Annotated in this window: 167 protein-coding genes, 2 tRNA genes and 2 pseudogenes (1 of these 171 running past the window's edge); 115 read left to right on the forward strand and 56 right to left on the reverse strand. The window is 42.0% G+C overall.

Features of this window, described 5'->3' with window-relative positions; all coding sequences use genetic code 11:
- From AHMF7605_RS10115 to AHMF7605_RS29465, 11 genes are all read right to left on the reverse strand, one after another.
- On the reverse strand, nt 1-343 hold the 5' portion of the coding sequence (locus tag AHMF7605_RS10115) for an alpha/beta hydrolase family protein (RefSeq protein WP_146153561.1). 875 nt of this gene lie to the left of the window's left edge; 343 of the gene's 1,218 nt are visible here — the first part of the coding sequence; its start codon is at nt 341-343; the stop codon falls past the left edge of the window.
- Nucleotides 344-568: 225 nt separating this feature from the next.
- Entirely contained in the window at nt 569-1,777 is a 1,209-nt protein-coding gene (locus tag AHMF7605_RS10120) for an aldose epimerase family protein (protein WP_106928890.1), read from the reverse strand.
- Nucleotides 1,778-1,942: 165 nt separating this feature from the next.
- Entirely contained in the window at nt 1,943-2,113 is a 171-nt protein-coding gene (locus AHMF7605_RS29685) for a hypothetical protein (RefSeq protein ID WP_158267485.1), read from the reverse strand.
- 1,110 nt (nt 2,114-3,223) lie between these two features.
- A complete protein-coding gene (locus AHMF7605_RS10135) occupies nt 3,224-4,231 on the reverse strand; it encodes a glycoside hydrolase family 43 protein (protein ID WP_106928896.1) in 1,008 nt (335 codons plus the stop codon).
- A gap of 113 nt (nt 4,232-4,344) precedes the next feature.
- Nucleotides 4,345-4,713: a VOC family protein gene (locus tag AHMF7605_RS10140; RefSeq protein ID WP_106928898.1), complete on the reverse strand. Its 369-nt coding sequence runs from the start codon at nt 4,711-4,713 to the stop codon at nt 4,345-4,347.
- Between the two features lie 200 nt (nt 4,714-4,913).
- Nucleotides 4,914-6,233, reverse strand: a complete 1,320-nt coding sequence (locus tag AHMF7605_RS10145; RefSeq protein ID WP_106928900.1) for a gluconate:H+ symporter — start codon at nt 6,231-6,233, stop codon at nt 4,914-4,916.
- A gap of 263 nt (nt 6,234-6,496) precedes the next feature.
- Entirely contained in the window at nt 6,497-8,212 is a 1,716-nt protein-coding gene (locus AHMF7605_RS10150; RefSeq protein ID WP_106928902.1) for an IlvD/Edd family dehydratase, read from the reverse strand.
- Between the two features lie 11 nt (nt 8,213-8,223).
- On the reverse strand, nt 8,224-8,880 hold the full coding sequence (locus AHMF7605_RS10155; RefSeq protein ID WP_106928904.1) for a bifunctional 4-hydroxy-2-oxoglutarate aldolase/2-dehydro-3-deoxy-phosphogluconate aldolase: 657 nt from the start codon (nt 8,878-8,880) through the stop codon (nt 8,224-8,226).
- 472 nt (nt 8,881-9,352) lie between these two features.
- A complete protein-coding gene (locus AHMF7605_RS10160) occupies nt 9,353-11,830 on the reverse strand; it encodes a glutaminase family protein (protein WP_106928906.1) in 2,478 nt (825 codons plus the stop codon).
- A gap of 584 nt (nt 11,831-12,414) precedes the next feature.
- Nucleotides 12,415-14,271 carry a glycoside hydrolase family 2 protein gene (locus tag AHMF7605_RS10165; RefSeq protein ID WP_106928908.1) on the reverse strand — a complete coding sequence of 619 codons (1,857 nt, stop codon included), beginning with the start codon at nt 14,269-14,271 and terminating at the stop codon, nt 12,415-12,417.
- A gap of 106 nt (nt 14,272-14,377) precedes the next feature.
- Nucleotides 14,378-14,569, reverse strand: a complete 192-nt coding sequence (locus AHMF7605_RS29465) for a hypothetical protein (RefSeq protein ID WP_146153562.1) — start codon at nt 14,567-14,569, stop codon at nt 14,378-14,380.
- 672 nt (nt 14,570-15,241) lie between these two features.
- Between AHMF7605_RS29465 and AHMF7605_RS10175 the strand changes: the two genes are divergently transcribed.
- Nucleotides 15,242-15,874, forward strand: a complete 633-nt coding sequence (locus AHMF7605_RS10175) for an OmpA family protein (protein WP_106928912.1) — start codon at nt 15,242-15,244, stop codon at nt 15,872-15,874.
- A 95-nt stretch (nt 15,875-15,969) separates the two neighbouring features.
- On the forward strand, nt 15,970-16,860 hold the full coding sequence (locus tag AHMF7605_RS10180) for a DUF2382 domain-containing protein (protein ID WP_106928914.1): 891 nt from the start codon (nt 15,970-15,972) through the stop codon (nt 16,858-16,860).
- Nucleotides 16,861-16,978: 118 nt separating this feature from the next.
- Here AHMF7605_RS10180 and AHMF7605_RS10185 read toward each other — a convergent pair whose 3' ends face one another.
- Nucleotides 16,979-19,813, reverse strand: a complete 2,835-nt coding sequence (locus AHMF7605_RS10185) for an Ig-like domain-containing protein (protein ID WP_106928916.1) — start codon at nt 19,811-19,813, stop codon at nt 16,979-16,981.
- A 963-nt stretch (nt 19,814-20,776) separates the two neighbouring features.
- Here AHMF7605_RS10185 and AHMF7605_RS10190 point away from each other — a divergent pair.
- Together AHMF7605_RS10190 and AHMF7605_RS10195 are read left to right on the forward strand one after the other, a co-directional pair.
- On the forward strand, nt 20,777-22,339 hold the full coding sequence (locus tag AHMF7605_RS10190; protein WP_106928918.1) for an ADP-ribosylglycohydrolase family protein: 1,563 nt from the start codon (nt 20,777-20,779) through the stop codon (nt 22,337-22,339).
- A gap of 677 nt (nt 22,340-23,016) precedes the next feature.
- Entirely contained in the window at nt 23,017-25,830 is a 2,814-nt protein-coding gene (locus AHMF7605_RS10195; RefSeq protein WP_106928920.1) for a S8 family serine peptidase, read from the forward strand.
- Nucleotides 25,831-25,898: 68 nt separating this feature from the next.
- Here the strand turns inward: AHMF7605_RS10195 and AHMF7605_RS10200 are convergent, their stop codons facing one another.
- Entirely contained in the window at nt 25,899-26,333 is a 435-nt protein-coding gene (locus tag AHMF7605_RS10200) for a hypothetical protein (RefSeq protein WP_106928922.1), read from the reverse strand.
- A gap of 533 nt (nt 26,334-26,866) precedes the next feature.
- Complete coding sequence (locus AHMF7605_RS10205) at nt 26,867-28,276, reverse strand: sialate O-acetylesterase (RefSeq protein ID WP_106928924.1); 1,410 nt, start codon at nt 28,274-28,276, stop codon at nt 26,867-26,869.
- Between the two features lie 454 nt (nt 28,277-28,730).
- On the opposite strand from AHMF7605_RS10205, the pseudogene AHMF7605_RS10210 reads away from it, so the two are divergent.
- The 10 genes and pseudogenes from AHMF7605_RS10210 to AHMF7605_RS10260 all read left to right on the forward strand — a co-directional run.
- Nucleotides 28,731-30,490, forward strand: a pseudogene (locus AHMF7605_RS10210) (alpha-galactosidase); the annotation flags it as partial.
- Nucleotides 30,491-30,634: 144 nt separating this feature from the next.
- On the forward strand, nt 30,635-30,874 hold the full coding sequence (locus tag AHMF7605_RS30500; protein WP_233219300.1) for a GH36 C-terminal domain-containing protein: 240 nt from the start codon (nt 30,635-30,637) through the stop codon (nt 30,872-30,874).
- Nucleotides 30,875-31,006: 132 nt separating this feature from the next.
- A complete protein-coding gene (locus tag AHMF7605_RS10215; RefSeq protein ID WP_106928926.1) occupies nt 31,007-31,390 on the forward strand; it encodes a hypothetical protein in 384 nt (127 codons plus the stop codon).
- A gap of 130 nt (nt 31,391-31,520) precedes the next feature.
- Nucleotides 31,521-31,760: a nucleotidyltransferase domain-containing protein gene (locus AHMF7605_RS10220; protein ID WP_199200219.1), complete on the forward strand. Its 240-nt coding sequence runs from the start codon at nt 31,521-31,523 to the stop codon at nt 31,758-31,760.
- Between the two features lie 194 nt (nt 31,761-31,954).
- On the forward strand, nt 31,955-32,152 hold the full coding sequence (locus AHMF7605_RS31100; RefSeq protein ID WP_199200220.1) for a HepT-like ribonuclease domain-containing protein: 198 nt from the start codon (nt 31,955-31,957) through the stop codon (nt 32,150-32,152).
- A 200-nt stretch (nt 32,153-32,352) separates the two neighbouring features.
- Nucleotides 32,353-32,805, forward strand: coding sequence for a VOC family protein (locus AHMF7605_RS10230; protein WP_106928929.1), 453 nt, complete (start codon nt 32,353-32,355; stop codon nt 32,803-32,805).
- 774 nt (nt 32,806-33,579) lie between these two features.
- Nucleotides 33,580-33,975: a putative quinol monooxygenase gene (locus AHMF7605_RS10240; protein ID WP_233219003.1), complete on the forward strand. Its 396-nt coding sequence runs from the start codon at nt 33,580-33,582 to the stop codon at nt 33,973-33,975.
- Nucleotides 33,976-34,100: 125 nt separating this feature from the next.
- Nucleotides 34,101-34,952 carry a class I SAM-dependent methyltransferase gene (locus tag AHMF7605_RS10245; RefSeq protein ID WP_106928932.1) on the forward strand — a complete coding sequence of 284 codons (852 nt, stop codon included), beginning with the start codon at nt 34,101-34,103 and terminating at the stop codon, nt 34,950-34,952.
- A gap of 324 nt (nt 34,953-35,276) precedes the next feature.
- Nucleotides 35,277-35,858, forward strand: a complete 582-nt coding sequence (locus AHMF7605_RS10250) for a YdeI/OmpD-associated family protein (RefSeq protein ID WP_106928935.1) — start codon at nt 35,277-35,279, stop codon at nt 35,856-35,858.
- Nucleotides 35,859-36,245: 387 nt separating this feature from the next.
- Complete coding sequence (locus AHMF7605_RS10260) at nt 36,246-36,512, forward strand: hypothetical protein (protein WP_106928937.1); 267 nt, start codon at nt 36,246-36,248, stop codon at nt 36,510-36,512.
- A gap of 292 nt (nt 36,513-36,804) precedes the next feature.
- On the opposite strand, the gene AHMF7605_RS10265 is transcribed toward AHMF7605_RS10260, so the two are convergent.
- The 8 genes from AHMF7605_RS10265 to AHMF7605_RS10300 form a co-directional block, all read right to left on the reverse strand.
- Nucleotides 36,805-37,713 carry a bestrophin family protein gene (locus AHMF7605_RS10265; protein ID WP_106928939.1) on the reverse strand — a complete coding sequence of 303 codons (909 nt, stop codon included), beginning with the start codon at nt 37,711-37,713 and terminating at the stop codon, nt 36,805-36,807.
- A 58-nt stretch (nt 37,714-37,771) separates the two neighbouring features.
- Nucleotides 37,772-38,593 (reverse strand): universal stress protein, encoded by an 822-nt coding sequence (locus AHMF7605_RS10270; protein WP_158267486.1) that lies wholly within the window; start codon nt 38,591-38,593, stop codon nt 37,772-37,774.
- Between the two features lie 490 nt (nt 38,594-39,083).
- Entirely contained in the window at nt 39,084-41,195 is a 2,112-nt protein-coding gene (locus AHMF7605_RS10275; RefSeq protein WP_106928944.1) for a polysaccharide lyase, read from the reverse strand.
- A 1,061-nt stretch (nt 41,196-42,256) separates the two neighbouring features.
- Nucleotides 42,257-42,760: a hypothetical protein gene (locus AHMF7605_RS10280; RefSeq protein ID WP_106928946.1), complete on the reverse strand. Its 504-nt coding sequence runs from the start codon at nt 42,758-42,760 to the stop codon at nt 42,257-42,259.
- A 2-nt stretch (nt 42,761-42,762) separates the two neighbouring features.
- Nucleotides 42,763-43,284 carry an alpha/beta hydrolase family protein gene (locus AHMF7605_RS10285; protein ID WP_106928948.1) on the reverse strand — a complete coding sequence of 174 codons (522 nt, stop codon included), beginning with the start codon at nt 43,282-43,284 and terminating at the stop codon, nt 42,763-42,765.
- A 90-nt stretch (nt 43,285-43,374) separates the two neighbouring features.
- Nucleotides 43,375-43,920, reverse strand: coding sequence for a Crp/Fnr family transcriptional regulator (locus AHMF7605_RS10290; protein ID WP_106928950.1), 546 nt, complete (start codon nt 43,918-43,920; stop codon nt 43,375-43,377).
- Between the two features lie 432 nt (nt 43,921-44,352).
- Nucleotides 44,353-45,300, reverse strand: a complete 948-nt coding sequence (locus AHMF7605_RS10295) for an STM4504/CBY_0614 family protein (RefSeq protein ID WP_106928952.1) — start codon at nt 45,298-45,300, stop codon at nt 44,353-44,355.
- A gap of 540 nt (nt 45,301-45,840) precedes the next feature.
- Nucleotides 45,841-46,122 (reverse strand): helix-turn-helix domain-containing protein, encoded by a 282-nt coding sequence (locus AHMF7605_RS10300; protein ID WP_106928954.1) that lies wholly within the window; start codon nt 46,120-46,122, stop codon nt 45,841-45,843.
- Between the two features lie 388 nt (nt 46,123-46,510).
- Between AHMF7605_RS10300 and AHMF7605_RS10305 the strand changes: the two genes are divergently transcribed.
- Together AHMF7605_RS10305 and AHMF7605_RS10310 are read left to right on the forward strand one after the other, a co-directional pair.
- On the forward strand, nt 46,511-46,729 hold the full coding sequence (locus AHMF7605_RS10305) for a hypothetical protein (protein WP_106928956.1): 219 nt from the start codon (nt 46,511-46,513) through the stop codon (nt 46,727-46,729).
- Between the two features lie 55 nt (nt 46,730-46,784).
- A complete protein-coding gene (locus AHMF7605_RS10310; RefSeq protein ID WP_106928958.1) occupies nt 46,785-47,279 on the forward strand; it encodes a hypothetical protein in 495 nt (164 codons plus the stop codon).
- Nucleotides 47,280-47,294: 15 nt separating this feature from the next.
- On the opposite strand, the gene AHMF7605_RS10315 is transcribed toward AHMF7605_RS10310, so the two are convergent.
- Nucleotides 47,295-47,822 (reverse strand): hypothetical protein, encoded by a 528-nt coding sequence (locus AHMF7605_RS10315; RefSeq protein WP_106928960.1) that lies wholly within the window; start codon nt 47,820-47,822, stop codon nt 47,295-47,297.
- 29 nt (nt 47,823-47,851) lie between these two features.
- The gene (locus tag AHMF7605_RS10320) at nt 47,852-48,298 is read right to left on the reverse strand and encodes a bacteriophage CI repressor (RefSeq protein WP_146153563.1); all 447 of its coding nucleotides are present in this window, start codon (nt 48,296-48,298) and stop codon (nt 47,852-47,854) included.
- Nucleotides 48,299-48,430: 132 nt separating this feature from the next.
- On the opposite strand from AHMF7605_RS10320, the gene AHMF7605_RS10325 reads away from it, so the two are divergent.
- The 30 genes from AHMF7605_RS10325 (at nt 48,431) to AHMF7605_RS10475 (ending at nt 70,861) form a co-directional block, all read left to right on the forward strand.
- Nucleotides 48,431-48,790: a hypothetical protein gene (locus tag AHMF7605_RS10325; protein WP_106928964.1), complete on the forward strand. Its 360-nt coding sequence runs from the start codon at nt 48,431-48,433 to the stop codon at nt 48,788-48,790.
- Between the two features lie 78 nt (nt 48,791-48,868).
- Entirely contained in the window at nt 48,869-49,210 is a 342-nt protein-coding gene (locus tag AHMF7605_RS10330) for a hypothetical protein (RefSeq protein WP_106928966.1), read from the forward strand.
- Between the two features lie 61 nt (nt 49,211-49,271).
- Nucleotides 49,272-49,344 (forward strand) — tRNA-Met (locus AHMF7605_RS10335).
- Nucleotides 49,345-49,715: 371 nt separating this feature from the next.
- Nucleotides 49,716-49,985: a hypothetical protein gene (locus AHMF7605_RS10340; protein ID WP_106928968.1), complete on the forward strand. Its 270-nt coding sequence runs from the start codon at nt 49,716-49,718 to the stop codon at nt 49,983-49,985.
- Nucleotides 49,982-50,170: a hypothetical protein gene (locus tag AHMF7605_RS10345; protein ID WP_106928971.1), complete on the forward strand. Its 189-nt coding sequence runs from the start codon at nt 49,982-49,984 to the stop codon at nt 50,168-50,170. The genes AHMF7605_RS10340 and AHMF7605_RS10345 overlap by 4 nt, the downstream gene beginning before the upstream one ends.
- Nucleotides 50,171-50,211: 41 nt before the next feature.
- A complete protein-coding gene (locus AHMF7605_RS10350) occupies nt 50,212-51,264 on the forward strand; it encodes an HNH endonuclease signature motif containing protein (protein ID WP_106928973.1) in 1,053 nt (350 codons plus the stop codon).
- Entirely contained in the window at nt 51,261-51,512 is a 252-nt protein-coding gene (locus AHMF7605_RS10355) for a hypothetical protein (RefSeq protein ID WP_106928975.1), read from the forward strand. Before AHMF7605_RS10350 ends, AHMF7605_RS10355 begins: the two co-directional genes overlap by 4 nt.
- 3 nt (nt 51,513-51,515) lie before the next feature.
- Nucleotides 51,516-51,923, forward strand: a complete 408-nt coding sequence (locus tag AHMF7605_RS10360) for a hypothetical protein (protein ID WP_106928977.1) — start codon at nt 51,516-51,518, stop codon at nt 51,921-51,923.
- Nucleotides 51,911-52,498 carry an HD domain-containing protein gene (locus AHMF7605_RS10365; protein ID WP_106928978.1) on the forward strand — a complete coding sequence of 196 codons (588 nt, stop codon included), beginning with the start codon at nt 51,911-51,913 and terminating at the stop codon, nt 52,496-52,498. The genes AHMF7605_RS10360 and AHMF7605_RS10365 overlap by 13 nt, the downstream gene beginning before the upstream one ends.
- Nucleotides 52,495-53,094: a J domain-containing protein gene (locus tag AHMF7605_RS10370; RefSeq protein WP_106928980.1), complete on the forward strand. Its 600-nt coding sequence runs from the start codon at nt 52,495-52,497 to the stop codon at nt 53,092-53,094. Before AHMF7605_RS10365 ends, AHMF7605_RS10370 begins: the two co-directional genes overlap by 4 nt.
- A gap of 21 nt (nt 53,095-53,115) precedes the next feature.
- Nucleotides 53,116-53,613: a helix-turn-helix domain-containing protein gene (locus AHMF7605_RS10375; protein ID WP_106928982.1), complete on the forward strand. Its 498-nt coding sequence runs from the start codon at nt 53,116-53,118 to the stop codon at nt 53,611-53,613.
- A 269-nt stretch (nt 53,614-53,882) separates the two neighbouring features.
- Nucleotides 53,883-55,076, forward strand: coding sequence for a toprim domain-containing protein (locus AHMF7605_RS10380; RefSeq protein WP_158267487.1), 1,194 nt, complete (start codon nt 53,883-53,885; stop codon nt 55,074-55,076).
- Nucleotides 55,076-55,435, forward strand: a complete 360-nt coding sequence (locus tag AHMF7605_RS10385; protein ID WP_106928986.1) for a hypothetical protein — start codon at nt 55,076-55,078, stop codon at nt 55,433-55,435. The genes AHMF7605_RS10380 and AHMF7605_RS10385 overlap by 1 nt, the downstream gene beginning before the upstream one ends.
- A gap of 9 nt (nt 55,436-55,444) precedes the next feature.
- Nucleotides 55,445-55,771 (forward strand): hypothetical protein, encoded by a 327-nt coding sequence (locus AHMF7605_RS10390; protein ID WP_106928988.1) that lies wholly within the window; start codon nt 55,445-55,447, stop codon nt 55,769-55,771.
- A gap of 147 nt (nt 55,772-55,918) precedes the next feature.
- On the forward strand, nt 55,919-56,125 hold the full coding sequence (locus AHMF7605_RS10395) for a hypothetical protein (protein WP_106928990.1): 207 nt from the start codon (nt 55,919-55,921) through the stop codon (nt 56,123-56,125).
- A 107-nt stretch (nt 56,126-56,232) separates the two neighbouring features.
- A complete protein-coding gene (locus tag AHMF7605_RS10400) occupies nt 56,233-56,712 on the forward strand; it encodes a hypothetical protein (protein WP_106928992.1) in 480 nt (159 codons plus the stop codon).
- A gap of 340 nt (nt 56,713-57,052) precedes the next feature.
- The gene (locus AHMF7605_RS10405) at nt 57,053-57,691 is read left to right on the forward strand and encodes a hypothetical protein (RefSeq protein WP_106928995.1); all 639 of its coding nucleotides are present in this window, start codon (nt 57,053-57,055) and stop codon (nt 57,689-57,691) included.
- Nucleotides 57,688-59,025, forward strand: coding sequence for a hypothetical protein (locus AHMF7605_RS10410; protein ID WP_106928997.1), 1,338 nt, complete (start codon nt 57,688-57,690; stop codon nt 59,023-59,025). The genes AHMF7605_RS10405 and AHMF7605_RS10410 overlap by 4 nt, the downstream gene beginning before the upstream one ends.
- Nucleotides 59,026-59,027: 2 nt before the next feature.
- Nucleotides 59,028-59,840: a hypothetical protein gene (locus AHMF7605_RS10415; RefSeq protein WP_106929000.1), complete on the forward strand. Its 813-nt coding sequence runs from the start codon at nt 59,028-59,030 to the stop codon at nt 59,838-59,840.
- Nucleotides 59,840-60,166 (forward strand): hypothetical protein, encoded by a 327-nt coding sequence (locus AHMF7605_RS10420; RefSeq protein ID WP_106929002.1) that lies wholly within the window; start codon nt 59,840-59,842, stop codon nt 60,164-60,166. Before AHMF7605_RS10415 ends, AHMF7605_RS10420 begins: the two co-directional genes overlap by 1 nt.
- A gap of 3 nt (nt 60,167-60,169) precedes the next feature.
- The gene (locus tag AHMF7605_RS10425) at nt 60,170-60,883 is read left to right on the forward strand and encodes a hypothetical protein (RefSeq protein ID WP_106929004.1); all 714 of its coding nucleotides are present in this window, start codon (nt 60,170-60,172) and stop codon (nt 60,881-60,883) included.
- Between the two features lie 33 nt (nt 60,884-60,916).
- On the forward strand, nt 60,917-62,494 hold the full coding sequence (locus tag AHMF7605_RS29470) for a hypothetical protein (protein ID WP_146153564.1): 1,578 nt from the start codon (nt 60,917-60,919) through the stop codon (nt 62,492-62,494).
- 3 nt (nt 62,495-62,497) lie between these two features.
- Nucleotides 62,498-64,228, forward strand: a complete 1,731-nt coding sequence (locus AHMF7605_RS10440; protein WP_106929008.1) for an alginate lyase family protein — start codon at nt 62,498-62,500, stop codon at nt 64,226-64,228.
- A 205-nt stretch (nt 64,229-64,433) separates the two neighbouring features.
- Nucleotides 64,434-65,783 carry a S49 family peptidase gene (locus AHMF7605_RS10445; RefSeq protein WP_106929010.1) on the forward strand — a complete coding sequence of 450 codons (1,350 nt, stop codon included), beginning with the start codon at nt 64,434-64,436 and terminating at the stop codon, nt 65,781-65,783.
- Nucleotides 65,784-65,834: 51 nt separating this feature from the next.
- Nucleotides 65,835-66,788, forward strand: a complete 954-nt coding sequence (locus AHMF7605_RS10450; RefSeq protein ID WP_106929012.1) for a hypothetical protein — start codon at nt 65,835-65,837, stop codon at nt 66,786-66,788.
- Nucleotides 66,789-66,838: 50 nt separating this feature from the next.
- A complete protein-coding gene (locus AHMF7605_RS10455; RefSeq protein ID WP_106929015.1) occupies nt 66,839-67,135 on the forward strand; it encodes a hypothetical protein in 297 nt (98 codons plus the stop codon).
- A 30-nt stretch (nt 67,136-67,165) separates the two neighbouring features.
- Nucleotides 67,166-67,717, forward strand: a complete 552-nt coding sequence (locus AHMF7605_RS10460) for a hypothetical protein (RefSeq protein ID WP_106929016.1) — start codon at nt 67,166-67,168, stop codon at nt 67,715-67,717.
- 255 nt (nt 67,718-67,972) lie between these two features.
- Nucleotides 67,973-68,554 (forward strand): hypothetical protein, encoded by a 582-nt coding sequence (locus tag AHMF7605_RS10465; RefSeq protein WP_106929018.1) that lies wholly within the window; start codon nt 67,973-67,975, stop codon nt 68,552-68,554.
- On the forward strand, nt 68,554-69,210 hold the full coding sequence (locus AHMF7605_RS10470) for a hypothetical protein (protein ID WP_106929020.1): 657 nt from the start codon (nt 68,554-68,556) through the stop codon (nt 69,208-69,210). The genes AHMF7605_RS10465 and AHMF7605_RS10470 overlap by 1 nt, the downstream gene beginning before the upstream one ends.
- A complete protein-coding gene (locus AHMF7605_RS10475; protein WP_106929022.1) occupies nt 69,203-70,861 on the forward strand; it encodes a hypothetical protein in 1,659 nt (552 codons plus the stop codon). Before AHMF7605_RS10470 ends, AHMF7605_RS10475 begins: the two co-directional genes overlap by 8 nt.
- On the opposite strand, the gene AHMF7605_RS29690 is transcribed toward AHMF7605_RS10475, so the two are convergent.
- Entirely contained in the window at nt 70,858-71,028 is a 171-nt protein-coding gene (locus AHMF7605_RS29690; protein ID WP_158267488.1) for a hypothetical protein, read from the reverse strand. The two genes, AHMF7605_RS10475 and AHMF7605_RS29690, sit on opposite strands and share 4 nt — an antisense overlap.
- Nucleotides 71,029-71,465: 437 nt before the next feature.
- Between AHMF7605_RS29690 and AHMF7605_RS10485 the strand changes: the two genes are divergently transcribed.
- The 6 genes from AHMF7605_RS10485 to AHMF7605_RS10510 are packed head-to-tail and all read left to right on the forward strand — an operon-like array spanning nt 71,466 to nt 75,588.
- Nucleotides 71,466-71,798: a hypothetical protein gene (locus tag AHMF7605_RS10485; RefSeq protein ID WP_106929026.1), complete on the forward strand. Its 333-nt coding sequence runs from the start codon at nt 71,466-71,468 to the stop codon at nt 71,796-71,798.
- A complete protein-coding gene (locus tag AHMF7605_RS10490; protein WP_106929028.1) occupies nt 71,798-73,144 on the forward strand; it encodes a hypothetical protein in 1,347 nt (448 codons plus the stop codon). The genes AHMF7605_RS10485 and AHMF7605_RS10490 overlap by 1 nt, the downstream gene beginning before the upstream one ends.
- 2 nt (nt 73,145-73,146) lie before the next feature.
- Nucleotides 73,147-74,157, forward strand: a complete 1,011-nt coding sequence (locus tag AHMF7605_RS10495) for a DUF6712 family protein (RefSeq protein ID WP_106929030.1) — start codon at nt 73,147-73,149, stop codon at nt 74,155-74,157.
- Nucleotide 74,158: 1 nt separating this feature from the next.
- Nucleotides 74,159-74,575 (forward strand): DUF5675 family protein, encoded by a 417-nt coding sequence (locus AHMF7605_RS10500; protein WP_199200221.1) that lies wholly within the window; start codon nt 74,159-74,161, stop codon nt 74,573-74,575.
- 5 nt (nt 74,576-74,580) lie between these two features.
- A complete protein-coding gene (locus AHMF7605_RS10505) occupies nt 74,581-75,066 on the forward strand; it encodes a phage holin family protein (protein WP_106929032.1) in 486 nt (161 codons plus the stop codon).
- A 6-nt stretch (nt 75,067-75,072) separates the two neighbouring features.
- On the forward strand, nt 75,073-75,588 hold the full coding sequence (locus AHMF7605_RS10510; RefSeq protein WP_106929034.1) for a hypothetical protein: 516 nt from the start codon (nt 75,073-75,075) through the stop codon (nt 75,586-75,588).
- 108 nt (nt 75,589-75,696) lie between these two features.
- On the opposite strand, the gene AHMF7605_RS10515 is transcribed toward AHMF7605_RS10510, so the two are convergent.
- The 5 genes from AHMF7605_RS10515 to AHMF7605_RS10535 form a co-directional block, all read right to left on the reverse strand.
- Nucleotides 75,697-75,897, reverse strand: coding sequence for a hypothetical protein (locus AHMF7605_RS10515; RefSeq protein ID WP_106929036.1), 201 nt, complete (start codon nt 75,895-75,897; stop codon nt 75,697-75,699).
- A 173-nt stretch (nt 75,898-76,070) separates the two neighbouring features.
- Nucleotides 76,071-76,661 (reverse strand): recombinase family protein, encoded by a 591-nt coding sequence (locus AHMF7605_RS10520; RefSeq protein WP_106929038.1) that lies wholly within the window; start codon nt 76,659-76,661, stop codon nt 76,071-76,073.
- 108 nt (nt 76,662-76,769) lie between these two features.
- The gene (locus tag AHMF7605_RS10525) at nt 76,770-77,048 is read right to left on the reverse strand and encodes a hypothetical protein (protein WP_106929040.1); all 279 of its coding nucleotides are present in this window, start codon (nt 77,046-77,048) and stop codon (nt 76,770-76,772) included.
- A 2-nt stretch (nt 77,049-77,050) separates the two neighbouring features.
- Complete coding sequence (locus tag AHMF7605_RS10530; protein WP_146153565.1) at nt 77,051-77,398, reverse strand: hypothetical protein; 348 nt, start codon at nt 77,396-77,398, stop codon at nt 77,051-77,053.
- 113 nt (nt 77,399-77,511) lie between these two features.
- A complete protein-coding gene (locus tag AHMF7605_RS10535) occupies nt 77,512-78,102 on the reverse strand; it encodes a phage antirepressor N-terminal domain-containing protein (protein WP_106929045.1) in 591 nt (196 codons plus the stop codon).
- A gap of 113 nt (nt 78,103-78,215) precedes the next feature.
- Here AHMF7605_RS10535 and AHMF7605_RS29695 point away from each other — a divergent pair, with 113 nt between their 5' ends.
- Nucleotides 78,216-78,392 carry a hypothetical protein gene (locus AHMF7605_RS29695; RefSeq protein WP_158267489.1) on the forward strand — a complete coding sequence of 59 codons (177 nt, stop codon included), beginning with the start codon at nt 78,216-78,218 and terminating at the stop codon, nt 78,390-78,392.
- A gap of 85 nt (nt 78,393-78,477) precedes the next feature.
- On the opposite strand, the gene AHMF7605_RS10540 is transcribed toward AHMF7605_RS29695, so the two are convergent.
- The 3 genes from AHMF7605_RS10540 to AHMF7605_RS10550 form a co-directional block, all read right to left on the reverse strand.
- Nucleotides 78,478-78,861, reverse strand: a complete 384-nt coding sequence (locus AHMF7605_RS10540) for a response regulator (RefSeq protein ID WP_158267490.1) — start codon at nt 78,859-78,861, stop codon at nt 78,478-78,480.
- Nucleotides 78,862-79,229: 368 nt separating this feature from the next.
- The gene (locus tag AHMF7605_RS10545) at nt 79,230-79,601 is read right to left on the reverse strand and encodes a chromo domain-containing protein (protein WP_106929049.1); all 372 of its coding nucleotides are present in this window, start codon (nt 79,599-79,601) and stop codon (nt 79,230-79,232) included.
- Nucleotides 79,601-79,798, reverse strand: coding sequence for a hypothetical protein (locus tag AHMF7605_RS10550; RefSeq protein WP_106929051.1), 198 nt, complete (start codon nt 79,796-79,798; stop codon nt 79,601-79,603). Before AHMF7605_RS10550 ends, AHMF7605_RS10545 begins: the two co-directional genes overlap by 1 nt.
- A gap of 469 nt (nt 79,799-80,267) precedes the next feature.
- On the opposite strand from AHMF7605_RS10550, the gene AHMF7605_RS10555 reads away from it, so the two are divergent.
- Nucleotides 80,268-81,356, forward strand: coding sequence for a PAS domain-containing sensor histidine kinase (locus AHMF7605_RS10555; RefSeq protein ID WP_106929053.1), 1,089 nt, complete (start codon nt 80,268-80,270; stop codon nt 81,354-81,356).
- Between the two features lie 167 nt (nt 81,357-81,523).
- Here AHMF7605_RS10555 and AHMF7605_RS10560 read toward each other — a convergent pair whose 3' ends face one another.
- Nucleotides 81,524-82,024, reverse strand: coding sequence for a molybdopterin-dependent oxidoreductase (locus AHMF7605_RS10560; RefSeq protein WP_106929055.1), 501 nt, complete (start codon nt 82,022-82,024; stop codon nt 81,524-81,526).
- 158 nt (nt 82,025-82,182) lie between these two features.
- Here AHMF7605_RS10560 and AHMF7605_RS10565 point away from each other — a divergent pair, with 158 nt between their 5' ends.
- From AHMF7605_RS10565 to AHMF7605_RS10595, 7 genes are all read left to right on the forward strand, one after another.
- A complete protein-coding gene (locus AHMF7605_RS10565) occupies nt 82,183-82,998 on the forward strand; it encodes a hypothetical protein (protein WP_106929057.1) in 816 nt (271 codons plus the stop codon).
- Entirely contained in the window at nt 82,995-83,528 is a 534-nt protein-coding gene (locus AHMF7605_RS10570; protein ID WP_106929059.1) for a hypothetical protein, read from the forward strand. The genes AHMF7605_RS10565 and AHMF7605_RS10570 overlap by 4 nt, the downstream gene beginning before the upstream one ends.
- On the forward strand, nt 83,528-85,552 hold the full coding sequence (locus tag AHMF7605_RS10575; protein WP_106929061.1) for a SprB repeat-containing protein: 2,025 nt from the start codon (nt 83,528-83,530) through the stop codon (nt 85,550-85,552). The genes AHMF7605_RS10570 and AHMF7605_RS10575 overlap by 1 nt, the downstream gene beginning before the upstream one ends.
- Complete coding sequence (locus AHMF7605_RS10580) at nt 85,546-86,985, forward strand: hypothetical protein (RefSeq protein ID WP_106929063.1); 1,440 nt, start codon at nt 85,546-85,548, stop codon at nt 86,983-86,985. Before AHMF7605_RS10575 ends, AHMF7605_RS10580 begins: the two co-directional genes overlap by 7 nt.
- Nucleotides 86,986-87,018: 33 nt before the next feature.
- The gene (locus tag AHMF7605_RS10585; RefSeq protein ID WP_106929065.1) at nt 87,019-87,450 is read left to right on the forward strand and encodes a hypothetical protein; all 432 of its coding nucleotides are present in this window, start codon (nt 87,019-87,021) and stop codon (nt 87,448-87,450) included.
- A complete protein-coding gene (locus AHMF7605_RS10590; protein ID WP_106929067.1) occupies nt 87,451-90,771 on the forward strand; it encodes a phage tail tape measure protein in 3,321 nt (1,106 codons plus the stop codon).
- A 118-nt stretch (nt 90,772-90,889) separates the two neighbouring features.
- Complete coding sequence (locus tag AHMF7605_RS10595) at nt 90,890-91,633, forward strand: heparin lyase I family protein (protein ID WP_158267491.1); 744 nt, start codon at nt 90,890-90,892, stop codon at nt 91,631-91,633.
- An 11-nt stretch (nt 91,634-91,644) separates the two neighbouring features.
- On the opposite strand, the gene AHMF7605_RS10600 is transcribed toward AHMF7605_RS10595, so the two are convergent.
- The 5 genes from AHMF7605_RS10600 to AHMF7605_RS10620 form a co-directional block, all read right to left on the reverse strand.
- The gene (locus tag AHMF7605_RS10600) at nt 91,645-92,724 is read right to left on the reverse strand and encodes a tyrosine-type recombinase/integrase (RefSeq protein ID WP_106929071.1); all 1,080 of its coding nucleotides are present in this window, start codon (nt 92,722-92,724) and stop codon (nt 91,645-91,647) included.
- Nucleotides 92,681-93,397, reverse strand: coding sequence for an IS1 family transposase (locus AHMF7605_RS10605; protein ID WP_106925291.1), 717 nt, complete (start codon nt 93,395-93,397; stop codon nt 92,681-92,683). The genes AHMF7605_RS10600 and AHMF7605_RS10605 overlap by 44 nt, the downstream gene beginning before the upstream one ends.
- A gap of 56 nt (nt 93,398-93,453) precedes the next feature.
- Nucleotides 93,454-93,795, reverse strand: a complete 342-nt coding sequence (locus AHMF7605_RS10610) for a hypothetical protein (protein WP_106929074.1) — start codon at nt 93,793-93,795, stop codon at nt 93,454-93,456.
- Nucleotides 93,796-93,876: 81 nt separating this feature from the next.
- Nucleotides 93,877-93,950, reverse strand: a tRNA-Pro gene (locus AHMF7605_RS10615).
- 103 nt (nt 93,951-94,053) lie between these two features.
- On the reverse strand, nt 94,054-95,841 hold the full coding sequence (locus tag AHMF7605_RS10620) for an ABC transporter ATP-binding protein (protein WP_199200222.1): 1,788 nt from the start codon (nt 95,839-95,841) through the stop codon (nt 94,054-94,056).
- A gap of 615 nt (nt 95,842-96,456) precedes the next feature.
- Here AHMF7605_RS10620 and AHMF7605_RS30505 point away from each other — a divergent pair.
- The 8 genes from AHMF7605_RS30505 (at nt 96,457) to coaE (ending at nt 101,844) form a co-directional block, all read left to right on the forward strand.
- Complete coding sequence (locus AHMF7605_RS30505) at nt 96,457-97,008, forward strand: hypothetical protein (protein WP_233219004.1); 552 nt, start codon at nt 96,457-96,459, stop codon at nt 97,006-97,008.
- Nucleotides 96,900-97,595 (forward strand): transcription antitermination factor NusB, encoded by a 696-nt coding sequence (nusB, locus tag AHMF7605_RS30510; protein ID WP_233219005.1) that lies wholly within the window; start codon nt 96,900-96,902, stop codon nt 97,593-97,595. The genes AHMF7605_RS30505 and nusB overlap by 109 nt, the downstream gene beginning before the upstream one ends.
- A gap of 85 nt (nt 97,596-97,680) precedes the next feature.
- Complete coding sequence (locus tag AHMF7605_RS10630) at nt 97,681-97,992, forward strand: YtxH domain-containing protein (RefSeq protein ID WP_106929081.1); 312 nt, start codon at nt 97,681-97,683, stop codon at nt 97,990-97,992.
- A 92-nt stretch (nt 97,993-98,084) separates the two neighbouring features.
- Entirely contained in the window at nt 98,085-99,086 is a 1,002-nt protein-coding gene (locus AHMF7605_RS10635; RefSeq protein ID WP_106929083.1) for an isocitrate/isopropylmalate dehydrogenase family protein, read from the forward strand.
- A gap of 286 nt (nt 99,087-99,372) precedes the next feature.
- Nucleotides 99,373-99,900, forward strand: coding sequence for a DUF1573 domain-containing protein (locus AHMF7605_RS10640; protein ID WP_106929085.1), 528 nt, complete (start codon nt 99,373-99,375; stop codon nt 99,898-99,900).
- Nucleotides 99,901-99,910: 10 nt separating this feature from the next.
- Nucleotides 99,911-100,219, forward strand: coding sequence for a preprotein translocase subunit YajC (yajC, locus tag AHMF7605_RS10645; protein WP_106929087.1), 309 nt, complete (start codon nt 99,911-99,913; stop codon nt 100,217-100,219).
- A gap of 1 nt (nt 100,220) precedes the next feature.
- Nucleotides 100,221-101,216, forward strand: coding sequence for a YbbR-like domain-containing protein (locus tag AHMF7605_RS10650; RefSeq protein ID WP_106929089.1), 996 nt, complete (start codon nt 100,221-100,223; stop codon nt 101,214-101,216).
- A 1-nt stretch (nt 101,217) separates the two neighbouring features.
- On the forward strand, nt 101,218-101,844 hold the full coding sequence (gene coaE, locus AHMF7605_RS10655; protein WP_106929092.1) for a dephospho-CoA kinase: 627 nt from the start codon (nt 101,218-101,220) through the stop codon (nt 101,842-101,844).
- Between the two features lie 115 nt (nt 101,845-101,959).
- Here the strand turns inward: coaE and uxuA are convergent, their stop codons facing one another.
- Entirely contained in the window at nt 101,960-103,129 is a 1,170-nt protein-coding gene (uxuA, locus tag AHMF7605_RS10660; protein ID WP_106933426.1) for a mannonate dehydratase, read from the reverse strand.
- Nucleotides 103,130-103,478: 349 nt separating this feature from the next.
- Between uxuA and AHMF7605_RS10665 the strand changes: the two genes are divergently transcribed.
- The 8 genes from AHMF7605_RS10665 (at nt 103,479) to AHMF7605_RS10690 (ending at nt 122,344) form a co-directional block, all read left to right on the forward strand.
- Nucleotides 103,479-105,641 (forward strand): alpha-glucuronidase family glycosyl hydrolase, encoded by a 2,163-nt coding sequence (locus tag AHMF7605_RS10665; RefSeq protein WP_106929094.1) that lies wholly within the window; start codon nt 103,479-103,481, stop codon nt 105,639-105,641.
- A gap of 269 nt (nt 105,642-105,910) precedes the next feature.
- A complete protein-coding gene (locus AHMF7605_RS10670) occupies nt 105,911-107,035 on the forward strand; it encodes an endo-1,4-beta-xylanase (RefSeq protein ID WP_106929097.1) in 1,125 nt (374 codons plus the stop codon).
- Between the two features lie 325 nt (nt 107,036-107,360).
- A complete protein-coding gene (locus AHMF7605_RS10675; protein WP_106929099.1) occupies nt 107,361-108,443 on the forward strand; it encodes a hypothetical protein in 1,083 nt (360 codons plus the stop codon).
- Between the two features lie 188 nt (nt 108,444-108,631).
- Nucleotides 108,632-108,826, forward strand: coding sequence for a DUF6640 family protein (locus AHMF7605_RS31105; RefSeq protein ID WP_394336234.1), 195 nt, complete (start codon nt 108,632-108,634; stop codon nt 108,824-108,826).
- Between the two features lie 11 nt (nt 108,827-108,837).
- A complete protein-coding gene (locus AHMF7605_RS29700) occupies nt 108,838-108,990 on the forward strand; it encodes a hypothetical protein (protein ID WP_158267492.1) in 153 nt (50 codons plus the stop codon).
- 426 nt (nt 108,991-109,416) lie between these two features.
- Complete coding sequence (locus AHMF7605_RS10680) at nt 109,417-112,590, forward strand: T9SS type A sorting domain-containing protein (RefSeq protein WP_106929101.1); 3,174 nt, start codon at nt 109,417-109,419, stop codon at nt 112,588-112,590.
- 394 nt (nt 112,591-112,984) lie between these two features.
- Nucleotides 112,985-117,502 carry a T9SS type A sorting domain-containing protein gene (locus tag AHMF7605_RS10685; RefSeq protein ID WP_106929104.1) on the forward strand — a complete coding sequence of 1,506 codons (4,518 nt, stop codon included), beginning with the start codon at nt 112,985-112,987 and terminating at the stop codon, nt 117,500-117,502.
- A gap of 90 nt (nt 117,503-117,592) precedes the next feature.
- Nucleotides 117,593-122,344: a T9SS type A sorting domain-containing protein gene (locus AHMF7605_RS10690; protein ID WP_106929106.1), complete on the forward strand. Its 4,752-nt coding sequence runs from the start codon at nt 117,593-117,595 to the stop codon at nt 122,342-122,344.
- A 92-nt stretch (nt 122,345-122,436) separates the two neighbouring features.
- Here AHMF7605_RS10690 and AHMF7605_RS29705 read toward each other — a convergent pair whose 3' ends face one another.
- Nucleotides 122,437-122,589 (reverse strand): hypothetical protein, encoded by a 153-nt coding sequence (locus tag AHMF7605_RS29705; RefSeq protein ID WP_158267493.1) that lies wholly within the window; start codon nt 122,587-122,589, stop codon nt 122,437-122,439.
- Nucleotides 122,590-122,861: 272 nt separating this feature from the next.
- Here AHMF7605_RS29705 and AHMF7605_RS10695 point away from each other — a divergent pair, with 272 nt between their 5' ends.
- From AHMF7605_RS10695 to AHMF7605_RS10750, 11 genes are all read left to right on the forward strand, one after another.
- Nucleotides 122,862-127,478 carry a T9SS type A sorting domain-containing protein gene (locus AHMF7605_RS10695; protein ID WP_106929110.1) on the forward strand — a complete coding sequence of 1,539 codons (4,617 nt, stop codon included), beginning with the start codon at nt 122,862-122,864 and terminating at the stop codon, nt 127,476-127,478.
- Nucleotides 127,479-127,572: 94 nt separating this feature from the next.
- On the forward strand, nt 127,573-132,207 hold the full coding sequence (locus AHMF7605_RS10700) for a T9SS type A sorting domain-containing protein (protein ID WP_106929112.1): 4,635 nt from the start codon (nt 127,573-127,575) through the stop codon (nt 132,205-132,207).
- 310 nt (nt 132,208-132,517) lie between these two features.
- Nucleotides 132,518-137,188 carry a T9SS type A sorting domain-containing protein gene (locus AHMF7605_RS10705; RefSeq protein WP_158267494.1) on the forward strand — a complete coding sequence of 1,557 codons (4,671 nt, stop codon included), beginning with the start codon at nt 132,518-132,520 and terminating at the stop codon, nt 137,186-137,188.
- Between the two features lie 291 nt (nt 137,189-137,479).
- Nucleotides 137,480-141,991 carry a T9SS type A sorting domain-containing protein gene (locus AHMF7605_RS10710; RefSeq protein WP_106929117.1) on the forward strand — a complete coding sequence of 1,504 codons (4,512 nt, stop codon included), beginning with the start codon at nt 137,480-137,482 and terminating at the stop codon, nt 141,989-141,991.
- Nucleotides 141,992-142,077: 86 nt separating this feature from the next.
- Nucleotides 142,078-146,646 carry a T9SS type A sorting domain-containing protein gene (locus tag AHMF7605_RS10715; protein WP_106929120.1) on the forward strand — a complete coding sequence of 1,523 codons (4,569 nt, stop codon included), beginning with the start codon at nt 142,078-142,080 and terminating at the stop codon, nt 146,644-146,646.
- Between the two features lie 66 nt (nt 146,647-146,712).
- Nucleotides 146,713-151,443: a T9SS type A sorting domain-containing protein gene (locus AHMF7605_RS10720; protein ID WP_106929122.1), complete on the forward strand. Its 4,731-nt coding sequence runs from the start codon at nt 146,713-146,715 to the stop codon at nt 151,441-151,443.
- Between the two features lie 90 nt (nt 151,444-151,533).
- Nucleotides 151,534-155,997 (forward strand): T9SS type A sorting domain-containing protein, encoded by a 4,464-nt coding sequence (locus AHMF7605_RS10725; RefSeq protein WP_106929125.1) that lies wholly within the window; start codon nt 151,534-151,536, stop codon nt 155,995-155,997.
- 380 nt (nt 155,998-156,377) lie between these two features.
- Complete coding sequence (locus AHMF7605_RS10730) at nt 156,378-160,955, forward strand: T9SS type A sorting domain-containing protein (RefSeq protein WP_106929127.1); 4,578 nt, start codon at nt 156,378-156,380, stop codon at nt 160,953-160,955.
- A 310-nt stretch (nt 160,956-161,265) separates the two neighbouring features.
- On the forward strand, nt 161,266-165,906 hold the full coding sequence (locus AHMF7605_RS10735; protein ID WP_106929130.1) for a FlgD immunoglobulin-like domain containing protein: 4,641 nt from the start codon (nt 161,266-161,268) through the stop codon (nt 165,904-165,906).
- 1,018 nt (nt 165,907-166,924) lie between these two features.
- Nucleotides 166,925-169,894, forward strand: coding sequence for a T9SS type A sorting domain-containing protein (locus AHMF7605_RS10740; protein ID WP_106929132.1), 2,970 nt, complete (start codon nt 166,925-166,927; stop codon nt 169,892-169,894).
- Nucleotides 169,895-170,630: 736 nt separating this feature from the next.
- Nucleotides 170,631-171,935 (forward strand): NCS2 family permease, encoded by a 1,305-nt coding sequence (locus AHMF7605_RS10750; protein ID WP_106929137.1) that lies wholly within the window; start codon nt 170,631-170,633, stop codon nt 171,933-171,935.
- Between the two features lie 187 nt (nt 171,936-172,122).
- Here AHMF7605_RS10750 and AHMF7605_RS10755 read toward each other — a convergent pair whose 3' ends face one another.
- Nucleotides 172,123-172,932: a 3-keto-disaccharide hydrolase gene (locus AHMF7605_RS10755; protein WP_106929141.1), complete on the reverse strand. Its 810-nt coding sequence runs from the start codon at nt 172,930-172,932 to the stop codon at nt 172,123-172,125.
- Between the two features lie 562 nt (nt 172,933-173,494).
- Here AHMF7605_RS10755 and AHMF7605_RS10760 point away from each other — a divergent pair.
- Nucleotides 173,495-173,851, forward strand: a complete 357-nt coding sequence (locus AHMF7605_RS10760) for a hypothetical protein (RefSeq protein ID WP_106929144.1) — start codon at nt 173,495-173,497, stop codon at nt 173,849-173,851.
- A gap of 28 nt (nt 173,852-173,879) precedes the next feature.
- Nucleotides 173,880-176,660 (forward strand): caspase, EACC1-associated type, encoded by a 2,781-nt coding sequence (locus AHMF7605_RS10765; RefSeq protein WP_106929146.1) that lies wholly within the window; start codon nt 173,880-173,882, stop codon nt 176,658-176,660.
- Between the two features lie 115 nt (nt 176,661-176,775).
- Here AHMF7605_RS10765 and AHMF7605_RS10770 read toward each other — a convergent pair whose 3' ends face one another.
- Nucleotides 176,776-177,144 carry a winged helix-turn-helix transcriptional regulator gene (locus tag AHMF7605_RS10770; protein ID WP_106929148.1) on the reverse strand — a complete coding sequence of 123 codons (369 nt, stop codon included), beginning with the start codon at nt 177,142-177,144 and terminating at the stop codon, nt 176,776-176,778.
- Nucleotides 177,145-177,239: 95 nt separating this feature from the next.
- Between AHMF7605_RS10770 and AHMF7605_RS10775 the strand changes: the two genes are divergently transcribed.
- The 3 genes from AHMF7605_RS10775 (at nt 177,240) to AHMF7605_RS10785 (ending at nt 179,826) form a co-directional block, all read left to right on the forward strand.
- A complete protein-coding gene (locus AHMF7605_RS10775) occupies nt 177,240-178,130 on the forward strand; it encodes an NmrA family NAD(P)-binding protein (RefSeq protein ID WP_106929150.1) in 891 nt (296 codons plus the stop codon).
- 774 nt (nt 178,131-178,904) lie between these two features.
- Nucleotides 178,905-179,522 carry a TM2 domain-containing protein gene (locus AHMF7605_RS10780; protein ID WP_199200223.1) on the forward strand — a complete coding sequence of 206 codons (618 nt, stop codon included), beginning with the start codon at nt 178,905-178,907 and terminating at the stop codon, nt 179,520-179,522.
- 13 nt (nt 179,523-179,535) lie between these two features.
- Nucleotides 179,536-179,826 carry a DUF2752 domain-containing protein gene (locus AHMF7605_RS10785; RefSeq protein WP_158267495.1) on the forward strand — a complete coding sequence of 97 codons (291 nt, stop codon included), beginning with the start codon at nt 179,536-179,538 and terminating at the stop codon, nt 179,824-179,826.
- Nucleotides 179,827-179,890: 64 nt separating this feature from the next.
- Here the strand turns inward: AHMF7605_RS10785 and AHMF7605_RS10790 are convergent, their stop codons facing one another.
- Entirely contained in the window at nt 179,891-180,199 is a 309-nt protein-coding gene (locus AHMF7605_RS10790; protein WP_106929154.1) for an ArsR/SmtB family transcription factor, read from the reverse strand.
- A gap of 131 nt (nt 180,200-180,330) precedes the next feature.
- Between AHMF7605_RS10790 and AHMF7605_RS10795 the strand changes: the two genes are divergently transcribed.
- Together AHMF7605_RS10795 and AHMF7605_RS10800 are read left to right on the forward strand one after the other, a co-directional pair.
- Nucleotides 180,331-181,416, forward strand: coding sequence for an anhydro-N-acetylmuramic acid kinase (locus AHMF7605_RS10795; protein WP_106929156.1), 1,086 nt, complete (start codon nt 180,331-180,333; stop codon nt 181,414-181,416).
- A gap of 262 nt (nt 181,417-181,678) precedes the next feature.
- Complete coding sequence (locus AHMF7605_RS10800; RefSeq protein WP_106929158.1) at nt 181,679-182,812, forward strand: mechanosensitive ion channel family protein; 1,134 nt, start codon at nt 181,679-181,681, stop codon at nt 182,810-182,812.
- Nucleotides 182,813-183,342: 530 nt separating this feature from the next.
- On the opposite strand, the gene AHMF7605_RS10810 is transcribed toward AHMF7605_RS10800, so the two are convergent.
- Together AHMF7605_RS10810 and AHMF7605_RS10815 are read right to left on the reverse strand one after the other, a co-directional pair.
- A complete protein-coding gene (locus AHMF7605_RS10810) occupies nt 183,343-184,575 on the reverse strand; it encodes a PepSY-associated TM helix domain-containing protein (protein WP_106929162.1) in 1,233 nt (410 codons plus the stop codon).
- Between the two features lie 77 nt (nt 184,576-184,652).
- Nucleotides 184,653-187,130 carry a TonB-dependent receptor gene (locus tag AHMF7605_RS10815; protein ID WP_106929164.1) on the reverse strand — a complete coding sequence of 826 codons (2,478 nt, stop codon included), beginning with the start codon at nt 187,128-187,130 and terminating at the stop codon, nt 184,653-184,655.
- A 516-nt stretch (nt 187,131-187,646) separates the two neighbouring features.
- On the opposite strand from AHMF7605_RS10815, the gene AHMF7605_RS10820 reads away from it, so the two are divergent.
- Entirely contained in the window at nt 187,647-188,285 is a 639-nt protein-coding gene (locus AHMF7605_RS10820) for an alpha/beta hydrolase (RefSeq protein WP_106929167.1), read from the forward strand.
- Nucleotides 188,286-188,379: 94 nt separating this feature from the next.
- Here the strand turns inward: AHMF7605_RS10820 and AHMF7605_RS10825 are convergent, their stop codons facing one another.
- From AHMF7605_RS10825 to AHMF7605_RS10845, 5 genes are all read right to left on the reverse strand, one after another.
- A complete protein-coding gene (locus AHMF7605_RS10825; protein ID WP_106929169.1) occupies nt 188,380-190,809 on the reverse strand; it encodes an outer membrane beta-barrel family protein in 2,430 nt (809 codons plus the stop codon).
- A gap of 341 nt (nt 190,810-191,150) precedes the next feature.
- Complete coding sequence (locus tag AHMF7605_RS10830; RefSeq protein ID WP_146153567.1) at nt 191,151-191,672, reverse strand: GyrI-like domain-containing protein; 522 nt, start codon at nt 191,670-191,672, stop codon at nt 191,151-191,153.
- 137 nt (nt 191,673-191,809) lie between these two features.
- On the reverse strand, nt 191,810-193,576 hold the full coding sequence (locus AHMF7605_RS10835) for an ABC transporter ATP-binding protein (protein ID WP_233219006.1): 1,767 nt from the start codon (nt 193,574-193,576) through the stop codon (nt 191,810-191,812).
- 159 nt (nt 193,577-193,735) lie between these two features.
- The gene (truA, locus tag AHMF7605_RS10840) at nt 193,736-194,488 is read right to left on the reverse strand and encodes a tRNA pseudouridine(38-40) synthase TruA (RefSeq protein ID WP_106929175.1); all 753 of its coding nucleotides are present in this window, start codon (nt 194,486-194,488) and stop codon (nt 193,736-193,738) included.
- A gap of 74 nt (nt 194,489-194,562) precedes the next feature.
- On the reverse strand, nt 194,563-195,765 hold the full coding sequence (locus AHMF7605_RS10845; protein WP_106929177.1) for a thiolase family protein: 1,203 nt from the start codon (nt 195,763-195,765) through the stop codon (nt 194,563-194,565).
- A gap of 58 nt (nt 195,766-195,823) precedes the next feature.
- Here AHMF7605_RS10845 and AHMF7605_RS10850 point away from each other — a divergent pair, with 58 nt between their 5' ends.
- On the forward strand, nt 195,824-196,315 hold the full coding sequence (locus AHMF7605_RS10850; protein ID WP_106933428.1) for a DUF4293 domain-containing protein: 492 nt from the start codon (nt 195,824-195,826) through the stop codon (nt 196,313-196,315).
- Between the two features lie 97 nt (nt 196,316-196,412).
- Here AHMF7605_RS10850 and AHMF7605_RS10855 read toward each other — a convergent pair whose 3' ends face one another.
- The 4 genes from AHMF7605_RS10855 to AHMF7605_RS10875 all read right to left on the reverse strand — a co-directional run bounded on the left by AHMF7605_RS10855 (nt 196,413) and on the right by AHMF7605_RS10875 (nt 199,447).
- Nucleotides 196,413-196,934: an NUDIX domain-containing protein gene (locus AHMF7605_RS10855; protein WP_106929179.1), complete on the reverse strand. Its 522-nt coding sequence runs from the start codon at nt 196,932-196,934 to the stop codon at nt 196,413-196,415.
- 508 nt (nt 196,935-197,442) lie between these two features.
- Entirely contained in the window at nt 197,443-197,826 is a 384-nt protein-coding gene (locus tag AHMF7605_RS10860; protein WP_106929181.1) for a hypothetical protein, read from the reverse strand.
- 184 nt (nt 197,827-198,010) lie between these two features.
- Entirely contained in the window at nt 198,011-198,445 is a 435-nt protein-coding gene (locus AHMF7605_RS10865) for an META domain-containing protein (RefSeq protein WP_106929183.1), read from the reverse strand.
- 597 nt (nt 198,446-199,042) lie between these two features.
- On the reverse strand, nt 199,043-199,447 hold the full coding sequence (locus AHMF7605_RS10875; protein ID WP_106929187.1) for a hypothetical protein: 405 nt from the start codon (nt 199,445-199,447) through the stop codon (nt 199,043-199,045).
- 1,752 nt (nt 199,448-201,199) lie between these two features.
- Between AHMF7605_RS10875 and AHMF7605_RS10880 the strand changes: the two genes are divergently transcribed.
- The 18 genes and pseudogenes from AHMF7605_RS10880 (at nt 201,200) to AHMF7605_RS10960 (ending at nt 227,546) form a co-directional block, all read left to right on the forward strand.
- On the forward strand, nt 201,200-201,991 hold the full coding sequence (locus AHMF7605_RS10880) for a polysaccharide biosynthesis/export family protein (RefSeq protein ID WP_233219007.1): 792 nt from the start codon (nt 201,200-201,202) through the stop codon (nt 201,989-201,991).
- 10 nt (nt 201,992-202,001) lie between these two features.
- Nucleotides 202,002-204,344 (forward strand): GumC family protein, encoded by a 2,343-nt coding sequence (locus tag AHMF7605_RS10885; RefSeq protein ID WP_106929189.1) that lies wholly within the window; start codon nt 202,002-202,004, stop codon nt 204,342-204,344.
- Between the two features lie 146 nt (nt 204,345-204,490).
- A complete protein-coding gene (locus AHMF7605_RS10890; RefSeq protein ID WP_106929191.1) occupies nt 204,491-205,951 on the forward strand; it encodes a lipopolysaccharide biosynthesis protein in 1,461 nt (486 codons plus the stop codon).
- Nucleotides 205,952-206,188: 237 nt separating this feature from the next.
- Nucleotides 206,189-207,082 carry a glycosyltransferase gene (locus AHMF7605_RS10895; RefSeq protein ID WP_106929193.1) on the forward strand — a complete coding sequence of 298 codons (894 nt, stop codon included), beginning with the start codon at nt 206,189-206,191 and terminating at the stop codon, nt 207,080-207,082.
- 152 nt (nt 207,083-207,234) lie between these two features.
- A complete protein-coding gene (locus AHMF7605_RS10900) occupies nt 207,235-208,152 on the forward strand; it encodes a glycosyltransferase family 2 protein (protein WP_106929195.1) in 918 nt (305 codons plus the stop codon).
- Between the two features lie 72 nt (nt 208,153-208,224).
- The gene (locus AHMF7605_RS10905) at nt 208,225-209,559 is read left to right on the forward strand and encodes an O-antigen ligase family protein (RefSeq protein WP_106929197.1); all 1,335 of its coding nucleotides are present in this window, start codon (nt 208,225-208,227) and stop codon (nt 209,557-209,559) included.
- A 39-nt stretch (nt 209,560-209,598) separates the two neighbouring features.
- Nucleotides 209,599-210,708: a glycosyltransferase gene (locus tag AHMF7605_RS10910; protein ID WP_106929199.1), complete on the forward strand. Its 1,110-nt coding sequence runs from the start codon at nt 209,599-209,601 to the stop codon at nt 210,706-210,708.
- A 129-nt stretch (nt 210,709-210,837) separates the two neighbouring features.
- Nucleotides 210,838-212,058 carry an alginate lyase family protein gene (locus tag AHMF7605_RS10915; RefSeq protein WP_106929201.1) on the forward strand — a complete coding sequence of 407 codons (1,221 nt, stop codon included), beginning with the start codon at nt 210,838-210,840 and terminating at the stop codon, nt 212,056-212,058.
- 560 nt (nt 212,059-212,618) lie between these two features.
- Entirely contained in the window at nt 212,619-213,722 is a 1,104-nt protein-coding gene (locus AHMF7605_RS10920; protein ID WP_106929203.1) for a glycosyltransferase, read from the forward strand.
- A 65-nt stretch (nt 213,723-213,787) separates the two neighbouring features.
- Complete coding sequence (locus tag AHMF7605_RS10925; RefSeq protein WP_106929205.1) at nt 213,788-215,011, forward strand: glycosyltransferase family 4 protein; 1,224 nt, start codon at nt 213,788-213,790, stop codon at nt 215,009-215,011.
- Complete coding sequence (locus AHMF7605_RS10930) at nt 214,980-215,591, forward strand: sugar transferase (RefSeq protein ID WP_106929207.1); 612 nt, start codon at nt 214,980-214,982, stop codon at nt 215,589-215,591. Before AHMF7605_RS10925 ends, AHMF7605_RS10930 begins: the two co-directional genes overlap by 32 nt.
- On the forward strand, nt 215,588-216,553 hold the full coding sequence (locus AHMF7605_RS10935) for an ATP-grasp domain-containing protein (protein ID WP_106929209.1): 966 nt from the start codon (nt 215,588-215,590) through the stop codon (nt 216,551-216,553). The genes AHMF7605_RS10930 and AHMF7605_RS10935 overlap by 4 nt, the downstream gene beginning before the upstream one ends.
- Nucleotides 216,543-217,220 carry an HAD family hydrolase gene (locus tag AHMF7605_RS10940; RefSeq protein WP_106929211.1) on the forward strand — a complete coding sequence of 226 codons (678 nt, stop codon included), beginning with the start codon at nt 216,543-216,545 and terminating at the stop codon, nt 217,218-217,220. Before AHMF7605_RS10935 ends, AHMF7605_RS10940 begins: the two co-directional genes overlap by 11 nt.
- Nucleotides 217,221-217,378: 158 nt before the next feature.
- Nucleotides 217,379-218,527: a DegT/DnrJ/EryC1/StrS family aminotransferase gene (locus AHMF7605_RS10945; protein ID WP_106929213.1), complete on the forward strand. Its 1,149-nt coding sequence runs from the start codon at nt 217,379-217,381 to the stop codon at nt 218,525-218,527.
- Nucleotides 218,528-219,479: 952 nt separating this feature from the next.
- Nucleotides 219,480-221,465, forward strand: a complete 1,986-nt coding sequence (locus AHMF7605_RS10950; protein WP_106929215.1) for a polysaccharide biosynthesis protein — start codon at nt 219,480-219,482, stop codon at nt 221,463-221,465.
- Nucleotides 221,466-221,886: 421 nt separating this feature from the next.
- A pseudogene (locus tag AHMF7605_RS31110) lies at nt 221,887-222,387 on the forward strand (cadherin repeat domain-containing protein); the annotation flags it as partial.
- A 6-nt stretch (nt 222,388-222,393) separates the two neighbouring features.
- On the forward strand, nt 222,394-224,112 hold the full coding sequence (locus tag AHMF7605_RS10955) for a Kelch repeat-containing protein (protein ID WP_233219008.1): 1,719 nt from the start codon (nt 222,394-222,396) through the stop codon (nt 224,110-224,112).
- A gap of 587 nt (nt 224,113-224,699) precedes the next feature.
- Nucleotides 224,700-227,546, forward strand: a complete 2,847-nt coding sequence (locus AHMF7605_RS10960) for a malectin domain-containing carbohydrate-binding protein (protein ID WP_158267496.1) — start codon at nt 224,700-224,702, stop codon at nt 227,544-227,546.
- A gap of 490 nt (nt 227,547-228,036) precedes the next feature.
- Here AHMF7605_RS10960 and AHMF7605_RS10965 read toward each other — a convergent pair whose 3' ends face one another.
- On the reverse strand, nt 228,037-230,406 hold the full coding sequence (locus AHMF7605_RS10965) for an InlB B-repeat-containing protein (protein WP_106929221.1): 2,370 nt from the start codon (nt 230,404-230,406) through the stop codon (nt 228,037-228,039).
- Nucleotides 230,407-230,686: the final 280 nt, after the last annotated feature.

A 230,686-nucleotide genomic window follows, 5' to 3' on the forward strand; every position in this document is an offset into this window, starting at 1 on the left:
TACCGTGCTGAGTGCTTAAAAGCGGCGCTGGAGTGGTCATATTCTGCGGCACAACTAATAAACCTGAGGCTTGTTGTTCCTGCCCTTTGTAGGTAGTAGTATACACCAGATTATAAACGGCAACATCGTATTTAATCTGGGGAATAAATTGAGCATAACCCTGACTGGTAGCCAGTGTTTGTAGTATATTTTGTGGTATAACCGCTACTTGAGTGGCCGAAACAAAATGGTCTTTTTCGGGTATTTGCGGGGTAACTGTTTCCGCGGTTTCCTTCTGGCAACCAGCGTTTACAAATAAGTAAACGAGCAGAAGCCAACCCACTATTCCTATCTTCTTTTTCACTTTATTTTTGGCTTTTTAAAAGAGAATCTGTTTGTATTTTAAAGGTAAATCACTCCTTTAAAGTTCCCCTTTTTGCCAAAGGTCTGGTCTTTTAAAATAAGCCAGATTTTTAATTTACGCGGATTTTTAAAATTTTATCTTCAAATTAGCTCATTCCTAAATATATAATAATTCTAATTTTAAAACTAAATATAAACCGTATTTTATATCTATCCAGGCGTAGATTTATCTACTAAAAAACTTATAAACCGTACGCGTTTTGTATGTTTTACTTGGTTCCAAGATAATAGAAGGAAAGTTCGGATGGTTCGGAGCATCCGGGTAATGCTGGGTTTCCAGGCAGAAAGCCGTCCGGAAATCGTCTTTGGCTCCGCTCTTAAAGGTATTTTTACTTTGCATAAAGTTACCACTGTAAAATTGCAAACCGGGTTCCAAGGTTAATACATCCATGATAATACCGCTTTTATCGCCTTTTACCCGGGCCGCCATGTTTAAGCCAGGAGCTTTATTTTCGTTCAGCACGTAATTATGATCAAATCCACCCCCATTTTTTAACTGTTCATTTTTATCGTTTATGTTCGTTCCCATTGGTTTGCGCTCCCGAAAATCAAAAGGCGTTCCGGTCACAGGCTCTATCTTGCCGGTCGGAATCAGGGTAGCATCTACCGGAGTATATCGATCGGCGTTTATCTGCAAAACGTGGTTTAAGATAGTGCCGCTCCCTTCGCCGTTTAAGTTAAAAAAAGCGTGATTGGTAAGATTTACTAGTGTTTTTTGGTCGGTAGTAGCCTCGTAATCAATGGTTAGTTCGTTGTCGTCGGTTAAAGCGTAGGTAACCTTAACGTTCAGATTACCCGGGAAACCTTCTTCCTTATCTTTAGATAAATAGGTAAATTCTAAAGTATGGTCGTCTTTTTGGTTAGCGTTCCAGATAACGGCCTGAAAACCTTTCTTACCGCCGTGCAAAGTATTCGGGCCATTATTGGTGAACAATTTATATTCTTTGCCATCCAGGATAAACCGGCCTTTGGCAATCCGGTTTCCTACCCGCCCAATAGTTGCGCCAAAGTAAGGTTCCGTAGAAGCTTCGTAAGCCGTAGCATTCTTAAAACCTACTACCACATCGGTTATTTTATTGTTTATATCCGGTATTAAAAAACTAACCCAACGAGCTCCGTAGTTAGTAAATAGGGCTTTTGTACCTTTTTTGTTGATTAGAGTATACTGTTGCACTTCGGTACCATCTTTTAGTTTTCCGAACGACTGCGCCGAAGAACCAGGATTAGATGTTGCGGCAGAATCAGCGGTAGTACCGGGATTATTGGTAGTCTCGGCTTTGTTTTGGTTTGAATTACAACCGGTTAAGCCCCAGAGGCTGCTGATGCTTAACCCCAAAGCCAGAAGGAATGTAATTCGTATGTTTTTGTTACTCATGCTAATTTGAGGTGCCAGTGGTGTAATTTTCAAAGTTTTTGTTCGGGCTTACGAGACAATACTATTTGGCTACAAAAGTTATTACTAGCTTTTTCTTTACTTTGTTCTATTTTCAATAACGATAATGTCTTTTGCTGGTAATACGTATAACTTGTTACTTCAAACCTAATGCGTGTTTTCTAGCTTAAACCAATGAAAAGTGGCGGAGGCGGGGGCGGGACCTTTGGCCGTTAAACCGGCGCGCACTCCACGATCCCAGGGAGGTAGGTAAGAAACATCAATGGCCTGGCCTTTGTTCATTTGGTTCCAGGTGGTGATTTGTGAAAGATGCTTCACTCCTAGTCTCTCGCGATGAGATTAAGAACTTAGAGATAGATATGCCGTTAAGTTATCTCTTAAATGGTGTGTTCTTGTAGCTCTTATCGGAATAGATATAGTAATTAATTTCCATCAATTAAAAATACTTTAATTTCCTTCTCTAATTTTCTTTTAAAATGGTAAAATTCTCCCATGTTTCGGTCCAGGAACTTTGCCATTTCTTCATTATTCAACCCTAATTGAGTATTATCTTGGCCTCTTTCATGTTTACATAATTTTCTACTTTATTACTAATCACATCAATGATTGTAATGATTTTACCGAATAAAGCTTCAAATGGCTCATGTAAGAAAAACCTGTTCTGATAGTAGTAACTTTTCATAGGAAAAATGGTCGATTTTAAGAAAGTAGCATCTAGGTCAGAAATAAATCTAGATAATTCAGTTTCTATTAGCTGCAAATTTTCACTTAACTTTCTTAATAATTCAATTTGTAATTCATTATATTTAGTATTTCTAAACAGCTTCTTACTTAAATCTGCTTTTAAAATCTCTATTCTTCTACCTGTTTTCTAGTTGAAAAAACTGTGAGTACAACTCCAGATAAAGCAAGTAGGGCAGCCACAATTGCAGCATGGCTTGCTTGTATATTATTAAGTAAATGAAGCATTAAACTTAAATTTTATATTCTTTATTTAAATGGTTGTATGTAAACAAGAGCCGTAGCACGATCACGATAAGAACCAATGAAATATAATGCAGGTCATCTTTTAGAATGGTATAATCTGAATAGGTAGATTCTATGAGTTTATTTAGTTCAGCATAATTAGGAACATTTTTATCTAAACGTTGAGATAGTTTAAGCGCATAAAAGAACATACCCATATTCCAACCAGCAACTGGTAGTAAGAAAATAATTAAAAGAAATAAGAGCCAAAAAAAAGCTTTATTAAAATCACTTTTTTTATTATGGGCAAGATAAAAAGGGTTGATATTAAACTTACTAATAAAACGTATAAAATTCCTTCCTTCATTTACTTAATAAATTGACTCGTTTAAATTACTCCAATAAAAGAAATTAATGAGTTTGCCCTCTGCTGTTCTGAATGGTTGTTTTTGCACCATCCACTTACTTTAAAGACCGGCTCGGTACTCCTTCAAAGGTAATTTTTACGGGTTTTATCATTCCCTGGGCATCAAAATACATCCGGTCGATGCAGGTTACCCGGTGGTTGCCGTCGGTTTCGTCCAAGGGGCGGCGGTGATAGACAATGTACCATTCGTCTTTGCCCGGTACTTGGATAATGGAATGGTGCCCAGCACCGGTAGCCACTTTGGGATCTTGCTGTAACACGGTACCAATGCGTTTAAAAGGACCAAAAGGCGAATCGCTAATGGCATAAGCTACCCGGTAATCAGGTCCGGTCCAGCCACCTTCCGACCACATAAAGTAGTATTTACCGTTGCGGATAAACATAAAAGGCCCTTCTACATAACCTTTCGGGGTAATTTCTTTAAAAGTAACGCCGTCCGGGAATGGGGTAAACCCGGTAAAGTCATTTTTTAACTTAGCCATGTTGCAGCGGCCCCAGCCACCGTAAATCAGGTAATACTGCCCGTCTTTGTCTTTAAACACAAATTGGTCAATCGGTTGGGCTTTGTTGTGAATTTTGCCAATTAAGGGTTTTCCCAGTAAATCCTTGAATGGTCCGGCTGGGTTATCGGCTACCGCTACACCAATACCGCCTACTTCTTTGGTATCGTCGTGAATATCGTTGCCCCCGAAGAACAAATAATATTTATTTCCTTTTTCTACCATGGCCGGGGCCCACATAGCTTTTTTCACCCATTTAACGGCCGAGGAATCAATAATGCGGCTGTGCTTAGTCCAGGTTATTAAATCCGGTGACGAAAAAGCATCCAGGTGCACCTGTTGCTCGTACGGCGCCGAATAGGTAGGATAAACCCAGTATTTATTTTTGATAATGATGCCTTCCGGGTCGGCGTACCAGCCAGGAAAAGTAGGATTACCCGAGGTAGTTTTCTTGACTAAAGGTTTTTTAATTGTTTGTTGCGAAAATACCGGTAGGTAAACGAATAGAATAAGGCAACAGAATAGGAATGATTTTTTAATCATGATAAATAGCACTCTAATTTTTAAATATTTGACCTGATTCCTGTTATTACAGAAAGGGAGCAAGAAATAGATGAGGCTTGCCTTATGCACCTTAATATTGAAGGCTTCCTACTTTATTTATTAAATTCACCAAAATGCCACAACACCCCCGCTGGATCATGCATAAACAACTCTCTTCCCCATTCGAATTGCTTGATTTCTGTAAATTTTACCTCCTGGTATTTGCTTTGTAAATCCTTGCGCAACAAATCTTCCGCGCATTTTTCTATGTCATCTACCTCCAGAAACACCATGGAGTTATTAATCCAATCTTCTACATAATAGTCTTGCAAATAAAAACCTAAATTCTCATTTATCCGGAAAAGGCACATCTTGTCGCCAATTATAACTTCTTCAAAGTCCAGGTCCCGGTAAAACGCTCTGGATTTATCGTAATCTTTTGCGCCAATAAAGGTGCGAATTGTTTTAGGGATGTAGTTCATTTTTAAGGGGCTTCATTTATAGCCAATTAGTAGGTAACATTAGCATTATTAAAATGATGAAATAACATTTTCCGCTTAAACAGCTTTTTACTTTATTCTCATTCAACTATCAAGTTAGCAGAATATAATTTTTACTCGGTAGAAACTGCAAAAAACAATTCTAAAGTAAGTCAGATGATTGAAAAAAACTTTTTTAAGTATTAGGAACGGATTATTAAATCAATTATCATCACCCCAATAATTCCTACAACGGAAACCAGGCTTTCCATAATGGACCAGGAACGAATGGTTTGTTTGATGGATAAATTAAAATATTCTTTAAAAAGCCAGAACCCGGCGTCGTTTACGTGCGAAAACATGAGGCTGCCGGCGCCAATAGCTAGCACCATTAAATTAGGGTCAACGGGAATTTGCTTCATGAGGGGCGAAATTATACCGGCGGTAGTTAAACCAGCTACGGTGGCGGAACCTAAACATACCCGGATTATGGCCGCAATCAGCCAGCCCAATAGCAGAGGATGTAATGTCCAGCCTTGTAAAACGGAGGCAATCTCCGCGCTTACGCCACTATCCAACAGTACTTGTTTTAAAATACCGGCTCCGCTCACAATTAACAAAATCATGGCGACATCTTTTACCGCATCGGCATAAACGCCCATAATAGAAGCCATACTCCTACCTTGGTTTAAACCTAAAGTAACAGTAGCCAGCAGCACGGCCAGCAGCATCACAATATTAGGCTCTCCCACAAATTTGAGCATGCCGCTTAACACCCCATCTTTGGGCACAAAAACCAATAATAAGGTAGTAAGCATCAGCATAAAAACGGGGAATAACGACGATAACAAACTATTCGTTATACCGGGCAACTTTTCGGAAGGAATATTCTGCACCACAAAACCTTCTAGTGGCTTGGATACCATATTTTTTAAAGTTTTGGCGAAAATAGGGCCGGCTACAATAATGGCAGGAATAGAAACGATTAAACCGTACACGAGCGTCCAGCCCATATCGGCCTTAAACTGGGTAACCAAGGCCGCGGGAGAAGGATGCGGCGGTAAAAAACCGTGCGTTACCGATAAAGCCGAAAGCATGGGCACGCCAATGTACACCGAGGGAAGTTTGTACGTATAGGCTACCGAGAAGATTAAGGGTATCATTAGCACGAAACCCACATTGTAAAAAAGCGGAATTCCCACTACCAAACCCGTAATCATGAGAGCCCAGTGAATGTACTTTTCGCCGAAAGCCGACATCATAGAATTGGCAATCCGTTGGGCTGCCCCACTTTCGGCCACCAGTTTACCCAGCATAGCACCCAGCACTACCACAATTACCAGTGACCCTAAGGTATCCCCAATTCCTTTTTGTACCGATTGGTTAATATTGGCAAGAGGAATGCCTAAGCCAAGCCCGGTAAAAATAGAAACTAACAGAAAGGCCAGAAAAGCATTTACCTTACCCCAGGTTATTAATAGAATAAGTGATACAATGCAGATAATAACGACGAGTAGGGTCATTGGGTTAGAGTTGGAAGGTTGGTAAGTTTTAAGGTTGAAAAGTTAGAAAGTTGAAAGATTAAAAAGTTGGAAAGTTGAAAGGTTTTTTTAAAATTCTAGGAATTTCTGGATATCAGGATTTAGCATCGTATTTCAAATTAGGAAACTCTTTGATGTTGTTATTTATAACTATTTATCGTTGCGGCTTTCTTCCTTTCCAACCTTGAGACCTATCTACTCTCCTGCTCTATAACTTTCTAACCTTTCACAACCTTCCAACTAAATTAATGTGAATCGCGGCTTACTTTGTCGCCGGAGCCACCTACCAGAAAATCCAGGTCGGCGCCTTTATCGGCTTGCTGCACGTGTTTGATGTACATGTTTACGTAGCCTCGATCTGCCACCGGCTCTGGTCTTTTCCATTTTAGTTTCCGGCGAACCAATTCTTCTTCCGTAATATCCAGGTGCAGACGGCGATTCGGTACGTCTAACTCAATATAATCTCCGTTTTGCACTACCGCTAAGGTACCCCCAATAGCCGCTTCCGGCGAAACGTGGAGCACTACCGTACCATAAGCGGTACCGCTCATGCGGCCATCGGAAATGCGCACCATATCTACCACTCCTTTTTCCAGAATTTTTTTAGGCAAGGTCATATTTCCTACTTCGGGCATTCCCGGATAGCCTACGGGTCCTACATTTTTCAAAACCATAATGCAGGTTTCGTCAATGTCTAAATCCGGATCATCTACGAGGGCATGGTATTCTTCAATGGTTTCGAAAACCACGGCCCGGCCCCGGTGCACCATCAACTCCGGCGTAGCAGCCGAAGGTTTAATAACCGCACCATTTTCGGCCAGATTGCCTTTTAGCACCGCAATACCACCTTCCTGAATCAGCGGGTTGGTAATAGAAGCAATTACCTCGGTATTGTAATTATTTATCCTACCTTTTATATTTTCGGCGTGTCCTTTACCAGTTACCGTAGTGGTATGCAGGTGCAGGTGTTCCCGCAGTTCATTAATAATAACCGGTAAACCTCCCGCGTAGAAAAAATCCTCCATCAGGAATTTTCCGGAAGGCATCAAATTTAACAAAAGCGGAATTTTACTACCTAAATCATCATAATCTTCCAGGTTTAGGTCTACCCCAATGCGTCCGGCTATAGCGGTTAAGTGAATAATTAAATTGGTAGAGCCTCCTACGGCAGCGTTTACCTTAATGGCATTTTCGAAGGCTTCGCGGGTTAAAACTTTCGAGATCCGCAAGTCTTCTTTTACCATTTCTACGATGCGGCGGCCCGATAGATGGGCTAGTACTTTCTTCCGCGAATCAACGGCCGGAATAGCGGCCGCGCCGGGTAAGGTTAAGCCCAAAGACTCCACCATACACGCCATAGTAGAAGCCGTTCCCATGGTCATGCAGTGGCCCGCGCTTCGCGACATACAGCTTTCGGCGAACATATAATCCTCTTGCAGCATTTTACCGGTTTTCACGTCGGCGGCAAATTTCCAGACGTGGGTGCCCGAACCAATATCCTGCCCCTGAAATTTCCCGTTCAGCATGGGTCCGCCGGGTACCACAATGGTAGGTAAATTTACGCTGGCGGCTCCCATCACCGTGGAAGGTGTGGTTTTATCGCAACCAGTTAAGAGCACTACCCCATCAATCGGGTTCCCCCGGATAGATTCTTCGGCATCCATACTGGCCAAGTTGCGGAACAGCATAGCCGTTGGTTTCAGCAAGGTTTCACCCAACGACATAATCGGGAATTCCAGCGGAAAGCCACCCGCTTCGTACACTCCCCGTTTAACTACTTCGGCAATATCGCGCAAATGAGCGTTGCAAGGCGTTAGTTCCGACCAGGTATTACAGATTCCAATTACCGGTCTCCCATCAAACATATCTTCCGGATAACCTTGATTTTTCATCCAGCTCCGGTAGATAAAACCCATTTTATCGGTTTTGCCAAACCAATCGCTACTTCTGAATTTAGACATATAGTATTATATTAATTAGAAGGTAAACCTTTAAATTGATGATATTTTTTTACAAAATCCAGAAAAAGATTTTTCAATTCCGGCCATTGCTCATTCTGAATAAGTTGCTTCGGAAAAATATCGCTGCCTATACCCACTCCTTGCGCTCCCGCCTGAAAAAACTGGGTAATATTACTTAAAGAAATACCTCCGGTAGGTACCAGTTTTAAGCCGCTTAAAGGGGCCAAAACGTCTTTAATAAATTCCGGCCCGAGCTTGGTAGCCGGAAAAACCTTTATCATACTCGCTCCTAATTGTGCAGCCTGGTAAATTTCAGTGGGCGAAAAAGAACCGGGAAAAATAGGAATATGGGCGGCTAAGCTGGCTTTTATTACTTCCGGGTTTAAAATAGGCGTAACAATAAACTGGGCTCCAGCAGCTAAGGCTTGTTCTAAATCAGCTAAGGAGCAAACCGTTCCGGCTCCAATATTTAATTTCCCGCTAAACTCGTTTACCAGCGTGGAAATAGTTTTGGGTGCATTAGCTGAGTTAAGCGTGATTTCAAGGGTGGTTAAACCAGCTTCGGCGTATAAACCGGCTATTTGGCGGGATGCGGCCGGCGGTAAATTCCGCATTATACCTATTAACGGAACCCGCTGAAAAAGCTCCCAGGAAAAAGCATGACTCATAGTTATATTGTATGTTGAAGATTTTAAATTGCTTCCAGAATACAGCCTCATTCACCCACCGGCCCGGAAATGTATGAACTCTTTCGGATAAGCCCAACACCAGCCAAGTAGTTTATAGTAAAAGTTTTAAGTTTGGAACCGCTAATCAGGTTTTTCGTATTTTATTTACCGATAAGTCTTGCCACACCAATATTACCGCGCTTAAATTAAGAGAAAATTTCCGAGAAGCTTCCTTTGTAAAAAGCCGTCAGTGCGTACCTGAAAAGCAAGGTGCACTAAATTTCTATCGGCGCCGCTGCTTCCTTATCTAAAAAGATGAGGCACTTCCTTTGTAGCTTAGAAATTTACCGGACGAACAATCTTTTTTCATTAGGATGATCCTGATCCGGAACCCTATTCCTAGGAGATTATATAAAAGGTTGGCCTTTTTTTATTTAAAACAGGTCAACTTTTTTCTGAAACAGCAGATACCTTATTTATATTTTTGTTCCAGCATTTTGATAAAGTAACCCCCTACCACCGAACGGGCCCGAAATCCTACCGACTTGCCATCGGTAGTTTCGTGCCAATCGCTCACGGGCATGCGGGTGGTAGTTTCGTTTACGTATTTAAATACGGGTTGTATTAATTTCTGGAAATCGGCGGGATCATTAGCCATGGTGGCAGTCCAGATAATCCAATCGCTTTTAGTGTAGGTTTTGCGGCTATCCAGGGGTAAACCGTAGGATTGCTGTTTCGTGAGGTAGTATTTAATTTCTTTTTCTTCTACTTCGTCCGGGAAAATATTTAAGTCTAATAATTCATCCCAAACTAAATTATACTTCTGGCTCCAGGTATCCGGCTTCTCAAATACCAAGCTGTAGTGGTCGCCGGCATTGGCGAGTTGCATCCATTTTTGCGCCATTTCTTTAGCGGTAGTTTGGTAAGCTTCTGCGGTTTTAATGTCGCCTAACTGACCTGCTAATTGGCCGTAACTGGCTAAGCCCATAATGGCTTTAATAGATAAGTTCGCATTGCGGGCAATATGACCGGCAAAGTCGTCGGTACAAAGCTGATTAGCCGGGTCAAAGCCTTCCTTTTTTAAATATTCGGCCCAGGTAGTTAATACTTTCCAGTGTTTTTTGGCGTAGTTGGCGTTCTTTTCGGCTTTGGCAATGGCGGCCGTTAAAATCAGCATATTGCCGCTTTCTTCCACTGGCATGTCTTCACCGTACGTCTGGCCATTGGCTAAGGGGTAGGTTCCTACGTCGTGGGCGGCAAAAGGCTTGGTCCATTTACCACTTTCGGAATAGTAAAATATGGGTTCCATCATGCCCTGCAGCAATAATGGGTTATACAACAAGAACAGGGGAGCAGAAGGATAAGTAATATCTACGGTGCCGATAGAACCGTTACTGAAGTTTTCTTTCGAGAAAAAGATAGGAGTTCCACCGGTATTAACTACCAATTTATGCGCCGCAATGGCTTGCCGGTAACTTAAGGCACACAGTTTGGCGTAGGCCTCTCCCCCGGCTTTTAAAGCGTCGGCGTACAGGCGTTTATCAAAAGCAGCACATTGCGCTAATAAAGAGCTATAATCTTTTTCAGCGGCCGTCAGCATGGATTCGGCAGTAGCTTTGCCATCGCGCCGCCACCAGGCCGGTAATTTGGTACCGAAGAACTCTACCGAATAAATATCGTCGTAACCCACCATTACGTGGTTACTCACCGGGGTGGTACTTACTTTTCCTAAATTCTGGACTACCGCTAAAGCAATTGGTTTATCGCTGGCCGCTCGGGGCATGTTGGTATCCAGGGTGGTAGTTAATGAGCCCGATTTGGAAAAGGCTGCCCGGGCGGCTGAACCATTAGTAATGGTAGTACCAGTTTGGGCTGATTGAGGAACGGCCACGTATAAATAGCCCCAGTCAATACGGACATCATCGCCTTTTTTGCCTAAGATTTTTTGATCAGCGGTTCCTACGCGTAGCAGATTTAAGTTATTAGCAACTGATTTTTCCCAAGTAATTTTTTGGTCGGGTTGATCCACGGCTAAATCGGCAGAGGCATCGAAGTATACTTTAACCTCGTGGGTTTTACCATCGTTGGCTTTGGCCTGCCAGGTAATGTAAGATGCAGGTCGCGATAAAATATCGAGTTTATTCAGGAGCAAGGGCGAGGTAAACGTTACTTTTAAATCTACCGGACCGGCAGTAAAATCGTAAATACTCTGCGTGGCATTTACCTGCACCGATTTTTGCGGCGCTTTATCAATGGATACGGTTACGGGTAATTCTTTCACCAGGCCAAAATCAATTAAAGAAGGTCCGGCGGTATTTTTAACGTGGGCGGCCACCAGGTTTTTTCCTTTTTTTAAGGAGGCTTTTACTTCTTTCGATAAGGGGTATTGTTGGTATTTATTCGTAAAGCAGGCACATTCGTAAGCAGGCAGGCCGTTGATGTACAGTTCTACATTATCGTCGTGAAATAGGGTTAAGATTAACTGCTCCGGATTTACTTCGGGGAGAATAATTTCCCGACGTAACCAAACTTCCTCGGTATTCCAGGAGGTGGTTGGTTTCGGATTCATGTTATCCGAGCCCAAGGAACCTTTCCCTGATTTCCAGGCCGCGGCGCTAAAAGTTGGTTTCATCCAATCGCCAACTGGTTTTTCGAAAGTATATTGTACCGGATAGGCCTCAGAAACGGCGGTAGGTACGATGGTTTGGTAAACCGGCGCTTCGGCGCCTAAAAATTGGTACGTTTTACCATCGACCCGGATTAAACCATTTAAAGCTTGATTGCGACCGGTCCAATGTTTGGTGGGTTCTTCGTTTAACTTATTCGCGAACGACCATACGCTGGTGTAAGGGTCGATGGTAACTAAAGGTACCGCTGGCGGTCGCAGTTCCTGGGCTTGCAAGCCAATTAGGTGGAAAAAAATATAAATAAAGGCAGTTAGTTTTTTCATTGTAAATAGGCTACAGTAGTAGTAAGTTTGTTTGGGGTGGATATACTAAGTAGTTGTTCGTTATTAGTTACTCGTTATTAGACTTATAAAATACTTAAAACCAAATAGTTACTTGAAAACATTTGCTTATTTAATTTTGTCCTATTACTTATCTTCTTAAAAAAAGTATAACTCTAAACTTATAATAAAAAGAAGTAAAAATTTCAATTCATCAAAAGCAAGTTAAACTAAGCTTTATAAGATTTAGCAACTATCGCAGGCGACTTCGCTCGTGACGTTTATCGTCCGGCCTCCGGCCGGTGATAGATTAACTTTCATCCGCTGAATCAAGGCCCATCGGTTCGGCCAGCCGGAGATCTCCCAGATAGTAGACACGAGCGTAAACGCTCGCACCAGCTTAACTATATCTTTCATAATCATTTTATTGATCCTGGTATAAGTGTACCTTCGGGCTAGGATGAGCTTGTAACTCGGAACCTTTTTAAATCAGGTAATGGAACGCTCGCGCCAGCAATAAAGCCGGAAAAATATTCTTTAAAACAATCAGCCTCATTTCTTACAGGAGAAGGGGCTGGAAAAAAATGCTATTTTAAATTAACTAACCCGGGATTGTAAAGTTTGTTGTGTACTTCTTTTAAGCGGTTAGTGGGCACTTTTATTTCTTTGCGGTCGTAGGTCATTAAACCGTTTACCTCTACTTCCACGTCGGTAGTTTGCGTGTACACCGCCGCCGATAAGCCTCGCTTGATCAAATCGGTCATAATATCCATAAACGGTGCGTACCTTTTAAATAAATCTTCGGCATTCTTAAAGCTTTGGTAACCCCAATTATCTTTTTGCTGCCAAGTGTGGCCCGTTAGCGGTAAACCTAAACCACCAAATTCACCTAGCACAATTACTTGCTTGGCGCCGAATAAATCAGCCCGGGGCATAGCCGGCGAAGGATAATTATGCAAATCTAATATGTGCCCCACATCATGAAAGTTACCGCCGCTGGCGCTGTTTACTAACCGCGATGGGTCTTTCTGCATGGTCCAATTAGTAATTTCAACGGTTTTGAATTGTCCCCAGGCTTCGTTAAAAGGTACCCAAACCACAATGCTCGGAAAATTGTGCAGGTCCTGCATGATTTCGGTCCACTCCTGCCGGTAAATTTTTTCGGATTCTGGCGTCCGGGTCATATCGGCATCGCGCATCTCAATACCGGGCTGGTTTACCCAACGGGCGCCCAAATCGCCGCTAGGCATATCCTGCCATACCAACATACCTATTTTATCGCAATGATAATACCATCGGGCCGGCTCTACTTTTACGTGCTTCCGAATTAGGTTAAAGCCCATTTCTTTGGTTTTCTCAATATCAAATTTTAAAGCTTCCTCGGTGGGAGCGGTATATAACCCATCGGGCCACCAGCCTTGGTCAAGCGGGCCGTATTGAAACACAAACTTGTTATTCAGCAACATGCGTTGGGTACCCTGCGCATCAGGAGCCATGCTAATTTTACGCATAGCAAAATAACTTTTTACCTCATCCACCACTTTACCTTTGCGTACAACAGCTACCCGCAAGTCATATAAAAAAGGCGTTTCCGGCGACCAAAGTTTGGGATTAGATATGGGCAATACGGCTTCTGCTCCGCCTGCTACTTCTTGTTCAGCTACTTTCTTTTTACCATCCCAGGCACTTACCCTAATTTTATCGCTGCTTTGCCCGTTTTGTACTTGGGCGCTTACGCTAAGCGATTGTTTATCGATGTCGGGAGTTTGTTTGGTTGCCGTAATGTAAGTTTTAGGCACGGCCTCCAGCCAAACGGTTTGCCAGATTCCGGTAACCGGCGTATACCAAATGCTTTCCGGTTTTTTAACTTGTTTGCCTCGGGGCTGCGGACCCTCGTCGGTCGGGTCCCACACCCGAATAACAATCTCCTGTTGATTACCTGATTTTAAAGCAGTGGTGATGTCGAATGAAAAGGGATCGTAGCCACCCTGGTGCGTTCCTACGGATTTGCCGTTTACAAAAACTTCGGCCAACCAATCCACCGCCCCAAAATGCAATAACACATTTTGTTTTCTTAGTTTACTTGGAATTGAGATAGTTTTCCGGTACCATAAAACGCTGTCTTTCCCTACAGTTTTCCCAACGCCCGACAAAGCAGATTCTACGGCAAAAGGCACCAGAATTTTACCGTTGAAAGAAGTTGGCCGGGTAGCTTCCTGACTTTTAGGTTGAAGCGCGTAGTCCCACAAACCATTTAATGTTTGCCAATTTTCCCGGACCATTTGGGGGCGCGGGTATTCGGGCAAGGGGTTAGCCGGATTAACTTTCTCGGCCCAGGGTGTCCGGATTTTATTGCCTACCGGCTGCCAGTTACCCGATTGCGCTTGGACCAATGCATACTGTAAAAGAAAAACAACCGCGAGAGAAACAATTTTTCTAATCATAATTTAAAAAGTAGTACATAATAATTAATCGGGAAAGCCCACCACTAAAAGTTTCTATTCTCAATTATTAATTTGAGTAAGTACCAGATATTAAATTCTAAATTCTTTATCTATTGATTAGATTCCTGGACCCATCTGGCGAAATATCTTTTACAATTATAAAGGTTGAATTACAAAATTTAATAGCTCTAAAAGAAGAAATCTTAAATAATTTACCCGCAAATAAATTAATTTTTTTGTTAAAACTTGTACCTAAAATAGCGCCCAACAACTGCCAAAATCTTTTGGTACCAGCCACGTTAGTGAATAGTTATTTTCTGAACCGACGAAAAGATCATGGCTTCGACACCGGTAATTTCTACTCCTACTTCTACCTGTAATTGGTCCGATGGATTATTTTTACATTAAAAGTTAACATTATCAGTCGACCCAAAATGTTATCATTCCTCTAGAGAGTTAAGTATAAATCTTGCAAAAAATCTTTTACTACTTCTAGTTCGGGTTTGCTCGGCAACCTTGAGTAAATAAGAATACTACATATTTTCCGTAAATAGTGGCATAAGCCGCCTCAATCCCGCTTCTCAGGTCGTTCTACCACTTAAGTTATTCTGTTTCTAAATATAGTATTTCCTTCTTATTCCGCATAATTTTAGGCTACCGCAACAGATTATTGTTACTTCTTTGTATTATTTAAACTCCTTCTTTCCCCATATATAAAAAGCCTTTTATTGATACGGAACGTACTGCTTATGCCTGCAAGTAAAGTACAATATTTTGAATTATTCTAACGCCATGAAATTAAACCTATTTTCTGACTGCGTCTTATTGCTTTTTAATAAGTACATCCAAGTATTACAATGCATAAAATAGAATAAAGTACAACTTATTAAGCCATTAACCGTACACGACCTCTACAATTAATTATATAAAAAAACCCTTAAACACCAAAAACTATTAAAAAACTTCAATTATGGCTGAACTAAATGTACAACCGAAAAGTAAGCGACCTTGGTGGCTTTGGCTTTTATTAGCGTTATTGGCGCTAGCCTTACTATTTTTCTTACTCCGGGGCTGCAACCGCGATCAAGCAACTGCTCCAACTGATACGGGTGCCGCTGCCGATTCTACTGCTATGGCGGGCGATACTACCAGTGAATTTGATTGGAATACCGTCGACTTTGGCGCTCCGGCTGCTACCTACGACGAAATCACCGATGCCGATATTAATGTAAGGGGCAACGACGATTATGCCATTTACTCCTTAGACGAAACAATTCTGTTTGACACCGATAAAAATACCATTAAACCTTCGGCCGCTGAAAAGTTAAAACAGGTAGCCGCTTCCATGGGGAAACGCTTTGCCAATGGCCAAGTTCGGATTTACGGCCACACCGATGCCAAAGGATCGGCGGGTTATAATATGCAATTGGCCGAACAACGAGCCGAAGCAGTTAGAAACTGGCTAACCCAAAATGGTAATATTACCGCAGATCAGGTTTCCTTGCATCCGGTAGGTGAAGCCCAACCGGTAGCCTCAAATGCTACTGCCGAAGGCCGTCAGCAAAATCGCCGGGTAGAAATTGTGGTCCGGCGGGGTGCTTAATTTATTGTTTCGCAATAAAATGCAAGTGCCGGGTAAACCTGATTTTATTTTTTCAGTATTTATTATTTTAATGTTTAATTAAACGCTTTACAATCATGGCTTTAAACGAAAATTCAAATAAAGATTACCGCCTGCAGGAGTTAGGTGGCAGTGACTATGAAATTGCGGAAGGACAACCTGATATTCGGGGATGGACGGTGAAAGACCGTCAGGGAAATACCCTTGGTGAAGTAGAAGAATTGATTTTTGATCCGCAATCGCTCAAAGTGCGCTACATTGTGCTGGATATAGAAGATAGTTTGTTGGATACCGAGGAGGATGACGTACTTATCCCCATTGGAGTAGCGGAATTACACAGCTCGGATGATGATGTAATTTTACCAAATCTGGATGCCTCTCAGTTAAAATCATTGCCTAAATACGATAAAAGCTTGCTTAACCGAGATTACGAAAACTCGGTTCGTAATGCGTTTACCGGATTCGGAGCTGGCGGTGCAGTAGCGGGTTCGTATGATGATGACTACTACAACCACGAATATTACAACGAAGATAATCTGTACCGGAACCGGCAAGCGGCAACTACCCAGGATACTGAGTCCATTCCGATTATTGAGGAAGAATTACAAGTAGGTAAAAAAGTAGTAGAAACGGGCGGCGCCCGCTTACGCAGCCGTGTTATTGAGAAACCTGTAGAAGAAAGTATTAACCTGCGGGAAGAACACGTGCATGTTGAACGTACTCCCGTGGATCGCCCGGCTACCCAGGCAGATTTATCGAACTTCCAGGAAGGTGAAATTGAAATCACCGAGCATGCCGAAGTACCTGTAATTACGAAGGAAGCACGGGTGGTAGAAGAAATTTCGCTGGAGAAAGAAGTAGAAGAGCGGGAAGAAACCATTCGGGATACCGTTCGCCGAACTGATGTAGAGATTGAAAACCTGGATCCGGACACTGATCTGGAGAACCGTCGTTCTCCTAACCAATAATTCATTTAAATACCCGTAAAAAAAACGGCAACCTATTAAGGTTGCCGTTTTTTTTACGGGTATTTAAAATTCTATACTGATTTTATCCGTTCGTACTTCCATTTACTTAATCAAAATTTTAATTGTTATAGATTACTTTATGATTTTGCACTCCGGCGTTTGTTACTAAGCGAACAAGGTAGATACCTGGCTTCATCTTGCTAGAAGCTGCCCAGTTTACTAGTACTTTCTCCCCAGCCTGTGCTTTCCCAGATTGTAGTTTAGCTATTATATTGCCGTTTACATCGTACACCTGTAGTTGGTAATCGGTAGAAACTGGGGCGGTAAAAGTAATGGTTGTTTGCTGCTGGAAAGGATTTGGATAATTACCTAACTGAACATTTTGGTTAGAAGCTTTTGCCGCTTGCCCAGGAGCTTTTGTAGATTGTACGGTCGTTACAGAAGAGACTGGTATGGTAATTTTTTGCACGACTCCGTAAGAAGTACCAATCGCATTAGTAGCGTAAGCCCGTACGTAATAAGTAAGACCTGCCTTTAAATTAAGAGTACCTGAAAAAACTCCTTCTCCCAAACCTAGTAATAATTTTGCGCTGTTGATGGTAGGGGTAGTGGAGGTAGTGCTATAGGCAATACCACGAGCTAATACCAGACTTCCACCGCTAGTAGTAACATTGCCTCCTACGCTCATAGTAGTAGCAGTAAGAAGAGTTATTGGGTTAGTAGTAACTACCGGAGTTGTAATAGGCGATACGTAGTTAATAGTTAAAGTAGTTGCTGCTGTATTTTTGTTTCCGGCGGCATCTTGCACTATTCCAACTGGCATACTAATAGAAATTGTAGCCGATTTAGTGGGTAATAAAACAGGTGGCAGCACATTTAATGTAAAGTATTTGCCGCTACCAGATAAAACACCTTTAATACCGTTGCTCACTGTAATTGAATTAACCGTGAAATCTGTTACATTCTCCGATAAGGTAATTTTAACCGGAATAGTAAGCACACTGGTCGGACTTGTTACCGTGGTGGTAAATACCGCCGTAGGAGCAGTTTGATCTAAGGTAATGTTATCTGAAACTGAAATAGACATATTGCCAGCGGCATCACGAACCTGCAATTTTATCCACTTACTGCCACTGCCGCTAGATAAGGTCCAGGCTTTGGTTGAATTTACGGGTTCCCAGTTAGACCAAATCGAATTATCATTATCATCGTAAAACCGCATTTCGACAGCATCAGGAGCTACAATGTTCAGAGTTGCCTCATTCAAGTTAGTTAAGCCAGCATTATTGTTAATGAGCACAGAAGGTACCGGAGCTGTTTTATCAATGGTAAAGTGAACACTCGTAGAATTACCGGCAACATCATTAATTAATAAGGTATAGTCGCCTTCAGCTCGGATCAGGGTATCGCTTACGTAGGGTAAGTTGTTTAAAGTTGCGGTTCCGCCGCTGTAAGTAATTGCTTTATCGGTACGATAGGCAACTCCTTCGCTAACTCCACTGAAAACAGGCGCAGTAAAATCAAAATAAAGAGTTAAAGATACACTAGCTGCGCTAGTATTAGCCAGGCTATCGCTGGCAGTGGCTGTTATTAAACGGTGACCCGCAGCTAATGCAGCAGTAAAAGTATAGGTCCAGCGGCCGGTGCTGTCTGCCTTGCATGTTCCAACACTAGCCCCATCTACATAAACGGTTACCAAAGCTTTTGGATCGGCCAGGCCGGTAATAGTTGGCATACTTACATTTGTAATACCATCGGTTGCGCTAATTCCTTTATCACTACTTGGTAAAATAGCTAATTGCGTGGGTGCTTTGGTAGTAATTACTAATTTTGGCACATCTAATCTTAAAACAGTGGCTGGACGAGCCTTAGCAACGTCGGCAAAAGCTACGTGCAATATACCGCTTTCGGCCACTGCCAGTGAAACATCCGTAACTGAACCAGAGGTAAAATTACTGGTACCAATTTCTTCCCATTCCCGTCCGTTTAAACGCTTAACCTTCGTCAAACCCGGGTTACCAATACCGGTAGAACTTTCGCGGTAAGCCACGTACGGAGTATTATTTTTATCTATACTCATTGCCGCTGAGTAAACCCATGAATCTGAAAAAGTGGTTACTCCTACTTCTTCCCAGGTAGTACCGTTAAATTGTTTCATTTTCATTTTGCCCAGTTTATCTAAGGCATCTGCCCGAAACTCGCGAAAAACTACGTAAGGCGTACCATTGTTCGCCAGAGAAAGGGAAAGGTCGCAAGCAGCACCGGAACCCACGCCGTTAGTCCCTACTGCCACCCAATTCGAGCCATCCCAACGTTGTACCGCTACTTGTCCGCCTTTGCTAGGGTCAGCGAAAGCGATATAAGGAATATTTTGAGCATTCAGGGTTAATACCAGTTTATCGGTCGGGTTTAAGGGAAAGCCATTTACGCCAACTATTTGCCAGTTAGTACCATTAAACTGTTTTACCCAACCCCGGCTATTATCGGTGTAAGCTAAATAAGGAATTCCGGTAGTAGAAATCGCTAATTGCAAGCCTTGCGCATAGCCCGTGGCTATACCACTAGCACCCACGTTAACCCAATTAGTACCGTCAAACTTTTTAACGTTGAGTTGACCATTGCTGGCATTATCGGTATAGGCCAGGTAAGGAACGTTATTTTTATCTAATGCTAATTTCAGTTCACCGGCATAATCTACGGAAATATCGCCGGCCCCTATTTGTACCCACCGAGTACCATCAAATTTCTTAACTACTGCCCGTCCTGCCAGCAAACTTTCGGAGTAAGCCACGTATGGAACACCCGTTTTAGTAAGCGCAAAACTTAAATTAGTGCCTCTTCCGCCAGAAATTTCAGATGAGTTTACATCAGACCAATTCTGCGCCATACCATTCAGGTTCGTGAAGATTAGGAAGAGAATAACAAGGGGAAGAAAAGTAGAAGTTTTTATCATAAAACAAACATTAAATTAACAACCAACAAATACGACCAGTTTTATTTTTTTGTACTTATTTTCTTATTACAAAAATACAGATGGGAATGAAGGAGTAAAAGAACCAGGCATTATAAAACTATAAATACTTTTATATTAAATTTTTATGATATAGATTTATTAGAAATGTACAAATACACAAACAATAGTACGTACTAAAATAATTAATTAAATAGCCTTATATATCAATTTTAAGCAGTTTTCATTGGTTTACACAACCTATAAATTGGCAATACCTTACTTAAAATAATAAAATAAATGATTAACTAAGCAGTAATATCTAAAGCATATTTTAGCAAAGTCTTAAGCCTTACTCTTAATAAAAAAATTTTCTCTATTTATATTTTTTCAAGAAAGTGTAAATAGATAATTTTAAATATATTATGATTTTAATTGCACTTTAATTATATTCCACCTGAATTAACTAATTATCGATTTACTTACTTCTACCAGAAGTTCTTCAGGAAAGCCTAGCTTAATCCTAAAGTCAGTTAGTTAGAAGGCCGAGAATGATTAAATTATTGTTATAATTTATCAGGCTCTATTTTCTAATACTTTAGATGAGAAGGGAAAGAAAGCTGATTTCAACAATCTAATTTTTAAATAATTAGGAAGTTTATCCTTGCTTTATTACAAATTATGTAATAATATTTAGTATAGATTAACAATTTTCTTAAATCTGTGGATCTATTCTGTACATCATAGGATTTAGGAATGTCCCGAAATAATAAGTTTGCCGTTTACTTAATTTTAAATTGCCGTTACTTTAACAGCGGAAGTTTACTTAAAATAAGTTTTACGCTACTGTTTAACTAAAATCATATAGAAAACTTAGCTATTAGTTAAAGAGAAAATTAAAACCAACCTATTTATACACGCAACTAGTTAAGAGTTCATTATTAAAACAAATTACACTGGTAGAACATGAAGAAAACACTGATACTTTTAGTAAGCCTTGTTTACGGCAGTACACTGGCCCAGGCGCCGAAACCCAGCTCCAACCAACCTGCACCAGCCACTAAAAATGCCATTACTCTTACTAAAGAAGTTTTACAAGATAAAATCAAAGGTGGCTGGGCTGGACAAACCATTGGGGTAACTTACGGCGGTCCCCTGGAATTTCGTTATAACGGCACCCTTATTCAGGAATATCAGCCAATAGCCTGGTACGATGGCTATTTAAAGAAAACAATGACGGAAAATCCGGGATTGTACGATGATGTTTACATGGATCTGACCTTTGTAGATGTTTTTGAAAAAGAAGGCTTAGACGCCCCGGTGAGTTCATTTGCCAAGGCTTATGCCAACGCTGGCTACGCCTTATGGCACGCCAACCAGGCCGGCCGTTACAATATTTTGCACGGCATCCCGGCTCCTAAATCCGGACATTGGTTAAATAACCCGCACGCCGATTGCATCGATTACCAGATAGAAGCCGATTTTGCCGGATTAATGTCGCCGGGTATGCCTAATACAGCTTCAGAAATTAGTGATAAAATCGGGCATATTATGAATTATGGCGATGGTTGGTACGGCGGGGTATACTTAGGCGCCTTGTATACTTTAGCCTTTACTTCTAACGATATGACTTACATAGTAAAAGAAGGTTTGAAAACTATTCCGGCCAAAAGTAATTACTACCAATGTATTAACGACGTTATTCGTTGGCACCAGCAGTATCCGACTGATTGGAAACAAACCTGGTTTGAGGTCCAGAAAAAATGGACTTCGGATATTGGCTGCCCCGAAGGCGTGTACCGGCCCTTTAACATTGATGCAACGGTTAATTCGGCCTACGTGGTCATTGGATTGCTCTACGGCAATGGGGATTTTGGTAAAACTGTAGAAATTGCTACCCGTTGCGGCCAAGATGCAGATTGTAATCCTTCTTCAGCGGCCGGTATTTTAGGTACCATGCTGGGCTACAATAAAATTCCGGATTATTGGAGACAAGGTTTAAAAGAAGCCGAGCCGTTAGATTTTAAGTTTACAACCATGTCGTTGAATGATGTATACGAAATTGGTTTTAAACATGCCCTGCAGCAAATTGTCCGGAATGGTGGTAAGGTAACAGGCAATACTATTACCATTGCGGTACAACAACCTAAGCCGGTAAAATTAGAACAAAGTTTTACGGGACATTTTCCTAGTAGCCGTACCAGCATTAACAAAAATCTGCAAGAGGAATACACCTTTGATTTTGAAGGAAACGGCTTTGTAGTAACCGGCGAAACCGCAAAATGGGAGTCAAAATCAGAGTACATATTTAAAACAGAAGTTTACTTAGATGGCAAATTGCTGGAAACCGTAGAACTTCCTACCAGTTACACCGGCCGGCGTTATGAATTGTTCTGGAAATACCAGATACCCGTGGGTAAGCATACCGTTAAATTAAAATTATTAAACCCAACCACCGAACATACCTGCCGGCTGGGCGATGTAATTACGTATACGGATAAGCCTTCACCAACCGTTGCCGGCAAGTAAAAAGTAAATTTTACCTTTATCTTACAAAGTACTTATTCCGTAGCTAATCCGGGATAAGTACTTTTTTTATTATTATTTCTGATAAAATAAGCTTTTCTGCTGGTTTTCTAATTTAGATAGGTATTCTATAAAACCACGTCTGCTTTTTTTTTCCTCCCAATCTACTCTACGCAACAAGTTTGGTTAATTAGTAGTATGCTTTAGCCGAATAAAGTATAAAATACTAGAGCGCCTTATGAGAAATAAAAGAAGTAAAAAAAGAGAAGCATTCGTTTTTACAAACGCCTTACCCAAAGAGTAAAACCATAAAATCCAATAATTTAATTACCTAAATCGACAGGTTATTTTTAGTTTAACTTCTTTCATTTCGGATAAAATAAATTTACTTTGCAATAAGCGCAAGAGAATTTCTTGACTAATAAAAAGATTTTCTACTACTATTTGGCTGTAAAAAGAGATTAACCCGATACGGTAAGAGGTAAAAACTAATTAGCCGGACTTTAATCTACTCTTTACTCCTCCTAGGTAATTACTTGGAGTAATACTTATATTTTGAACCATAATACCACTTCGATCACCTTGTGCCACGGACAAAGTTTTTTGTTTAAAAACTTACCCTGGAGTTATACCTGATATGTTAAAAAATAATTAAAAGTACCTTAAGCCTTAGCACACTCATGATTCACCTTTACCCCAAACCACTATCTCCTTTAAAATGGATGGGCCTTTGTTTATTTTTTATTGGTTTTGTAGTACTATCGAGTAAAGCCCAGTCGGTAAGGCCTTCTTTTAAGATGGCTCCCGGACAAGCTCTGCAAAAAATTGGACCAGAACTAGCGGTTTTAGCTATCCAGCAAGCTCCTGACAACCGGAGCGCCGCAGCTAAAACTTTAACGCGCTTTCCGGTTAATAAAAGTTTATTACAAATTAAAGGCAACCAGGTGGTGATACAGGCGCTGGCTGAAAATAATACGGAACAATTGCTAATAGATTTAAAAGCCCTGGGCTTAACGTATCCGGCAGCTTATGGCCGACTGGTATCGGGCCTGATACCTATTGCGGCTTTAAATAAAGTGGCTACCCTTAAAAGTCTGCGGGCGGCTCGTCCGGCATATAAACCAGCCACCAAAATTGGCAAGGCCACTACTCAAGGCGATAGAGCCGTATACGCCGATTCCGCCCGTAAACAACAGGTGGTAACCGGCAAAGGATCGAAAGTCGGACTTTTATCGGATAGTTTTAATTCTGCCGGTGAGGCCGAAAAAGGCGTTAAATCCGGTGACTTACCCGGTAAAAATAATCCGAATGGCTATACTACTCCCGTACAGGTACTTTTAGATGAAGCTCCGGGTTGGGGAACCGACGAAGGCCGGGCTATGGCAGAAATAGTACATGATGTAGCCCCGGGTGCTCAATTGGCTTTTTATTCCGCTGATTTTGGTCCGGCTAGTTTTGCGCAAGGTATTTTAGATTTACAGCAAGCCGGCTGCAACATTATTGTAGATGATATTCTTTATTTCGACGAACCCATGTTTCAGGATGGGATTGTGGCGCAGGCGATAGATGCCGTTCGAAAAAAAGGAACCACTTACTTTACCGCGGCCGGTAACCAGGCCCGTGATTCGTATCAGGCGGCTTATAAACCGGGCGGGGTAGCTTACTTTGGCAGCAAATCTTTTATGGGCCCTCAGAAAGCTCATAATGCCCATAATTTTGCCCCGACCGGTAAGAAAAAAGATGTTACCCAAAAAATATTTATTCCGGTAGGAACTTCCCTTACCATTTCTTTTCAGTACAGCGAACCCTTCTATTCCGTGGGGGATGGCAGCAGCAAAGGAGCACAATCGGATTTAGACATATTCCTGCTGACCGAAGATACCACCGATGTGGTAACTTCATCGAACTACTCGAACAAAGGCAGCGACCCCGTAGAAATACTTTCTTTTTTTAATGATGGCTCCTACGATAGCAACTACTTTAACATATTGATAGATAAATACGAAGGAGCTTCGCCGAGTATTATAAAATACGTACTTTTCAAAGATGACACCGATATCACTATAAAAGAATACAACACGGCCAGCAGTACTATTTACGGGCACAACAACGCAGCAGGAGCCATTACCACCGGCGCGGTATTTTTTCTGGATACCCCGGCCTTCGGCATCGAAGACCCGGTAGCGGAAAGTTTCTCCTCGGCGGGCGGCACTCCCATACTGTTTGACGAAAATGGCAAAGTCCGGAACCGGCTGGTGCGCCGAAAACCCGAGATTATGGCTCCGGATGGAGGAAGCAATACTTTTTTTGGTAATGCATTTTTAGATGAGTTTTATTTTTACGGCACCTCGGCTGCGGCGCCACATGCTGCGGCAGTAGCAGCCCTGATGCAAGAAGCCAACGGCAATAACTTAACTCCCGACCGAGTAGAAAATACGTTGCAGCAAACGGCCCAGGACATGAATGATCCTGGTTTTGACTTTGAAACTGGTTATGGGTTAATAAATGCTCCGAAAGCCTTAAATCTGGTGTCAACACCGCGAGTACGGGAATTTAACCTGGTAGATGCCGACTCCCGTAAAACCATTAAACGCTTGAAGGAAGGCGACATTATTAACCTTACCCGTTTACCGACCCGCAATGTATTTCTATACGTCCGTACGGGACCTACCCACGTAGGCAGTGTGCTTTTTGATGTAAACGGAGATCAGAAAACGGAAAGCAAAGTACCTTACAATTACCCGGGCTCAACAGATAATTACTTTAAAATTACGGAAGGTAACTATACCATTACCGCGGTTCCGTATACCCAGGCCAATGGTAAAGGTGAAAAAGGCGTACCGCTTACGCTTAATTTCCGGGCGGTAGAAGAAAAAATTATTCGGTTTGAGCTATATAATGTAAATAATGGCAGCGTTGTCCAAGAACTCGAAGAAGGCGATGCGTTAAACCTGGCCAATTTACCGGGTTCCTTAAATATTCGCGCGGTTACTAACCCGATAATAGTGGGCAGTGTACAATTTAGCTTGAACGGTAAAACTACCACCGAAAATTTGAATACCTACGACCTAGCCGGCAGTTCGGGGCAGAGCATTGATTTTAAGCCGGGCAATTATACTTTATCCGCATCCATTTACCCTTACGAAATGGCGCGTGGTTCGGTGGGTGGTTCTAAAACCATTACTTTTGAAGTAATAGATACTGCTACTAACCCAAGCCACAATACCAACGGACAGTTAGCGGTTTATCCGAATCCCTTTCCTCAAAAAACAAAGCTGCAGTTTAGCGTACCGGAAACCGGCAATGCTACTCTTACCATCTATGACCTGAACGGTTTACCCGTGGCAATTTTGCATAACGGCCAAGCGGTGGCAGGAAAACATTACGAATATGTACTAGACGGAACTTCGCTGCCAGGAGGCTGGTACATTAGCCTTTTGGTAACCAATAAAAACACGTATCATCAAAAACTAAGACTGACGAAGCAAAACTAATTTTTATGCCTGCCTCCGGCGTTGGTTAACTGGTTTGTTCCGGTATAATCAACGCCGGAATTTTTATTTTAGCTAGGTTCAATGGATAATAAAGCCGCATTCAGGCTGGTGTAAATTACTATTTCCACTTGCCGGCTTTCTTTTAAAAATTTTTGGGCTTTTTCAATAATGGTATACCCTACCAGCAACCGGGTAGATTCTTCGGGTAAGATGCCAATAATTTTACGCCTTGGTACCATTTCGTGATCCGGCATAGTCGCTACCAGGCACGGAAATTCGGTAGCTAACCAATGTTGATCACTCATTTCAACGTAATCCAAGTGATGCGAATTTATCATTATATGCTTCGAGTGGTATTTTTGCGCGACATCTATCGCTTTCAGAATTGTTTGTCTTAGTTCCCCGTTCGAGATATGCTTTTTAAAAACTAAATAAACCAATGATAACGGCGAGTTTATCTCCAGCGAATACGTATCCGTTTCGGCTAGTTTCAGGTATTCCATGTTCTAAAACGGATAATTTTAATTTCTACTCAGAAATACTAGTAAGCTTAAAAAATTTAGAACAATCTAGGTCTTTTGTGCCGGACCTTTGTTTCATCAGCCAAGCCAATATCTTTAAAAATTATTCTGAAACAGAGGGTCTGAAAAGTAATACAGAATTGAAATGGTTTATTCTTAAAATGAAATTATCTTTAATAAATAAAAGAATACAGATTTATTTATTACTGAGGCGCAAAAATTAAAATAGGGCTGATTTCCCTTGCCTACGACAAGGTATCCATCACTATTTATAGAAGTAGTTCCGGAATTTTGTTTTAAAAGTTAAAATAAGCACAAATTTAGATCAAAACCAGAAATTTTAGTGATTTTTCAAATTTCACACCTACCTTTTTCCGGTAATTTTCAAGAAAACCGTTTTTCGACTATTAATTCGCCTTGACCTTTGCATTTCTGATATTTAAGCAAATCCAAGCAAACAAAAATCACAATTCGAAGTTGGGTTTTTGCTGTTTGAGTAACAATTTAGCCAACAACTATTGGCTATCGGCAAAGTTGTCTCCGGTGTGAAAAGTAGAGGCCGGTAAACCGGCTTTGTTAAAAAGATTGGGTTCCGCCGTGTTATCCCAGGCAAACCGGACGGCCACCGGATTTTTTACTTCCGGCGCTTGTACAAGTACCGTTTTACCAGAAATACGGGCAGTAGCTTTTACAAATTTCTGGTCGGCCCCGGCAATCTCAAAATGAGTTAAATCCTTGCTATCTTTTGCCACCAGCCCCGGCTCGGCATGTTCGAAATAAACCCGCACTCTGTTTCCTTCTACTTTCATGCTCTTGTAAAGCGGACCCGAATAAATAATGTCTTTTTTGCCGTACGTTTTAGCTAACGCCAGATTAGCCAGGCGCAATCCTACGTCAATTTTATTGCGCGGGTGAATATCGTCTTTGTTGCCAATGTCGCTGATGACGATCATCCCGGTATTAGGAGTAGCTAAACTTCTTCGTTGCGCTTCGCGCAACATGGCGCCTTCGTGCGGCCGGCCGTATTTGTAAGGTGCCAGTTGCACGAAATAAAACGGAAAATCATTGCTCCATTCCTGGCGCCAGTTCTGAATTAAAGCCGGTAACAACTGCGCGTAATTTCCCGGGTCGCTTACGTTAGCTTCGCCTTGGTACCACAGGGCACCTGCCAAACGGTACGGAATAAGTGGCGCAATCATGGCGTTGTAGGCTTTACCGGGTCGGACGGGTCCCCATTCTACCTCGTTTAACTTAGCGGCCGCTTGGGCAATAGTTTCGTTCTTCGCAATGGCCAAGGCATTAACCCACACTTCGGCGGGCGTGCCGCCCCAGCTACTGTTGATTAAACCCACCGGAATTTTTAAATTTTGGTGAATTTGCCGGCCGAAAAAATAACCCACCGCGCTGAAGTGCGGCATGGTTGCCGGACTACACACTACCCATTCCCCATCGAGGTTAATTTGCGGATTATCGGCCGTTTTATGCGGCACGGTAAAAAAACGGATGGACGGAAAATTAGCTTTGGGAATTTCGGGAGCGCCGTTATCAATGCCGGCGCTGGTAGTCCACTGCATATTCGATTGTCCGGAACAAAGCCACACTTCGCCTAGGAGTACATCCTCCATTACCAGGGTATTATAGCCCTTTACCGTAACGGTAAAAGGTCCGCCCGCGGCGGGCGTTTTTAATTTAACCTGCCACTGCGCCAAATTACTCGCCACGATTTTAACGGGTTCCTGGTTCCAACTTGCCGTTACGGTAATTTCTTCTTTTGGATCACCCCAACCCCATAAGGTAACCTCCGCATTTTGCTGCAATACCATGTGGTTCCCGAATATTTTGGGTAGAGAAACTGCATGGGCAGAAAAATGAATACTCAGCCAACTAAAGAAAACCGTAAGAGAAAACAGGAAAAATTTTTTCATAAAATACGTGCGAGAATTATTTAGCGTGAAAATACATTACAACCTTCATTTTTGATAATTAGTAAAAAGAAATTGCTTGCTTTCTGGATTTAAAAATTAAAACACATAGAAGCTTATTGCAAAGAGGAAGGCTGCCCTAGTTTTCCTACCTAACCAGATACGGCTGGTTGGTTTATACAATTCAACTTACTTAACCCACTTAAATAAAAAAAGATTAATTACTTAAAGCCAGGGCAGCAAACCAGCACGTTTGGAGCAATATTTCCAAGCTAAATTTAAAAATATTCCGAAACTTACGAGTAATTTACCGGTCTTAATCAACGGAACTCAGCCCTTAATTTGATTTAATTTTGTAAAACTTTAATTTATGATGAACAGCGGTACCAGCGGTAATTATTTTTCCGGCTTATTCTTAAAAGTAAGCCATTTCTTGTTTTTTTTATTTGTCCTAAATATGGCGGCATCCGCACAGCAAGCTACCGTTATTCCCATCGAAACGCAGCATTTTGGCCTGGCCTTGCAAGTAGGCACCGACAAACGAGTAGGCATTATTTACTTCGGCACCAAACTGAATAATACCAGCGAGTACCAGTACGCTCCCGGCATGTACCGCCGCGGCGACGATTATTCCGGTATTTTAAATTCGGCGTATACTCCCAGCGGTTCCCGCAACCTGGTAGAACCGGCCTTGGAGGTAAAACACGCCGACGGCAATACCTCTTTAGATTTGCAATACGTACGCCACAACGTGCAAAAAACGGATAATAACGTATCTATCACCAGCATTTTACTCCGTGACCCGATTTATGGCCTGGAGGTTACCTTACATTACAAAGTATACGCCACCGAAGACGTAGTGGAGCAATGGACGGTAATCAAAAACAACGAAAAAGGCAACGTAACTTTGAACAAATACGCCTCTGCCAATTTATATCTTTCAGCCAATAATTACTGGCTCAAACACTACCACGGCGACTGGGCCAAAGAAATGCAAACCGAAGAAATTCGCCTGACTTCCGGCATAAAAGTACTCGACACCAAGCTGGGCACCCGCGCCAATTTGTATCAACCGCCCACCTTTATGGTATCCCTGGACCGCCCTGCTACCGAAGACGAAGGCCGCGTACTATACGGCTCCGTGGAATGGACGGGTAATTTCCGGGTTGATTTAGAAGTAGATCCACTAAACAATTTGCGCTTGATTGCCGGTATTAACCCCCACGCTTCGGAATATACCTTAACGAAAGGTCAGGAATTTACGACTCCACTGTTTTTGTACACTTACTCCGATAAAGGGAAAGGAGCGGCCAGTCGTAGTCTGCACCGCTGGGCCCGTAAATACCGGATTATGCAGGGAAATGGTTCCCGGCTTACTTTATTGAACAACTGGGAAGCCACTTTCTTTGATTTTGATGAACCTAAACTGACCGAGTTAATTAAAGACACGAAAAAGCTAGGCGTAGATATGTTTTTATTAGACGATGGCTGGTTCGCGAATAAATATCCCCGCAACGCCGACAATGCCGGCCTCGGTGATTGGCAGGAAAACGTAAAAAAACTGCCGCACGGCATCGGCTACTTAGTAAAAGAAGCCCAGAACAACCAGGTAAAATTTGGGATTTGGATAGAACCCGAAATGGTGAATCCCAAAAGTGAGCTCTACGAAAAGCACCCCGAGTGGGTCATTCGCGAACCCAAGCGGCCCGAGCATTTGTATCGCAACCAATTGGTTTTAGACCTAAGCAACCCGAAAGTGCAGGATTTTGTGTTTGGCGTACTGGATAATATTATGACCAAAAACCCGAACGTAGCTTTCTTTAAATGGGATTGCAACGCGGTTATTTACAACGCGCACTCCGACTATTTAAAAGATAAGCAATCGCATTTGTACGTGGATTACGTGCGGGGTTTGTACAAAGTGCTCGAACGTTTCCGGGCGAAGTACCCGGATTTACCCATGATGTTGTGTTCCGGGGGGGTGGCCGGGTGGATTATGGCGCCTTGAAATATTTTACCGAGTTCTGGGTAAGCGACAATACCGATCCCTTGGAGCGTATTTTTATGCAGTACGAATATTCTTACTTCTTCCCGGCCATTGCCCATGACAACCACGTAACCGATTGGGGGAAGCAACCCATAAAGTTCCGTACCGACGTAGCCATGATGGGCAAACTGGGCTTTGATATTGTGGTAAGCAAACTGGAACCGAACGATTTGAAATACTGCCAGGACGCGGTAAGCACCTACAAATCGCTCAGCGATGTGATTTGGCACGGGGATATGTACCGATTGGCCAGCCCGCGGGAAAACGATTTTGCTTCGGTGATGTACGTAAACGAAGCCCAAAACCGAGGCGTGATGTTTAATTATTTAGTATCGAACCGCTACGGTGCCGGCACTTTATCGCCGATTAAAATGGGAGGATTAAACCCCGATAAAAAATACCAGGTAAAAGAAATTAACCTATATCCGGGCACCAAATCCAACATTACCGGCGAAACTACCTATTCCGGCAATTACCTCATGACCATCGGTTTCAACCCCAACGTAAACGCCCGCCGCACCAGCGTTATTTTAGAAATAACCGAAGCACGATAGTATTTAAGATTTAGAGGTAAGTTCCGGTTATCTGCTGCTTTTGGCCGGATAACCGGAACTTGCCTCTAAACTATAATGCCGATAACCGGAACAGTTCCGTATATCTAGGAGTTGGATATAATAATAGAATAAATGGTGAAAAGATATGTAATTGGCGGCTGGTTAGCATTTCTTCTATTCATAGTTCTTAATCATTGCAGAGAGGAAGCAACAATAAGAAGAAATTTAAAAGTAACAACCGGTGTAATAAAAAATGTTACCTCTGGTTATCGCGGAGGAATACAAATTGAGTATTGCTTTATTTACCATAGAAAAGAATATCAAGGTGCAGGTAAAATACTCATAAGTAGTGCTTTTGTAGAAAATTTTAAGAGTAAAAGAATTCCAGTAGCCTTTGATAGTTTACAGCCAGAAAATAATGATTATCTATTATTACCTTATGACTTTAATAAATATGACCTTCTTTTTCCTGACACTTTGAAATGGGTGGTAGACTTAGAAAATAGGTCACTTTAGTTAAAACCAATAATTACTTTGCCCAACCACACCTAAAAAGCACTAAAGCACTTTTTTAGCCCAGTCCGTTAGGGTAAAGCCATTTTCAGACAGGCAGCTGACTTCGAAATAAAATTGTTACTTTTATTTCATGGATTTAAAAAGTTCAATTGAAATTAAATCAGATGAATTCATTGCACTGTGCAAAACGCACGATGTCGCGTCATTATATGCCTTTGGATCATCCACCAATAAAACCTTTGATGAATCAAAAAGTGATATTGACTTACTCATAGAACTTAGGACTGAAGATCCGATGGAACGTGGTGAGAAGCTGATGGATTTATGGGAGAAATTGAAATGTTCTTCCAAAGGAAGGTTGATTTACTAACGAATAAATCAATTAAAAACCCATTTCTACGAAAAAGTATTGACGCATCTAAAATATTAATCTATGACGGACAAAGGCAAAAAGTATCTTTCTAATATTTTAATGGCAATTGAACACTTAGAAGATTTTGTTGTCGGGATCAATGACTTTAATTCCTACGATGCATAAAAACGCAAAGTGCTGTTGAACGATAATTGGCTATTATTGGTGAAGCGCTTATCCATTTTCGTCGAATAGAACCATCCATTGAAATTGAGAATGCCAAACAAATTACCTCTTTCAGAAATAGATTAATTCATGCTTATAATAATTTAGACAATTCTATTATTTATGCAATTTTAAATAGACATTTAAAGCCGCTACAAAAAGAAGTTGAAAAGTTAATGGATTAATTGGCCTTCCCTAACAATGCATAGCCACAACGGCTGGTTCTCAGCGCTTTCAGATGTGACTGAGGTAAGGGAAAATCCTCTGGTTGTACAAACTTATTTGCCAGCTTGCCGCCATTAATAGCTATGCGAACCGTTATTCTCAACTATATTAACTGAGACGAATTAAAAGAGACCTGATCATTAATAATACGTAGCTAGATATGGCAAAGAATAAATTACTTCGGATGGACAATGTCGGTATTGTGGTAGAATCCCTTGATGACGCTATTGCCTTTTTCACGGAAATAGGCCTGAAGCTAGAAGGGCGCGCCACAATCGAAGGAGAATGGGCGGGTCGGGTTACGGGACTGGGCTCCCAAAACGTAGAATTGGCTATGATGGTCACCCCCGACGGCCATAGTCGCCTTGAGATTTCGCGATTTGTCAGCCCACCTACTATTGCAGATCACCGGACTGCACCAGTCAATTCTCTCGGTTATCTGCGGGTCATGTTCACTGTGGAAGACATTGACGAAATGGTAGCAAGGCTCAGGAAACACGGCGCCCAGCTCGTTGGCGAGATTGTGCAGTACGAAAACTCCTATCGGCTCTGCTACATTCGTGGAACCGAAGGACTCCTAATTGGTTTAGCGGAACAACTCAATAACAAATAAGCCATTAATAATAAAAGCAGCGCCTAACCCTGCTTTTACTCAACGCCTGCTTTTTAACTTCGCAGCAACTATTCCGGGGTTACTTTTGAAAAGATTACCATATGTCTGATTAGTAAAAAGAATGATATTTTAAAAGGCACTTTCGAAGGACAAATCAAAATTGCTTCTGGTTTGGTAAAGTCAGTTTAAAAGGGGGAATTTAGAATTAAAATTGCAAGAAAATTTATGACAAGAATTTACTATCTACCATTCCTTGCATTTTTAGCTTTTTTGCTGCTAATACTCCTATTCTCTTTTAATTTTGCTACTTCTGTAGATCCAGGTTGGCACACCACTATTTTTCCGTCATACTTTATTTGGACACTTGTCTTACTACTGGTGCTTTCATTTAGTATCATAGGATATTGGTTGGTACTAAAACAGATAAACAAATTTAATTGGACCTTATTTATCATTCATCTCCTATTAACAGTTTCAACAGTAATCTTTGTTAAGTTTCCGTCGATATTTTTAGATGTTCCGGGTACAGAACAAGAAGAACTAATCAAGAACATATTCTTCCGGATACAATTAATTTCCTGGTGTTACGGACTTTTTATGGCAGGACAGATTTTGTTTCTTGTCTACTTTATTAGAGTAATTAGAACCAGGCCTCTAAAAACATAAGATACAGCCAACAGCCGTTTTGCAAAAAATCGGTTAACAAACTGCTCAACCTTGGTAATATTGATAGACAACAGCATTTATAAATTAGAAATTAAAAAATCAACCATTATGAAATATCTTATTATTGGATTAGTAATGCTGGGGGCAAATAGTAGAGCATTCGCTCAGAAAACGGATATGATGATTCGTATGGCCGAAATAGAAATTGATGCAAATTATCGGGAAGAATACAATAAAATTCTGCAAGAAGAAGCGGGGGCATCCGTGCGGTTAGAACCAGGGGTTATTTCCATTTTTCCCCTGTATCAGAAGGAGAATTTAAACCAGATTAGAATTTTGGAAATATATGCTAACCAAGAAGCGTATGAGTCACATTTAAAAACCCCGCATTTTCAGAAATATAAAACCACCACGGCTAAAATGGTGAAATCGCTAAAACTGATAGACATGAAGGCACTAGATGCAGACACTATGCGAAAAATATTTGCTAAGTTGAAAAATTAAAATAAAAGCGCTTAAACCAACTTAAAATGTATTACAGTTGCTAACTAGGTCCATAAAACCTATTCCGGCCAACGATTTTGCTTGGAACAATTAAACGTAATTTTAAAGCGACACTTTCCTTTAAGATGGAGCAAACCAATAAAATAATCGAGCCCGATAATACAGCCGTAAGAACCGCTTTATGGCGCGCTTTGCACCTGCAAGTCGACGCTAAGCCTCCTATATTAGAAGACAAAATCGGTTTGCAGTTGGTAGCTCCGCCGGATGATTGGCAGCAACGCCCTAATATGAAATTTACCAAACGTCTTCGGGCTGCTATTGTAGCCCGCGCTCGTTTTATTGAGGATTTAATTGTGGAACAAAGCAGGCAAGGAATTACGCAATATATTCTTCTTGGTGCCGGGCTGGACTCCTTTGCTCAACGCAGACCGGATATTGCTTCCAAGCTTCAGGTGTATGAAATTGACCAACCCGCTACCCTGGCCTGGAAACAACAACGATTAATCGAACTTGGCTTTAGTATTCCTGATTATTTGCATTTTGTGCCAGTTAATTTCGAAACGTCTTCCTGGTGGAATAAATTAGTAAAAGCCGGATTTAACCTGGATAAACCGGCCGTGGTGGCTTGTACAGGCGTTACTTTGTATCTTACCAAAGAAGCCATTATGGCCACGCTCCATCAACTGGCGACCTTAGCCCCCGGTTCCAAATTGGCAATCACCTTTTATTTACCCATCGACCTTCTTGATGAAGTAGACAAACCGATCCATGAAATCGGAGAAAAAGGGGCTCGTGAAGCCGGAACGCCATTCGTGAGCTTTTTTGCCCCACATGAAATAGTGGCTTTGGCTAATAAGGCAGGTTTTAAGGATATACAAACAATATCAACCAAAGAAATGAAGCAACTTTATTTTGCCGACCGAACAGATAATCTATTACCCGCCAGCGGAGAAGTATTCCTGTTAGCATCTACCTAAACCACTAATTTTACCAACACTTACACGAAATCTAAAAAAGCTACTGCCAACAAAGGCGTAAAAAATACAGGCTTAAGTGTAAAAAATTAATTGTATATCTTAGATGGACTTTAGTAAAACGACAAATCTTTGAATGCCCTGTTGCTTAAAATTCTAATCCGGTAACAGTACTCGTATTGAGGCTAGCTTTTACCATTAGCAATCATACCGCTTGAACAAATATTTAGGTAAACGGAAAAGGCAGAAGATGTTAGTTTAAGACACATACAAAGTATTTATCAAAATGCTACCTCCATTATTTCAGGTAATTTATAAATAAATAGCATGAATCCGAAGGCTGATTTTTATTTTAGTAAAGCCAAAAAATGGCAGGAAGCATTGGTACAATTGCGAATAGTCGTTCTTGACTGTGGATTAACCGAAGAATTGAAATGGGGGGTTCCTTGCTACCTGTTTGAGAACAGTAACATTGTTTTAATTCATGATTTTAAAGAATACTGCGCCGTATTGTTTTTTAAAGGTGCTTTATTAAAAGATGCAGATGGTATTCTCATCCAACAAACCAAGAATGTGCAGGCAACCCGCCAGATCCGGTTCACTCATGTTCAAGAAATACTGGAGATGGCACCCGTCCTGAAAGCGTATATTTATGAAGCTATCAAAGTCGAAAAGGCCGGATTAGAAGTAAATTTTAAAAAGACTGCCGAATACGGCATTCCAGAAGAATTTCAAAATAAATTAAACCAAATTCCTGCCTTAGCAATTGCTTTTAATGCCTTAACGCCGGGGCGGCAAAGAGCATATCTTCTTTATTTTTCTCAACCCAAACAATCCAAAACCCGGGAAGCAAGGATTGAAAAGTATATGGCGCCAATTCTCAATGGAAAAGGATTAAATGATCAGTAAAAGCGTGGATGTACCTGTTTTGGAATTGCGCGGCGAAGATGATCCAATTGTTCCGTTTGAACTTACCGCAGTAAAGGCAGTAAAACTTTTGAAAACGGCAAAATTAATCTTCTACCCAGGCTTCCCCACGGTATGCTAACTACAGAAGCAGCCACCCTTAATAAGGATCTTTTAACTGTCTGAAGTGCGGCTACCATGCGAAATCAGGAATTTGCTATAAGTTTGGCCAAAAAGCTGATTAGCTTGGATTGGTATAGCCCTGATTCTTTCACCACTTCCCTAAAAAAAGTTTTTAGAATTACCGGGCTAAATAATTTTTCTTTGTTTTTCACCCTTGGAAAAAGATTCTAAAAAGTTAATTGCCGATTTCACCCACACCAGTGATTATTGGTTAGCGAGTTAGACCAATACAATTTTGCGCAGTTACGCACGAAACCTGCACCGAAAAGTTGGTCATTGGGGCAAGTATATTGTCACCTTTTAGAAGCAACTGCCTTCTTTGTGGAACAAGTAAAAACTTGCTTATCCACTACCGCTAATATAAATGAAGCCGCCGCACCAGCCGCTAAAATAATGTTTCAGAATAATAGTTTTCCGGACGAAATATTAGAAGGACCACCGTTCAATAAATATACGCCGCAACCAGCTAGCTAGGAGCAACTAATCCTGGATTTAAAACTTTAAAAACCGAGATTACCGAGATTGAAATATTACTTCTTAACCGTGATTTAAAAGACAAAACGAAACATCCCGGGTTACACTATTTTAATTCCGCAGAATGGTTACAATTTGCTGAAATGCATTTCCGTCATCATTTAAGGCAAAAGAATAGATGATTTTTTAGAAATAAGCAGTAAGCCATTAAGAGCTTAATCCTGTAACCGGAACTAAATTATATTAAAAACCTATCGCCTTTTTTAAAGGCGATAGGTTCTCTGTTTAAACTTTATAAAACATAAAAGCTTTCCGCTTCTACTTTTTCCGGCACTTTTTGGTCGTTCATCATTTGTTTTAGATTTCGTTCGATGGAGCGGGCAATGGTTGTTACCGGGGTATCGGTTGGTTTATTCTCAAAAGGATCCTGCAGGTGAATCGCCATTTTCTCGATTAAAAAGAAAGACACGGCAATTATAACAACCATCGGAATTTCAAATATCCCAAAGGTATCGAGCAAAGCAAAAGGCAACAAAAGAATAAAAACAAACAACGAAAAATGAATGTATAAACCATACGTTACCGGAAATACCGTATTTTTAATGCGTTCGCATTTCCCCATGGAGTCGCAAAGGCGGGTAAGGGTATCGTCCAGCTCTACTTGCTGGTATTTGTTTAATTGGCCTTCTTGCAGCATTCTTTTCAGGTCGCGGCCGTGTAGCTGAAGTAAGGCATTCGGTACATTATCGTGCTTACTCACAAATTCCAATTCTTCCGGTTGCAGGTATTTATTTAGCCGGTGGGTGGGCGATTGGTTACGGAGCGATTGCCCCAGGCTATAACACCAGGCAATCTGGCGGTTAACAAATCGGTCCTGAAAATCTTTTATACTTACCGAAATATAGGGATCGGCCATAAAGTAAAGCAGTTGTCGCACCAAGGTACGGGAGTCGTTCACAATAGCGCCCCAAACAATGCGGGCTTCCCACCAACGGTCGTACGCTTGGTTTGATTTAAAAGCTAACAACAGCGAAAGTACCGTACCTAAAACCATGGGTACACTCAAGGGAATAGAAATATTAATAACATGAAAATACTTATCCCAAACGCCAATTATAGTAGCGTAGATGATCACAAAGGTTATCTCATACTTTACTTTACCAAAAACGTACGAGATGGGAATATTTTTTTTCAATAACATAGTTTTACAGCTTAAAAGGGAATTTCAGATTATCTCTTTTATTTTAAATTTACAGGAATTAAGCAATGGCTAAAAAAGGAACTTTGGTTTGTTTAACCACCTCACTCGAAATTCTTTTTCTGCTGAAGAGGTTGCCAAAAAACTTTTTCTTCCGGCCGGCAACTAACAGATCTACTTTAAATTCTTCGGCAAAAGTGTAAACCCCGCCTTTAAAATTGTTTTCCTGAATTAAATGCACCGAGCAGTTTTTATCTTTTAGTTTTTCGTGCCGGTAAATCTCTTTCAGCACATATTCCAGTTTCATGATGTTGGTACCGGGTTTAAAAATTACTAAAAACGTTACGTAATAATCTTTGCCGGAAGTAAGGTTCAGAAGAAGATCGTCGACCAGTAAGGTGTAGGTATCTTCCGGGTCCAGAACATACGCTATTTTACGGAAGCGAATAGCTTCAGTATCGTCCGGAATGTATAACACCGGGCAGGAAACATCCGTTATCAGGCTGTTAAATAAGTCAACGCTATTAGCCGCTGCCGTTCTAGCCTCGGTTACCGGACAAAGGACTAAGTCAATGTTATTATCCTCCATAAAATTCCGGATTTTTAACGGGCTGTCGCCATAAAGAGGAACTACATCCAACTTACTAATTTCTACCGCATACGATTTCCGAATGCGCTCTAAGGCTTTCTGGAAGGGAGTATTTAGGTTCGCCAGTTTATCTTCTTCGCGCGGCAACAAAATAAGATCCGTTATAGAATCCGGCAAGGGAATAAGTTGCAGCAGAATAATCTGGCACGTCTGGCCTTTCATCATCTGAAGACCGTATTTAATCAAACTTAATGATTGGTTCGTGAGGTCCGTTGGAATTACTATCTTTTTCACAGGCATAAAACTTAAATTTTAAGAAACATCTCCACTAATTATGCGGCAAATGTTCCGTTTAATTATTAAGCTCCCGTTAAAAGCACATTAAAATGCAATTAAGCTACTAAATTTAAAACAGCGCTTAATTTTAATATCATTTTAAGGAATTTACTTCTGTTTCTTCCATTCCTACCTCATAAATAATCGCATTTATTCTAATGAATCACTATATTTTTAATTTATCTATAAACATATGTAAAAGCAAATTCAACTAAAAATTAAATTAAAATCGCATTAAAAATCGTTTGTTCTATTAACTGAGAAGATTAAAATTCTATTAAAAGTTAAAAAAGTAGCTTTAAATTTTTAAGTAGGTTCTATTAATCTGCTATATTATTTTAAATAAACTACTTAAACTAACATAAAAGAATAAGGCTCTGGTTTAGTAAACCAGAGCCTTATTCTTTGAAAAAGTATGGATTTAAATTAAATAAGGAGCAGGTAGTAATTATTTTAAGGTAATGCCATCCGAAACAGAGGTTGACATTTTACCAGCAGCATTTTTAGTTTGAGCTTTTACCCATTTAGAACCCGCTCCGCTGGATAAAGTCCAGGTTCTGGTAGTGGCTACTTTTTCCCAGGCCGTCCAGGTGCTGTTCGAATTGTCGTAAAAGCGGATGTGGGTAGAATTAGTAGCTTTGATATTAAGCGTAACTTTAGCAGAAGTAGTAGAAGCCGCATTGTTATTAATTACCATGGCTACGGTTGGAGTGGCATTCGGGTCAGTAACGGTTGGGCTTTCTAAGTTAATGCCGTCTGATACTGATTCTGACATAACCCCGGATGCATTTTTAACCTGAACTTTTACCCATTTAGAACCCGCTCCCGTAGAAAGTGTCCAGAATTTAGAGGCGGCTACTGGTTCCCAACTGCTCCAGGTACTGTTGCTGTTATCGTAGAAGCGCATTTCAGTGGCATTGAGCGCATTTATATTGAGGGTTACATTAGGAGAAGTAGTAGTTGCCTCGTTGTTATTAATCACCATTGTTACACTTGGAGCCGCATTCTGGTCGGTAACCGTTGGATTTTCTAAGTTAATCCCGTCGGATGCTACTTCCGACATTACGCCAACGGTATTTAATACTTGTACTTTTACCCACTTAGAACCGGCACCGTTGGATAAAGTCCAAGGCTTTGTTTCGGCTATTGGCTCCCAATCGGTCCAGTTGCTGTTGGCATTGTCGTAGAACCGCATGTGAGTAGCATTTACCGCCGAAATATTAAGTGTTGCTAAAGTGGTAGTGGTAGTAGGTTCATTGTTGTTAATTACCAGTTTCACAGTTGGAGTACCTGAGCCATAAGTATCTGAGTTTACTACTTTAAAACTTACGCTAGCTGTAGCAAGAGCATTTCCGGTAGCATTGGCCCCGCTGTACGAGGTGGCTTTTAAAGTATAGTCACCGGAAGCAGGCAGCCAATTGTTAAAGTTCCCTCCTGCATCGCCAAATAAAGAGTAAGGTGCTCCGGATTGAATCATTTCCTGGTTTTCGGTTCCGGATAAGTTAAATTTAACGCTACCTACCGCGGAGGCGGTAGTGGCCTCAATATTTAAATCGTAAGTGGGCAATGTGGCTAAATCAAACGTAGATCCGGGGGTAAGCTTTTGTAAAGGTTGGTCAGTATTCGCGTTGATTAAAGTTAATGTTATAGGTTCGCCAGTGGTAGGGTTTTCCGTACCAGTAGTATCGGTAGGCGGGTTAGGGTTAGTAGGAGGAGTTACCGCACCAGAAGGAACAACGTCATTATAAGTAGCTTTCTCATTTCCAGCCCGTACTTCATCAATGTAAATTACTCTTTTCGTTACTTTATACCATCTTCTTTTATAGATACCGGTTTTAAAATACGGATAATCATTATCGTTATAGCAATTAGGGCCTTTGTAATCCACTACTTTCACGCCATTTTTCCAAACTTCCAGTACACCATCGGATTGATGCGAAAAATTCATGTGGTAAACCATATCCAACCATTTATCTTTTTCTAAGGGACCCAAGTCAAATACTTTTTTACCGCTGATAGTTGAATTAGTGTTGATAGATTTAGTAGCCCAATAGATTACAAAGTTTAAACGACCTTTACTTACCACTAAAGATAAGGGGGGTAGACGGGCTGCCTCTCCTTTATCTTCTACGGCGTGCCACTGCGAAATAATGTCCCAACCTTCTGGATTATAATCGTTTTCCCAGGCATTACTAGGCAAATACAAGCTGTTGCCGTACCAACGGTTGCTGTTTGTTTCGTAGGGTAATAATATTTCTGAACGAATCTGGCTATCACTGCTTCTCATTTCGAATTTGGCTGCTTTAGAACCACTGCGAACAAAATCGCTGTTAATGGCAAATCCAAAAGAAGTAAATATTTGTTTGTTAAAATAACTACTTAAGGTAGGCTCAAATTTAGCTTCGGCTAATAAGTTGTTTCTGCCTTCAGAACTAAAAACATTGCTGGAGGAAGTAGCTTTCGCATTAGAAAAAGGCTGCATTTCTTCTAATTCGTCTTTCTGGCAGGAGGTGGTTACAAAAGTTAAAAAAGAAAGGGCGATTAGTAAAAATTTTTTCATATTCTATTTTTTGGTTACAATAAGGCCTACCTAGGATAGGATAGCACCGGAACTATTTTAAAAGTTTAGATTTTAATTAGAAAGAGTTAAACAAAACCAAAAATTATAAAATTTTATTGATCACTGTTTCTCTGTTTTACTTCACAAATGTAATATTTTTAATATCGTTATTTGTTGTTGTTCTTAATTTCTGATACAAATTTAGGTTGGGATTTTTTAAGCACAAAACTGTAACCCGAAATATTTATGCTATTTATAGTGATTTATTGGAAAAGTTACAATTTTAACACTAAAACAGGTTAGTTTACCTTTGAGACGGGCTATTATTCAATCTTTATGCCAGATCAAGCATTTTAATAAAACCAATATTTTGTATTTTAATGAGGTCTTTTGTTCTGGCAGAAAATAGTATTTATTACTAAAATAAGGCTCTTACTTGCTGTAAAAGGTCTTATTCTAAATAAATGCATACATTGTTAAAGCAAAGTTCTATCTACTAATTATAAAGTAATCATAATGAATGGCATAAAACTGCTTTTTTAAGGAGGAAGGAAAATTGTTTAATTTAGAATAGTTGTAGTAGCCGTTACTTTCTTTTAAACTAAGATAAATAATTGTTCAAACTATCTTTTGCAAATAACCAAAGTAAAAGGGAAGGTTGGCGGTCTGTTACTGCTTTTGGTACTGTTGTCAAATTAAAAAAGAAGACTCGTTTTTGTATCTTGTCTTTACAGAAGCGAAAATTATATGAATTACTAGAGTAGTTACTATTATCTACAATAAAGATGAATTGAATACCTGCGATCAAAAACTTACTTCTTAAATAATAGTACTAATTCTGGGCCTACCGAGCAGTTTAACTTTCTAAAAAGAATCGTCTGTTCTTTGGAGTAAACCCGGATAGATGAAGCTTATCAGCAGCATCTCTTAGAATCAAGAACTAGCTACAACGAAAAGCCGGCATTACCAGAAGCAATTCATCTTTAAAAATTCAATTTATGGTAAAAAGATTTTTTCTTCTAACTTAAACTTAAAGTCAAAAGCATCTAACTAAACAATCCTTATTTCCAGATTTTTTGAAAAAAGCTTGCGGCTATATTCGTCGTTTTAGCGTGTACCTGGTTTCGGTTCACGGAAGCATCATCCGAAAAATAAGTAGGATCCGATTTTTTAACTTCCTCGATTGCCTCGTTGAGCATTACATAATGGCTCGTTTTACCCGGAAATTCGTAATAGCCCGACCCCGCCAGAAGTTGATGATAATGCCGGACATTGGTTTTTACCGGCGCAATGCTATCGCTTTGTACCCCAACCAAGTACAGGGGTTGCTTTACCATTTTTACTTGTTGTTTGCCGGTAAACCCCGCTCCCAACGCGGGCGAAATGGCGAAGAAAGCTTTTATCCGGGTATCTTTTAAGGGCGGAACGTGTTTACTGGCCGCTATCAGTGAACTATCGTCTAAATAACGGGCTACTCCGGGCAGCTCGGGTATTTCTAATTCTTTGTGCCCAACGGTTTTATAAAAGGTAACCAGAGTAGTATAATCTAATTCTGCCCCGGCCAAGGCTATAACCGTATAACCCCAAAAGAAAAACCGGCCGCCCCTATTTTTTGCGGGTCAATTACTTTACTGAATTCCGAATTCTGCAGCAAAGCAGTTAAGGCAAAACTAATATCCAGCGGCCGCTCCCACGGTTTTAGGAATTCCAAAGGTATTTTATTTTCGTAGGTATTTCCCCAATGATCTACCGCTGCTACTATAAATCCATTTTGTACCAGTCCTTGGGCCAGCCACTCCAAGGTAAGCCGACCGCCCCCCGTACCGTGCGAGAGCATAATCAAAGGCCGTTTACCCGTGGGTAGCCGGCCATTCCGGACGGTATACCGCCGAATAAAAGGCGAAAATACTTTATCGCTTTTTTGCAAACTGTCCGGGGTTGGATACCAAACTTCGGTAACTATTGGGCGGTGGCGGCTTTCATCTTGCAATTGCAAGGTTCGCTGGCCAATGTTACCCACCCGATTACTTTGCGCAAAAATTACCCAGGGAAAAAACAACAAAAAAGCGAGGATCAGGTACTTATTCATAGCAGAAATTTAAGATTACCAAAACAAGAAAATTTTGGCCTCATAAAAATTGACAAATGTCAAATAATTATTTTTTTGCTTTTAAACGGCTCAACGTTTCCTGCGAAATTCCCAGGTAATCGGCCACAATTTTAGAGGTAATCTTTGAATAAGTTCCGGGTGCTTTTGCAGCAATATATCGTAGCGGGCTTTGGCATTTAAAGTAATAAAACTTTCTATTCGTTGGATGGAGGCAATATAGTCTTGTTCTAAGCCGATGCGGTACATGGTTTCCCAGCCGGGAACTTCCCGGAGCAAAGTTTGCTGATCCAGATAACTAAGCACCAGCAACTCCGATGGTTCTAAACTCTCCACGGTAGCCACCGAGGGCTGATTTAAAATGAAACTGGGAAAAGCCGTGCCCATCCGTCCTTCAAACAACAGAAACCGCGTGGACTCGCTTCCATCGTCGCTGGTTAAAAACACGCGTAAACAACCCTTTGCTACTAAATATATGTGTTTGGCAATAGCGCCTTTCGGTACCAGAATCTCATGGCGCTGGGCAAATTTTAAATGGAAACAACTGCTCACTAAGTACTCCTGTTCTGGGGTAAGAGCAATCTTTCCGTCCAGAAATTTCCTTAAAGCTGGATGCATGTGGCAAAGTAGTGGTTAGCCGGTCTAAATTCAAGCTATTATCGGTTCTAAAAACCAGAATCTCTGAATAGCTATTTTAAAAAGTATTAATTAGAATTTACTTTAAGATTAGGCAAATTTTCTGGTGCTTACAATGTTTATAAGAGGACTTTTCGCTTCAATGATGAACAAGAAATATAATTTCAAAATTCTGATAGACTATGCTTTAAAAATAGTGGTGGAATTTGAACCTGACGTTTATTAAAAAAAACTTTTAAATGATTTAAAGACATCTTTTATAAGCTATTTTTAGTTAAAATGCTTGGATAATGCGGAAACAAGTGGCACAGAAAGACTTTGCTGTATTGGTACTACTAATCACAAAGTACCAGGCACATAAAATTGCTAAGTAGCTGCCACAACTATAAAATCTAAATTACTCTTGATTTAGGTTTAGTCTTTTAAATTTAATGATGAGGCTGACTCAAATTTCTGCTGGCAGGAAATCAAAAAATTTATTGAAGTACCTGAGAGATACATTATATAACTTGCAAAATGCATGGGAACCTCTATTTTCTCTGTTCCTTGGCCATGGCCACCTAGTTTATTTCTCAAGGTGGGCACTCCACTTTCCAAACTAGATCTTAGACCTGCAAAATGATTAGCCAAATAGGCTGGAATCAGATTTTTTTGGAAACAAAGGTCGAGTAAATGCTTGGCTGTTTCACCCTTTTCTGACTTCCACCCGTTAAGTTTACATATAACTTTTAAGGTTGATTCTAAAGCTTTTAAACTATCATTCAAACACTCCTTAGTACGTCTATGACGGAAGTGCTTATGTGCACTTAAATACTCTTCATTGGCATTCTGATATTTTGCAGAGGACAAGAAATGTAAAGTTGGAATAATTATTTCCTTATGTAAAAGTTTGTTATCAGATCTTATTATTATATTTTCACGGAATTCATACCCTAAGCCATTTTCTAAGAATCTAGTATTAAGATGTTCAATTGCATGTTCTGGGCTATAACTAAGTTTAGTTGAATAATATCCACCATTTTTAAGAATAGTAGGCACATTATTAATAAATTTAAATACTAGTTCAATTATATCAAGGCAGACTTCAACATCTGTACTCCAATCTAAATAGGTTCTTACCTGTATATCATAAGTATCTGTATAATTAACATACTTAGATGGCAATTCTCTTTTTCCATGTTCTTTAAGCAGAATTATCCTAATACCTTGCCATATAACCTCCCTTAATTCTTTAGTTAATTGCTCAAAGAAATCATCCCATATATATTGAATCTGAACTTTGATTTTATCGCTTATTACATCATAAGTAAATACATCCGGTAACCCCTTGTTCCTCTTAGAATATAAATCATGAATCGTCATATTAAAATACTAATGTTACTGTAAACAATCTATTGTATACCAATTTTTAACCTTTATTTTAGTTAAGTAAAATATTGCATTTATCTATAAGGCAGTTAATTCAGTTAAATGCCATAAAAAATCGGCAAAGTAGCTGTGAGCATTTGCTACAAGTAGTTAAGAGATTCTACTTCTTCTATTATTCTAATTTCACAGCCATTAGCATTCAATATATGAATTTTAACTAACATATAATTACATCATTATTGCAAGATAATTACTGGTCAAAAGGTATGAGTAACCAAATTTCTTGAATTCATTTTTGAATTTTGACATAAAAGCTGAGCAAACAAGAATGACAAACAAAAAGGCCTTAAACAACTTGTTTAAGGCCTTTTTGTTTGTCGGAGTGGCGGGATTTGAACCCGTTGCCCAATATAGAAAAATGCGTTTAAACCACTTCTAAGGCACTTTTCTGGTGAGTATTTTTAAGTAAAATGGGGATTTATAAATTAAAAAGTGTCGGCAAATCTGTCGGCAGAAATTCCGGGTTAATCGGGATTATTTGTCTGGAACCTCCCAGTCTTCCGTTCCTTCCGGATGATTAGGCACTAGCTTACCGTTCTCATCGTAATACATACCTGCCCAAAAGTAAGCAGCCGGAATACCCAGAGCATCAGCAACGGCATTGATGACTTTAAAGGATTTAGGATCCACTGAATCCAGATTATGGTAGATATCCAGATAGGACATGTTTAACCTTTCTTCTAAATCCTCCATGGTTTTGTCTGAATGCTCCAAAGCCGTTTGAAGCAGTTTAGTGCGGGAATAATTATTTTCCATCTCTGAGTTGATTAATTAATTCGTTCTGTAAAGCGATAATGATATCCTTCAAGGCAATCTCTTTTTTTAAATTTTCATTATCTATCAAAAATTTTTTGCTTATATATTCAGAATCATCTATATTGTTTGCCGAACTTGCGCATTCTGTGCCTAAAGCGGAGCACTGTATATTTTTTGATTTTGGATGTTGTTTCCGGCATTGCCGATGCCATGAATTGCAATAAGTGGTACTGTACTAGACATTAGTTTGGTAATATTCTGATTGGTTTATTCTGAATGGGTATTTGAGTCAAATTGGCTTATAGCCAAGTCAGGTAATTAAATATGGATGTTACATAGGCTAAATTTGTAAGGTGATTCGAATATTTATATTTTTATAAAAATTGTTATGGAAACTCCTGTTTATAAATGTGATTTAATACAACCTGTTCAAGATATTTTTCCAGCATTCCCATCATTTCAGAGCTGGTTGGTATACACTATCAAAGAAGGTTTTTCAGAAATCAATATGCAGATTAATGAAGCCGAAATCGAGCGCTTCGTTGATGAAAACAGCTATATTCGTTTTACTTTCCAGGGTATACCTTTTACCATTAAGGTTGTCTGACTAGCTTGCAGGCACCAGGTTCATTTTTGTTACAACTTTTAAAATACTTCCTTTAATGAAAACTGAGCAGGTAAGGCAGGAAACTTTAAAATCCAAATTCAAGAAGAATATAACTATTTATCCAGGTGAAGCCAGAGATAACCTATCATCACAAGAATGGGAATCTTTGTTGAGTTCACTTGATAAATTGGCCGGTTCGAGTATTACTTTAAAAATAGTTTACACCAATGTCTCCTCAATTGGTCTTAAAGATTATAGCTTTACTTTATCACCTCTAACCAGAGAAAAACAGCCCTGTACAACTTTCTTTCAAAATTTGCTGGATATTCTGCTTTTAAGACCTTCTTCAATAAAATCTAAATTTAAGTCATTGCGTATTGAGGCAAAAAACTCCACATTACCTCATGGTACTACCCTCGAAAGCAAAATAGGAGAGCCTTTGAAAAACTTTGATGAAGAATTTGGTTTCATGTTAAATAATGGATACACTAATGAAGAATCTTACTTAGCAGTTAAGGAATATGCCCAGCAACATCGGGGGTATTGTTAATTTTAAATGCATGTTTCATTTTTTAGATAACCAATCTTTAAAAATTGTATATAATATGGTAATCGCTCCAACAATTGCAGTAATGATCTTAGATATATTCTCTAATCCAGATATTGTTTTAGTTATTTGCGGCTGCTTGGGACTTTTTTGCTCTGGATATTCCTTAGGGTTTTCAGCCGGACGTTCCCGTAGAGATGGGTGATCATTAATGGTATTTGTATTTAGATCCCCAGTGTTATAAATTACATTGTGGCCTGAAACGTAATTACCTTTACCATCTCGTTTTTTATCTTCAAAATACTTATTTATTCCATCTTTAGCAGCTTGCACACCTTCTTGGGTAAGTCCCACTAAGTACTTATCACTATCCTGAAATCGCAATAATCCTTCCTTGACTAGATATTCACAGGCTCTGTACATGGTAAAGCCTTTTATACCATTTTGGCCCGCATAATAATCTAATTGATCCATGTTAATAGGCTTGCCTTGCTCATTTAAAAGCTTCAAGAGAAAATCGGCTATGTGGTGTTGATCATTTACCATAACAAATTCTAACTAATAGTCTTTTTAGGCTACTTTTTTGCTTGTTCGAGTAATTGATCCTTCAGATTAATGATCTGATCCTTCAAGGCTATTTCATTTTGTAAGCTTTTTACTTTATCCGCACAAGCTTCCAGTTGTTGAGTAAGCTGGTTGATAATAACTGATTCCTCTACAGCTGTGTCCACATCCTTTTTACCAGGTCCAGTATTTATTTTTTGATTAGTAATTGCTCCTATAGCATTTCCAATTCCCCTAACTTGATTTCCACTTCGTGGTTCATCATCATCATATAGAAAGAAGTCAACACTCTTATTAGTTGCTTCCGCAATCTTAACCAGGTATTTGCTATCTATAGAATCCCTTTTATAAATTTTATAAAGGTTAGTTAAACTCATCTCAGCATGCGCAGCTACTTGCTCAGGTGATGTTCTTGCATCCTCAATAGCCTTTTTAATTTTTAAGCCTAATAGCATCAATATTTTTGTTGTTGATTATCAAATACTTAAACATAAGTGCAAAACTTTTATACAAAAGTGCTTGCCATTTGTGCAAAACATTCGTACACTTGTTTAATAATCTAGTCCAATATACTTAAACCGTATTATAAAATGTTAAACCAGAAGCAAAAAAAGTCTGGCAGAAAAGCTTTTGCCATAACTGAAAACCGCAAAAAGCAAGCTTCTAATCTAGCGCTAAACCAGCGTGACAGATTTGATAAGTGTAATCTGGATCAACAGCGTATCATTCGCACACAGTTTTCCAACCAATTGGGGGGTAATAAAAGTAGTTTTTACAATGCTTTAAACCGGGTTAATCCTCCCGTTTCTGAAGTAGTCTTTTGGTGCCAAATCTTTGATTGTAGGCTTCAGGATCTACTTAAAGAGCCAATTAATAAAATTCCTAGTGTAAAAGAGCTCGAGCGAAAAGTAGATAATCCATCATTTAAACAAGGCCAATTAGATATATAATTAATTTATATATACATATATACAATATTTATATCATTTGTTACCTAATAATTATAAAAAAAATATTTTTTATTATATATGGCTACGGAATTTAAATACAAGCTGTGGGCACAAATGGCGAAGGTGGCACCATCGCCGGATGAACAGAAGATTTACCGGATGAAACTAGCCGAGAAAACCAAACTTTCCGGCCGTCAGCTAACCACCTTCTTTAATCTGCCGAAAGAATCTAAAAAAGATATTCCGGCCACCATTCTGCTCCAGCTGGCCGTGCTCCTGGGTACCACTCCGGAGAACCTAGTAAACTTTCCGTTGCCCCCGCGCACCCTGGATCAGGAAATGAATGATCCTAGCCGCATTGCCGAAAGGTTCGGTATGCGCCGATCTTCCACGAAAGCCCCCAAGCCTATGCATAGATAGAAACTACATCCGCAGCCAAGGTCTCTTATAGGGTGGAGACGGCTACATTACAACAATCTAACGCGGGATGGAGCAGAAGGCAGCTCGCTGGGCTCATAACCCAGAGGTCGGTGGTTCGAGTCCACCTCCCGCTACTAAGGATTACCAAAGAGCTCCTAGCCAGGTGAGTGATTGCCGGCAGTAGGAAGAAAAGACAATCGGGAAAGACCGGTGGATTACCAGGTGGCGGAATTGGATATACGCTTGAGCAATTGTCATTCAAGTGAGGTCAGGGATTTAAGCACCAGCCAGCATCCTTAAAAAGTGACTTAATACCAACAGGGTATTAATAAGGCTCCTCACAAGTGCCGGTTCGAATCCGGCCCTGGTAGCATACATGGGTAATGCAAGCGCTTTATAGGTGTCCCCAGTGGTGAAAAGGAGTAGCCACTAAAAGCAAGCCGTTAACCGGAACCGCGTCAGTGTTCCGGCACTTTTTTCCTTCTCACCTTTAAACGGAAAGCCTATGAGTCAGGAAGTGCATTATTTTTTTAAGCAGGATAATAAAAAGGCCGTCATGATCCGGGCGCCGGACAGATTGCTGATCATTGAGCTGAACCGCCATCCGGAAGACGAACCCGATACTTACAGGGTCTACGGCTTTAAAGATAAATACATGGCCAACCGAATTTTAAAAACGTGGGAAGAGCACCGGATCACTCCCGCTTATTATCAAATTTTAGTCAACTGTGCGCTGGGTTTAATTACCCAAGACACTCAAATTTTAACCTCATGAAATCAAAACAAAATTATTACAAAATGATCGCGGATGGCATGGAGAAGCTATTCATGGATATTCGCACGACTTTGGCGGAAGATTTAAAATCTGGCGTGATTGACCAGGCGACTTTTGATGCCTGCGATCTGGAGTGTGAACACTGCTTATTAGAAGTGCAGCAAGAAGCTAAGGACCTCCAGTAAGTTAAATTTTATTTTTCACCAAAATACCTTCCTATCTGCGCATGGAATCAAATAACTATAAGACGGGTAAGCTGTCGCCGGAAGATGAGCAGTATTTACGAGACAATTACCGGGTAAAATCTTACTCAGTTATAGCTAAAAAGCTTAAACGGAAAACGGGAGCTATCGCCAATACTGCCTGGCGATTAGGTTTAAAAAGAACTCCGGAAGAACAAAGAGCCATTTTCCTCAAATACAATACCGGTTGCTACAAAATCGGCCACCGCCCTACCAATGCTGATCAACTTAAAGGTAGACACCTGTCGCCACAAACCGAATTCAAGAAAGGTCAGCAAGCAATTAATCTAAAACCAGTAGGAACCATCACCATCCGAAATGATCAAAGAGGTGTGCCTTACCGATGGATAAAACTTAGTGATGGTACTTGGCAACCCTTACATATTCATAATTACATAAAGGCATACGGACCAGTGCCGGAAGGGCATATTGTAGTATTCCGCAACAAGGATACCATGAATGCCGCCCCAAATAATCTGGAATGCATTACCAAAGCGGTGAATGCTTTGCGTAATAAAGGTTATATCCCGCGACCTCCGGTAAAACCTGATCTGGCTCCAGCTCCCAAAAGAAAATACTTAAGTGCCTGTCATAAAGCCAAAGTAAAAGCGGCCGAGAAGGAGGCTCTTATCCTGAAAAGAAAACAAGAGCGAAAAAAACAGATCAAGTTAGCTATGCTTTGTTTAGATCCGGCCTTCAAGGAAAAAGAGGAAGCTAAGCAAAAAAAGGCAGCAGAAAGAGCAGAACGCAAAGCGCACAAAGCTGCTTTAAAACTTAAATCTCAGGTAAAGTCGCTTTCAAATCATACTGCGGTGGAAGATAAAGGACTTAAGCGCCTGGTAAAATCCATTGCGAAAGCTCGCCAGGTTCAAAAGCAAGAAGCACCTCCCAAAATTAGCTTGGTAGAAAAACTAAAGTCGATGACTTACCTGGAGCGTCAGGAATATTTTAGGCAGAAAAACCAGGATAAAGTGCCCGTTTGGTTGGATGAAAAAACCTGTGTTTATCGAAGGGCACCTAAAACCCAATTACTATGAACAAGCACGATAAGTTGAAGGAGCTGCGGGAGCACGTGGCTTCTTTGAAGTTAGAAGAATGTGAGCTACATGAGCAAATTTTGGGCATTTTAACGCGCATGGCCAAAGGTAAAGTTTACGGCGACGAGCATACTGACATCAGTCAGAAAAGATCCAGAATTAATGCTCTTCGCCAGTTGGCCTCTAAAAAGCTCCAGGAGATTCGACATATAACAAAGTCTCTTCAACAACCTCTTTTTAACTCTTAAGTTATGCAAAACAACAGCGCAAATACCTTAAATGGTCGGCCGCTCACCTTTGGTGATTTAGGCCAAATACTAAAGGCCCGGGAGCATTACGCCAAGTCGGCCGGCCAGTTACCAGTGGCCACCCTCGGAGAAGAGTATCATTTTGATACGAATACCACCTCGCTTAAATATGATTTTCAATGCATCAAAACCCGATGCCAGGAGCAGCATACCCGCGCGTTAACTTATAAGCAGTACTATGCCCTGGAGGATGCCGATTTGGATATACAATGCAGCTGCGGGGCAAAGTACCAAATGCGGCATGATGATTTTTTCGTGGTACCAGAAAGTTTGCTGCCTTCTTATTTCCCGCGCAAGCCGGAGCTGCCTACTCTTTTCAACTTAAATCCTGCTAAATCATGTGTTTCATAAAGACTTATTCGGGTCTCCAAGTGGAATTACTGGAGCCTAGAGCTGATCAAATCGAATTAGAAGACATTGCCCATGGCCTGGCCATGAAGTGCCGCTTTTCCGGCCAGACGAATCAGTTTTACTCGGTGGCGGAGCACAGCGTCCGGGTTGCTTATTTACTGCTGGAAATGTATCAGAATCCGCTGCTGGCCATGGCCGGCCTGATGCACGATGCTGCCGAAGCCTACCTGCCGGATATTGCCACTCCTTTGAAAAGAATTATTCAAGGCTTCCATGTCATCGAAGAAGGCTTAATGCAGGTCATCACTTTAAAATTCAAGTTACCCCCACCCGTTATTACCCAGTTTAAAATTAAGCTAGCCGATAGAACGCTCCTGGTTACGGAAGGCCGGGATCTGATGGCCTGGGATCTAAGCGAAGCCTGGTGCCAGGACTTCCCTCCCCCGATGAAAATTGAAATCCGGCCGCTGCCATGGGCGGATGCCAAGGCAATTTTCTTAAAAACTTACCTGGATTTGCAAGCCCGGATCCGAGCTTACGATGCAGAAGCAAACGAACTGGAGCAGGTAGCATGAGCGAAATCAAACCATTTCCGCTCATGTGGCCCCTGGGCTACCCCCGGACCGAAGAGCCGCGGCGTTCGCTGTTCTTTGCTTTAACCATTGCCAAAGCCCGGGATGGCATTCTCGAGGAGCTTCGCAAATGGAAAGCCGACAATGTCGTGATCAGCTCCAACGCCCCGTTGATGAAAAATGGCCAGCCATATTCTACTAAAACCATAGGCCACCAGGAAGATACCGGTGTGGCCGTGTACTTCAACCGCGCCGGCGAACAGTGGGTCGTGCCCTGCGATGAGTACGATACAATCTGGGACAACATGCAGGCCATCCGCTACATTATTGAGTCGCTGCGCACGATTGAGCGCCATGGCGGAGCGCAGGCCTTCCGATCGGCTACCACCAATTTCAAAGCCTTACCGGAAAGAGGCACGGGTTTAACCGGCTGGGAAATTCTCAAAATAAAACCATGTGCGACGGAAGCGGAAATCAAAAAGGCTTACCGAGACCAGCTAAAAACTGCTCAGGGAGCCCTCGGCAATATCACATCTGAAAAATTAGACTTATTAGTCCGGGCCAAAGAGGAATGTTTGGCCGCAATTAACCGAAGTTAAACTGATTATAGAATTAAATTTATGAGCACGAAAAAGCAAACCATTTTTAAAATAAATTTTGAACGTACGCTTAAGAATATCAAGGAGCTGGTGGATCAGCTCCCACCTCAGATCCGCAATGGCCAGGTTCGCCGGGCCATCAAGGGAAACGTGAACAGCACGGCCTTTCATATCTACCGCCTTTTTATGGCTGGCCTCAAGAAAACCAGTCGCGTCGTCCGGGCCTTCCGGACGACGAACACCAGCCTGGCCAAGGTATCCAACAACCACGTGCGCACCATCCAGCGCCACATCCAAAAGCTGATCGATTTAGGAATAATTCAGGCGAAGGTACGGGTAGGTAATGGCTTGCAGTTAATGCTAAACGAAGCCCTGCTGGCGTTCGATGCGAGAGAAGTGGCATTCCACCCCCAATCATCCGTAATGAGCGCACCAGCGCCGGATTTTACGGCTACGATTGCACAAAAAACAGAAGCACTCCGCCTCAAATTTTCATTAAAAAATGCTCTGGGCGGTTGATTTTTAGCTGATCGGACAGAAAGTCTCATATTTGTTCTTATAAGAACTATTCATATAATATATGAATAATAAGAACGTCGATTTTGGGCTTACTTATCCACAAGCTAATCCACAGAACTAAAATTTATTGGTTCCGCTGAAAAAAAAACAGGCGGGGCCAGGCTGCGGCGGCCACGGAGGTAGCGCCGGCGAGTCAAATGGTAATATTCCGGGCGAAAAAATTGCCCGAAGGTACTGTATTGCATTATTTTAAGAACACGAATAAGCTTATGAATCCGCAAAAACCCGATTTAACCGATATTAAAGCCCTTTCCATCGTTAAAATTTTGAGTTCGATAAACATATTTCCCCAGTTTAAATCCGGAGGGGAGCAATACTATATTTCTCCTATCCGGAACCCGGAAAAAACGCCCAGCTTTACGGTCAATGAAAGAAAAAACTGCTGGTTTGACCATGGTTTTGAGGGCGGTGGTGTAGGAGGAGACGTGATTGATCTGGTAAGCCGGCTCTACGAGATAGAGTTTCCGGTAGCTGTGGAATTCCTGCAGCAGGCCATCCATAATCCCGCACTACTCGGCTCCAAACTAACAAAAGTCGCGGCCGTGGCGCCGGCTGAACGAGAATACAAAAGCACTCTTACTTTACTGCAGGCCGGACCAGTCGAACATGCCATCCTTCTGAAATACCTCCGGAGCCGAGCCATTAACCTGGATCTACTCTCCGGTTGCTCCGATCTCTTGCACCAGGTATACTACCAGCTGGCCGGCAAAAATAAAATTTACTATGGCCTTGGCTTTAAAAATAATGCCGGTGGCTACGAGGTGCGCACGTACAATTTTCAAAGCTTCATCGGCTCGAAAAAGGATGTCACTTTTCTCAAAGGATCCTGGCCAGGGTTAGCGGTATTTGAAGGCTTTATGGATTATTTATCGGCTTTGACTTATTGGAAAACTACCTCGTTAAAGTACGATATCCTTATTTTAAATTCCACCCGGATGTTGAAGGCTGCTTTACCAATTATACTCTCCCAGCCTCATGTATATTCCTTCCTGGATAATGACCAGTCCGGCCTTCAAGCCACCGAATTTATTAAAGAAAAATGCCAGGAAAATGAAATTGGTTTTACCAACCACAGTGAGATTTATAAAGGATACAAAGATTTTAATGATTTACTGACCAATTCTGCACCGCCAAGACCGCTACCTGGAACCTCCAAGGATACTGTAAGTGAAATCAGCAAAAATAGCAAATGGTGGCTATGGGTTATTTTCCGGGAAATGCAGTTTACCAAAGATGGCGTCGGCTTTACCAAATTCACCTGGTTTTCCTTTAACAGTGATGCATCCGGCTATCAGGCTCTGCTCCAGTTCAGGCAGAGCCTGGAGAGTAAAATTAAATATTACCGGCTTTGTGAACGCACTAAAGGTCGGGACTTTAAAATTTTAGAAGAGGGCCACGTGTAATGTTAGCAGTAAGGGAAAAAATAGTAATCAGTAAACTGGGGGCTCGCGCCTTAGTGCTAGCTATTGATAGTTGGATTGATGATAATTTCGTCTTAGATGCGGAAAGTTTCGCCGGCCGGGTAAGCGTGGAGCAGGTTCTAAGCATAAACCATTTGTGGAGGTTGAAAAGCCGGCTGCTGTTGGCCTGTCACACTTGTAACCGACGCAAGAAACTTGAATTTTCTTTTGCCTTTTCGCTTGAAGAGATCCTGGCCATTCGGGTTTGCATTTGTTACGAAGGTAGCGACGGCCTGCTGCTCCAGCTCTTGGGCCAGGTTCAGCAAAAGAGCTTGAATTATGACCACATTATTGAATTTTAAACAACTTTGATGAAAACAGCAGAAGAAGTACTCAATAAATACACCACAACTTTATCAGATGGTACAAAGGTCTGTCCTCATGAATCCAGGCTTAAAGCAATGGAAGAATATGCTGATCAATGGAAGCCACTACCCTCTCTTTCCATAATGTTCGATGGCGAATATTCTGAACAATATAACGCGTTGCAAACAGCCTTATTCTATGCCGCAGAGGGTGAGGAGAATGTTTACACTTACTTAAACACTACTCCCAAAACCAGTCTAGTTGTAGAACTAATACAGGCGCTACATCATATAGGCTATTCTATTAGCAAATTTATTCCTAATGAAAACTAGATGAAACTAACTGAATTTTTAAAAGATCTATTAAACAGTTTTCGCATGATAGCAGCTGCCATTATTTTCATTAGTATCATAATCCTTTTAATTTCTTCTTTCATAATCGGAGTAGTACAAATTATTAAAGAACTATAAACTACAACTATGGCTCAATATATTTTAAATGTTGATCAGAAAACTTCAATCGCTATTCAAAAGCAACTGGGCCTTAACCTTTCTTTTCAGCGAGTAGAACTTATATCCATTGTACCCAAAAACGGCTGTATGGATGTAGTTGTGGCAACTGACGACCCCACAAATCTATTTACCTTAGGTTTTTTCGTTGGTGGAAGAATTGTAGCTGGTCTTTAATTTTAGGGTATTTAATTAAAATAGTAGATGTTGAATTTTTAGAGAGCAAACGTCCTTTATACAGCACCTGGTCTGGCGTAATTTTAGTATATTCAAGACCAGGATATATGCAGATCACACCTACGGCTCAGGTTACAGTACCTGTTAATAAAGAAGTAAAAAAGAAAGAAAAGAATATTACCTTACACTTACCGGTAAAATCTTATGTTCAAAAGTACCTGGTCAAACGTTACGGCAGTTTATACATCATTAGCAAGCGGGATGCTATTGGCATTGTGTTGTTTCAAATGCTGCGCCGGCCATCCACGGAGAGCCGGGCTACCCAACGCCTGAAACAATATACCGCTACTTACCCCATCGAGGTTTCTCCCAAAAATTTCTGGAAGCGGGGTTGCCGCAACCTGGATGATTCCCTTACCATCGAGTGGCATAAACTGGTAGAAGACTTAATTTACCAGGAATACTGCAGCTATATTGAGAATATGGAAGCGCACGGCGTTGAGCAACGTTATGCCATTGAAGCCTTTATGGCCAAGTATAATTTTGATGAGACGGATATAAAATTCGAAACCATTAAGAAAGCTTAACAGCGCTACCGTAATGAACAAACGGAACAGGGAATAGTACCAATCAAAGTAGTAGAAATATTACCGTACCTTTGCGCCCTTAATTTGCTCGGCTCACGTAAAAAAATAAAAAAGGTTGTAAAATCGGCCGCTTAATGGTTCCGCAAATGTCCCGTAAAAAGACTACTTTTTGAAGAGGGTTTTAAAGCTAGCTTTCCGCTAGCTTTTCTTTTTTTGATTTGCACTTACGAAAGCTATTAGATAATTGTTGCCGGCTAAACCCTTTCTTTGGAAATAGCCTTATTTCTCGTCCTATCTAACGCCTTACTCCCCAATTACCTTTGTTTGGAGTAATGTCAGCATGAAAAACATTGAGCAGATTGCGGAAGATAACCTGGGCGGCCTGGCGGTGTGTTTCTACACCGACTGGGACAATATTGATTTTACCCAGTTTCCTAAACGCCAGGGTTTGCGCCTGATCGGCGATATCGTGCTCAAACCCGGCGCTACCTGGGGCATGCTGGTTTTTACCGCTAAAACAGCCGGCTACTCCCAGCCCACGAAGCAAGACCGGCGCGGCACCATTTATCCGCACGAGATCAAAGGTTTCCTGCCCCGCGAAACGCCGGAGTTAGCGGAAACCTTGTTCGAAATGAACACGCAGCGCCGCTACCTGGTGCTGCACCGGGACCATAATGGTTTTATGCGCCTCTCCGGAGGGCCCGAGTACGGGTTAAAGTTTGAAAGTAAATTTTCCACCCAGGACTCACCCGATGGCCGCAATGGATCCACGGTCAGCTTAAAAGCCGAGAGCTTACTGCCGGCATTGTTTTACTCCGGCGCCTTGACGGTGACAGATCAAGTCCTGGATCCTACTTCGGAACCATCCGGCTTTGTGCGCTTTGAAAAAGGCAACGGGGAGCTAATCGCCCTGGTACCCGCGGGTGGCCGCTTCCAGATTCTTTCGGGCTTTAGTTACGGTTTTAGAATTTTATCATGACACAATTCGCAACTAATAATGAATGGGCATTAAAATGGATTCCTCGCTTTAAACCCAATACAAACGGGGAAATAGAAGAAGTAGACCTGCAGGAATTTACGCAAGATGCGGCCGATACTTTCGTCAATAAAAACGATCCGACTACCGGTGGTGGGCAATCTTTAGCGTTGTATACCGAATCCTTTAGCTTTACTGCTTTCCTATCACTGAGGTACACCCCGGTAGCCGTACCCCCTTACTCGGCCAATGGTATCTTCAAAATCCGGGTATTTACTTCCGAAGGCATGTACCGGCCGGTTTATGCGCTGAACGGTAAAAAAATTACGATTTCTTCGCCGGCTACCTGGCTCAAGGCAGAAGTAGATTATTGGGTCGGCGCTAGTACTCCTGGGACCGGAGGAGACATTTTTTATGGCATTCCCGAATATGATCCCAATACTCCTTATCAGTACGGCGTAGAGCCTAAGATTTTGCAAGCCGTGGTAGATGGTAACCGCAGCCTTGTCACGCTTAAAAATACGCCTAACACCCAGGATTTGGAAACTCGCCTGGCTCCCAGCCTGGCACCGAATAGCCAGTGGCGCGTGGAGCAAATCGGGGTAAACGGTAATTTAACAGCTATTGAAATTCGGAATTCGCTACAAACTTTAACGGGTGATGATCGGTTGGATGCTTCCGCAATCAAGAATTTACCCGGCACAAACTTAGAATACTCCGATTACGATGGCGAAATAACGGGCTTTAATAATATTCGAAATGGCATAACTCAAGAAGAAGGCACGGGTGAAATGTCTACTTTGCGCCAAAGGCTTATACAGACCGAGGAGGGAGATGTTACCACGCATCATGTAGGCGGCGGCGCCCTTATTACCCGTACTAGCCCGGAAAAAGCGACTGTTATCCTGGAAACAGAAATTGATGATTTAGTGAACGGCACCGGATCCCAGGTCAAAATCCAGCTAGGTTCCAGCCTGCCTAGCCACCCGATCCCAGATTTTCCGATCGGTAACGGCTTACGTTTTCTGGTGCGGGATGCTAGCTCGGGTCAGGAATCCAATATGGAAATCCGGCTGGATGGCTTGTATTTGAATAATGAAAGTATAAAAACCTCTTCCTCCCAAGTGTGGAATGAAACCCCTATCGGTAATATTAATGGCAGTAACGCTTTATTCCATTCCGCTTACCCCTTTAACCCCTCCAAATTTAAATTATATGTGAATGGCTTATTACAGAAAATAGTAACTGACTATCAGTTATTCAACAACCAGGATATTCAACTAACCTTTTCACCCCAAACAGGAGAAGATTTAAAAATTAATTACGAGAAATTATAATTATGGGAATTAGAACTAGACAAATCGAAGATGGGCAGATAACCGCCCCAAAAATTGCGGCCGGGGCCAATATTGAAACCAGTAAGTTAGCCGACGGAACCGAATTCTTTAAACGCGACGGTTCGGTGCTAGCTACCGGTACCCACGACATGAATAATAACAAAATTCAGAACGTGGGTACGCCTACTAATACCGGGGATGCGACGAATAAAACGTACGTGGACAGCTTGATTGCCGGACTGAGTTCGGCTTACAAGTACCGCAACGTGCGAGCCGCCACCACGGGCAACGTGAACATCAGTAATCCGGGTACCGCTGTTTTTGACACCGTTACGATGGCGGTAGACGAACTTCTGCTGGTCTGGCAGAATACAACCCAGAGTCAGAACGGTATTTATTTATTTAAGGGTTCTGCCGTGCCTTTGGTACGAGCCCCCAATTCAGACGCCTGGAACGAATTTCCTGGCTCTCTGGTATCCGTCAATGAGGGTGCGGTACACGGGGACTCCCGGTTCTTTTCGCCGGTTAACGACGGCGGCACCTTGGGTACGACCGCTATCACCTACACCAAAGATCCGACCAGCGGCCTGACTGCAGCCAACATGGTGGACCGGGAAACGCCTTCCGGTTCCATTAATGGCTCCAACACCGCTTTTACGTTAGCCAATACCCCCGTATCCGGTTCGGAGCACGTGTACCTGAACGGTATTTTGCAGTTGCCAGGGGGTATCGATTACACTATTTCAGGTACGAGTATTACCATGGCGACGGCCCCTTTAAGCGGGGAATGGCTGCGCGTTAGTTACCGGAAATAATGCCGAGCAAAGCCGCTTACCGGCAGTTGTTTGGGAAAGCAGCGCCGGCTCCCACTACTTTAACGACGAACACCAGTCAAACCATTGACCACGCGAATACCAGTGTAGCTACTGTTAGTAATAGCAGTAACGTAACCTACACTTTCAGTAACCCGGAATTTCTATGGACGGCTACTATTTTAGCTTCTGGAGCAGGTATACCGACTATTTCCGGTTCCACTTTAATCGGAGATGGAGAATACGATCCGGCGAGGAATAACCGCATTGATATTGAGTGCTTAAATCCAACCGGTCCGGTTTACCACCATACCATAATTAATTATTGATACATGCACTTAGGTATTCTCGGTCAAACGAACCAGATCTTGCGCCGTTACATGCAGGCGGACGGAGTGTCGCAAATGATGCAGGTCAATCATTCGGCTTTATGGGCGGGTTATACCGGCGATTACACAGCAACCGGCTGGATTTGGATTGATCCGAATGATCCCCTTACTTCTGGCGGCACCATTCTGGAAAAAGGCACCACGAATAATTATTTTACTATCACCAAAGGCTCCTCCGGCGCTTTCCTCCAGATGGGCACCTCAAACGTAACGGCTAACCGCCTAACTACCACAGCTATCACCAAAGGTGTCTGGACTCCCTTTGGATTCAGCGCCAAGCTACAAGCCGGTGGATCGGCGATGGATTTAAACGGTTACCTGGGCAATAGTTTTCACTCCAAGACAGGAGTAGCTTTACCCGTAGCCAATACCGCTAACTGGTTTGCGGGAGCTCGGAACAGTACGACGAAGAACCCTTTTTACGGAAAACTCGCAGTAATCCGGCAATACCAACGTTCCATGACCGTCAGCGAACTCGAAAAATCCAGGTACTACCGTTATTCTGATAACCTGGTAGCCGAGTATTTATGGCTAGAACAAACCGGCACCACGGTAGAAGATACCAGCAATAATAATAACCCCGGCACCATGCTTTTCAGTGCACAATGGGGAAAAGAATTTGTGACCAAACCACAGCGTTTATACCAAGCCGCTTAAAATTGACCCCTTTAACTTTTAATTGATCCACCCGTGCAACTACCGGAAACACCCCAAGCGGAACTGCTCTTTGCTTTCCCTTCGCTTACGCAAGTTAATCAGGCGAAAACTTTGGCTGAGAACGCGAGAGTTGCCGCTGAAACCGCTGAGGCTAATGCCGAGACGGCCGAAACAAATGCAGAAGCGGCTGCTACTAATGCTAACTCATCGGCCACGGCAGCAGCTAATTCGGCTACAACCGCTACCACCAAGGCTTCCGAAGCAGCTACCTCTGCTACATCGGCCAGTGGGGCTGCTTCTACGGCTACGACAAAAGCTTCGGAGGCTTCTACTTCTGCCACTACCGCTGGCAATGCGGCGAGTACTTCTACCACCAAGGCATCAGAAGCAGCTACCTCAGCCAGCAATGCCGCTAATTCGGCCACCGCAGCTAGTACCTCGGCTAGTACTGCTACCACCAAAGCTTCCGAGGCAGCCAGCTCTGCTACTGCGGCTAGCACTTCTGCTTCGAATGCTAGTACATCAGCCACAACAGCTACTACTAAGGCTTCAGAAGCTTCTACTTCGGCTACCAATGCAGCTGGCTCGGCAACTACGGCTGGTACTGCCGCTACCAATGCGGCCAGCTCCGCGACTGCGGCCGGCAATGCGAAGACCAGTGCGGAAACAGCTGCCACCAATGCTAATAACTCTGCTACAGCAGCAGGCACCGCGAAGACAGCTGCGGAAACTGCCAAGACTGCGGCCGAAACAGCAGCATCAGGAATTAGCACCGATCTTACCTCCCTGGCAGAGGGAATTGCCAGTGTTAATCAACGAATAACTGATTTACCGGCAACCACTAAAACTAACTTAGGTTTGGATCAATTGGATAATACTTCCGACTTAAACAAACCAATTTCCACCGCCACTAAAACCGAGCTGGACAAAAAGCAAGATGCCGTTGTTTCCAACTTCCTGGATCTACCGGCTCCCGTGGCGAACGTCATTACTTTGGTTTACGATCCGTTAAAGCCGTACGGCTACGTCGAATTAAACGGTAATAATCTAACGATTCAGTTAGATGACTTAGAAGAAGGCGAACCTGGAGTAGGCATTAAAGTTAAAAAAGTGGTTGGAACGGAAGCGGTAACTTTTAAAAACGGCACCACGACCATTGCTCCCCCCGCTACGCCTACTCCTTCCACCGGAGCTAATTCCTGGGATTTATGGTTTGTGGAAAAATTTAAAAGTTTATTTTTCATTGATTTAAAGCCTTTCGGCACCCCAACTCCGCCACCGGCACCCGTAACCAAATTACCCAATGTAACTGGCTTTGGCCTGCAGCAAACCGGGCCGCACCAGGTCACTATTTCCTATAACAATTACGCTACCTCCTCGGGTATCTCCGGTTGTACGCTTCAAATTATCCGGCCTACTTCGGCTACGGGAACGGCCCCCACGGTGGATTCTTCCACCAACCTGGCTAATCCGAAAGTGGATAATGGTCCGGTGGTAGGTAACGCCAACGCGACTTTGGATACCGGTAAAACTTACATCTACCGCATGCGAGCCACCAAGAGTGGCTATACCAGTTCGGACTGGGTTACGCAAAGCATAACCATTATTTAATTTATGGGAGTATTGCAGCAAAGTTACCGGATCCGGTTAGCCTCCAACACCATTGCCCGGATTATCGAAGCCGTAGCCAACATGACGGCTTCGCCTAAATCGGGCAATGCTCCGCTGGTGGTAGCTTTTGATGGCACAGGTAGTTCCGGAACCAATAATGCGGACCTCAAAGAATACCAATGGGATTTCGGTGATGGTGTAACGGCTACCACTACTACCCCGACCACCACGCATACCTATACGGTGGTGGCCACCAGGAAGGCTAGTTTAGTGGTTAAAGATATTTATAACATTGTTTCCGACCCATTTTATTTAACCATAAACGTGGGGGGTACCCAACCACCGGAAGAAGAATATTCTACTTTCACGTTGGATCTGGCGGATATGGCTTTGAAATATAAGCGCCTGAAAGAAACCACCGCTAGCCCACCAACGGCTAGTTATCCGGAATACGTTACTGCCTTAGCGGCTTTAAAAGCACGAATTGGCAACAACAGCCCCAAGGTGAGTACGCTCAGCTCAAATACCTTAACCCGGATAAATTATAATCTAACCTTAAAGCCGGACACCTACAATAATTCAGCTATTAACTATGGTCTGAGTACCACCAAGCGCAACGCCTATACGTTGCCGCCTTATTGGTGGCCACGCCGGGTAAATACTACTACGGGTACCTACGACTCATCCAAATCTTACAATGAAGCGGGAGCTATTGTGGGCAACGGAGAACCTTATGTAAAGAGAGATGGCATTGTAAATCCCGAAACGAGCATTTATAAAGATGCCGGCTACATTCAACAAATAGCCGCCGATGTTTTAACTTTAGGGGTTTATTTTTACTATTCCAGCGATCAATCTTACGCCAATAAGGCGGTGGCTCTGTTAAAATCCTTTTTTACCAGTACCACGACCGGCATGATGCCGCATTCTAAATTTATCGAGGTAATAAAGGGAAATGTTGATTGGAAAGGTTACGGCTCCAGTTCCGGCTTTGTGGCCACCGAAGTACTGACCGACATCGCGGATAGCTTCCAATTACTGCGGATTCGCGGAGCTTCCGCCCTCGACGATGTTTTTGAAACGGCCATGTTGCAGTGGATTACCGATTTCTGGGGCTATATGACCAAAGAATTTACTTCTAAACCCGCTACTACGGACGTAGAAAATTACATCCACTGGAAAAAACTGTGGGATCCTACTTCCTCCTCGGGTATTTATTACAACTATAATAACATTCGTACCCTGTATACTTTACAAGTTTGCACGTTTGCGGTTCTTACCGGGAAAAAACAATGGGCCATTGACCACATAAACAAGTACGTGAAAGATGTAGGCTCCACCAAAGGGTTGATCTCGCGGCAATTTGAGGTCGTTACCCGGACCGGAACCAATGGGGTGAGCGAAACCTTTTGTGACCAACCTTTAGAACTTAGCCGAACCCGGCCCTGGACGTATAGTTGTAAAAATTTAACCGGTTGGTTGCAATTATGCCAATTAGCGCAATACTTAGGCATGGACCTGGCGAACTACGTTTCACCTGGTGGATCTTCGATTAAAAAGGCCATCAACGGAATGTTGTTTTATACCGAAAACACTTCGGTATTTCCCAAACTGGACAATGGCAAGCCGATCAGTGATCCGGTGCTGTACGACTTGTTTGATTCGCGTGCCCGATTGGCCTCCGGATTGTGGCCCAATGATGCCGCCTTACAAACCCGGATAAAAAATATTTAACGGCCTTAAATACTAAATACGGCACTACTAGCGCCAGCTCGGAGGCCTATTACCAAGCCGGGAAGAATTGGGAATTACTGGTCCAGAAAATCGGCTACACTTTTTAGATAAGATTTCAAAAAACACCTTCTGATCAGGAGGTGTTTTTTTGTCCTTTCAGTAGCCTGATCCTGACTTAATCTTTGCATCGAACTATTACGCACCGATGCAAGTCAACCGCATACTTTCCGCTGTCCTCTCCCAACCCTGGCTGATAGACCCCCTCGCCGCCGAAGGATTACTGCCCCTGGTTTTAAAAATGCTGGAGCAGGGCCCTACGGCTCAGCTGGAGGAGGAGCCCAAAGACAAGAAGAAAAAAGGATGGCAATACGAGGTAGCCTTAGTCGGGCATGCCTCGGCCGGCCGGGCCAGTTTGATGAGCTACAGCAGCTACGACGATGCGCCGGCAGGATCCATTGCAGTAACGACGGTTTCCGGTTCGATGATGCGCAACGATTACTGCGGTTCTCCTGGTACCAGCACGCTGGGCCAGCGCATTAAGGAAGCGGATGCTCACCCGAATATTGGCGCTCATCTGGTGCGATTCAATACGCCGGGTGGTACCGTGGATGGTACCGAAGCTTTTGCTTCCATCATCCAGCAAACGCAAAAACCCTTGGTAGCCTTTGCTGAATCCATGTGTTCGGCTGGTTACTGGTCCGGATCCGGCGCCAATCTAATTGTGGCAGCCGGTAAAACGGCCGGGGTCGGCAGCATTGGTACCATGATCTCCTTGGCTAGCTTCGAAGAATATTATAAGAAGATCGGCATTGCCACGCATAATATTCGCGCTACCAAGTCCAAAGATAAAAATGAAGGCTACTACCAGGCCTTAGAAGGCAAGTACGATAAGCTCCGGACCGAAAGCCTGGATCCGATTAATGAAGCCTTTATGGCCGCCGTCCAAGAAAACCGGGGCGATAAATTAAATCTTAAGAAAGAAGATGTCCTAACGGGCAAAGTGTATTACGGTCAAAGTATCGTGGATGTCGGCTTGGCCGATGAAATCGGAAACTTTGATTACGCCGTTCGCCGGGCGCAGGAACTCGCCCAGGAACACTCCTCCAGCAATCAATCCACCATCCATAACCAAGAAATGAGCTTATTTTCTAAAAACAAATTTCCGAAGCTGAGCGCTCTGGCCGGCAAAAAAACGGAAGACATCACCGCCGAAGAATTCGATGCGGTGAACGAAGAGCTGGAAGCTGCCGGCATCGATACAGCCGGTTTTATTACTGCCGCGCAGTTGACCACTTTTGAAACGGGCTTAAGTGACGCCACTCGGTTACAAACCGAGAACAACACTTTAACAGCCGCCAACACCAAACTTACGGCTGACTTAGCTACCGCGAATTCCGAAGTTACTCGCTTAGGTGCGCTCGATGGCGCTGCTTCAACAGGATCTGCGAAAGCCGGTACGGAGATGGAAGAAGAAGCCGCCGAGGATGAAAACCAAAAAGCCATCGATGCACTGCCGCACAACCAGGCGCTGGCCAATAACCCTGCCTTTAATTAATACCCGCAACCTCATACTAAAAACAATTAATCACTCCTCATTTAATCTAAAATGAATATCGCAGACATTAAAACCGAATTTGGGGCTTACTACCTGAACAACGGGCAAAACTTGAGCCGCCTGTTTAAGTTATTGATGATTTCTTCTGTCACGGATTCGGTTTTAACGCCTATTAAAACCGATGACACTATTTGGCAGGCCGCTAAAGCTACCATCGGCCGGGTATTACAGCCTTTTCAAAAAGCTTGGACGCCGATTGGTACCGCTGAGTTCAAACCTTTGAGCATCCAGCAGTTTAAAATGAAAATTGACTCCCAGGAGTACCCAGATGATTTAGAAGCATCCTGGTTAGGTTTCTTAGCTGGGGATGGCATCGATCGGAAAACCTGGCCTTTTGTGCGCTGGTTCGTGGAAGTAATGTTAATTCCGCAGGCCATTGAAGATTACGAGTTGAATGAAGTGTACAAAGGTGTTCGGGTAGAGCCGACTGCCGGCACCGCTGGCGCTTCTGGTACTTCCATCAACGGTATCCGGAAAGCTATCAACGATAACGTAACGGCTGGCCGCATTACCCCGATTGTTACCGGTGCTTTGTCTTCGGACAATAAAGTATTGGTGGATCAGTTTGAAACTTTCGTGGACGCGATCAACCTGCGTTACCAGCACATTCCGATGCAGCTTTGCGTGCAGCCATCCGTAGAGCGCCGGTTCCACCGGGGTTACCGGGCCTTGTACGGGAAAGATACCGATTACAAAGGTTCTAATGGCTCCGTGGATTTCTCGAACATCACCATTATTGGTTTGCCATCTATGATCGGCTCCAATAAAATCTGGTGCACACCAAAAGGCAATGGCATCCATTTGGGTAAGAAAACCCAGAACAAGTCTGCCATGCAAATTGAAAACGTGGATCGTTTGATCAAAATGTACTCTGACTGGTGGTCCGGAGTTGGCTTTATCCTGCCGGAAATTGTGTTCACCAACGATCAGGATCTGGCCTCTTAAGGCCGGATCCTTTACCTAAGTTTCATATCTAAAATAAGGAGATAATAAAAGTGGATAATACCCAAAACCAGCCTCTATCGGCCGAAGAAGAATTAAAATTACTTCGGGAGCAACTAGCGGCTAAAGATTCAATTATTGCCGAGCAGCTGGAGCAATTAGATCTAGCGGAAGCGCAAAAAGGCAATCCTCTACCGGTCGTATCACACGACAAAAAGAAATACCAGGTGTTGGCCGCGCAGTTTCAATTTGAAGGTAAAGAGTACCAGGCCGAGGATTTAAAATCAGATAAAGACCTGGTCAAATCTTTAATTCACGGCGGTTCAGGCCTCATTCAAGAAATCAAGTAATCACCATTTAGTTAGAAAGGAAAACAAATCATGGCATTAGATTTATTTGATTTATTTGGTCCAGATGGCCAGGATAACGATGGTGGTTTTAAAACCCTCATGTACATTGCGCCAGAGCGGGATTTTTTAGCCTTAAAAGGCACGAAAACTACTACTGCTGAAGGCGATGAAGTAACCATCGATGGTAGCCATACCTTTAAACCAGGTAAAGGCTTCACGGAAGTTTACGGTACCTTAGATTCCGGCGAAAATAAACTGGAAGCTGTGGGAGAGCGTGATGGTCGCAGTCAAAAAGGCACCATTGAATTCTTCCACCCGGGAAATAAAAAGGCGGCCGCTGTTTTTGCCCGCCGCGTTAAAAACTTAGCCTGTATCTTAATTGTAGAAGAATTAGATGGCACTAAGTTACAACTGGGCAGTAAAGGTTTAGGAATTGAAATAGTGGGTAGCTATAATTCCGGTAAAGTATCCGGTGGTCGTCGTGGCTGGACCTTTAAAGGCGAGTATTACACCAATAAGCAATTATTCTACGAAGGTACGATTGCCTTAAAACCAGCCGAGGAAGAAGAAGGCGGCGCTTAATCGTATTAACAATTAGTGTTTTTCATAAATTTAATTTTACTAAAGCCTGGCCATTCGGTCAGGCTTTTTTCATGATTATCAACCATTAATAAGTATAAATTACCAATGACAATTCAGTATTTAATCCTCAACCTTTCTACTTTTATAAATGTAAAATAAAGAAGCAACCTTAAGTATACTAAAGCCTGACTAGGTTAATAGTCAGGCTTTTTTTACGTCCTTTCCACTGGCCCATTCGCATCGGAAATTTGAAGCATGAAGCTTGAAATTTCCCAATGGCTCAACAGTAACCAGGATTATCCGGCCGGCGTGGCCCTCTACGATCGCTACGGTGATAACCAGGTATTAAAGCAGCTCTTCGCCCATGGGGAGTACTCCTACAGCCGGCGCAAGTTAGTAGCCGCCCTGGAGTTATTACTGGAACAAGAGCCGGCTGCTCCGGAGCCACTCGCCGGGGTATCAGCAACGGCTCCAAAATCCGTTGATCCTAACATCCGCCAACAAATGCGGCCTCTCCTGGATGAAAGAACGATGCTTCATAACCGGCTCGGTTTATACCAGGAACTCAACCTTTCGCAAGAGGAAATGAAACATATTGCTTTCCGGATGTTGGAGCTTACCCGTCAGCTCGCGCCGCTTTACCAACAAACGATTCCGGTGGTACCAGCACCAGCTATCGTAGATTTTAACCAGTTATCGGGCCTGGAACAACTGAAGAAATTATCCAACCTCCGAAGCCTGCGCACGAAAATTAAAAAGAAACCGGAACGGGCTCACGAGCTGCCGGCCATTGAAGCCCAGATACACCAACTCGAACATTTAATCAATATTAAATAATGGAACAGCACTTACCGGAGGCTATTAAGCCAAAGGCCAAGCTCGATACTCGCTTGGACCGGCTTTATTACTCCTTCCTGGATGAAGAAGTGGAAAAAAGCCTTTCGGCGAAAGACCGGGAATATCTAGAGCAACTGGAGGCTGCCTGGTCTTTATTGGTCCAATATCATTCCTTTGAGCAGTCCGTCCCATTGCTTAAAAGTCGTTTTCAGATCAGTCGATCTACCGCGTACCGGGTGCTGAATGATTGTACCCGTTTATTCGGCGATGTTACCCAAACCAGCAAACAAGGGTACCGCCACATTCTCTACGAATACTCGATGCGGGTATTTCAATTAGCTGCTACGCAAAACCCGCCCGAACTCGGCCAGATGAACCGGGCTATTAAAAACATGGCCATGCTCAAAGGTTTGGACCAGAACGATGCCGGCTCTTTCGATGCTGAGTTACTGGAAGCCCACACTTACTTGCTGCAGCTGACAGCTAAAGGATCGGAGAAACCAAAAACCTTAAACATTAACGCCATTAATAAGCTGCCCGAGACTGAATACCAGGAAGTGATGGAGAGTGTGGAGGAGGAAGGCCTGGGAAATCAATCCATCGATGATATCCTCGACGGCAAACTGAGCTCTGATCAGGAGGAAGAAGATGACTAAAACCAAGGCCTTATTCTTTAACCGGCCGCAAAAACGTTTTATTCTTTCATTGCTGTCAGCCGCTGTATCCATCTGGAGCCGCGCCACTGGTAAATCCACGCTCATTGCCTGGCTCATGAAGTTGATAGTCGAGTCCATGCCGCGTAGTAAGTGGGCGCTGGTGGGCAGCACCTATAAGCAAATTCTAACTCTGACGCTCCCCTCAACCATAGCCTCCTTGGAGCGTTTGGGGTTTTATAAGGATAAGCATTACTTCATTGGCCGCAAGTGCCCCGCGGCTTGGAACGGCGTGGAGCCTTACGAACCCCCGTTGGACTACCAGCATTGCATCTACTTCTGGAAACAAGGGGTCGTTTTTCAGATGGTTAGCCAGGATGCCGGTGGCTCCGGCTCCCGGGGAGCGAACTTCGACGGCATTATCTCCGATGAGTCGTTACTCTTGAATAAAGAGCGCTACGATAAAGAAGTATCGGCTGCCAACCGGGGAAACTTACGTTTTTTCCAGAAAAGTCCGCTGCACCACGGCGAATTTCATTTTTCTTCCATGCCGTACGGAGACCAGGGCAAATGGCTGCTCGATGCCGGCCGGTATTACCAAAAAGACAACTACGATTTTCTGCAGCTGCAAAACGAGCTGGTAAAAATGCAGTTGGAATTTATCGATCGGAAAGATCGCGAGTTTCGAATAAAGCTTTGGGAGCAAATGCAGGAGCTCAGCCGGCAAATTCGCTTTTATCCTAGTAAAGAATCAAAATTGCTTTATTCGGAAGCCAATACTTTTGATAACCTGGAAAATCTGGGCTTAAAATACCTGGAAGATCAAAGGGCTACTTTAACGGACTTCGTTTTTTTAGTAGAAATTTTAAATAAAAGGCCCGGAACCGTCGAAGCCGGTTTTTACCCTACTTTAAATTACCAGCGCCATACGTACGAAAATTTTAACAATGGCTACCTGGAAGGCCTCGATTATAATCTCAAAAAGCTGCAGCAAGTCGATAGTCGCATGGATGCCGATTGTGTTTCCAGTCTGCCCCTTAGATTAGCGGTAGATTGGGGCAGCAAAATATCGGTGTTATCCGTGGCCCAGCAACAGGAGCTTACACTAGAATATCGCTTCTTGAAAGGCCTGTATGTGAAGCATCCGAAGCTGATCAACGACCTGGCCGATTTGTTTTGTGATTATTATGAGTACCATTTGAATAAGACCCTGGTATTTATTGAGGACTCTGAGTGGGGTAATGCCCGTAAGCCTGATAGTGACAAGACCTACAATGAGCAGTTCATTGACCGCCTCAAGACCAGGCGCTGGCGGGTAGTACGTACCAACCTGGGTAGGGTGCCCTCCTATCAGACCCGCTATCACCTGGCCCATGAGATGCTAGGGGAAACGGATACCCGTTTACCCAGAATCCGCTTTAATAAGCACAACTGTCGTGATATCCTCACGGCTATGGCCATGGCTCCTGTGAAGCAGGGTCGTACAGGGGAGATCGAGAAAGATAAGAGCAGTGAGAAGAAGCTCACAGTACCAGGTCAGGAGGCTACCCACTTTACTGACACCGTGGACTTACACCTGCTCAGCATCGATAAGCACGTGGTACGCAAGCAAGCTGACTTCAGTCAATTGATTATGATGGGTAGCCATCGCTAAGCAAAACTAACCAAGTGGCAATTGCCATTCAAAAAAGCCTCAGCTTTATCTGCTGAGGCTTTTTTGTTGGGGTGCTCTGTCATATATCGTAATTTTTGAAGGGCGGCAATTGCCGGGCCACGATAGTGCACGCCGGGGAGAGAATCCGGATTTTGAGACTGGCGCATAAGTTTTAGCGGCCAAAATCTTTGATTCTGACAAGTAGGGGTACTTTTTGCCTAAATTTTTTGAGATTGGCTTTTTAAACTGTTATGATAGACCAAATTATTTTAGGTAACACAGTGTAATGCGTAACTCCGGTATAAACACCTAGTTTACCAACATCTGAATCCGCCTCCCATTCATCATCCTTGTTAATTTCCCTAGTCGGCCAACCCGAAATTATATGACCTTGATAAAAGAAGGCCACTCTTCCAGTATGACATTCATCAGTTGAGGGCAACCCATCTTCCTTAATGGAAAATATTTTAATGTTAATATCCATACAAACCAATAGTATACTAATTGAATAAGAGCACGATTGAAAACTATACGAAATTTTTATTGTGCTTAGTTTTCTGTCCTTTCTATAGGCTCAGCTGCATCGGAAATTTGGTTCATAACAATGCAAATGGACATTATCCGGTTGAGCGAAGTACTCAAAATTATGGCTGTGAAAGCGCAGCCCTTTGATATTGTGTACTGCACCGCGGATGTAAAGAAAGGTACCGGAGGGGAAATTAAGGTGCGGAATGGTTGCCGGCTCTCCGGTATAAAAAAAGTCAATACCGAACCAGCTGAGCCAACTGAAACAGTACCAGTACCAGCTGGTAAAACTTCCAAAAATCCGCATCACTTCGAAAACGCCACCCGCAATATCATCAAAGCTAATGGCGCTGTTCGGACCGTCCACATTTTCCTGATTCTACAATTCAACGGTAAGAAAGTAATTATTTAATGGCAACAGTCAATAAAGCCGGCACCATGGCCTTCAGCACCCGGTCAAGTGTTATGATGAAAACTAATACCGGTTTTTCTGGAACCAAATCCAGCGAGGCCGGCGACGTGCCCACCACTTCGGTGCAAAAAAATGAGGGCAGCTCGGCCATTGAGTTCTGGGGAGATGATAATATGTTCCCGCAGAACGTGCGCAAGGAAGTGGAAAAGAACACCATCTTGCCCACCGTCTTGCAACGCCGGGCGGAGTTCTGGTACGGGGGCGGTATTGTTTACGGCACGCTGGAAGGCTACGACAGTAACAATAACGAAATATTTAAACGCGCTCAGCCGGGCCAGTTTCCGGAAGTAGATTTATTTTACCACCGTTCGAAACTCAATCGCTATGCCTTCGAAGGCTTTCTGGATTTATCCTGGTGGGCAAACACTTTCCCGGAATTAATCCTTAGCCGAGACCGCAAGAAAATAAATAAAATTACCATCCAGGAGGCGCCTTATTGCCGCTATTCCAAGGCCGATAAAAAGACGGGTGCTTTCAAATACGTGTACGTGAATGCCAATTGGGGCGAAGGTGGCCGGCACGATGATGAGTACGCTACGCCGGTACATGTACTGGATCCTTACGCCGATCCGGTAGAAGACCTGCAAAGCCACACTGACAGTTTCAAATACATTTACCCGGTTTCCGTTCCCTCTCCGGAGAAAAATGCTTACCAGCTCGCTAGCTGGAACAGCATCCGGCGCTCCGGTTGGCTGGAAGTTGCCCAGGCCATTCCAGAATTTAAAAAAGCCTTGTTTAAAAATCAGCTTACCATCAAGTACGTCGTGGAAGTGCATGCCTCCTACTGGCTGTGGAAGTACAAGGACTGGGAAACCAAAACGGATGATGAGCGCCGGAGAATTATTTCCGAGGAGCTGGATGAGTTCGATAAAGTAATGGCGGGTACCGATGGTGCCGGCAAGTCTATTCTTACCACAACCATTACGGTGGACGGCGAAACCATCGCCGCCTTTAAAGTAACGGCCATCGATGATAAATTAAAAACCGGTCTGTACATCGAAGACTCCCAGGAAGCTTCTTCCCACATTTTCACCGCTCTGGGCTTGGCTCCCACGCTGATGGGCATTAGTCCGGGTAAAGGCATGGGTGCCGGCAGTGGCTCCGACGCCCGGGTGGCCTTCAATAATTTTATTTCTACTTCCAAATTTCAGCAAGACTTAATCCTGGAACCGCTGCACCTGGTGCGCGACTACAACGGCTGGGACCAGAGCCTAGTCTTCCGGATCCAGAACCCTTTAATTATGACGCTCGATGCCGGCCAGCCGGTCCAGCAAGAAACTAAATAGCCATGGCTTTAATTAAAACAATCGAAGAATTTCAAAAGTGGGTGGGTGTTAACGAAAGCACGAGCCTCGAAGCAGTCATGGGTGACATTCTGCTGGTAGAAGATGAAGTTATTGTCAAATACCTGGGCCGTAACTTTTATGAAGAGTACGAAGAAAAATACCAGGCCGGTGGTTTAAACGATTTAGAAAACAAGTTGCTGGATAAACTCCAGTTGGCTATCAGTAATCTGGCGCAGGAAAGCTACTTAGATTTAAATCAGGTACAAATCAGTGACGGTGGTATTCATATCAACAGTTCCGAAACCCGCAAAACAGCATTTCAGTGGCAGATTAATAACCTGCGCCGAGGCTTTTTACGCAAAGGCTACAATGGCCTGGAACGCGCCTTAAATCTACTGGAAGACAATATTGATGCGGAGGAGTTTGCTACTTGGTCAGAATCGCCGGTCGCTACGGTTTTTCAACAGTACTTTATTAATACCGCGCAGGAGTTCTCCAAGTATTATAACATTTACGATTCCCGGCTGACTTACCTGGCTCTGCTGCCGATCCTCAAGAAGGAAGAGCGCTTTTTAATCGAGCCGGTGCTAGGCGCCGGTCTTTTCGAAGAAATTAAAGAGCAGATCAAGGATCGGGACCTATCTCCCGAGAATAAAATTTTACTCGAGGAGTTTATCCGGCCGGCGCTGGCGCACCTGGTGGTGGCGCATGCCTTAGCCGAAGAAGGCTTCCGGTTAACACCGGACGGCATCGAGCTGACCTTTGGCCGCTTTGATGAGCTGAATAAAGAAAAAGCCTCCGAGAGTGCCAGCCAATTAAATCGCAAAATCCGGAACGCTCATCAGGATGGCCAGGCTTACTTGGTAAAACTGAGAAATTACCTTAACGAAAAATCCTCAGTTACTACTTACCATTCTTACTTTATCAGCTCCCTTTACCAATTCCCAGGATCCGCGCAAAATGTCGTGATCCGCAACACCGACCCAACCGCTAAAACCTACCGCTTCTTTTAATATGTCTGCCAATCAATCCACCCTAACTATTACCCGCGTCCTTCGCGAAGCCAAACAAACTTTGGGAACCATGACCGTTAAACTTGGCTCTCAGGTTATTTATAACTGTAAATCTTTAGAGCTGCCCTGGCGCAACAACAAGCCGAAAGTAAGCTGCATTCCGCCCGGTATCTACCAGGTGGTAAAACGCAACTCGCCCAAGTACGGCGACCACTTCCATATCCAGGACGTGCCCGGTCGGGATTATATTTTAATTCATCAGGGTAATTACCACACCGACATTCTGGGCTGCATTCTACCTGGCCAAGCCCATACCGATATTAACGGCGATGGACTACGCGATGTAACTAATAGCAAGAATACCTTGCGCATGCTGTTGAGCCTTTTTCCAGAAAGTTTCACGTTAACCATCGCATAAGGCTTATGTACTTCCAAAACATTTTGTTACCGCAACTTTTGCCCATTCTTCTGGGCCTCATCAACCGGTATATTTTTTCTGACTGGAGTTTTATTGCTTTTCTGATGGTGGCTGTTTCGCTCGATACCGTAACGGGCATCTGGGTAGCTTATAAGTTTCGCAAGATCCACAGCATGCGTTTACGGAAGCAGTTTTGTGAAAAGGTGGCGCAGTACGGTGTGGGCTTAATTCTGGTGCACATTCTTTCTTCCCACCTGGTAGACGGCCAGCCTAATCAAGCTTTTAATACTTTAATGCCCTACTTCAAAGGTGTGATGTACATGGTTTTCCTGGGAGCCGAATGCATTAGCGTGGATGAAAACATGGGAAAACTGGGCTTGCCTTTTTTACCCAAGTGGTTTCGCCGGCGCATGCAGGAGTTTAACGAAACCGGAGTACTTCCCCCTCCCCCTACTAAAATTACTTCTGAAACTGAAAATCAATCCAATTAAAAAATCATGAAAAATTATTTATTTGTTCTGACTTTATTGTGTCTTGTAAGCTGCAAAACGTTGCAGCCGGAGCCGGCTGCTCCTACCCAGGCTCCTTCTGATCAGCCGGAGCTTATCACTCCTCAGAAAACTTTGGCTCAGCCGGCACCATCGGTTTACCAGCTGCCGGCTGGCTTAACGGGCCGGCAAAAACTAAAAGCTATTCAGGCCCTGGCCAAGCGCGACACACCCGTAGTGCCCCGAAAGATTAAAGTAAATCAGGATAACCGGGTTAAGGATAAAAGTAAAGTGGCCGTTGATCAGCGCGTGAAAGATAAAAGTAAAGTGAAGGATCAAAAGAAAAGCCTGAAGAAAGAAAAGCTACAACCAGCTCCTAAAGTTGATTCCACTCACCAAGGCAAAGCATGGGCAGTATTTTGGTTTACGCTTTTTCTCGTGGCTATTGTCCTACAACTTTATTGGAACCGAAAAAAGCTCTGGACCAGGCTGGTCAAATTAGTGACTAAACGAAAAGCAAAGTAAATTAAAGTAGCATTGATGAAATAAGGGTAGTTGTAACTTGCCCATCATTTGATATTTTAAAATATACTCTATAATCAGTTACTTAATTACCATAAAGTTTGAAATTTATTAAACATTAAGCGTAATACTATTATTTTCATCCAAGCCTTTAATCTTACTTAAAATTTCTTTTGGCGAGTTTTTGTTAAACGTGTACTTATTTTTTACAACTATTCCACCCTCATCGAATATCTCTTGATTGTAAAAATCCAACGACTCTAATTCACTTAAAGTAATGTTTAATGCTTTAGCGAGATTAGGATAATTCATTTGCTTTTCTTTTTATATGTACCTCTTTTTTTCCCTTTGCATGGTTTTAAATAATTAGCTATAATGGCAAAATCTTCAATAGTAATAAATTTACTAATATCACCTCCAAACTTATTTTTGCAAAATTTGTAGGTAGGAGTAATCTTTTTTAATTATTAGGAACGCCCGTGCTCCTAACTGATTGGATGCTTTGCTTTCCACCTTATCACCGATTGGTGAGAAATTTCAAGTTTCTTGCCAATTGCCCGATCGGACAAACCTTCTTTTACTAATAGCGGAATTTGGTTTAACAATTCTGAAGATACTCCCGGCCGGCCAAGTTTGATTCCTTTTGCTGCCACTCGCTCCAATCCGGCTTTTACCCGCTCGGATTGCCGGAGCTTTTCTTGCTTAGCCAAGGTGGCCAGCAAGGAAATAATCATTTCTTTGAAAATGCCGGTACTGTCCAGATACTGCTCCGTGAAAGATTTAAATTGAACGCCATAGCTTTCCAGCTGCGCCAGGTAGAGAATAGTCTGGCTCACGCCTTCTCGGCTAAACCGGTCCAGACTCCAGAAAAACACTAGGTCAAATTTGCGCTGGTGCGCATCCGTAAACATTTGTTTGAATTCAGATCGATCCGAGCGGCCGCCGCTGACTTGTTCCTGGTACTCTTTGTAAATGGTGTGCCCCATGGCTTGCGTCCACCGGCGCAATTCTAATAATTGGTTTTCGGTTGTTTGATGCTGCTTGGTAGAAACCCGGGCGTAAATGGCTACTTTCATGGTCCTAAAACTACTGTTTTTGGAGCAATTTTTAAACCCCTTCAATAGGCATTAAAAGGCCATTTTTTACCCTAAAAACCGGAGGGTTTTTGGACCACCCAAATTTACCTACAAACTACTCCCTGGATGCTGGTACTGGCGAAGCTGCATTAGGAAATTTCGTAAGAACTGCATCTGGTCAAATTCGTGTTCCCATTTATCCCGGCTCCCCGGATCGTAAATAAGGGCAGTGGCTTCCAGGTTAGCCAGGTAGTTAAGCAAGTAATTGCAATCGGGTACCTGGTCTAAGAACTCGACCAGGGCCGCCAGCGTGTTTTCGGTGAGGTGAGGCATACCCGCAATGGTGTAGATGGTTTGCCCGTTTTCTTCTTTCTTCGAGATGCCCACAGTTAGGTATTTTTAAATTCACTCAAGTTGGCAAATACGTCTTTTAATTGAAACAGGAAAGTCAAGGTGTTTTTCAGCTCCAGGCTGTCGGTTTCTTCGCTGTCAAAATTCAGGCTCACAAAGCGAATGGTAGCTTCCAGGTGTTCGGCTATTTCATCGGGGTTATCATGCCGTCTTTCGTGCAAGTACAGAAAGAAGGGCCGCATATTGATATGCCGGTGGCTGAAAGGGTTCAGTACTAGTTGCGGTGGGTTGCTTGGTTCGTTCATGGGCGGGGAGTGAGGAATGAGGTGATGCTTTTTACAATGAGCACCGGAATTTTCTGGCCGGGCCGCAAAATGCCGAAACAAACCGGCAGTAATATTTTTGGGTTTTGTGGCTTTAAAATCATATATTGGGGGGCTTTACTTAATGCTTGTCAAGTTATTTGGTTAGTTAGCCCGGGGAGGTCGCAGCCCCCGGGCTATTTTTGTTTTACGGCAATGGCCAGCGCTGCCACCGGGGCCTCAGCCTCGCGCATAAAATCGAAGGTCATTTGGCGGTTGTTGGCCAGCCACTGCTCAAAGGTGAGGCTTTTAAGGCTGTTGAGCCGGTTGGTTTCCTGGCGCACAATGTGCTGGGCATTGCGGAACGTGGAGCGTACCTCGTTTACCCGGTCTATTTGCTCCTGGGTGGCTTTTTGCTTTTGCTCCAGGAAGGTGGTGTGATCGGCGAAGTTCTGGTAGAGGATTTCGTAACAGAGCAGTTTGTACTTCTTGACCGATTCCTGCGCCTCTACCCGCACGTTCTTGGGGTTAATGGTAAACAGCCAACCAAAGACAAATTTTAAAGGCAAACAGAACATTTCCCGCTCCTTTCCATCAGCTCCAACTGTATAGCTAAGCTGTATAGTTGAAGCTAGAATTTCGTCATTTTTTATCTTTTCGATTTGACCTTGAGGCAATATTCCTAAAGCTTCACAGATGGGTTTAATAGGAACGAGCTTTTGACCGTTTTCAATAACGATAATATCCACGTCATTAATTTTTGCAATTGTTTTAGGTAGTGCTTCCATATTATAATTATTTATATTTAGTTATAAACTATCACAAATGTATATTATTTATAATTAATTATAAAGAGTTATAGAAAATATTTTTTTATAACTAATAATTATTAATTTTGAGCATGAAAAAGCTACAAATTCAAATATCTGACGAAGCTCACTCGGAACTCCTTAAATTACAGTTATTAAGAAAAGTTAATAGAGAACCTAGAACTACTATTGTTGAAATAGCCAGTGATGTTTTGGAAGGATGTCTGCTAGGAGATGAGCAAGATAAAAACGAAAACCCCGGCAAATAGCCAGGGTTTAGTAAATTTTAGCTTGCAAAGTAATGAAATTATTAATGGTAGAACTTATTACAAATGCGTTAGAAGTGGTAAACCATCATAAAAACTGAGACACCTTCTCGATAGTTAGCGGCTTTTCAATACAATCAATTCCGGGATATTTCTTGGACCTGGCAATATCCAAATAGTGCGTAGAGCTACTAACTAAAACAATCTTAATATCCGCTTTGCTTAAATCTGCCGATGTTTGCAGGGCTTCTAAAAACTCGAAGCCATCCATTACGGGCATATTAATATCCAGTAAAATTAACTCGGGGCATTGCTCTTGCTCACAAACCCGTTTGACTATTTCCAAGGCTGCTAATCCATGTTCGGCGGTTAGAACTTCTACTTCTATTTCGGCGCGTTTAAGAGTTCTTTGCGATAAGAAAATAGCAGTTGCATCATCATCTACTAGTAATATTTTTTTGGGAGTGGACATAAATAAAATCATTGAACCATCCTACATTTTAAGCAATGGTATCACAAGGTACCTCGATTAAAATTAGGATAACGAATTATGTATCATTTAACACGTATTTATGCGGATGAACACGTGTTAATATGGAAAGTTTTTATTTAAACTAACTGTAGATACTTAGTAGTTTAGTAACCTTTGGTGTTTTTTAGAACTAGCTACTGGATAAGCCAAGGCCTAGGTCAAGGCTTTTTTTGTCCTTTCTATAGGTCAGCTGCCTGCTGAACTTCGCCTAGTAAACTCCCCTACTATGCACGTAGTCGAATTAAAATACGGTAAAAAGCACTTACAAAAGCAAACACTCCTGCCTTTAAGCTTTCCAAAATACGAGCTTAATCAATTTTAAAATCATCTAAATTATCAATCTGGCGCTTTCTTAATAGTTGCCGTTGTTCATCAATTTGCTTGAGCAACTCAGTTTTCCTTTTAATTGGGGTATTAGGATCGTGCAGTTCGGTTTGCAGTTCTTTTATCCATTCTTTTATTAATTTACAGGCTCGCCAATGTCCTAATTCGCGGTACAACCATTTAATAAAGAAAGCTAAACCATAACCGGTAGGTGGAGAAAGAGATACGGCAATTTGCCGGGTATGCGCATCTTTTATAAGATTGGCTAGAGTAGCCAGTACGGTAGAAAGGCCAACGGCCAGCGTAACATTTCCTCCATTTAACGGATGTTTGCTGCCCGGTATTATTTCCCCCATTAACGAATCAGATCCTGTAATTGCTTACTTACCTTTTCATCGTAGTGGCGGGTAATAGTAACAGATTTGCCGGTAACTTTATGGGTTAAAGTAATCTTATCCGAAAATAACGAAGTAGCCATCCGAACAATCGGAACCAGGCTAACAATACTAGCTATTACCAGTATAAGACTACTCCATATATTTAAAGACTCCATATTACCTCCTCTATATTTATTTTTTTCATTATATTATATTTAAATATAATACAAATTACGATATTTAGGTAAGCTTTGGTATAAAAATTTTACAAATATTTTCACTTTTATTTATTTTTACTCAAAATGTTCATATCCCTTTCTAAAAGGAATCCAAGTCGATCATCCTTTTATAATTAAATGCTCGATTTTATTTATTAAGTAGATTTTATGTCATTTCGGCACTATTAAAGCTGCTAGAACTTTGCACAGTAATCTCCCTTACTATGCACTTAGCAGAATTAAAATACAATAAGAAGCATTTTAAAAAGCAGGTTCCTGAACTGCGTGTAACATAGGCGATTTCTCCCTTACTTAAAGAAAGTTGTTTTTAATGGAATAGGGTTATTGTCGTTTGAACTTTAAGACTAACTTACTAGTTATTATAAAGTACAGGGCGGCCTAAGGGATAACAGCGTTTCTGCTGTATATGGCTCTAACTGATTGGGGGGCACCTTTTTCCTCGCCCCTAACGGAATCATCTCATTCGGTTGCTTTTGCTTTCGATATTGCCACTAACCATTTTACTTATCTTAATCCAGCTTTTGAAACTGTTTGGCTTAAAACTCGGAAAAGTACGCAAGACAACCCAGCTTCGTTGCTCAATACTATCCATCCAGATGATAGAATTCACGTTTTTCAAGCTTATGAAGAACTGTTGGCAGGTACTTTACTGCTGGATATGGAATTTCGGATTATATTGAGGAGCCACACCCAACGATGGATCAGCGTCCGGCCTAAACTATTAACGGAACAATTAGTCATAGTTGGTTTTGCGGACGATATATCCGCTCAAAAGCAACACAAAGAAACGCTCCAAAAATTTGCCGATAAAAAGAACTCCATTCTCAATATTTTATCCCATGACTTGGCTGGTCCATTTGCCAATATTCAGAGCTTGGCTACCATATTAGCGCAATATACTGTAGGTATTGAAAATGAAGAAATCCGTGGTATAATTAATATTATTCAGCAAAGCAGTAAACAAGGTATGGATCTCATTCAAGAATTCATTAGACAAGAATTTTTGGAATCAGCCGCAGCTGCTTTAGTTATGGTACGGGTAAACCTAATAGAGAAGCTGCAAATTGTAATGGATGAGTATCTGCCTACGTCTAGAATAACCGGCATAACTTTTCATTTTATAACTTCTACCGATAAAGTTTTCCTAACCCTGGATATGCCTAAATTCTTCCAGGTAATTAATAATTTAGTTTCTAATGCGATAAAATTTACGCCGGATGGGGGTAATATTACTATTTCGGTGGAAGAACAAGAAGATTCTGTTTTAATTAAAGTGGCAGATACCGGAATTGGTATTCCGGCAAAATACCATGCTACACTATTTGATAAGTTTACCAATGCCCGACGACCTGGCATTAAAGGGGAACCTTCGGTTGGTTTGGGTATGTCTATCATTAAAACAATTGTAGAGTGGCACCAAGGTAAAATTTGGTTTGAGAGCCAAGAAAATAAAGGCACTACCTTTTTTATTCAGGTGCCAAAAAGTATAAATTAATATTACCTCATTTTAGATAGCCCAAGCATATAGCTGGGCTTTTTTATGTCCTTTCTATAGGTTAGTGCCTTGCTGAACTTCGTATAGTAATCTCCCTTACTATGCACCTTGAAGAATTAAAACACGGTAAAAAGCACTTAAAAATGCATTATGCTTTAATAATAGCATCAAGGAATTGCTATTAACTTGATAGAAACAATCTGTCTTATCCAACGGGCATGCCTCTTTTCACCAGGCACTATTACTTGAAAAGGCCCATCCTTCTGGTCTAATGGTTTCCCATCTGCCTGAAAAGCTAAAATAATGGTTTTATCGGTGAAAAGCGGATCCAATTCAGCCAAGGCATAAATTACTTTGTACTTATCAGCGGCGGTAACTAACACATAAGAGGTGATAGTATTTTTCTTACCTGGTTCCCCTACTCCTGCTCCCGCCATGTTTAATATATCCGTCAATAAAACTCCCGTGTAGGTGTGCTGCTTCTCATCATGGCCCTTTACGTCCACAGTTATTGATTTCATAGCCATAAGGTCTTTTTCTGAAAGGGAAAGGGTTTTTAAACCTTCACCACTAATTTGCAAGGAGGCGGTAGGAATAGCTGTTTGGGCATAAGTTGTAGGCGTGGTTACCTGAAATAATAACAACAGCAAGCCAAATAAATATTTCATATAAATTTTATTTAAGAATAAAGAAGTCCTAAGATATAGAACTTAATCCTTTTATAAAGGCATTATCAGGGGCTTTATAAAAATAAAATACACCATGCATTTATGTCCTTTCGATAGGTTCGTTGCCTGCTGAACTTTGCATAGTAATCTCCCTTACTATGCACTTAGTAGAATTAAAATACAACAAAAAGCGTATTGAAAAGCAGGTTCCAGCTTCCTGGAACGAGCTCTCGGGCAAACAACTGGTTCGGGTTATTGCTGCGTTGCTGACCATCCGGGATAAGCACACCTTGCAGTTAACCCTGATCCAGATCCTGCTGCAAGTAAAATCTTCCTTTCTGAATCTATGCACGGTCGAGCAGAAGATCTACTTGGCACAGCTTACCCAATTTATTACCAAAGGCGGATTACTCACAAAGCAATTATTGCCGGTTATTTCCTTGGGAAAATGGCGCAGGCAAAAGTATTATGGTCCTGCCTCCAGCTTTCGCAACCTGCTTTTCCTGGAATTTATTTTTTCGGATACTTATTTCATCGCCTGGTCCAAAAAACAGAACGAAGAGTTACTGAATAAATTTATTGCCTGCCTGTACCGGGAGCGTACCTGGTTTCACTTCATCAAAAAACGATTTTCTAGTTATAATGGCGATAATCGCCGGGCCTTTAACTCGCACCTGGTAGAAGTCCGAGCCCATAAACTGGCTCAGCTACCTCTGGAAGTAAAGCAATCCATCGTTCTCTGGTACCGCGGTTGCCGCGAAGAGCTGGAGAAAGATTACCCTCGGGTTTTTTCCGGCGATAACCAGCAAGCGGCCGAGCGCACCGGCTGGGACGGCGTGCTGCGGAATATGGCCGGCAGCGTGCACCAGTTGGAAGCTACCGGACAGGCCTCGGCTCGCAACGTGTTTGCCCTCATGGAAGATCGCCTGTACTACGCCGAACTCGCCGAAAGAAAAAACAAACAAGCCTCATGAGATTAAAAGAATATACCGCCCTGTTCCGGGAGCTGGCCCGCCGCCACGTGGCCATTCAGCACTCTCCTACGGAGTGCCGCTTCCTGCGAGTAACGCTCAGCACGGATCCCATCGCCCGGCGTTTGGATTTGGAAGAGTTATACAACAGCCTGCGCACGAAGCTCAAGGCTGGTTACTTCCTAGTGCTGCAAACCTACGAAACCGACTACGAAGATAATGTATCGGACAACTTAAAAAAGGAATTCCATGGCGCCATAATGGTCATGGGTAAAGTTAAAACCGGCGATTTTGACCAGTTGGAAGAAGTACTCGATCGCACCGAAGAAATCGGCGAGGAGCTGATGGGCACGGTGCTCCACACTTTCCGGACTGATTTTACTCCTCCCGTGAAATTTATGACGGCTAAAGACATTACCGCCGAGAAGATCGGCCCGGTGGGTGATAACCATTACGGCACCCGCTTTAACTTCTCTTTCCAGGAAACAGCTAACGCTGCTTTGAAACACAAACCCGATAAATATTTAAATTAATGGCTTCCGTTGCTTCCATAAATTTTAGCTTTCGCCACAATAGTATTGGCCTGGGCAACTACTTTGAGTTGCGCTTATTTGGCAACCTGGTGCGGTTCACCTCCGCCTCTACTACCAATGCGGCTAATCGGGAATTTGGTATTTCTTCCGGAGCCGGAGCCGCTGCCAATGCTTTACTGCAGTTAATTCAAGATTACATTGCGGCGAATGGTGCCGGGCAATACACCGCTGAATTTACCCGCATTGGCGAGGGCCCCAGCCAGGAAAATCCGGATGACTACTTTGTTTACCTTTTTGTGGTGCAAGCCACCCAGTTGGGGTCGGCTTTTAACTTCACGGGCAGTACGGCTTCCGGACCTGACTGGCTGATTGGCTACAGCGATTCGACAGCAGACACCTTATCGGCCACCTATACTTCTTCCTTGGCCACGTGCTTCGCCTCCAGTACTGGTTCTATCCTGGTAACCGTTACGGGAGGTGAAGGCCCCTTCACTTATCTCTGGTCCGATGGCGCTACCACCAAAGATCGCTCCCTGGTACCGGCCGGCACCTACCAGCTGGTGATTACCGATAGTTCCGGGCAAAGCTTTTCTTTTTCGGCGGAGGTAGGCCAGAATTCCCGCATCGAAGTGCAGGTGACCAAGGGCGATGCTTCTATCGCTTTAACGGTATCGGGAGGAGTAGCGCCTTACACCTATTTATGGGAAGACGGCAGCACGGCAGCTACCCGGGAAAACATCAGCCCGGGAAATTATTCCTGCACCGTCACGGACTCAATTGGCTGCCAGCTAGTGGTGCCCATTAATTTTGGGCAAGAGCAGTTTTTTTACTCCCGCAACCCGGTGACCCTGGAGTTGCAGGCCTTGGATCCATTGACGAAGCCGAACCTGACTTTCCTCTGCGAAGTGTGGCTGGAGAAAGAATACCTATCCGGTACTTTCGAGAAAATCACCGCTGAGCCATTGGAGCAGCCCGCTGATACGGACGGAAAAACCATTTTTAACGTGCGCCGGCTCCTGGATGTTTACCTGGAACCGCACTTTCCTACTTTTGGCCAGGCCGAAATTAGCCGGGCCGATAGCTGTTTTAAACGCTTTTATTTAAAGCACACCGAAAAGTACGGCAACCCGCCCGTACCTTCTTCCTTTTCCCAGGTGGATTACCGCTACGTGGTCATTGGCGGGCTGGATTTACCCGAATACTACGCGCAAACATTCTTTACCAGTTACCTGGTAAAGCGGAAGCCTTTTTTCACCTGGGATCTACCGGTAAAATCCGTGTTTAGTGACCAGCCGGAGTACTTGTATTTTATGCCCTTGAGCCTGACGACCACTAGTTTTACCGTCCGGGTAAAGGTCTATTACCAAAACAGTAATCCGCAAACCTACGATTTATTTACGCAGCAAGACGTCAATCGCTTTGAGTTGTACTGCGTGCCGGCTGGCCACGATCTGCTGGCGCTGCCAGCGAAGAAACCCGGCAGTCCGATTGAGAGTTGGGATATTTTTGTGCAGGATCAGGCTGGCACCATCATTTCGGAAACCCGGCGCTTTGTGCTCGATACGCGTTACTTCCGGCGCAAGCGTTATTTGTTGTACGCCAACAGCGTGGGCGGTATTAATACCCTGGCAGCTCTAGGGGAAACGAAAAGTAAACTGGATCCGGAGATTCAGCAGCTCGAGCGCATCATCACGCCCGACTACAATCCGGAGCGGGGCGAAGTAGCCATTACCGATAAATACCTCAAACCAAGTTTAGAATTAACCACCGGCAACCGGTCGCGGCAGGAAATTGCCAGCCTCACCGATTTTGTGCTCACCCGCGAAGCTCGCCTGGTAGGAGCCGACCGCTACCTGGCCGGCACCTTCGCCGCCAAAAACGTGGTGCTGGATGATGAAAGTGAAGAGGTAAGCTACATTGATTTTGAATTCGTGCTGCCGAAAATGTACAACTACACGCCGGCTCTACGTCTGGCCGGCTACCTGGATGAGGCTTCCACTACTGAACCCCGCGCTCCATGGTAGGCTATCGCATCAATAATACCTGGCTGGATTTACCTCCGGACTTGAGCGTGCAGATGGAAATCTATAATCCCCTGTTTCAAACGGATTATATTCCCGGCTCGCTTACGTACCCGTTTAATCTGCCGGCCGACAGCAAACTCAACCAGCGGGAGCTGAACTTCCCGGGAGAGCTGGCCGTGAGCCGCTACAGTACGCGCTTTTTTACGGCGCAAATGTTTCTCATGGACCAGCTCTGGCGCGTGGGCAAACTCAACGTGCTCCGGAAAACGAAGGACTACAACGTTAATTTTCAAACCGATATTGGCGACATCGAAAGCCGCCTGAAGGAAGATTCTTTGCGGAGCCTGGACCTGGGCACGGCTAATCTTTCGATGCAAGTGGCGGAAATTTACCCCACGCAAACCTACGCGCTGTTTCCGGTTAAAAACCCGAATTTTTTTGATGGTAAAAAAGAAACTTTCGGCAAGTACCTCAACTACTACGACGGAGGATTCTTTGAATCCTCCGGCATTCATACCATTACGCCTTTTCCCTACCTGGTGCACGTGCTGCGCCAGGTGCTGGCGAACTACGGCTACCAGGTGCAAGGAGCCTGGCTCGAAGAAGAAGCTACTCGCCGCCTGGTAATCTACAATAACCAGGTACCCACCGATGCCCCATTCCCGATTAACCAGCACGTGCCGGATATGAAGGTCAACGAGTTTCTCCGGGCCATTCGCTCGCTCTTAGGTTTGGGGTTTATTTTCAATACGACTGCCAAAAGCATGACCATTGTGCGGCTAAAGGATGTGCTCCGCAATACGGCCTACGTGGACTGGACCACCCGCACGAAGCCTTCTTTTGAATGGGAGCCCAACTTAACCAATGGTTTTAACCTGAAGCAGGAACCGGACGGCAACGACGATATTTATAAAACGCTGCCAGCTACTTGGGGCACTTACAGAGTAGGAGCCGGCAAGGAAGATATTCCGGTTTCTGCCGGCACTTTGCCTACGGTTAATCAAGCGGACGAACTCAAAAGTTCCCGGCAGTGGCTCGTGCCCCAGGCGAGCCAGAAAGGAAGCACGCCGGAGCTGGAGATTGGCCAGAATCCTTTCTCGCTGCGCCTGCTTTCTTACCAAGGCATGCAGCCTGATTCTCAAGGGAATCTCTATCCCCAAGGCAGCAACGCGCCGGTAGTTTGGGAAGGTGGCCAAGGTTTATACCAAACCGCTCATCAGGAATGGCTGGAGTTTCGAAGTACTACCGAGCTGATTGAAGCCAAAATTACCTTCACGATCGAAGATCTGCTCCGGCTTAAACCGGATTTAAAAGCCATGATCCGCTACGAAGACGGGACCATTAAAGCGCTATGGGAAAAAATAACCCTCGGCATCAACAATAAAACCGGTATCCAGGAGGCGAAAGTGTCGCTTTTCAAAGTGCCCTACTAACCTGGACACATCTTGGACACATCTTGGACAAATATGAATAACCAAAAAGAAACGGCCGAACAATGGCTGATCTACGCCATTGAAAACTGGAAAGGTGAGCTTACCCGGCTAAGAGCGCGGGATACGGACGCTCTGTTTTCCAGCTTTAAGGGCAACGTGATTGACCAGGCTGATAGTCGGCTAAAAATTGAGATTGCCTACGCCTGGTACGGTCAGATGATCGATATGGGGGTGGGCCGCGGTACGCGCTCCGGCGAGCAGAAAGCGCAAGCCACGGAGCGTCGGCTGATAGGTAAGTTTACGGGCAACCGGCGCCAGGCCAAGAAATGGTATTCCGGCCGCAACCGCAATGGCATCGGCTACCAGGTAACGCGCCTGGGCATGCTCATGGAAGAAATAATGGTGACAGCCGGCATCGAGAAAATCAAAGGCAGCATCGATCAAAAACTTGTAATTACTTTTTAAATGGCAACCTCGAAAGAACAACGCATAGTTGAAATCATCATTAATGGTCAGCAGGCAAATGCCTCCTTAAAGGAGATGAATGCCGCGGCGGCCGTGATGTGGAATCAACTCCAAAAAATGAGCAAGGATGATCCGGGCCGGGCGCAACTCAACAAGGATTTTCTGCAGCTAAAAAATACCATTAATGCTACCAAGGCGGAAATGCTGGGCATGAGCAAAGCCTCCGGCTTTATGAGCCAGGCCTGGTCAACTGCCTTGGGAGTTTTTATGGGGGGAGGTATTCAACAAGTTTTTACTTCCATTATTGGCTGGTTCAAGGAAGCTTCAACGGAAGCCAAAGGCTTTGAAAAAGCCTTGAGTAGTTTATCGGCCCTCACCGGTTTAGCGGGCGATGATCTGCAGTACCTGGCGGATCAATCCGAAAAAACCGGCGATAAGCTGCACATGAGTGCGGAAGCCGTTTTGAATGCTTATAAGGTAATGGGTAGTGCTAAGCCCGAGTTGTTAGGTAATAAAGAAGCCTTAGCGGCCATTACCGAGCAAGCCATTATTTTATCCCGGGCGGCTGAAATGGAGCTGGGTCCAGCGTCCACGGCCCTGGCCGAGTCCTTAAATCAATTTGGGGAAGGCGCCGATCAGGCCGGCCGCTACATCAACGTCATGGCAGCCGGCGCCAAAGAAGGTGCCTCCGAGATTAACGAAACGGCAGCGGCTTTGAAAAACTCCGGTACCGTGGCTGCGGCCGCCAACATTAGTTTTGAAGCTACTAACGCCGTTATTCAGTCTTTATCTACCGTAGCCATCAAAGGCGGCGAAGCGGGTACCGGCTTGAAGAATGTCTTGCTCACTCTCCAGAGTGGCGCCGATGAGTTTAACCCGAAAGTAGTCGGCTTAGAAAAAGCGCTCAGTAATCTGGGTAAACAAAACCTGAGTACCGCCGAGCTAGCAAAAATGTTCGGTAAAGAAAACGTGGTAGTGGCCCAGCACATGGTCAACAACCGAGGAGAAATCGAGCGACTGACCAAGGCCATGACCGGTACCAACACGGCTTACGAACAGGCAGCCACCAACATGGATAATTTGGAAGGGGACATGCAAAGCCTGGATTCCGCTACTGCTTCCTTAAAAATTACCATCGGCAACGGATTAAATGTGGTGATCCGAGAAGGCGTACAATTCTTAACCACTCTTGTATTAGCTCTTAAAGAAGCACCTCAATTTATCCGCGAAAATTGGGACGCCATCTCGTTATTGGCAGTGGCAGTTGTAACCTTGAACGCGAATAACATCCGGGCGGCAGCGAGTACACTGGCCATGGAAGTTGCCGAGAAAAGAAGAACCATTGCTACCCGGGCCAGTGCGGCCGCGCAGTGGGTGATTAATGCCGCCATGAATGCCAATCCCATCGGCTTAGTCATTGCGGCTGTAGCTGCTCTGGCAGGTGGTTTTATGCTCTTGTATAACCGAAGTGAAGCCGTCCGGGGCGGAGTGGCCGGGGTCTGGAATGCGTTTAAAGAATTGCTCAGCATTGCGGGAGATATAGTTTCTTTCCTTGTCAATCCCATTAAAAATGCCGGCAAAATCAAAGAAATTATGAATGCCGGCGATCGGCTGGGGAAAGCTTTTAGCGACGGCTATCACGGTAAAATTGCCGAAGAACGAGCCAAGCAGGAAAAAACAGACCAGGCCAAGCACGAACAAAATAAAACGGTGGCTAAAACCAAAGGCCAGGAACTAGGCAAAGCCACCGGTGATGGTTTTGCTGCTTCGCTCAAAGGGTTAAGTATTCAGGCGTTGAAGGATATGTTGGAGAACGAAACCGATAAAACCCACAAAAGTTTAATTCGGAAGCAAATTGCGCACTTGAAAGAAAAAGAAAAGCTCCAGAACCAAGAACTAAAGCAAGAGGAAAAGCATCAAAAAGAACTGGAGAAAGCCAACGAAAAATTTTTAAAAACGAGTCAGCAATCCGACCTCGAATTTCAGCAGTTAAAAATAGATATGATGCAGGACGGCATTGATAAAGTGCTGGCCAAACTCCGCCTGCAGCACAGCAAAGAGTTGCTGGAACTGGAGAAACATAAGAAAGATGTTTTAGCCAATATTGGGGCAACGGAATCGGAAAAACAGGCTCTACTCGCCTCCATTGAAGAACAGAAAAAAATGAAGGAGGCCGAGTTACGGCAAGCTGAGGAAGAAGCGACAAAGACGGAAGCAAAAAAGCTGCGCGATGATTATTTCAAAGGCCTGGAGGAAAAACAAGCCCTGGAAGCGGAATATACCGAGAACGAATTCCTGCAGAAACAAGCCAACTTTGATGGCCAGGTTGTCCGGACCATTGAAGCGGAACAAGCCCGGGATCTGGCGTTGCTGGAACAAAAAGAAGCGACGGCTCAGCTCAAGCTGGCCTCCCTGGAAAGATCCGGCCAGGGAGAATCCGCCCAGGCGCTCAAACTTAAAAATGAGATTCTGCGCTACGACAACGAGCGGACTACTAAACTCCGCGACAATGAGGAAAAGCTGACGAAAGTAAAGAACGATCTGGCCCGGATGCAAATTACCAAAGCTCAGGAAGCGTTGCAGGTAGGCATTGATTTGTTGGGTAAAGATACCGCTGCCCGGAAAGTGGCCGTGACGGCGCACAAAGCTTTTAGCATTGGTAAGATCGCCATTGATTTACGGGAAGAAATCCAGGCCATCTGGAAACATGCTAACGAGAACCCGATAAATGCCATCATTCCGGGATCTGGTAACGTCATCGCCGGCGTTCAAACCGCCTTGGCGGTAGGCCGCGCCATAAAGAGTACCAAGGAAGTAACCGCGCAGCAGTTCTATGGGGGTGGTATGACCAAAAAAGATGGCAATCCGGCTTTGATTAAAATGATGGAACGCAACGGTATCTGGGAAATGGCTAGTGGCCAAACCGGTGGCCGGATCGGCACCTTTGCGGAGGGCGGCATGGTAAACGATGCCCGACTCGGGCTTATTGGCGAAAAGGGAGCGGAGCTAGTGATACCTAACTGGATGATCAAGTCTCCTAAGTACGCCAATACTGTCGCTTACCTGGAGGCGGAGCGGCAGAAAGGAATAACGGCTTTTGCCACCGGTGGTCCTACCCGGGAGGAATCTTTATCTACTGGCCGTATTGAGGCGGAAAATTCAGCTATTACTCCTTTTGAACAAGCCATGCTGGCTGAGTTAAAACAAATGAAGGAGGAAATTATTAAATGGCCTAAAACTTTGCAAGTGCACAATAACGTGGGCGACACCCAGGAGAAGATTCAACTACTCAACGAGATTCGGGAAATGTCTCAGGCCTAATTTTTTGTCCTTTCTGGCCGCGTGGTTCCGGAGGAATTTTACATCCTCAAACAAATCCACAAACAATTATTCCAATCCCATGAAAAAAATCTTTCACCTGATGTTTGGCCTGGCCCTGGTGCTCTCGCTAAATACTCCCCACCACCTCTTCGCCCAATTATCCCTGCCGCGAACGAACTTATTAGTGAATGCTGATTTCTCAAAAGGTTTACCGAAAGGCCTGCGCACTCAGGTTTACACCAGCCATGGTTTAACCTACCAAAAATTTGCGGGTAAAACCTGGGCGCGGGTTGAATTGCGGCAAGAGGATAACCGCAAGGGTATTGTCCGGGCTGAATTCGTACGCGATTCGGAAACTCATCGCGAAGGTCGGATCGGCTATAAAATGCTCATCAAGCGCAAGGAATTTCCCAGGAGCAAAGCATCCACCATCATTGCCCAATTTCACAACCACGAGGATAAGCACCTGGGGGAAAAAGCATTGGTACCGCCAATTGCCCTTTTCGTTCAGGATGATCATTTCAAGGTAATGGTCAATTACGATAATGAAAAGGTCACCACTAACAAAACAGCGGACGGTAGAAAAGTCTTTGATTTAGGTCCGGCCCAGTTTGATACCCCAATCGACGTAGTCTGGTTTGTCAAACACTCTTATCAGGAGGATGGCGTCCTTATATTAGCCCTTAATGGCGAAACCGTTTTAAAATACAAAGGGCCGAACTCCTATAATGACGCGGAAGAAATACCTTACTTTAAATTTGGTGTGTACGATCGGGAAGTTAACCAGTTTCGAGTCATTTATATTACGGATTTTTGCGTCGGTGGCCCACTTAGTACTTATGAAGACGTAAGGCCTAAATAACTACGGATTTTTCATTGTTGAAAAGCCAGTTCCTCATTCAGGGGAACTGGCTTTTTGCTTTCCAGCTCCTCTCCGCCAAACTTAGGAAAGTTGATGATGGGATCCTCATCCATCAGCAGACCAAGCTTGCGTAAATAAGTATCCGTTTGCGCACTAGTTTTATGTCGGTTTTGGCGTTGCACCGCTTTGATATCTTTGGTAGCATGATAAAGATTAATGTTACCGGTGTGCTTGTAGCCGTACATATCATATTCCGGCTCGGTAATGCCCACCGCCAGGAGAATATTACGGTGCTGTTTGGAAAAGTAGTTGATTCCTACCGGTGTTGGTCCGGGTTTGCCTTTCAAAGTAAAAATATAATAATGGGGTGGATACTCCCGGTAATTATTTTCCTGGATAATTATTTCCAGCTCGGGAGGTATGGCCACGTGGTCCCCGGTAGCATTCTTAGCCCGACTCGATGGGAAAAAGATGGTTTTTGCCCGGAGGTCCTTCACCTGCAGCAATCGTACTTCTTTACCTGGCCGAGCAAACGTGTAATATAAAAATTGCACAAAAGTAAGTAATTGATAAGCCTTGGTATCCAACATTCTCTGCTTGATTAATTGGATCTGCTTATTAGTAAAAGGGGTATGCTGATTAGATTCGGTGTTCTTTTTGGAAAACCGAGCCAAAGGATTCTGATTAACCGGCAGCAAGCTCCGGTCAATAAAGAAATTATAAAAAGTAATGAAATAGGTTAGATAATTATTAAAGGTTTTATTAGAAACCCCTATTTTTTCAATCTTCTTGTATTTTACCTTCTTCTCATTTTTTAAATAATCAAAGAAAGCATTGGCGTCGTGGACACTAAAACTGGAAAAAATTAAATTGAGCCAGTCCTTACCGTCTCTTTCCTGCTTTATTTCAAACCACTCGAAGAGAGCTTTAAACAAGGAATTATAACCTTTTTGCGTACCTTTTTCAATGGAGCTATAATAAGCCTCCTTAAAAAAAACAAAACCTTCTAAAAGACTTTTACGGTTAACATCAAAAGGTAGTTGTGGACTACAAAGTATGATGTTTGGCTTTATGTCTATTGCGATAGTCAAACATCAGGTTTAGACTTGCTAAATGGTTTTCCTTCTTTTTGGAGAAGCAGGTTGTTTTTCTGACGAACCGTCTGTTTCTGGCTCTGATGCAAGTATTCACGCCTTCTATGTTTTTAGTGTAAGCTTTTCCTATCGTGTGCTTTGTCGGGGGGATTACCTGAGCAAACGCTTTCCAATGATCAGTACAATATTGTTCTATTTCCACTCCTTTTAGCTTTTTGAGTAGCTGGCGTACTGTTTTAGCGCTTCGGCCGCCACAACTATAAGCCAGTACTTCATCTGTTTGGGGACAGTAAGCATACAACAACCAGTATTTTCCTTTCTTGCGCTTTCCGACAAAGCTCCAGACTTCATCGATCTGTACGGATCTATAATGCTTTTGGGTTGGTTGAATCTTAAGGGCATTCCCCTGTCGGCACAAGTTGCTTAGCACACACTTTCTACTCACTTCCAGCAACTTTTCAATGTCACGAACACCATTATTTCTTTCCAGAAGACGCCGTATCAACCGCTTGGTAGTCGGATCCGCTCCTCTATAGCGATATATTGGCTGAAATTGCTTCTGGCAATTACGACATAGAAGGTTCTGAGAACCATTCTTTTTCTTGCCATTTTTTACTACCTTGCTGCTCTGGCAGTGGGGACAGTTTATTTTGATCTGAACTTCGAACATTCCATCATCTTAAACACTTCACTGCCTCTTTTTATCCCATCATACTTTCTTTACCACTACCCAAAAGGTAAGTTAGAATCCACTTCATTCGTTTCAAGAGAAGTGTTTTCCGGTTCCTGGTTAGGTTTTTGAATGATGTAATCATTTTGCAGAAGCAAATTTATATCATCCACCAGTTGTTTGCCAGCGGTTTTTCTATCGGCTATCGTTTTATAAGAATTGATTTCCCCTTCTTTGCGTTGCCGCTCAAGCTTGCCGGTGATTTCCGAAAAGATATAATAACTAATGTACCAGGTTTTGGTAAGATCCGTCTGACCCGCCGAATTTTTAGGAATGGCGAGCCTGGCCGGCTTATAAGGGAAGCCACTGTTGGAAGTTTTTATCTCATTTTTGGGCATTTTTTTGTCGGCAAATTTGTCGGCGATAGATTAGATCAAATAAAAAGGCCTCAAACAACGTGTTTAAGGCCTTTTCTATAGTCGGAGTGGCGGGATTTGAACCCACGACCTCCAGCACCCCATGCTGGCGCGATACCAGGCTACGCTACACCCCGGTTGCTGAATAACTTCAGACTTGGACAGCAAAGAAACAAATATTGTCTGAAAAGATAAAATGCCCGGGCCGGCTTTTTTCAAAAAAAATTACCCACTAAAATCTTAATCTTGCTCTTCGGTTTGTAATTGCCGTTCGTAGAGCGCTTTGTACAAGCCTTCCTCGTCTTCCATAAGTTCCTGGTGCGTGCCGTGCTGTACCACTTCGCCGTCGTCGAGTACCAAAATCTGGTCGGCCAGCTTCACCGACGATACCCGGTGCGAAATAATAATGGAGGTACGGTTGTGCATAATCCGTTGCAAATTATTTAAAATAGCATTTTCCGTTTTGGTATCCACCGCACTTAAAGAATCATCCAGAATAAGAATAGCCGGTTCCCGTACCAGCGCGCGCGCCATGGAAACCCGTTGCTTCTGCCCACCCGATAAAGTAATGCCGCGTTCGCCCAGCTTGGTTGCAAATTTTTCGGGGAAACGCATAATGTTTTCGTACACGTCGGCATCTTTGGCGGCCTGGATCATTTGTTCTTCGGTCATCGTATCCGAGCCAAAACCAATATTATTCCGGATAGAATCCGAAAACAGAAAAACATCCTGGGGCACGTAACCCACCTGACTGCGCAGGGTGGCAATTTCATAATCCCGGATATCCACCCCATCAATTTCAATGCGACCACTGGATGTATCGTACAAACGGCACAGCAAAGCCGCTACCGTACTCTTTCCCGAACCCGTATTTCCTAAAATAGCCAAAGTTTCCCCGTGCTTAATCCGGAACGATAAATCTTTTAAGGCGTGAATTCCCGTGTCGGGGTAAGTAAAGTTTACGTTCTCGAATAATATATCACCGGTAATTTCCTGCTTTCTATTTTGGCGGGAGATAATATCCGTTTTGGTTTCCAGAAATTCATTAATCCGGGCTTGCGAGGCAGCGGCGCGTTGCACTAGGCTAGTAGTCCAGCCCAGCGAAGTTACCGGCCAAGTCAGCATGTTTACGTAAATTAAAAATTCGGCAATATTACCCGCCGTAATGCTGCCGTTCATTACTTCTTTGCCGCCTATATATACCGTTATAATGGTGCTTAAGCCAATTAAAAATAAAATTAATGGAAAGAAGAGTGCGTTTACAAAATTCAGTTCCAAAGATTTATCCTTGTACAAATCGCTGGCAACGGTAAAATTTTGGTGCGAATCGTCTTCGCGCACAAACGACTTTAACACCCGAATACCGGAAAAGGCTTCCTGCACAAACGTGGTGATGCCCGATAAACTTTTCTGAATTTCGTCGGATTTTCGTTCGATAATAGTATTCACGTAGTAAATACTCACCGATAAAATAGGCAAAGGCAGCAGCGTGTATAAAGTAAGCTTGGCGTTAATGGTAAACATATACGGTACTACCAACAGAAACAACGCTACCAGGTTAATGCCGTACATAATAGCCGGCCCCAGGTACATGCGCACCCGGCTCACGTCTTCGGAAATACGCGCCATTAAATCGCCGGTGTTGTTGCGGCGGTAAAAGCTGAGCGGTAAGGTTTGGTAATGCGCGTAAATCTCGTTTTTCATGTCGTTCTCTACGAGCCGCGACATGACAATAATCGTTTGACGCATGTAAAAAGTAAATACCCCTTTGAGTAAAGCCAGCAGAATAATCAGACCGCCGTATAAAGTTACATTGCGGGCAAACACGTTATAAATTTCGGCCTGTTTACTCGTTCCGGCAAACAAATGGTACTGGTTGATGCCTTCTACAATTAAGTTAAAAGCATAGCGCACAATCTGGGCGGGAATAATGCCGAAAATATTAGAAATTATGATAAACAGCGTTCCCCATATTAGGTGCCATTTATATTTAAACAGGTATTTATTTAAATAACGAAGTGATTTCACAAATAAATTAAGGTTAAGACCAGTTACCATTTATCATTTACCAAATTCCCACAAATAAAAGTTATGATTTGGTAAATGGTAAGTGGTAATTGATAAATGGTACTGTTAAATGTAAAAAAAGCTTTAATTTCGCGCCGCCATTCGGAAACTTACCGTAGTAACAAGGATTACAAAGATAAGGGAAGCCGCCGGCATTTTCGTACGCGTTTTACGCGGGCATAGCCGAACTTTTTTGGTAAATCAAAAAGATTTGTACCTGAGTGGCCGTTTTCCGGGAGTAAAGATTAAGATGAATAAACCGCTAAACAAACAGAACAAAAATTAAAGCATAGATGTTTGACAAACCGGGCTACTGAATAAATACAAAATAAACTTAGTTTCTGTAGCCGTTAATAAAAGTAAAAATTGTAATAGCAGTAACTAAGAATAAACGATACAAGTTTGACTTTTAAGGCAAAAAAAGACAGTTGAAATAAATTAGCAGCACAAGCTTGAGACGGGAACCGGCTCAAAATAAGTCGTTTCTATTCGACGGCATACATTAAAATTTAATAAATACTTATCGTTCTTTAACATACTAGAATGCTTAACCGCAGAACATTACGAATCAAGGCGATGCAAGCCATCTATGCCTACATGCAAGCCGAAGGTTCCGATTATCTCCTGGCTCTCGACGAAATAGAGAAAGCCTTTGCCCCCGATTTAAACTCGATGGTAGTACAAGACCGAAAAAAGTTAGAAGGTCAGAAAAAAATTGCCACCCTCATGTTTAAAGAGTGGTACGAAACCCGGCAGTTCGATACCGAAGAAACCGACAAAGATATTCGCGAAGCGGTAAACGATGCGATTCGCTATTACCAAAACCAACTAAAGAAAGATTTTAAGTTGTACGGCAGCCAAATGGTACATGCCGTAGAAAAAATTTACGACCACTACTTAAGCCTTCTCCAAATTATGGAGGTAGTAGTGCGCTTAATCGAAAACGAAGAAGAGAAAAAAGCCACCCGCTTTACCGAAAAAAAGAACCCAATTACAAAATATTCCTGGGCAACCGGGTGGTGCAAAAGCTGCTCGCCAACAAATCGTACCAGCAGCGCCTTATCCGGCGTAATATTAGCTGGGGTTCCGATACCGACCAGATCCGGCATTGGTACAAAACGGTATTGAAGCCCAACGAAACGTTTTTAGCTTATCTGGCACAACCCGAACATACCTACGAAGAAGATCACGAGCTGATTAAGTCTATCTACAAGGAATTAATCTTTAAAGATGAAACTTTGCAGAAGTATTTTGAGGAGCAGGATATGAATTGGGCGGAGAATAAGCCCATTGTGAAAAGTTTGGTAAATAAAACCATTAAATCTTTAGAGGAAACGTCTGCGGAAGACTTGCCCTTACTGGACCTTTCGCCGAATTGGGAAGACGACAAAGTATTTTTTGAGGATTTATATAATCAAACCATCCAGGAAGATGCCACCTACGAAGCATTTATTGTTGCCCAAATTAAAAACTGGGACGTAGATCGGGTAGCTTTGCTGGACAAAATTATTTTAAAAATGGCCTTGTGCGAAATGCATATTTTCAGAAGCATTCCCGTAAAAGTGACCATTAACGAATATATTGAAATTTCAAAAATTTACAGTACACCCAAGAGCAAACAGTTTATTAACGGCGTACTGGATAAAATTTCCCAGGAACTCACCGAGAAAGGAGATATCCGGAAATCGGGCCGGGGATTGATTGACAATAAATAAACCCACAAACCAGTTAGACTTTTAAAGTTTCGATTTTTAACCGTAAATTGAGGCTTCAAAAGGCTAATAAGAACCTGTAATAACTATGAGCAAGAAAGTAACCACTACGCTTTTAGCATTTTTATCCGGGGTAGCTACCGGCGCTGCTTTTGGCGTTTTGTATGCGCCGGATAAAGGCCGTGAAACCCGCGATCGCTTAAGCTACCAGTTAGATAAATACCGCGACATGCTAAAAGACTTAACCGATCTTTTACGGGACAACCGGGAAACACCGCAATCGGCGGCCCGTTCCGAAGGCCAACGCGTAATTAAAGACGCGAAAGATAAAGCCGAAAAATTACTGGGTGATGTAGACCTGCTCATTAGCCAAATTAACAGCCGTAAGGAAGCCTTATAAATTTAGTTATTAGTTGTTGGTTCTTAGTTGTTTGATTGAGGTCAATTGATAAACTAACAACCAGCAACTAACAACCCACAACCATGTAAACTATGAAACAAATAACCTTAATTCCCGGCGACGGCATTGGTCCAGAGATTACGGAGGCGGTAAAAACAATTTTTGCGGCCGCCAAGGTGCCGGTTACCTGGGAAGAAGAAAATGCCGGACAAACTACTTACACCCTTAACGGGCAATTAATCCCGGTTTCCCTGATTGCTTCCCTGAATAAAAACCGGATTGCGCTAAAAGGACCCATTACTACGCCGGTTGGTGGGGGTTTTAAAAGCATAAATGTTACCTTGCGCCAAATGTTCGATTTGTACCAGAACGTGCGGCCCGCCAAAAGCACCGTTGGCATTGAAACCCCTTTTAAACACGTAGATATAGTATTGTTCCGCGAAAATACCGAAGGCTTGTACTCTGGTCTGGAGTTTTACGACGAACGCCACGGAATTGCCGACGCTATTGCCCGCGTTACGAAAGAAGGCTGCGATAAAATATGCCGGGCGGCTTTTGAATATGCGCGCAAGCACAACCGCAAAAAAGTAACGGTGGTACATAAAGCTAATATTTTAAAATTAGCCGGAAGTTTATTTATTAACGCCGCCAAAACTATTGCCCCGGAATATCCCGAAATTACCCTCGACGATAAAATTATCGATAATATGTGCATGCAGCTGGTAAATAAGCCGGAGCAGTTTGATGTATTGGTTACTACTAACTTGTTCGGAGATATTTTATCAGATTTATGCGCGGGTTTAGTGGGCGGTTTAGGTGTGGTAGCGGGAGCTAATATTGGTAAAGATATGGCCATTTTTGAGGCGGTACACGGTTCGGCTCCGGATATTGCCGGTAAGGGCATTGCCAACCCGACGGCACTTTTACGCTCGGCGATTATGATGCTGCATCATATTGAAGAACACGATTACGCCAACCGTATTGAAGCCGCCATGGACGAAACCTTCCGAAACCGGGAACAATGCACCGGCGATTTGGGCGGTAAAGCCAGCACCATGGAATTTGCGCAAAACGTAATTTCTCATTTGAAATAATTTTGGGATCGGATTCGTCTAATTTCTGTAAAATAGATTTGTTTCGGCTAAATTTACTTAGATGCACGGCTTAAAGCTGCATTCAAAAAAATGAGCCGTAATACGCAAAATTTAAATTTATCTTACAAGAAGAAATAAGGTAAAATTCATACTTTACCCGAACAAATTTTTATCTTATTCCAATAGAATTTTAAATTTGCCTATTGTTCGCACGCAAAAGTTAAGGAAAGTAACCGTTTCATCCATATAGTTCAAAACATTCACTTACAATGTATTTTATAAAAAAATGAAAGTAACTAAACTTTATGCTGGCTTATTGGCAGTAGCCTTACTGACCGCCAGCTGCGATAATTTACAAAACAAAACCGAAGGCGAAAACGCAACTGCTTCCGCGGAAACCTCTACGCCTACCGAAGCGACAGTGGCCAATCCTAACCTTACAAACGGAACGGAAATTTCTAACGCCGATGCGCCGGTAATGACCTTCGCGGAAATGGAACACGATTTTGGTGATATCAAGCCTGGTTCGGTAGTAAAACATACGTTTACGTTTAAAAATACCGGCAAATCTCCTTTAATTATTTCTAATGCTTCGGCTACCTGCGGTTGTACGGTGCCCGAGTGGCCAAAAGAACCAGTAGCACCCGGTGCCGAAGGTAAAATAGATGTTCAGTTTGATAGCCACGGTAAATCCGGTCAGGTTTCTAAAACCATAACCATCCAGGCCAATACCCAGCCATCTACCAACCAGATTGCCATCAAAACCAATATTTTACCCGATCCGGCGGCGAATGGTCCGTTAAGAGCCCAATAATTATACGAGCATGTGGCATTTATTATTACAAATTAATACCCCTAACAACCTTTCCAATATCCTTTTTATTGGAGCAATTGTGCTCGTATTCTATTTTTTCATGATCCGGCCGCAACAGAAAAAAGTGAGCGATGCCAAAAAGTTTCGGGAGTCACTTTCTAAAGGAATGAATGTGGTTACCATTGGTGGTTTGCACGGGAAACTCGTGGAAATTAGTGATACCACTGTTTGGATTGAAGTAGATAAGGGACTGCGACTTAAATTTGATAAATCTGCCATTGCGGTAGAATCCACCACGAAAGCGAACGAAAAAGCTTAAATTGCCATTAACAGGAGCCAAAAATATCGTTCTGTGGTTTTTAAAACCATTTCACGGCCGGGAACAATACTGGCGGGTAGTGCTGCTATGCTTCATGGCAGCCTCTACCTTTTGGCTCTTAAATGCATTAAATAAAAATTACACTAACATCCGGATTACCTATCCGGTCCGGTTTGTTTACGATCAGCGGGAATACATTCCTTTACAGCCTTTACCCGAAGAAATTGTATTGAATGTAAGCGGTAAAGGCTGGAAATTACTGCGCAAATACCTGATGCTGGACGTGCAACCCGCCGATATTCCCATGGAAGGGTTAATCCGGCAAAGATCGGTTTCGGCTAATTTATTTCGGTCTAACGTAGCTAACTCTCTGGATGGTCTGCAACTTAACTTTATTGTGACGGATAGTCTCCGCTTTAAATTTGATAAGCAGATAAAACGTAAAATTCCTTTAGCCATAGATACTTTGCATTTGCCCATTAATGCAAATTACGCGATAGAAAAACCTATTACTATTACTCCCAGCGAAGTAGAATTTGAAGGTCCGGCCTCGGTATTAGATTCTTTGCCCAATCCATTCATACTTTCCGTACCTAAAAAACCTATCACCGGCCCGTTCAAAAGTTACGTGCCAATTGATTTTCCGTATAAAGGTTTGGTAAAAAGTGATATTGTAGAAGCCGAAATTGCTTTCAACGTAAAACAACTGGCCTGGCAAAATCTGGTAATGACTCCTAATCTACAAAACAAACCAACCGATTCTGTTACCATGCAACCGGCGGCCGTTAGTATTAGATATGGTTTCTTGCCGGAACAGGCTGCCCAAATTGATTTAACCAAATTCTCCCTGATCGCAAATTATGCAGAGTTAAATCCGAAAGATTCTACGGTAAATGTAGAAATAACGGAAAAACCAGTTTACGTGAAGCGAGTAACGCTGCAGCCTAATAAAATTAAAATTATTCCGGTGGTAAAACTTACCCGTTCGACCAAGTAGCATGTTAAAAGTTGGAATAACCGGAGGAATCGGTTCGGGTAAGAGTTTAATTTGCCGTTTTTTTGAGTTACTGAACATACCGGTTTACGACTCCGATTACCGGGCTAAGTGGGTCATGCAGCACCATCTGGGCTTGCGCCAGGAATTACTGGATGCATTTGGGCTTCAGGCTTTTGATGGCGAAACCGGGCAATTAAACCGAAAGTACTTAGCGCAACTGGTATTTAATAATCCGGAAAAATTAACTCTGCTCAACAATTTGGTTCACCCGCGGGTAAAACAAGATTTTATTGACTGGGCCGATTCGCAAACAAATGTTTCTTACCTGATTAAAGAAGCCGCTTTAATGTACGAAACCGAAGCGCACAAACAGGTAGACAAAATGGTATTGGTAATAGCCCCAATTCCTCTTAGGCTGGCCCGCACGCAAAAACGCGATCCGCACCGCACCATCGCGGATGTGGAAGCTATTATGCAAAAGCAACTCGACGACTCCGAAAAATTAAAAAAAGCAGATTTTGTAATTTACAACGATGAACAACAATTAGTTATTCCGCAGGTTTTAGCTATTCACGCGCAGTTACTTGCTTTGGCCCCCAATTTTACCGCAGGTATTAATCTTCTTTAAAGTAATTTTCAACAAAATTATCTACTGGCAACTTTCTTATTTTCTAAAAAAGCTGCCGGTAGAAATCCATTATTTGCCTTTTACCTGTCGCGGTAAATAATGTTAGCTGTTGTTTTTAATCCCAACCCTCGGAACGGCAAATCCCTAATTCCAAACCTCTTAGTTCCGCTAAACCCCGCAACCGCCCAATAGCCGAATATCCCGGGTTGGTAACTTTTGCTAAATCGTCCAGCATTTGGTGGCCGTGGTCGGGGCGGAACGGAATGCGCTCCGCTACTTGCTGTTGAATGGTAAGAATTTCTTTTACCACCGCGTACATATCTACATCGCCGTCTAAGTGGTCGGCTTCGTAAAAGTTACCGTGCTCGTCTTTGGCCACATTCCGTAAATGCACAAAATGTATCCGGTTACCTATTTGCTTTGCCATTTCGGGCAAATTGTTGTTTGGATTAGCGCCCAACGACCCGGTACAAAAACAAATACCATTGGCTGGGCTAGGCACGGACTCCAGAATGTAATTTAAATCGTCGGCGGTACTTACCACCCGGGGCAGCCCTAAAATATGAAAAGGCGGATCGTCCGGGTGAATGGCTAACTTAATACCTGCTTCCTCCGCCACCGGGGTTATTTCCTGCAGAAAATATTTTAAATTTTCGCGTAAAACCGAACGATCCATATCTTTATAACGAGCCAGGTTGTCCCGCATTTCTGCCAGCGTTTGCTTTTGCTCCCCCGGAATACCAAACATCACAATATAAGCTAATTGGTCCAGTTTCTCCGGGGTATATTCCTTAAACCGTTTTTCAGCTTCTTGCGCCACATATTCCGGATAATCTTTTTGGGCGTTGGGCCGCTCCAATAAGTGGATATCAAAAACGGCCAGGTCGAACCAATTAAAATATAAAGCCTTAGAACCGTCCGGCATTACCAGGTTCAGGTCGGTACGAGTCCAGTCGTTTACGGGCATAAAATTGTACGTTACAATCTTAATTCCGCAGGAGGCTATGTTGCGTAACGACTCTTTGTACAAATCAATGTAGTGCTGGTAATCGCCGGTGCGGGTTTTAATACTTTCGTGTACGGTTACACTTTCTACTACGTCCCAGGTTAAACCATACGCTTCTATTTCCTGTTGGCGTTTTCTAATTTCCTCTACCGGCCAAATTGCTCCGTGCGGTACGTGGTGCAAAGCCGTTACAATTCCTTCGGCGCCGGTTTGGCGGATGTCCTGCAGCGTTACCGGATCGGCGGGCCCGAACCAACGCCAAGTTTGTCTTAATTTCATAGCGTAGTGTGTAAAGTTTAACTCCCGAAAGTAGCGCAAAGCAAGCATTTACCCAAATTAAGCTTTAGGTTATGGCTTCCTTATTTTACCCGGCAAGCAAATACCTCCGATTTCTTCAAAATACAGAATCTATAGTAAAATTTACGGCTTTGTTTTCATCATTAAAGCCCACTAAAAATTAAAAAGCAGGTTAGCAGTTAATTTTCTGAAATGTCTGACAGTTGAAATCAGAGAAAGCTGTAAATTTAAATTTGCTTGACAAGTATCTATTTGGTTTAGGGTAATTACTAGCAGCTTTTAAGAAATTTAAAAATATTCCCGAATTAAATACCGGCTCAAAATACAACTTATGAAATTTAGATTTTTATCTGTTATCCTGGTTTTCTTGTTTACCATCAGCCTAAGGTTAACCTCTTTTGCGGACGATGGATACCGGCTTTGGCAGCGCTACGATTTAATTAAAGATGCGCAAAAGCGCCAGTACTATCAGGAAAACACAACTGGTTTGCTGATGGAAGGTAACTCCCCTACCCTAACGGCGGCCCGGCAGGAATTAGAAATGGCAATATCCGGATTATTGGGCAAGCCTTTACGTTCTTCGACTGCTATTGCTTCGGGAGTCTTAGTATTGGGAACTCCGCAAAACTCACCCGTTATTAAAAGCTTAAATTTAGCTTCTAAGTTAGTTCCGCTGGGTTCGGAAGGTTTTTTAATTTTATCTACTACGGTTAATAATAAGAAAGCTACCGTTATTACCGCCAACTCCGATGTTGGGGTTTTATACGGTACGTTCCATTTTTTAAAATTATTGCAAACCCAACAGGATATCAATAATTTAGCTATCAGCAGCGCGCCCAAAATTAAAAACCGAATACTAAATCACTGGGATAATCTGGATCGCACCGTGGAACGCGGTTACGCTGGTTTTTCGATTTGGGATTGGCATAGACTGCCGGATTACATCGACCAACGCTATTTAGATTACGCGCGAGCCAACGCTTCTATCGGGATAAATGGCACGGTGCTGACGAACGTAAACGCTAATGCTTTAATTTTAACCAAAGATTATTTAATAAAAGTTAAAGCTCTGGCCGATGCTTTTCGCCCGTACGGTTTAAAAGTTTATTTAACCGCTCGTTTTAGCGCCCCCATCGAAATTGGTAAACTTAAAACTGCCGACCCGCTGGATCCGGAGGTAAAAACCTGGTGGAAAAACAAAGCCGCAGAAGTTTATTCGTACGTGCCTGATTTTGGTGGTTTTCTGGTAAAAGCTAATTCGGAAGGGCAACCCGGCCCGCAGAACTACGGGCGTAACCACGCCGACGGGGCCAATATGCTGGCCGATGCAATAGCCGATAAAGGCGGCATTGTGATGTGGCGGGCCTTTGTGTACGACAACAAAGTACCCGACGACCGGGCCAAACAAGCCTTCACCGAATTTAAACCACTGGATGGCAGCTTCCGGAAAAATGTGCTGGTACAAGTAAAAAATGGTCCGATTGATTTTCAACCGCGCGAGCCATTCCATCCTTTATTCGGTGCTATGCCGAAAACGCCTTTAATGATGGAATTTCAGATAACCCAGGAATATTTGGGTCAGGCGACCAACCTGGTTTACCAGGCGCCGCTGTACAAAGAAACCTTAGACGCTGATACCTACGTAAAGGGAGCCGGCTCCACGGTAGCTAAAGTAATAGACGGCAGTTTGCACCACTACCAACTCACCGGCATTGCGGGGGTATCCAATATCGGCAACGACCGTAACTGGACCGGTCACTTATTCGGGCAGGCTAATTGGTATTGCTTTGGCCGGCTAGCTTGGGATCCTACTTTATCTTCGGAGAAAATAGCCGACGAGTGGTTACGCATGACCTTTACGAACGAAACAGCTTTTCTGAATCCAATAAAAAACTTGATGCTGCAGTCCCGGGAAACTCTGGTAAATTACATGACGCCTCTCGGTTTACACCACATCATGGGCTACAGCCACCATTACGGCCCTGGTCCCTGGATTAAAGATAAGCAACGCGCTGATTGGACTTCGGTATACTACCACAAGGCCACTGCGGAAGGCATCGGTTTTGATCGTACTCCCACTGGCAGCAATGCCCTTGCGCAATATTCCCCGGCTATTCAACAAAAATTTGGCAATCCACAAACGTGCCCCGAAGAATTTCTGCTTTGGTTCCATCACTTAAAATGGGATTACAAAGTTAAATCCGGCCGTACTTTATGGGGCGAAATCTGTCAGCGTTATTACCAGGGCGCCGCCGAAGTGGGTAAGATGCGGCAAACCTGGCAAACCATCCAAGCTTTTGTAGACGCCGAAAGATTTAACCACGTAAAAATGTTACTGAATATTCAGGAGAAAGAAGCCCGTTGGTGGCGCGATGCCTGCGTACTTTATTTTCAAACATTCTCCGGTCGGCCTATTCCGGCCGGTTTAGAAAAACCAACTCAAAACTTGGATTATTATGTAAGCCAAGACCCTAAATTTGTACCCGGCAATTAAAGTGGGGGTTTTAAGTGCTACGTTTTACCTTCAAAAACTTTTGAATGAAATGCTTAAAATTTACTTGCTACTTATTAGACATTTGCCGGGGAGTTGTATTTTTCAACCAAGTAGTATAAATAACTGTTAGTAGAAACGGATTAACTCCGTAAAAACTGTTACTTCCGCCGGGTCAGGCGTTATCACCTGACTTGGCGGAGAAACGTACCCTTTGTTTTGTAAAACGTATTACTTATTACCTATAACCTACTACTTATTTTACCTTTCACATGAAAAACAATAAAATTTGGATTACAACCTGCTTAGCCGCATTTAGTCTAGGCTTCGTGCAAAAATCGGAGCCTACTTTAAAAGAAGCTTTCCAGAATAGTTTTTACGTAGGTGCCGCCCTGAATAAGGCGCAATTCTCCGGTAAGGATACCAAAGCGCAGGAATTGGTAAAGAAGCAGTTTAACACCATTAGCCCCGAAAATGTGCTTAAGTGGGGACCGGTACACCCTAAACCAGAGGAATATAATTTTAAACCCGCCGACGATTACGTAGCTTTTGGTCAACAAAATAAAATGTTTATTGTGGGTCATACCTTGGTGTGGCACCAGCAAACCCCCGACTGGGTATTTGAAGACGAAGCAGGTAAACCCGTATCGCGCGAAGTACTTTTAAAACGGATGGAAAACCATATTTCTACGGTAGTGGGTCGCTACAAAGGTAAAATCCAGGGCTGGGATGTGGTGAACGAAGCCATAGCCGACCAAGGCGGCCAGATGCGCCCGACTAAATGGCTTTCTATAATCGGGGAAGATTTTGCCCAAAAGGCTTTTGAATACGCGCATAAAGCCGACCCGCAAGCGGAGTTATATTACAATGATTACAGCTTATATCGCCCCGATAAACGCGAAGGAGTGATTCGCTTGGTAAAAAGCCTGCAAGCCAAAGGAATTAAAGTAAAAGCCATTGGCATGCAGGGACATTACGGTTTAACGGTCCCCACCATGGAGCAGGTAGAAGCCAGTATTGTAGCTTTTTCCAAACTGGGAGTAGAAGTAAATTTTACGGAATTAGACATTGACGTATTGCCAAATCCGAGCCAGCGGCAGGGCGCTGATATTGCCGAAACCTTTGATGCCGATCAGAAATTTAATGTGTATTCTTCCGGTTTGCCGGATTCGGTGCAGCAGAAATTAACGAAACGCTACGCTGATTTATTTACTTTATTCCGGAAGCACCAGGATAAAATTGGCCGCATTACTTTCTGGGGCGTAACTGACGCGAACTCCTGGTTGAACAACTGGCCAATTAAAGGCCGCACCAGCTATCCGCTGCTTTTCGATCGGCAATACCAACCCAAACCTGCTTACCAAGCTATACTAAATATGGCAGCTCAAAAGAAATAATCGAAACAGGTAAAATTTAACACTTTAGTTAGGACGTTAAAACATTTCTTACTGTCATCCGGAAAGGATCTAACCGGTTAAATACGAGTACGGGCACCTGCTCTATTCAAAAATGTAGATGAAGCAGGAGGTAAAAATCCATCTTATCTATTTTCCTTTCTTCTTACTACTGGTTAGATCTTTTCCGGATGACAGTTATAAAAATACCTTCTAAAACAATGGTAAAATATTCCCCGTATCCACTTCTTTAAATTTTTGCGTTAGAATATTGCCGTAAAGATTTAGATGAATTGCTCGTATCTTTACTTAAAGTTATTGCCTTATCATGCCAACAAAAAAAGCCGTTGCCGTAACGCAGAAAAAGGTAGTTTATCCCATCTCGAAACGACTGCGAAAATACCTCCGGACGTACGACCGCGAAGCCAAACTGCCCGTACGCTACGAAGATTTACTGCATAACAGCGAATCATTTCCGTACTACGACAAATCGGGCAAAGATACTTTGTGGGAAACGGTGCTGTACGAGCAGAGCCGGCAGCAGGAATTGAGCCAGGGTTTAACCATGAACTATGCCTTGCTCAAAACCGCGGGCGATATTTCTGTAATGGAACACCTGCGGGTATCGCGCATTGATTATTGCACCTTTGGCAATACCAATCCGTTCCGAATCCAGATTAAAAATCAGCTGAACGATAATTACGATTATTTCTACGTAAAACGCGCGGACGCCTCGCGGGTATACGGCCTGGAATTGGAGCATATTTTGTCCCCGAGCCGCATTAATTACCGGGTAGATGGTGAAACTATTATTGAAGAACATATTGCCGGTATTCCCGGCGATGTTTTTATTAAAGAACACCTCGACCGGCCCAACACCAACAAAGTGCGGATTGCCAAAGAATTTGTAAAATTCAACGAGCGCTGCTTTATCCGGCTGCTCGGTGATATGCGCTCGTACAACTACGTAATTGACGTAACTCCTGATTTTGAAGACGAGCAATACCGGGTTCGTTCCATAGACTTTGATCAGCAATCGTACGAAGGCCGCCGGGTTAAATACCTGCCCCAGTTTTTTAAAGATAATAACAAAGTGGTAGAACTGGTAATGGAGTTGCTTAGTCCACAAACCGTGCAGCAATACCAAAGTGAAGAACGCACTTTGTTGTACCAGCGCCTGAAACTGGCCCGTTACCGTTTAAAAGATCTGATTGACAGCATGCGAACCGACACCTTATCTACGCCCGATAAAATAGAGCAATTGAAGCAGGAACTGGCGCAGCACCACCAATCCGATGATTTTTTGCGGTGTAATAACATGGGCGATCTGGTACGGTTAAACATTAAAACCATCCTTACTCGCGAACCCCGGATTGTAGTAAATAAATTAAAATTATTGCCCGGTAAGTAGCTTATTGTGTAGCTTATTCTTAAAAATGAACACTTGTAGTTCTTATCGCAAAGGTTTTTTGTTCCGTTTTAAATTCATAAACTTAACTCAAAAGAGGCACTTATTTAATAGAAATCAGCTAGTAGACCCTTATTTTTATTTTACTTAAGCCTTATCTAACCCTGAATAGAAATAGTACCGGAAAGAAGCTGCTTGCCGGAGTCGCTGTTTTTACCAGTGTTTGTGGGTCTCTGTTCGATTGGAATAAAACGCATCTGTTTAACCCAAAATGGCCGCTGTACGCTAAGTTTCACGATGCCATGACCATACCCTTGGGTTCTATGCCGGGTTTAAGCGGCCTTACCTGCTGCAAAAAAAGAGCGGGAATAAAGAAACTAATTTAAAGTTTGGTACTATGTTACCGGCTTTTTTCTGGGCTGCCCAAGCCAGCAGTTTTGCTTTTCCGGGTGCCAAAGGTTTAGAAGCCGAGTTTCCAAAATCAGTACCCAAAGTGGGACCTATTCAACTCAACAAAGCCTTGGTAAGTACTCCTATGCTGGCTTTTTAGGGCTGAGCTATGCCTTGGTTAAAAAGCCGCGAGCTTAAATTCGGTTATTTAGCCGGCTTAGATAATTCTTTTTCTTCTACCTTTTCATGCAGCAGGTTTTTCTCCGCACTTTCTTGCCAGTAAACTTTTCTAACTTTCCACCTTATCAAAGATGTTTTCAACTACTCTAAAGTAAGGACAACCAACATCTCTCTACTTAAAATCTAAATTTAGCCACTGCATGGCGGTATTACTTTTTATTTTTACAACTGATTTAAGTTAATAACTCTCGGTACCGCATCCCGGGTATGTACTTATACTTATTTAAATTGGCACTTTATGAATTTCACTATCTTTTACCATCCTCAATGGCATTCAGTTAAACAATCATCTATCTTTCGTGCTTTATGAGATAAACCCTTATCGGTATGCGTCAACTATTTACTTATGCTTATATCCGAAACGTACCCGGTAGGTCTAGCTTTGAAAAAGTTCTGCTGGTTTAAGTTCTATGGTGCGCCTATTGTTTTGTTCAGGAGCGCTATTTCCATTATTTATGCTTATTTTATCTCTAAGAACAGTTCTACTTTATTTGGTTATTCTACTATGAAAAAAACGCTTACTCTTTCTGGTTTTCATTTTCAAACTTCTTTTTCCACTCCAGGTCCATATTTTATCTTCTTTTTATGCTTCTTTTTAGTAGCCTGGGGAGCAACCGCTCAAAATAAAGTAACCAAACAATGGGATAAAACTATTGGGGGCAGCGTGAATGATTACTTTAGTGCTTCGGTTGCTACCCTGGATGGCGGTTATTTACTGGGGGGTTCTTCTTACTCTACTAAAAGCGGCGATAAAAGCGAGATCAATCAAGGAGATGTGAATTGCAGCTTTGGGCCGTGTTATTATACTTCCGACGATTTCTGGCTGGTAAAAACCGATGCCAACGGCAAAAAAGTATGGGATAAAACTTTAGGGGGACGAGGCAGCGATTATTTAAAAGCCATTATTGCGCTACCGGGAGGTGGTTACCTCGTAGCCGGCACATCTTACTCTCCCGCCAGCGGCGATAAAAGCGACGAAAACCAAGGCTACAGCGATTACTGGATTGTAAAAATTGATTTGTACGGCAATAAAATTTGGGATAAGACATTCGGCGGCAGCAGTGCCGACGATCTGGAAGCCGTACTAGCTACTTCGGATGGGGGATTCTTGATCGGAGGGACTTCGTTCTCCGGCATTAGCGGCGATAAAAGTGAGATAAATCGGGGCGAAAACAGCTCCGACTATTGGATTATTAAAATAAATAGAAACGGCGAGAAGGTCTGGGATAAAACTTTTGGCGGCGTTGGCACCGACTACCTGGCTTCTTTAGTCGCTACGCCCGACGGTCAGTATCTATTGGGCGGATCTTCTAATTCCCGGGTGAGTGGCGATAAAACGGCCCCTAATAACTCGCAGTATACGGATACCTATAATGTATGGATTGTTAAGATAGATGGTCGGGGTACGAAGAAATGGGATTCTACCTACGGCTTCTTTGATTTCGACAACTATCTTACTACGATTTACTTCGATCCCAAAACAACTACCTTTTTATTAGGTGGTTCTACCGTTGGCCGTTCGGCGGGTTATTACGACTACGATTATCTGCTGGTATATATCGATGCGGATGGCCTGGAAAATAGAATAAGTCGGATAGAAACACTAGGAAACGATTTTTTGAGCGCCATTACCGCGGGGCCAAATGGTTCGTTTGTCCTGGGCGGCACTTCTTCTTCCGGCGCGGGCGAAGATAAAAGCGAAAAAAATATCGGCTACGAAGATTACTGGCTAATATGCCTGGATGGCAGAACTAAAATATGGGATAAAACTATTGGCGGCCGGGATTCGGATTTACTTAAAACTATTCTGCCCACTCCGGATAGAGGTTACTTGTTAACCGGCACGTCCAACTCCATCATCGGCGGCAATAAAACGGAAAACAACCAGGGCGGCCGCGATTTCTGGTTAGTAAAATTAATGGAAGATTCTCCTCCCGCCACCTCGGTAACGGATGTTCGTTTTGGGGGCGCCGACCCCGACAATTTCACTCATTTAATTAAAACCGGCGATAATGGTTATCTCTTGGGGGGCTATTCTAAATCGGGCGACAACGGCGATAAAAGCCAACCGAGTCAGGGCGGCTTTGATTACTGGGTGATTAAAACGGATGCGGCCGGAAAAGAAACTTGGAACAAGCGTTTTGGGGGTACCGCCGACGATTACCTTAATTGCCTTTTGCAAACGCCCGATGGCGGCTATTTGCTGGGGGGCAGTTCGGAGTCGGGAGTAGGCGCCGATAAATCGGGGGTGAGCCGGGGCAACCGCGATTTTTGGGTGGTAAAAATTGGCCCTACCGGCGAAAAAGAATGGGACCGTACTTTTGGCGGCAGTGGTTTTGAAGATTTGCGCCAGCTGCGGCAGCTACCTTCCGGAAATTTTGTTTTAGCCGGTTACAGCATTTCTCCGGCCGGCGATGACAAAACGGAAAACAGCCGCGGGGGTTTTGATTATTGGGTAGTGTTTTTAAATTCGAACGGGAATAAAATTGCCGATTATCGTTACGGGGGCAATGCCCACGATTACCTGGAAGATGTACTCCTTATTCCGGACGGCAGCTTACTGTTAGGAGGCACCTCCGTTTCCGGCGAAAACAGCGATAAAACGCAACCAAGTTATGGCAATTCGGATTACTGGGTAGTTAAAATCAACGCGGCTGGTCAGGTACTTTGGGACAAAAGTTTTGGTAGTTCCGAAGAAGATAATCTCTACGCAGTGGCCGCTGCCGGCAATAATTATGTGCTAGCTGGCTCCAGCAACTCGAATGCGGGCGGCAACAAAAGCGAAAATAGCCGGGGTGGTAAAGATTTCTGGGTTGTAAAAATAGACGGCAACGGCCAGAAGATTTGGGACAAAACCTACGGGGGCAACCAATCCGAAGAATTAAGATCGCTAGCCATCAGACAAGATGGTAGCTTGGTATTCGGGGGCACCTCTTATTCGGATGCCAACGGCGAAAAAACGCAGGTCAGCCAGGGCAGCGGCGATTACTGGATCGTGCAAGCCAATAGCGCGGGTATTCCGCAATGGGATAAACGTTTTGGGGGCAGCGCCGCCGACGAACTGCGTACCTTATGGGCCGAAAATGATGGCAGTTACCTGTTGGGCGGGCGTTCTAACTCCAGTCTGGGCGGCGACCGTACCCAAGCCAGCTGGGGTTATTCTGATTATTGGTTAGTAAAAATACCGGCTACTACCAGTACTCCCCGCATCCCCGCGGCAGCTTCCTTTACCACCCCGGAAAATGCCCGAAGCGCAAACGCCAATTTACTGGCCTACCCCAATCCCTTCGCTCAGCGGCTTAAAGTAACCTACCGGGCAGATAAAACCCAACTTATAAGCGTCCAGGTCTACGATAGCCAGGGACATAAAATCACTACTTTATACCACGCAATAGCCGCAGTGGGTCAGTTGCTGGAATGGCAATGGCAACCCGGCCCCGACTTGCCTAATGGTTTGTACCTGCTTCAGCTGCAAACTCCGGAAAAAATTAGCTCTCAAAAGGTTTTACTGGTTCGCTGATCCTGGCTTCTTGCCCCGAAGAAACCAACTGATTTTGTTAGGTCTGGTTTCTTCAGGGCCGTTAGCAAGTAGTACATAAATATTCCGTGATTGGTGTAACCTGAATCATATTATTGCAGTATTATTACCCGGAGTATTTACTTTAGGAAATTTACTTATAAGCTGTACCACCCCAGTAAAGCTTTAGTTTGTTCTATTTCATAATTCCTCCCTTAATAACAATAAATTTACATTAATTTAATATTCAAGAGGTAAAAATACCTAATATTAGGTATAGCCACGTATGAAATAGTATCATACATTTACATGTTTTAATATACCTAACTTTCTATCCAAGTAAATATTTAAACACTTTTGCCTTTAAAGTCCTACTTTAATCTATTATAATTATTTTATGAATATTATTTTTACTTTTTTCCACTTGATTCACCAACTGCCAGGCAAATTTCCTAAACGGTTCCGCTTGGGCATTGCTTTGCTCCTTATTACAGATTTTTCTTTAAGTACTTCCGCACAAAACATTCAATGGAATAAAACCATAGGGGCCGATTTAAGTGATTATTTTGTTACTGCTCAACAAACCAAAGACGGCGGGTATATTTTGGGAGGAACTTCTGGTTCCGGAAAGAGAGGCGATAAATCCGAGCCTAAAAAAGGTCAGAGTGATTTTTGGATTGTAAAACTGAATGCCAATGGTTCCAAAGCTTGGGATAAAACCATTGGCAGTGCAGCCAACGACCGTTTGGATGCTTTGCAGCAGACCAGTGATGGCGGTTTTATTATATTAGGCTACTCGGTTGGTGGCGCTTCCGGGGATAAAACCGGCACGAAAGAAAATTGGGTGGTAAAACTCAACCCGGATGGCACCAAAGCCTGGGACAAAACTTTTGGGGTACAGAAAGGCGGTGGTTCTTTAACAGTCCTGCAACAAACCAGTGACGGCGGCTATATTTTGGGTGGAAGCGCTTATGGAGTGGGAGGTGATAAAACCGAAGCCGGCCTTTTTGGCGATTTTTGGCTTGTTAAATTAAATACCGATGGCTCTAAAGCTTGGGATAAAACCATTGTAGGAAATAGGACCGAAAATTTAACTACCCTGCAGCAAACCAAGGATGGCGGCTTTATATTGGGTGGAAATTCCTCCTACGGTAATTTAATTGATTTTTGGATAGTAAAACTAAACCCCGACCGAACTACTGCTTGGGATAAAACTATTGGCGTAGAAGCAGACGATCTCTTAAGCACCATTCGCCAAACCCAGGATGGTGGCTACCTTTTGGGAGGTTATGCTGACGCCGGCGTAGGTGAATTTAAATCAGAAAAGAGTAAAGGCGGTTTTGATTATTGGGTAATAAAATTGAATGAAAAAGGTACTCAGGAGTGGAATAAGACGATAGGAGGCAGTGGGAGCGATCAATTACATGCCCTGCAACCCACCAGCGACGGTGGTTATATATTAGGTGGCGGTTCCCGGTCCAACAATAGCGGCGATAAAACGCAAGATAACCAAGGTATTTTTGATTATTGGGTAGTAAAATTGAACGCCAATGGCTCCAAAGCCTGGGACCTCACCCTTGGGGGTAACACTGAAGATGCTTTAGAAACTATTTTCCAAACAAAAGATAACGGTTACTTGGTAGGTGGCTATTCTAAATCGGGTATCTCCGGTACTAAAACAGAAGCCAGTAAAGGAGGGTTTGACTACTGGGTAGTAAAACTGGATAATAATACGAAAGCCAAACAAACCATTTCGTTTTCTGCTTTGCCCGAAGTAAATTTTGCTACGCAAAAAATCCTCACTTTAAAAGCTACCGCCAGTTCCGGCTTACCGGTAAGTTTTAGGGTTGTTTCCGGACCGGCTACAATTAAGGCCAACACTATAACGCTTACGGGTGGTAGCGGTACGGTAACAATTGAGGCTTTACAACCGGGCAACGCAGATTATTATGCCGCTCCGGCTGCTAGCCGCAGTTTTGTGGTGCAAGTTTCGCCAGTAACCCGGCTTTGGGATAAAGCATTTGGTGGTATTTCAACCGAATATCCTAACCAAGGCGGAGAATGCGACAAAATTTTTGGTTCTTCCTCTCTTGCTGCTATGGTACGTACTTTAGATGGGGGTTACTTACTGGGAGGTACTTCTGATTCTAAAAAAGGGAATGATAAAAGCGCTGATAACCGGGGTACTATTTCGGAGGGAGAATGCTTTTCCGAAGATCAACCCATAGCCGATTATTGGATTGTAAAAACCAATGCCAATGGTGAAAAACTTTGGGATAAAACCTTTGGTGGTAACGACCGGGATGAATTAAAAGCTATTTTGGCCACCCCCGACGGCGGTTACTTATTAGGTGGTTCTTCTAAATCAAACGGAAATGGGGATAAAACGGAAGCTAACCAAGGTTATCAGGATTACTGGGTAGTTAAAATATCCGCCAATGGTACTAAAATTTGGGATAAAACTTTTGGCGGCAGCTTAGGCGATGTACTTACTAGTTTAACTGCCACTCCCGACGGCGGCTTTTTACTAAGTGGTAATTCTAACTCGGGTATATCCGGCGACAAAACGGAAGCAGGTAAGGGCGGCAATGAATTTTGGATAATAAAAATAGATGGGGATGGCCATAAGGTCTGGGACAAAGCCTTTGACAACGAAGGCAACGATCTTAGTATTTTACGATCAGTAGTTACTTCTCCGGATGGCGGCTTTTTATTGGGCGGTACTACTTTATTAGATAAAAGCAATTACTGGGTAGTTAAAATTAATAGCCAGGGAAAAAAACTTTGGGATAAAACCTTTGGCGGCAATGAGTATGATGAACTAACGGCTTTAGCTAATACCACGGATGGCGGTTACCTATTAGGCGGTTATTCCTGGTCTGGTAAAAGCGGCGATAAGAGTGAGGCAAGCCGAGGTGGTGATGATTTCTGGGTGATTAAGATAGATGGAGCCGGAAAAAAGGTTTGGGATAAAACCATAGGCGGAAATGGTTCTGACTTACTCACTGCTTTAATTAAAACGCCCGATGAAGGTTTCCTGCTCGGTGGCACTACCAACTCAGGCAGGAGTGGCGAAAAGAGTGAAGAAAAGCGAGGTCAGGATGATTACTGGGTAGTAAAATTAGACCATGCCGGTAATATAAATTGGGACAGAACCTTAGGCGGAACCAGCAGTGAACAATTAAGTTCGCTTTTAATTACTTCAGATGGCAATTACCTGGTTGGGGGCTCTTCTTACTCTCAAAATGATGGTGATAAAAGCCAATCGCTTAAAGGAATTCAGGATTATTGGATAATTAAATTAAAAGAAAAAACAAATGCACCAGCCTTGGCCTGGGACATGCGTTTTGGCGGTTCCAGTATAGATAATTTAACCGATGTAATTAAAACCTCCGATGGCGGGTACTTAGCCGGGGGTTATTCTGATTCCAAGGTGAGCGGCGACAAATCCCAAAGCAGCCGGGGCAAAAACGATTACTGGATTGTAAAAACAGATGCAAGCGGTAAAAAGCTCTGGGACCAACGCTACGGCGGCTCGGATCAGGACTACCTTAACCGGGTGATTCAAACGCAAGATGGCGGCTATTTACTGGCGGGTTCTTCTTTATCGGGTAAAAGCGGCGATAAAAGTCAACCTAGTCAGGGCGATCGCGACTTCTGGATCGTGAAAACCGATGCTTTGGGTAATATGCAATGGGATAGAACCTACGGCGGCAGCGACTTCGAGCAATTTGTAAAAGTCATTCAACTCTCTACCGGCGAATACGTGCTGGGCGGCACTACTAAATCCCCTGTAAACGGCGATGTAAGCCAAACCAGTCCGGGTTTAAAGGATTACTGGTTAGTCAAAATCAGTTCTACTGGTAAAAAGATCTGGGATAAACGTTACGGCGGCAACGGCGACGATCAGTTAGTTAGCTTTACCGAGACCCGCGACGGAGGATTTTTATTAGGTGGCGAATCGTTTTCCAACGCTACCGGCGATAAGAGCCAAGCTAGCCGGGGCGGTAGTGATTTTTGGGCAGTTCGGGTAGATAAAGACGGTAAAAAACTTTGGGATAAAACTTTCGGTGGGAGTAACCAGGATGCCATTGCCTCCGTGAGCCGTAGTGCTGGCGATACTTTTGTTTTAGCCGGTACTAGCTTTTCTCCAATTAGCGGGGAAAGAAGCCAGACCAACCAAGGTAAAGATGATTTCTGGATAGTAAAAATAGATGCGCAAGGGCAAAAAATTTGGGATAAAGCCTTCGGCGGCAGCGACCACGACCAATTAGAAGCCAGCACTACTTTAGCAGATGGTAGTACTATTCTGGCAGGTACTACTTGGTCGGAGATAAGTGGCGACAAAACTCAGGCTAGTCAAGGAGCAAATGATTACTGGTTAGTTAAAATAAATGCCTCCGGCGCCCAGCAATGGGATAAACGCTTCGGTGGTGGCAGCTTCGAAGAAGTTCGTACGGTGTTTCTAACGCAAGATGGCGGTTTGTTAATAGGTGGCCGCTCCGACTCCGGTGAAAGTGGGGATAAAACCCAGCCTAGCCAAGGAGAAACCGATTATTGGCTGGTAAAAGTGTCTCCGGATAGTTTGGCTAATAAGGTTACTATAGTAGCAAGAATAGCTAATCCAGTTTCCCCGTCTACGGTAAAAGTGGAAAATCTGAATTTAACCGCGTACCCCAATCCTTCCCAGGATAAAGTAACCATAAACTTTATTTTACCCCAAACGCAAACTGCTTCGGTAAAGGTATACGACAGCCAGGGTAAGGAAATCACTACTTTGTTTACCGGCCAAGCGCAAGCGAATCAAACGTACCAAGTGCAATGGCAAGGTTCCAGCTACAAGGCGGGCCTGTATTTTCTGCAACTACAAACGTCCACACTAAAGCAACAGCACAAACTACTTTTAACTAAATAATAGCTTCTACCCACAGCCGCCGGAGCAAGTTTTCCAACGGTTGTGGCTTTAAATTTATTTTACTAACAATTTTAAAATTCTACCACAATTATGAGCATACTTTTAAAAAGTCTCATTTGGCACCTGCAAAAGCCACGCGGGTTTATCTTCCCATATCGTTTAAGCCTTTCTTTGTTGTTAACTTTGAGCATCCCATTCTTTGCTTCTGCTCAAAATATTCAATGGAATAAAACCCTTGGCGGCAATGACAGAGATGATTTTAGTTTAATGATACAAACGCCTGACGGAGGTTATCTTTTAGGTGGTTCTTCCTCTTCGGGTAGAAGCGGCGATAAAACACAAAATAAACGAGGCCAAACCGATTATTGGGTGGTAAAACTAAAGGCCGATGGTACCAAAGAATGGGACAAAACATTTGGCGGAAGTAATTTGGAATCTTTACAAGCCATTCAGCCTACCAGCGATGGCGGCTATATTTTGGGCGGATCTTCCAACTCGGAGATTAGCGGTGAAAAGACCGAAGCTCCCAAAAATTTTTGTTCTAAAAATTATTGCCCCAGTGATTACTGGATAGTAAAAATAGATTCTCAGGGTAATAAACTTTGGGATAAAACCCTCGGTGGTGACAATACGGATCAATTAACTTCCTTGCAGCCAACCAGCGATGGGGGCTTTATACTGGGAGGCTGGTCTTCATCCAGTAAGTCAGGCGATAAATCCGAAGACAATAACCGAGAGGTAAATGGGGGTTCGTGGGGATTAAATACCGATTACTGGATAGTAAAGATCAACGCTAATGGCTCCAAAGTTTGGGATAAAACCTTGGGAGGATATAGTACTGATTATCTGGCTACTATCCAACAGACTTCGGATGGAGGATATATTCTGGGGGGCTCCTCTACTTCTGACAAAGGCGGCGATAAATCAGAATTTAATCGTGGTACAGTCGACTCTTTTGATTATTGGGTCTTGAAACTTGATTCTTCCGGAAAAAAGATTTGGGATAAAACCTTTGGCGGTCATAGCAATAAGCCGGAGTATAAAGGTGATATGTTAGCCGCCATAGCTATTACTGCCGATGGGGGCTATTTACTAGGAGGAGCTTCTAATAGTGGTAAAGGGGCTAACAAAAGCCAAAACCTAATAGGAGGAGAGGATTATTGGGTGATTAAAGTGGATGCCCAGGGTAATAAACTTTGGGACCAAGTAATTGGAGGAAATTTAAATGATCAGCTAAAATCGGTTCAAGTAAACGCCGATGGTGGTTACCTTTTAGGCGGCTCGTCTAACTCCGCCATATCCGGGAATAAATCAGAAGCTTGCCTAGATTATTTTCCACCGGATTCTAATCCTCCAAGTAAAGGTGATTTCTGGTTGGTCAAACTCCGGGCAAATGGCACCCTGGTTTGGGATAAAACTATTGGCGGAGATAAAGGAGATCGATTAGGCGCGTTCTTGCAAACCAATGATAAAGGGTATGTGGCAGTCGGTACTTCCTGGTCGGGTAGTAGTGGCACCAAAACAGACGTTTCACATGGCCAAACCGATTATTGGATAGTAAAACTGGATAGCACTATTAGCTCGCGGAAAAAACAAGTTATTACGTTCGAACCTATTCCGAATGTAAATTTTGGCACCCAAAAAACGATTACTTTAAAAGCAACCGCCAGTTCTGGTTTACCGGTCATTTTTTCTGTTGTCTCTGGTCCTGCCACGGTGAAAGGGAACCTAGTAACTCTAACAGGAACCAGCGGCCCCGTTGTTATGAAAGCTTCACAAGCCGGAAATGCAGCCTATTTTACTGCTCCCGAGGTAACCCGCCTTTTTATCGTTAATGTACCGCCTGTTACCCGGCTTTGGAACAAAACCTACGGTGGGGTTGTCAGTCTGGAGCTTAATCAGCATAGCGAATGTGATTCAGAGTTTGGGGCCTCTCAACTTACAGCTATGGCTGCTTCTCCCAACGGCGGTTATTTGTTGGGCGGTACTTCCGATTCCAAAAAAGGCAACGATAAAAGCGAAGATCACCGCGGCGTAGTTTCTGAGCAGGTATGCCTATCTGAACGGCAGCCCATTACGGATTACTGGATTGTTAAAACGGATGGTCACGGAAAAAAGCTGTGGGATAAAACTTTTGGCGGCAATGACCGGGACGATTTACAGGTAATTCTGCCCACGGCTGATAGCGGTTATTTACTCGGTGGTTCTTCTAAATCCGGGAAAAGCAACGATAAAAGCCAGGCCAGTCAGGGCATTTTTGATTACTGGGTAGTGAAGATTGATGCCAACGGTACTAAACTTTGGGATAAAACTTTTGGCGGCAACGATCAGGATAATTTGCGCACGCTGGTAGCTACTCCCGACGGCGGATATTTACTGGGAGGCACCTCTGACTCGGGCATCAGTGGCGATAAAAGCTCGGGCGATAGGGGTTATTTAGAATTTTGGATAATAAAGATAGATGCGAACGGTACTAAACTCTGGGATAAAACCGTCGGCAAAGACCGCTACGAACTGGATTTAAAAGCCATTGCGCTTGCTCCGGAAGGAGGTTACCTGTTAGCGGGAAGTTCTACTGATTACAGCGACGAAACACTCTTAGATTATTATGCCGTAAAGATGGACGCCAACGGTAACCAGGTTTGGGAGAAAACCATGGGGGGCAAGGGCGACGAGGTGTTATCGAGTGCCGTAGCGACTCCGGAGGGAGGTTATTTATTGGGCGGATTTTCGGTTTCGGGTATTTCCGGCGATAAAACCGAAGCTAACCGGGGAGACCATGATTACTGGATCGTAAAACTAGCCGCCGATGGAGCGAAGCTCTGGGATAAAACGTACGGCGGGAAAGACAGTGATCGCTTGCAAGCGTTGCAAGTGACTGCAGATGGCGGCTACTTACTGGCAGGCACTTCTATTTCGGGTATCAGCGGAGATAAAACCGAAAACAACCGGGGTAATGCCGATGATTTTGGTCGTTACCTTTCCGATTATTGGGTGGTAAAAATAGCTGCTAATGGTCAGAAAAGCTGGGACAGAACTTTGGGTAGCAGTTTTAGCGATGAACTGGCCGCCGTCTTAGTTTCTCTAAACAATGAGTATGTAGTAGGGGGCACTTCCGCCGGCTTCGACGGAGACAAAACTCAGGCTCGTAAAGGAATTCAGGATTTTTGGGTAGTTAAAATCAAAGAAGAAACCACTCCGCCAGCTTTGGCTTGGGATATGCGTTACGGCAGTAGCGCGGAAGATAATTTTACTTCCGTAATCAAAACTTCCGATGGAGGCTATCTATCCGGGGGTTATACCAGATCTGGTAGTAGCGGCGATAAAAGCCAGGCCAGCCGGGGGTTGGAAGATTACTGGATTGTAAAATCAGATAAGAACGGTAAAAAACTCTGGGACAAACGCTTTGGGGGCACCCGAAAGGACTACTTGAACCGGGTGATTCAGACCCAGGATGGCGGTTATCTACTCGCCGGTATTTCGCACTCCGACAATAATGGGGATAAAAGCGAAGTAAACCGGGGCGGTTCTTACGTCAACCGGGATTATTGGATCGTGAAGGTGGATGCTCAAGGTAATAAGCAATGGGATAAAACTTTCGGGGGCACGGGCTTTGATGAACTGGTTAAAGTGGAGCAGTTGGCAACCGGCGAATACATCTTGGGCGGGTACAGCGACTCAGATAAGGGCGGTGATAAAAGTCAGGGTAGAAAGGGAGAATGTGATGGATTCGGTTATTGCCCTACGGGTTATTGGATCGTAAAAGTTGATAAAAAGGGTAATAAGGTTTGGGATAAAACCTTTGGTGGCAGCAAGGGAGAGGTTTTAAATAGTTTTACTACCACCCGTGACGGCGGTTTGCTACTCGTAGGCACTTCTTATTCCAGCAAAAGCGGCGATAAATCGGAAATTAATCGGGGGTTGGATGGTTCTTCTGATTATTGGGTAGTCCGCACCGATAAGGACGGCAATAAGCTGTGGGATAAAACTTTCGGAGGCAGCTATTACGATTATGCCGCTTCGGTTAGTCGTGGCAATGGCGACAGCTTCTTCATTTCCGGTACCAGTGAATCTCCCGCTAGTGGTGATAAAACCCAGCCCAATCATTTAAACCAAGAGGGTGCTTATACCCGCGACTTTTGGGTAATTAAGGTAGATGGAACAGGCAAAAAGCTCTGGGATAAAACGTTGGGTGGGAATGGTGATGACTTTTTGAATGCCAGTACCTTTACCCGGGAAGGGAACTTAATTTTAGCTGGAACCTCTAACTCCGGTAAGAACGACGACAAGTCCCAGCTAAGTAAAGGTGGGAATGATTACTGGATCGTGCAGTTAGACCAAGATGGCAATAAAATACAGGACCAGTCTTTTGGTGGTAGTGGCCAGGACGAGTTGCGTACCATATTGCAAACCAGCGACGGCGGCTTGCTGCTGGGCGGCCGGTCTGATTCCGGCGTTAGTGGCGATAGAACGCAGCCCAGCCAAGGCGGCACGGATTATTGGTTGGTGAAACTCGCTCCGCTAACCTCCTCTATGGTAGCTACCCAGGAAGAAGTAGCGGTAAAGGCTCCCGCCACCTTAATCAACCATTTAACGGCTTACCCGAACCCGGCCCATAGTCAGGTAACGGTACAATTTACCTTACCGCAAACCCAAACGGCTACCCTGAAAATCTACGATAGTCAAGGCCAGGAAGGGGCTACTTTGTTCCAGGGAGAAGCACTAGCGAACCAAATTTATCAGGTAAAATGGCAAGCCGGTAATAAACCAACCGGATTATACTTCCTGCAATTGCAAACTTCTACTATACGGCAACAACAGAAACTGCTTCTAACGAAATAATAACTTTAATCTTAGCCGCCGAAACATAACTTTCGGCGGCTAAGTTTTTTTAAAATATCCCCTATTACTCCCCATTCCCACGGAAGCCTCCTTTACCGCTCCGAAAAATGCCCGAAATGCAAAAAGTGCGAACGCAAATTGCTGAGCTTGTAAAATACGCTTCGCTCAGCTGCTTTTCGGTTATTCAGGAAAGTAGTGGTTGCTTGCCAGGCACATTTAGTTGGTTTAAATTTTCTTGCAATCATCAGCATCTCAGCCATATATAAATCAGTCGACTGCCTTTTGGCAAATTAATAAGGTAACTAAATTACGTTCAATTTTATTCAGCTATTTCTCAGTAGGAAGCAATCCAGTAACAAAAAATTAATATTCAGGTTGTAAAAATACCTATGTTTAGGGATGGCGGCATATTATTTAATATGGTACATTTACCTGTTTTAATATAGGAATTTAAGTATACAAATTTACAACGGACTACTCCTTCCTATAGATTCTTCTAAAGCCAAATTAAATTTTTATGAACGCACTTTTTACCCTTCTTTACTTGCTCCCAAAACTACGGGGTAGGTTTACTTCGCTTTTCCGTTTAGAAATTCTTTCGCTTATGTTAGGTATTTCTTTTGTTAGCTCTGCTCAGAATGTTAAATGGAATAAAACCATTGGCGGTAATTATGGCGACACTTTTGTAGCCGCGCAACAAACCAGCGACGGCGGTTATATTTTAGGCGGCAACTCCGCCTCTGGCAAAAGCGGGGATAAAACAGGAGCTAGAAAAGGAATGGCGGATTATTGGATTGTGAAACTCAACCCAGATGGTTCCAAGGCCTGGGATAAAACCATTGGAGGGAATGACTATGATGCACTAACCTCCTTGCAGCAAACCAAAGATGGCGGCTATATTTTGGGTGGTTCTTCCAATTCCGGCATTAGCGGCGATAAAACCGAAGCGCCAAAAGGATTCTGGGTGGTAAGACTAAACGCAGATGGCACGAAAGCCTGGGATAAAACCATTGCCGACTCCAGAAATCCTGCTAATTATTCGTATTTACGAACACTTCAACTTACTCCCGATGGCGGCTACTTACTAGGCGGAACCTCGAATGCTGGGGTAGGCGACTATAAATCAGAACCTAGCAAGGGTAGTAATGATTACTGGGTTGTTAAACTGAACGCGGATGGCTCGAAAGCTTGGGACAAAACTATTGGCACAGAGGGTTCTGAATCTTTGCTATCCGTGGAGCAAACCAGCGATAATGGCTATATTCTGGGTGGGTATTCTGCCAGGGTAACAACTAGAGGTTATTGGCTCGTTAAATTAAATGTTAATCGGTCGATTGTCTGGGATAAATTTATCCCTGAGGGTTATCCTGTATATGAGTATCCCGGGGCTGAAAATTCTACTTCCGAAATTAATATAGTAAAGCCCACCCCCGATGGCGGCTATATATTAGGAGGCTATGCCGACTCTAAAACGAATGTTTATAAAAGCGAAGCAGGAAATGGGAGTACTGATTTCTGGTTAATAAAATTAAAAGCCGATGGCCAACAAGAATGGAACAAAGTAATTGGTGGGACGGATCGTGAAACATTGAATTCGCTGCAACCCACCAGCGATGGCGGTTATCTGCTGGGTGGTAATTCCCGCTCTAATAGTAGTGGCGATAAAACCCAGAACAGCCAGGGTAGCTTTGATTATTGGGTCGTAAAACTCAATGCCGATCGTACCAAAGCCTGGGATCTTACCTTAGGCGGCAACAAAGAAGACAATTTAGGTAATGTTTTTCAGACAAAAGATAAAGGCTACTTTTTAGGAGGCTATTCCAGGTCTGATGTTTCGGAAACTAAAACCGAAGCTAGTAGAGGCGATTATGATTATTGGGTAGTGAAGCTGGATAACAGCGAGCGCCAAAAGCAAACCGTTACTTTTTCGCCCATTCCGGATGTAAATTATGCTACGCAAAAAACAGTTACTTTAAAAGCTACAGCTAGTTCCGGTTTACCGGCTAGTTTTGCTCTTATTTCTGGCCCTGCCACCGTAAAAGGCAATACCTTGACCCTTACCGGTGGCAGTGGTACGGTTACCGTGAGTGCTTCTCAGGCAGGTAATCAAAAGTATTTTCCCGCTATTGATGATACCGCCCGCTTTGTAGTACAGGTTCCCCCGGTTACCCGGCTTTGGGACAAGTCGTACGGCGGGGTAGCCACCGAATACTACGACCAATACACCAAATATTATGGTACCTCTACCCTATCGACTATGGTAGCTACTTCCGATGGCGGTTATTTACTCGGCGGCACTTCCGACTCTAACCGGGGCAACGACAAAACGCAACCTACCCGGGGCAAATCCGACTATTGGATCGTAAAGGTAGATGCCTCGGGTAAAAAACTGTGGGACAAAGTTTATGGCGGTAAAGACAGCGATGGTTTAAATAGGCTTATTACTACTACCGACGGTGGTTATTTACTCGGAGGCACTTCTCGTTCGGGTAAAAACGGCGACAAAAGCCAGGATAGTAAGGGGGGCAAGGATTATTGGTTATTGAAAATAGATGCCACTGGCAATAAACTTTGGGACAAAACCTATGGGGGCGGTAATGAGGATGAATTTACAAATCTAATCAGCACACCGGACGGAGGATATTTACTAGGAGGAACTTCTTACTCTCAAAATTCCGGTGATAAAAGCGAAGTAAGTCGTGGAAATGCAGATTATTGGGTAGTAAAAATAGATGCCCAAGGTACTAAACAATGGGATAAAACACTCGGTGGTAAATTCGGCGAATATCTTAGCTCTCTGGCTACTACCCCGGATAGCGGCTACCTAATAGGTGGCTCCACTCTTTCTCCCACCAGTGGCGATATAACTGCTCCAATTAAAGGCGGCGGTGATATTTGGCTGGTAAAAATAGATGCTAATGGTCAGAAAAGCTGGGATAAAACCTTTGGTGGCGGCGGCGGCGATGGTCTTGGGAATATAGTCCCTACTTCAGATGGCAATTATTTACTAGGTGGCGATTCCTATTCTGTCAGTAACGGCGACAAAACGGCCCCAAACAAAGGGCATACAGATTACTGGTTAATTAAAATAAATCCTAATGGCAATAAGATTTGGGATAAAACTTTTGGCGGCAATTGCTATGATTACTTTTCTAACTTAGTTGCTACACCGGACGGAGGTTTCTTCCTGGGTGGAAGTTCTAGTTCCGAAATAAGTGGGGATAAAAGTGAAACTAACAGAGGGAGTTATTACAAGGAATGTGAGTCTGGTTTGGGTCAAACAGACTATTGGATTATTAAACTAGATGCGAATGCAAATAAAGTTTGGGACCGTACTTTTGGTACAGTTGCCCCACAATCTTCTTACACCGACCGGCTTACTACTTTACTAGCAACCACTAATGGAGAATATTTAATTGGAGGCGATACTAATATTGGTAAAAGTGGGGACAAGAGCCAACCGATCAAAGGTGTCCGGGATATTTGGGTAATAAAAATTAAAGAAGAAACTACTCAGGAAACATCAGCTTGGGACATGCGCTATGGAGGAGCTTCGGAAGATAAATTAACTTCTATTATAGAAACCTCAGATGCTGGCTACTTATCTGGGGGGTACAGTTACTCAGGAAGTAGTGGCGATAAAACCCAAGACACTCAAGGTAAGATTGACTACTGGATTGTAAAAAGCGATAAGAACGGTAAAAAACTCTGGGACAAACGCTACGGCGGTACCTTCGACGACTTTCTGAACCGGGTAATTCAAACCAAAGATGGCGGGTATTTGCTCGCGGGCTCTTCCCGGTCCGACGAAAATGGCGACAAGAGCGAGATTAGCCGTGATACCGGATATGATTATTTTAAAAAGCGCGACTTTTGGCTGGTAAAGGTAGATTCTTTAGGCAATAAGCAATGGGATAAAACATTAGGGGGAAGTGGTTTGGATGAATTAGAAAAAGTGATTCAGCTTTCTTCCGGCGAGTACGTGTTAGCTGGTCATAGCAACTCTCCCGCTAGTGGCGATAAAAGCCAGGGTACGCAAGGCGGTTATGATTACTGGCTGGTAAAAGTAAGTGCCACGGGTACTAAAATATGGGATAAGCGTTATGGTGGTACTTTAGATGAAGTTTTAGGCAGCTTTACCCAGACTCAGGATGGAGGCTTTTTACTAGGTGGCACATCCTACTCCGGTAGAAATCGGGATAAATCTCAGACCAGTCGGGGTAAAAGTGATTATTGGATTGTCCGCACGGATAAGGATGGTAACAAGCTCTGGGATAAAACATTTGGTGGCAACGGAGAAGATAATCTTGCGTCTCTTGGCCGGAGTAATGGCGGTAGTTTCTTTCTGGCTGGCACGAGCAATTCCCCTAAAAGTGGCGATAAAAGCCAAGCAGGATACCTGGATGAAGTGGGTTATGCAACCGCAGATTATTGGTTAATTAAGATAGATGCACAAGGCAATAAAGTTTGGGATAAAACCTTGGGTGGAACCAGCAGTGATGCCCTGCTAACCAGCACCTATACTCGGGATGGTGGCTACGTACTAGCAGGAGGTTCCTACTCAAATAAAAGTGGCGATAAAACCCAAGACCGAGTAGGTGAATCAGACTTCTGGATTATAAAGTTAGATGCCAATGGTAGCAAACAATGGGACAAAACCATTGGGGGTACAGAGAGCGATGCTTTACGCACTGTTTTGCAGACGAACGACGGGGGCTTACTTTTAGGAGGCAGTTCTAATTCTCCGGTGAGCGGCGATAAAACCCAACCCAGCCGAGGCTTTTCGGATTACTGGCTGGTAAAACTCGCCCCGGAAACTTCTTCAATCGCAGCCACCCGGGAAGCTACTTCCTTAGAACAACTTGTTGCTTTAACTACCGCTTTAACCGCTTACCCCAATCCCTTCCACGGCCAAATAACCGTTCAATTTAGCTTACCCGAAACCCAAACGGCCACGGTAAAAATCTACGATAACCAAGGAATGGAAGTCAGTACTTTGTTCCAGGGCGAAGCAAAAGCCAAGCAAATCTACCAAGTAGAGTGGCAAGCTGGTACTAAACCTGCCGGGCTGTACTTCCTGCAACTGCAAACCCCAACGAAACGTGAGCAGCAAAAACTACTCTTAACCAAATAATAACTCTAACCCGAACCAGCGGAGCAAATACTTTCACTGGTTCAGGGTTTTATCCGAATATTTCACCCGAGAATTTTAGTTCTTCCTTAATCTTATGAGAATACTTTTAAAAAACTTCTGTTTGCTTTTACCTACCCGAGCTAATTGGAAGTATAATTTTAGCTTGTTAGTGCTTATAACGGTATGCCAGCCTTTATTTACTTCTGCCCAAAATATTGTTTGGGATAAAACCATTGGCGCCAACGATAACGACTACCTGGAAACCGCCCAACAAACCAGCGATGGCGGCTATATTTTAGGGGGCAGTTCCGGTTCTCCAAAAAGCGGGGATAAATCCCGGGGCAAGAAGGGCCAATCGGATTATTGGTTGGTGAAGCTAAACCCGGATGGTTCCAAAGAATGGGATATAACTATTGGTGGAAATCGCCAGGACAAATTACAAGTAGTATATCAAACACCCGATGGGGGCTATATTCTGGGCGGAGCTTCTTCTTCGGATATTAGTGGCGATAAAACGGAAGCCCAGTCTGGCTACTGGATAGTAAAACTGAATGCCAACGGCACTAAAATTTGGGATAAAACTATTCCCATCGAATTTTACTATTATTTAATTCCTTATAAACTACAATTAACTTCCGATGGTGGTTTTTTGTTAGCAGGTCAGTCAGATGCCGGTATTAACCAATACAAATCGGAACCAAGCAAAGGAAGCAGTGATTTATGGTTGTTGAAATTAAACCCGGATGGTACCAAAGCTTGGGATAAAACCATTGGAGGAACTGGTCCTGATTCCTTTAGATCTATTGAGCAAACCAAGGATGGCGGTTATATAGTAGGTAGCTATTCTTATTCAGGTAAAGGCGCTGATAAAACGGAAGAAGCTACTGGATTTTGGCTGGTAAAACTAAATGCCGATCGTACGAAAGCCTGGGATAAAATATATCAGGTAAATCATAATTTTTTGAAGCAAACTCCTGATGGCGGGTATATTCTGGGCGGGTCCTTGTACGATAAAGAGCAATCAAAAGAAGGTAATGAAAAATATAATTATGGTTTGCTTAAACTTAAAGCAGATGGTACTAAGGAATGGGATAAAACTATTGGTGGCCTCGACAACGACGAACTACACGATTTAGAGCTAACCAGAGATGGCGGTTATTTATTAGGCGGCGGCTCTAGCTCTAACACCAGTAACGATAAAACTCAAAATAGCCAAGGTTCTTTCGACTATTGGGTAGTAAAAGTAAACTCTGACCAAAGTATTGCCTGGGATTTAACCCTGGGAACACCGGGTGGTGACAAACTGCAAAAAGTATTACAAACAGAAGATGGCGGCTATTTTATAGCGGGTTATTCCCCTTCAAATATTTCAGGAAATAAATCTGAAAACAGCAAAGGCCTTTACGATTACTGGGTTATAAAACTGGATAACAGTGAGCGCCAGAAACAAACCATTACTTTTGAGCCTATTCCGGACGTAAATTTTACTACTCAAAAAACAGTTACCTTAAAGGCATCCGCCAGTTCGGGTTTACCCGTTAGTTATGGTGTTATTTCCGGTCCGGCCACGGTAAAAAATAATACGCTCACCCTTACTGGTGGCAGTGGTACGGTAACGGTAAAAGCCATGCAAGCAGGTAACCAGAAATTTTTTCCGGCAATCGAAGATACAGCCCGCTTTATTGTCCAGGTGCCCCCGGTAACCCGGCTCTGGGATAAAGCTTACGGTGGTATACCTACGGAATATTACCATTTGGGAAAAAGATTTTACGGCACTTCTACCCTATCTGCCATGGTTGGCACCCCAGATGGCGGCTATTTACTGGGAGGCACTTCTGATTCCAACAAAGGCAACGATAAAACCGGACCAGCCCGAGGGAAATCTGATTTTTGGATTGTAAAAACCGATGCGGCCGGCAAGAAACTCTGGGACAAAACTTACGGTGGCAAAGACAGCGATGGTTTAACAGCACTAATTCCTACTTCGGATGGCGGCTATTTGCTGGGAGGCACTTCCCGCTCGAATAAGTATGGCGAAAAAAGCCAGAATAGCAGAGGAGTACAAGATTACTGGGTAGTTAAAATAGATGCCAACGGCAACAAACTTTGGGATAAAACCTTTGGCGGCAGTAATTCGGATGCCCTTTCAGCGCTGGTAGCTACGCCGGATGGCAGCTACCTTTTAGGGGGCACTTCAGCTTCGGGAAAAGAAGGGGATAAAACTGAAAGTAATAAAGGAAACCCAGACGTTTATGGTTACCCTGCTTATGATTACTGGGTAGTTAAAATTGACGAACAGGGTAATAAACTCTGGGATAAAACTTTTGGCGGCCAGAACAGTGACAAACTGAGTACACTAGTTATTACCTCAAAAGGCGAATTTCTTTTAGGAGGTACTTCTGATTCCGGCATCAATGCAGATAAAAGTGAAAACAGACGGGGTGAAGAGGATTATTGGGTAGTAAAAGTAGATGCCAACGGCAACAAACTTTGGGATAAAACCTTCGGAGGTAGTAAAAAAGATCAGCTTTCGGCAGTAGTAATTACTCCGGATGGCGGATTTTTACTGGGCGGCACTTCCACTTCTGGTAAGGGCGCTGATAAATCAGAAGCTACCCGAGACAAGTCCGGTTCAAATTACAAAGGAGATTACTGGCTGATAAAAACTGATACCTACGGAAACAAATTATGGGATAAAACTCTTGGCGGAAATAATTTTGATCAGCTTACTGCTTTAATAACCACTCCGGATGGAGGCTATTTGTTAGGTGGAAATTCACAATCGGATATTAGCGGCGAAAAAAGCGAAGAATCCCGGACGGAAAATAATGATCAATATGTGGGACGATATGGCCGAAATGATTTTTGGCTGGTAAAATTAGATGCGCAAGCTAACAAAATGTGGGATCGCACTCTCGGCACCTATGTCTCGAAATATTCAGATTTAAATTCTGTTTTTGTTCCCGACGAATTAAGTACTTTACTAGCTACTCCAGATGGTGGTTATTTAGTAGGTGGCACCACCCACGGAGGTATTAGCGGGGATAAAAGCCAACCTCTCAAAGGTGTACGAGACTCTTGGGTAGTTAAAATTAAAGAAGAAACCAAACCGGAATCGTTGGCTTGGGATATGTGCTTTGGCGGATCAGGTGATGATATAATAACTACTGTAATCGAGACTTCCGATGGCGGCTACTTAACGGGTGGTTATAGCTATTCAGGACTTAGCGGCGATAAAACGCAAGATACCCAGGGTAGAACCGACTACTGGATTGTAAAAGCGGATAAGAACGGTAAAAAACTATGGGACAAACGCTACGGTGGCTCTGGTGATGATTTTCTCAACCGGGTTATTCAAACCAAAGACGGCGGCTATTTACTGGCGGGCTCTTCCCGTTCGGGCAAAAATGGGGATAAAACCGAGGCTAACCGCGATGCGCAATTAGATTATTTCGGCGAACGCGACTTTTGGCTGGTAAAAGTAGATTCTTTAGGCAACAAGCAATGGGATAAAACTTTAGGTGGCAGTGGTTTTGATGAACTGATAAAAGTGATTCAGCTTTCTTCCGGCGAGTACGTGCTAGCCGGTTACAGCAATTCTCCGGTTAGTGGCGAAAAAAGTCAGGGTACCCAAGGTGGGTATGATTACTGGCTGGTAAAAGTAAGCGCCAAGGGCACAAAAATCTGGGACAAGCGCTTTGGTGGTACTTTGGATGAAGTTTTAGGTAGCTTTACCCAAACCCAGGATGACGGATTTTTACTGGGGGGCACTTCCCAATCTGATAGAAATCGGGACAAATCAGAGATGAGTCGGGGTAAAAGTGATTATTGGATAGTTAGAACCGATAAGGATGGCAACAAGCTGTGGGACAAAACCTTTGGCGGCAAAGAAGAGGATAAATTGAATTCTCTTGGCCAGAGTAATGGCGGTACTTTCTTCCTGGCCGGCACAAGCTGGTCTCCTAAAAGTGGCGATAAAAGTCAGGCTAATTACCTGGATGAAGGGGGATTTGCATCCTCCGATTACTGGCTTATTAAGATAGATGCGCAGGGAAATAAAGTTTGGGATAAAACCATTGGGGGAAACAGCGTTGATGGCCTGAATGCCAGCACCTACACCCGGGAAGGCAGCTACGTTCTGGCGGGAACGTCTTCCTCTATTAAGAGTGGTGATAAAACCGAAAATGGGAAAGGTCTTAATGATTACTGGGTCGTAAAGCTGGATGCCAGTGGTAGTAAACAATGGGACAAAACTATCGGAGGCAAAGGGGAGGATATTTTACGAACCGTTTTGCAGACCAATGATGGAGGCTTGCTTCTCGGAGGAGTTTCGGAGTCGAACGTGAGCGGCGATAAAACCCAACCTAACCAAGGCCGTTATGATTACTGGCTGGTAAAACTCGCCCCGGAAACTGCCTCGCTGGTAGCCCCAAGAGAAGCTATTCCTGCCGAAGAACCTTTTGTCTTAACGAACTCTTTAATCGCTTACCCCAATCCTGTTCGGGAAAAAGTAACCATAAAGTTTACTCTACCGCAAACTGAGGCAGCTACGGTAAAAATCTACGATAGCCAGGGGCAAGAAGTAACTACCTTGTTCCGGGGAGAAGCCAAAGCGAAGCAAACCTACCAACTGGAATGGCAAGCCAGTACTAAACCCGCTGGTTTGTACTTCCTGCAATTGCAAACCCCTACTCTACGGCAACAGCAAAAGCTACTGTTAACTATGTAATATAAAAATAAAATATGAAGCCGGGTAGTTGTTATTACTACCCGGCTTTTAAAGTATGTAAATTTAAATTTTTACCTACTTATGAACTAAAGAACAGAAATACTCAGTGGTGAATTGCCATTTACCTTTCTATCCTTCTACTTTCTTTTATCCTCTAAATTAACATGAGCCAGCCCTTCACCATGAAATATACCTAATATTAGGTATTGTAGCTGGTTTCCTCAACACTAACCTTTAACTGGCTTTGTCCTTTAAATTCAGTTCCGGGCATTTAATTTTTCTCTATTTAAATATGCTTATTTATATCACTATGAAACAACCCATTACCAAAATTTACCGCTTACGTTGGCAATGCTTTAAACCTATTTTTTATGGGTGTTCCTGGGTGGGCATGTATTTGTTGTTTACAATTACCCTTCCAACTCAAACCTTTGCCCAAAACATTCAATGGGATAAAACTTTTGGCGGGAATAATAATGAATATCTATCAGTGGTTCAGCAAACCAAGGACGGTGGTTTTATTCTGGGCGGCACTTCTAAATCGGGGATAAACGGAGATAAAACCCAAAATAATAGAGGAGAATCCGATTTTTGGATAGTAAAATTAAATGCGGATGGCTCTAAAGCCTGGGATAAAACTTTTGGGGGTATTGCTAATGATCAATTATCGGCTGTTCAACAAACTGCGGATGGCGGTTTTATACTGGGTGGCAATTCTACATCAGGCAAATCGGGGGATAAATCACAAGCCGAAAAAGGGTTGGGTGATTTCTGGATTGTGAAACTTGATTCTGATGGCAATAAAACCTGGGATAAAACCATTGGTGGGACAGGATACGATGCTTTAAGCACCCTCAAGCAGACTAGCGACGGAGGCTATATTCTGGGGTGTAGTTCATCTTCGGACAAAAGTGGTGATAAAAGCGAAAACAATAAAGGAACGGTTAGTGCTGCGGGAAATCCTACTTCTGACTTTTGGATAGTTAAGTTAAAATCCGATGGCACAAAAGAATGGGATAAAACTTTTGGGGGTAGTGGTGAAGACGGTTTACAATCCTTGCAACAAACTCAGGAAGGCGGCTATATACTCGGCGGAATTTCTTACTCAGACAAAAGTGGCGATAAAACAGAAGCTAATCGGGGTTGTTTACCGGATTACTGCCATGGTGATTACTGGGTGGTAAAAATTGATAACACCGGTAATAAACAATGGGATAAAACTTTCGGCGGTGTTTTGGATGATAAACTAACTTCTCTCCAGCAAACTACTGATAAAGGTTATATTCTGGGTGGTTATTCGGAATCTTTCGCGGATGGTGATAAAACAGAAGGCAATAAAAGCCGGATTCCGGCTTGGGATTATTGGATAGTGAAGTTAGGTGCTAATGGAGTTAAGATATGGGATAAAACTTTTGGCGGGGAGTACGATGATTTACTTACCAACCTGCAGCCAACCCAAGATGGGGGTTACATTCTGGGAGGGTATTCTTATTCTAAAATATCCGGCGATAAATCAGAAGCCAATGAAGGGGATCGGTATTCTCCGGATTATTGGATACTTAAAATAAATTCAACTGGCACCAAAATATGGGATAAGACTTTTGGGGGTAAAGAGTATGATGAACTGTTTTCTTTGCAGCAATCCCAGGATGGAGGCTATATCTTAGGCGGCCATTCCAGTTCTGGTATAAGCGGAAGTAAAACCGAAGCCACCAGAGGTGGAACAGATTTCTGGGTAATAAAACTATCGGAAAAAGCAACTCAAACCATCACCTTCGCTCCTATTTCCGATAAAACCATTTTAGATGCTCCATTCCCTATTACCGCTAAAGCTAGTTCCGGCTTACCGGTTACTTTTAGAATTCAGCCAAATCTGGCAAAAGTTAAAGGCGATATTCTCACCCCCACCGGAATAGGAAAGGTTACTGTCATTGCTTTTCAGGCGGGTAATGCTTCCTACGCTCCTGCCGAAGCTAAACAAATCTTTACGATAAAACCGACCACTTTGCTTACAAAACAATGGGATAAAACCATTGGCGGGAACAACAATGATGTTTTAGTTTCTTTTAAACCAACCAGCGATGGAGGTTATATTTTGGGTGGTTATTCAACTTCTACCGATAATGGTGATAAAACCGAAGCTACCCGCGATACCAGTCAATTTTCGTTGTTCCAGGGAGATTATTGGATAGTTAAACTAAAATACGATGGCTCGGAAGAATGGGACAAAACTTTTGGGGGTAATAATCAGGATTTATTACATTCTATCCAGCAAACTCAAGATGGGGGCTATATTCTGGGAGGAACTTCTTTTTCCGGCCAATCCGGCGATAAATCAGAACCTAATAAAGGCCCACTTAATAGTTTTGGTGAACCTACCTCGGATTTCTGGTTGCTAAAATTAAACGCCGCTGGTAATAAAGTTTGGGACAAAACCATAGGCGGAGCTAGTGCCGACCAGTTATTCTCCTTAGAACTGACTAAAGACGGGGGCTACATTCTGGGAGGAACTTCCTATTCCGGGTTATCTGGGGATAAATCCGAAGCTGCCAAAGGAATGAACGATTTTAGCACCCCCACCTCCGATTACTGGGTGGTAAAAATAAATAGCAAAGGGATAAAAGAATGGGATAAAACAATTGGTACCAGCCTGGATGATGAATTCCGGAAAATTCAGCAAACCCGGGAGGGTGGGTACATACTAGGAGGATATACTTTAGCAGGTAAAAGCGGAGATAAAACAGAACCTAACAAGGGCCATCGGAATTATTCTGACTATTGGATAATTAAATTAAATGCTACTGGGGGTAAAATTTGGGATAAAACCATTGGCAGTAGAGGAGGCGACGAACTAACTACTCTCCAGCAAACCCAGGATGGAGGCTATATTGTGGGTGGTCTTTCCGGCTCCCAGGTTTCTGGCGATAAAACCGAAAGAACAAAAGGTGCTGGGGATTATTGGGTAGTAAAGCTGAAAGCGGATGGAAGCAAAGAGTGGGATAAAACCATTGGCAGCAGCAATGCCGACCAATTAACATCCTTGCACCAAACCCAGGACGGCGGTTACATTCTGGGCGGCTATTCCTTATCTGGCATCAGCGGAGATAAATCAGAGCCGAAAAGAGGTAACACCTATAACTTTAGTGATTATTGGGTGGTAAAGTTAAAGGCGGATGGTACAAAAACCTGGGATAAAACTTTTGGTAGTATTCATGATGAACAGTTAGCAGAAGTTTACCAAACCCAGGATGGAAACTTTATTTTAGGTGGTACCTCCTGGGCTACCGATCCGAGCGATGATAAATCTGAACTGGGGAAAGGTGAAAGCGATTTCTGGATTGTAAAACTAGAAGATAATACCGTCGATAAGTCTGCCTGGAATATGCGATATGGGGGAGCAAGTTTTGACCAATTAACTTCGGTTATCCAGACTTCCGATGGGGGCTACCTATCCGGAGGCTATACTTATTCGGGAAGTAGCGGGGATAAAACCCAAGACACCCAGGGTAAGATCGATTACTGGATTGTAAAATCAGATAAGAAAGGCAGAAAACTTTGGGACAAACGTTATGGAGGCACTTTCGATGATTTTCTCAACCGGGTTATTCAAACCCAAGATGGTGGGTATTTACTGGCGGGCACCTCGCGTTCAAATAAAAATGGGGATAAAAGCGAGGTAAGCCGCGATGCCGGAAAAAACTATTTTAAAGAGGGTGATTTTTGGCTGGTAAAAGTAGATTCTTTAGGCAACAAGCAATGGGATAAAACTCTGGGAGGAAGTGGTTTGGATGAATTAGAAAAAGTCATCCAGCTTTCTTCCGGTGAGTACGTGTTGGCCGGTTATAGCAATTCTCCGGTTAGTGGCGAAAAAAGCCAGGATACCCAGGGTGGGTCTGATTACTGGCTGGTGAAAGTAAGCGCCAAGGGCACAAAAATCTGGGACAAGCGCTTTGGTGGTACTTTGGATGAAGTTTTAGGTAGCTTTACCCAAACCCAGGATGGTGGCTTTTTGCTGGGGGGCACTTCTTACTCGGGTAGAAATCGGGACAAATCAGAGATGAGTCGGGGTAAAAGTGATTATTGGATAGTTAGAACCGATAAGGATGGTAATAAGCTTTGGGATAAAACCTTCGGGGGTAGCGGCGAGGATTACCTTAGGTCTCTTGGCCGGAGTAATGGCGGTAATTTCTTTCTGGCCGGCACAAGTAGTTCACCTAAAAGTGGCGAGAAAAGCCAAGCAGGATACCTGGATGAAGTGGGTTATGCAACCTCAGATTATTGGTTAATTAAAATAGATGCTCAAGGCAATAAAGTTTGGGATAAAACTTTTGGCAGTAAACAAGGTGCTGGCCTGCAAGCCAGCACCCGCACCAATGATGGCGGATACGTACTAGCGGGTATTTCCTCTTCTGATAAGGGTGGCGATAAAACTGAAAATGGAAAAGGTAACCGGGATTACTGGGTCGTAAAGCTGGATGCCAATGGTATAGTACAATGGGACAAAACTATTGGGGGTACAGAGAGAGATGATTTACGCACCGTTTTCCAAACCAACGATGGGGGCTTACTTTTAGGAGGAAGTTCTAATTCTCCGGTGAGCGGGGATAAAACTCAACCCAGCCGAGGCTTTTCGGATTACTGGCTGGTAAAACTCGCCCCGGAAACTTCTTCAATCGCAGCCACCCGGGAAGCTAGTATAATAGAAGAATCACTTGCTCTAATTAATCTCATTACGGCATACCCCAATCCTGTTCGGGAAAAAGTAACCATAAAGTTTACTCTACCGCAAACTGAGGCAGCTACGGTAAAAATCTACGATAGCCAGGGGCAAGAAGTAACTACCTTGTTTCAGGGAGAAGCGAAAGCGAAGCAAACCTACCAGCTAAAATGGCAAGCCGGTAATAAACAGGCTGATCTGTATTTCCTGCAACTGCAAACCCCTACCCTGCGTCAACAGCAAAAACTACTTCTAAGCAAATAATTCAATAGCTAAATCAATAAGCCGGATAGATGTTATTTCTATCCGGCTTTTTTACAAAATCAAATGTTATTTTTTAAGTAGGATTTCCTCTCAAGTTCCTCCCTCCTGCTAATTTTTAGTGCCATCCATTTAACAAAAAAATAAACCTAAATCATCAAATATACCCAATATTAGGTATTGTAGGCAGGTTCCATAACTCTTACCTTTAGCTGATTTAAAGCGTACGAGTAAGGCTTACTTTCTTGCCTTTAAATTCTATTTCAAAATTTTAAATCTACTTACTTTTTAGAAATGCAAAAACAATTTACTCGCTTTCACCAATGGTGCGGAATGCGCCCTAGTCGTGTTAATTTTTATGGTTGCTGGGTAAGCATGTTCTTGGCTTTAAGTATAGCGCTGCCTATCACAACTTTTGCACAAAATAAACTCTGGGACAAAACTCTTGGTGGCGATAAAGATGAAAGACTCAATGTCATGATCGCCACTCCGGATGGCGGGTACCTGCTCGGTGGTTACTCTACTTCCGATAAAAATGGCGATAAGAGCGAACCTAACCGAGGAATCGCAAGCGAAAATGGTTCATATTCTTCCGATTACTGGGTGGTAAAGATTAACGCTGCTGGTCAAAAAGTTTGGGATAAAACCTATGGCGGAAACCACTCCGATAATCTTACAGCTTTAATAGCTACCCCGGATGGCGGCTACCTGCTTGGCGGTGTTTCCGATTCAGATAGCGGTGGCGATAAAAGCCAAGGAAAAAAGGATACTAATTTCTCCGACCTTATTGGCGACTATTGGATAATAAAAGTAGATAGCAATGGCAAAAAAATCTGGGACAGAACCTTCGGTGGAAATAAGTTGGATGAGCTAACCGCATTGGCAACTACTCCAGATGGCGGGTATTTAGTAGGTGGCAACTCCTATTCCGGCAAATCCGGGGATAAAAGTTCCATTGCTCCAGGCTCCTGGTTACTCAAGATCGACTCGGCGGGAAAAAAGGTTTGGGATATGAATTACAGTTATTTATTCAACGTCCGGCAGATCAAAAATTTACCAAACGGAGGCTATGTATTAGGCGGATCAGGATCTTCGTCTGAAGGTAAAACCGGCTACACCGTAGGTAAGATCAATGCCGCAGGAAATACTCTTTGGAATAAAACGTATGGGGGTGATTTACCCAATAATTTGTATTCCCTGCTGCTTACCGCAGATGGCGGTTATATACTGGGCGGCTATTCTGAGTCGGGTAAAAGCGGGGATAAGACTAGTACTTACGTGGGTTATTGGGTAGTAAAGTTAAACGCTAATGGCGAAAAAGTCTGGGATAAAAGCTATGGCGGTAGCTATCAAGATAATTTTCGCGATATGGTAGCCGCACCGGATGGCGGTTATTTACTAGGTGGCACTTCCATAAGGGGCAAAGGAGGCGACAAAACGGAAGATAAAAGAGGTTATTGGGTAGTAAAGATTAATGAAAAAGGCACCAAACTCTGGGAAAAAACTTTTGGCGGTTTAACTTCCTATTTTTACCTGACTTCTTTAGTAGCTACCACCGATACTAATTTCTTGTTGGGCGGTTATTCCAATTCAGGTATAAACGGTGATAAAAGCGAACCTAATAATGGCGAGGCCAACTATGATAATAATGACTACTGGATCGTTAAAGTATCCGATACGAATAAAAAATCCCAAACCATTACTTTTGCTAAGCAGCCTTTAACTAAAACCCTCGGCGATGCTCCTTTTACCTTATCGGCGCAGGCAAGTTCCGGGTTACCGGTAAATTTTAGCCTCGTTTCCGGTCCGGCTACCCTTAATAACAACACCCTTACGCTTACCGGTACCGGTTTAGTAATCGTAAAAGCTTCCCAATCGGGTAATGCTACCTACAGTGCCGCGCCGGCCGCAACGCAAACCATTATTGTCGATAGTTCTTCGCCGGTTACTAAACTTTGGGATAAAACGTACGGCGGCATTTACAACGACCGGCTCACAGATCTATTAGCCACCCCGGATGGAGGGCATTTAATTGAAGGTGTTTCCCGTCTCAATTTGAGTTTAGAACCGGGCTTTTCCATAATAAAAATTAATAAAGATGGGAAGCCGGAGTGGCGCAAAGACTTAGGAGGTGACTCGGATACCCGGCTTTTTAAAGGAATAACTACTAATGATGGGGGGTATTTGTTTGGGGGCTCCACTCATTTACAATCCCTTGACGATGATAGTTATGAGTTCCTGGTTGTAAAAACAACCAGTGATGGTACCAAAGTGTGGGAAAAGCGGTTTCATGGGCCGGGTATTCTGGCGGATTTAATTGCCACGCCGGACGGTGGTTATTTGCTCGGCGGCAAAACCAACGAATATGAAGGAAAAGATAAAAGCGAGAAGAGCCGGGGAAAAACGGACTACTGGGTAGTAAAAATAGATGCCATGGGCAATAAACTCTGGGATAAAACTTTAGGAGGTACTGAGAGTGAGGAGCTGGCATCGCTAATAGTCGCACCGGACGGCGGTTACCTGATAGGCGGTTCTTCTTATTCAGGACAAGGGGGCGATAAAAGCGAAGCAGGAACCATAGATGAATCCGGTAACCCAACTGCCGATTATTGGGTGGTTAAGATCGACACGCAAGGTAAAAAGCTGTGGGATAAAACCTTCCGCGGAAATAAAGATGATAACCTCCGGGCGCTGGCAATAGCCGCTGAGGGAGGCTATTTACTCGCTGGCACCTCTTTGTCGGGTAAAGGCCATGATAAGAGTGAGCCGCAAAAAAGCGGTTGCACCGATTTAGGATATGGCGAATGCGCGGATTATTGGGTAATAAGGATAAATAACCAAGGCGCGAAGCTTTGGGATAAAACTTTGGGTACGGGAAGCAGGGAAGACCTCGCGCGCGTATTAGCCACTTCGGATGGGGGCTACCTATTAGCAGGAAGTTCTTTTGCGAACATAAATAACGACAAAAGCCAATTTAAACGGGGTGGCTCCGACTACTGGGTTTTAAAAATTAATAGTTCGGGTGCGAAAGTGTGGGATAAAACCTATGGGGGAAGTGGATACGAAAATTTATCTGGTCTGGTAACTACTACGGATGGTAATTATTTACTGGGTGGTACTTCTATATCCGAAACAAATGGCGACAAGGAGGCTCCTAGATTAGACAAACACCCTAGCCAGGTAGGGGATTTCTGGCTGGTGAAAATAAAAGACGAATCTACCCAAACCAATTCTGCCTGGAACCTGCGCTATGGGGGTACGGGTAACGAAGGCTTTACTAGCATCATCAAAACTTCGGATGGCGGTTACTTATCGGGTGGCTATACCAACTCGGGTATCAGTGGCGATAAAACACAAAGCAGTCAGGGCAAAAACGACTACTGGATCGTAAAAACCGATGCGAAAGGTAAAAAACTCTGGGATAAACGCTATGGTGGTTCCGGGGATGATTACTTAAACCGTATTATTCAAACGCAGGATGGTGGTTATTTACTGGCTGGCTCGTCGCTTTCGGGTATTAGTGGCGACAAGAGCCAGGCTAGCCGCGGCAACCGGGATTTCTGGATTATCAAAATAAGCAGTACCGGCGTAAAACAATGGGATAAACGCTACGGCGGCAGCGGTTACGACGAACTTAAAAAAGTAATTCAACTTTCCAGCGGGGAGTATATTTTAGCCGGTTACAGCAACTCTCCGGCCAGCGGCGATAAAAGCCAGGGTAGCCAAGGGGGCAACGATTACTGGTTAGTAAAAATAAGTAATACCGGCACCAAGATTTGGGACAAACGCTACGGGGGCAGCTTAAACGAAACCCTCACCGGTATTGTGCAAACTTCGGATAACGGCTTTTTACTGGGAGGCAGCTCTTTATCGGGTAAGAATGGGAACAAGAGTGAAGTAAGCCGCGGCAACAGTGATTTCTGGCTGGTTCGAATAGATAAAAATGGAGATAAACTGTGGGATAAAACCTACGGCGGCAGCGGCGAAGACGAAGCTTACTCACTCGGAAATGCAGGTAGCAATTTCTTTATTTCCGGCCAGAGCGATTCCCCGGCCGGAGCCGACAAAACCCGGGACAGCCAGGGAGTCATTGATTTTTGGTTTATCAAGGTAACCGGTTCTGGCGAGAAAGTGTGGGACAAGCGTTTTGGTGGTTCGGGAGCCGATGAACTGCGGGCCAGCATTCAGACCAGCGATGGCGGCTATATTTTAGCGGGTAAATCTTACTCCAATAAGAGCGGCAACAAACGACAAGACAGCCAAGGCTCCAGTGATTACTGGATCGTGAAAACGGATGCCGACGGTATGTACCAGTGGAGCAAAACGTTTGGGGGCAGCGGGGCCGAAGAACTACGAGCGGTGATCCAGACGAGTGATAATGGTTTGCTCTTAGCCGGTAAGTCAGATTCTGGGGTGAGCGGCGACCGTACCCAGCCCAGTCAGGGAGGTTTCGATTATTGGTTGGTGAAAGTAGATCCGGAAACCATGCCGATAGTGGCCGAAAGAGAAGTCTTGGCAACAGAAAAATCCGTAGCTCTATTCGAAAAAATGCTCTTACAGGCTTACCCTAATCCGGCGAAAGAACAAGTTACCGTCAAGTTTAGCTTACCCTTAACCCAAAAAGCCACCGTGAAAATCTACGACAGCCAGGGCCGGGAAGTAAGCACTTTGTTTCAAGGCGAAGTCCAAGCGAACCAGCTGTACCAGGTACAATGGCCAGCGACCAACCACCAGGCCGGGCTGTATTTTTTACAATTGCAAACCCCTACCCTGCGCCAACAGCAAAAATTATTGTTAACAAAGTAATGCTTCTAACTAAAGCCCCGGGAATTGTTGTTCCGGGGCTTTGGCTATTATAAATCATCTACTATCCACTTAGTTTTTATCTTCCTATGAAAATATTTTTAAACAACTTCTCCTTGCTTTTTCTAACAAGCACAAAGACTTACTGGCGACAACGTTTTATCCTTTTAATTTTTTTAACTTTCCCATTTATTTCTTCAGCCCAAAACATTAAATGGGATAAAACTATTGGGGGTAGTTTAAAAGAAACTCTAAGGATAACCCTGCCAACTTCCGATGGAGGCTTTATTTTAGGAGGAAGTTCAAACACGCGCAAAAACGGCGATAAATCGCAAATTAACCGAGGGCCGGCCAACACCTTTGATATTTGGTTAGTAAAGTTAAATGCCAATGGCTCCATTGCCTGGGACAGAACCTTGGGCGGTAATGACCACGAAAGCCCACTTTCCCTCCTGCAAACCAAAGATGGTGGTTACCTGGTATTAGGTTTCTCGGGTTCTGGCATTTCGGGTGACAAAACCCAGGAAGGAGAAAGATGGCTGGTAAAATTAAATCCCGATGGTACCATTGCCTGGGACAAAGCTTATCCGGATGGTTTATGGAAAATATTGCAGCAGACCAGCGATGGCGGGTATATTCTGAGTGGACGAACCCTTATAGCTCCTACCTATCAAGATGAAGAAGTATGGCTGGTAAAATTAAATGCCTCTGGAACTCAGGAGTGGAAAAAAAACATATTTGAGAGAACCCATAAAATGGATTCGTTTGGCAATACCTCCTGGCTGCAACCTACCCCCGGGGGAGGCTACCTTATTGGGGGATATAATGAACCCAATAATGGCCGAAAATTTCCGAGGGAATACTGGTTGGTAAAGCTGGATGCAAACCTTACTAAAATTTGGGATAAACCGATAAAGTTAGAAAAAGCTGGTTTTCTTAGTTACCTCCAACTTACTCAAGATGGAGGGTATGTTTTAGGCGGGTCATCCGGTGAAGGAACCTACGAGTATAAAAATGAAGCTGGCCAAGGGGGCAACGATTACTGGATTATAAAATTTGGAGCTAATGGTAACCAGGAATGGAATAAAACGCTTGGGGGTAGCGGCAACGATGATTTAAATTCCATTTATCAGACAAAAGACGGCGGTTATTTAGTAGGCGGCAACTCTAGTTCTAATGGCAGTGGGGATAGGACACAAAATAGTCAAGGGGCATTTGATTACTGGATCACAAAACTGAATGATAAAGGTCAGAAAACCTGGGACCTTACCTTAGGCGGCAATAGCCCCGATTATTTAACTTCCGTGCTTCAATCCCAGGATGGTGGCTATTTTGTTAGTGGTTATTCGATTTCGGGGAAATCCGGCAATAAAACAGAAGCCAGTAAAGGCGGCTATGATTACTGGGTAGTAAAGCTGGATAATACAGAGCGGCAAAAACAAACCATAACCTTTGAACCCGTACCGGCCATTAATTTTGGAACCCAAAAAACAATTTCTTTAAAAGCTACGGCTAGTTCCGGTTTACCGGTTTCCTTTCAAATAATATCGGGACCAGCCACCGTGAAAGGCAATAAACTTATCCTTACCGGCGGTAGCGGTACAGTTACCGTAGATGCCGTTCAGCCCGGTAACGAAAACTACTTACCCGCTTCTAATGTTGCTATCCGCTTTGTGGTAAACGTACCACCTATCACCCGGCTCTGGGATAAAACCTATGGGGGCATTCGTACTGAGTATCCCAACCAAGGTGGAGAATGCGATAAAATATTTGGCTCCTCGTCTTTGGCCGCCATGGTTGTTACTCCCGATGGCGGGTACTTGCTGGGAGGCACTTCCGATTCCAAAAAAGGCAATGATAAAAGTGCCGACCATCGGGGCACTATTTCACCGGAACAATGCTTTACCGACCAGCAACCCATCGCCGATTACTGGATCGTAAAAACCGATGCGAACGGTAATCGTTTGTGGGATAAAACTTATGGCGGCAACGACCGGGAGGAATTGAGCACTTTAATAGCTACCCCCGATGGCGGCTACTTGCTAGGTGGCTCGTCCCGCTCCGATGGAAATGGCACTAAAAGTGAAGCCAACCGGGGTAAGTTTGGCACCGACTATTGGATAGTAAAAACGGATGCTAACGGAAATAAGCTTTGGGATAAAACTTTTGGCGGCGATAACTGGGATGATCTTACTTCCCTAGTAGCCACTCCGGATGGCGGCTATTTACTGGGCGGTTCGGCCAATTCCGGTAAGACCGGCGACAAAACCCAAGGCGGCGAAGGTGCTTCTGAATACTGGGTAATCAAGATAGATGTTAATGGTAATAAAATTTGGGATAAAGCTTTTGATAGGCCAGGGTATGATTGGAGCTATTTACAAACTATGCTTGCTACCACCACAGGAGGCTATTTATTGGGGGGATTTTCCGATACAGGAAATGCCCCGGATTATTGGGTAGTGGAAATAGATGCAAGTGGTAAGAAGATTTGGGACAAAAAATTTGGCGGCACTGGCTACGATTATCTTACCTCTTTGGCAATTACCCCCGATGGCGGTTATCTTTTAGGTGGTCATTCTAATTCGGATAAAAGCGGTGATAAAACGGAGCCTAAAAAAGACAACACGGAAAGTGGCGGGTACAGTGATTATTGGATTATTAAAATAGACTCCAAGGGTAATAAACTTTGGGATAAAACTTTAGGGGGTAAACAGGGGGAGATATTGAGCAGTTTGGTTGCTACTCCGGATGGTGGTTATTTATTAGGAGGCTATTCCAGTTCTAATATTAGTGGTGATAAAAGCGAAATGAACCGAGGCAATGTTAACGGCGGGGAAGATTACTGGGTAGTAAAAATTGACCAAACGGGCAAAAAGCTTTGGGATCGTACTTTGGGAGGAAATTTTTATGATGACCAACTAAGTTCCTTATTAGTTACTCCTGATGGCAGCTATCTACTGGGTGGTACTTCTGGCTCCGGTATCAGTGGGGATAAAAGCGAGCCTCTTAAAGGCGTAAGGGATATTTGGATGGTAAAAATCAAAGAAGAAAGTGCTCCGGAAGCATTAGCCTGGGATAGGCGCTATGGTGGCTCCTTAGATGATATTTTAACCGATGTAATTAAAACCAATGACGGTGGCTATTTAGTGGGGGGATATTCTAAATCCGGTAATAGTGGGGATAGAAGCCAAAACAGCCAGGGCGGTACGGATTACTGGATTGTGAAAACGGATAAGAACGGGCAAAAACTCTGGGATAAACGCTACGGCGGTAAAGAATATGATTATCTAAACCGGGTTATTCAAACCCACGACGGGGGCTATTTACTGGCGGGTAGTTCCTTCTCCGGCATAGGCGGGGATAAAAGCGAAGAAAGCCGTGGGAATTGGCAGTATACTTTTCTTCGGCGGGACCATTGGGTAGTGAAAGTAGATTCTTTAGGCAATAAGCAATGGGATAAAACTTTGGGCGGGACCAGGGAAGATGAGTTAAAGAAAGTTATCCAGCTTTCTACCGGCGAATACGTACTGGGCGGCAGTTCCGCCTCCGGAATAAGTGGCGACAAAAGTCAGGCTAGTCAGGGAGGTAGGGATTATTGGCTGGTAAAAATAAGCAGCACCGGCACTAAAATCTGGGACAAACGGTACGGGGGAATCGAGGATGAGACTTTGGCTAGCTTTACCCTTACTAAGGAGGGCGGCTTCTTGTTAGCAGGTACTTCTTTCTCGGGTAAGAGCGGCGACAAGAATGAGGCTGGTCGCGGAAAAAATGACTATTGGGTAGTACGGATAGATAAAGATGGTAACAAGCTTTGGGATAAAACCTTCGGAGGTACTAGTGAGGATGAAGCGGCTTCAGTGCTTCGTAGCAATGGGGATTACTTTATTATATCTGGCACCAGTAGTTCGCCGGCGAGTGGCGACAAGAGTCAGGGTAGTCAATTAGATAGCCAAGGTTTTGAAACGCCTGACTTTTGGGCAATTAAAATAGATGGTAGAGGCAACAAGGTTTGGGATAAAACTTTAGGAACTAAGGAAAACGATAACTTGGTGGCTAGCACCTTTAACCAAGATGGCGGTTATGTTTTCGCGGGTAGCTCTTATACTTTCAAAAAAAGTCAGGGAAGTTGGGACTATTGGATCGTGAAAGTAGATGCCAATGGCAACCAAGAGTACGATCAAGTTTTTGGTGGCAGTGATCGGGAAGAACTGCGTACCGTTTTACAAACCAGCGATGGCGGTTTATTGCTTGGTGGCCGCTCAAAATCCGGAGTGAGCGGAGATAAAACCCAACCCAGTCAAGGCGAAACGGATTATTGGCTGGTAAAACTCGCTCCGGAAACTCTATCCATGGTAGCCGCCCGGGAAGTTACTCCAACAAAAGAACCGGTTACCCTAATCCCTTCCTTAATCGCCTACCCCAATCCGTTCCACGGCCAAGTAACCGTCAAGTTTAGCTTACCGCAAAGGCAAACGGCTACCGTAAAAATCTTGGATAGCCAAGGCCGGGAAGTAAGCACTTTGTTTCAGGGAGAAGTTAAAGCGAAGCAAGTTTATGAAGTAAAATGGCAAGCTACTAGTAATCCGGCGGGTTTATACTTCCTGCAATTGCAAACGCCTACTTTACAACAACAACACAAACTACTTTTAAGAAAATAAATATTTTCAATTTAAAACAGGAAAGACTACAAATTCAAAATTCCTGGAAATATTTTTTAATGATTTATGAAACAACTTCTAAATCCCAATTTTTCATTTTACAAGCAACTAATAGGCAAATACAAGCGCCATCTGAGCCTTATTCTTCTCGTTTTCACTTTTATCAATCACCAAACTTTTGCGCAATCTATTATTTGGGATAAAGTTACCGGCACAAAAGAGGACGATACTTTTACCACCGGGCAGCCAACCCTTGATGGAGGTTATATTATGGGTAGCACTTCCACTGCCGGGATTGGAGGGGATAAAAGTGAAGCTTCCCGGGATACAGACATCTATAACCGCGGTGACTACTGGGTAGTAAAACTAAATGCCAATCGAACCAAGGCCTGGGATAAAACTATCGGGGGAAATGGCAGGGATGTGTTAGCTTTTCTGCGGCAAACTCCCGATGGTGGTTATATTCTGGGAGGCACTTCCCGCTCTGGTATCAGCAACGATAAAACCGAAGCCACCCGGGATACTACTAACGTGGCCTACACTAAAGGTGATTTCTGGATTGTAAAACTGAACGCCGATGGTACCAAAGCCTGGGACAAAACCTTCGGCGGGTTTCGTAACGATAATCTAACCTCCCTCCAGCAAACCAGTGATGGCGGTTTTATCTTGGGAGGCTACTCTTCTTCGGGCATAGGGGGCGATAAATCGGAACCCTCTAGAGGTGATGCCGATTACTGGATCGTAAAACTTAAAGCCGATGGCAGCAAAGAATGGGACAAAACCCTGGGTGGTAACAGTAATGATTTATTAGCCTGCGTGCTGCAAACCCGCGACGGCAATTATGTTCTACACGGTTATACCTATTCGGAGAAAAGCAGCGATAAATCCGAAGGTAGCCGCGGAGAAGCTGATTATTGGGTAGTGAAAATAAATAAGAACGGGGCTAAAATTTGGGACAAAACGTACGGTGGACGCGATGGCGATGAAGTTACTTTGGGTGCCAATTTGTTGAAGCAGACCAGCGATGGCGGTTTTATTATAGGAGGTTCTTCTTTGTCGAGCAAAGGAGGCGATAAAACCCAGGCAAGAAGGGGACTATCCGACTATTGGGTGCTAAAACTAAATGCCGATGGCTCTAAAGTGTGGGACACCACTGTTGGCGGAAATAATGGGGAAGGCTTACAATCTCTTCTAGCCTTAAATGATGGGAGTTATATTTTGGGAGGGTCTTCTAATTCTAAAATCAGCAACGATAAATCCGAGGACAACAAAGGTTTACCAAATACCGAGGATTATTGGGTAGTGAAACTAGGTACCGATGGTAAATTTTTGTCGGACAAAACAATTGGGGGAAATAATTCTGACTGGTTATCTTCCCTGGATATGACCTCAGACAGGAATTTAATCTTGCTTGGAAATTCAAGATCAGGCAAAAACAACGATAAAACACAGGCTTCTAAAGGAGGATCCGATGCTTGGCTCGTGAAATTAGAAAACGATTTCAAGCAAAACCAAAAAATCACGTTTGACTCCATTCCGATGCAAGAATTAGGTGAGCCGGCCATTAGTCTTTCGGCTAAAGTTAATACGGGGCTTCCGATTACTTTTGAGGTATTATCCGGTTCGGCTACCATTAAAGGAAATAAATTAATTCTTACGGGTGCCGGTACCGTGCGCGTCGCCGCTATTCAGGCCGGCAATGCGCAGTATAAACGAACCGAAACTACCCAAACTGTATTAATTACGCTTACCGGCAAACAATGGCAAAAGAACTACGGCGGCAATAAAACCGATGTACTCACCACGATAATCGCCACTCCGGATGGCGGCCATATTATTGGGGGCACGTCTACTTCCGGGGCTTCGGGCGATAAAACAGAAAATAATAAAGGCAATACCGATTACTGGGTAGCGAAAGTAAATGCTACGGGGGTAAAAATCTGGGATAAAACCTTTGGCGGCAGCCAGGCCGATCAACTGACCGCAATGTTGGCTACTACCGACGGAAACTACTTACTCGGGGGAACTTCCGGCTCCGGTAAATCCGGTGATAAAAGCCTAGCCTCTAAAGGGCTGAATGATTATTGGTTAGTAAAAATAGATGCGAACGGAAATAAAATCTGGGATAAAACTTTTGGGGGGAGCCAAAACGATTGGCTGGCTACCTTAACCGCCACCCCGGATGGTGGTTATGTATTGGGCGGTACTTCTAATTCCGGTAAGAGCGGAGATAAAAGCCAGGCAAGCCACGATACCCAATCAGAAGTTTACACCCTCGGTGATTACTGGATTTTAAAAATAAATGCTGCGGGCAATAAAGTTTGGGATAAATCTTACGGAGGCAAAAGTCAGGATAAACTAACCGCGATTCTGCCCAAACCAAACGGGTACTTATTAGGAGGCAGATCCAGCTCAGATACTAGTGGGGATAAAACCCAAAAATCGCGCGGTTTAGTTGATTATTGGGTGATTAGCATTACGGAGCAAGGTGATAAAATCTGGGACAATACGTATGGCGGCCTTACTAAAAATTATAATGGCAAAGGAATTTATGAGGATGGTGCCTCTCTTCTTAGTTCTATGGTAGCCACTTCCGATGGCGGCTTTTTACTGGGCGGCTCTTCCAATGCAGCAAAAGGGGGCGAGAAAACCGATGACGTGGTCACCCGGGAACCAAACTCAGGAAGCTTTCACACTGCAAATTATGATTACTGGGTAATAAAAATTAATTCAAGCGGCAAGAAAATTTGGGATAAAACCTACGGCGGCCGGATAGTTTATCCGGGCGAAATAGGTACAGGAGAATTCTGGACAAATACGGGAGATTCTTACTTGAATAGGATCGTACCTACAACAGGAGGTTTCCTGCTGGCGGGTACCTCTAACGCCGATATAGACCGGAGTAAAAGTGAGAAAAACCGGAGTAACATTAGTAAAAACGAAGATGAAAGACGTGAACAAGGTTACCGCAATGTAGAGACTTCCGTCTGGAACGATTGCTGGCTGGTAAAAATTGACGAACAAGGGAAAGTACTGGAAGACCGTACCATTGGCGGTCCGCGCAACGACGAACTTAGCGCCGCTATCCTTACCCCGCAGGGTAATTTGCTGCTGGGCGGTACCTCTTACTCGGGGATTGGAGCCGATAAGAACTCGGTCAATGTAGGAGAAGCCGATTACTGGATCGTGCAAGTAAGTGCCGACCGAATTCTCGAACCGCTAGCTGCCTCCTGGGACCACCGTTATGGGGCTAGCCGCAACGAAGGCTTAACCGACGTGATTAAAACTGCTGATGGTGGCTATTTAAGTGCCGGTTTCTCGGATTCTTATTCTAACAGCGACGATAAAACCCAAAATTCGATTGGTAAATACGATTATTGGCTGGTAAAAACCGATAAGAACGGCAAAAGGCTCTGGGATAAAGTTTACGGCGGCCTGGAAGATGATTATCTTAACCGAGTTATTCAAACCCAAGATGGAGGCTACTTACTAGCGGGTTCTTCCCTGTCGGGTAAGAGTGGGGATAAGAGTCAGGCTACCCAAGGTAATAGAGATTACTGGATAATCAAGATAGATGCGCAGGGTACAAAGCAATGGGATAAAACCTATGGTGGCTCCGGCACCGACGAGTTACAGAAAGTTATTCAATTAGCTTCCGGAAATTACGTGTTAGGAGGTTACAGCAACTCTCCCATTAGCGGGGATAAAAGCCAGGTGAGTCAGGGCAAGAATGATTACTGGTTCGTTAAAATTAGTAAATCCGGTAAAAAGATTTGGGATAAAACCTACGGCGGCAACCAGGATGAGACCTTGGGCAGCTTTACCGAAACCCAAGACGACGGCTTTTTACTCGCGGGTACTTCGCTTTCTGGAGTTAGTGGCGACAAGAGTCAACCTACCCGGGGCAGTAGTGATTTCTGGGTGGTAAAAACGGATAAAGACGGCAACTTACTTTGGGAGAAAACCTATGGCGGCAGCGGTCAGGACGAAGCTTATTCCATTGCCCGGAGTGGCCCTGAATACTATATCTCGGGTACTAGTAATTCAAGTAAGAACGGCGATAAAAGCCAGGCTAGCCAAGGTAGCAAAGACTACTGGTTAGTAAAAATAGATGCCAACGGCACTAAACTTTGGGATAAAACTTTTGGCGGCAACCAAGACGATGAACTTCGGGCCAGCACCCGCTTACGCAACGGTCACTTAGTTTTAGGCGGCACTTCTTTTTCCAGTATCAGTGGTAACAAAACCCAGCTTAGCCGGGGTATTTCCGATTACTGGATCGTAGAAGTGGATGCGGCAGGTAACCAGGTTTATGATAAACGTTTCGGGGGCAGCGGTCAGGAAGAACTTCGTACCATTTTCCAAACCATTGATGGTGGTTTACTCTTAGCCGGTCGTTCTAACTCCACGGTAAGCGGCGAACATAGCCAAACTAGTTGGGGCCTTAATGATTTTTGGCTGGTGAAACTCGCGCCGGAAAATCCATCCATGGTAGCCGCAAGGGAAACTACTCCAACAGAGGAACCCATTACCTTAACCAATTACTTAACCACTTATCCCAATCCATTCCAGGGCAAAGTAACCGTTAAATTTAGCTTACCGCAAACGCAAACGGCTACGGTAAAAATCTTTGATAGCCACGGTCAGGAGGTATGCACATTATTTCAGGAAGAAGCGAAAGCGAAGCAAACGTACCAGGTAGAGTGGCAAGCCGGCAATAAACCCGCTGGTTTGTACTTCCTGCAATTGCAAACTCCTACCCTTCGCCAACAACACAAACTACTCTTAACCAAATAAAACTACCACTTTAGCCGCTGAAGTTATTCTATCCCGCGCCCAAAGATTTTTTAAACTCTTTACCATCAAATTTAAATTTTCACTTTCCTCATGAAAATACTTTTAAGTAATTTCTGCTCTTTCCTTCCAACTAGGCTACCAATCAAATGGAAAAAGCATTTTAGCTTAATCCAACTTTTAATTATTGCCTTTCCCCTCGTTACCACGGCCCAGAACCTGCAATGGGACCGAACCCTGGGCGGAAATAGTAATGATAATCTATCTGTTGTGCAGCCAACCAGCGATGGCGGTTATATTTTGGGCGGCACTTCCGCTTCCACTAGCAGCGGTGATAAATCCCAGGCTAGTAAAGGGAACGAGGACTACTGGCTAGTAAAGCTGAAAGCGGATGGTACCAAAGAATGGGACAAAACTTTCGGGGGAAACAATTCCGACCGCTTAACTGGCTTGCAACAAACCAAAGATGGTGGATACATTTTAGCTGGTAATTCTCAGTCCGACAAATCCGGGGATAAAACCGAAGTGGTTACTGGTAGCTGGATCGTGAAGGTACAAGTGGATGGCAGTAAAGCTTGGGATAAAACTATTGTTGGAGGTAGCGTAGCCTCGTTGCGGCAAACCCGCGATGGAGGGTATATTCTGGGAGGTGGCTATGAAGATTACTGGGTAGTAAAGCTAAGTACCAATGGCACGAAAGCATGGGAGAAAACCTTTGGCGGTGATGATCTAGATATATTAACCTCTGTGCAGCAAACCAAAGATGGCGGCTATATTTTAGGTGGTTCCTCGCGATCTGGCATCTCCGGTGATAAATCCGAAAAAAACAATGGAGGCGCTTTCACTTCTGATTACTGGATGGTAAAATTAAGAGCCGATGGCACCAAGGATTGGGATAAAACCATTGGGGCCGACCGAAACGATGGTTTAACCGCCCTTCAGCCAACCAGCGATGGCGGCTATATTCTGGGGGGTCGTTCTTCTTCCAGTAAGTCAGGGGATAAATCCGAAAATTTAATAGGAGGCTACGATGAAGACGGGGCAGATTACTGGGTAGTAAAAGTAGATGCCCGCGGTAACAAAGTATGGGACAGCACGATTGGCAGTACGATCGCGGATATTCTAACCTCCTTACAACAAACCCAGGATGGGGGGTATATTCTGGGCGGGTATTCTTTATCCGGTAAGGGACACGATAAGACAGAAGATAACAAAGGGGGTAGCGATTACTGGATTGTAAAATTAAAAGCCGATGGTTCCAAAGTCTGGGATAAAACCATCGGCGCAAATAACTGGGCAGAGTTGGCTGCGGTGCAGCAAACCAGCGACGGCGGTTATATTATAGGTGGTTCTTCGAACGGCGATAAATTTGGCGATAAAACCGAAGCGAACAAAGGGGTACCCGATGAATCGGGTTGGCCGACGAATGATTACTGGATCGTAAAACTAACGGAGAAAAAGCCCCAAACCATCACCTTCACTCCTATATCGGATAAAAAATTAAGCGATGCCCCTTTTAAACTTTCGGCTAAAGCCAGTTCTGGTTTGCCGGTTAGTTTTAGCGTGGTAGCCGGCCCGGCAAAAATGAATGGGAATAGGATTACGCTTACGGGAGTAGGCGAAGTAATCGTAAAAGCTTTCCAAATTGGCAACGCTACTTATTTACCCGCCGAAGCTACGCAAACATTCCAAGTGAAAGAGACTTCTCTTGTTACCAAACTTTGGGATAAAACCCTTGGGGGAACCGGATACGATCGGCTTCAAACCATGATTACTACGCCGGAGGGCGGGTACTTACTAGGTGGTTCCTCTGAATCTGGTAAGGGTGCGGATAAAAGTGAAGCCAACCGGGGCACTGATTACTGGGTAGTTAAACTGGACAGTAACGGTAAAAAGCTGTGGGATAAAACCTTAGGTGGCAGTGGCGGTGATGGACTGGTAAAGATACTAGCTACTTCCGATGGCGGCTACTTACTGGGCGGTTCTTCCACTTCGGATAGCAGTCGTTTTAAGCGAGCTCCCAACAAAGGAGAAAGTGATTATTGGCTGGTAAAAATAGATGGCAAGGGTAATAAACTCTGGGATAAATCCTACGGCGGCAATAAGACCGATGTACTGCAAGCTTTGGTGGCTACCCCCGATGGTGGTTATTTGCTAGCGGGCTCTTCCAACTCGAATAAAAGCGGGGATAAAAGTGAAGAGAATCAAGATATAGAGGATTGGTTATACCCTCCTTTTGATTACTGGGTGGTAAAAGTTGATGCCAAGGGCACTAAGCTCTGGGATAAAGCCTATAGCGGTGACAGCCGAGATATATTAACCGCTATGACAGCAGCGCCTGAGGGAGGCTATTTACTAGGTGGTTATTCTTACTCCAATAAAGGCGCTGACAAAAGTGAAAACAATAAAGGGAATGCCGATTTTTGGGTGATAAAAATCGATGAAACTGGTAAGCGGATTTGGGATAAGACTTATGGTTCCCAGGATGATGATGCTCTTACGGCGTTAGAAATTACTCAGGATGGGGGATTTTTGCTGGGCGGCACCAACAATACCGAGGATCAAGACATGTTAGTGATAAAAATAGATGCTCTAGGTAATCAGGTCTGGAAAAAAAATTACGACTATTCGGGCGACATGGAAGGTCTAAACACTTTATTAGCTACTCCGGATGGTGGCTTTTTGCTGGGTGGCTGGGCCACGGAATCCTGGATAGTAAAAATAGATGAAACCGGCAGCAAGCTTTGGGAAAGATTGTTCACTGGCGCTACGGAAATCAAGTCCATTCTAGTTACCCCAGACAAGAATTATTTAATAGGTGGAGATTCGTACGACATTATCACCGAAGATAAAACGGAACCTGGCCGGGGAGGATATGATTACTGGGTAATCAAAATAAAAGAAGAAAGTGCCCCGGACACCTCTGCCTGGGATTGGCGCTTTGGCACCTTAAGTACCGATAATCTTACTTCGGTTATCAAAACTTCCGACGGCGGCTACTTAGCCGGTGGTTATACCGCCTGGGGCATGGATGCCGATAAAACCCAAACCAGCCGGGGCATGAACGACTACTGGATCATTAAAACCGATAAAAACGGCAAAAAGCTCTGGGACAAACGTTATGGTAGTTACAACAATGATTATTTAAAACGAGTCATTCAAACGCAGGACGGCGGATATTTACTCGGAGGCTCCACTTTTTCGGGTAAGGGTGGTGATATCAGCGAAGACAAACGGGGTGACCGCGATTTCTGGATAATAAAAGTAGATGCCCAGGGCAATAAGCAGTGGGATAAACGGTATGGCGGTAAAGGAGAAGACGAATTGGAAAAAATAGCCCAACTAAGTACCGGCGAATACGTGCTCGGTGGCTACAGCAGCTCTCCGGCTGGTGGGGATAAGAGTCAAGGCAGCCAAGGTAAATACGATTACTGGATGGTCAAAATCAACACCACTGGCGCCAAAATCTGGGATAAACGTTACGGTGGTTCTTTGCGCGAAACCTTAAGCAGCTTTACCGAAACCAACGACGGGGGCTTACTAGTAGTGGGTACTTCTCTTTCACCCGTTAGCGGCGACAAAACAAAGGCGAATTACGGTGAAACAGACTTCTGGGTAGTGCGGACCGATAAAGCCGGCAATAAATTGTGGGATAAAACGTATGGAGGCAGTGGCAAAGACAATGCTTACTCCGTAGGACGCAGCAATGGAGATACTTTTTTTATTGCCGGTACCAGTTGGTCAGCAGCAGATGGTGATAAAAGCCAGACTAGCCATGTAAACGATTTAGGTATTCCGACAGCTGATTATTGGATTTTAAAAATTGATGGCCTGGGCAAGAAGTTGTGGGAAAAAACGTATGGAGGCAGCGGCCAGGATCAGCTCCAGGCCAGCACGCCTACCCAGGACGGAGGCTTTGTACTAGCGGGTACGAGTAACTCCCTGGCCGATGGCGATAAAAGTGAGCCGAGTTATTTAAGTGCAGATGGTTGTTGTGCAACCAATGACTTTTGGATCGTGAAACTGGATGGTAATGGCAATAAGCAGATGGATAAACGCTTGGGTGGAAACGACGAAGACGAATTACGAACCGTTTTACAAACCGAGGATGGCGGCTTATTGTTAGGGGGCCGTACTTCTTCGGAGAGGAGCGGTGATGTAACTCAACCCAGTAAAAGCATTTATGGTGGGAGAGATTACTGGCTGATAAAAGTAGCACCCGAAAGTTTGAAAGCTGCGGCCACCCAACCAAACCAAGTGGTGAACTTGGTACCATTGTCAGCAGTTATAAATACACCGGTACAGGTAACTGCATATCCTAACCCCTTCAGCGACAAAGTAACCGTAAAGTTTAGCTTACCCGAAACCCAAACGGCTACGGTTAAAATATACGACCATCAAGGAAACGAGGTGAGTACTTTGTTCCAAGGCGAAGCAAAAGCCAATCAAACCTATAAAGTAGCATGGCAAGCGGGTAATAAACCAGCCGGTTTGTACTTTCTAAAATTGCAAACCCCTACTCTCCAGCAGCAGTCTAAGCTGCTGTTAACCAAATAATAACTTAGCATTTACAATAAAATAAGGCCGTTAGAAGTAATTCTAACCGCCTTATTTAGTTCACAAAAGATTGAACAAATAAAAATTCTTTCCAGAAGGCTTTACCTTACATATCTTTACTTAATGGCAGCTCTTTTTACTTCCCACCGAATCCTCTACCTCCATCTGAATAGTCATAAAGATTATTCTCTTGCAGAGTAGTCGTAATTCTTTATAAATATTTAGCTAAAAAATAACAATATACCTACTTTTAGGTATTGTGCCTTCTCTATATAGTGCTTACATTTACCTGATTTACTCTTTTTGGCTCTAACTTCTAACACCAACTAGGCAGCGTCTTATTCTTAAGACGCTAACTAAACCTTATCAAAGTCAGAATAATGAAAACACCTTTAACTTTTTTTCAAAGGTCTAACTGGGACCAGATTCTTACCAGTGGGCGCCGTTTCGGGGCGCTCTTGTTAATTTCCCTTGGTATATCTCACTTTTCTCAAGCTCAAACCAAAGTGTGGGATAAGACTTATGGGGGCGATAAAGAAGATAAATTACACGAAGTTCTACCAACTAAAGATGGCGGCCACCTCTTAGGAGGGTATTCTTATTCCGGCATTAGCGGGGATAAAACCCAAGCCAACCGGAGCCAAAATCCCACGCCTGATTTTTGGATTGTTAAACTCAAAGCCGATGGCAGTAAAGAATGGGATAAGACCTTAGGTGGTAACAATTACGACTTTCTCTATTCCATGCAGCCGACCAAGGATGGAGGGTACATTTTAGGCGGATACTCCCAATCGGGTCCAAACGGCGACAAGTCCGAAGCAGGACGGGGAGTAGATGGGGATTACTGGGTGGTCAAACTTAAAGCTGATGGCACCAAAGAATGGGATAAAACTTTTGGCGGCAATAAACAGGACCAGTTAGCCGCCGTGATACAAACGAAAGATGGGGGCTACTTAATTGGAGGCTATTCCCGCTCGGGCATTTCGGGCGATAAAACCGAGCCGAATAAAGGCAAAAATGATCTGGATTACTGGATTGTGAAAACGGATGCGAACGGTAAAAAGCTCTGGGATAAAACCCTAGGGGGCCGATACGATGATTTGTTAACTTCTTTACAAGAAACCACAGAGGGTAATCTGCTAATTGGTGGTTCTTCCGGTTCGGACATCTCCGGCGACAAATCCGGAGCTAGCCGGGGTGGCGGCGACTTTTGGGTGGTGAAGCTCCAAGCCGATGGCCGTAAGTTATGGGATAAGACGCTAGGTGGAACAGAGCAAGAGGATCTAACCGCTTTACTGGTTACCAAAGGGGGAGACTATATTGTAGCCGGCTCGTCGAAGTCGGGGAAAAGCGGCGATAAAACCGAAGAGCTGCGGGATACTAAGTTCTCCGACTTCGATAAGTATGAGTGGACCTCGGATTTTTGGGTGGTAAAACTAAATGCTAAGGGCAACAAAATCTGGGATAAAACGATTGGCGGCAACCAATTTGATGCCTTAGCTTCCGTGCAACCAACTAAAGATGGCGGTATTTTGTTAGGCGGTACTTCTAGCTCTGACAAAAGTAGTGAAAAAACGGAAGGCAATAAAGGATCGACCGATTACTGGGTGGTAAAATTAACCAAAGATGGTCGCCCGCTCTGGGATAAAACGATTGGCGGGAATAACGAAGAAAGATTAACAGCCGTGTACCAGACCAGTGAGGGCAGCTATATTCTGGGTGGTTCATCCCGGTCGGGAAAAAGCGGCGATAAATCCCAGCCAAGTAAAGGCGAGTTTGATTATTGGGCAGTAAAACTGGGTTACAAAAAAGAACAAACCCTCACCTTCAGCCCAATTTTAGATAAAAAATTAGGGGAGGCCCCTTTTCAAATTTCAGCAAAAGCTAGTTCCGGCTTACCGGTTACTTTTAGCGTCGTTTCCGGACCGGCTACTATAAAAGGCAATATTGTTACTCTTACCGGCGTAGGTCATGTTACTGTAAAAGCCACGCAGGGCGGCAATGCTACCTTTCAACCTACCGAAACCACGGAAACTTTTGTGGTGGTAGTACCATCTACGGTGCTTTGGGATAAAACTTTTGGTGGTAACGTGGATGATAATTTATGGGCGATGACTCCCACTAAGGATGGGGGGTATATCTTAGGAGGATTTTCAGATTCTGATAGTAGCAGCGATAAGACCCAGCCTCGCCGGGGAAGCCTGGATTATTGGATAGTGAAGCTGAATGCTAATGGTTCCAAAGCCTGGGACAAAACCTATGGCGGTACGAAGTCGGACCTGTTGTTAACTTTGCAACAAACCCAGGATGGGGGCTATATTCTGGGTGGAACTTCTCCATCCGGCAAAGGTGGTGATAAATCAGAACCGAGCCGCGATGCCAAAAACAACTTGGGGATGGAGGGGGATTACTGGATAATGAAACTAAACGCGAGCGGGGATAAAGTTTGGGATAGAACCTATGGGGGAGACGGAGAAGACGTATTAACCTCGTTGCAGCAAACTCCAGATAATGGTTTTATCTTGGGCGGCAGCTCTTCTTCTGGCATTTCGGGTGAAAAAACTCAATCCAGATATGGTGAGTGGTACGATACAGATTACTGGGTAGTTAAGATAAACGAAAAAGGGGATAAAGTTTGGGACAAAACTTTTGGGGGTACAAGTAGGGACCAATTAAATGTTGTGCAGCTTACTCCAGATGGTGGTTATATGGTGGGTGGCTATTCAGAATCTGGTAAAGACGGAAATAAAACTGCTCCTAATAAAGGAGGATCTGATTACTGGATTATCAAATTAAAAGCAGATGGCAGTAAAAAATGGGAAAAAACATTTGGAGGAACGGAATTTGATGAATTAACGGCACTCCAACCGACCAATGATGGCGGCTATCTGGTGGGAGGTTCTTCCAGTTCCGAGATTAGTGGTGATAAAACCGAAGCTATCGTTAATAGTAATCGTATATGGGATGATTATTGGATTATTAAATTAAATGCGGATGGCACGAAAGAATGGGATAAAACCTTAGGCGGAAGCAATGACGATAGATTAACGTCCTTAGAGCAGACCCAGGATGGAGGGTACCTATTAGGTGGTTTTTCTATTTCTGATATCAGCGCAAGTAAAACAGAGGGTTCGAAAGGTGGCTATGATTTTTGGCTAGTGAAAGTAGATGCTGATGGAAGCAAAAAATGGGATAAAACGCTCGGGGGAGATGGGGAGGATTACCTACATGCTTTACACAAAACCCAACAGGGTGATTTAGTTTTAGCGGGTTCTTCTTATTCGAATAGCAGTGGTGATAAAACGGAGGCGAATAAAGGCAGTGATTACACTTACGATTACTGGATAGTCAAGCTAAAAGTAGACGAGAATCCAACGCTTGCGGCTTGGGATATGCGCTACGGCGGCACAGGTACCGATAATTTTACTTTGGTCATTAAAACAGCCGATGGCGGCTACCTTTCTGGCGGTTATACCAACTCGGGTAAGAGTGGGGAAAAAAGCCAAAGTAGCCAAGGCAAAAACGACTACTGGATCGTCAAAAGTGATAAGAATGGCAAAAAGCTCTGGGATAAACGTTATGGCGGCAGTAGCGACGATTACCTGAATTCTATTATCCAAACCCTAGATGGCGGTTACTTACTGGTCGGCAGTTCTTTGTCGGGTAAAGGTGGTGATAAAAGCCAGGATTCCCGGGGTGAGCGCGACTACTGGATTGTCAAAGTAGATGCTGCGGGCACGAAGCAGTGGGATAAACGCTTTGGCGGTTCGGATTATGATGAGCTTAAACGAGTTTATCAACTTCCTTCCGGCCGCTATATTCTGGCCGGTACCAGCAGTTCCCCAGCTAGCGGCGACAAACGCCTGGGCAGCCAGGGCGGCCAAGATTACTGGGTACTCAAAATAGCGGCTTCGGGCGAACGGATCTGGGACAAAAGCTATGGTGGTTCGGGTGATGATGTGCTGGAAGGCTTGACTCCTACCCTGGACGGTGGCTTTCTGCTGGGCGGCAGTTCCGCTTCGGGAGTAAGTGGCGATAAAACGCAGGCTAGCCGCGGCGGCAGTGATTACTGGCTGGTGCGGATCGATGCCGATGGTAACTTGGTTTGGGAGAAACGTTTTGGCGGCGCGGGCGAAGATCAACTACTAGCCTTAGGCAGCACGGGTACCAGTTCCGGCAATTTCTTTGTGGCCGGCACAAGTACTTCAAGCAAGAGCGGCGATAAAAGTCAATCTAACCAAGGCGGCAAAGATTACTGGTTACTGAAAATCAACGGTAAAGGCGGTAAGCTCTGGGATCAACGCTATGGCGGCAACCAGGACGACGAGCTTCGTTCCATCATTCTCACCCAGGATGGCGGCTACTTGTTAGGCGGAAGTTCTGAATCAGGTAAGAGTGGGGATAAAAGCCAGGATAGTCAAGGAAAGAAGGATTACTGGTTGGTGAAGACCGATGATAAAGGTCTGCCGCAATGGGATAAGCAGCTCGGCGGCGATCAAGCGGAGGAACTACGCACGATTCTGGAACTACCCGGAGGCGGCTATGTAGCCGGGGGTCGTTCTGCTTCCGGGGTGAGTGGCGACCGAACCCAGCCCAGTCAAGGTGGTACCGATTACTGGTTAGTCAAATTCACTTCGGAAACGGAATCGGTGGTAGCGGAAAGAGAAGCGGTGGAAGCAGAACAACCTGAAACGTTCGTTCAATCTTTAACTGCATATCCTAATCCGTTCCAGAATAAAATATCCATAAGCTTTACTTTACCGCAAACCCAATCAACAACGATAAAAATCTTCGACCACCAAGGAAACGAGGTGAGTACAATATTCCAAGGCGAAGTGAAAGCAAACCAGACCTATGAAGTAAAATGGCAAGCGGGTAATAAACCAGCCGGTTTGTATTTCCTGCAACTCCAAACCCCTACTTTACAACAGCAACAAAAATTACTTCTAACCAAGTAAGCAGTCTTAGCCGCCTCAAAAGCCGGAAAGAGCCAACTCTTTCCGGCTTTGTTTTTATAGAACTTAACTCAAAGGTTTTGTCCGGCTAAAGTCAGCCTGGTTTTTCTCATTTTTGAGATAAGTAATTGATTTTAAATTGAAATCCCACCGAAATTCTAACCTTATTATGTAAAAATACCCAATTTTAGGTATAGGAAACGCTCCATCTAATTTTTACATTTATTGGCTTTACTATTTGGTTTACCAAAAACTTATATCCGGTGGCTAAACCTTTTACAGCTAATTATCTTCTATTTTTTTAATTCTTCCCATGAAAACACTTTTATCTGGCTTTAAGGTAAAGCTGAGCCTTTCTTTCCAGGCTACGAATTGGTTTCGTAGCACTGCCCTCGTGCTTTTGCTGTGTAATTTAGGTTTTCTTAGTTCGGCCCAGAATAAGGTCTGGGATAAAACTATTGGTAGTAATCAGAGTGATGAGTTATCCATTCTCCAACAAACCAGTGACGGTGGGTACATTTTGGGTGGCACTTCTGATGCCCGGGCTTCCGGCGATAAATCCCAGTCAACCAGGGGTGGTTCAGATTATTGGGTAGTAAAATTAAGAGCGGATGGTACCAAAGCTTGGGATAAAACCTTGGGCGGTCAGGACGAGGAGGATCTGACTACTTTGCAACAAACCCAGGATGGCGGTTATATTCTGGGTGGTAGTTCCAAGTCGGGTATTAGTGGCGAAAAATCGCAGGCTAACCGGGGCGGAAGTTCTAGCGAAGATTATTGGATCGTAAAACTAAATGCCAACGGAACAAAAGTCTGGGATAAGACTTTCGGGGGAAATGATTACGATATCTTACGATCCGTACAACAAACCAGTGATGGCGGCTACATTTTGGGGGGTACCTCGCAATCCGGTAAGAACGGCGACAAAACCGAACCATCTAAAGGCTCTTCTGATTATTGGATTATAAAACTCGATGCTAATGGCACGAAAGTTTGGGATAAAACCATTGGTTCGAATGATTCCGATACGTTTACCGCTTTGCAACAAACCACCGATGGTAGCTATATTTTGGGTGGTCGATCCTTTGCTGGCCGAAGCGGGGATAAAACCCAGGGCAATAAAGGAGGTTCAAAATACGCGGATGATTTCTGGATTGTAAAAGTAAAGGCCGACGGCACCAAAGTATGGGACAAAACTATCGGCGGAAGCAATTTCGATTATTTAACTTCTCTTCAGCAGACCAATGATGGCGGCTACATTCTGGGCGGTATTTCCGAATCGGATAGTAGTGGGGACAAAAGTGAAAACAGCAAAAGAAGCACTGATTATTGGGTAGTAAAGCTGAATACCACCGGTGACAAAATCTGGGATAAAACCATTGGCGGAAGTAATTACGATTACTTACATTCGGTGCAACAAACTAACGATGGGGGCTATATTCTCGGAGGCTATTCTGAATCTAACATTAGTGGGGATAAATCTCAGAATTCTTATAAGGATGAAAATAATTTTAACACGAGTGATTACTGGTTGGTAAAACTAAATGCCAATGGTACTTTAATCTGGGATAAAACCATTGGGGGTGATAGAAGCGATTATTGCCGATCCGTACAACAAACCCCAGATGGGGGTTATATTCTCGGAGGCTCTTCTTCGTCCGGCATTAGTGGCGATAAAGCCCAGGCACCTAAAGGCGCTGCCGATCAAAGTTTCTCTGACTTTTGGCTGGTAAAACTAGGTAACCAGGAAGTAAACCTAACCCAAACCATCCAGTTTAATACCGTTCTTTATAAGACTTTCGGCGAGGCGCCTTTTACGCTTTCGGCTACCGCTAGTTCCGGTTTACCGGTTGCTTTTACCGTTGAATCTGGGCCGGCTACCATTAAAGACAATACCCTCACCTTAACGGGCACCGGGAAAGTTATCGTTAAAGCTTCTCAGGCCGGCAACGCGCAGTATAGACCCATCAGCGCCACCCAAACCTTTCTCGCAGAAGCGCCGTCGGCGGTTAAAAAAATCCGGGAAGAGAGTTTTGGGGGCAATAAACCCGATAACCTTACCGCCATGCTAGTTACAGCAAATGGCGGTTATTTACTGGGAGGTTATTCCTCCTCCGAAAATTCCGGCGACAAGAGCCAGAATAGTCAAGGATACGCCGATTACTGGATTGTTAAAACCAATGCAAGGGGCACTAAATTATGGGACAAACGGTATGGTGGCACCAATGCCGATTATTTAACCGCTATGTTAGTTACCCCCGACGGCGGTTATTTGTTAGGCGGCTACTCCCGCTCCGGACGCACCCGTGACAAAAGTGAGAGTGGTTTTGGATTAGAAGATTATTGGATTATTAAAATTGATTCGAGCGGCAACAAACTTTGGGATAAAACTTTGGGGGGAGTTGAAACCGATAAATTATCGGCTATGCTCCTCACCCCGGATGGGGGTTATCTGCTAGGTGGTTCTTCCAATTCCGATACGTCTAAAGATCCTGGCGGCGTAGTGAAAGGTTATTCCGATTATCTGATAATAAAAATAGATGCAGCGGGTAATAAAGTGTGGAGTAAAACTTACGGCGGAGACTATGTGGATGATTTAAGTACGCTACTGCCTATTTCCGATGGGAATTACCTGTTGGGCGGATCTTCGGGTTCAAATAAAAGCGGGGATAAATCGGAAGCAAATAAAGGTTTTTTTTACACTCCTGATTATTGGTTAATTAAAATTGATGGCACCGGTAAAAAGCTTTGGGATAAAACTTACGGCGGAAACAGCAATGATAATCTAGCGGCAATAATAGAGACTTCTGATGGGAACTACCTACTGGGTGGCACCTCCGGCTCCATTCATTCGGCAGATAAGAGTGAAGACGGACGAGGTTTCGAAGATTACTGGGTAGTAAAAATAGATGCTACCGGCAACAAAATCTGGGATAAAACTTACGGCGGAGCTCAGCCCGATTATCTAACATCATTACTCTCCACGCCCGACGGTGGTTTTCTGTTAGCGGGTTCTTCCAGCTCGGATAAAGGCAATGAGAAAAGCGAAGATAGCCGGAAATATGACGGGCAAATTAGGGTGGGAAGTGATTTTTGGGTAGTACACATTGATGCAAATGGAGCTAAAGAGTGGGATAAGACCATTGGCGGCTTGAACTTAGATAACCTTACGGTTGCTTTAAAAACCGGTGCACGCAGGTATGTGCTAAGCGGATCTTCCCTCTCTGATGCTGGAGGCGATAAGAGTGAAAATATTTTAGATCCCCCTGCCCTTGCTTTGTCGTTAGCCGCAGATTATTGGATTGTGGATATAGAAGTAGCCGAAGACAATCAGCCAGTGGAAATTGCCTGGAATATGCGTTATGGGGGAGTTGGCGCCGATAATTTCACTTCTCTTATTCCAACTTCCGACGGCGGGTATTTATCGGGTGGCTATACTAACTCGGGTAACAACGGCGATAAAAGCCAAGCTAGCCAAGGTAAAAACGATTACTGGCTGGTAAAAAGCGATAAAAACGGTAAAAAGCTTTGGGACAAACGCTACGGTGGCTCCGAAGATGATTTTCTGAACCGGGTAATACAAACTTCGGATGGGGGATATTTATTAGCGGGTTCTTCTTTCTCGGGTAAGAGCAACGATAAATCGGAAGCGAGTAAAGGAGACCGTGATTTTTGGGTGGTAAAAGTTGATAAGCAAGGCACCAAACAATGGGATAAAACTTTTGGCGGCTCCGGCTACGATGAACTAAAAAAAGTAGTGCAACTCTCCAGTGGCCAATACCTGTTAGCGGGTTCCAGCAACTCCCCGGCGAGTGGCGATAAGAGCCAGGACAGCCAGGGTGGTCAGGATTTTTGGCTGGTAAAAATTAGCGCTTCCGGCGATAAAATCTGGGACAAGCGTTATGGTGGCACTTTAGATGAAACTTTGGGCAGCTTTACCCTGACAAGTACCGGCGGCTTTTTGCTGGGAGGTACCTCTTTCTCCGGCGCCAACGGTGATAAAACGCAGGACAGCCGCGGCGGCAGCGACTTCTGGTTAATACGGCTCGATAGTACGGGCGCTAAAATCTGGGACAAACGCTATGGTGGCCCCGGCGATGAAGAACTTTTCTCGATGGGTTACAATCGTTTTCTGAGCGAACAATCTTATTCGGCCGGCGATTATTTTGTGGGTGGCTCCAGCACTTCCGGGAAAGGAGGCGACAAAACGCAAGGCAGTCAAGGTGATAAAGATTTCTGGCTCGTGCAGCTCCACAGCAACGGCAACCTAGTGCGGGATTTACGCTACGGCGGCAGCGACAGCGACGAACTCCGCGCCGTTATTCAAACCGAAGCCGGGGATTATGTACTAGCCGGAACTTCGCGTTCAGGTCAAAGCGGCGACAAATCGCAGGCTACTAAAGGGGGTAGTGATTATTGGCTCGTAAAAATAGATGCTTTCGGTAATAAACTATACGACCAGAGCTACGGCGGCAGCGGCAACGAAGAACTACGCTACCTGCAGCGCACCGGCGGGGATGGCCTGGTACTGGGTGGGCGCTCCGATTCGGACGTAAGCGGTGATAGAACGCAACCTAGTCAAGGTGGTACGGATTACTGGCTGGTAAAGGTAGCGCCCCTAACTAGGGTTGCCTCCATAGCTAACCGAGAAAGTACGTTTGCACTTGAATCCACTATCGCTGCGAATGAAGTGCAAGCTTATCCTAACCCTTTTACTCATCAGGTAACTTTACCTATAACTCTGGCAGAACCAGCCAACATCCGCCTGCATATTTATACCCCAACTGGGCAACCACTGCGGCAAATAGATTCGGGTAGGCTAAAAGCGGGTAACCACCAACTACGCTGGGACGGCAAAGACCAGCAGAACCAGTTAGTAAAACCCGGCTTATATTTGTATCGCATTATAGTAAATGGTCAGCTAAAAACCGGTAAATTATTTAAAACAGAATAGAACTTCTGGGGAAACGCCAAAAGGTTTTACTAGGTGTTTTAAAGGCGCATATTTAGATTTCTAGACCTAAACCAAACCAAACTTTATTTATTTTAAAATTTAAAAAGAGCGCTCCGGTAAGTACCGGAGCGCTCTTTTTCTAGGTGCTCCTAAGTACCGGAAAGCTTTTCATCAACCTTCCTATCAAAATGCAAAGCAACCTTTTCTCCCTAGCTTCCCGGACTTTCCTACCAAATTTAAATAATGTCGAATCGAACAATAATGGTTTTTAACAGCCAAGATTTAACTACACTAATTTGGCTATAGAGTACTGCTATTTACCCAAAGCGAAGCACGCCCTTGGAGAGCCAGAAAATACGAGAATGTAATAGCTGTTTCTCCTCCCTTTTTAGTCTGGCTTTTAGATCGCAGAAATCAAAAGTGATCCATTAACTACGTAACAAAACAGACAAATTAGACCCTCAAGACGGCGCTCTGAAAACTGGAAAAATTCAACTAAAAAAACCATTATTATCCTAAAAATGGCCTTCTGGTGCAAAGGAAGCCATATAGTAATAATTTAATTAAACCAAGTCCGCCTTACTAACAGCAAAAATTTAGTGTCTTACCAAAACCATATAACATTCTTTCTTTATTTAAATTATACCGCAAAAAGGAAGGCTTCAAAACTTGCGGTGAATAGAGCGACAAAAATTTCCTAATTCACGCGCTATCCGGAACCCGAAAACCCGTTTATTGCGTAAATACTCCTATTTCTTTAAAAATAGTAGGATAAATATCTGATAATTAGCCTATTTAGTGAACAACGTAGTTCACAATTAAAAATCTTAATCTTTTTGATAGTTATATTAGATTGCACTTTATAAATTTCAGGCTGTATTTCCCTCCGTTAAATATCAGGTTACGAACGGTATTTGCTTGCATTTGCCCGGTAATGGCTTGTGGCTGAAATTATAGCGAAGGTTAGGACTGAATATTGGATATTTCTTGCTTTATAAACCAACCGCTAAACCCAAGTATGAAAAAAATGTATACCTATCGGGTACTCTTCCCGTTTATGCCTTTTGCTGGCTATCATGGCTGGTTCCGGCTGTTCTTGCTTCTCCTTCTTTTTATTGGTTTTTGTTCCAAAGTGTCGGCCCAAAGCATTATCTGGGAAAGTACCTTCGGTGGCCGCATTTCCCTGGACGAGGATTCTAACATTACTTATGGCCGTTCTCAGTTAGGTTCTGTAATTAACACTCCCGATGGTGGTACCCTAATTGGTGGTCAATCGGATGCGGAGGCTGGTTTGGATAAGTCGCAGCCCCGGCTGGGCAGATACGATTACTGGTTGGTAAAAACAAATGAAAACGGGATAAAACAATGGGATAAAGTATTAGGTGGTAGCGGTCAGGAAGAATTCGTAGCCGTACTAGCTACTCCGGACGGTGGTTACCTGGTGGGTGGTTCTTCTGATTCACCGGCCGGGAACGACAAAAGCGAAGCAGGCAAAGGCAGTTCGGATTATTGGATCGTGAAACTGGATAGTATGGGCAACAAGCAATGGGATAAAACCCTAGGCGGCAACAATTACGATCAATTAAGAGCTCTAGCAACTACTCCGGATGGGGGTTATTTACTGGCCGGCAATTCTAACTCTCGGGCAAGCGGCGATAAATCGGAGGCGGGTAACGGAAATAACGATTATTGGATTATAAAAATTGATAGCAGCGGCACCGTACAATGGAATAAAACCTTAGGTGGCGCAAATCTGGATTACCTGGTAAAGGTGCTACCTGCTTTGGATGGCGGTTATCTGCTGGCCGGCGAAACCGATTCGGTGGTTTATGAAAAAGATGGCACTCGCTTTACCGTAAAAACCAGGAATTTTAACGTCATTAAAATTGATACCACCGGTACCGAACTGTGGAACAAGACTTTTTACAAACCCTACAATACGCCGTTAAAAGATTTTGTGCCTACCCCGGATGGCAATTATTTATTAGCGGGCAGCAATTATCTGGTAAAAATTAACGAAAACGGCATTCAGCTTTTAGAAAGAAATATAAGTCGGTTTCTTCAGGCAAACAAAGAACTGGAATCCGTTTTGGCTACTCCGGATGGGGGGTATTTACTCGGTACCAACGGTCAATACACCAACTACAACCAGGAAAATAACCGCAACGACGATTTCCGCTTAGTAAAGCTCGACCAAAATGGTGTTTTTTTATGGGAAAGCCCTTACGGTGGCAATGGATTCGATTTTCTAACCCGGATTATTCTTACCAAGGACGGCCATTACCTGTTGGGCGGTTACACTTCTTTCAGCGACGGCATCGACAAGACAAATGGTATAAAAGGGGAATTTGATTATTGGGTAGTAAAAGTAAAAGAAGATCAGCAACCCGATTTAATCTCCTGGAACCAACGCTACGGCGGCACTGCCCAGGATAATTTTACCCAGGTAATACAAACAGTGGATGGCGGCTATTTACTCGGAGGTTATTCGCTCTCGGATAGTACCGGCGACAAATCGCAGAGGAAACAAGGCGGATTTGATTTTTGGGTAGTAAAAACCGATGATGAAGGCAATAAAATTTGGGAAAAAACGTACGGTGGCACCAATAACGATTATCTTAACAGTATTCTGGAATTACCCGCAGGCGGATTCTTACTAGGCGGCAGTTCCGAGTCGGGCGCCGGCGGCGACAAAACGGAAGCTAGCCGGGGTAGCCGGGACTATTGGATTATTCGCCTGGATTACAAAGGCGACCTGGTATGGAACCACACCTACGGCGGTACGGGTACCGAAGAATTGCGCAAGATGCAACACTTACCCCACGGCGGTTATTTACTAGCCGGTACGAGTAATTCACCCGTAAGCGGGGAAAAAAGCCAACCTAGCCAGGGCCAACAAGATTACTGGATAATGCGCCTCGACGAACAAGGACAAAAAATTTGGGATCGGAGTTACGGGGGCACCGCAAACGATATTTTAGCTGATCTATTGACCAATCCGGACGGCAGTATTTTGCTCGGTGGCACTTCTCATTCCCGGAAAACAGGCGATAAAAGCCAGGCGAGCCAGGGTGGCTCTGATTATTGGGTAGTAAAAACGGACAGCACCGGTTTATTGTTGTGGGACAAACGCTTTGGCGGCACGGAACAAGATAATCTTTTTGCCCTGGCCAGTTCTCCCGAAGGTACTTATTTACTAGCTGGTCAGAGCCTATCCGATGATAGCGGGGATAAAACCCAGCCGAGTCAAGGCAACCAGGATTATTGGTTAGTGAAAATAAATAATAATGGAAATAAAATCTGGGATAAAACCTTTGGCGGAAGAGGAAAAGAAGAACTCCGGTCTTTAACTACCACCCGGGAAGGCGGCTATGTATTAGGCGGCACTTCTTTTTCGGGCCGAAACGGGGATAAAACCCAAAATAGCCGGGGCAGCGGCGATTATTGGCTCGTTAAGACCGATAGCTCGGGTACTAAACTTTGGGATTATCGTTTTGGCGGAACCGGCAACGACGAACTCCGGATCGTACAAGAAACCCGGGAAGGTGGCTTAATTGTGGGCGGGCGATCTACTTCCAGGGTAAGCGGCGACAAAACGCAACCTGGTTGGGGCAATACCGATTATTGGTTAGTAAAATTATCCGCTACCGGGGTTGGCTTCATAAATTTAGACAATCCGCCGGTTGCGTCCGTTCTTCCGCCTACCGTTTCTCCCTTAATCTCCGGAGTAAGTTTAAAAGCTTATCCAAACCCATTCCCAGCTCAGCTCCAGGTACAATTTAAGCTGCCCCGCACGCAAACCATAAGTGTCCAAATCTACGATGGCCAAGGGTTGGAGGTAGCTACTCTTTTTCAGGGAGAAGTGCAGGCAAATCAAACCTATCAATTTCAGTGGCAACCCAAGGCTTTCATGCCTACCGGTTTATATTTTGTACGTCTGCAAACTCCCCAAAAGGTTAGTTTCCAGAAAGTACTATTCACCCGGTAAATTTTCACCCCTTGTATTATAGCAGTTGGCTCTGATAAAAGAGTTAGCTGTTTTATTTGCTGCCTGTTATACTAACAAACTGCTTTTACTAACGGCCATAACGCAAGAATAAAAGCGGGCGAGTCTTGAAAACCCGCCCGCTTTTTTGATTTTATAAGCCCAATTTTTGGAAAGTAGTGAAGAATAAACACAATTAAACCTAGCCCTTTCTTCCGGGCGAAAAACTTAAAAAATTAATAGCTATTCATTTCCCTCTTCCCGGAGGAGTTATCATTAAGCCCCTTGAAAAGACAAGTTAAAAGTTAAAGAAGCGGTAGCTATTATCCTAGATAGCAGTTGGGCCAACGAGGGCCTGCTAGTTTGCCGGCACCGCGGACAAAGAAGAAAAGGAAAAGCAGCCCGACTAAGTAGCCCGACGTGACCTGCCGGCCTTTGAGGCAATACTCCGCCTTATGAATGAAGATAGCTCTTAGCTAAAGTCGGGAACCATCACTAAAGAACAACGCTGAATCCTATTTTATACAGGAGGAGCCTGATGGTGCTTAGTTGTATTGTTCTTACGTCGCCTTCTACTTTTACGCGATCTATAAAAGAAGCTTTTTTGATTTTAGCCTTTAGTGATTTTTTTTCCGCTCTGTCAGGTATACCGGTAAAAATAATTGGGCAAACTGCACCCGAAAACTTATCTTTATCTGGCTCTGACCAGTACATAATCCCAACTAAAAGTTCTCGGAGAATGCGGTACTCCTTCCATTTAGCCCAAAATAACACCAAACTATCCACCGAAATTATCGCGGGTGTTTCCTCTTTTCTAGCTACTTCGTACATTATTGTGGTTAACCCCAGTATTCTTAGTCAAACCGGAATGCCGTTTGCCGGCGTACTCACGGCTACGGTGTTGGTTTGTTTTGGCAGTAGCCTGATGATGGGGCTTTTTGCCCGTAACCCTATTTTAGTAGCTCCGGGTATGGGTTTAAATGCTTTTTTCACTTTTTCGGCGGTGCTGGGCATGAAAGTACCCTGGCCGGTTGCCTTAGGAGCGGTATTTTGGTCCGGAATTATTTTTTTAATCTTGTCTGTTTTTAACGTTCGCACTTTTATTGTGCGGGCAATTCCCCGGCCTTTGCGTTACGCCATTGCGGCAGGTATTGGTTTATTTATTACCCTGATCGGCTTTTCCAACGCGAAATTTATCATTGCTCATCCGGCCACTATTATTGGCGTCAGTCCTTTAAACCCGGCTTTGATCACATTTCTAGCTGGTTTGTTACTAACGGCTCTACTCGTTACCCGGCAAGTACCGGGCGCTATTTTACTCGGAATTTTATTTACCACCTTAGCTGCCTACCCGCTAGGCCGTTGGTGGAGCCTTACCGAAGCACCTTTAGTTACTTTAAACGGAGTTTTAGCGGCTCCCGATTTTAGTTTACTCTTGCGCTTAGATTTGCTGCACTCGCTGCAATGGTCGGTGGTGCCGGTAATATTTGCATTTGTTTTTACCGATTTGTTCGATAGCCTGTCTACCCTGGTAGGTTTGGCCGAAGCCGCTAATTTGCTCGATGAAAACGGCGAACCCCGCCACGTAAAACGCGCCCTGCTTACCGATGCGGTAGCTACCACTTTGGCCGGGCTGGTAGGTTCCAGTCCCGGTACGGCTTACATTGAGTCGGCGGTAGGCATTGAGGCCGGCGGACGCACCGGCTTAACCGCCGTAGTAGGAGCTTTGCTATTTTTACCTTTCCTGTTTCTGGCCCCGCTGTTAGCCGTTATTCCGGCCATTGCCACCGCACCAGCTTTGGTGCTGGTAGGAGTATTCATGATTCGGCCTGTTACTAAAATTAATTGGGGGCAATTGCACGAAGCCATTCCGGCTTTTTTGGCTATGGTGTTAATTCCGTTTACTTATTCCATCACGCAAGGCATTATCTGGGGATTTTTATCCTGGACTGCTTTAAAACTGGCTACTGGTAACCGCGCGGACATAAGTTTAGCTTTACTCGTAATTGATGCTTTTTGTATTCTGGCTTTATTTCTGGCTTAATATTGTAAACGCTACTTTGCAGTACTTCCCCAGGTGAAAACTTGAATAAAAGTTAGTAAGCGATTTTTATTCAAGTTTTCACGGTAGCTAGTGTTCCGTCAATTATAAAATGGCAGGTTGCTCACTTAAAATACCCTGACTTAATAAATTACAACTATGGACTATCGCCTGTCGACCATGGACTAATTTATTGCTCGAAATAAGCCGCGTACTGTTTCGGCAACTCGGGTAAATTTTTAATTTTTATGTCTTTGTAAAATACTTCGGCGGCTTCGCTTTGTAGTTGTAGTTTGCCTTTGGTAAGCGGGATAGTTTGCCCATTATCTACGTAGCGGGAATTTTGCAGCACCATTACTACTTGGCCGTTCACAATATGTAAACTTTTGTCGCCGAAACAAATAAGCTCTATCTCGTTCCACTCGCCCTGCGGTTTTTCGCGGTCTTCGCTGCGCAAACAAAAACCACTGCGCTCGGTACCTTTCCCCAAAGGTAAAAAGGGTTGGCTGGCACTTGCCACCGTATTCATAGCTCCTTCGGGCAGGTAGGCCCGAATGTCAACGGCCGATGAAGCTATGGTCCAATAATCGCCCATGTGGCCTTCCATTATCTGAAATTCCTGCCCCAACATCCAGGCCCGCCAATAATCTTTACCGCTTTCCCCGATAGAATGGTATAAAACTCCCGAATCTTTCAGCAGGTTAGTCCGGGGTTCCCACTTTTTACTTCCCCATTTTACTTTTAGTTTCAGGTGGTAATTCTGAAATTCTTGTTTCGTGAAAACGCAACCGTAAATCTCACCACTGACCCGTAACACCGGGGCACCATCTTCTTCCACCACCGTAAATACATTATTGGTATTTTTATTGTAGCCAATCGGTTGAATGGGAGTACCATCTGTATCCAGAGGAACTTCGCCTTTGTAGCCCACTTTATGGCGGTAGCTCAGGTACATTTCCCATTTACTCAAATCTTTATCAAGTAAATATTTCCCAATCATTTTTGGGATAAAAGGCACTCAAGCCGCCATAGGCAGCGGTGAGCAGGGCCAATAATAGCCAACTTTTACTTTTCATATAAGTTCCAATTAAAGGTGAAAACAGCTTTGGGTTGTAACCAGATAACTAAATAAGCTCTGCTTTTTTCAGCCTATTCGTTTCTGGAACAAGGAGTTAATCTAATTCAAAAGTAAGCGCAAAGGGAAACCGGAATATGGTAAAAATCTATTTTATTATAGTATATCTGCTGTCCAGGAAGAAATTTAAATTAATCTTATCCCCAATTGAAAAAGTATGTTCGGTTACTTGATCAAAAAACAGATAAAGCCTGGGGAGAATGCAGGAAAGGCAGGAATCACAAATAAAAGGCTATGAATTTCTAAGCCAATGGTTTGTTCTGGTAGCAAACAGGATTTAAACATTCAGGCTTTACCGAGAAAATAGCGTCTAGGATAATCTTTAGCGCCTAATAAGCTTGAATATTTAAAATTTAGTAATAAATTTAATTTTCATGTAGCTCATTCACAGAAGTTTAGTCTTAACTACTGCTTAAGCACCTTCACCATGGAGATAAAAATTCTGCTTCCTCAGGAACAATCTAAACGCGGGGTTATTAACCTGAAAGATTTTATCGATAAAGCTTCGATTAATGGCGTGGAAAGTACGGAAATTGAAAGAGCAGCTCTTTTAAACGGACAAATGGGCGTGGGCGATTTACTCAATTCCGTTAAAACCATTGTGGAAGCCGCCACTGAACCTTTAGTAGAACTGGTGAAATGCTTACAGAAATACGCCGACAATTACCGCACGGTAATTACCATACCCACTAAGAACGGAAATATTGTGCTCAAGCACGGCCGAAGCATGAAACCCGAACAATTGAAAGAACTAGTTACGGCCATCCAACAGAACAATTTGTAAAACGCAGACGCTTGAAACCAACAAGGCAGTGATTGATCATACGAACACCGTAGTACTATTAATCGGAGCCAGTGATTTTCCGGAAGATCCTACTATTACCCCTATCCCTAACGTTAAAGCCAATATTTCCCGGTTTAAAGAAAGCTTAATTAATCCGGAAATTGTTGGGGTTCCGGAAGCTAATATTACTATTTCGCTAAACGAAACCAAGAGCCAGATTGAAAGAAAACTGCATGATCTGGCCGAAAAAACCCGGCATAAAAAATACACTTTATTGGTTTATTACACGGGTCATGGTATGCTTAGCTCCGAAGATTACGAGTTATACCTCACCACCCATTATACGCATAAAAAATACCTGGAAAGCGACGGCATTAACATTGAAGATTTTAAAAAAGACATTAAACGCTCAGCGGCCAGCCAGAAAATAGTGCTGCTCGACTGCTGCCACAGCGGTGCTATTATTGGTACCATGAACGATACGGCGAGTACTATTCAAGCAGAAATTAAAGGATTTGAAGGAACCTACGTCATGACTTCGGCGGCGGAAGATACGCCTTCGTTATTTCCGGTAGATAAGCCCGACCAACCCACTTATTTTACCGGTAAACTGCTGGAGATTATTAATAGCGGTATTGAAAGTGATTGTGAATATTGCTCTTTAAGAGAAATTTATAATAAAATTGAATTCGATTTTCGGCAAGCAGGATTGCCCCGGCCTCAACAATCTAATTTTAACACCGCCGATCAGTTTTTCTTTTCCCGCAATAAGAAATATGAAAAACCTAAATCCGCCGATGAACAGGCGTGGGAAGTAGCCGTTCGCAAAAATACTAAATGGGCTTATCTGGACTTTGTCAAACAATTTCCCGAAAGTCGCTTGTCGGATGAGGCCAAGCTCCGAATTTACCAAATCGAAGATAAAGAGTATTGGTTAGAGGCATCGGGCAAGAACACTATTTTTTCCTTATTAGAATACCTTAATAATTTCAGCAATGGGCAATTCGTAGAAGCCGCCAACCAAAAATTAGAAGCTTTAAGAAAAAAAGAAGAACAAGAAGAAGAAGAACAATACTGGAAACAAACGCTGCTGGTTAATAATTTAACTTCTTTCCAAAATTACCTGGCTTTGTACCCCGACGGCCGGTTTGCGGCTAAGTGCCAAATTCAAATAGAAAGCATTAAGAAAGAAGAAGCGCAAAAAGAAGCCGATGCTTTACGCCAAAAAAAGCAGGAAGAACTACAAGCCGAACAAAAAAGAAAAGCCGAGCAAGTACAACAATTAAAGCAAGCAGCCGACCAGTTGCAGCAATCCGGACAATACGGGGAGGCTTTAGAACTCTTTAAACAAATTTTGCAAATACAACCCGGCCATTCCCCTAGCTTACAAGCGGCGAAACAATGCGAAAAGCTTATTCAGAAAAGAAAAGAATTAGAAAAAGAACCGTCCGAAAACCAGAAAGAAGCCGATTTATTAAAAATAAAGACAAGAGCCATTTACGGAATGGCCGGCTTGTTGGCGTTACTCGCTATATTTTTAATCTGGAAAAACTATTCCACTAGGTCAATTGCTACGGAGGCTAAAAAGAACAATAATCTAACTATTGTAAAGTTAAATTCAGGTTCTTCGCTCCTCCCCGACTCAATCAATAATAATAAGGATGCTACCTCCCCTCCTGCTTCCCTGCTCCACCAAGCTGATTCTCTTTTTGCGGCAAAACAATATGCGACTGCCCTACTCCTTTATACCGCCAATAACCAAAATTTGCAGGCCGAGCAAATACAACGAGTAGCCTGGATTTATGAAAATGGCACGACAAACAATGCTTCAGACATAAATTTACTACAAGCTTTCCGGTGGTATAAAAAGGCGGCTCAGGCTGGTAATCGCGGGGCTATGGTTAAGTTGGCTAATTTTTATAATAAGGGCATAAAAGGAATGTTATCTCCCCGAAAAGATTCGGCCTTATTTTGGTTTAAATCAGGAGCCCAGCTCGGTGATAGCCTGGCTATGTACACAGTAGGATTCATGTACCATACGGGAGATGGGATAAATAAAAACAAAGATTCAGCCGCAGTATGGCTTCAACTAGCGGCCGATCGTGGCATTAAAAAGGCAAAGGAACTGCTTTTAACATCTACTACCCCGAGTAGTTCCTTACCTAACTCAACTAAGTTACCTAATAAGGCTCTTCATTTAAGTAATGCTAAACTAACAAATACAACTAAATCACCGGCGAAAAAAATAGAAAACCTCTCCTCTGGACCGGAAGATAAAGCAGATAAATTAACCCTATTGCGCCAAGCTGACCATTATTATGTAACCAGGCAGTACCTGGCAGCTTTAAACGCTTACTTAAAATACCCGGATAATTTAAGCGGAGAACAGTGTTTTCGTTTGGGCCGGATATACCAAAATGGCCAGGGCGTTAGCCAAAATTACCCCGAAGCGCTGCGTTGGTACCAAAAAGCCGCCGAAAAAGGGCATGCTTTGGCCATGAACGACTTAGGCTACATGCATAAAGCAGGACAAGGCGTTACGCCCAATTTTACCGAAGCAATGGCCTGGTACCAAAAAGCAGCGGCTAAAGGCGAAGCCCGAGCTATGAATAACATGGGCTTTATGTATCGTAATGGCTTAGGGGTAGCTCATAACGATTCGGTAGCCCTAAACTGGTATCTGAAAGCCGCTGAAAAAGGGGATATACTGGCCATGAAAAATTTAGGCAATATGTACCGGGATGGCATTGGCGTAAAGAAAAGCAAACGCGAAGCGGCTAAGTGGTACAAAAAAGCTGGGGTAAAATAATAATTATCTATTTACTAATCTCTAAGTTTTATTCTTGAACCAGTTCTTAGTTTTTTAATCTATTGTACACCAAACTTTTATCTACTAATACCTTGCAGAATTCTAACTAAAAACTCTATCCCGTTGCGTTGCCTGGTTCCCGGTATTTAAATCCCCAGCCCGCCATTTCCTGAAGTACCGGGCCGAGTTCTTGCCCGGATGGGGTTAAACTATATTCCACGTGCGGGGGTACTACGGCCAGGGCTTTCCGGAAAACCAGTTGGTCAACTTCCAATTCTTTTAAGTGCTGAATCAGCATTTTTTCGGTAATAGCCGGAATTAACTTTTTTAACTCACTGTACCTACGCGGCCCCGGGAGCAGGTTATAAATAATGAGGGGCTTCCAGCGGCCACCAATTTTGCTCAGCGTAAAGGTAACCGGACAGTCATACAAAGCGGTGGTTTTGTTACTATGGTTCGTAGAAGCTTCTTTTACTTTTGTCATATAATTAGGGCAGGTTATACCTACTTTAGGGTAAGTACTTGTAAAAAAGTAAGTACAAATATACCTTTGGTGCCTCACTAATCAAACCTAAAATTATGAAATACGTTGTAACCGGTTCTTTAGGACACATCAGCAAACCTTTAGCCGAAAGATTAATTCAGGCGGGCCACCAAGTAACCATTATCAGCAGCAATGCCGGTAAAATTTCTGAAATTGAAAAATTAGGTGCAACTGCCGCTATTGGTTCGGTAGAAGATACGGCTTTTTTAACCCAGGCCTTTACCGGAGCCGATGCTGTTTATACCATGGTACCTCCTACTATATCTGCTCCTGATTGGCGTCAGCATATAGCCAAAGTAGGTAAGAATTATGCCGAAGCTATCCGGGCTACCGGGGTAAAATACGTGGTAAACTTAAGTAGTATGGGCGCGCACATGCCGGAAGGTTGCGGTCCGGTAAGCGGAATATATTATGTAGAACAAGCTTTAAATGAATTGGAAGGTGTGGCGGTAAAGCATTTGCGTCCCGGCTTTTTCTACTACAATTTCCTGGCGAATGCAGGTATGGTAAAGCACATGGGTATTATCGGCGGAAATTACGGTTCAGATACCAAAATGGTATTAGTCGCGACGGATGATATTGCAGAAGTGGCCGCCGAAGAATTATTAAATTTAAATTTTACGGGTAAAAGTGTCCGGTATATTGTTTCCGACGAACGCCGCACCCAGGAAATAGCGACAATTTTTGGTCAGGCCGTAGGAAAACCTGATTTGCACTGGGTTGATTTTCCCGACCAGGATACGCTGGGCGCCATGCTGCAAAACGGTTTACCCGAAGACGTAGCGAAAAATTACACCGAAATGGGAGCCGCAATCCGCAGCGAGGAGATGTTCTCGGATTATCGCCAGCAGAAATCGATTAAACTAAGTAAAACGAAATTAGAAGCTTTTGCCCCATCCTTTGCGCAGGCTTATGCGCAAGTTTAAAAAGAAGGGGTTCAAGCCCCTTTTTTTAAGCTACTCAATCTATTTACTTCTATAATGATCTATTTACTTCTATAATCTTGTGAAATTACTTTAAAGTTTAATCCAACTTAGAAAAGAAACCTTGCTTATTTAGTAGCCATAAGCATTCAGGAAGCCTACCTGCCTTTTCAAACCACTCCTTTAAATAGCCACAAATGTATCGTTAGTACTGAACGTAGCAGATCTTAATCCGTATTTGTGTACTAAGCAAAATAATGTTCAACCTGGTAAGCTGGTTTTGGTAATTGCCTTTAATCCGAAACATTGCTTTCATTCCGGTTTCTAACTCCTAGCTTACAACTCCGGTAAATTGGAGGTTCTATTTAACTAATTAATTTTAAATACTTTATAATAGGTTGAGCTTTATTGATCAATAAAAAGGAAAAATAGGCTGGAAATAAATAGAACCTTTACCGGATAAAACAGCCCTAAATAAAGATTTTCCCATAATAGTTTTACTAAAAATCTATTTAGTACATTAATAAACTTTTATATATTTGGGAAATATTAAAGATAGCTATTAATGATTATACGCCTATGTAAAAAAATAACTCTCTCTTTATTCGCCTTTTAAGTGCAATTATACTTGCTTAACGGAAGCCTTAGTTGTATTTCATCTGACCTGAATTTTCTAAACTTATTTTATTTCCTTTAAATGCCTCTTATATAGAAGCAAGTAATGCATTTGCGTTCTTTTAGCTTATTCGTTCATTTAAACTAAATCAATCTTTAATCATGAAAATAAAGTTTTTACTAGCTAACCTTATTGTAGTTCTTTTATTATCCGCTTGTGCCAGAGAAACCTATTATTTCCCGAAAGTAGGTGATCCTTACGGCAGCTATCATAAAAAAGCCACTCCCGCTCCGGCTACAACTCCTGATAAAGTAATCACGGCTGAGGAAATGGTAACTGAACCAACGCCAGTAAATGAAGTGGCTTTAACTGCCTCCGTTAACAAAATAGCTGTAGCTCCCGTTAAATCCGATGTTACGGCCATTAAATCGGTTAGTACGGTTAAAAAAGCTAAAATTTCTAAAATTGCCGAAATTAAAGCCGCTTTAAAGGTTAAAAAACAAATTAAAGCGGTTGTTAAAGCCGCTGAAAAGAAAGAAAAAGCGGCTAACCCCGCTGAAGCCGCTTCCGGAAAAAGCCAGTTAGTGGCGGCGGTCCTTGCTTTTGTAGTGGGTTACGTAGGAATTCACCGTTTTTATTTGGGTTATACGGGCATTGGTATTGCGCAGGTGTTAACTTTAGGTGGTTGCGGCATTTGGGCGCTTATCGACCTGATCCGGATTCTGATGGGCGACTTAAAACCAAAAGATGGTGATTACACGGAAAAATTGGATTTCTAAAAATTTCAAAATATTGTCGTACGGTAAAATCAGCGGGTATATTCTTATTCCGGTTATCCTTTTGCTTTTACCTGCCGATCAATTTGATACCGGTACTTCGCTTTGTTTGAGTAAGCTCTTACTGCATACCGAGTGTTACGGCTGTGGCATGATGCGCGCCATTATGCACCTGATTCATTTTGATTTTAGTACGGCACTTCATTTTAATAAATTATCTGTGATTGTTTTTCCCTTGCTGGGTTATTTGTGGGCACAATCCTTCCTGCGCGAAGTAGCTAGACACCGTCCGTACCGGCGAGGATAATCCGTAAAATAAAAAAGGATGGCTATGAAAGCCATCCTTTTTTATTTTACGGTTAGTAGTTTAATTAAATATCCGTGCAGCACTCTTCCAGGCAATCGATAACATCAATAAGCTTGGGAATAGAAAGGGAGTAATAAATTTTGGTACCCACTTTAAAAGAAGAAAGTACTCCTTTATCTTTTAGGGTAATCAAATGCTGAGAAGCAATGGCTTGCGGTAAATCTAAATACTTATAAATTTCCGTTACCGTCATTTTTTCTTCTTTTCCTAAAAGATCAACAATCGCAAGGCGCTTCGGATGAGCTAACACCTTGAGCATCGAGGCAGCTTTGTCTATCTTTTTAGACTCCACTCTCGACAATAAATTTCTCATACTCATAATTAAAACAATTAAACAAGTTCCTACATACAACACACAATTTTAAACATCAATGGGATTCAAGTGCAATTGAACAAGGCCACGATAGTAGGTCAGCATTTACAAAAAAAGTATACCTTTAACTTATGAATACTTATCGGATTATCGGGCTCATGTCGGGCACCTCTCTGGATGGAGTCGACTTAGCATACTGCATATTTACGAAAAAAAATCAAAATTGGATATATAAAATATATTATACTGCTACTTTACCATATACTTTTTTTTGGAAACAGCGATTAGACACTCTAATGGGCGTTTCGACCGAAAAATTTATTTTGGCTGATCATCAATACGGTACCTATTTAGGGGAAGCAGTACGGGAGTTCGTTAGTAAAAACGGCCTCTCTCCGGATTTTATTGCTTCGCATGGGCACACCATTTTTCACCAACCCGACCAGCATATCAGTTACCAACTAGGCCATGGCGCTTACCTGGCCGCAGCCGCTGGATTGCCGGTGGTCTGCGATTTCCGAACCCTTGATATTGCCCTCGGCGGACAAGGTGCTCCCCTCGTTCCCATCGGCGATCAACTACTCTTCGGTGAATACGATTGCTGCCTGAACCTGGGTGGTATTGCTAATATATCCGTAGCGAGTCCGGCGGGCCGCATTGCCTTTGATACCGGAGCCTGCAACATGCTGTTAAATACTCTAATAAGCGAAATTAATTTACCTTTTGATGAAAATGGTAGCTTGGGCCGGCAAGGCCAGGTACAAACAAAATTACTGGAACAACTTAACGCTGCCGACTATTTTTCCGCGCCACCCCCTAAATCGTTAGGCAAAGAATGGGTAGATGCCCATACCTTGGCATTGTTATTAAACGCTAATTGCTCCTTAACGGATAAATTACAGACTGCCTGTTACCACATTGCCTTTCATGTAGCGGGCAGTATCCAAAATTTATTTTTAGATTCTCAACCCCGCCAAGTATTAGCAACCGGCGGTGGAGCCTTTAATACGTATTTAGTAGAACTTATTCAGCAAGCCTTAGGTCCTCAGTTTAAGGTAGTGGTTCCCGAACCCGAGCTGGTAAGTTTTAAAGAAGCCTTAATTTTTGCGTTTTTAGGTGTACTCCGCTGGCGTCAGGAACCTAATTGTTTCAGCAGTGTTACCGGTGCTCCGCACGATAATGTGGGTGGCGCGATTTATTGGGGAAGTAAGAAATAAGCTACTATTCGTTAAGAAAGTAACTTAAGGCAATTAGCCGTAATTTAATTTTATCCTTCTCATCCAACCATTAATTATTTATTACCTGCCGTCAATCTACTTATCTTTGTAACCTGAACTCTTCGCTAACGGGAGGGAAGTTGGGCTACGACAGCTTGAATCGAGATTCTTTTAAAATTTGCAGGTCAATTCTCCTGCCCTGTATAGCCGCCAGAGTTACTCCCGAATTAAGGGTACTTGCTTCGATTAATTTTTAACTATTATGGATATACGAGACCTGCTACAGCAGAAATTTCTGGGTAATAGTCTGGAGAATATTATTTGGTTCGCCGGCATTATGTCGTTCGGTTACATATTTAAAACTATGTTATCGCAATTGCTTTCCGGTATCTTGTATGGCTTTATTAAAAACTATTCCGTTGATGTAACCAAAGCCGATTTCCGGCGCTTGCTGGTAACTCCGCTTGCTTTCCTTACTTTTCTGGTTTTTCTGTATCTAGCTTTTGACCGGCTGCATTACCCTACCGAGTTTTTTGGCTTACCCGAAAAAGGTAATCTGGGCTTCAAAACCATTACCCAACGCATTTACCGTATTTTCCTGATAGTATCGATTACCTGGGTAGTAATGCGGTTGGTAGATTTTTTTGGAATGATCTTTTTAAAACGGGCCGAAAAAACCGTTTCCAAGCTCGATGACCAGTTAGTGCCCTTTTTCAAAGATTTCGCGAAAGTAATAATTGTACTGATTGGCTTTTTCGTCATGCTGGGCTCCGTATTTCGGGTGGATGTTACCAAACTAATTGCCGGCTTAGGGGTAGGTGGTTTAGCGCTGGCTTTTGCCGCGAAAGAAAGTATCGAGAATTTACTGGCTTCGTTTACTATTTTCCTCGATCAGCCGTTTGTGGTCGGCGATTTAGTACAAGTAGGCGATATTACGGGAGTAGTAGAAAAAATTGGTTTCCGGAGTACACGCATCCGAACGCTTGAAAAAAGCTACGTAACCCTGCCCAATAAACACATGATCGATAAACCTTTGGATAATCTGACGTTGCGTACCTTCCGGCGGGTATTATTTGATGTGTCGGTTACGTACAGTACTACTTCGGAACAGGTTCGGGCCATTGCCGCCGAAATCCAAACTTTTATCGATAACCACCCGCACACGAACCAAGACGGCCGGGTGCGCTTTAACCGCTTAGGTGCGCATTCGAAAGATATTATGGTGCAGTACTTCGTGGATACCATGGACTGGAACGAGTACATTGATATAAAAGAAGAAATTAATTACAAAATTGTGGAGATAGTAGAAAAACACCAGGCCGAATTTGCTTATCCTACCACTTCTATTGTTTTGCAGAAATCGGAACAAGATAAGTTGAACACCGCGGTGGATTAAGGTGATTTTTAGTACTTAAGTAAATGGATTTATAAATGAGACAAAGCCTTTGACTTGAAAAGGCTTAATATTTGATATTGGATACGAACAAGCCACATCTAAAAGGAAAAAGTCTTTGTTTTATAATCTTTTATGCTTTTTTCACGCAACAAGTATTACTTTCTTAAAAGAGGATTTATTTATCTTTTCACATTCATTTCAATAGGGTTCTGCATTCAAAATTTTAAATCCGGCCCATGCACCCCTAATTTAGATGTTCTCTCTTGGCTCGTAGCCCTATTAGTTAGCTCGATTGTTTTAGTTAAAAATATGATTCAGGCTATTTTTACGCAGAAGTTGATGCGAGTATATGGTACTTTCATTCATTTAGCAGGTTTAACTCTATTATACTTCGTGGATGCTATACTTAAGATTTTGTAAGTACCTCGAAAGCAATTTTGAGTAATCTTAAATTTACTTTGAATAAAAAGAGCCCGGATTGAATTTAATCCGGGCTCTTTTTATTACATACTTTAGCAGTTATTTCAGTTTTATCTGGCCTGCGCTAGTGTTTTTTTTATTTTTTTCTTTTTATTCTTCCGCAGGCGATTAATCCAAAGAATAACGCCGGTAATGGGGAAAGTGAAACCGGCTACGCACGAAATAAAGGCAATAATCCGGCCCGGTAAACCACCAATAGAACCTACGTGCACCGGGTAAAAGGTACTACGCACGCGCTGGCCCAAATTTTTATCCTGGAACAAGAGCTGGCCTATTTTTTCGCCGGAATATTGATCTAAAAATAATTGACTCGTCGCCCGTTCGTGCGCCGCATCCTTGGGCATTACCATTACGGTAAAAGCGTCTTCCGCTTCCCGCGGACGGTTGAACTGGTAAAATTCAACGTCAGGCATTTGGTTTTTCGCTATGTCATACGCTTGATCAAAAGTAATTGGTTGAGCCTCATTTCTTATGAGGGAGTGGGGCGGTTCGGGTGGTTCTTTACTGGTGTTGGTTAGTTTGTAAATACCATCGTTAAACCATTCAAAAGACCAGGCTAAACCGGTAAAAGCAAAAACAAACAAAAATAAAGCAGTATAAAAACCAATTACAATGTGCCAATCGTGATTAATGCGTTTCCAGCCGGCGTTCCATTTTATGGTGAGGCGTTGCTGCAGAATTTTTTTGTTTTTGGGCCACCACAGAATGATGCCGGTAAGTAAAATAAATAGAAAAGTAAAGGTACTAACTCCTACAATTAATTTACCGGGTCCGTCTTGTACTAGTAACCATCGATGGAGTTCAAACATAGTCCGGAAAAAAGCATTTTTCTGGCTGGAAGTAGCGATTAACTGACCGGTATAAGGATTCATGAAAGCAACGTGGGTGCTTCGGCCACCCCCTTTGCCCGGACCACCGTAGCCCCCTTTACCTTCTTTAGGCCCACCTTGTTCTTTGCCTCTAGCAGCTTTATTTTCAGCTTTATCTCTTGCTTTATTTTCGTTTTTCTCTTCAGAATAACTTAATTCAACGGTCCGGCGGGCATCATCGTAAATTTTTATCCCGGCAACTTTCACCCCGGGTTTAGCTTGGTTAAAATTACGGATTAATTGCTCCAGACTGACGCGCTTACTTCCTTCCGTTACCTTATAACGTTCCGGGTAAATAGTTTCCAACATTTCTTTTTCGAAAACCATAGCGGCTCCCGTAAAGCAAACCACGCCAATTACTAAGCCGCAAGCTAAGCTCAGATATAAATGTATACTCCGGAAGAAATTTTTCATGTGAATAATATTTAAAGGTATTAAACAAAGAATCAGCTAAGCCCGCAAAAGCAGACTTAGCTGGTTATTAAGATTTATTAAAATCGGTAAGAAACGGTAGTTATAAATTGGCGCGGAGGGATTGGGTTGACGCTGTAGTTTTCGTGCACGTAGTAATTCAGCTCGTTGGTAATATTAGATAGTTTTCCTAAAATCGAGAACTTTTTGATGGAGTATCCTAAACTCACATCCAAGGTTGTAAAACCACTAACTGGAATCAAGCGGCTATAACCTGGTAGCTGGCCATTTGCTTCCGGCCATCCCACCGTATTGTTCCAACCGCCATTGCGTTTACCAGTATAAAAACCAGATAATCCTACTTTTAAGCCTTTAAGTGTTTCGTTAGAAAAAGTGTAAAATAAGGTGGCATTAGCGGTATGAGCTGGATTGCTCACTAATCTTTCCCCTTCTTTATAGCTACCGGTTTTACCAGAAGTTTTGGTGTAGCGCATAAAGTTATAACTATAGCCCGCCAAAAAGTTTAATCCTTGCGTAAGGTTACCATTTAAGTCTAATTCTGCGCCATCGCTGGTTGTTTGACCAGTTAACTCTCTAATGTTAGTATCTGAGTTCGGCGTACCATCAGCCAAATATTGTGCTTGTTGGGCCAGGTTGTTATTTATAATACGGTATAAAGTGAAATTAGCCGAAAGTTTATCATTAAAGAAATCGTTCTTAACGCCAATTTCATACTGATCGATGATAGACGGTGCCAAATTTTGGTTGTAGATGTCTCGGCCGGTATTAGGCGTAAAATTATTAGAATAGCTGGCAAACAAGGCGGTATTAGAAACGGGCTGGTAAACAATCCCTATCCGGGGTGAAAAAGCACGGTCGAAACGGTCAGTTGCAGTTTGGTTAGGCGTGGGAGCATCGGTTGCTACATCGTACGTTTTAGCAGCTACTGTTTTTTGGTACGACCAACGCAAACCGGCCAACACTTTCACCTTATTAGAAATACTGATTAAATCCTGGGCATAATAACCAAAACGGTAAGTTGGCGCTTCGGTACGGGTAGTATTAGTAGCCAAAGGCTCATCGGTGCGGGTTACATATTTCGTCGGATTAAGAATATTAATAGAATCGTACACGCCTTCCTTACTCAAGGAAGCAATATTAAAGGCATTGGTAGTATTTAAATATCTTTCGGCGTCTGTTCCTACTAAAAGTTGATGGTTAAAGCTGCCCGTGTTAAAGGTACCGGTCAGGTTAACCTGGCCAGTATAATAATCTTCGGCAATTTTTGAGCGAGTTAGTTTACGGCCCCAATCCCCATCTGCATCGGCCTGAATACGTTCCGTAGAAAAATAATCGCGCTTAAATAACTGATTTGAACCAATAACATTTAATTTCCAGGAATTACTAAGTTGATGATTGATATTGACGGAAGCCGTGCGTTGCTCAATTTTGTTGTAAGCCCAGGGAGTATTAAAAAAGCTGGATCTTGAGATGCTGGTGGGTATTTTACTGTTTAAGGAGCCAATACCAAAATCCGGCGTTAAATCGTGGTTTAAATAATCGGCTTGCACCAAAATTTCGGTTTTTGCCCCTAACTTATACAGTAAGGAAGGATTTACATAAAACTTCTTCGATTCTATACTTTTCCGGTAACTTTCGGCGGTTTCGTAGGTACCAACTAACCGGAAAGCCAGGTTTTTAGTAATGGGGCCGTAAACATCGCCAATTGGTTTAAACAAGTTATAGCTACCCGCCCGGAGCGATACTTCACCGCCGTATTCAAACTTAGGTTGTTTGGTAACCATGTTAATTACCGCTCCGCCGCTAACATTACCGTAAAGCAAAGCCGCACTGCCTTTTAAAACTTCTACTTTTTCTAAAGTACTAGCTTCCGGAATAGCTGCCGAGTTCACGCGAGCGCCGTTTTTCATAATATTATTGGCGCCTAAATTATACCCTCGGGCGAAGAATGTTTCCGAAGTCGTTCCCCGGGTGCTTCCCAAAGAAACACCGTTTACATTCCGGATGACGTCACTTAATTTGGAAGCTTGCTGGTCGGCAATAACCTGACTATTGACAATGGTCATGCTTTGCGGCATGTCAAGCGGGCTAATAGCAATTTTACCAATGGTCACCGGAGTTTTGTTTTTACTGCGAGTAGCCGTTACCATTACTTCGTTTAACTGCTGGGTATTTTTAGGCAATGTAAAATCGGCGATGCTGGTTTCGTTATTAGTTACCGCAACCGGCATTTCCTGAGCTTGTAAACCTATGAAACTGGCCACCAGAGTATAAGAACCTTCTTTAATATTTTTGATATAAAACTTACCGTCTTCGGTGGTAATAGCACCTTTATTAGTGCCTTTTATAAAAACACTTACAAAACCAACCGGATTACCATCCGTGGAAGTAATACTTCCTTTAATAACACCATTGCCCGCACTTTCGCCTAAGTAAGCAAACTCTTGCGCGGTAGCAGTAAATTTTTGAATAAAGCTTAGTAGAACAACAAGTAACCCTATTTTAAGGCGTTTAGGTAGATGGTCAAGATGTATCATGAGCAAAGTAGTAGTATGTAGATTTATTAAGACTAATTCTAAATTGATGCAAAGCAAATTATTATTTAGAATCAATCCAAATTAATCTAATTAATTTTTTTACTCACCGGGGAACTAAATACAAAAAGTAGAAATACTTCACTCAGATTCAATAGATTAGTTTAGAGTCGATTTCAATATAAAACGGAATACAATTTTTGTTGACCTTATCCCTTAATGGTGATTTCCTTCTTTCTCTTACTTAAAGTCGGCTTTCCTATTAAAGCTTAGCATGAAACTTATCAATCAAGTTTAAGCGACAAAGAATTTTAAGGCCCGAATACTAAGCCTAAAATAGAAACTAACCCAGCAACATTATTTCTTTTCTAAATAATGCTCACTGCTAAACGGGATAAAACAGGAACGGCTAAATGCCTTTAGCTGTCGTATTATGCGGATTCAAAAAATTTAATACTTATAATTGACCAGAATTTAAACCGAATAAAGCGGAATTTTTTAATTACTAGTTCGTAGAATATGTATACGCATCAAAAAAATATTAAATCTGCCGGGAAGCCCCTGGAAGAAACTGGTAAAGCGCTCATCATGATTCATGGCCGCGGAGCCACGGCTGAAAGCATTTTATCACTAAGAGAACACCTGAATGTGGCTAATTTTTCTCTTTTCGCTCCGCAAGCAACTAACCATAGCTGGTACCCCTATAGTTTTATGGCTCCGATAGAGCAAAATCAACCGGCTCTGGACTCGGCTTTGGCGCTACTTAATGGCCTAATAGATAGTATTAAAGAAAAAGGAATTACTAGTAAGGCTATTTATTTATTGGGCTTCTCGCAAGGAGCTTGCTTAACGGCGGAATTTGCCAACCGGCAGGCGCAACTTTACGGTGGACTCATCCTGTTTACGGGAGGTTTAATTGGACAACAGCTTAATATCCAAAATTACACCGGTACTTTTGAAGGCACCCCGGTTTTGATTACTACCGGCGATCCGGACCCGCACGTACCGGTAAGCCGGGTAAACGAAACAGAAAAAATTTTAGAAGAAAAAGGGGCAACCGTAACTAAAAAAATTTACAAAGGTCGCCCCCATACTATTTTACAGGAAGAGATTGATCTGGCAAGAACTATTTTAAGTCCTACTGCTGCAAATCATTAGTTATTAGTTGCTCGTTGTTCGGCTAATAAGCCATTTATAATTAGCAGATTATCTTAACGAAGTACTTACCAGCAATTAAAGCAAGCTTTATGAATTAATAGTCACCTTCGCCGGGTTCTTTCACGGCTTTTTTGGCTTGGTGTAAACGGTAATTCAGGGTAAGGTTAACCTGCCGTAAACGGCCCTGCGAATTGGTTTCGGTATAAAAATTATCGCCTTCTATAATGGAACGGAACCGACGAGAGTTGAAAACATCGATTACATTAAGGGTAAGGGTACCATTGTTTTTCAGGATGTCGCGACTTAAAGCCAGGTCAAGAGTTGCAATAGCTTTGCGTTTGCCTTGAGGCATTTGTTGGGGCGCTTCGTAATTACCGCGTAATTGCAAATCGGTATTTTTCCAGAGGGTAAACCGCGATGTTTTCCGGACAAACCAACTGTACGCATCGCTATGGAAATCTTCATTCAAATTTCCGCCGTCGGTAATGGCCCGGAAAAAGTTAAAGCTGCCATCTATTTTCCACCAGTCAAACGGCGTGTACGACACGGCCAACTCGGCTCCAAAAGCATCTTCGGTAGCTAAGTTTTCGGGTAATGTAGTGGAATTACCTAATTCGTTTACCCGGCGAATGCGTAAAATTTTATCAGTAGTGTAGCGGTAATACAACGATGAACTCAGCGACCCTTTTTCAAAATATTTAATGTGTCCTAATTCATAAGCGTCGGTAAATTCGGGGTTCAAATCCGGGTTACCGCTGAAATAATTGCGGCTATCACTAAAAGTCATGAACGGGCTTAAATCATTATACTGTGGCCGACGTACCCGGCGGCTGTAGCTGAGCTGTAAGGCATGTTGCTTGGGTAAATCATAGGTAACATGCACGCTCGGGAACAAATTGGCATACTCCCGCGGATTTACTTCGTTCGTCTTTTTTAGAGTAGTGGTAACTCCCGTCCACTCGGCCCGCAAACCTACCTGATACGTAAACTTCCCTATTTTATTACCCATAATTCCATACAGGGCATGGATGTTTTCTTCGTACAAAAAGTTATTCGTGAGGCTGTCTAAAGGCATCCAAGCGCCATCGGCTATTTGTTGAGTTACCGAAAAATTATTGGTCATATCACGGGAACTGCTGCGTAAGCCCGCTTCTAATTTGCCATCTTTCCCAAATGGATGCACATAATCTACTTGCACCAAAAATTGCTTTTCGGTTTCGTCGTTCAACGAACGTTGCAAAATATCCTCAATAGCAGAAGGATTCCCATCCGGCAAAGCAGTTTTTTGGGTGTAGTACTGATCTGATTTTTCCCAGTTATCCAGGTAGCGGACATCGGCCGTTAGTTCTTGTCCTTCGCGGGTAAAGGTTCTCTTATAACTCAAGGCATACTCCGAATTTGGTTCGGTTTCAGTTTCGTCCTGGGTCCGGTTAGTAATACTTTGCAGATTATTAATATTAGTTAAGTAATCCAGGTACTGAATTTCTGAAAACCGTTTACCTTTATTAAGGCGGTAGGTGTAGGAACCCGTGAGTACATTTTTAGGATTAAAGAAATAGTCTATTCCGGCCCGAGCATTATTATACATTCCTTTCAATTGATTTTCGGAACTTTGTCGGGAAATAAAAGTAGTATCGTTGCGCCACTGCTCTTGATAAAGAGTACTACGGCCGGGTGCCTTGCGGTAAGAAGCCGTATAATTCACAAAGAAATTTAAATTTTTCTTCCGGTAATTCACGTTAGCGCCCAAACCAAAATTAGCCGGGTTACCCGTAATTAAATCGAAGGAGCCGTTAATACCTTCTTGCCGTTCTTTTTTGAGAACAATGTTGATAATTCCACCCATACCTTCTGCTTCGTAGCGGGCCGATGGATTGGTAATTACCTCTACCCTTTCGATGCTGCTGCCCTGCAATTGCTGCAAGCCACTACCCCCTTTAATACTTACCAAACCCGATGGCTTCCCGTCAATTAAAATCCGCACGTTACCGCTTCCGCGCAAACTCACATTGCCTTCTGCATCTACAGCCACCGAGGGCACATTACTTAGAATATCCGAAGCCGTACCGCCCGCATTTGCCAGATCTTTGCCCACGTTAAATATTTTTTTATCCAACGCTAACTCCATCGTGCTGCGCTCGCCTTGTACCACTACTTCTTTCAATACTTCGGCGCTTAATTTCAGTTCCAAAACTCCCAACTGTACATCCTGGTTTTGAACGGTAACGCGTGGAATAACTCTCTCCCGGAAAGATACCATACTGATTTTTAAGAAATAATTGCCTGGTTTAGTTGAAAGCTCAAATTTACCTGCTTCATCGGCGGCCGTACCTGTTACTAAACTAGAATCTGCTGCCCGGTATAAGCCCACGCTACTAAAAGGAATAGGTGTTTTTTGGGCATCAATGATAGTACCCCGGATAAAAAAAGAGGAGGATGACGGGCTTTGCGCGAAAGCCCAACCAGGTAATAAGAGTAATAGGAACCAGTAAAACTTTTTGTTTTTAGTAAATAGTAGACTCATATGTAGGTTTAAATTTAATCCTCTGATTGCCTTATAAAAGTGGTACCGGACTTTGTAGCAATTCTGAAGTTTTTAACAAAAGCTGAAAGTTCTAGTAAAGATGTTCTAAATTAAATTTCAGAATTCCGAAAAATAACGTTTGTGTCGGATTAAACCTACTTCTAAATCTTTTCCTTAAACAGGAAAGTCTACTTTTTGCTGCTGACTAACTTTAGTGTTTAATCTTTGATTATTTTGCCGCGAGCAGAAATGAAAATGGATGTATAAAGCTGCCCAAAGTCGATTTGTCTAAGAATATTAACAGCTCTCAAGTTGGCGCTAGTTTTTACCTTAATAGTTGATTAATCAGCCAATTGAGCTTGTACCCGGCCATAGCGGGCATCGGGAAACTCTTCTAAATACTGTTTTTTTAAATTTAGTTTATTTTGTTTGGCGTAATCAAACAGCTTGGAGTAAAGTTTATTTGGCGCTAAGAAAAAATGAGCGTTCACGGTGGCTTGTACTACTGGTTTGCTTCCAGGCCACTTACGAAGTTCAAAACCTGCGGGTAGAGGCGCCAATGAATCAGGTACCACTACTCCAATTAGCGCCCGGATACTATCATGGGCTTCTTCGGGATTATTATAATATATGTTACCTAAATAGCCGGTTATTTTTTTCTCTTCCAGCAATTTGGCGGTTTCCTGAAAATACGTACCTAAAGTTTTATCTTTCATACTACCTTCAAAGTACCTACCGGCAATAAACACCGGTCTGGAAGTAGTTCGAATTACCTGTACCTTATTAAAGCCACCCAAATAAGCATAAATGGCAAACCCGGCCAGCAATATAAAAACTATAATAAAACTAAATCTTCTGTTCACGGAGGTAAATAAATGGATTAATCGGGTAAAGATATTGGGAATAATCAGAAGTAAGCCCAAGTATTTTCATAAAAAATCTACCCATTAGCGTTAATCAAAACAACCAGCAGGTAGATTTATCCTTGAAAAGTTATGGCTTAAATAACTTCTTTATACTGCATTTTGTAGAGTTGCGTGTAGTAGCCTTCGTTCTGCATTAACTCGTCGTGGGTACCGGCTTCTTTTATTTCACCTCTATCCATCACAATAATTTTATCTGCTTTCTGGATAGTAGACAGGCGGTGGGCAATAACAATAGAAGTACGTCCTTGCATTAACTGCTGAATGGCATATTGAATTAATTCTTCGGTCTCGGAATCCACCGATGATGTGGCTTCGTCGAGAATAATGATTTTGGGATCGTAGACCATAGCTCGGACAAACGAAATTAATTGGCGCTGCCCCACCGATAATGTTGCCCCGCGCTCCATAACTTTATAGTCGAGTCCGCCAGGTAAACGCTGAATGAATTTATCCGCTCCTACCAATTCGGCGGCTTGCCAGATTTGCTCGGTAGTAATATTTTTATTTCCTAAAGTAATGTTGTCGGCAATAGAACCTGAAAATAAAAATACATCTTGTAATACTACGCCAATGTGTTGGCGCAAAACACTTAAATCGTATTCTTTTAAATCATAGCCATCTACGCGAATAATACCTTTATTTATTTCGTAAAAGCGGCTTAACAAATTAATGATCGATGTTTTTCCCGCTCCGGTTGCTCCCACAAAAGCTACCGTTTGGCCGGCTGTTACATTAAAGGAAATATCACGCAGCACCCACTCTTCGTTATTATACGCAAACCATACGTGCTCAAACTGAACATCGCCCTTAATTGTAGCTGGGGCATAATGGCCAGTGTCAGAGATAAGTTCGTTACTATCCAGTAACTTTAGGATCCGGTCGGTACTTACTACCCCGAGTTGCAAAGTATTAAAACGGTCAGCAATTTGGCGGATAGGTCGGAAAAACATAGCAATGTACATGATAAAGGCAATGAGTACACCCAAGGTGATTTCTTCGTTTAACACGCCTTTTGCCCCATACCAAACGAGTAGACCCGTGCCCGCCGCACCAATTACCTCTGCCACCGGAAAATAAATAGAGTAATACAACACCGACCGGATTTGCGCGCGCGTATGTTCCTGATTTATTTTCTCAAATTTCTGCATTTCGCGGGCTTCGTTGTTAAAAATTTGCACGATGCTCATGCCGGTAATATGCTCCTGCACAAATGCATTTAAATTAGCCACTGCCGTACGCACTTCCTGAAACGAGGATTTGATTTTTTCCTTAAAAATATACGTACTCACAAACAGCAACGGAAACATAGATAAACTAACCAGTGTCAACTTCCAGTCGATGTAGAGCATATAGCCTAAAATAAAAGCCAGTTGCAATACATCACCAATCATGGCGGCTAAACCTTCGCTAAACACATCTGAAAGCTGCTCCACATCCGAAACGTTGCGGGTAACCAACGTACCAATAGGGGTACGGTCGTAAAATTTGAGGCGAAGCTTCAATAAATGACGGTACAATACTACTCGAATATCGCGTACAATATATTGACCTAACCAACCGGCAAAATAAGTGTGCAGGTATTGTACCAAGGCATGACCTACCAGCAATACCGCCAACCAAACAAACATGCGGTTCAAGCCGGAATTATTCCCCAGCATAATGTATTCGTCAACGGTATACTGAATCATAAACGGCCGCACAGCTGCCAATATCGCCGACGCGACCGTTAATAAAATGAGAAAGTAAAATATTTTTTGGTAAGGCTTCACAAACGTGTATAACCGCCGGAGAGTACTATAATCGAAGGCCTTGCCAATTTTTGTATTAGATGTTGGTTCCAAAATTCAGGATAAAATTTGAAGCAGAATAATCCGAAACAGATGTTATCTGTTGTTACTATCCTACTATAAATTATTTTATATTTTAAAAAACGCGATAAGGTTATGAATGTTTGCTTTATTGCGGGTAATATTTGCTTTAACAGTGAAGTAAAGAAATAACTAATTCATTAAGAAAAAGTTCGCCGGGTATTCTACTTTGGTTAGAAAGAGCCCCGCCGCTGGCGCCGCTGCACTCGCTCGCCGCCGGTCCTGACTGGCAATTATGTCTGTAAACTCGGATATCGATAATTTACCACTGCCTACATCCAGCAAAGTACCCACTATTAACCGTACCATACCGCGCAAAAAACGATTAGCTCGTATAGTAAATATAAGCATATCCGAGCCCTGCATTTGCCATTGAGCCTGATACATCTGACAGTGGTAATGTTTGGTTTCTCCTTTTACTTTCGAGAAAGTAGTAAAATCTTCAAAATTCAATAACATTGCTGCCGCTTCGTTCATTAACTCTAAATTAGGCTTACGGTTTAAAAAATGACTAAATGCCCGTAAAAACGGATTATTAATTAAGCAAATACGATATTCGTACGTACGGGCAATTGCATCAAAACGGGCATGTGCTTCCGGTATTACTTCGTAAATATTTTTTACCGCGATATCAGGAGGTAAAATGCGGTTAAATCGGTAGCAGGCTTCTTCTTTATTTAAAATTCCGGTTACATCCAGATGTATAAACTGCTGCTCAGCGTGTACACCTGTATCCGTCCGGCCACTGCCAATCGTTTCAATCGTTTCCCGCAGAACTGTGCTTAAGCAATCGTTTAATATTTGCTGTACCGTTAATGCGTTCGGCTGAATTTGCCAACCGTGGTAATTGGTGCCATCGTAAGCGATTTCGAGGAAATAGCGCATAGAAACAAATATATCACAGATTTGCTCATTTCCTTGTATTCAGAAAACTATTTTAAAGATCAGTTATGTTAAAACTAGCACTTTTCGTAAATAACAGCGGCTCCCTGCCCTACCCCAACGCACATGGTAGCTAAACCATAACGAATATTTTTGCGGCGCTGCATTTCGTGGAGTAAAGTGGCCGAAATTCGGGTACCGCTCGCACCTAAAGGATGCCCAATTGCAATAGAACCCCCATTAACATTAATTTTAGCAGGGTCGAGTTTTAATTCCTGGATACAAGCCAGTACCTGGGCAGCAAAAGCTTCGTTCAGTTCGATTAAGTCCATATCGTTGAGTGTAAGACCTGCCCGCTGTAAGGCTTTTTGCGTGGCAGGTACCGGTCCTATGCCCATGTAGGCCGGTGGCACACCCGCCACCGCAGATGATACTACCCGGGCCATTGGCTTTAAATTAAATTGTTCTACTACTTCTTCGTTTACTAAGAGTGCTATTGCGGCTCCATCGTTAATACCCGAAGAATTTCCGGCCGTTACCGTTCCATTTTCCGGAGTAAAAGCTGGTTTTAAGGCAGCTAATTTTTCTGGAGAAGTTAAGCGGGGATGCTCATCAACAGAAAAATGTAAAAATTCTCCATTTTTCTGCGGAATAGTAACCGGTATAATTTCGTTTTGAAAATAATTATTTTTCAATGCCTGTTGATATTTCGCCTGTGATTCATGCGCAAAAGTATCTTGTTGTTCGCGGGAAATTTGCCATTTCTTAGCTACATTTTCGGCAGTTTCCCCCATAGAATAAGGATAGTGTCGTTCGGCTAATTTTTTATTAATAAAGCGCCAGCCCAGGGTAGTATCGAACAATTGCGTTTCGCGGGAAAAGGCATTTTCTGCTTTTGCCAGCACAAAAGGAGCTCGGGTCATGCTTTCTACTCCTCCAGCCAGGTAAACGGCCCCCTCGCTACATTTAATGGCCCGGGCTGCATCTATTATGGATTGTAACCCGGAAGCACATAACCGGTTTACGGTTACTCCTGCCGTTTCCAGAGGTAAACCGGCCAGCAAAGCAGCCATACGCGCCACATTCCGGTTATCTTCGCCGGCCTGATTAGCTGCCCCTAAAATTACATCTTCAATTAAACTTACATCTAAATCCGAATTTCGATTGAGCAATGCTTTCATAACAAGGGCCGCTAAATCATCAGGGCGAACGGAGCTTAATGCTCCCCCAAACTTACCGACTGGGGTACGGACAATATCTACAATATAGGCAGCACTCATGGTTTTTGCGAAAGAAGTATCTATTTTTGTAAAAATTTGTAAGATAATTAACTCTGATATGATACAAAGAATTCAATCTGTTTTTCTGTTTCTAATTGCCGTTGCTTTAATTTGCTTGTTATTTTTACCCATTTGGTCGAAGACAGATGCGAATGGTCAGGAATACGTGTTGAATGCCTTTTCGTTAGCCGCCGCCAACACGGTAAATGTTACTGGTACAACAACAGCAACCGTTTCTAAATCAACGATAGTAATTGCCATTTTAGCTATTTTGGCCGCGTTAGTAGCTTTATACGAAATATTTCAATATAAAAATCGGCTTACGCAAATGAAACTGGGTTTCCTAAATACCCTCCTGTTAGCCGGATTAATGGGAAGCTGCTTCTATTATGTCTCTTACGTGGGAGAGGAAATAGTAAAAACACCTGGTCGCGGTGAGTACCAGGCCGGGTTTTATTTACCCTTACTGGCCTTAGCTTTAAATGCGCTGGCTAATCGATTTATCCGCCGCGATGAGCAATTGGTTCGTTCCGTAGATCGGCTACGTTAATTTAGCTCTATCTAATAAGATTTAGAACAAAACGGCTACCTTATTTTGAGGAGCCGTTTTGTTTTGAAATTTTTAAATTCTAGGTGAAATGTACTAATTACTGCTGTTTGTGGAGTAAGGCCCATTGTATAGCTATCAGAGTTTTACCGTCTTCTATGGTTAGATTTTCTAGATCGGCCGGAGCTACTTCCACTATCTTAATATCTTCGTGTTCATCGGCTAATCCCCCACCTTCCGAAGCTTTCTTACTTACTTCTGCATAAAATATCGTTAATTTTTCGGCAAAGGCGCCCGGTGAGGAATAGTAAGAGGCAATAGAAGTAATTTTATCTACAGTATAACCCGTTTCTTCTTCTATTTCACGACGGGTAGCATCCTCTAAACTCTCTGATGGTTTATCATGCATACCAGCTACTATTTCGAGCACATCGGTGTTAGTAGCTAATCGGTACTGTTCAACAAAAATATAGCGTTGTCGGACAGTGTCAAAAACCAGAGCAGCTACGGCTTGGCCTGTATCAAAAATCTCTCTTTCGAGTATAGTTCCATCTGTTTCTAACTTTACTTTATACAACTTATAAAAGCCATCGTAAACCACTCGTTTATCTACAATCTTCATATAATTCCGTAACTAATTCTATTAACAACTTAACCAAGTTTTTGACTGACTATACGAAGAGAAATCTTATTCAGCTACATAAGATTTAATTTTAAGATAATTGCAAGTAGCCTTCTTATAAACTTTTTGGCATTCTCTTACCGAACATCTTTTTTATTGATTATAACATAAAAAAAGCTCTGATAAATTACCAGAGCCTTTCAGTTAAACTACTAAACTTTAATCTTATCTTATGTTACTAAGCTTACATAGCTAGTAAATCAATTCTATTTGGTAAACGAATCTATTTGGTAAACGAAGCATTAAGCAACCCTATTTTATCTTTTAACGAGTTTGTTTATCCTGATTACGTATCTATATATTTTACAAGTATTGTGCCAGTTTACAGTGATAATTTTTTAATTCTCCTTGTGTCCTTATAAAATAGCAGCCCATTTGGCATAATATCCAAATGGGCTCTGCTATTTAACTCGATTAAATAACTCTCTTATAAATTACTTATAGAAAACTACGGTTGAACCTCATAACCAACAATACACGTAATCTCAACTAATTGGCCTCCTGCTAAACAAGCTTTTTCTATTTGCCCTTTATCGATAAAGCCAATTATTACTTGCTGCTTTTCTTTAACGGTGAATCCATTTATTTTGTATTGTTGCTTTTCTGAGCTAATTTTGGGTAAAGCGGCCGCATTAACAGGCACCAATATTTGGTTATTTTTAAGGACTAATACTAACCCACATCCTGCTAAATTTTGAACAGTAGCTTGAGTATCACAGGTTTGCTGGGGTACTACCTCTTGTTCTTCTCCGGTGCAGTTTGTTAAAAAAAGGACCACTAGCAGAAGTAGCCCACATATATAAGACTTTAACACACCTTTGATTACTCTCATATTAGTTAGACAAGTACAAACCAAGTAAGTTTAAAACGATAACTACCAATAAGATTCTATAGTCGCCTATTTGGTTGCTTTATGGAAAAAATTTATTTCCATTACTATCGATTAAGTTTTACTCAGATAATAATTCTTAGATTTGGTTCTAACTAATTTAACAAAATAAGACGGGATACTTGATTTAATCTGTTAAAAGACGTAATGTCATGAGTAGATTAGAATGGTTATACAACTGAAGCTTTTCCCCATCTATCTGATAACGAGTGATTTGCTGCAAACTGGAAACAAAATCATCTTCAAGTTTTGCATCCGGACAAATCAGTTTAGTAGAGCCTACTCTCGAAAAAGTAATAGCACTGCCTTTGGAGCTAAATGCACCAAACAACCGATTACATCCAGCAAATCCAGTTAACTTTTGATCCGTAACATTAAATTCCAAATAAATTGGCCGGTCCGTATTTTGCTTAATAACCTCTTGTTCATAAAGATTTATTAATATCCATTTACCACTTTCTAAAGTAACATTAGAAATGTATCCCTTCTTATTATTAACCGAACAGTTTAGAAGTAACAGCAAGATAGCCGGCAACCCTACTAGATAAAGTATGAATCTCATACTTAAAATTTAAAAATGGAAACTTGTGTATGCTCTATTTATTATACAACTAAAACAAACTATCTATGTTGCATTTATAACTTTACAGACCTTAAATTCTGGTAGAAATAAATCATAAAGAATGCCTGGTACAATTATTTTAATTCATCCTATTAAGTTTAAACAGGAGTAAGAAGAAAATATACGTAGACTAGTAAAAAAAGGCCTTTTTGTTAACTTAATCTCCTATTATACGTACTAAATCTTCAATTAGCGTATAAATACTTACGTGGGAAGAAAGAATGGGAATGGACAAGAAGAAAATTCAGGAGTCGAGGCTACAGTTAAAAGAATTTGGGTATCTTTACTACAGTTTGTACACCTACCGACGTAAGATTGAGGCAAATATTAGGAATATTATTAAAACAGATGTTCAGGCAGGTTTAACCTCTAAGACTCCGCCTGAAAGTTACTCGCAAACTCTAGACGAGCTTACTCAAAAACTTCGTAAAATAAATATTATTACTTCAAAGGTAATATCTTTAAATAAAGGTTACAGGCTATAAAAGTAATTCAGCCTTATAAAGGTGTAGGATTAGCTTTTAAGATAAAGAAAACTTAAAGTTCCTTGGTTAATTCGGTAATACGAGCTTTAAGTTCATCAATCTTAGAAGTATTCTTTTTAGTTCGCTCAATTTCATCCAGTACTTCTAGAAGTTTTTGCATTTCTGTTAAATGCTTCATCCGGTTTTTATGCATTAATTCTGCATCGATACTGGAGAGCGGAATATTTTGTTCTTTAAAAATATTTCCTTCCCCGTATATCACCCAGTGAGAATTTAAATTAGGTAACTTATTTAAAACAGCTAGTAAATCATCCATACAGTAATTTTTACCAGAGATTATGTTAGATATAAGCATGGCAGAGGTACCGGTTCGTTCTCCCATAACAAAAACATCTAATCCTTTAATTCTCATATAGAAACTTAACCGTGTTCCAATCTGATCTAAATTAACTGCCATACCTGTATTTTGAATAATAATGTAAACTTTTATTAATATATGTTCTACAAATTTTAGAATTAACTAGTTCCGGCCCTTAGAAAGGTAGAAGATATTACCTCTCTTCACAAATTTATTTTTTAAAACCAAAAAATGGCTTACCCGGGCAACTTATCCTTCCTGCAATATTAACTTATTAGTTTATCACATAAAAAAAACCAGCTTAGTAGAGCTGGTTTAATTTAAATGCTGATTTTAGTTCAAGGAGTAAGTATAATTTCCAAAATCAGGTATAATCATGAATGGATAACTACGTGGTTCAGGTGTACGAATAAGCTTGTTATGTACCACCATTCCCCGAAACCGTTTAGTATACCGGTAGTTATAGGTTAACTCAACAGGTAATATTATAATAGTGTTTTTCATAAGCTTTTTCTTCCTTGTATAATTAATAACTTAAGTCCGGCTATTTGTATAAATAGATCATAGTCGAAAACAGACTTAATAAAAAGTACATACCGGCTAAGATTTTACTTTACTCTTCTCCTAGCTTTTTTAGTTGTTAGACTTAGTATAATGTTGTACGGCTATTTTAGATTTTATTTATTCATAAAAATGATTAAATTTTGAACATTTCTAATAATATAGAAGCGAACTGTAGTCTAAATAACTCTCTTAGTATAATAAATCTAGTAAGAGATATCTTTAAAAATAGTTATTAAGTTTATTCTCTAAAACAATAGGGTGCAATTTAATGGAAGTAGTAACCACTACTAAGAATGTTTTCAACCATTACCTTCTAACAGGCAGCACATTGATAACTTATAGTACTTTCATCATAAATTATTAAATTTGGAAAGTTTTTCAACAATCCCATTATTCCATGTAGTTTTAATGTAAACTAGTTGCTCGTAGGATCATTATTGCATATAAATAATTTATAAAACTAGAGAATACCAATCTCTTAAGTTACTTAGCAAGACCTTTATGGAGAAAATAAAATCTATTGATTAAAGAAATTTTTCTTCTAAATAAAAAGCCTAGTTCTTACATTATTGCTAGTCCTTATACTATTGATTTAAATTAAAAGAAGGCAATCTTTACTTGATGGTTTTGAATAATTATCTTATCACTTGAGATTTTATTTAACTAGCTATTCGCTTACCAGTTAATTGACTCTATATGAATGCTTAATAATAGAATCTCTTACATTAAGCCACTTGATACTACTTAGCATAATTTACATCTAACTAAGTCAGGCATACGTATCTGTTATAAGAAGTAATCTTGTATTAAGGATTGAAAATAATTTAAATTTCTAATACTGGCTTAAAATTTGTGCCTTGCGATGACTTGAAAAAGTAAGTTTCTAAAGGAGTTACTTAAAGTTAAAACTGAATAAATTATATTAAATAAACCTTATATACCATTATTTATATTATTGGCCTACTATTTGTATAATGCTTAATAAACTGGTCAGAATATAGAAGGTTTGCTAAATGAAGTAAACTACAATTTACAATTGCTATAGCTAACTGCTGAAATCTATTGTTAGGATCTTAAAACAACTAGTTAGCAGATTGTAAAACAAACATGATTTATTTAAAATAAAAGAATATTTATAGCAAACAAATGAGAAGAAGAATAGCTGAAATAAATTTAATTGTTTATAATTTTTTAATCTATAATTAGATTTTTTTACACTTTTTATATAAAAAAACTGTTTACTTTGTAATTATATATCTTATAGTACTGAATATTTATAAAAGTCTGATGACTAAAATGTACAAATCATTTTATTTAATAATTTTTGTTTTCTTATTTTCTTGTGGCTCTAGCCGAAACCTGGTTTATTTCAGTGATCTACAAGAAAATAATGATCAAAGCACTAAGATTCTTAACGCTGTAGATCCTAAGATTCAGCCAGATGATCTTTTAGGTATTAGTGTCAGCACTTTAAACCCTGAATCTAATGCCTTGTTTAACAGCGGTATATTGCTACCTCCAACCGTTACGAACACTAATAACACAAATACCAATTTAGTTAAAGATGGATACCTTGTTGATAAAAACGGTTTTATTAGTTATCCGGTTCTAGGACAAGTTAAGTTGGGAGGATTATCTAAAGAAGAAGCTACCAAGAAAATGATTGCCGAACTTAAAAGATACATTAAAGGGGAACCAATTGTTAATATTCGTTATTTAAACTTTAAAGTTACGGTTATAGGAGAAGTAAACAGACCCTCTACCATTACAGTACCAACTGAAAAAATCAATGTTTTGGAAGCCTTGGGAATGGCTGGTGACATGACGGTTTATGGTAAAAGAGAAAACGTTTTAATTATTCGGGAAAAAGAAGGCAAACGAAATATTACCCGCATTAATTTAAACACTAAAGAAACACTGAATTCACCTTATTTCTACCTACAACAAAACGATGTAGTGTATGTAGAACCTGTTGTGGGTAAATATCGAGCTACTCAAGCAAATACTAATAGAAACCTTTCAACCATATTAGTTGGAGCTACCTCCTTACTCACACTTATTATTACTAGATTTTTTTAATGAATGATATATGGCTAGTAGAGAAATCCTTCCATTTGAAACCGAGCAAGTAAGCTTAAAGAGCATATTAAATAAATACGTAAAGTATTGGCCTTTATTTGTAGCGTCCGTTATACTCTGCTTAGGTCTTGCCTATTTATACCTACTTTATGCTACACCCGAGTACACTATAGTAAGTACTATCCAAATCAAAGACGATAAAAAAGATCCGAACGGCTCTAAAAATGAAGCTTTTAATGATTTAGATATTTTTCAATCTACCAGAAGTGTTCACAATGAGATTCAAGTATTTAAAGCTAAAAGTTTAATGCTAAGAGTACTTAAGGAGCTTTCCATGAATACTACCTATTATATAGATGGTCCATTGAAAGAAAGCGAAGTATATGCTAATTACTTGCCAATTAAAGTGGTTGTAAGCCAATTTAATCCGTTAGTTTATGATAATAATTTAGTTGCCATTAATCTGGAAGATAAAAACACCTTTACTTTAAAGGATGCACAAGGAATAAAGGCGTATAAAATCGGGCAGCAGATTTCCAAGCCTTATGCCACCTTTACTGTTCTGGCCAATCCTCTTAATGCTGCCAGCGAAATCAGAAACATTAAAATTAGATTTAACAATTTAGATAAGCTGGCTACGGCTTATAATAGCAAATTAGAGGTAGCTCCTATTACCAAAGAAACCAATGTTCTTTCTATAACCTTAACTGAGGCTGTACCGGAAAAAGGGAAAGATATTGTAAATAAACTAATTGAAGTTTATAATAAAGAGGCTATTGAGGATAAAAATATTATTGCTACTAATACGGTTCAATTTATTGACGCCCGTTTAAAAGATTTAACTGCTGAGCTGTCTAATGTCGAAAAACAGGTTGAAAGCTTAAAAAGAAAAAATGTATTTACTGATGTAGAAGCAGAGGCACAATTATCAATTACGAATGCTAGCGATTATAACCGGGAGTTAACCGACTGGGGTATTCAAATTGAGGTACTTAACTCACTTGAGAACTACCTGAAAAGACAAAAAGGCAGATACGAATTAGCACCTAGTAATTTAAATATTAAAGATCCTACACTATTAGATTTAATTACAAGATTTAATGCTTTGCAGTTAGAACGGCAACGTATGTTACGGACAACTCAGCCTGATAATCCTTTGGTTTTAAACTTAAATGAGCAATTGAGCACTTTACAAGCCAATATGTTAGAAAACCTGAAGAATATCAAGAGCGGATTGGTTATAACCCGTAATAAGTTACGCTCAAATGTAGCTCAAAACGCTTCCAGAATCAAACAAGTGCCTTCTATGGAACGCGATTTATTGGAAATCAATAGACAGCAAGGCATTAAACAAGCGCTTTATCAATATTTGTTGCAAAAACGTGAAGAAGCTGCTCTTTCCTTAGCTGCCACTGTTTCTATTTCCCGGATAATAGATCCTCCTTTTGCCGGTGACTCTCCAACTAAACCTAAGAAACCTCTGGTATTATTATTAGCTTTAATAATTGGAATGGGCCTTCCTTTTGCCTTTGTAGTTATAAAAGACAGCTTCAATGATAGAGTTCAAGAGTTTAAAGATGTTGAACTTGTTACTGCCGCTCCTTTACTTGGTGAAATATCGCATAATGATACAAGAGAAACTTTAGTAGTAACTGACAAAAGCAGAAGCTTGGTAGCAGAACTATTTCGTCATAATCGAGCCAATTTACAACTAGCTACATTAGGCCAAGATAACAAGATTATATTAGTTACTTCAAGTATGGCCGGCGAGGGCAAGACCTTCTTTAGCTTAAACTTAGCCTCAAGTTTAGCCTTAGCGGGCAAGAAGGTTGCCGTAGTAGATTTCGATTTGAGAAAATCTGGATTAACGCAGAGCTTGGGTATACCAAATGAAAAAGGAATAAGCAATTACCTGAATTCCGAAATATCTGCCGTAGATGATATTATAGTAGCCTTGCAAACAGTTGCTGGTCTTTATGCCGTTGGTTCTGGTCCGATTCCATATAATCCAGCCGAGTTAATGTTATTACCCAAAGTGGGAGAGTTAATTGAGGAATTAAAAGATAGATTTGACCATATTGTATTAGATACCTCTCCTGTTGGACAAGTAGCAGATGCCCTTTCACTTTCGCCTTACATCGATTCTACTATCTATTTAATGCGATATAACTATACCCTTAAAGACCAGGTTAACATAATTGAAGACATTTATAAGAACAATAAGCTGAAAAATCTTATGATGGTCTTGAATGATGCCAAGAAAACAAAAGGCTACGGAAGTTACGGGTACGGATACACCGAGGAGAAGAATGTATCCTGGAAAGCAAAAGCTAGAAACCGAGCTAATGTTTAATCCTGTAATAAGAAGTAAATAAAAAATCTAGTATAAGTATTTTTTAGTCCTTTATAAATTAAACGCCTTTATAAATTAACTGATAGTAACTTAACCTTTAAGGTCTAATTAATTCAGTTAAGTTAATTGTTAATCATCTCGTAAATATGGATTCTCATAACCTGAAAGGGAAAGTAGTAACGGGTGTATTTTGGAACGTTGTTCAACTTCTTATAAATAGATCTTTTGATTTTGCCATTAAACTTATTTTAGCAAGGCTTCTATTTCCAAATCAATTTGGAATTGTTGGGATGGCTACTGTTTTCACCAGCTTTGTGCAAGTATTTAATGATTTAGGAATTGGCGCCGCTCTCGTACAAAGAAAAGAAGAACAATTAAAAGAAGTACATTATCATACCTCTTTTTGGACTGGAGTTATATGGTCGGTGGCTATTTATTTAATAATATTTTTTGCAGTGGCTCCATTGGCTGCCGTCTTTTACAAAGAACCTGTTTTACGCAGCATTATTCCCGTATTAAGTATAGGAGTATTATCAAGCCCAATAAATTTAGTTCATAATGCTCAATTAACTAAACAAATGAACTTCAAGAAGCTTGCTTTTATTAGCAACGTTTCTACTATTTTCTCCGGGACTCTGGCCTTAGTTTTAGCTTACTTAGGTTATGGCATTTGGGCTTTAGTATTTAATTCTGTCGCCACATTTATAGTTGCCATGCCTTTATACTTTAAAGCAACAGGCTGGTTTCCTAAATTTATGTGGGACAAACAGGCATTCCAGGATATATTTGGTTTTGGAGTTTATACTACCGGGACGAATCTATTTAACAACTTGATACAAAAAATTGATTATTTATTAATTGGCAAATTACTAAGCGCCTCCGCTTTAGGTACCTACACTTTAGCTTTTGTACTTACCGATACTTTTAGAAGCCAGTTAATGAATATTATGAATAAGGTAATGTATCCTGTTTACGGTAAAAAACAAGATGATAGTCTCTCTCTTAAGCGCTATTATCTAAATGTTGTAAAGTACAATAGTATCGTTATTTATCCCATAATGGTGTTTTTAGTAGTTCTAGGTGAGCCTTTTATCAATAATTTTTTTGGCACCAAATGGCATGATACCATTCTGCCTTTACAAATACTTGCCTTATCGGTTATGGTACATATGATGGTTAATAGTCATGGCTCATTGATTCGGGGATTGGGACGTCCCAAGTTAGAAATGAACATGCAGCTATTCAAAGCTTTGTTTCTCTATGTACCCTTAATTTCATTAGGTATATATAAATTTGGTATAATAGGAGCCGCTTATGCTTATTTGGTAAATAAAGCATTAGAAGTAATAATAGCCCAATACTTCCTAAAAAAACTATTAAATATATCTTTTGGAGAGTTATTGTCCAGTTTAAAGGCCCCTTTAGTAGCGAGTATTGTTGCATATTTAATTTCTTATGCGCTTTATAATGCTCATATACACTTTGTGCTATGCGGTTTTGGTTTAATGATTAGTTATGCAGGAGTAATCTGGCTTTTTATGAAATCGGAATTGAACTTGCAAATTCAACAATTCAAAAATCGTAATAAGAAACAAGTTGCTATTTAGGTAGCTTTTAAACCTTTACATACTTGGTACTTTAACGCTTCTATGAGTTTTATAAATCTTTCTTTATCTAATTAGCTGTATTAACTAAAAAGTTAAAGAAAGATTTTAGCAGAAACCTTAAAAACGCATAAGCAAGTATTATAATTAAGGTTAATTACACTGACGATTAATTTAATATTACTTTTCTGTTTGGAACTAAAAATGATAAGCTCTCAGTAATAAACAAAATTTAAGCTAATGTCATCAATACCTTTTGTTTCTGTCATTATACCTACCTATCGTGACTGGAAAAGATTATCCTATTGTATAGACGCTTTAGACAAGCAAACTTACCCTAAAGAATCCTTTGAAGTAATTATTGTTAACAATGATCCAAAAGATCAAATTCCAGAAAATTATTATTTACCAGATAACATTATAATTATAAACGAGAGTGCGTCTGGCTCCTATGCTGCCCGCAATAAAGGTATTAGTTTGGCTAAAGGTGAAATTTTCGGGTTTACAGATTCGGATTGTATTCCTCATACTGACTGGTTAAAAAACGCCGTCCAGTTTTTTAAGGAAAATTCTGATTATGATAGAATCGGTGGCAAAGTAGAACTATTTTTTTCTGGTACTCAGTATACTGTTGCAGAAGCTTACGAAATTGTTTATGCTTTTCGACAAGATGAGAATGTAAAAAATGGAAGATCGGTTACGGCCAATATGTTTACTAAGAAAAAAGTTTTAGATAAAATAGGGCTTTTTAACCAAAACATGTATTCTGGTGGCGACTTTGAATGGGGTAAAAGAGCAACAGCTAATAACTTTAAGATTGGCTATGCTCCAAATGTAATTATTAACCATCCTGCTAGAAAAGAATTAAAACAAATAACTAGAAAAGCCCGCCGTGTAGTTTCAGGTAAGAAAGAAATTACAAAATCAGAAACTGGTATTTTACAAAAATATGTAGACTTCGTTTACGAGATTCGTCCCCCATTTAATGAGTTTAAGCATATTTTTTCTCGGGGCAAGCAACTTAACTTACGATTGAAACTTCTAGTATTTCTTACTAGATATAATATTAGAGTTACCCGCGCTTTTGAAGAATTACGTTTGGTACATGGTGCAAAACCAGTTTATGACGCTTAATGAAATTTTATACCACTTAATTTAATAATACATACTTTAACTAATATATTCAGAATATTAGTTATGAATGAATCTAAAAAGATGTAAGAAGTAAAATACTTATCATTAGTCTTACTTAGTACTCTTCGTAAACATCTTTTAATATTAATTATATGATTGCCCATCCCTTCTTTTCCGTTATTATTCCCGTACATAATAAGTTACCCCACTTAGATAGATCTATCAATTCTGTACTTCATCAAACCTACTCTAACTTCGAAGTTATATTAGTGGATGATGCTTCATCGGATGGTTCATCTGAAAAGCTTACGGAATTTACTGATGTTAGAGTTAGGAGATTTCGCCGGCAAACTCCAGGTCCTGGTGGTTATGCAGCTCGGAATGTTGGAATTGAGAATGCAAGATATGATTGGATTTGTTTCTTGGATGCTGATGATGAGTGGAAGTTGAATTTATTAGAAACTATTGCTGAAGTAATACAAAACAACAGTAAATTAGACATTATAAGTTGGGGCTGGTTCTGGACAAAAGGTAAAGAAAAAAAGCTTGATGCTTATTCTACATTTAATAAAAATTATTCTACTAAAGAGTTTACTTTAATTGATTTCCTGAAAGGGCCTCAGCCCATTTGGACTGGGGCCGTAGCTATTAAAACCGATGTATTAAAAAAGGCAGGTAAATTTCCCGAAAATGAATTTAAAAGAGGCGGGGATATGGATACCTGGACAAGATGTTTATGGAATAGTAAGGAATCCGTTTGGATAAATAAAGCAATGTCTTACTATCATATTGATTCTGTTAACATGGTTACTAAAAATATAGAACGGGAAACCAGATTTATTTTTTCGCCCTTTTTACAAAACTTACTTAAAACTGTTTCTGATAAAAAGCTGAAAGAAGCTATAAAATATTATCAGAACAGATACATTTATATCATTTTAAATGGAAATGTATACCAAGGTAAAGGAATAAACTATGCTTTATTACACAAAATGAATTGGAATAAACAAGGTATTTGGCTTTATCTTAAACTTCATTTAAACAATTTAAAAATTTCATTCAGCAAGTAATTTATTACGGCTTAACTTTTTGAATTAAGTTTTTGAAGTAGCTAATACTTAAACTATAAATTTTAAAATTAAATGTACCAAATAAGACAGGAAAGCTTAAAGTCAAAACTTGATTGGGGGTACATCATTACCTTATTTGCCATTGCTAGTGTATTTTTAGGAAGTACTCTAATTAAACTGGATGTTTCCTTTTTCCAATTATATCCTTTACGCTTTTTTGGATTTGTTGGCTTTTTTATTATTGTTTTTACTAGTAAAAAATGGGCTGATCCATTTCTTCAAGGATTTTACAGATTCAGTTTATTCTTCTTAATCTTAGGGTTAGTTAGTATTATATGGGCTCCAAATGTTGACATAGCCATTAGAGAGTTTGGCATATTGCAAACGGGCATTGCTTTAAGTTGGTTAGTGGTTAAATATATAGATACAGAAGATAAAGTTGAAGTATTAATTAAAATATGGATAATAGGGGCCATATTTATTAATTTAATCGGTTTATACGAGGTAACGCATCAACAATATCTCATCACAACCGAAGTTGGAGATAAAATTGAACGATTAGCCATGCGGGTAGGGTTTTTAGCTCCTCGTTCAATTTTTGTTAATCAAAATAACTACGCCTTTTTCAATTCTTTAACAGCTTTGGTTCTGTTTGGAAAATTAATGAAGCGGTATCGTCCTTTTATATGGTATGCTATTAACGCATTCAGCTTATTATTAAGCTTATATGTACTAATTAGTTCTTATTCCCGTGCTGCTATTTCAAGTTTTTCTTTAGGTGTAATATTCTTCGTAATTTTTTCTGTTACTACTCCTAATAGTTACAAGAGTAATCTTTTGAAATTAGGCATCCTTCTTATCATTACCTTTATTGGGATTATTGTTATAAATGACACTTTGTTGGATGCTTTAATTAATAAACTCTATCTGGTTGTAGAGAAAAATGAAGTTACTACTGACGACGCCCGGGTTAATATTTATACTAAATCATTAAATTACGCATTAGATAACATGGGATTTGGTATGGGCCCTGGTTCTTCTCTTTATCCTCTAGAAGGCATTCCTCCACATAACTTCTTTTTACAAATTCTTGTAGAATACGGATTAGCCATTCTAATAGGAATACTTTTTATACTGTATAAAGCTTTTAATAGAATTGGCAGATACCAAAAAGTAATCTCAAATGCATTGCCATCCATACTACGGTCTTCTATACTTGTTTTTCCACTTATGGCAGTAGGACCAAGTTCTATTATAGGAGAAGGAGTTTTTTGGTTATGGCTTAGCTTTATAATAGCTTACAGCTCAATTTCGTACCGCAAAAGTCAAGACTTAATTCAAGAAGCGACTCAGAAATACGTTAATTTACCTGGTAGTCTGAAACCATCGGTGCTTCAACCAAAATAAATTTCGAAGATCTTAAATCATTCCTTATACTAATATAAAGTGAAAGAACTAAAAAAAATTTGTTTCTTTCCAGGAACGCTGGCTTTAGGCGGAATCGGAAAGATATTTGTGAACTTAATTCAAGAATATGCTAGTCGTGGGGTCGAGGTACACGTGTTTCTCACCAAGAAAGAAGGTGAGTTTCTTAGCCAGTTACCGTCTAACGTTCATGTGTTTGAAGGTAGTGGCCGGGCTTTAACCAGTATTGGTCGCTTCATCCAATACTTACGGCGAGAGAAACCGCAAGCCGTACTATCAGCTCGGGAATTTCTCAACGTTATCAATATATTTTGCTGCTTGTTTACCTTTAACAAAACTAAACCAGTCGTTTCTTTACACACAAACCAAACAGCCGAAAATAACGCAGATCCCAGTAGTGGAAGTTTATACAAAAATCCTTTGTTTCTAACTTTAGCCAAGGTTTTTTACAAGATTCCAGATAAGATTGTAGCTGTATCTGCTGGGGTAGCTGATGATTTTTCTTACCGAATGGGAGTTGACCGGAAGAAAATGAAAGTTATTTATAATCCTGTTTATAACCCGACGGAAGAAAAAGTAATTCCCAATAAGCTACTTTATGATTTCTTATCCAGCAGTCGAAAATTTATTATTGGAGTTGGCCGATTAACCCCACAAAAAGATTGGCCTAATTTGCTAAGAGCCTTTAGTCTGGTTAGAGAAAAGATGGATGTATCCTTAGTAATATTAGGAGAGGGTCCTTTACGTCAAGAATTAGAAGATTTAATTGAAGAATTATCATTAAAGGATCATGTATTATTACCTGGGTTTGTAAGCAATCCTGCTTATTACGTGAAAAAAGCGTCGACTTTTGTTATTTCCTCGAAGTACGAAGGATTCGGTAATGTAATAGTAGAAGCATTAGGGGTTGGTACCCCAGTAGTATCAACAAATTGCCCTAGTGGACCAAGTGAAATATTAGAAGATGGCAAGTATGGCAAATTAGTTCCAACAGAGGATCCGGTTGCCCTTGCTAAAGGAATTATGGAGTCTTTAAATAGCACGCATAATTCGGAAGTTTTGATTAACCGGGCGAAAGATTTCTCAGTACCCAGAATTGCAGATGAGTATTCTTATTACATTATGAGTTAAAAGTACATTTTTATAGGGCTTTATGCACCGAATTTAATTGAAAAGTACAAAAAAGAAATTTACCAGGTTTTATAGTGAACCTATAACTTTGTACATTTGCATTAGTAATGTAAATAAAATTTGTTAAGCATGAAGACATCTACTCAATCCACCTTATTTCTATTTTTATTTCTCCTAATATTTGCTGTTAAAGGATTTACTCAGGTAAGACCTAATACGTTCCTGATGAATCCTGATCTTTTAATGCAAAATAAATTTAGGATAAATGCCGGCAATGAACAGTGTTTATCTGCATTGAAATTATTAATTTCTAATACTAGTGTGGCTCTTACTAGAGCACCTTACACAATAGTGAATAAATCGATAACTCCTCCCAGCGGAGATAAGCATGATTATTTGAGCTTAGCTACTTACTGGTGGCCAAATCCAAACACATCATCAGGCTTACCCTACATTAAAAAGGATGGGCATATGAATCCGGAGGTAAATGAAGTAAAAGACATGATTTATGTTCGGGAATTAAGTAAAGATATTCGCTTACTTGGGCTTTCCTATTATTTTACTAATGATGAAAAGTACGCAAAGAAAGCTACTGAACTACTTAAAGCATTTTTTCTTAATAGTGCTACCAAAATGAATCCTAATCTTAATTATACGCAAATAGTTCGGGGTGTAGATAATGAAAATGGTGTAGGCACTATAGATACCGAACGATTTGTTGATCTTATAGATGGGGTACAGTTATTAGTTGGTTCCAGTTCTTGGACCGCAGAGAACCACGAAGCTTTAAAGGGTTGGTTTAATCAATATCTTAATTGGATGTTAAATAGCCCAGTAGGATTAGAAGGTGCATCTCAACCTAACAATATTGGCACATTTCATAATTTACAAGTTGTATCGTATGCACTTTTTGTAGGTAATAAAACTTTAGCTAAATCATTAATAGAAAAGCAAGCATACAGTAGAATAGAAACCCAATTTACAGTAGAGGGTAAGCAGGAGTTAGAATTAGCTAGAACTAACTCATGGACCTACAGCACCAAAAATTTAGAAGCATGGTTTAAATTAGCTAGTTGTGCAGAAAGTGCTGGTATTAATTTATGGGATTATACTACGCCAAGCGGTAAGAGTTTAAAGAAAGCATTTCAGTGGATGCTGCCTTATGCATCGGGTAGCAAATCCTGGCCTTACGAGCAAATTTCAACTTTGAGTCGAGACCAATTTGTTCCAGTTGGAAGAATCGGATCAGCAGTATACAAAGATGTTAATTTACAACCAGTTCTTTCTCCCACGCATGCGAAATTTGTTTCTGGTTCCATAATGGACTTATTAATATCACGTTATTACTAACTAATTTTTTAAATATATTTTTAGCTACTTTATCATTTAGTTTGTAAGCACAAAAGCTCTAATCGTAATCGATTAGAGCTTTTGTGCTTACAGAGAATCAAATTATTTCCGTAATACTTCCCTCATATCAATGTTGTTCCTGCATTTTCAAGCATTGCAGCAAGCATTTAATTAGTAGATTTTCAAATATCTCCTCATCAAACATAGAAGTCTTTACTACTTAAAATATTCTTAAATGAATAATTCTTGCCTTCTTACATAATGTAAGAAGGTATTCATATTAGAAGCTTAAAAGTAAATTAACATCATAATTAACTTATATTTACAAATTTCATTATTTTTGTGCAAAATTTTTAAATAAAATATTATAAATATACTATAATTTATAATATAATAGTATTAGGTATGGTAGTTGCTAGTACCTAAATTAAAAGAAACATTGCAACATATATTTATTTACATATAAGTTGATGAAAGATAGAGGTTATATGAGGAAGCTAAATAAAATTAATTTAGTTAAATATATAATTTTTAATATGTTATAGAATTTTACTACCTTTATGACACAAAAGAAAGCTCTACATATTAATAGTTATTTTCTTTCTAACAAAATTCATTACAATTTATATACTACTATCACTAAGTATAGAGACGATAAATTATTTATTCCGGTATATGAAAGTTACCGCGATAACAATATATCTAATCTAGATATTGATTATATTTTTAATGATATAGACAAGAAGTTATTTTTTACTAAATATTTCAAAATATTTAAAGTAATTAATAAAAAAAATTTAACTAAAGGCTATGATTATATACACGCACACACACTTATAAGCGACGGAATTGCTGCTTATCTACTATCTAAATTTACCAAAAAGAAATTTGTAGTGACGGTTAGAAGTACTGATGTAAATTTTTTTATAAAGAAAAGCGCTATTTTCAGATATATTGCCAGAAAAATATTATCGAAAGTAAGTATGGTTTTTTTTGTTTCGCCCTCACACAAAGCGATTATTAAAAATCTTTATCCGAAAGTAGATACTAATTTATTCTTTTCTTTACCAAATGGATTAGACAATTTCTGGTTAAACAATGCTTATGAAAAAAGCTCGCTAGATCAAGATTTAAGTACTGTAAAAATTCTTTTTGTTGGACAAATAATAAAAAGAAAGAAGCTTGATTTGTTAATTGATTTTTTAAAAAAGTACGACGATCGAAAGTATGAGCTTACTGTTGTAGGTAAAAATTTGTTAGAATTAAATTTTGATGAAATTGCTAAGTCTATCCCTAATGGCAATACTATTAATTACCTGGGAGAGGTAAAGAATAAAGAAGAACTACTTAAAATTTACCGTGATAATCACCTTTTTGTACTGCTTTCTTACGCTGAAACATTTGGAGTAGTTTATGTGGAAGCCTTATCACAAGGGCTACCTATTATATACACCCGGAGAGATGGCATTGATGGTTATTTTCGAGAAGGTGAAGTTGGTTACTCTTCTAGCCACGAGTCGTTACCTGAATTAAAAGAGAAGGTAGATCTAATTGTTTCTCAATATTCAACTATTTGTAAGAACACTAAGAAAAATATTCAAAATTTTGATTGGGAATTAATTGCAAAAGATTACATACAAAGGACAAATACCTTAAAACCGTAATTCAGTAAAGTTGGCTAATAAAGAGCCATTTATTTATGTCAGTATAATGATTAAATATATATACAATGAGAGTTCTTTATATTCATCAGTATTTTATCACTCCTAACGAACCCGGAGGAACTCGTTCCTATTGGTTTGCTAAAGAATTAATTGCAAACGGTCATCAAGTAATAATGCTTACCAGTAGAAATAAGCAGCAAAAATTAATTGAAAAGAAATTGATTGATGGCATTGAAGTAATTTACATTAAAAATTCCTACAGCAACAATATGGGAATTATAAGTAGATTATGGTCTTTTTTCCGGTTTATGCTACTCTCTACTTGGGTTGGGCTTAGGCAAAAAAACATAGATTTAGTTTATGCTACTTCAACACCTTTGTCCATCGGCATTCCGGCCTTAGCTATAAAGCAATTTAACGGTATTCCGTACATTTTTGAAGTACGTGATCTTTGGCCAGAAGTGCCTATCCAAATGGGCGCTATAAAAAATAAATTTGTTATAAACCTTCTGAACTGGTTTGAAAAAAAGATTTACTTCTCCGCTAAGCATGTAGTAGCCTTATCACCAGGAATGCGCGATGGTGTGATTAAAACCGGCACATCTCCTAATAAAGTTACCATGATTCCTAACATGGCTAAAAAAGACGAGTTTTTCGTAAGAGCTAAAAACTGGGAAGTAGCCCGTACTTTTAACCTGGATACAAACCATTTCAATGTCGTTCATTTTGGCGCAATGGGTATTGCTAATGGTTTAGAATATATAGTAAAAGCAGCCGCTGTTTTAAAAAGAAAAAATATTCAAAATATAGATTTTGTTTTTTTAGGTGAAGGAAAAACTGAGCTCGAACTTAAGAGAATTTGCGAATTAGAAGAGTTAACTAATGTTAAGTTTTTAGGTAAACATCCCATGAAAACTGTATCTGAGATAGTTAATATATGCGATTGTTCTATGGTTTCCTTCTCGGACGTTCCCATTCTATACACGAACTCACCTAATAAATTATTCGATTCACTCTCAGCGGGCAAACCACTAATAGTAAATTCTGCTGGATGGACAAAAGAAATGGTAGAAGAAAATAATTGTGGTGTTTATGTTAACCCTCAAAACCCGGATGACTTGGCTAACATGCTGGTAAAAATGGCGTCTAATCCAATATGGTTACGAGAAATGTCGGTAAATAGTCGCCGTTTGGCTGAAGAAGTTTATGATAAAACAATACTTTGTAAAAAATTTGTTAAAGTAATTGAAGCATACAATGTACAGAAACCTGCTGAAACGTTTTCTTGATTTCCTGATTGCCATTAGTGCATTTATAATTGCTTTACCTATTTTCATCTTGGTAACCATTAGTTTAGCCGTAGCTAACCAAGGTAAAGTGTTTTTCTTTCAGGCTCGGCCGGGTAAAAACACTAAAACCTTCCGCATCATTAAGTTTAAAACTATGAATGATATAAAAGATGCAAGTGGCAAGCTATTACCTGATGAAGTTCGGTTAACAGCAGTTGGTAAGTTTGTCAGAAAAACATCTTTAGATGAAATTCCCCAGCTACTAAATGTTATAAAAGGAGACATGAGTCTGATTGGCCCTCGGCCATTATTAGTGGAATACTTACCGCTCTATAATGAAGTACAAAAACGCCGTCATGAAGTTCGTCCTGGAATTACTGGTTGGGCTCAGGTAAATGGCCGTAATGCCATTAGTTGGGAGCAGAAATTTGAGTATGATGTTTGGTATGTAGACCACATTAGTTTTTTGCTGGATGTAAAAATCATTCTACTTACAATTAAAAAAGTATTTAAATCAGAAGGCATTAGCCAGCAAGGACACGCCACTATGCCATTTTTTGAAGGAGTTAAACAAGTATGAATATTTTAATTACATCAGCGGGACGAAGAGTTTCTTTAGTAAGAGCTTTTAAGAATGAGTTAAAAGTCTTTTTCCCGGATAGCCAAGTATTTACATCTGACATGAACCCTAAGCTGTCAGCGGCTTGTAACGTATCGGATGGCTACTTTAAAATGAAAAGTGTGGCTGAAGCATCATACATCAACGATTTATTGGAACTATGCTTAGATCAGAACATAAAACTTGTAGTTCCAACCATAGATACTGAATTACAGGTATTAGCAAATCACAAAGATAACTTTGCCAAGCAAGGAATTCATGTAATAGTCTCTTCATCCGACTTTATAAGTAAATGCCGCGATAAGCGTAAAATTAACCAATTCTTCGAACAATCCGGAATACCAATACCAGCTGCAATAGATAAACAAAACCCTACTTTCCCGCTTTTTATAAAACCTTATGATGGAAGTTTAAGCGCAGATATATTTCTTGTGCGTGGGCCTGAAGAACTGACGCATTATCATATGACCAATGAAAAGCTTTTGTTTATGGAATATATTGATAAAACGGAACACGACGAGTACACTGTAGATATGTACTACGGAAAAGATAATGAGGTGAAATGCATTGTACCCCGACGCCGAATAGAAATACGTGGCGGGGAAATAAGCAAAGGAATTACCTGTAAAAATATAATTGTTCCTTATTTAAAAGAAAAAATTGGCTATATAGCGGGAGCAGTAGGTTGCCTTACAGTACAAGTGTTCCTTAATAAGAATAACAATCAAATCTATGGCATTGAAATAAACCCCAGATTTGGTGGCGGTTTTCCTTTAAGCTATCAATCAGGAGCAAATTATCCAGGTTGGTTGATTAAGGAATATTTACTTAATGAAAGTATATCTTATACAGATAATTGGAGCAACAACTTATTAATGCTCCGTTATGACGATGAAGTTCTAGTTCAAAACTATGAGATTTAGCGATAATACGTTTGTAGTATTTGATCTTGACGATACCATTTATCAAGAAATTGATTTCTTAAAATCGGCGTATCGCCATATTGCAGGTTTGCTGCAACCTGCTTTAAAGAAGGATTTGTTTGATGAGATGTGGGTGCGCTTTCATAATAAAGAAAACGTTTTCGAATGGCTTATAACCGAACATGCTTCTGAATTACCTGATATTACTACTTCATTCCTATTAAATGAGTATCGTTCTCATTTGCCAAAGATCACCTTATCTGAAGATGTAATTGAGTTCCTGAGTTATTTAAAAGAAGCCAAAATTTTGTGTGGTCTTATTACTGACGGTCGTAGTATCACTCAACGCAACAAGTTAAAAGCATTAGGCATAGAAGCTTTTTTTGCAAATATTATAATTTCGGAAGAGTTTGGGTCGGAGAAGCCTAATGAACGTAATTTCTTATTCTTTGAACAAAAGTACCCAGGTAAAGAATTTTATTACATAGGCGATAATACCGCAAAGGATTTTATTGTACCAGCAAAATTAGGATGGTATACGGTTTGTTTAAAAAGTAAAGGCCAAAATATTCATCCTCAGGATTTAAGTAGGAAACCTATACCAACAAAAATAATTAATTCTTTTAAAGAATTAATGCCAATAGTTGTCAAGGAATCATCTATTTAGATTTTATGCTTATAAATTTATTTCAGTAAAATAACTTAACTATTAAAAGTAGAAACATTTCACAAAAATCAGTCTTTTGAATTTTAGTAAAGATCTCTACTATTTTCTAATAACTGTAATCCAGATATTTATATATTATTAAATATAATCTCAAAAATATGAACTCAAAAATATGGCTTTCCTCACCTCACATGGGTGCAAGCGAGTTTAACTACGTTAAAGAAGCTTTTGACACCAATTGGATTGCACCATTAGGACCACATGTAGATGGTTTTGAGAAAAACCTAGAAGACTTTTTAGGCCACAACACATATGTTGCCGCCTTAAGCTCAGGAACAGCTGCTTTACATTTAGCCTTAATTATATTAGGTGTAAAAGCCGGTGATGAAGTAATATGTCAATCTATGACATTTTCAGCTTCTGCAAACCCTATCGCTTACCAAGGAGCCACACCGGTATTTGTTGATAGTGAAGAACAAAGCTGGAACATGTCGCCCGAATTTTTAGAAATAGCTATTCAGGATCGACTAAAAAATGGCAAAAAACCAAAAGCCATAATTGTAGTGCATTTATATGGAATGCCTGCCAATATGACTCGTATAATGGAAATTGCTAATAAATACAATATTCCCGTAGTAGAAGACGCCGCAGAAGCCCTTGGTTCCTCTTATAAAAACCAACCCTTGGGTACATTTGGGGCTATGAGCATATTATCATTTAATGGCAATAAAATTATTACTACTTCAGGTGGAGGTGCTTTAGTCTCAGCTAATCAAGATTGGATTAAGAAAGCCCGCTTTCTTGCTACCCAAGCACGCGATGTTGCCCCTCATTACCAACACTCTCATATAGGTTATAATTACCGAATGAGCAATATATGCGCTGGAATTGGACGAGGCCAGATGGAAGTTTTATTGGATCGGGTAAAGCAACGCCGTTACAATTTTGAGTACTATAAAAATGCATTAGCATCTATCCCGGAGATAAAGTTTATGGAAGAGCCATCAACAGGTTATTATTCTAATAGATGGTTAAGCACGATTTTAATTGATAATACAAGTAACAAAAGTATAGATCGGGAACAATTGCGCTTATCTCTAGAGAAAGATAACATTGAATCGCGCCCACTTTGGAAACCTATGCATTTACAACCTGTATTTGCTAATACTCCTTTTTATGGAGATGGCACAAGCGAACATTTATTTCATCAAGGACTTTGCCTTCCATCGGGTTCAAATTTAACGATAGGAGATTTAAATAGAGTTATAGAACAAGTTGTAAATACTTTTGCGGCTGTACAAGTGTAAGTGATTTTATAATATAAATTGAGTAGCATGAATTTATCTTGACAACATTCATGCTACTCAATTTACAACTTGTTTAAAGTTCGATTTACTTACCTCCTTCTCTTTTTATTCTTCAAGTTATTCAACATTAGTAGTGTTTTGTTAGCTACTAATCCTTTTAAGAAATAACTATTCTTGAAAACACCACTCATTAAAACAAAATACTTGCTAGCTCCTCTATATTCTACAAGTATTTACTATATTAAAATAAATTATTAATATATAGATAAAATAATATTTTATTGTCATTTTTTTCTACATTGGCGTAATTATTGTAACTCTAACTATAATATATAAGAATACCTTTATTTTGTAGGAATCATGGTTAAAGGCGTAAAATTGAAATTTTAATTATAAATAACAGAAAATGTTAATAAATTAACATTTTTTTAACTTATTTTGCGCTAGTAAATACTTAACTGTATCCACTGTTAGTGCTAGAATGAATTATATAATTTATAAATTTTGTACACGAATAAAATAAAATATTAATCTATTTAAATATTTGAAAATATTTAGTACTTTCGGTTAATGGTTAGTTTTTTTGAATTAAATAATAAAAAAAAATATTGTCAACAAATTTCATTTTTTATTGTATATACATATTATAATTAGACATTGTGCAGCTTATTAATAATTTGATTACAAATATTATTTGCATTGCAGCATTTACTTTGTTTATTTTATAAAAATTTCTTGTTAATTACTTATTTAATATATAGTAAATAATTCTATAAACCTTTATTTAAATAATTAGTAAAAGACTTTACCAAAATACCAGAAGCACAAAAAATCACAACCTCTTTAGATTACCTGAGTCTGTGATAAGCTTTAAAACTATTTAGCATTATTTTATCTAATAAACATTATTCGTTAACAACATTAGAACTACGAATTAAAATTACTTTGCGTCATGAAAAAATTTATACTTGCTAATTCAATACCACGATGGGTCATTTTATTGATCGATCAGGTTATTACAAGCTGGTCATTTGTATTAGCATTCTTTGTAATAACTCAATTTGAATTTTCAAATATATTAAGAGGACATTTCTTTATATATACAGGTTTGTATTGTATTATCTCTTTAAGCGTGTTTTTTCTGATGCGTATTCACACGGGGGTAATTCGATATTCAAATACCCAAGATATTGTCAGGATTTTTTCAGCAGTGCTGGCAACTAGCTTTATCTACATTTTAGTGTTAAGCACAGTAGTTATTCCGGTTTATCACATTAACACGGTAAACATCTTTATAGTACTACTCATTAACTTTTTTATTTCCTCTTCTTTATTAATTATGCTAAGAATAGGAGCTAAAAGTTTCTTTCAATTCATTAAGAGAAGCACTTCAACCGAAAAGGAGACTGTTTTAATTTTTGGTTCAGATACTCACTCTATGCTGATAAAGAAGGCTTTAGAAAATAGTAGCTCAAGCAGATTTGTAATAGCTGGCTTTATTGACGACAACTATCAAAATGTTAATAAATATATTCAACAGAAAAAGGTTTACTCTGCTAAGAATATAGAACAACTTCGTTTAAAGCTTAAGGTTGATAAGATAGTAGTAATGAGCGAAGACTTAAAGACCGAGGGCAGAAAGAAAATTGTTGAGAAGTGTTTAGAAATTGGTTTAAAAGTACTTACAGTTCCGCCAACTGAACAATGGATTTCTGGCAAGTTACGCATTAATCAGATTCAAGACCTTAAAATTGAAGATTTACTACAGCGTGATCCTATTATTATTCAAAGCGATAACATCTCAAGAGAAATAACGGGCAAACGGGTCTTAGTTACAGGTGGTGCAGGCTCTATTGGTTCAGAAATTGTCAGACAAGTTTTAACTTTCGATCCAGCCATGGTAATTATTTGCGACCAAGCTGAATCGCCACTACATGAATTGCAACTTGAAGTAGAGGAAGCCTATCCGAATGCTAATATAAAGATATATATAGCAAATATTCAGAATTACAATCGGATGTACTCTCTTTTCGAAGAGTTTAGCCCTGAGATAGTTTTCCATGCTGCTGCCTACAAACATGTGCCAATGATGGAGAATAATCCTTCAGAAGCTATTATAACCAATATATTAGGTACTAAGACTCTGGCTGACCTATCTATTGCTTTTGATGTAGAAAAGTTTGTAATGATTTCAACGGATAAAGCAGTTAATCCGACGAATATTATGGGAGCTTCAAAACGTATTGCAGAAATTTATATTCAATCATTGAATAACATAAATGTTCAATCACTTAATAATATTAATTACATAAGCTCCCGCTTAAATGATTTAACACATTCTAAAACAAAGTTTGTAACTACCCGGTTTGGCAATGTATTAGGTTCCAATGGATCTGTAATACCCCGTTTTAGAGCACAAATTGAGAAAGGAGTACCTCTTACGGTTACACATCCAGAAATTACCCGTTATTTCATGACTATTCCTGAAGCAGTGCAGCTGGTATTAGAGGCCGGTAGCATGGGTAAAGGTGGCGAAATATTCCTTTTCGACATGGGGGAACCAGTTAAAATTGCAGACCTAGCCAGAAAAATGATCAAGCTAGCAGGTCTAATTCCAGATGTAGATATTAAGATCGTGTATACCGGTTTACGGCCCGGCGAAAAACTTTATGAAGAATTACTTAATAAAGAAGAGGAGTCAATCCCAACGCACCACGATAAAATAAAAATCTCTAAGGTTAGAACTTATTTATACGATAAGGTAGCTAGTGATATTAAAGATTTGCTTACTTTGGTTCAAAAAGAAAATGATGATTACGAAATCGTTAAGAAAATGAAAGATATTGTACCTGAGTTTTTAAGTAAAAATTCTAAATACGAAGAGTTGGACTACGGAACTTCTAATAGCAATTCTGTTTTAATTCAACAAGCTAGTTAAAAAATGTTTAGTTTATATAAAACAAAGGAATAACACTAGTTGAAGGGGAGATAAAACAAAGGCCACCCTGAAGATATACTGCTACTATATTATAAAACAAAAAAGGAACGGCTAGTGAGTCGTTCCTTTTTTGTTTTATAAGGTACTGCAATCCGGAGCTTAGATACACACGTAACTACATATTAGTATATTATTTTTACAGATAAAGATTTTTACAGATAAAGCTTTATAAAATTGATAGTAAGTTCGCTTGCTAGTTTGAATCCAGATTAGTGCTTTGAACCATCCGAAAAGATTTAAAAATAATCCTCCACAAATTAAGAGTTCTTGAATAAAGATATAAGTAGTATGAGTAAACCTAATGCAAACCGCTTTACTACTGATTCATTTATCAGAAGCCTAGAGAAGTAACAAATTACTTATGCTAATACGAACTACTACTTTTCATTCCGGATATGTTTTATTAAAAGCTAAGTATTACCTATGTTTTGCTTTAAGTTTAGGAATTTTCTTTCCAGGATTTGCTAATAAGCGGTACAATAGAGAAAATTCTCGAGATATATCTAGTTTCTATCCACCCTTATTTATTGGTATTTCAGAAAATCTGCTTATTTGTAAGCAGCAATGGCATTTTGAGAATTTTAATTTTGCTACCGCACCGAGTTTTGTTCAAAGTTATTCTTTAAGCATTTCAGAAAATACCGCTATTGGTACAAACGCAGATACTCTAACTGCCTCTGATCCTGATGGTGATAGGTTAATTTATTCTATTGAAAAAGGTAATACAATTAGTGCATTTTCTCTGGACAGTGTAACCGGAGTATTAAAAATTGCTAAATACCTTCATTACCATACGCAAAATCAATATTCTTTAACCATAAAAGTAACCGATGTTACTGGACTTTCCGCTGAAACTACCGTGACTGTTATGGTCGAACCTTCCAATCCAGTTCCTATTTTATCATCGTTTATCTGGGAAACGGTGGCTAGCCAGCCGTACGTAGTAAACGAAGCCCAAGGCGAAGTCGTAAATAATAAGTTATATACTTTTGGCGGTTTCGATAGTCAGAAAACTGGTTTTACTCCTACCAACCGCGCCTATGTTTATGACCCTGGTTTAAATAAATGGACATCTCTGACTCCCTTACCGCCTATGAATGGTACCAGTCATGGTGGTGTAACCCACGCAGGTATAACCACTGACGGTACTGATATTTATTTCGCGGGAGGCTATACCTCTAACATGGCCGGAACCGGACAAATATTTGGGACTAATGAGGTTTGGAAATATACAGTAGCAGAAAACCGTTACGAACGTTTGCCGGATTTACCCATTATAGTTGCCGCCGGTCAATTAGAATACGTTAACGGGCATCTCCACCATATTGGAGGCACCAACCAGAAACGCACAGAAGATTTAGGTAACCATTATGTCTTAAACCTGGATGATGTAACTGCCGGCTGGAAAACACTTGCTCCATTACCGAAACCCAGGCAGCATGCCGGTTCAGCCGTATACGAGGGTGAAATTTACTATATAGGTGGGCAAACCGGGCACGACAAAAATTTAATTACCAAAAAAGATGTACACGTCTACGATCCAGCGACAAATGTATGGACAAGTAAAGCCGACTTGCCCGTACCAGCCGGAAGTTCGGGCCGGGGACATATTAGTTCAACGGTGATAGTTGCAGGAAATCAAATTTTAGTTTTAGCCGGAGAAACAGTTCATAGTAGTGGTCAAACCAACTTAGTATCTGCTTATAATCCAGACACCAATACTTGGGGTAACCTAGCTCCTTTGCCGCAAGCTCGCTTCTCGGGAATAGCTGCTTTGTTAAATAATGCTATTTTCTACACGGGTGGTTCCCAGACCAATACTACCTTCAAAAGTTCTCCCGTTTTACCACCCTCCCAAAATCTCATTACTAATCTTAAGAGTGATTTAAAAGGAGTATACAGCTTAGGTGTATTAGTGGTGGGTGCTACTTTTTACACCGATCGGACTTATCAAGTAAAAACTTTACCTACAAATTTAAATAATTCTCTTTTTATTAAAACGCCCAATAGCGATAAAAATCTAACCGGAATGGAGGTCTTTTCATTTGAGCTAAGTAAAGGCGCAACATTATATATTGCCTACGATGCACGAGCTACCGTGCTACCAGCTTGGTTGAACGAATGGCAAAATTTAACAGCTACACTTACTAGCACTGACCCTATATATGGCACCTACCAGTTATACAGCAAAACTTTTCCGGCCGGGAAAGTAACTTTATCTGGTAATAAGGCATTACCTGCGGCTGGAGTTCTTTCTAATTATTTCGTTATAATAGTTCCTAATAATACCACCGGCATTGAACCTGAATTAGAAAAGGCAGAAATAAAACTGAAAATTTTTCCAAACCCTGGGTTACCTGGAAGTAATATTAAGATAATCGTATCTGGTTTAACTTTAAAAGTACCCGTTACTGCAACTCTACACGATATAGTTGGGCGCAAAGTATACAGTAAACAGGTAAAACCAAACCAAAAGGGCATCGTGCTGGTTGACTTAACTCCTTTTCCTCAATTAGCGAAGGGTACATATGTAGTTACTGTTAATGGACCATCAGGAAAAGCGCAAGCCAGACTCCTTATTCAATAAACTATTTAATTTTACTTCGTTCTTTACAATAATTATAAAAAATATTTATAATTATTACCTAATTACTATGTTTATGTAGAAATGGTATAATAATTGAAAGAATTCTTTATTAACTTCTCAAAAGATAATCTAATTATAGTGATTTTAGATATCCATTAACTAGTAATAGTTAGATTTTTATTATATTATCTTGAACAAAAGCAGAATTTTAGCAAGTACATATAAGGTTTTCACGAGTTTATTTGTAACTTTAACTAATATTTAGCCGTTAATCTAGATGGTCTATTGTAACTCTTGCTCTTCCATTATAGTTTTATCTTTTAAATAATACTTTATTTAAAAAAACAACCTTAATTTATTCTATTTCTACTCTTATATTCAATTCAGCATACCGATTACAAATTTTTGCCTTTATGAAAAAGAAGTATACTAGTATTCCATTGGCTTACAGAAAAAAATGGTTGGTTCTTGGCCTAATCATCTCTTTATTAACTATAAACAATAGTTTATTTGCCAAAAAATTAACCTTAGCCGACGCTCCTTGTAGCCCTATTAGTACATTACCCTGTAACCAATTAAGCATAGCTTTGCCTTTTTCTTTAACCTTTAATAGTAGTGTTGCAAATTCTATCACGGATAAAGTTGGTGCAGGTACTGGTTTTACCATGGTAGATACTTACTCGGGTACTCGCAACCCGGCCGATGGCAGTCCTAGTAATGCAAGTATTCCAGGTTATGAACCCTCCAAACTTACGGTTAGCTCTGGTACTTTAAAAATTTTAAGTTCTAAAGGAATAGCTTCTACAACTAGTAATAATCAGCTTAATTCTTTAGCAGTAAGAGTAGATAGTAAAAATAAATTACAAGTAGATGTAACTATACTTAATCCTTACAAAGGTACCAATTTTGAACAAGGCGGTTTATGGTTTGGACTTAGCGATAAAACATTTGTTAAGCTAGTTGCAACTGGCAACCAAATTGAGATGCGCAGAGAGTTTAACGATGTTAGCAGCACTACGGATCAACGTACTACCACTGTAATTAGTAACCTTAACACCCAAACCGTCCGACTTCGGTTGGTAGTTAGTCCAGCGTCTAATACCATAGAAGGCTTCTACTCCACCGATGGTACTAATTACCTAAATGTAGGCGCTACTTATACAGCTAAATCTTTAAATATAGCTGGCATGGGACTTACCAGTAGCACGGCTTATGCCGGAATATTTACCTCTCACCGCAACGGAACTACTCCAATAACCTATACTTTTGATAATTTCGGGGTTAAATCTTTAACAACGCCAAACCCATTAAGCAGTAATGCTTACTTGTTATTAGAAAACCCGGATAAGCTTCCAGCTTATGATCAGTTAACTTTTTCTAATATTCAAATTCCTTGGCGGAGAACCACTCCCGAGGTTACTCCTTATAATGCAAACCATAATCGGGTAAAGTTAAAAATAAGCAATAAGGGTACGGAAGATTTAGTTATTACTAACTTTTCCCTTTCTAACCCAAGTGGTTGGAAGTTAGACACCCTGAATGGTGTGGCTTATGATCCAGCAAAATTACCACTTACTCTTTCTAGCGGGGCTTCTGCCGAATTAGGAATTCAGTTTATTGCTAAAAACTTAGGTAATCAAGTTGTAGTCCTAACTGACAGGCTAACTATTTCTTCTAATGATAATTTTGCGCCCGAAAAAGAAGTAACGCTTCGGGGTTTATATCAATACAAAGGAGAGGGCGTAAATGAACCTTCGGCTCAGCAAATTATTGATGCTTTTGGTTTTACAACGAGAACGGGCTATGGACACAATGATGGGGATATTGATGGTAGAACTCTTGTTCCTAACTCTAGCGAAGTAGCCGCTGATTACTTCGCCCAGGTTGATCCCAGCATACCAGTATCGGTTTCGCTAATGGGCTCTTACCATGGTTGCTGTGCTCAAGGGGAAAAGATTCAATGGTACGATAAACAAACGCCCGGCACAATTAAAACTCTGTTTTTTCAGGAACCAATAGATGCGCAATCCTTATTGCCCCGCAAAGCAAAATCAAATGCTTTGGCAAGCGCCACCTTTAATATCTCTGGTAACTTTGGACTTATTGTAGGAACTTCTAACTCCGACAGAACCAAAAATTTTGAACAAAGACTTGGCATGCGTTTTTGGAAGGCCCTTGATAGTAATGGCAACGTAATTCCTAACACTTATATTTTTGGCACCGATTATCTTGGTACTACTTCTACTAATTATGATTACCAGGATAATGTTTACATTGTAAGTAATGTTCGTTTGGCAAACGGCATAGCTGATCTTCCGGCATTTGTTCCCACTCCTTCTTCTCTATCCTTAGGCTCTCTACTGGTTGGCGCGAATAAATCCCTAACGGTGCAATTAACCAATCAATCTGCTAATAGTGTTCAGATTAGTGGAGTAGAAGTTGTTGGCCCTAATTTGAGCGAGTTTACTGCCGATCCTCCCGCTAGTGCAACAGTAGTATCTAAAGGATCAACTACAGTAAACGTAAACTTTAAACCTACTAGTAGAGGACTTAAAAATGCTGCCTTAATGGTGTATTTTAATGGAACGGGAACCCCGCTGCGCATTCCGCTTTATGGCTTGGCCAACGATGCCAGCTTTAATTTAGCCCTCGTAAAACGTATAAAAGGAGGGTCTGATGCCAACGTAACTATTAATGGTACTACTTGGGAAGCAGATAAAGCGTACCGTCAAGGTTCCGTTAGATTAGACAAGCAGGTAGTGGTTGGTCCTATTGCTGGAACTGACCAGGATGTGCTTTATCAAACTTATCTTTCTGCTACTGCAAACTTAGCTGAAACACGCTATCAAATACCATTAGCTAATGGAACCTATTGGATTCGGATGCATTTCGTAGAAAATTTCTTTAATGGACCAGTGGGTGCCCGGGTATTTAGTACTACCATTGAAAATGAGCTGCGGCAAAGTGGCTTTGATATTTACCGTGAAGTTGGTTACCGGGCAGCTTTGGTAAAAGACTTTGAAGTAGTAATAAAAGATGGTGGATTGTCGATGAAGTTTAACCCAACTGCTAACCGCTTGGCAATTGCGGCGCTGGAGATTTATAAGGCAAATGCGGCAACAGTTACTGCTATTTCTAACGAAATTATAAACGAAAACACCACCAATACGGCAGCATTAACTGTTTATCCTAATCCAGGTTCCGCAGGTAGCCAGGTGGATGTAGTTTTAACAGGTTTCACACCCAAGCAGGAAGTTAACTTAACGGTGCAGGATGCCATGGGTCGGCAGTTCCATACTCGCCAGGTAATCACAAATTCAATTGGCGCTGCTCAAGTAGAGTTATCAGGTTCAGTAAGCTTACCGGCTGGTTTGTACATACTTAATGCGCAAAGCACCAACGTTAAAACACAGGCGAAACTGTTAATAAAATAAAAGAGTTTCATTTACATGTTAATAAGAAGGGAGCTATTTACTGTAGCTCCCTTCTTATTTTATAAGCATAGCTAATACTCTCATTATGTAAACACTTTTTAATTTAGTCTATAAACTTTATACTTGACTTAGCCAGCAAAACGCCTAATCTTATCAGGTAATATTTATTCAACCTTGGTTTAAATTTCGATTCTGCTAAACCTTGTAAATTTATTTTGAAAAGCTTAATACATTGCTCGTTCGGCAATATGAAATATCTTTCTATTCATCAATCTTATATTCTAAAGTTTTTTTAGGAATATGCCATGTGTACTACTTTAAATCTTTAATCAGCCAAACAGTATTAAGATAATAAACTAGATTATTAAACTAGTTTGTTCTTTTTAGTAAGCACTTTTAATAATTGGCATAAACAATAAAGCCGTCATTAAATCGAATGGCGGCTTTACTCTATTACTTAATTGATAATAGTATGTACGGGTACTCGTATTTAATTTTTAACTATTCTTAGTGTTTGAACTCCGTTCTTAGTTTTAAGTTTGGCTAGATAAATACCACTTTTAACAGCAATTGCTTCCCAAATTAAGTGAATCAAATTATTTGCTTCAACCGTTCCGGGCGGAAAAGATTTAATTACATTACCATTCAATTCGTAAATAGTTAATTCATATTCTTCCCTTTGAGCAAACTGTAAATTAAAAGTGAGGTTAGTACTAAATGGATTTGGATAAGCTTTCCATTCTGTGGTTAAAGCAAGTGCGGTAATTGGCTCTCCTTTTTGCTCTATCACTTTATCTTGCGCAAAAGCTAAACCATTAGAAATGGCCGCCATAGTTCCGGGAGCGTTGGTTGAAGTAGTTAATCGTAGAAGATCCATGTTTGGACCGCCTCTTCCAACAGACTTAATTCGAATAATATTGATACCAGCTTTCAAAGTTGTTTTTACCGTAGCATAAGACCATGTTGACCAGCTCTTAGTACTATTAAAGATCATAGCTTGCTCTATTATTTTCCCGTTTAAAAAAATCTTTAACGGAATCTCTTTGCCTTGACCATTAGAATAGCGAAATGCTAGTTCATAATTAGCCGCTTCTAAACCGGGTATAATCCATTGTACAAAATCATCATCTTGATTTATAAAATCTACGTAACCTTTACCACTAAATCCTTCGTGTTCGCTTTTTCTTATTCCTCCGTGTACGCCCGCCTGTTCTGCTTCGTATATACCTCGCTCAATAGGAGCGAAAGTAGCTGTAATTCGTTTATTGCGGCTCATAGTTAAAGTTAAGGGATTTTGGACACCATCCGCATCCCCACCCCAACCAACAAAACGATAACCAGCCTTCGGGTTAGCGGTTAACGAAACAACCGAACCACCTATAAAAAAGTTATTATTCGAGCTCTTGCCAATAGTACCTTCGCCGGTAGCAACAGACGTTAAAGTATAAGTTCCGGAAACATTATCGGCGGCCTCATTCACTATAATGCTTACCAACCAAAAATCATAATTCCCTTTTGAAGGAGCAGTTCGATCTTCCGTAACTAAAGATTGTGAATATCCTCCTAAAATGTACTGGCCATTATTGATTTGCTGCACCGATTGCAATCCGTCTTCTTTGCTGCCTCCAATGGTTTTATCCCAGGTAATAGTACCAGAATTGCTTAATTTTACTACCCAAAAATCAATATCTTTATTCGAAGACTCTGTTTTGTTACCACTCACGCCCGATTTGGAATAACCCCCCAGAATAAAGCCGCCGTCGCTGGTTTGTTTTACTGATCTTAAATTATCTTTATTGTTGCCGCCAATGGTTTTATCCCAGACAATATCTCCCAGATTATTCATTTTCACTAACCAATAATCTGTTTCGCCTTTACAGGCCTGCGTTTTATCACCACTTACCGGCGAACTGGAAGTACCTCCTAAAATAAATCCGCCATCCTTGGTTAACTCCAGCGATTGCAGTACATCTTCGCTACTACCCCCAATGGTTTTATTCCATACTATTAACCCGCGCGAATTTATTTTTACAATCCAGTAATCGGCGAAACCTTTGTTAGAGCCCGTTTTATTAACGCTACTGGACGAATAAGAATAACCCCCTAAAAGATAACCATCATCGTGGGTTTGCTTAATTGTCCGTAAAAAATCAAAGCTGCTTCCTCCAATGGTTTTATCCCACTCCTTTTTGCCGGTAGCATCCAGCTTTATAATCCAGTAATCTTTTTCCCCTTTCGAACCTATCAATTTATTCATGCCAAACCGGCCGGAAGCCGGTGAACCGGAAGTACCACCCAGTATATAACCTTTATCACTCGTTTGCTGCACAGAAACTAAGAAATCGTCGTAAATGCCACCAAAAGATTTGTCCCATTGCTTTTTGCCCGAACCATCAATTTTGATAATCCAATAGTCAAATCCAGCGGAAGCAACAACCGATTTGTCACCGCCTACCGGCGAATTAGAGTAACCGCCCAAAATATATCCGCCATCATTGGTTGGTTGCAAATACTGGAAAAAATCTTGACTACTACCACCAAAGGTTCTATCCCATTGCTGATTACCTGCGGCATCTACTTTTACAATCCAGTAATCTTCCTGCCCTTTTGAATCCGTTGATTTATTTCCATTAGCTGGGGAGCTAGAAGTACCTCCTAAAATGTAGCCTCCGTCGCTGGTTTGCTGTTGAAACTGCAATACATCATTATTACTACCGCCATAGGCCTTATCCCATTTTATAGAAATTTGAGCTTTTACGTGGTTAACCCGGGTAAAAAACAGGATAAGAAAGAATAAACTTATAAGCTTAAAAGTAAAGCCTTTTCTGGTTGTAACAGGTGAATTAGCAAAAGTCCTCACTTGAATATTAAGTATTAAGTAGTAAAAAGCTATCCCGAAATCTTGATTGAGCTACTAGCATGACATATAATAATCTTAATGGATAAGATTAAAAATACTCTTCAGGATGTTATATAGCAGCTATGTATAAAAATTAAATTATTATTTATTTTATATTTCTTTCAAATAAATATTTTGCCGTATGCTTTATAATTTTATTAAAATATTTATACAAATTAACAGCAAAATTAAACCCATAAACACATAATTGTTCTGCTAAATTAGCTTTTGTTATATCCTT

Origin of the sequence: Adhaeribacter arboris (assembly GCF_003023845.1) — a bacterium.
Taxonomy (GTDB): domain Bacteria; phylum Bacteroidota; class Bacteroidia; order Cytophagales; family Hymenobacteraceae; genus Adhaeribacter; species Adhaeribacter arboris.

What these genes read in the sequence shown, in the direction of transcription:
- AHMF7605_RS10370 (WP_106928980.1), top strand. Translation starts at nt 52,495, where the DNA reads ATGAGCGAAATCAAACCATTTCCGCTCATGTGGCCCCTGGGCTACCCC.
- AHMF7605_RS10855 (WP_106929179.1), bottom strand. Translation starts at nt 196,934, where the DNA reads ATGAAGATTGTAGATAAACGAGTGGTTTACGATGGCTTTTATAAGTTG.
- AHMF7605_RS10720 (WP_106929122.1), top strand. Translation starts at nt 146,713, where the DNA reads ATGAAACAACTTCTAAATCCCAATTTTTCATTTTACAAGCAACTAATA.
- AHMF7605_RS10470 (WP_106929020.1), top strand. Translation starts at nt 68,554, where the DNA reads ATGGAACAGCACTTACCGGAGGCTATTAAGCCAAAGGCCAAGCTCGAT.
- AHMF7605_RS10150 (WP_106928902.1), bottom strand. Translation starts at nt 8,212, where the DNA reads ATGTCTAAATTCAGAAGTAGCGATTGGTTTGGCAAAACCGATAAAATG.
- AHMF7605_RS10810 (WP_106929162.1), bottom strand. Translation starts at nt 184,575, where the DNA reads ATGAAAAATTTCTTCCGGAGTATACATTTATATCTGAGCTTAGCTTGC.
- AHMF7605_RS10185 (WP_106928916.1), bottom strand. Translation starts at nt 19,813, where the DNA reads ATGATAAAAACTTCTACTTTTCTTCCCCTTGTTATTCTCTTCCTAATC.
- uxuA (WP_106933426.1), bottom strand. Translation starts at nt 103,129, where the DNA reads ATGAAATTAAGACAAACTTGGCGTTGGTTCGGGCCCGCCGATCCGGTA.
- AHMF7605_RS10880 (WP_233219007.1), top strand. Translation starts at nt 201,200, where the DNA reads ATGACTAAAATGTACAAATCATTTTATTTAATAATTTTTGTTTTCTTA.
- AHMF7605_RS10165 (WP_106928908.1), bottom strand. Translation starts at nt 14,271, where the DNA reads ATGATTAGAAAAATTGTTTCTCTCGCGGTTGTTTTTCTTTTACAGTAT.
- AHMF7605_RS10505 (WP_106929032.1), top strand. Translation starts at nt 74,581, where the DNA reads ATGTACTTCCAAAACATTTTGTTACCGCAACTTTTGCCCATTCTTCTG.
- AHMF7605_RS10285 (WP_106928948.1), bottom strand. Translation starts at nt 43,284, where the DNA reads ATGAATAAGTACCTGATCCTCGCTTTTTTGTTGTTTTTTCCCTGGGTA.
- AHMF7605_RS10590 (WP_106929067.1), top strand. Translation starts at nt 87,451, where the DNA reads ATGGCAACCTCGAAAGAACAACGCATAGTTGAAATCATCATTAATGGT.
- AHMF7605_RS10215 (WP_106928926.1), top strand. Translation starts at nt 31,007, where the DNA reads ATGGTGAAAAGATATGTAATTGGCGGCTGGTTAGCATTTCTTCTATTC.
- AHMF7605_RS10665 (WP_106929094.1), top strand. Translation starts at nt 103,479, where the DNA reads ATGAAATTTAGATTTTTATCTGTTATCCTGGTTTTCTTGTTTACCATC.
- AHMF7605_RS10175 (WP_106928912.1), top strand. Translation starts at nt 15,242, where the DNA reads ATGGCTGAACTAAATGTACAACCGAAAAGTAAGCGACCTTGGTGGCTT.
- AHMF7605_RS10570 (WP_106929059.1), top strand. Translation starts at nt 82,995, where the DNA reads ATGAGATTAAAAGAATATACCGCCCTGTTCCGGGAGCTGGCCCGCCGC.
- AHMF7605_RS10160 (WP_106928906.1), bottom strand. Translation starts at nt 11,830, where the DNA reads ATGAAAAAACTAACTGCCTTTATTTATATTTTTTTCCACCTAATTGGC.
- AHMF7605_RS10770 (WP_106929148.1), bottom strand. Translation starts at nt 177,144, where the DNA reads ATGACAAAAGTAAAAGAAGCTTCTACGAACCATAGTAACAAAACCACC.
- AHMF7605_RS29705 (WP_158267493.1), bottom strand. Translation starts at nt 122,589, where the DNA reads ATGATTGCAAGAAAATTTAAACCAACTAAATGTGCCTGGCAAGCAACC.
- AHMF7605_RS10760 (WP_106929144.1), top strand. Translation starts at nt 173,495, where the DNA reads ATGGAGATAAAAATTCTGCTTCCTCAGGAACAATCTAAACGCGGGGTT.
- AHMF7605_RS10635 (WP_106929083.1), top strand. Translation starts at nt 98,085, where the DNA reads ATGAAACAAATAACCTTAATTCCCGGCGACGGCATTGGTCCAGAGATT.
- AHMF7605_RS10630 (WP_106929081.1), top strand. Translation starts at nt 97,681, where the DNA reads ATGAGCAAGAAAGTAACCACTACGCTTTTAGCATTTTTATCCGGGGTA.
- AHMF7605_RS10790 (WP_106929154.1), bottom strand. Translation starts at nt 180,199, where the DNA reads ATGAGAAATTTATTGTCGAGAGTGGAGTCTAAAAAGATAGACAAAGCT.
- AHMF7605_RS10675 (WP_106929099.1), top strand. Translation starts at nt 107,361, where the DNA reads ATGCCAACAAAAAAAGCCGTTGCCGTAACGCAGAAAAAGGTAGTTTAT.
- AHMF7605_RS10410 (WP_106928997.1), top strand. Translation starts at nt 57,688, where the DNA reads ATGACACAATTCGCAACTAATAATGAATGGGCATTAAAATGGATTCCT.
- AHMF7605_RS10795 (WP_106929156.1), top strand. Translation starts at nt 180,331, where the DNA reads ATGAATACTTATCGGATTATCGGGCTCATGTCGGGCACCTCTCTGGAT.
- AHMF7605_RS29700 (WP_158267492.1), top strand. Translation starts at nt 108,838, where the DNA reads ATGTTACCGGCTTTTTTCTGGGCTGCCCAAGCCAGCAGTTTTGCTTTT.
- AHMF7605_RS10510 (WP_106929034.1), top strand. Translation starts at nt 75,073, where the DNA reads ATGAAAAATTATTTATTTGTTCTGACTTTATTGTGTCTTGTAAGCTGC.
- AHMF7605_RS10820 (WP_106929167.1), top strand. Translation starts at nt 187,647, where the DNA reads ATGTATACGCATCAAAAAAATATTAAATCTGCCGGGAAGCCCCTGGAA.
- AHMF7605_RS10305 (WP_106928956.1), top strand. Translation starts at nt 46,511, where the DNA reads ATGGAAACTCCTGTTTATAAATGTGATTTAATACAACCTGTTCAAGAT.
- AHMF7605_RS10560 (WP_106929055.1), bottom strand. Translation starts at nt 82,024, where the DNA reads ATGAAATATTTATTTGGCTTGCTGTTGTTATTATTTCAGGTAACCACG.
- AHMF7605_RS10715 (WP_106929120.1), top strand. Translation starts at nt 142,078, where the DNA reads ATGAAAATATTTTTAAACAACTTCTCCTTGCTTTTTCTAACAAGCACA.
- AHMF7605_RS10755 (WP_106929141.1), bottom strand. Translation starts at nt 172,932, where the DNA reads ATGATTGGGAAATATTTACTTGATAAAGATTTGAGTAAATGGGAAATG.
- AHMF7605_RS10190 (WP_106928918.1), top strand. Translation starts at nt 20,777, where the DNA reads ATGAAGAAAACACTGATACTTTTAGTAAGCCTTGTTTACGGCAGTACA.
- AHMF7605_RS29695 (WP_158267489.1), top strand. Translation starts at nt 78,216, where the DNA reads ATGAAAAAGCTACAAATTCAAATATCTGACGAAGCTCACTCGGAACTC.
- AHMF7605_RS10195 (WP_106928920.1), top strand. Translation starts at nt 23,017, where the DNA reads ATGATTCACCTTTACCCCAAACCACTATCTCCTTTAAAATGGATGGGC.
- AHMF7605_RS10465 (WP_106929018.1), top strand. Translation starts at nt 67,973, where the DNA reads ATGAAGCTTGAAATTTCCCAATGGCTCAACAGTAACCAGGATTATCCG.
- AHMF7605_RS10440 (WP_106929008.1), top strand. Translation starts at nt 62,498, where the DNA reads ATGGGAGTATTGCAGCAAAGTTACCGGATCCGGTTAGCCTCCAACACC.
- AHMF7605_RS10275 (WP_106928944.1), bottom strand. Translation starts at nt 41,195, where the DNA reads ATGAAAAAATTTTTACTAATCGCCCTTTCTTTTTTAACTTTTGTAACC.
- AHMF7605_RS10330 (WP_106928966.1), top strand. Translation starts at nt 48,869, where the DNA reads ATGGCTACGGAATTTAAATACAAGCTGTGGGCACAAATGGCGAAGGTG.
- AHMF7605_RS10690 (WP_106929106.1), top strand. Translation starts at nt 117,593, where the DNA reads ATGAGCATACTTTTAAAAAGTCTCATTTGGCACCTGCAAAAGCCACGC.
- AHMF7605_RS10360 (WP_106928977.1), top strand. Translation starts at nt 51,516, where the DNA reads ATGCAAAACAACAGCGCAAATACCTTAAATGGTCGGCCGCTCACCTTT.
- AHMF7605_RS10300 (WP_106928954.1), bottom strand. Translation starts at nt 46,122, where the DNA reads ATGGAAAATAATTATTCCCGCACTAAACTGCTTCAAACGGCTTTGGAG.
- AHMF7605_RS10315 (WP_106928960.1), bottom strand. Translation starts at nt 47,822, where the DNA reads ATGGTAAATGATCAACACCACATAGCCGATTTTCTCTTGAAGCTTTTA.
- yajC (WP_106929087.1), top strand. Translation starts at nt 99,911, where the DNA reads ATGTGGCATTTATTATTACAAATTAATACCCCTAACAACCTTTCCAAT.
- AHMF7605_RS10155 (WP_106928904.1), bottom strand. Translation starts at nt 8,880, where the DNA reads ATGAGTCATGCTTTTTCCTGGGAGCTTTTTCAGCGGGTTCCGTTAATA.
- AHMF7605_RS30505 (WP_233219004.1), top strand. Translation starts at nt 96,457, where the DNA reads ATGCAAGCCATCTATGCCTACATGCAAGCCGAAGGTTCCGATTATCTC.
- AHMF7605_RS10135 (WP_106928896.1), bottom strand. Translation starts at nt 4,231, where the DNA reads ATGATTAAAAAATCATTCCTATTCTGTTGCCTTATTCTATTCGTTTAC.
- AHMF7605_RS10865 (WP_106929183.1), bottom strand. Translation starts at nt 198,445, where the DNA reads ATGAGATTCATACTTTATCTAGTAGGGTTGCCGGCTATCTTGCTGTTA.
- AHMF7605_RS10900 (WP_106929195.1), top strand. Translation starts at nt 207,235, where the DNA reads ATGATTGCCCATCCCTTCTTTTCCGTTATTATTCCCGTACATAATAAG.
- AHMF7605_RS10920 (WP_106929203.1), top strand. Translation starts at nt 212,619, where the DNA reads ATGACACAAAAGAAAGCTCTACATATTAATAGTTATTTTCTTTCTAAC.
- AHMF7605_RS10250 (WP_106928935.1), top strand. Translation starts at nt 35,277, where the DNA reads ATGAATCCGAAGGCTGATTTTTATTTTAGTAAAGCCAAAAAATGGCAG.
- coaE (WP_106929092.1), top strand. Translation starts at nt 101,218, where the DNA reads ATGTTAAAAGTTGGAATAACCGGAGGAATCGGTTCGGGTAAGAGTTTA.
- AHMF7605_RS10355 (WP_106928975.1), top strand. Translation starts at nt 51,261, where the DNA reads ATGAACAAGCACGATAAGTTGAAGGAGCTGCGGGAGCACGTGGCTTCT.
- AHMF7605_RS10875 (WP_106929187.1), bottom strand. Translation starts at nt 199,447, where the DNA reads ATGGCAGTTAATTTAGATCAGATTGGAACACGGTTAAGTTTCTATATG.
- AHMF7605_RS10930 (WP_106929207.1), top strand. Translation starts at nt 214,980, where the DNA reads ATGTACAGAAACCTGCTGAAACGTTTTCTTGATTTCCTGATTGCCATT.
- AHMF7605_RS10815 (WP_106929164.1), bottom strand. Translation starts at nt 187,130, where the DNA reads ATGATACATCTTGACCATCTACCTAAACGCCTTAAAATAGGGTTACTT.
- AHMF7605_RS10780 (WP_199200223.1), top strand. Translation starts at nt 178,905, where the DNA reads ATGAAAATAAAGTTTTTACTAGCTAACCTTATTGTAGTTCTTTTATTA.
- AHMF7605_RS10390 (WP_106928988.1), top strand. Translation starts at nt 55,445, where the DNA reads ATGAAAACAGCAGAAGAAGTACTCAATAAATACACCACAACTTTATCA.
- AHMF7605_RS10680 (WP_106929101.1), top strand. Translation starts at nt 109,417, where the DNA reads ATGCTTATATCCGAAACGTACCCGGTAGGTCTAGCTTTGAAAAAGTTC.
- AHMF7605_RS10220 (WP_199200219.1), top strand. Translation starts at nt 31,521, where the DNA reads ATGGATTTAAAAAGTTCAATTGAAATTAAATCAGATGAATTCATTGCA.
- AHMF7605_RS10700 (WP_106929112.1), top strand. Translation starts at nt 127,573, where the DNA reads ATGAGAATACTTTTAAAAAACTTCTGTTTGCTTTTACCTACCCGAGCT.
- AHMF7605_RS10555 (WP_106929053.1), top strand. Translation starts at nt 80,268, where the DNA reads ATGGCTCTAACTGATTGGGGGGCACCTTTTTCCTCGCCCCTAACGGAA.
- AHMF7605_RS10710 (WP_106929117.1), top strand. Translation starts at nt 137,480, where the DNA reads ATGCAAAAACAATTTACTCGCTTTCACCAATGGTGCGGAATGCGCCCT.
- AHMF7605_RS10400 (WP_106928992.1), top strand. Translation starts at nt 56,233, where the DNA reads ATGCAGATCACACCTACGGCTCAGGTTACAGTACCTGTTAATAAAGAA.
- AHMF7605_RS10950 (WP_106929215.1), top strand. Translation starts at nt 219,480, where the DNA reads ATGAAAAAATTTATACTTGCTAATTCAATACCACGATGGGTCATTTTA.
- AHMF7605_RS10550 (WP_106929051.1), bottom strand. Translation starts at nt 79,798, where the DNA reads ATGGAGTCTTTAAATATATGGAGTAGTCTTATACTGGTAATAGCTAGT.
- AHMF7605_RS10850 (WP_106933428.1), top strand. Translation starts at nt 195,824, where the DNA reads ATGATACAAAGAATTCAATCTGTTTTTCTGTTTCTAATTGCCGTTGCT.
- AHMF7605_RS10580 (WP_106929063.1), top strand. Translation starts at nt 85,546, where the DNA reads ATGGTAGGCTATCGCATCAATAATACCTGGCTGGATTTACCTCCGGAC.
- AHMF7605_RS30500 (WP_233219300.1), top strand. Translation starts at nt 30,635, where the DNA reads ATGTTTAATTATTTAGTATCGAACCGCTACGGTGCCGGCACTTTATCG.
- AHMF7605_RS10515 (WP_106929036.1), bottom strand. Translation starts at nt 75,897, where the DNA reads ATGAATTATCCTAATCTCGCTAAAGCATTAAACATTACTTTAAGTGAA.
- AHMF7605_RS10245 (WP_106928932.1), top strand. Translation starts at nt 34,101, where the DNA reads ATGGAGCAAACCAATAAAATAATCGAGCCCGATAATACAGCCGTAAGA.
- AHMF7605_RS10405 (WP_106928995.1), top strand. Translation starts at nt 57,053, where the DNA reads ATGAAAAACATTGAGCAGATTGCGGAAGATAACCTGGGCGGCCTGGCG.
- AHMF7605_RS10725 (WP_106929125.1), top strand. Translation starts at nt 151,534, where the DNA reads ATGAAAATACTTTTAAGTAATTTCTGCTCTTTCCTTCCAACTAGGCTA.
- AHMF7605_RS10735 (WP_106929130.1), top strand. Translation starts at nt 161,266, where the DNA reads ATGAAAACACTTTTATCTGGCTTTAAGGTAAAGCTGAGCCTTTCTTTC.
- AHMF7605_RS10495 (WP_106929030.1), top strand. Translation starts at nt 73,147, where the DNA reads ATGGCTTTAATTAAAACAATCGAAGAATTTCAAAAGTGGGTGGGTGTT.
- AHMF7605_RS10740 (WP_106929132.1), top strand. Translation starts at nt 166,925, where the DNA reads ATGAAAAAAATGTATACCTATCGGGTACTCTTCCCGTTTATGCCTTTT.
- AHMF7605_RS10575 (WP_106929061.1), top strand. Translation starts at nt 83,528, where the DNA reads ATGGCTTCCGTTGCTTCCATAAATTTTAGCTTTCGCCACAATAGTATT.
- AHMF7605_RS10535 (WP_106929045.1), bottom strand. Translation starts at nt 78,102, where the DNA reads ATGGAAGCACTACCTAAAACAATTGCAAAAATTAATGACGTGGATATT.
- AHMF7605_RS10490 (WP_106929028.1), top strand. Translation starts at nt 71,798, where the DNA reads ATGGCAACAGTCAATAAAGCCGGCACCATGGCCTTCAGCACCCGGTCA.
- AHMF7605_RS10775 (WP_106929150.1), top strand. Translation starts at nt 177,240, where the DNA reads ATGAAATACGTTGTAACCGGTTCTTTAGGACACATCAGCAAACCTTTA.
- AHMF7605_RS10925 (WP_106929205.1), top strand. Translation starts at nt 213,788, where the DNA reads ATGAGAGTTCTTTATATTCATCAGTATTTTATCACTCCTAACGAACCC.
- AHMF7605_RS10610 (WP_106929074.1), bottom strand. Translation starts at nt 93,795, where the DNA reads ATGCCCAAAAATGAGATAAAAACTTCCAACAGTGGCTTCCCTTATAAG.
- AHMF7605_RS10450 (WP_106929012.1), top strand. Translation starts at nt 65,835, where the DNA reads ATGAATATCGCAGACATTAAAACCGAATTTGGGGCTTACTACCTGAAC.
- AHMF7605_RS10420 (WP_106929002.1), top strand. Translation starts at nt 59,840, where the DNA reads ATGCCGAGCAAAGCCGCTTACCGGCAGTTGTTTGGGAAAGCAGCGCCG.
- AHMF7605_RS10240 (WP_233219003.1), top strand. Translation starts at nt 33,580, where the DNA reads ATGAAATATCTTATTATTGGATTAGTAATGCTGGGGGCAAATAGTAGA.
- AHMF7605_RS10940 (WP_106929211.1), top strand. Translation starts at nt 216,543, where the DNA reads ATGAGATTTAGCGATAATACGTTTGTAGTATTTGATCTTGACGATACC.
- AHMF7605_RS10350 (WP_106928973.1), top strand. Translation starts at nt 50,212, where the DNA reads ATGGAATCAAATAACTATAAGACGGGTAAGCTGTCGCCGGAAGATGAG.
- AHMF7605_RS10345 (WP_106928971.1), top strand. Translation starts at nt 49,982, where the DNA reads ATGAAATCAAAACAAAATTATTACAAAATGATCGCGGATGGCATGGAG.
- AHMF7605_RS10885 (WP_106929189.1), top strand. Translation starts at nt 202,002, where the DNA reads ATGGCTAGTAGAGAAATCCTTCCATTTGAAACCGAGCAAGTAAGCTTA.
- AHMF7605_RS10500 (WP_199200221.1), top strand. Translation starts at nt 74,159, where the DNA reads ATGTCTGCCAATCAATCCACCCTAACTATTACCCGCGTCCTTCGCGAA.
- AHMF7605_RS10955 (WP_233219008.1), top strand. Translation starts at nt 222,394, where the DNA reads ATGGTCGAACCTTCCAATCCAGTTCCTATTTTATCATCGTTTATCTGG.
- AHMF7605_RS10295 (WP_106928952.1), bottom strand. Translation starts at nt 45,300, where the DNA reads ATGACGATTCATGATTTATATTCTAAGAGGAACAAGGGGTTACCGGAT.
- AHMF7605_RS10325 (WP_106928964.1), top strand. Translation starts at nt 48,431, where the DNA reads ATGTTAAACCAGAAGCAAAAAAAGTCTGGCAGAAAAGCTTTTGCCATA.
- AHMF7605_RS10140 (WP_106928898.1), bottom strand. Translation starts at nt 4,713, where the DNA reads ATGAACTACATCCCTAAAACAATTCGCACCTTTATTGGCGCAAAAGAT.
- AHMF7605_RS10915 (WP_106929201.1), top strand. Translation starts at nt 210,838, where the DNA reads ATGAAGACATCTACTCAATCCACCTTATTTCTATTTTTATTTCTCCTA.
- truA (WP_106929175.1), bottom strand. Translation starts at nt 194,488, where the DNA reads ATGCGCTATTTCCTCGAAATCGCTTACGATGGCACCAATTACCACGGT.
- AHMF7605_RS10890 (WP_106929191.1), top strand. Translation starts at nt 204,491, where the DNA reads ATGGATTCTCATAACCTGAAAGGGAAAGTAGTAACGGGTGTATTTTGG.
- AHMF7605_RS10145 (WP_106928900.1), bottom strand. Translation starts at nt 6,233, where the DNA reads ATGACCCTACTCGTCGTTATTATCTGCATTGTATCACTTATTCTATTA.
- AHMF7605_RS10685 (WP_106929104.1), top strand. Translation starts at nt 112,985, where the DNA reads ATGAATATTATTTTTACTTTTTTCCACTTGATTCACCAACTGCCAGGC.
- AHMF7605_RS10265 (WP_106928939.1), bottom strand. Translation starts at nt 37,713, where the DNA reads ATGTTATTGAAAAAAAATATTCCCATCTCGTACGTTTTTGGTAAAGTA.
- AHMF7605_RS10800 (WP_106929158.1), top strand. Translation starts at nt 181,679, where the DNA reads ATGGATATACGAGACCTGCTACAGCAGAAATTTCTGGGTAATAGTCTG.
- AHMF7605_RS10180 (WP_106928914.1), top strand. Translation starts at nt 15,970, where the DNA reads ATGGCTTTAAACGAAAATTCAAATAAAGATTACCGCCTGCAGGAGTTA.
- AHMF7605_RS10380 (WP_158267487.1), top strand. Translation starts at nt 53,883, where the DNA reads ATGAATCCGCAAAAACCCGATTTAACCGATATTAAAGCCCTTTCCATC.
- AHMF7605_RS10935 (WP_106929209.1), top strand. Translation starts at nt 215,588, where the DNA reads ATGAATATTTTAATTACATCAGCGGGACGAAGAGTTTCTTTAGTAAGA.
- AHMF7605_RS10585 (WP_106929065.1), top strand. Translation starts at nt 87,019, where the DNA reads ATGAATAACCAAAAAGAAACGGCCGAACAATGGCTGATCTACGCCATT.
- AHMF7605_RS10395 (WP_106928990.1), top strand. Translation starts at nt 55,919, where the DNA reads ATGGCTCAATATATTTTAAATGTTGATCAGAAAACTTCAATCGCTATT.
- AHMF7605_RS10520 (WP_106929038.1), bottom strand. Translation starts at nt 76,661, where the DNA reads ATGAAAGTAGCCATTTACGCCCGGGTTTCTACCAAGCAGCATCAAACA.
- AHMF7605_RS10845 (WP_106929177.1), bottom strand. Translation starts at nt 195,765, where the DNA reads ATGAGTGCTGCCTATATTGTAGATATTGTCCGTACCCCAGTCGGTAAG.
- AHMF7605_RS10460 (WP_106929016.1), top strand. Translation starts at nt 67,166, where the DNA reads ATGGCATTAGATTTATTTGATTTATTTGGTCCAGATGGCCAGGATAAC.
- AHMF7605_RS10120 (WP_106928890.1), bottom strand. Translation starts at nt 1,777, where the DNA reads ATGAGTAACAAAAACATACGAATTACATTCCTTCTGGCTTTGGGGTTA.
- AHMF7605_RS29690 (WP_158267488.1), bottom strand. Translation starts at nt 71,028, where the DNA reads ATGCGCCAGTCTCAAAATCCGGATTCTCTCCCCGGCGTGCACTATCGT.
- AHMF7605_RS10705 (WP_158267494.1), top strand. Translation starts at nt 132,518, where the DNA reads ATGAAACAACCCATTACCAAAATTTACCGCTTACGTTGGCAATGCTTT.
- AHMF7605_RS10310 (WP_106928958.1), top strand. Translation starts at nt 46,785, where the DNA reads ATGAAAACTGAGCAGGTAAGGCAGGAAACTTTAAAATCCAAATTCAAG.
- AHMF7605_RS10445 (WP_106929010.1), top strand. Translation starts at nt 64,434, where the DNA reads ATGCAAGTCAACCGCATACTTTCCGCTGTCCTCTCCCAACCCTGGCTG.
- AHMF7605_RS10905 (WP_106929197.1), top strand. Translation starts at nt 208,225, where the DNA reads ATGTACCAAATAAGACAGGAAAGCTTAAAGTCAAAACTTGATTGGGGG.
- AHMF7605_RS10230 (WP_106928929.1), top strand. Translation starts at nt 32,353, where the DNA reads ATGGCAAAGAATAAATTACTTCGGATGGACAATGTCGGTATTGTGGTA.
- AHMF7605_RS10860 (WP_106929181.1), bottom strand. Translation starts at nt 197,826, where the DNA reads ATGAGAGTAATCAAAGGTGTGTTAAAGTCTTATATATGTGGGCTACTT.
- AHMF7605_RS10385 (WP_106928986.1), top strand. Translation starts at nt 55,076, where the DNA reads ATGTTAGCAGTAAGGGAAAAAATAGTAATCAGTAAACTGGGGGCTCGC.
- AHMF7605_RS10565 (WP_106929057.1), top strand. Translation starts at nt 82,183, where the DNA reads ATGCACTTAGTAGAATTAAAATACAACAAAAAGCGTATTGAAAAGCAG.
- AHMF7605_RS10340 (WP_106928968.1), top strand. Translation starts at nt 49,716, where the DNA reads ATGAGTCAGGAAGTGCATTATTTTTTTAAGCAGGATAATAAAAAGGCC.
- AHMF7605_RS10750 (WP_106929137.1), top strand. Translation starts at nt 170,631, where the DNA reads ATGCGGTACTCCTTCCATTTAGCCCAAAATAACACCAAACTATCCACC.
- AHMF7605_RS10640 (WP_106929085.1), top strand. Translation starts at nt 99,373, where the DNA reads ATGAAAGTAACTAAACTTTATGCTGGCTTATTGGCAGTAGCCTTACTG.
- AHMF7605_RS10485 (WP_106929026.1), top strand. Translation starts at nt 71,466, where the DNA reads ATGCAAATGGACATTATCCGGTTGAGCGAAGTACTCAAAATTATGGCT.
- AHMF7605_RS10290 (WP_106928950.1), bottom strand. Translation starts at nt 43,920, where the DNA reads ATGCATCCAGCTTTAAGGAAATTTCTGGACGGAAAGATTGCTCTTACC.
- AHMF7605_RS10200 (WP_106928922.1), bottom strand. Translation starts at nt 26,333, where the DNA reads ATGGAATACCTGAAACTAGCCGAAACGGATACGTATTCGCTGGAGATA.
- AHMF7605_RS10545 (WP_106929049.1), bottom strand. Translation starts at nt 79,601, where the DNA reads ATGGGGGAAATAATACCGGGCAGCAAACATCCGTTAAATGGAGGAAAT.
- AHMF7605_RS10415 (WP_106929000.1), top strand. Translation starts at nt 59,028, where the DNA reads ATGGGAATTAGAACTAGACAAATCGAAGATGGGCAGATAACCGCCCCA.
- AHMF7605_RS10375 (WP_106928982.1), top strand. Translation starts at nt 53,116, where the DNA reads ATGAGCACGAAAAAGCAAACCATTTTTAAAATAAATTTTGAACGTACG.
- AHMF7605_RS10540 (WP_158267490.1), bottom strand. Translation starts at nt 78,861, where the DNA reads ATGTCCACTCCCAAAAAAATATTACTAGTAGATGATGATGCAACTGCT.
- AHMF7605_RS10945 (WP_106929213.1), top strand. Translation starts at nt 217,379, where the DNA reads ATGAACTCAAAAATATGGCTTTCCTCACCTCACATGGGTGCAAGCGAG.
- AHMF7605_RS10730 (WP_106929127.1), top strand. Translation starts at nt 156,378, where the DNA reads ATGAAAACACCTTTAACTTTTTTTCAAAGGTCTAACTGGGACCAGATT.
- AHMF7605_RS10695 (WP_106929110.1), top strand. Translation starts at nt 122,862, where the DNA reads ATGAACGCACTTTTTACCCTTCTTTACTTGCTCCCAAAACTACGGGGT.
- AHMF7605_RS10825 (WP_106929169.1), bottom strand. Translation starts at nt 190,809, where the DNA reads ATGAGTCTACTATTTACTAAAAACAAAAAGTTTTACTGGTTCCTATTA.
- AHMF7605_RS10670 (WP_106929097.1), top strand. Translation starts at nt 105,911, where the DNA reads ATGAAAAACAATAAAATTTGGATTACAACCTGCTTAGCCGCATTTAGT.
- AHMF7605_RS10895 (WP_106929193.1), top strand. Translation starts at nt 206,189, where the DNA reads ATGTCATCAATACCTTTTGTTTCTGTCATTATACCTACCTATCGTGAC.
- AHMF7605_RS10605 (WP_106925291.1), bottom strand. Translation starts at nt 93,397, where the DNA reads ATGTTCGAAGTTCAGATCAAAATAAACTGTCCCCACTGCCAGAGCAGC.
- AHMF7605_RS10365 (WP_106928978.1), top strand. Translation starts at nt 51,911, where the DNA reads ATGTGTTTCATAAAGACTTATTCGGGTCTCCAAGTGGAATTACTGGAG.
- AHMF7605_RS10205 (WP_106928924.1), bottom strand. Translation starts at nt 28,276, where the DNA reads ATGAAAAAATTTTTCCTGTTTTCTCTTACGGTTTTCTTTAGTTGGCTG.
- AHMF7605_RS10425 (WP_106929004.1), top strand. Translation starts at nt 60,170, where the DNA reads ATGCACTTAGGTATTCTCGGTCAAACGAACCAGATCTTGCGCCGTTAC.
- AHMF7605_RS10475 (WP_106929022.1), top strand. Translation starts at nt 69,203, where the DNA reads ATGACTAAAACCAAGGCCTTATTCTTTAACCGGCCGCAAAAACGTTTT.